At 38.6% G+C, this 230,686-nt stretch carries 184 protein-coding genes, 17 tRNA genes, 15 rRNA genes, 1 other RNA gene, 3 pseudogenes and 1 other annotated feature; of the genes and pseudogenes, 174 read left to right on the forward strand and 46 right to left on the reverse strand.

The genetic code is table 11. From position 1 onward, the window contains the following. From dnaA to asnB, 20 genes and pseudogenes are all read left to right on the forward strand, one after another. On the forward strand, nucleotides 1-1,350 hold the full coding sequence (gene dnaA, locus L6W14_RS00005) for a chromosomal replication initiator protein DnaA (protein ID WP_004233307.1): 1,350 nt from the start codon (nucleotides 1-3) through the stop codon (nucleotides 1,348-1,350). Nucleotides 1,351-1,519: 169 nt separating this feature from the next. Continuing rightward, complete coding sequence (gene dnaN / locus L6W14_RS00010; RefSeq protein WP_131521715.1) at nucleotides 1,520-2,656, forward strand: DNA polymerase III subunit beta; 1,137 nt, start codon at nucleotides 1,520-1,522, stop codon at nucleotides 2,654-2,656. Nucleotides 2,657-2,769: 113 nt separating this feature from the next. Further along, nucleotides 2,770-2,994, forward strand: coding sequence for a S4 domain-containing protein YaaA (gene yaaA / locus L6W14_RS00015; protein WP_131521714.1), 225 nt, complete (start codon nucleotides 2,770-2,772; stop codon nucleotides 2,992-2,994). Nucleotides 2,995-2,997: 3 nt separating this feature from the next. Further along, nucleotides 2,998-4,113, forward strand: a complete 1,116-nt coding sequence (gene recF, locus L6W14_RS00020; protein WP_237898972.1) for a DNA replication/repair protein RecF — start codon at nucleotides 2,998-3,000, stop codon at nucleotides 4,111-4,113. A gap of 93 nt (nucleotides 4,114-4,206) precedes the next feature. Continuing rightward, complete coding sequence (gyrB, locus tag L6W14_RS00025; RefSeq protein ID WP_131521712.1) at nucleotides 4,207-6,141, forward strand: DNA topoisomerase (ATP-hydrolyzing) subunit B; 1,935 nt, start codon at nucleotides 4,207-4,209, stop codon at nucleotides 6,139-6,141. A 25-nt stretch (nucleotides 6,142-6,166) separates the two neighbouring features. After that, nucleotides 6,167-8,632: a DNA gyrase subunit A gene (gene gyrA / locus L6W14_RS00030; RefSeq protein WP_131521711.1), complete on the forward strand. Its 2,466-nt coding sequence runs from the start codon at nucleotides 6,167-6,169 to the stop codon at nucleotides 8,630-8,632. A gap of 141 nt (nucleotides 8,633-8,773) precedes the next feature. Then, on the forward strand, nucleotides 8,774-9,853 hold the full coding sequence (locus tag L6W14_RS00035; protein WP_131521710.1) for an HD-GYP domain-containing protein: 1,080 nt from the start codon (nucleotides 8,774-8,776) through the stop codon (nucleotides 9,851-9,853). Between the two features lie 408 nt (nucleotides 9,854-10,261). Next, a 16S ribosomal RNA gene (locus L6W14_RS00040) occupies nucleotides 10,262-11,813 on the forward strand. A 94-nt stretch (nucleotides 11,814-11,907) separates the two neighbouring features. After that, a tRNA-Ile gene (locus tag L6W14_RS00045) sits at nucleotides 11,908-11,984 on the forward strand. A 12-nt stretch (nucleotides 11,985-11,996) separates the two neighbouring features. After that, a tRNA-Ala gene (locus tag L6W14_RS00050) sits at nucleotides 11,997-12,072 on the forward strand. 89 nt (nucleotides 12,073-12,161) lie between these two features. Further along, nucleotides 12,162-15,089, forward strand: a 23S ribosomal RNA gene (locus L6W14_RS00055). Between the two features lie 70 nt (nucleotides 15,090-15,159). Next, nucleotides 15,160-15,275, forward strand: a 5S ribosomal RNA gene (gene rrf, locus L6W14_RS00060). The 16S, 23S and 5S rRNA genes sit together here with 2 tRNA genes alongside, the layout of an rRNA operon. A gap of 161 nt (nucleotides 15,276-15,436) precedes the next feature. Further along, a pseudogene (gene tnpA / locus L6W14_RS00065) lies at nucleotides 15,437-15,811 on the forward strand (IS200/IS605 family transposase); the annotation flags it as partial. A 675-nt stretch (nucleotides 15,812-16,486) separates the two neighbouring features. Continuing rightward, the gene (locus tag L6W14_RS00070; protein WP_131522760.1) at nucleotides 16,487-17,380 is read left to right on the forward strand and encodes a patatin-like phospholipase family protein; all 894 of its coding nucleotides are present in this window, start codon (nucleotides 16,487-16,489) and stop codon (nucleotides 17,378-17,380) included. A gap of 306 nt (nucleotides 17,381-17,686) precedes the next feature. Beyond that, nucleotides 17,687-19,238 (forward strand): 16S ribosomal RNA (locus L6W14_RS00075). Nucleotides 19,239-19,418: 180 nt separating this feature from the next. Beyond that, nucleotides 19,419-22,346 (forward strand): 23S ribosomal RNA (locus tag L6W14_RS00080). Between the two features lie 70 nt (nucleotides 22,347-22,416). Continuing rightward, nucleotides 22,417-22,532: ribosomal RNA gene (gene rrf / locus L6W14_RS00085) — 5S ribosomal RNA — on the forward strand. A 268-nt stretch (nucleotides 22,533-22,800) separates the two neighbouring features. Beyond that, nucleotides 22,801-24,264, forward strand: coding sequence for an IMP dehydrogenase (gene guaB / locus L6W14_RS00090; RefSeq protein ID WP_004233999.1), 1,464 nt, complete (start codon nucleotides 22,801-22,803; stop codon nucleotides 24,262-24,264). 141 nt (nucleotides 24,265-24,405) lie between these two features. Continuing rightward, entirely contained in the window at nucleotides 24,406-25,737 is a 1,332-nt protein-coding gene (locus L6W14_RS00095) for a D-alanyl-D-alanine carboxypeptidase family protein (protein WP_131522626.1), read from the forward strand. A gap of 99 nt (nucleotides 25,738-25,836) precedes the next feature. Beyond that, nucleotides 25,837-27,675: an asparagine synthase (glutamine-hydrolyzing) gene (asnB, locus tag L6W14_RS00100; protein WP_237898974.1), complete on the forward strand. Its 1,839-nt coding sequence runs from the start codon at nucleotides 25,837-25,839 to the stop codon at nucleotides 27,673-27,675. Nucleotides 27,676-27,690: 15 nt separating this feature from the next. Here the strand turns inward: asnB and L6W14_RS00105 are convergent, their stop codons facing one another. Next, nucleotides 27,691-29,109, reverse strand: coding sequence for a MocR-like pyridoxine biosynthesis transcription factor PdxR (locus L6W14_RS00105; protein WP_082148118.1), 1,419 nt, complete (start codon nucleotides 29,107-29,109; stop codon nucleotides 27,691-27,693). Between the two features lie 102 nt (nucleotides 29,110-29,211). Here L6W14_RS00105 and pdxS point away from each other — a divergent pair, with 102 nt between their 5' ends. The 6 genes from pdxS (at nucleotide 29,212) to L6W14_RS00135 (ending at nucleotide 36,794) form a co-directional block, all read left to right on the forward strand. After that, a complete protein-coding gene (gene pdxS / locus L6W14_RS00110; RefSeq protein ID WP_131522629.1) occupies nucleotides 29,212-30,096 on the forward strand; it encodes a pyridoxal 5'-phosphate synthase lyase subunit PdxS in 885 nt (294 codons plus the stop codon). A gap of 1 nt (nucleotide 30,097) precedes the next feature. After that, nucleotides 30,098-30,661 (forward strand): pyridoxal 5'-phosphate synthase glutaminase subunit PdxT, encoded by a 564-nt coding sequence (gene pdxT, locus L6W14_RS00115; RefSeq protein ID WP_237898975.1) that lies wholly within the window; start codon nucleotides 30,098-30,100, stop codon nucleotides 30,659-30,661. A 49-nt stretch (nucleotides 30,662-30,710) separates the two neighbouring features. Further along, nucleotides 30,711-30,930, forward strand: a binding site (T-box leader). A 75-nt stretch (nucleotides 30,931-31,005) separates the two neighbouring features. Further along, complete coding sequence (serS, locus tag L6W14_RS00120; RefSeq protein ID WP_131522631.1) at nucleotides 31,006-32,286, forward strand: serine--tRNA ligase; 1,281 nt, start codon at nucleotides 31,006-31,008, stop codon at nucleotides 32,284-32,286. Between the two features lie 141 nt (nucleotides 32,287-32,427). Continuing rightward, on the forward strand, nucleotides 32,428-33,762 hold the full coding sequence (locus L6W14_RS00125) for a sigma 54-interacting transcriptional regulator (RefSeq protein WP_131522632.1): 1,335 nt from the start codon (nucleotides 32,428-32,430) through the stop codon (nucleotides 33,760-33,762). Between the two features lie 108 nt (nucleotides 33,763-33,870). Further along, nucleotides 33,871-35,202 carry a branched-chain amino acid transport system II carrier protein gene (gene brnQ, locus L6W14_RS00130; protein ID WP_237898976.1) on the forward strand — a complete coding sequence of 444 codons (1,332 nt, stop codon included), beginning with the start codon at nucleotides 33,871-33,873 and terminating at the stop codon, nucleotides 35,200-35,202. Then, a complete protein-coding gene (locus L6W14_RS00135) occupies nucleotides 35,199-36,794 on the forward strand; it encodes an amidohydrolase (protein ID WP_237898977.1) in 1,596 nt (531 codons plus the stop codon). Before brnQ ends, L6W14_RS00135 begins: the two co-directional genes overlap by 4 nt. A 95-nt stretch (nucleotides 36,795-36,889) precedes the next feature. Here the strand turns inward: L6W14_RS00135 and tadA are convergent, their stop codons facing one another. Continuing rightward, nucleotides 36,890-37,405 carry a tRNA adenosine(34) deaminase TadA gene (gene tadA / locus L6W14_RS00140; protein ID WP_131522635.1) on the reverse strand — a complete coding sequence of 172 codons (516 nt, stop codon included), beginning with the start codon at nucleotides 37,403-37,405 and terminating at the stop codon, nucleotides 36,890-36,892. Nucleotides 37,406-37,611: 206 nt separating this feature from the next. On the opposite strand from tadA, the gene L6W14_RS00145 reads away from it, so the two are divergent. From L6W14_RS00145 to L6W14_RS00190, 10 genes are all read left to right on the forward strand, one after another. Continuing rightward, on the forward strand, nucleotides 37,612-37,947 hold the full coding sequence (locus L6W14_RS00145) for an ArsR/SmtB family transcription factor (RefSeq protein WP_016995255.1): 336 nt from the start codon (nucleotides 37,612-37,614) through the stop codon (nucleotides 37,945-37,947). A 20-nt stretch (nucleotides 37,948-37,967) separates the two neighbouring features. Then, nucleotides 37,968-38,921 (forward strand): cation diffusion facilitator family transporter, encoded by a 954-nt coding sequence (locus L6W14_RS00150; RefSeq protein ID WP_131522636.1) that lies wholly within the window; start codon nucleotides 37,968-37,970, stop codon nucleotides 38,919-38,921. 66 nt (nucleotides 38,922-38,987) lie between these two features. Then, entirely contained in the window at nucleotides 38,988-39,320 is a 333-nt protein-coding gene (locus L6W14_RS00155; RefSeq protein ID WP_004233976.1) for a metal-sensing transcriptional repressor, read from the forward strand. A 31-nt stretch (nucleotides 39,321-39,351) separates the two neighbouring features. Next, the gene (copZ, locus tag L6W14_RS00160; RefSeq protein WP_004233974.1) at nucleotides 39,352-39,558 is read left to right on the forward strand and encodes a copper chaperone CopZ; all 207 of its coding nucleotides are present in this window, start codon (nucleotides 39,352-39,354) and stop codon (nucleotides 39,556-39,558) included. 81 nt (nucleotides 39,559-39,639) lie between these two features. Beyond that, a complete protein-coding gene (locus L6W14_RS00165; protein ID WP_237898980.1) occupies nucleotides 39,640-42,051 on the forward strand; it encodes a heavy metal translocating P-type ATPase in 2,412 nt (803 codons plus the stop codon). A gap of 198 nt (nucleotides 42,052-42,249) precedes the next feature. Beyond that, a complete protein-coding gene (locus tag L6W14_RS00170; protein WP_004233969.1) occupies nucleotides 42,250-42,885 on the forward strand; it encodes a deoxynucleoside kinase in 636 nt (211 codons plus the stop codon). Then, entirely contained in the window at nucleotides 42,885-43,553 is a 669-nt protein-coding gene (locus tag L6W14_RS00175) for a deoxynucleoside kinase (protein ID WP_004233968.1), read from the forward strand. The genes L6W14_RS00170 and L6W14_RS00175 overlap by 1 nt, the downstream gene beginning before the upstream one ends. A gap of 89 nt (nucleotides 43,554-43,642) precedes the next feature. Further along, nucleotides 43,643-44,170: an LOG family protein gene (locus tag L6W14_RS00180; RefSeq protein ID WP_131522638.1), complete on the forward strand. Its 528-nt coding sequence runs from the start codon at nucleotides 43,643-43,645 to the stop codon at nucleotides 44,168-44,170. 133 nt (nucleotides 44,171-44,303) lie between these two features. Then, nucleotides 44,304-45,212: a methyl-accepting chemotaxis protein gene (locus L6W14_RS23135; protein ID WP_131522639.1), complete on the forward strand. Its 909-nt coding sequence runs from the start codon at nucleotides 44,304-44,306 to the stop codon at nucleotides 45,210-45,212. Nucleotides 45,213-45,311: 99 nt separating this feature from the next. After that, on the forward strand, nucleotides 45,312-45,932 hold the full coding sequence (locus tag L6W14_RS00190; RefSeq protein WP_131522640.1) for an RraA family protein: 621 nt from the start codon (nucleotides 45,312-45,314) through the stop codon (nucleotides 45,930-45,932). A gap of 45 nt (nucleotides 45,933-45,977) precedes the next feature. Here the strand turns inward: L6W14_RS00190 and L6W14_RS00195 are convergent, their stop codons facing one another. The 4 genes from L6W14_RS00195 to L6W14_RS00210 all read right to left on the reverse strand — a co-directional run bounded on the left by L6W14_RS00195 (nucleotide 45,978) and on the right by L6W14_RS00210 (nucleotide 49,702). Next, nucleotides 45,978-47,252, reverse strand: coding sequence for a cation:dicarboxylate symporter family transporter (locus tag L6W14_RS00195; protein WP_016995246.1), 1,275 nt, complete (start codon nucleotides 47,250-47,252; stop codon nucleotides 45,978-45,980). Between the two features lie 92 nt (nucleotides 47,253-47,344). Next, nucleotides 47,345-48,223 (reverse strand): response regulator, encoded by an 879-nt coding sequence (locus L6W14_RS00200; RefSeq protein WP_048391012.1) that lies wholly within the window; start codon nucleotides 48,221-48,223, stop codon nucleotides 47,345-47,347. Beyond that, complete coding sequence (locus tag L6W14_RS00205) at nucleotides 48,224-49,483, reverse strand: sensor histidine kinase (RefSeq protein WP_131522641.1); 1,260 nt, start codon at nucleotides 49,481-49,483, stop codon at nucleotides 48,224-48,226. A 126-nt stretch (nucleotides 49,484-49,609) separates the two neighbouring features. Then, nucleotides 49,610-49,702, reverse strand: a tRNA-Ser gene (locus L6W14_RS00210). A 168-nt stretch (nucleotides 49,703-49,870) separates the two neighbouring features. Here L6W14_RS00210 and ffs point away from each other — a divergent pair. The 20 genes from ffs to rsmI all read left to right on the forward strand — a co-directional run bounded on the left by ffs (nucleotide 49,871) and on the right by rsmI (nucleotide 67,076). Continuing rightward, nucleotides 49,871-50,138: signal recognition particle sRNA large type (gene ffs / locus L6W14_RS00215), an RNA gene on the forward strand. A gap of 141 nt (nucleotides 50,139-50,279) precedes the next feature. Further along, nucleotides 50,280-52,064 (forward strand): DNA polymerase III subunit gamma/tau, encoded by a 1,785-nt coding sequence (gene dnaX, locus L6W14_RS00220; protein WP_237898984.1) that lies wholly within the window; start codon nucleotides 50,280-50,282, stop codon nucleotides 52,062-52,064. Between the two features lie 20 nt (nucleotides 52,065-52,084). Beyond that, entirely contained in the window at nucleotides 52,085-52,399 is a 315-nt protein-coding gene (locus tag L6W14_RS00225; RefSeq protein WP_004233957.1) for a YbaB/EbfC family nucleoid-associated protein, read from the forward strand. An 11-nt stretch (nucleotides 52,400-52,410) separates the two neighbouring features. Further along, on the forward strand, nucleotides 52,411-53,007 hold the full coding sequence (recR, locus tag L6W14_RS00230; RefSeq protein ID WP_048391017.1) for a recombination mediator RecR: 597 nt from the start codon (nucleotides 52,411-52,413) through the stop codon (nucleotides 53,005-53,007). A 13-nt stretch (nucleotides 53,008-53,020) separates the two neighbouring features. Further along, entirely contained in the window at nucleotides 53,021-53,236 is a 216-nt protein-coding gene (locus L6W14_RS00235; protein ID WP_004233954.1) for a YaaL family protein, read from the forward strand. A 75-nt stretch (nucleotides 53,237-53,311) separates the two neighbouring features. Next, complete coding sequence (locus L6W14_RS00240; RefSeq protein ID WP_048391019.1) at nucleotides 53,312-53,584, forward strand: pro-sigmaK processing inhibitor BofA family protein; 273 nt, start codon at nucleotides 53,312-53,314, stop codon at nucleotides 53,582-53,584. Between the two features lie 282 nt (nucleotides 53,585-53,866). Continuing rightward, nucleotides 53,867-55,418 (forward strand): 16S ribosomal RNA (locus L6W14_RS00245). Between the two features lie 180 nt (nucleotides 55,419-55,598). Next, nucleotides 55,599-58,526 (forward strand): 23S ribosomal RNA (locus L6W14_RS00250). 70 nt (nucleotides 58,527-58,596) lie between these two features. After that, nucleotides 58,597-58,712 (forward strand): 5S ribosomal RNA (rrf, locus tag L6W14_RS00255). A 105-nt stretch (nucleotides 58,713-58,817) separates the two neighbouring features. Beyond that, complete coding sequence (locus L6W14_RS00260; protein WP_237898987.1) at nucleotides 58,818-59,255, forward strand: SRPBCC family protein; 438 nt, start codon at nucleotides 58,818-58,820, stop codon at nucleotides 59,253-59,255. Between the two features lie 270 nt (nucleotides 59,256-59,525). Beyond that, nucleotides 59,526-60,959, forward strand: coding sequence for an aminotransferase class I/II-fold pyridoxal phosphate-dependent enzyme (locus L6W14_RS00265; RefSeq protein ID WP_237898993.1), 1,434 nt, complete (start codon nucleotides 59,526-59,528; stop codon nucleotides 60,957-60,959). 17 nt (nucleotides 60,960-60,976) lie between these two features. Then, the gene (gene tmk, locus L6W14_RS00270; RefSeq protein ID WP_131522710.1) at nucleotides 60,977-61,606 is read left to right on the forward strand and encodes a dTMP kinase; all 630 of its coding nucleotides are present in this window, start codon (nucleotides 60,977-60,979) and stop codon (nucleotides 61,604-61,606) included. Nucleotides 61,607-61,918: 312 nt separating this feature from the next. Further along, nucleotides 61,919-62,248 carry a cyclic-di-AMP receptor gene (locus L6W14_RS00275; RefSeq protein WP_004229230.1) on the forward strand — a complete coding sequence of 110 codons (330 nt, stop codon included), beginning with the start codon at nucleotides 61,919-61,921 and terminating at the stop codon, nucleotides 62,246-62,248. Nucleotides 62,249-62,356: 108 nt separating this feature from the next. Beyond that, on the forward strand, nucleotides 62,357-62,797 hold the full coding sequence (locus tag L6W14_RS00280) for a YaaR family protein (RefSeq protein WP_131522709.1): 441 nt from the start codon (nucleotides 62,357-62,359) through the stop codon (nucleotides 62,795-62,797). Between the two features lie 150 nt (nucleotides 62,798-62,947). Beyond that, nucleotides 62,948-63,952: a DNA polymerase III subunit delta' gene (holB, locus tag L6W14_RS00285; protein WP_048395429.1), complete on the forward strand. Its 1,005-nt coding sequence runs from the start codon at nucleotides 62,948-62,950 to the stop codon at nucleotides 63,950-63,952. Beyond that, entirely contained in the window at nucleotides 63,945-64,760 is an 816-nt protein-coding gene (locus L6W14_RS00290; RefSeq protein ID WP_048395431.1) for a PSP1 domain-containing protein, read from the forward strand. Before holB ends, L6W14_RS00290 begins: the two co-directional genes overlap by 8 nt. Before the next feature lie 27 nt (nucleotides 64,761-64,787). After that, complete coding sequence (yabA, locus tag L6W14_RS00295; protein ID WP_004229222.1) at nucleotides 64,788-65,144, forward strand: DNA replication initiation control protein YabA; 357 nt, start codon at nucleotides 64,788-64,790, stop codon at nucleotides 65,142-65,144. A 63-nt stretch (nucleotides 65,145-65,207) separates the two neighbouring features. Next, entirely contained in the window at nucleotides 65,208-65,957 is a 750-nt protein-coding gene (locus L6W14_RS00300) for a tRNA1(Val) (adenine(37)-N6)-methyltransferase (RefSeq protein WP_131522707.1), read from the forward strand. Beyond that, a complete protein-coding gene (locus L6W14_RS00305; RefSeq protein ID WP_004229219.1) occupies nucleotides 65,941-66,204 on the forward strand; it encodes a GIY-YIG nuclease family protein in 264 nt (87 codons plus the stop codon). The genes L6W14_RS00300 and L6W14_RS00305 overlap by 17 nt, the downstream gene beginning before the upstream one ends. Next, nucleotides 66,201-67,076: a 16S rRNA (cytidine(1402)-2'-O)-methyltransferase gene (gene rsmI, locus L6W14_RS00310; protein ID WP_131522706.1), complete on the forward strand. Its 876-nt coding sequence runs from the start codon at nucleotides 66,201-66,203 to the stop codon at nucleotides 67,074-67,076. Before L6W14_RS00305 ends, rsmI begins: the two co-directional genes overlap by 4 nt. Before the next feature lie 234 nt (nucleotides 67,077-67,310). On the opposite strand, the gene L6W14_RS00315 is transcribed toward rsmI, so the two are convergent. Continuing rightward, nucleotides 67,311-67,589, reverse strand: a complete 279-nt coding sequence (locus tag L6W14_RS00315; RefSeq protein ID WP_004229214.1) for a transition state genes transcriptional regulator AbrB — start codon at nucleotides 67,587-67,589, stop codon at nucleotides 67,311-67,313. Between the two features lie 334 nt (nucleotides 67,590-67,923). Between L6W14_RS00315 and metG the strand changes: the two genes are divergently transcribed. The 25 genes from metG to L6W14_RS00440 all read left to right on the forward strand — a co-directional run bounded on the left by metG (nucleotide 67,924) and on the right by L6W14_RS00440 (nucleotide 92,148). Next, nucleotides 67,924-69,915 carry a methionine--tRNA ligase gene (gene metG / locus L6W14_RS00320; protein ID WP_284705956.1) on the forward strand — a complete coding sequence of 664 codons (1,992 nt, stop codon included), beginning with the start codon at nucleotides 67,924-67,926 and terminating at the stop codon, nucleotides 69,913-69,915. 253 nt (nucleotides 69,916-70,168) lie between these two features. Beyond that, the gene (locus tag L6W14_RS00325) at nucleotides 70,169-70,939 is read left to right on the forward strand and encodes a TatD family hydrolase (protein ID WP_131522704.1); all 771 of its coding nucleotides are present in this window, start codon (nucleotides 70,169-70,171) and stop codon (nucleotides 70,937-70,939) included. Between the two features lie 135 nt (nucleotides 70,940-71,074). Continuing rightward, the gene (locus tag L6W14_RS00330) at nucleotides 71,075-72,286 is read left to right on the forward strand and encodes a resuscitation-promoting factor (RefSeq protein ID WP_131522703.1); all 1,212 of its coding nucleotides are present in this window, start codon (nucleotides 71,075-71,077) and stop codon (nucleotides 72,284-72,286) included. A 221-nt stretch (nucleotides 72,287-72,507) separates the two neighbouring features. Continuing rightward, nucleotides 72,508-73,074 carry a ribonuclease M5 gene (gene rnmV / locus L6W14_RS00335; protein WP_131522702.1) on the forward strand — a complete coding sequence of 189 codons (567 nt, stop codon included), beginning with the start codon at nucleotides 72,508-72,510 and terminating at the stop codon, nucleotides 73,072-73,074. Next, nucleotides 73,067-73,948, forward strand: coding sequence for a 16S rRNA (adenine(1518)-N(6)/adenine(1519)-N(6))-dimethyltransferase RsmA (gene rsmA / locus L6W14_RS00340; protein WP_048395444.1), 882 nt, complete (start codon nucleotides 73,067-73,069; stop codon nucleotides 73,946-73,948). The genes rnmV and rsmA overlap by 8 nt, the downstream gene beginning before the upstream one ends. A gap of 157 nt (nucleotides 73,949-74,105) precedes the next feature. Continuing rightward, on the forward strand, nucleotides 74,106-74,366 hold the full coding sequence (gene veg, locus L6W14_RS00345) for a biofilm formation stimulator Veg (protein ID WP_004229199.1): 261 nt from the start codon (nucleotides 74,106-74,108) through the stop codon (nucleotides 74,364-74,366). A gap of 113 nt (nucleotides 74,367-74,479) precedes the next feature. After that, complete coding sequence (locus L6W14_RS00350; protein ID WP_004229193.1) at nucleotides 74,480-74,659, forward strand: small, acid-soluble spore protein, alpha/beta type; 180 nt, start codon at nucleotides 74,480-74,482, stop codon at nucleotides 74,657-74,659. Nucleotides 74,660-74,879: 220 nt separating this feature from the next. Then, nucleotides 74,880-75,746 (forward strand): 4-(cytidine 5'-diphospho)-2-C-methyl-D-erythritol kinase, encoded by an 867-nt coding sequence (gene ispE / locus L6W14_RS00355; protein WP_131522603.1) that lies wholly within the window; start codon nucleotides 74,880-74,882, stop codon nucleotides 75,744-75,746. A 56-nt stretch (nucleotides 75,747-75,802) separates the two neighbouring features. Continuing rightward, nucleotides 75,803-76,636, forward strand: coding sequence for a pur operon repressor (purR, locus tag L6W14_RS00360; protein WP_004229190.1), 834 nt, complete (start codon nucleotides 75,803-75,805; stop codon nucleotides 76,634-76,636). After that, on the forward strand, nucleotides 76,633-77,007 hold the full coding sequence (locus tag L6W14_RS00365) for a RidA family protein (protein ID WP_004229189.1): 375 nt from the start codon (nucleotides 76,633-76,635) through the stop codon (nucleotides 77,005-77,007). Before purR ends, L6W14_RS00365 begins: the two co-directional genes overlap by 4 nt. Nucleotides 77,008-77,227: 220 nt before the next feature. Next, complete coding sequence (gene spoVG / locus L6W14_RS00370; protein ID WP_004229187.1) at nucleotides 77,228-77,530, forward strand: septation regulator SpoVG; 303 nt, start codon at nucleotides 77,228-77,230, stop codon at nucleotides 77,528-77,530. Between the two features lie 261 nt (nucleotides 77,531-77,791). Beyond that, the gene (gene glmU, locus L6W14_RS00375; RefSeq protein WP_237898994.1) at nucleotides 77,792-79,162 is read left to right on the forward strand and encodes a bifunctional UDP-N-acetylglucosamine diphosphorylase/glucosamine-1-phosphate N-acetyltransferase GlmU; all 1,371 of its coding nucleotides are present in this window, start codon (nucleotides 77,792-77,794) and stop codon (nucleotides 79,160-79,162) included. A 24-nt stretch (nucleotides 79,163-79,186) separates the two neighbouring features. Further along, nucleotides 79,187-80,146 (forward strand): ribose-phosphate diphosphokinase, encoded by a 960-nt coding sequence (locus L6W14_RS00380; RefSeq protein ID WP_004229183.1) that lies wholly within the window; start codon nucleotides 79,187-79,189, stop codon nucleotides 80,144-80,146. A gap of 253 nt (nucleotides 80,147-80,399) precedes the next feature. Then, nucleotides 80,400-80,996: a 50S ribosomal protein L25/general stress protein Ctc gene (locus tag L6W14_RS00385; protein ID WP_131522605.1), complete on the forward strand. Its 597-nt coding sequence runs from the start codon at nucleotides 80,400-80,402 to the stop codon at nucleotides 80,994-80,996. A 146-nt stretch (nucleotides 80,997-81,142) separates the two neighbouring features. Continuing rightward, the gene (gene pth / locus L6W14_RS00390; RefSeq protein ID WP_016993791.1) at nucleotides 81,143-81,709 is read left to right on the forward strand and encodes an aminoacyl-tRNA hydrolase; all 567 of its coding nucleotides are present in this window, start codon (nucleotides 81,143-81,145) and stop codon (nucleotides 81,707-81,709) included. 237 nt (nucleotides 81,710-81,946) lie between these two features. Further along, entirely contained in the window at nucleotides 81,947-82,174 is a 228-nt protein-coding gene (locus tag L6W14_RS00395) for an anti-sigma-F factor Fin (RefSeq protein WP_016993788.1), read from the forward strand. A gap of 140 nt (nucleotides 82,175-82,314) precedes the next feature. Next, nucleotides 82,315-85,827, forward strand: coding sequence for a transcription-repair coupling factor (mfd, locus tag L6W14_RS00400; RefSeq protein WP_237898995.1), 3,513 nt, complete (start codon nucleotides 82,315-82,317; stop codon nucleotides 85,825-85,827). 309 nt (nucleotides 85,828-86,136) lie between these two features. Beyond that, nucleotides 86,137-86,673 (forward strand): stage V sporulation protein T, encoded by a 537-nt coding sequence (gene spoVT, locus L6W14_RS00405; RefSeq protein ID WP_004229174.1) that lies wholly within the window; start codon nucleotides 86,137-86,139, stop codon nucleotides 86,671-86,673. A gap of 158 nt (nucleotides 86,674-86,831) precedes the next feature. After that, a complete protein-coding gene (locus L6W14_RS00410) occupies nucleotides 86,832-88,454 on the forward strand; it encodes a putative polysaccharide biosynthesis protein (RefSeq protein ID WP_237898997.1) in 1,623 nt (540 codons plus the stop codon). A gap of 8 nt (nucleotides 88,455-88,462) precedes the next feature. Beyond that, complete coding sequence (gene mazG, locus L6W14_RS00415; RefSeq protein WP_131522608.1) at nucleotides 88,463-89,923, forward strand: bifunctional methyltransferase/pyrophosphohydrolase YabN; 1,461 nt, start codon at nucleotides 88,463-88,465, stop codon at nucleotides 89,921-89,923. A gap of 4 nt (nucleotides 89,924-89,927) precedes the next feature. After that, nucleotides 89,928-90,218 carry an RNA-binding S4 domain-containing protein gene (locus L6W14_RS00420; RefSeq protein ID WP_131522609.1) on the forward strand — a complete coding sequence of 97 codons (291 nt, stop codon included), beginning with the start codon at nucleotides 89,928-89,930 and terminating at the stop codon, nucleotides 90,216-90,218. A 148-nt stretch (nucleotides 90,219-90,366) separates the two neighbouring features. Next, entirely contained in the window at nucleotides 90,367-90,666 is a 300-nt protein-coding gene (gene yabP / locus L6W14_RS00425; RefSeq protein WP_004229167.1) for a sporulation protein YabP, read from the forward strand. Further along, a complete protein-coding gene (yabQ, locus tag L6W14_RS00430) occupies nucleotides 90,663-91,154 on the forward strand; it encodes a spore cortex biosynthesis protein YabQ (protein WP_131522610.1) in 492 nt (163 codons plus the stop codon). The genes yabP and yabQ overlap by 4 nt, the downstream gene beginning before the upstream one ends. A 17-nt stretch (nucleotides 91,155-91,171) precedes the next feature. Continuing rightward, a complete protein-coding gene (locus L6W14_RS00435; RefSeq protein ID WP_131522611.1) occupies nucleotides 91,172-91,576 on the forward strand; it encodes an FtsB family cell division protein in 405 nt (134 codons plus the stop codon). Nucleotides 91,577-91,710: 134 nt separating this feature from the next. After that, a complete protein-coding gene (locus tag L6W14_RS00440; protein ID WP_048395331.1) occupies nucleotides 91,711-92,148 on the forward strand; it encodes a S1 domain-containing RNA-binding protein in 438 nt (145 codons plus the stop codon). A gap of 86 nt (nucleotides 92,149-92,234) precedes the next feature. Here L6W14_RS00440 and L6W14_RS00445 read toward each other — a convergent pair whose 3' ends face one another. The 4 genes from L6W14_RS00445 to L6W14_RS00460 form a co-directional block, all read right to left on the reverse strand. Next, nucleotides 92,235-92,486 (reverse strand): hypothetical protein, encoded by a 252-nt coding sequence (locus tag L6W14_RS00445; protein WP_048395329.1) that lies wholly within the window; start codon nucleotides 92,484-92,486, stop codon nucleotides 92,235-92,237. 178 nt (nucleotides 92,487-92,664) lie between these two features. Then, nucleotides 92,665-92,736: transfer RNA gene (locus tag L6W14_RS00450), tRNA-Glu, on the reverse strand. A 5-nt stretch (nucleotides 92,737-92,741) separates the two neighbouring features. Beyond that, a tRNA-Met gene (locus L6W14_RS00455) sits at nucleotides 92,742-92,818 on the reverse strand. Nucleotides 92,819-92,829: 11 nt separating this feature from the next. Then, nucleotides 92,830-92,904: transfer RNA gene (locus tag L6W14_RS00460), tRNA-Gly, on the reverse strand. Nucleotides 92,905-93,322: 418 nt separating this feature from the next. Between L6W14_RS00460 and L6W14_RS00465 the strand changes: the two genes are divergently transcribed. The 35 genes from L6W14_RS00465 to rrf (L6W14_RS00635) all read left to right on the forward strand — a co-directional run bounded on the left by L6W14_RS00465 (nucleotide 93,323) and on the right by rrf (L6W14_RS00635) (nucleotide 124,770). Then, a complete protein-coding gene (locus L6W14_RS00465; protein WP_237899002.1) occupies nucleotides 93,323-95,716 on the forward strand; it encodes a SpoIIE family protein phosphatase in 2,394 nt (797 codons plus the stop codon). 29 nt (nucleotides 95,717-95,745) lie between these two features. Then, on the forward strand, nucleotides 95,746-97,152 hold the full coding sequence (gene tilS / locus L6W14_RS00470) for a tRNA lysidine(34) synthetase TilS (RefSeq protein ID WP_237899008.1): 1,407 nt from the start codon (nucleotides 95,746-95,748) through the stop codon (nucleotides 97,150-97,152). 67 nt (nucleotides 97,153-97,219) lie between these two features. Next, nucleotides 97,220-97,762, forward strand: coding sequence for a hypoxanthine phosphoribosyltransferase (gene hpt, locus L6W14_RS00475; protein ID WP_004229145.1), 543 nt, complete (start codon nucleotides 97,220-97,222; stop codon nucleotides 97,760-97,762). Nucleotides 97,763-98,043: 281 nt separating this feature from the next. After that, nucleotides 98,044-100,071, forward strand: a complete 2,028-nt coding sequence (gene ftsH, locus L6W14_RS00480; RefSeq protein WP_237899013.1) for an ATP-dependent zinc metalloprotease FtsH — start codon at nucleotides 98,044-98,046, stop codon at nucleotides 100,069-100,071. A gap of 161 nt (nucleotides 100,072-100,232) precedes the next feature. Next, the gene (locus tag L6W14_RS00485) at nucleotides 100,233-101,066 is read left to right on the forward strand and encodes an aldo/keto reductase (RefSeq protein ID WP_237899017.1); all 834 of its coding nucleotides are present in this window, start codon (nucleotides 100,233-100,235) and stop codon (nucleotides 101,064-101,066) included. A 274-nt stretch (nucleotides 101,067-101,340) separates the two neighbouring features. Continuing rightward, on the forward strand, nucleotides 101,341-102,108 hold the full coding sequence (locus L6W14_RS00490) for a type III pantothenate kinase (protein WP_004229137.1): 768 nt from the start codon (nucleotides 101,341-101,343) through the stop codon (nucleotides 102,106-102,108). Between the two features lie 21 nt (nucleotides 102,109-102,129). Beyond that, entirely contained in the window at nucleotides 102,130-103,011 is an 882-nt protein-coding gene (gene hslO, locus L6W14_RS00495; protein WP_009373570.1) for an Hsp33 family molecular chaperone HslO, read from the forward strand. Next, on the forward strand, nucleotides 102,995-103,966 hold the full coding sequence (locus tag L6W14_RS00500; RefSeq protein ID WP_131522618.1) for a peptidyl-prolyl cis-trans isomerase: 972 nt from the start codon (nucleotides 102,995-102,997) through the stop codon (nucleotides 103,964-103,966). Before hslO ends, L6W14_RS00500 begins: the two co-directional genes overlap by 17 nt. 249 nt (nucleotides 103,967-104,215) lie before the next feature. Further along, entirely contained in the window at nucleotides 104,216-105,145 is a 930-nt protein-coding gene (gene cysK, locus L6W14_RS00505) for a cysteine synthase A (protein WP_004229133.1), read from the forward strand. Nucleotides 105,146-105,271: 126 nt separating this feature from the next. Continuing rightward, nucleotides 105,272-106,702: an aminodeoxychorismate synthase, component I gene (gene pabB, locus L6W14_RS00510; RefSeq protein WP_131522619.1), complete on the forward strand. Its 1,431-nt coding sequence runs from the start codon at nucleotides 105,272-105,274 to the stop codon at nucleotides 106,700-106,702. Further along, nucleotides 106,699-107,280 carry an aminodeoxychorismate/anthranilate synthase component II gene (gene pabA, locus L6W14_RS00515; protein ID WP_237899020.1) on the forward strand — a complete coding sequence of 194 codons (582 nt, stop codon included), beginning with the start codon at nucleotides 106,699-106,701 and terminating at the stop codon, nucleotides 107,278-107,280. The genes pabB and pabA overlap by 4 nt, the downstream gene beginning before the upstream one ends. After that, complete coding sequence (gene pabC / locus L6W14_RS00520) at nucleotides 107,281-108,120, forward strand: aminodeoxychorismate lyase (protein WP_237899022.1); 840 nt, start codon at nucleotides 107,281-107,283, stop codon at nucleotides 108,118-108,120. It abuts the gene before it with no gap. Nucleotides 108,121-108,133: 13 nt separating this feature from the next. Further along, on the forward strand, nucleotides 108,134-108,988 hold the full coding sequence (gene folP / locus L6W14_RS00525) for a dihydropteroate synthase (RefSeq protein WP_237899024.1): 855 nt from the start codon (nucleotides 108,134-108,136) through the stop codon (nucleotides 108,986-108,988). Then, on the forward strand, nucleotides 108,988-109,353 hold the full coding sequence (gene folB / locus L6W14_RS00530; RefSeq protein ID WP_004229125.1) for a dihydroneopterin aldolase: 366 nt from the start codon (nucleotides 108,988-108,990) through the stop codon (nucleotides 109,351-109,353). Before folP ends, folB begins: the two co-directional genes overlap by 1 nt. Then, entirely contained in the window at nucleotides 109,353-109,865 is a 513-nt protein-coding gene (gene folK, locus L6W14_RS00535) for a 2-amino-4-hydroxy-6-hydroxymethyldihydropteridine diphosphokinase (RefSeq protein WP_131522623.1), read from the forward strand. The genes folB and folK overlap by 1 nt, the downstream gene beginning before the upstream one ends. An 87-nt stretch (nucleotides 109,866-109,952) precedes the next feature. Then, entirely contained in the window at nucleotides 109,953-110,993 is a 1,041-nt protein-coding gene (gene dusB, locus L6W14_RS00540) for a tRNA dihydrouridine synthase DusB (protein WP_004229121.1), read from the forward strand. Between the two features lie 187 nt (nucleotides 110,994-111,180). Continuing rightward, a complete protein-coding gene (lysS, locus tag L6W14_RS00545; RefSeq protein ID WP_237899026.1) occupies nucleotides 111,181-112,674 on the forward strand; it encodes a lysine--tRNA ligase in 1,494 nt (497 codons plus the stop codon). Between the two features lie 206 nt (nucleotides 112,675-112,880). Further along, the gene (locus L6W14_RS00550; protein ID WP_131522625.1) at nucleotides 112,881-113,162 is read left to right on the forward strand and encodes a hypothetical protein; all 282 of its coding nucleotides are present in this window, start codon (nucleotides 112,881-112,883) and stop codon (nucleotides 113,160-113,162) included. Nucleotides 113,163-113,857: 695 nt separating this feature from the next. Next, nucleotides 113,858-115,409 (forward strand): 16S ribosomal RNA (locus L6W14_RS00555). A gap of 180 nt (nucleotides 115,410-115,589) precedes the next feature. After that, nucleotides 115,590-118,517 (forward strand): 23S ribosomal RNA (locus tag L6W14_RS00560). A 115-nt stretch (nucleotides 118,518-118,632) separates the two neighbouring features. Further along, nucleotides 118,633-118,748: ribosomal RNA gene (gene rrf, locus L6W14_RS00565) — 5S ribosomal RNA — on the forward strand. A 10-nt stretch (nucleotides 118,749-118,758) separates the two neighbouring features. Further along, nucleotides 118,759-118,834 (forward strand) — tRNA-Val (locus L6W14_RS00570). A gap of 3 nt (nucleotides 118,835-118,837) precedes the next feature. Continuing rightward, nucleotides 118,838-118,913: transfer RNA gene (locus L6W14_RS00575), tRNA-Thr, on the forward strand. Nucleotides 118,914-118,920: 7 nt separating this feature from the next. Continuing rightward, a tRNA-Lys gene (locus tag L6W14_RS00580) sits at nucleotides 118,921-118,996 on the forward strand. An 18-nt stretch (nucleotides 118,997-119,014) separates the two neighbouring features. Next, a tRNA-Leu gene (locus L6W14_RS00585) sits at nucleotides 119,015-119,099 on the forward strand. A gap of 37 nt (nucleotides 119,100-119,136) precedes the next feature. After that, a tRNA-Gly gene (locus L6W14_RS00590) sits at nucleotides 119,137-119,211 on the forward strand. A gap of 5 nt (nucleotides 119,212-119,216) precedes the next feature. Then, nucleotides 119,217-119,305, forward strand: a tRNA-Leu gene (locus L6W14_RS00595). 8 nt (nucleotides 119,306-119,313) lie between these two features. Then, nucleotides 119,314-119,390: transfer RNA gene (locus L6W14_RS00600), tRNA-Arg, on the forward strand. Between the two features lie 9 nt (nucleotides 119,391-119,399). Further along, a tRNA-Pro gene (locus tag L6W14_RS00605) sits at nucleotides 119,400-119,476 on the forward strand. A gap of 20 nt (nucleotides 119,477-119,496) precedes the next feature. After that, nucleotides 119,497-119,572, forward strand: a tRNA-Ala gene (locus tag L6W14_RS00610). 142 nt (nucleotides 119,573-119,714) lie between these two features. Further along, a 16S ribosomal RNA gene (locus L6W14_RS00615) occupies nucleotides 119,715-121,267 on the forward strand. 94 nt (nucleotides 121,268-121,361) lie between these two features. Then, nucleotides 121,362-121,438 (forward strand) — tRNA-Ile (locus tag L6W14_RS00620). Between the two features lie 12 nt (nucleotides 121,439-121,450). Beyond that, nucleotides 121,451-121,526 (forward strand) — tRNA-Ala (locus tag L6W14_RS00625). A gap of 89 nt (nucleotides 121,527-121,615) precedes the next feature. Further along, nucleotides 121,616-124,543: ribosomal RNA gene (locus L6W14_RS00630) — 23S ribosomal RNA — on the forward strand. A gap of 111 nt (nucleotides 124,544-124,654) precedes the next feature. Continuing rightward, nucleotides 124,655-124,770: ribosomal RNA gene (gene rrf / locus L6W14_RS00635) — 5S ribosomal RNA — on the forward strand. Between the two features lie 89 nt (nucleotides 124,771-124,859). On the opposite strand, the gene L6W14_RS00640 is transcribed toward rrf (L6W14_RS00635), so the two are convergent. Beyond that, complete coding sequence (locus tag L6W14_RS00640) at nucleotides 124,860-125,531, reverse strand: LytTR family DNA-binding domain-containing protein (protein ID WP_237899028.1); 672 nt, start codon at nucleotides 125,529-125,531, stop codon at nucleotides 124,860-124,862. Between the two features lie 214 nt (nucleotides 125,532-125,745). Here L6W14_RS00640 and aceA point away from each other — a divergent pair, with 214 nt between their 5' ends. Both aceA and aceB read left to right on the forward strand, forming a co-directional pair. Further along, nucleotides 125,746-127,029, forward strand: a complete 1,284-nt coding sequence (gene aceA / locus L6W14_RS00645; RefSeq protein ID WP_131522757.1) for an isocitrate lyase — start codon at nucleotides 125,746-125,748, stop codon at nucleotides 127,027-127,029. A gap of 112 nt (nucleotides 127,030-127,141) precedes the next feature. Beyond that, entirely contained in the window at nucleotides 127,142-128,740 is a 1,599-nt protein-coding gene (aceB, locus tag L6W14_RS00650) for a malate synthase A (RefSeq protein ID WP_131522758.1), read from the forward strand. A 274-nt stretch (nucleotides 128,741-129,014) separates the two neighbouring features. On the opposite strand, the gene L6W14_RS00655 is transcribed toward aceB, so the two are convergent. Continuing rightward, nucleotides 129,015-129,236: an O-methyltransferase gene (locus L6W14_RS00655; protein WP_371824160.1), complete on the reverse strand. Its 222-nt coding sequence runs from the start codon at nucleotides 129,234-129,236 to the stop codon at nucleotides 129,015-129,017. A 136-nt stretch (nucleotides 129,237-129,372) separates the two neighbouring features. Here L6W14_RS00655 and L6W14_RS00660 point away from each other — a divergent pair, with 136 nt between their 5' ends. From L6W14_RS00660 to L6W14_RS00695, 8 genes and pseudogenes are all read left to right on the forward strand, one after another. Beyond that, on the forward strand, nucleotides 129,373-129,714 hold the full coding sequence (locus L6W14_RS00660) for a flagellin family protein (RefSeq protein ID WP_237899034.1): 342 nt from the start codon (nucleotides 129,373-129,375) through the stop codon (nucleotides 129,712-129,714). 206 nt (nucleotides 129,715-129,920) lie between these two features. Continuing rightward, nucleotides 129,921-130,181, forward strand: a pseudogene (locus tag L6W14_RS00665) (recombinase family protein); the annotation flags it as partial. A 473-nt stretch (nucleotides 130,182-130,654) separates the two neighbouring features. Beyond that, the gene (locus L6W14_RS00670; RefSeq protein ID WP_237899035.1) at nucleotides 130,655-130,948 is read left to right on the forward strand and encodes a LysR substrate-binding domain-containing protein; all 294 of its coding nucleotides are present in this window, start codon (nucleotides 130,655-130,657) and stop codon (nucleotides 130,946-130,948) included. Between the two features lie 72 nt (nucleotides 130,949-131,020). Then, on the forward strand, nucleotides 131,021-131,416 hold the full coding sequence (locus L6W14_RS00675; protein WP_048395924.1) for a GntR family transcriptional regulator: 396 nt from the start codon (nucleotides 131,021-131,023) through the stop codon (nucleotides 131,414-131,416). Nucleotides 131,417-131,420: 4 nt separating this feature from the next. Continuing rightward, nucleotides 131,421-132,518 carry a DUF1648 domain-containing protein gene (locus L6W14_RS00680; RefSeq protein WP_237899036.1) on the forward strand — a complete coding sequence of 366 codons (1,098 nt, stop codon included), beginning with the start codon at nucleotides 131,421-131,423 and terminating at the stop codon, nucleotides 132,516-132,518. Nucleotides 132,519-132,591: 73 nt separating this feature from the next. Further along, on the forward strand, nucleotides 132,592-133,263 hold the full coding sequence (locus tag L6W14_RS00685; protein ID WP_131522125.1) for a response regulator transcription factor: 672 nt from the start codon (nucleotides 132,592-132,594) through the stop codon (nucleotides 133,261-133,263). After that, on the forward strand, nucleotides 133,260-134,633 hold the full coding sequence (locus tag L6W14_RS00690) for a HAMP domain-containing sensor histidine kinase (protein WP_237899037.1): 1,374 nt from the start codon (nucleotides 133,260-133,262) through the stop codon (nucleotides 134,631-134,633). The genes L6W14_RS00685 and L6W14_RS00690 overlap by 4 nt, the downstream gene beginning before the upstream one ends. Nucleotides 134,634-134,704: 71 nt before the next feature. After that, a complete protein-coding gene (locus L6W14_RS00695) occupies nucleotides 134,705-135,112 on the forward strand; it encodes a hypothetical protein (protein WP_131522127.1) in 408 nt (135 codons plus the stop codon). Between the two features lie 44 nt (nucleotides 135,113-135,156). Here the strand turns inward: L6W14_RS00695 and L6W14_RS00700 are convergent, their stop codons facing one another. After that, a complete protein-coding gene (locus L6W14_RS00700) occupies nucleotides 135,157-137,073 on the reverse strand; it encodes an SEL1-like repeat protein (RefSeq protein WP_237899038.1) in 1,917 nt (638 codons plus the stop codon). A gap of 238 nt (nucleotides 137,074-137,311) precedes the next feature. Here L6W14_RS00700 and L6W14_RS00705 point away from each other — a divergent pair, with 238 nt between their 5' ends. The 3 genes from L6W14_RS00705 to L6W14_RS00715 all read left to right on the forward strand — a co-directional run bounded on the left by L6W14_RS00705 (nucleotide 137,312) and on the right by L6W14_RS00715 (nucleotide 139,820). Then, nucleotides 137,312-138,025 (forward strand): glycosyltransferase family 2 protein, encoded by a 714-nt coding sequence (locus L6W14_RS00705; protein ID WP_131522129.1) that lies wholly within the window; start codon nucleotides 137,312-137,314, stop codon nucleotides 138,023-138,025. A gap of 84 nt (nucleotides 138,026-138,109) precedes the next feature. Beyond that, nucleotides 138,110-138,370 carry a metal-sensitive transcriptional regulator gene (locus L6W14_RS00710; RefSeq protein ID WP_004233098.1) on the forward strand — a complete coding sequence of 87 codons (261 nt, stop codon included), beginning with the start codon at nucleotides 138,110-138,112 and terminating at the stop codon, nucleotides 138,368-138,370. A gap of 145 nt (nucleotides 138,371-138,515) precedes the next feature. Further along, entirely contained in the window at nucleotides 138,516-139,820 is a 1,305-nt protein-coding gene (locus L6W14_RS00715; RefSeq protein WP_227744988.1) for a transglutaminase domain-containing protein, read from the forward strand. Between the two features lie 18 nt (nucleotides 139,821-139,838). Here L6W14_RS00715 and L6W14_RS00720 read toward each other — a convergent pair whose 3' ends face one another. The 7 genes from L6W14_RS00720 to L6W14_RS00750 form a co-directional block, all read right to left on the reverse strand. Beyond that, nucleotides 139,839-140,786, reverse strand: a complete 948-nt coding sequence (locus L6W14_RS00720) for an N-acetylglucosamine kinase (RefSeq protein ID WP_237899040.1) — start codon at nucleotides 140,784-140,786, stop codon at nucleotides 139,839-139,841. Beyond that, nucleotides 140,783-142,297 (reverse strand): argininosuccinate lyase, encoded by a 1,515-nt coding sequence (gene argH / locus L6W14_RS00725; protein WP_131522132.1) that lies wholly within the window; start codon nucleotides 142,295-142,297, stop codon nucleotides 140,783-140,785. Before argH ends, L6W14_RS00720 begins: the two co-directional genes overlap by 4 nt. Before the next feature lie 27 nt (nucleotides 142,298-142,324). Beyond that, nucleotides 142,325-144,031, reverse strand: a complete 1,707-nt coding sequence (locus L6W14_RS00730; protein ID WP_131522133.1) for an ABC transporter permease — start codon at nucleotides 144,029-144,031, stop codon at nucleotides 142,325-142,327. Between the two features lie 12 nt (nucleotides 144,032-144,043). Beyond that, nucleotides 144,044-145,114 carry an ABC transporter ATP-binding protein gene (locus tag L6W14_RS00735; protein ID WP_131522134.1) on the reverse strand — a complete coding sequence of 357 codons (1,071 nt, stop codon included), beginning with the start codon at nucleotides 145,112-145,114 and terminating at the stop codon, nucleotides 144,044-144,046. Nucleotides 145,115-145,197: 83 nt separating this feature from the next. Further along, nucleotides 145,198-146,304: an extracellular solute-binding protein gene (locus L6W14_RS00740; protein WP_131522135.1), complete on the reverse strand. Its 1,107-nt coding sequence runs from the start codon at nucleotides 146,302-146,304 to the stop codon at nucleotides 145,198-145,200. Between the two features lie 199 nt (nucleotides 146,305-146,503). Then, nucleotides 146,504-147,418 (reverse strand): EamA family transporter, encoded by a 915-nt coding sequence (locus L6W14_RS00745; protein WP_131522136.1) that lies wholly within the window; start codon nucleotides 147,416-147,418, stop codon nucleotides 146,504-146,506. A gap of 18 nt (nucleotides 147,419-147,436) precedes the next feature. After that, nucleotides 147,437-148,000 (reverse strand): GNAT family N-acetyltransferase, encoded by a 564-nt coding sequence (locus L6W14_RS00750; RefSeq protein WP_131522137.1) that lies wholly within the window; start codon nucleotides 147,998-148,000, stop codon nucleotides 147,437-147,439. 156 nt (nucleotides 148,001-148,156) lie between these two features. Here L6W14_RS00750 and L6W14_RS00755 point away from each other — a divergent pair, with 156 nt between their 5' ends. The 5 genes from L6W14_RS00755 (at nucleotide 148,157) to L6W14_RS00775 (ending at nucleotide 151,538) form a co-directional block, all read left to right on the forward strand. After that, the gene (locus L6W14_RS00755) at nucleotides 148,157-149,104 is read left to right on the forward strand and encodes a carbohydrate kinase family protein (protein ID WP_054548551.1); all 948 of its coding nucleotides are present in this window, start codon (nucleotides 148,157-148,159) and stop codon (nucleotides 149,102-149,104) included. 20 nt (nucleotides 149,105-149,124) lie between these two features. After that, the gene (locus L6W14_RS00760; protein ID WP_131522138.1) at nucleotides 149,125-149,556 is read left to right on the forward strand and encodes a protein-tyrosine phosphatase family protein; all 432 of its coding nucleotides are present in this window, start codon (nucleotides 149,125-149,127) and stop codon (nucleotides 149,554-149,556) included. Nucleotides 149,557-149,674: 118 nt separating this feature from the next. Continuing rightward, nucleotides 149,675-149,878: a PLDc N-terminal domain-containing protein gene (locus tag L6W14_RS00765; protein ID WP_004233126.1), complete on the forward strand. Its 204-nt coding sequence runs from the start codon at nucleotides 149,675-149,677 to the stop codon at nucleotides 149,876-149,878. Then, nucleotides 149,875-150,759, forward strand: a complete 885-nt coding sequence (locus L6W14_RS00770) for an ABC transporter ATP-binding protein (RefSeq protein ID WP_131522139.1) — start codon at nucleotides 149,875-149,877, stop codon at nucleotides 150,757-150,759. Before L6W14_RS00765 ends, L6W14_RS00770 begins: the two co-directional genes overlap by 4 nt. Then, nucleotides 150,756-151,538, forward strand: coding sequence for an ABC transporter permease (locus tag L6W14_RS00775; RefSeq protein WP_237899041.1), 783 nt, complete (start codon nucleotides 150,756-150,758; stop codon nucleotides 151,536-151,538). Before L6W14_RS00770 ends, L6W14_RS00775 begins: the two co-directional genes overlap by 4 nt. 39 nt (nucleotides 151,539-151,577) lie before the next feature. Here the strand turns inward: L6W14_RS00775 and L6W14_RS00780 are convergent, their stop codons facing one another. After that, entirely contained in the window at nucleotides 151,578-152,231 is a 654-nt protein-coding gene (locus L6W14_RS00780; RefSeq protein ID WP_237899042.1) for a GAP family protein, read from the reverse strand. Further along, on the reverse strand, nucleotides 152,228-152,998 hold the full coding sequence (locus tag L6W14_RS00785; RefSeq protein ID WP_233732282.1) for a MerR family transcriptional regulator: 771 nt from the start codon (nucleotides 152,996-152,998) through the stop codon (nucleotides 152,228-152,230). The genes L6W14_RS00780 and L6W14_RS00785 overlap by 4 nt, the downstream gene beginning before the upstream one ends. 175 nt (nucleotides 152,999-153,173) lie before the next feature. Here L6W14_RS00785 and L6W14_RS00790 point away from each other — a divergent pair, with 175 nt between their 5' ends. Continuing rightward, a complete protein-coding gene (locus L6W14_RS00790) occupies nucleotides 153,174-153,878 on the forward strand; it encodes a CBS domain-containing protein (RefSeq protein ID WP_048395772.1) in 705 nt (234 codons plus the stop codon). A 25-nt stretch (nucleotides 153,879-153,903) separates the two neighbouring features. Here the strand turns inward: L6W14_RS00790 and L6W14_RS00795 are convergent, their stop codons facing one another. Beyond that, complete coding sequence (locus L6W14_RS00795; RefSeq protein WP_237899044.1) at nucleotides 153,904-154,623, reverse strand: DUF421 domain-containing protein; 720 nt, start codon at nucleotides 154,621-154,623, stop codon at nucleotides 153,904-153,906. A 102-nt stretch (nucleotides 154,624-154,725) separates the two neighbouring features. On the opposite strand from L6W14_RS00795, the gene L6W14_RS00800 reads away from it, so the two are divergent. Continuing rightward, a complete protein-coding gene (locus L6W14_RS00800; RefSeq protein WP_131522143.1) occupies nucleotides 154,726-155,931 on the forward strand; it encodes an MFS transporter in 1,206 nt (401 codons plus the stop codon). 28 nt (nucleotides 155,932-155,959) lie between these two features. Here L6W14_RS00800 and L6W14_RS00805 read toward each other — a convergent pair whose 3' ends face one another. Beyond that, nucleotides 155,960-156,646 (reverse strand): adenine nucleotide alpha hydrolase family protein, encoded by a 687-nt coding sequence (locus L6W14_RS00805; protein ID WP_036075307.1) that lies wholly within the window; start codon nucleotides 156,644-156,646, stop codon nucleotides 155,960-155,962. A 564-nt stretch (nucleotides 156,647-157,210) separates the two neighbouring features. Here L6W14_RS00805 and L6W14_RS00810 point away from each other — a divergent pair. Genes L6W14_RS00810 through L6W14_RS00840 form a run of 7 tightly spaced genes read left to right on the forward strand, consistent with a single transcriptional unit; the run spans nucleotide 157,211 to nucleotide 162,986 of the window. Then, a complete protein-coding gene (locus L6W14_RS00810; protein WP_237899045.1) occupies nucleotides 157,211-159,622 on the forward strand; it encodes a Na+/H+ antiporter subunit A in 2,412 nt (803 codons plus the stop codon). Next, nucleotides 159,612-160,034 (forward strand): Na(+)/H(+) antiporter subunit B, encoded by a 423-nt coding sequence (locus L6W14_RS00815; RefSeq protein WP_004233141.1) that lies wholly within the window; start codon nucleotides 159,612-159,614, stop codon nucleotides 160,032-160,034. The genes L6W14_RS00810 and L6W14_RS00815 overlap by 11 nt, the downstream gene beginning before the upstream one ends. 3 nt (nucleotides 160,035-160,037) lie before the next feature. Then, nucleotides 160,038-160,376 (forward strand): Na(+)/H(+) antiporter subunit C, encoded by a 339-nt coding sequence (locus tag L6W14_RS00820; RefSeq protein ID WP_004233143.1) that lies wholly within the window; start codon nucleotides 160,038-160,040, stop codon nucleotides 160,374-160,376. After that, nucleotides 160,369-161,874, forward strand: a complete 1,506-nt coding sequence (locus L6W14_RS00825) for a Na+/H+ antiporter subunit D (RefSeq protein WP_131522145.1) — start codon at nucleotides 160,369-160,371, stop codon at nucleotides 161,872-161,874. The genes L6W14_RS00820 and L6W14_RS00825 overlap by 8 nt, the downstream gene beginning before the upstream one ends. Then, nucleotides 161,874-162,356: a Na+/H+ antiporter subunit E gene (locus L6W14_RS00830; protein ID WP_131522146.1), complete on the forward strand. Its 483-nt coding sequence runs from the start codon at nucleotides 161,874-161,876 to the stop codon at nucleotides 162,354-162,356. The genes L6W14_RS00825 and L6W14_RS00830 overlap by 1 nt, the downstream gene beginning before the upstream one ends. Further along, the gene (locus L6W14_RS00835) at nucleotides 162,356-162,640 is read left to right on the forward strand and encodes a Na(+)/H(+) antiporter subunit F1 (protein WP_131522147.1); all 285 of its coding nucleotides are present in this window, start codon (nucleotides 162,356-162,358) and stop codon (nucleotides 162,638-162,640) included. Before L6W14_RS00830 ends, L6W14_RS00835 begins: the two co-directional genes overlap by 1 nt. Continuing rightward, nucleotides 162,618-162,986 carry a Na+/H+ antiporter subunit G gene (locus tag L6W14_RS00840; RefSeq protein ID WP_004233152.1) on the forward strand — a complete coding sequence of 123 codons (369 nt, stop codon included), beginning with the start codon at nucleotides 162,618-162,620 and terminating at the stop codon, nucleotides 162,984-162,986. The genes L6W14_RS00835 and L6W14_RS00840 overlap by 23 nt, the downstream gene beginning before the upstream one ends. Nucleotides 162,987-163,188: 202 nt before the next feature. On the opposite strand, the gene L6W14_RS00845 is transcribed toward L6W14_RS00840, so the two are convergent. Both L6W14_RS00845 and L6W14_RS00850 read right to left on the reverse strand, forming a co-directional pair. Then, on the reverse strand, nucleotides 163,189-163,905 hold the full coding sequence (locus L6W14_RS00845; protein WP_237899047.1) for a DNA-binding response regulator: 717 nt from the start codon (nucleotides 163,903-163,905) through the stop codon (nucleotides 163,189-163,191). Between the two features lie 14 nt (nucleotides 163,906-163,919). Beyond that, a complete protein-coding gene (locus L6W14_RS00850; protein ID WP_237899050.1) occupies nucleotides 163,920-166,928 on the reverse strand; it encodes an ATP-binding protein in 3,009 nt (1,002 codons plus the stop codon). Nucleotides 166,929-167,350: 422 nt separating this feature from the next. Here L6W14_RS00850 and L6W14_RS00855 point away from each other — a divergent pair, with 422 nt between their 5' ends. The 3 genes from L6W14_RS00855 (at nucleotide 167,351) to L6W14_RS00865 (ending at nucleotide 169,653) form a co-directional block, all read left to right on the forward strand. Continuing rightward, nucleotides 167,351-168,145, forward strand: coding sequence for a transporter substrate-binding domain-containing protein (locus L6W14_RS00855; protein WP_131522150.1), 795 nt, complete (start codon nucleotides 167,351-167,353; stop codon nucleotides 168,143-168,145). A 133-nt stretch (nucleotides 168,146-168,278) separates the two neighbouring features. Further along, nucleotides 168,279-168,938, forward strand: a complete 660-nt coding sequence (locus L6W14_RS00860; protein WP_036075291.1) for an amino acid ABC transporter permease — start codon at nucleotides 168,279-168,281, stop codon at nucleotides 168,936-168,938. Then, nucleotides 168,931-169,653 carry an amino acid ABC transporter ATP-binding protein gene (locus L6W14_RS00865; RefSeq protein ID WP_054548544.1) on the forward strand — a complete coding sequence of 241 codons (723 nt, stop codon included), beginning with the start codon at nucleotides 168,931-168,933 and terminating at the stop codon, nucleotides 169,651-169,653. Before L6W14_RS00860 ends, L6W14_RS00865 begins: the two co-directional genes overlap by 8 nt. A 52-nt stretch (nucleotides 169,654-169,705) precedes the next feature. Here L6W14_RS00865 and L6W14_RS00870 read toward each other — a convergent pair whose 3' ends face one another. Both L6W14_RS00870 and L6W14_RS00875 read right to left on the reverse strand, forming a co-directional pair. Beyond that, nucleotides 169,706-170,749: a saccharopine dehydrogenase family protein gene (locus tag L6W14_RS00870; RefSeq protein WP_237899053.1), complete on the reverse strand. Its 1,044-nt coding sequence runs from the start codon at nucleotides 170,747-170,749 to the stop codon at nucleotides 169,706-169,708. Beyond that, entirely contained in the window at nucleotides 170,746-171,450 is a 705-nt protein-coding gene (locus L6W14_RS00875; RefSeq protein WP_237899055.1) for a class I SAM-dependent methyltransferase, read from the reverse strand. Before L6W14_RS00875 ends, L6W14_RS00870 begins: the two co-directional genes overlap by 4 nt. Before the next feature lie 601 nt (nucleotides 171,451-172,051). On the opposite strand from L6W14_RS00875, the gene L6W14_RS00880 reads away from it, so the two are divergent. The 6 genes from L6W14_RS00880 (at nucleotide 172,052) to L6W14_RS00905 (ending at nucleotide 180,999) form a co-directional block, all read left to right on the forward strand. After that, on the forward strand, nucleotides 172,052-173,104 hold the full coding sequence (locus L6W14_RS00880; RefSeq protein WP_237899056.1) for a helix-turn-helix transcriptional regulator: 1,053 nt from the start codon (nucleotides 172,052-172,054) through the stop codon (nucleotides 173,102-173,104). Nucleotides 173,105-173,380: 276 nt separating this feature from the next. After that, complete coding sequence (locus L6W14_RS00885) at nucleotides 173,381-174,529, forward strand: hypothetical protein (RefSeq protein ID WP_131522155.1); 1,149 nt, start codon at nucleotides 173,381-173,383, stop codon at nucleotides 174,527-174,529. Between the two features lies 1 nt (nucleotide 174,530). Beyond that, a complete protein-coding gene (locus tag L6W14_RS00890; RefSeq protein ID WP_131522156.1) occupies nucleotides 174,531-174,926 on the forward strand; it encodes a hypothetical protein in 396 nt (131 codons plus the stop codon). A gap of 14 nt (nucleotides 174,927-174,940) precedes the next feature. Next, nucleotides 174,941-175,459: a GNAT family N-acetyltransferase gene (locus tag L6W14_RS00895; protein WP_131522157.1), complete on the forward strand. Its 519-nt coding sequence runs from the start codon at nucleotides 174,941-174,943 to the stop codon at nucleotides 175,457-175,459. An 18-nt stretch (nucleotides 175,460-175,477) separates the two neighbouring features. Beyond that, a complete protein-coding gene (locus tag L6W14_RS00900) occupies nucleotides 175,478-176,104 on the forward strand; it encodes a phage tail protein (RefSeq protein ID WP_131522158.1) in 627 nt (208 codons plus the stop codon). Between the two features lie 17 nt (nucleotides 176,105-176,121). Next, nucleotides 176,122-180,999, forward strand: coding sequence for an InlB B-repeat-containing protein (locus L6W14_RS00905; RefSeq protein ID WP_237899058.1), 4,878 nt, complete (start codon nucleotides 176,122-176,124; stop codon nucleotides 180,997-180,999). Between the two features lie 49 nt (nucleotides 181,000-181,048). Here the strand turns inward: L6W14_RS00905 and L6W14_RS00910 are convergent, their stop codons facing one another. Then, nucleotides 181,049-181,756, reverse strand: a complete 708-nt coding sequence (locus L6W14_RS00910; RefSeq protein ID WP_237899059.1) for a response regulator transcription factor — start codon at nucleotides 181,754-181,756, stop codon at nucleotides 181,049-181,051. 515 nt (nucleotides 181,757-182,271) lie between these two features. Between L6W14_RS00910 and L6W14_RS00915 the strand changes: the two genes are divergently transcribed. Continuing rightward, nucleotides 182,272-183,087: a metallophosphoesterase gene (locus tag L6W14_RS00915; protein WP_237899060.1), complete on the forward strand. Its 816-nt coding sequence runs from the start codon at nucleotides 182,272-182,274 to the stop codon at nucleotides 183,085-183,087. 14 nt (nucleotides 183,088-183,101) lie between these two features. On the opposite strand, the gene tatC is transcribed toward L6W14_RS00915, so the two are convergent. The 4 genes from tatC to L6W14_RS00935 are packed head-to-tail and all read right to left on the reverse strand — an operon-like array spanning nucleotide 183,102 to nucleotide 186,664. Beyond that, entirely contained in the window at nucleotides 183,102-183,947 is an 846-nt protein-coding gene (tatC, locus tag L6W14_RS00920; RefSeq protein ID WP_237899066.1) for a twin-arginine translocase subunit TatC, read from the reverse strand. 11 nt (nucleotides 183,948-183,958) lie between these two features. Beyond that, entirely contained in the window at nucleotides 183,959-184,162 is a 204-nt protein-coding gene (gene tatA, locus L6W14_RS00925; protein WP_237899067.1) for a twin-arginine translocase TatA/TatE family subunit, read from the reverse strand. Between the two features lie 26 nt (nucleotides 184,163-184,188). After that, nucleotides 184,189-185,901, reverse strand: coding sequence for a GMC family oxidoreductase (locus L6W14_RS00930; protein ID WP_131522165.1), 1,713 nt, complete (start codon nucleotides 185,899-185,901; stop codon nucleotides 184,189-184,191). 13 nt (nucleotides 185,902-185,914) lie between these two features. Further along, a complete protein-coding gene (locus L6W14_RS00935; RefSeq protein WP_131522166.1) occupies nucleotides 185,915-186,664 on the reverse strand; it encodes a gluconate 2-dehydrogenase subunit 3 family protein in 750 nt (249 codons plus the stop codon). A gap of 329 nt (nucleotides 186,665-186,993) precedes the next feature. Here L6W14_RS00935 and L6W14_RS00940 point away from each other — a divergent pair, with 329 nt between their 5' ends. Beyond that, nucleotides 186,994-188,991 carry a methyl-accepting chemotaxis protein gene (locus tag L6W14_RS00940; protein ID WP_237899068.1) on the forward strand — a complete coding sequence of 666 codons (1,998 nt, stop codon included), beginning with the start codon at nucleotides 186,994-186,996 and terminating at the stop codon, nucleotides 188,989-188,991. 48 nt (nucleotides 188,992-189,039) lie between these two features. On the opposite strand, the gene L6W14_RS00945 is transcribed toward L6W14_RS00940, so the two are convergent. Then, nucleotides 189,040-190,215 (reverse strand): alanyl-tRNA editing protein, encoded by a 1,176-nt coding sequence (locus tag L6W14_RS00945; RefSeq protein WP_237899070.1) that lies wholly within the window; start codon nucleotides 190,213-190,215, stop codon nucleotides 189,040-189,042. 156 nt (nucleotides 190,216-190,371) lie between these two features. Here L6W14_RS00945 and L6W14_RS00950 point away from each other — a divergent pair, with 156 nt between their 5' ends. The 7 genes from L6W14_RS00950 (at nucleotide 190,372) to L6W14_RS00980 (ending at nucleotide 196,929) form a co-directional block, all read left to right on the forward strand. Beyond that, nucleotides 190,372-190,659 carry a DUF6509 family protein gene (locus tag L6W14_RS00950; protein ID WP_237899071.1) on the forward strand — a complete coding sequence of 96 codons (288 nt, stop codon included), beginning with the start codon at nucleotides 190,372-190,374 and terminating at the stop codon, nucleotides 190,657-190,659. A 151-nt stretch (nucleotides 190,660-190,810) separates the two neighbouring features. Continuing rightward, nucleotides 190,811-191,956, forward strand: coding sequence for a VanZ family protein (locus L6W14_RS00955; protein WP_131522170.1), 1,146 nt, complete (start codon nucleotides 190,811-190,813; stop codon nucleotides 191,954-191,956). A gap of 13 nt (nucleotides 191,957-191,969) precedes the next feature. Beyond that, entirely contained in the window at nucleotides 191,970-193,304 is a 1,335-nt protein-coding gene (locus tag L6W14_RS00960) for an FAD-dependent oxidoreductase (protein WP_131522171.1), read from the forward strand. Nucleotides 193,305-193,318: 14 nt separating this feature from the next. Next, nucleotides 193,319-193,795 (forward strand): glutathione peroxidase, encoded by a 477-nt coding sequence (locus L6W14_RS00965; protein ID WP_131522172.1) that lies wholly within the window; start codon nucleotides 193,319-193,321, stop codon nucleotides 193,793-193,795. Nucleotides 193,796-193,945: 150 nt separating this feature from the next. Beyond that, the gene (locus tag L6W14_RS00970; protein ID WP_054548905.1) at nucleotides 193,946-194,713 is read left to right on the forward strand and encodes an ABC transporter ATP-binding protein; all 768 of its coding nucleotides are present in this window, start codon (nucleotides 193,946-193,948) and stop codon (nucleotides 194,711-194,713) included. Next, entirely contained in the window at nucleotides 194,700-196,568 is a 1,869-nt protein-coding gene (locus L6W14_RS00975) for an ABC transporter permease (RefSeq protein ID WP_131522173.1), read from the forward strand. Before L6W14_RS00970 ends, L6W14_RS00975 begins: the two co-directional genes overlap by 14 nt. Before the next feature lies 1 nt (nucleotide 196,569). Next, nucleotides 196,570-196,929: a YxeA family protein gene (locus L6W14_RS00980; protein ID WP_004233888.1), complete on the forward strand. Its 360-nt coding sequence runs from the start codon at nucleotides 196,570-196,572 to the stop codon at nucleotides 196,927-196,929. A 105-nt stretch (nucleotides 196,930-197,034) separates the two neighbouring features. On the opposite strand, the gene L6W14_RS00985 is transcribed toward L6W14_RS00980, so the two are convergent. Continuing rightward, on the reverse strand, nucleotides 197,035-198,420 hold the full coding sequence (locus L6W14_RS00985) for a sensor histidine kinase (RefSeq protein WP_237899073.1): 1,386 nt from the start codon (nucleotides 198,418-198,420) through the stop codon (nucleotides 197,035-197,037). Beyond that, on the reverse strand, nucleotides 198,417-199,139 hold the full coding sequence (locus tag L6W14_RS00990; protein ID WP_237899075.1) for a response regulator transcription factor: 723 nt from the start codon (nucleotides 199,137-199,139) through the stop codon (nucleotides 198,417-198,419). The genes L6W14_RS00985 and L6W14_RS00990 overlap by 4 nt, the downstream gene beginning before the upstream one ends. A 215-nt stretch (nucleotides 199,140-199,354) precedes the next feature. Between L6W14_RS00990 and L6W14_RS00995 the strand changes: the two genes are divergently transcribed. The 4 genes from L6W14_RS00995 to L6W14_RS01010 all read left to right on the forward strand — a co-directional run bounded on the left by L6W14_RS00995 (nucleotide 199,355) and on the right by L6W14_RS01010 (nucleotide 203,840). Continuing rightward, nucleotides 199,355-199,969, forward strand: coding sequence for a PH domain-containing protein (locus L6W14_RS00995; RefSeq protein ID WP_048390761.1), 615 nt, complete (start codon nucleotides 199,355-199,357; stop codon nucleotides 199,967-199,969). Nucleotides 199,970-200,053: 84 nt separating this feature from the next. Beyond that, a complete protein-coding gene (locus tag L6W14_RS01000; RefSeq protein ID WP_131522177.1) occupies nucleotides 200,054-201,412 on the forward strand; it encodes an acetamidase/formamidase family protein in 1,359 nt (452 codons plus the stop codon). Between the two features lie 198 nt (nucleotides 201,413-201,610). Continuing rightward, on the forward strand, nucleotides 201,611-202,165 hold the full coding sequence (locus tag L6W14_RS01005) for an HPP family protein (RefSeq protein ID WP_131522178.1): 555 nt from the start codon (nucleotides 201,611-201,613) through the stop codon (nucleotides 202,163-202,165). A 199-nt stretch (nucleotides 202,166-202,364) separates the two neighbouring features. Further along, nucleotides 202,365-203,840: a hypothetical protein gene (locus L6W14_RS01010; protein WP_131522179.1), complete on the forward strand. Its 1,476-nt coding sequence runs from the start codon at nucleotides 202,365-202,367 to the stop codon at nucleotides 203,838-203,840. 612 nt (nucleotides 203,841-204,452) lie between these two features. Here L6W14_RS01010 and L6W14_RS01015 read toward each other — a convergent pair. Next, on the reverse strand, nucleotides 204,453-205,637 hold the full coding sequence (locus L6W14_RS01015) for a CaiB/BaiF CoA transferase family protein (RefSeq protein WP_131522180.1): 1,185 nt from the start codon (nucleotides 205,635-205,637) through the stop codon (nucleotides 204,453-204,455). Between the two features lie 503 nt (nucleotides 205,638-206,140). Here L6W14_RS01015 and L6W14_RS01020 point away from each other — a divergent pair. From L6W14_RS01020 to L6W14_RS01040, 5 genes are all read left to right on the forward strand, one after another. Next, nucleotides 206,141-207,709 carry a sensor domain-containing diguanylate cyclase gene (locus tag L6W14_RS01020; protein ID WP_131522181.1) on the forward strand — a complete coding sequence of 523 codons (1,569 nt, stop codon included), beginning with the start codon at nucleotides 206,141-206,143 and terminating at the stop codon, nucleotides 207,707-207,709. Nucleotides 207,710-208,230: 521 nt separating this feature from the next. After that, nucleotides 208,231-212,598, forward strand: coding sequence for an S-layer homology domain-containing protein (locus L6W14_RS01025; RefSeq protein ID WP_237899083.1), 4,368 nt, complete (start codon nucleotides 208,231-208,233; stop codon nucleotides 212,596-212,598). Between the two features lie 722 nt (nucleotides 212,599-213,320). Beyond that, the gene (locus L6W14_RS01030; protein ID WP_237899085.1) at nucleotides 213,321-214,235 is read left to right on the forward strand and encodes an ABC transporter ATP-binding protein; all 915 of its coding nucleotides are present in this window, start codon (nucleotides 213,321-213,323) and stop codon (nucleotides 214,233-214,235) included. Then, nucleotides 214,228-214,962 carry a hypothetical protein gene (locus L6W14_RS01035; protein ID WP_237899087.1) on the forward strand — a complete coding sequence of 245 codons (735 nt, stop codon included), beginning with the start codon at nucleotides 214,228-214,230 and terminating at the stop codon, nucleotides 214,960-214,962. The genes L6W14_RS01030 and L6W14_RS01035 overlap by 8 nt, the downstream gene beginning before the upstream one ends. A 12-nt stretch (nucleotides 214,963-214,974) precedes the next feature. Then, complete coding sequence (locus L6W14_RS01040) at nucleotides 214,975-215,709, forward strand: hypothetical protein (protein WP_131522184.1); 735 nt, start codon at nucleotides 214,975-214,977, stop codon at nucleotides 215,707-215,709. A gap of 10 nt (nucleotides 215,710-215,719) precedes the next feature. Here L6W14_RS01040 and L6W14_RS01045 read toward each other — a convergent pair whose 3' ends face one another. Together L6W14_RS01045 and L6W14_RS01050 are read right to left on the reverse strand one after the other, a co-directional pair. Further along, nucleotides 215,720-216,736 carry a sensor histidine kinase gene (locus L6W14_RS01045; RefSeq protein ID WP_131522185.1) on the reverse strand — a complete coding sequence of 339 codons (1,017 nt, stop codon included), beginning with the start codon at nucleotides 216,734-216,736 and terminating at the stop codon, nucleotides 215,720-215,722. Continuing rightward, nucleotides 216,733-217,395 carry a response regulator transcription factor gene (locus L6W14_RS01050; protein WP_131522186.1) on the reverse strand — a complete coding sequence of 221 codons (663 nt, stop codon included), beginning with the start codon at nucleotides 217,393-217,395 and terminating at the stop codon, nucleotides 216,733-216,735. Before L6W14_RS01050 ends, L6W14_RS01045 begins: the two co-directional genes overlap by 4 nt. 199 nt (nucleotides 217,396-217,594) lie before the next feature. Here L6W14_RS01050 and L6W14_RS01055 point away from each other — a divergent pair, with 199 nt between their 5' ends. Together L6W14_RS01055 and L6W14_RS01060 are read left to right on the forward strand one after the other, a co-directional pair. Then, nucleotides 217,595-218,362 carry an ABC transporter ATP-binding protein gene (locus tag L6W14_RS01055; protein ID WP_237899088.1) on the forward strand — a complete coding sequence of 256 codons (768 nt, stop codon included), beginning with the start codon at nucleotides 217,595-217,597 and terminating at the stop codon, nucleotides 218,360-218,362. Continuing rightward, the gene (locus L6W14_RS01060; protein ID WP_131522188.1) at nucleotides 218,349-220,349 is read left to right on the forward strand and encodes an FtsX-like permease family protein; all 2,001 of its coding nucleotides are present in this window, start codon (nucleotides 218,349-218,351) and stop codon (nucleotides 220,347-220,349) included. The genes L6W14_RS01055 and L6W14_RS01060 overlap by 14 nt, the downstream gene beginning before the upstream one ends. 438 nt (nucleotides 220,350-220,787) lie before the next feature. On the opposite strand, the gene L6W14_RS01065 is transcribed toward L6W14_RS01060, so the two are convergent. The 5 genes from L6W14_RS01065 to L6W14_RS01085 form a co-directional block, all read right to left on the reverse strand. After that, nucleotides 220,788-221,588 (reverse strand): alpha/beta hydrolase, encoded by an 801-nt coding sequence (locus L6W14_RS01065; protein ID WP_131522189.1) that lies wholly within the window; start codon nucleotides 221,586-221,588, stop codon nucleotides 220,788-220,790. Continuing rightward, nucleotides 221,585-222,583: an ABC transporter substrate-binding protein gene (locus L6W14_RS01070; protein ID WP_131522190.1), complete on the reverse strand. Its 999-nt coding sequence runs from the start codon at nucleotides 222,581-222,583 to the stop codon at nucleotides 221,585-221,587. The genes L6W14_RS01065 and L6W14_RS01070 overlap by 4 nt, the downstream gene beginning before the upstream one ends. A 45-nt stretch (nucleotides 222,584-222,628) precedes the next feature. Continuing rightward, a complete protein-coding gene (locus tag L6W14_RS01075; protein WP_131522191.1) occupies nucleotides 222,629-223,813 on the reverse strand; it encodes a helix-turn-helix domain-containing protein in 1,185 nt (394 codons plus the stop codon). 32 nt (nucleotides 223,814-223,845) lie between these two features. After that, nucleotides 223,846-225,474 (reverse strand): helix-turn-helix domain-containing protein, encoded by a 1,629-nt coding sequence (locus L6W14_RS01080; RefSeq protein WP_237899090.1) that lies wholly within the window; start codon nucleotides 225,472-225,474, stop codon nucleotides 223,846-223,848. Nucleotides 225,475-225,571: 97 nt separating this feature from the next. Next, on the reverse strand, nucleotides 225,572-226,528 hold the full coding sequence (locus L6W14_RS01085) for an ABC transporter substrate-binding protein (protein ID WP_237899091.1): 957 nt from the start codon (nucleotides 226,526-226,528) through the stop codon (nucleotides 225,572-225,574). Between the two features lie 203 nt (nucleotides 226,529-226,731). On the opposite strand from L6W14_RS01085, the pseudogene L6W14_RS01090 reads away from it, so the two are divergent. Together L6W14_RS01090 and L6W14_RS01095 are read left to right on the forward strand one after the other, a co-directional pair. Then, nucleotides 226,732-226,911 (forward strand): annotated as a pseudogene (locus tag L6W14_RS01090) (hypothetical protein); the annotation flags it as partial. A gap of 328 nt (nucleotides 226,912-227,239) precedes the next feature. Beyond that, entirely contained in the window at nucleotides 227,240-229,162 is a 1,923-nt protein-coding gene (locus tag L6W14_RS01095) for an ABC transporter substrate-binding protein (RefSeq protein ID WP_237899093.1), read from the forward strand. Nucleotides 229,163-229,351: 189 nt separating this feature from the next. Here the strand turns inward: L6W14_RS01095 and L6W14_RS01100 are convergent, their stop codons facing one another. Beyond that, the gene (locus L6W14_RS01100) at nucleotides 229,352-230,629 is read right to left on the reverse strand and encodes a hypothetical protein (protein WP_131522194.1); all 1,278 of its coding nucleotides are present in this window, start codon (nucleotides 230,627-230,629) and stop codon (nucleotides 229,352-229,354) included. Between the last annotated feature and the right edge of the window lie 57 nt (nucleotides 230,630-230,686).

A 230,686-nucleotide genomic window follows, 5' to 3' on the forward strand; every position in this document is an offset into this window, starting at 1 on the left:
TTGGAACATTTAGAAGAACTATGGAACAATGTCCTGGCTCAAGTTGAACAAAAAATTTCTAAACCAAGCTTCGAAACGTGGCTAAAGTCTACGAAGTTACTATCTTACAATGGTAGTGGGTCCACTGTGACAATTGCTGCGCCAAATTCGTTTGCTCGAGACTGGCTTGAAAATCATTATATTCATTTGATTACAGGTATATTAACGGAGCTAACAGGCGAAGACTTGCTTATTAAATTTGTTGTTCAAAAAAACCAGGATTCGGACGATTTTGATTTGCCAGCGCCGATTATCCAAGCAAAAAATAATGAACATCATGATATTTCACCAGGTATGTTAAACCCGAAATATACTTTTGATACGTTTGTTATTGGCTCTGGTAACCGCTTTGCACATGCAGCTTCGCTAGCTGTAGCTGAAGCACCTGCTAAGGCATACAATCCATTCTTTATTTATGGGGGAGTAGGGCTAGGTAAAACACACTTAATGCATGCTATTGGTCATTATGTATTAGAGCATAATCCAAATGCTAAAGTAGTGTACTTATCATCCGAGAAATTTACAAATGAATTTATTAACTCAATTCGTGATAACAAAGCACTTGATTTTCGCAATAAGTACCGCAACGTGGATGTACTGCTAATTGATGATATTCAATTCCTTGCTGGAAAAGAATCAACTCAAGAAGAATTTTTCCACACTTTTAATACTTTACATGAAGAATCCAAACAAATTGTTATTTCAAGTGACCGACCTCCTAAGGAGATCCCAACTTTAGAAGATCGGCTCCGTTCACGTTTCGAGTGGGGGTTAATAACTGATATTGCGCCACCCGATTTGGAAACACGTATCGCTATTTTGCGTAAAAAAGCAAAAGCAGACGGTCTAGAGGTACCAAATGAAGTAATGCTTTATATTGCGAACCAGATTGACTCCAATATTAGGGAGCTTGAAGGTGCGCTTATTCGCGTCGTTGCCTACTCATCACTTGTAAACAAAGATATTACAGCGACATTAGCTGCCGAGGCATTGAAGGATATCATTCCAAATTCAAAACCGCGAACAGTGACAATATTAGACATTCAAAATGCAGTAGGGGAACATTTTAGTATACGATTGGAAGATTTCGCTGCCAAAAAACGTACTAAATTAATTGCTTTTCCACGTCAAATCGCTATGTATTTATCACGCGAGTTGACAGATTTTTCGCTGCCCAAAATTGGCGAAGAATTTGGTGGCCGTGATCATACAACTGTCATCCATGCGCACGAAAAAATATCTTCTATGTTGAAAAATGACGTTCAACTTCAACAAGATGTTAAACAAATTCGTAGTATGCTAGGCAAGTAATTGCTGTGGACAAACTAACTATTTAAACACAAACTTATACACAGTCTATCTACATGTGGATAGACTGATTTTATTCATAAAAATACACTTATCCACAAATCCACAGGACCTATTACTATATCTTTTTATTTTATATAAATAAATAATATAAATATGTGAGGGAAAACGAATGAAATTTGATATTTTACGTGACCGTTTATTAGAAGGTTTAAATGATGTCATGAAAGCAGTAAGTTCAAAAACAACTATTCCGATTTTAACTGGGATTAAAATTGACGTAACAGAGGAAGGTATCCGCTTAACTGGTAGTGATGCAGATATAACTATTCAAACATTTATTCCAGTAGAGGAAGATGGACAGCAAATTATTCACATTACAGAAACAGGCTCAATTGTTGTACAAGCACGTATGTTTAATGAAATCGTACGTAAATTACCAACAAACGATGTTGAAATACAAGTAACACCTGGTTTCCAAACACATATTCGTTCAGGGAAATCGGAATTCCATTTAATTGGCTCAGATGCAGCAGAGTATCCTTTATTACCAGAGCTTACAGAAGATCAAAAATTTACTATTCCTGCTGATCTCTTAAAAACAATTATCCGCGAAACAGTATTCGCTGTTGCCACTTCAGAAAGTAGACCCGTGTTGACAGGTGTAAACTGGCAGATCAAAAATGAAACATTAATCTGTGTTGCAACAGATAGTCATCGTTTAGCAAGACGAAAAGTACAACTCGAAAATTTACCAGAAGTTGAACATAGTGTAGTAATTCCAGGGAAAAGTTTGAATGAATTAAATAAAGTACTTGAAGATTCTACAAATCTTGTCCAAATCGTTATTACAAGTCAGCAAGTATTATTTAAAACTGGTGATGTATTATTCTTCTCTCGCTTACTGGAAGGAAATTATCCTGACACAACTCGTTTAATTCCTGAAGAATATCAAACAAATGTAACAATTAATGGTAAATCATTATTGCAAGCTATTGACCGTGCATCACTTGTTGCACGAGGAGATCGTAATAATGTTGTCCGTTTTGAAATCCTAGATAACCAAGCAGTTGAGGTTTCTTCTAATTCCCCTGAAATCGGTAAAGTACAAGAAGAAATTCCTGTGGAAGCATTAGAAGGGGATGGTTTGAAAATCTCATTCAGTGCAAAATATATGATGGAAGCATTAAAAGCAATAGATGGACAAGACGTGGTTATTCAATTTACTGGGGCAATGAGACCGTTTATTTTACGTTCCGTTCATGATGATGCTATTTTACAATTAATTTTACCTGTACGAACTTACTAAAGAATATAAGATCTGTTAAGATAGTCGCTCATAGTGACTATCTTTTTTTACTTATGACGTAATTTTAGGTATGATAGAGAGATAGACAGTCTGTATTCGGAGGGGAACACACTATGCAGGACATTAAAATTGATGAGGAGTTCATCACGTTAGGGCAACTTTTAAAAATTACTGATGCCATTAGTTCAGGTGGAATGGCCAAGTGGTTTTTACAAGAACATGCTGTATATGTAAATGGAGAAGTAGACGATCGTCGAGGTCGGAAATTACGTAATGGAGATATTATAAATATTCCTGGATGTGGTCGTTTTCAAATTATAGGACCAACTGGACAATAAATTATGTATATTGAGCAATTAAAACTTACAAATTACCGTAACTATGATGCCTTAGCTTTAAACTTCTCTCCAAAAATTAATGTTTTCATTGGTGAAAATGCACAAGGAAAAACAAATGTTATGGAGTCCATCTATGTTTTAGCAATGGCTAAGTCCCATCGAACAACGAACGATAAAGAATTGATACGTTGGGATTCAGACTATGGTAAAATAGAAGGGGCCGTTAAAAAAAGGCATGGTATTTTACCGATCGAACTTACGATTACAAAGAAAGGTAAAAAGGGCAAGATAAATCATATAGAGCAAAGTCGCCTTAGTCATTATATTGGTCAAATGAATGTCGTTATGTTTGCGCCAGAGGATTTGAACGTTGTAAAGGGAAGTCCGCAAATACGTCGACGTTTTATTGATATGGAGATTGGGCAAATTTCGCCTGTCTATTTACATGATTTATTAACCTTTCAAAAAGTTTTAAAACAACGTAACCATTTTTTAAAAATGAACCAAGGGAAGTCCATGTCCAATGATGTGATGTATGAGGTCTACAATGAACAATATATTCACGCTGCTACCCAAATTATTCGTAAAAGATTTCAATTTATGGATTTATTGCAGGAGTGGGCGGAACCCATACACGCAGGTATATCGCAAGGTAAGGAAACACTGGTTATAAAATATCGTACGGTAGCTGGTATTGAAAAAGAGCACTCTACTAGTGAAATTGAAAATACTTTACATCAAAAATTAATTGAAGCGAGAGAACGTGAATTTGATAGAGGCGTGACATTAGTTGGTCCACACCGAGATGATTTACAGTTTTTAGTGAATGGCTATGATGTACAAACTTATGGTTCACAAGGACAGCAGCGTACTACTGCATTGTCTTTAAAGCTTGCTGAAATTGAATTAATTAAACAAGAAATAAATGAAACACCCATACTACTTTTAGATGATGTTTTATCGGAACTCGATGATTATCGCCAATCGCATTTATTAAATACCATTCAGGGTGAAGTCCAAACCTTTGTTACAACCACTAGTGTGGAGGGAATTCATCATGAAACGATGGAACAGGCTCAACTGTTCCACGTGAAACAAGGTGCGATTGAAAGAAGTTAGCCAGGGTAGTTTTTTAGATTACAAAAAGAATGGTAATAGTCAGCTCGGTTGACTGTTCATTCATTTACACACAATGATGTTATGAAGGAGTAGATGAAAGCCGTGGCTATAGAGAACGAAGGTTTACAAAACCAAGCTTATGAGGCCGATCAGATACAGGTATTAGAAGGTTTAGAAGCAGTACGTAAAAGACCAGGGATGTATATCGGTTCAACTAGCTCTAAAGGGCTTCACCATTTAGTATGGGAAATTGTTGATAATAGTATCGATGAAGCACTTGCAGGATTTTGTACAGATATCAAAGTAACAATTGAAAAAGAAAACTGGATTCGTGTAGAAGATAACGGTCGTGGTATTCCCGTCAGTATTCAAGAAAAAATGGGTAAGCCAGCTGTTGAAGTTATTATGACTGTTTTACATGCTGGTGGTAAATTTGGCGGTGGAGGCTATAAAGTTTCTGGAGGGCTTCATGGAGTTGGAGCATCAGTAGTAAATGCACTTTCTGTTGAAACAATTGTCCAAGTACATCGTGAAGGTCATATCCATGAAATAAAATTTGAACGTGGAAAAACAGTTCAAGAGTTAACAGTTATCGGTGATACAGATCATAATGGTACAACAACGCGTTTTAAAGCTGACCCAGAAATATTTAAGGAAACAACTGTTTATGAATATGATATTTTAGCTCATCGTATTAGAGAATTGGCTTATTTAAATCGTGGTATTAAGATTACGATTGCTGATGAACGTGAAGAAGAGATTCGCTCAACAACATACCACTATGAAGGTGGTATTCGTTCTTATGTTGAACATTTAAATCAATCTAAAGAGCCAATCCATGATCCAATTGATGTTCTTGGAGAGAAGGATGGTATCACAGTAGAAATTGCTATGCAATATAACGCTGGATTCTCTTCTAATATTTTTTCATTTGCCAATAACATTAATACGTATGAGGGCGGTACACATGAGTCAGGATTTAAAACAGCCCTTACACGCGTTATTAATGACTATGCACGAAAAAGTGGATTACTAAAAGAATCTGACGCTAATCTTACAGGTGAGGATGTACGAGAAGGGTTAACAGCTATCGTTTCTGTTAAACACCCAGATCCGCAATTTGAAGGACAAACAAAAACAAAGTTAGGGAATTCAGAAGTAAGTCAAATTACCAATTCTTTGTTCTCAGATGGCTTTGAGCGTTTTATGCTAGAAAATCCAACGGTTGCACGAAAGATTGTGGAAAAAGGACTGATGGCAGCCCGTGCTCGTGTAGCTGCGAAAAAAGCACGTGAGTTTACTCGTCGTAAAAATGCGCTCGAAGTATCAAGCTTACCAGGTAAATTAGCAGATTGTTCTTCTACTAACCCAGCTGATTGTGAAATTTATATTGTTGAGGGTGATTCTGCCGGCGGTTCGGCTAAATCTGGACGTGATCGACACTTCCAAGCAATTTTACCTTTACGTGGTAAAATCCTTAACGTTGAGAAAGCTCGACTAGATAAAATTTTATCGAATGCGGAAATCCGTGCGATGATAACAGCATTTGGCACTGGGATTGGTGAGGAGTTTAATTTAGAGAAAGCTCGTTATCATAAAATCATTATCATGACAGATGCCGATGTCGATGGGGCACATATTCGTACATTACTTTTAACATTCTTCTTCCGTTTCCTTCGACCACTTATAGAAGCAGGCTATATTTATATTGCACAGCCACCACTTTATCAAGTGAAACAAGGTAAACATATTGAGTATTGCTATGATGAAGAGACATTAAAAGAAATTTTAGAACGGCTACCAAAAATGCCAAAGCCAAATGTGCAGCGTTATAAAGGTCTTGGTGAAATGAACGCTGAGCAGCTTTGGGAAACAACAATGGATCCTGAGTACCGCACATTATTACAAGTAGAATTAGATGATGCAATTAAAGCAAACCAAGCATTTGAACGTTTAATGGGCGATGAAGTTGAACCTCGTCGTCAATTTATAGAGGAAAATGCCGTATACGCTAATTTAGATATCTAATTTTTCTTGAGAGGAGGTCTACACTTTGTCAGAACAAGAACGCTCCGGTGTTAAAGGAGTTAATATCACAGAAGAAATTGAAACATCCTTTCTTGATTATGCAATGAGTGTAATTGTATCACGTGCATTACCTGATGTACGTGATGGATTAAAACCAGTTCATCGTCGTATTTTATATGGGATGCAGGAATTAGGTAATACAGCAGATAAAGCCTACAAAAAGTCAGCGCGTATCGTTGGGGATGTCATGGGTAAGTATCATCCACATGGTGACTCTTCCATCTATGATGCAATGGTACGTATGGCACAAGATTTTAGCTATCGCTATATGCTTGTTGATGGTCACGGAAACTTCGGTTCTGTTGATGGTGATGGCGCAGCAGCCATGCGTTATACAGAATCACGTATGTCTAAAATAGCAATGGAAATGCTCCGTGATATTAATAAAGATACAATTGACTATACAGACAACTATGATGGATCAGAAAAAGAACCAATAGTTTTACCAAGTCGCTATCCAAATCTTTTAGTCAACGGTGCTGCAGGGATTGCTGTAGGTATGGCAACAAATATTCCACCACATCAATTGGGCGAAACAATTGATGCTGTTATAGCACTTTCTGAAAATCCAGCCATTACGACTGAAGAGCTGATGGAAATCATTCCTGGTCCTGATTTTCCCACTGGAGGATTAATTTTAGGACGTAGTGGTATTCGTAGAGCCTATGAAACTGGTCGAGGTTCCATTATCATCCGGGCGAAAGTGGAAATTGAGCAAAAGGCAAATGGTAAGGAAACAATTCTTATTCATGAATTGCCTTACCAAGTGAATAAGGCTAAGCTCATTGAAAAAATTGCAGAGCTTGTACGTGATAAAAAAATAGATGGAATCACAAATTTACGTGATGAATCAGACCGTCGTGGTATGCGTGTAGTGATTGAAGTTCGTAAAGATGCAAATGCTAATGTTGTACTAAATAATTTATATAAACAAACAGCTATGCAATCTAGCTTCGGTATCAATATGCTATCTTTAGTAAATGGTCAGCCTAAAGTATTAGGCTTAAAAGAAATGCTATACCATTATTTAGAACACCAAAAAGTAATTATTCGTCGTCGTACAGAGTTTGATCTTCGAAAAGCTGAAGACCGTGCTCACATTTTAGAGGGCTTACGAATCGCACTCGATCATATTGATGAAATAATCGCTATTATACGTGGTTCACGTAGTGGTGAAGAAGCAAAACCTCAATTAATGGAACGCTTTAGCTTATCGGAGCGTCAGGCTCAAGCTATTTTAGATATGCGCCTCGTTCGATTAAGTGGCTTAGAACGTGAAAAAATTGAAGCAGAATATCAAGAGCTTCAAGTTCTTATAGCTGAATTAAAGGCAATATTAGCAGATGAAGAGAAAATTGTAGATATTATTCGTACTGAAATCTTAGAGTTGAAAGAACGTTTTAATGATACGCGCCGTACTGAGATTACATCAGGTGGAATTGAAATGATTGAGGATGAGGATTTAATTCCTGTTGAAAACTCAGTTGTTACTTTAACACATAATGGCTATATCAAGCGTTTAGCTGCGAATACATATCGTAGTCAAAAGCGTGGTGGTCGTGGTGTACAAGGAATGGGTACAAATGAAGACGACTTTGTAGAGCATCTAATGAATACTTCTACCCACGATACAATTTTATTCTTCACGTCTAAAGGTAAAGTATTTAGAGCAAAAGGATATGAAATTCCTGAGTTCGGTCGTACTGCTAAAGGGTTACCAATCGTAAACTTGCTTAATATAGAAAAAGGCGAAAAAGTAACAGCTATGATTCGTGTTGCGTCGTTTGATGAAGATGCTTACTTTATCTTTACCACAAAAACAGGTATTACAAAACGTACCCCTGTATCACAATTTGCTAACATCCGAACAAATGGTTTAATCGCAATCAGCTTGAGAGAAGACGACGATCTTATTTCGGTACGTCTTACAGATGGAGAGAAACAAGTGATTATTGGTACTCGCGATGGTATGCTCGTTCGTTTCCAAGAAGACGACATTCGATCTATGGGCCGTACAGCTGGTGGTGTTCGAGGCATTAAGCTACGAGATGGTGATGAAGTAGTTGGTATGGAGATTGTTGAACCAGGGCAAGAAATTTTAGTAGTAACTGAAAAAGGTTATGGTAAACGTACTTCTGAAGAGGACTATCGTTTACAAAGTCGTGGTGGAGTAGGACTGAAAACTATCCAGATTACAGATAAGAATGGTCCAATGGTGGCTGTAAAAACCGTCGATGGTTCTGAGGATTTAATGCTTATAACTATTAATGGTATGCTTATCCGTATGGATGTGAATGATATTTCATTAATTGGGCGCAGTACGCAAGGTGTACGTTTAATTCGACTTGGAGATGACGAATTGGTTGCAACTGTCGCTAAAGTGGAAAAAGCGGAAGAATCTTTAGAAGACGAAGAGGAAGTCGAAGAATAATATAATCCGATGATGACATTATTGAATGTCGTCATCGGTTTTTTTACGTAAATAATGAAAAATAAGTAATTATTTTGAATTCCATGATAAAATGGAAATACCTTATTTTGAAGCAAGAAATAGTGGAGAGGTGTTCATTCTGTGGAAACTATACATGTTCCAATTTCAGAGCTAGGTGTTGGCAAGGTAATTTCTGAAGATATATTTGCTAATACACAGTATCCGATTATTTTTAAAGATACAATGATTTCATATGTACACTTGCAAGTTTTTCACGCATTTAATATTTTCACCGTCCCCGTTTACAAAAGTGAAAATGATATTCGTGTAGAAAAGAATGAGAGCGATGTCGAAGTTACAATAGAAGAAATTCCAACTTTCAGGAAAATCTATAATCATTCTGTTGAACAGTTTAAAAAAGAATTTAAAAACTGGGAAGCGGGAGCTAAGGTAGATATTGCAAAGGCCAGAACAATTATTTTACCTTTAGTAGAGATGGTACTAGAAGACCGTACTATTATTTTTGATTTAAATGAGTATTCAAATCCTAAAGACTACCTGTATCATCATTGTGTAGCAACTGGTTTGATTGCCTCAGTTATTGCTCAAAAACTTAGTTATGATAGAGGAACTACTATTCAAGTAGCCATCGGTGGTTTATTGGCTGATTGTGGTATGGCTAAAGTACATCCGCGTATCAGGGATAAGAAGACACCATTAACAGAGCAAGAATATGATGAGATTTATAAACATCCGATTTATAGCCATAGTATGGTGAAAGATTTGACCATTTTAAAAGAAACAATGAAAGAAGCAATCTTTCAACACCATGAACGTTTAAATGGTAGTGGATATCCGAAGAACGAAAAGATCGCTAATATTTCTATATTTGCACAAATCATTGCTGTTGCAGACGTTTTTCATGCTATGACATGTGAACGAGTATATAGAACGAAGCAATCTTCATTTAAAGTAATAGAAATGATTAATGAATCTGAGTTTGGTAAATTTGATATTAAAGTTGTACGTGCGTTAATTGATATTGTTGCAGATCTACCGATAGGTACAATTGTAGAACTTTCTAATTTAGAACGTGGAGAAGTAATGTTTGTAAATAAATTTGCCCCAACACGACCACTTATTAAATTAATTCATTCAGGGGAAATTTTTGATTTAGGGAAAAATCGCAGCTTTTATATTTCACGTATCATAACTAATTAATAGATAGACAGGCAAACTATATTATGTAGTTTGCCTATTTTTTTAAGGTAAGAGATGTACTCTACGCAAAGTGCTATATTTTGCTTTTATAAATAGGTGATATTTTAGAAACACTTCGCAATATTAATCAATTAAATAGTGAGCATTTTAACCATAATTGTGTTTTGAAACATTTATATATATTGTATTAAAATATTTTTGGAGAAAGTGTTGACTTTGTTTTAGAATCTTGATATTATAAATGAGTCGCCAAGAGATGACGACGAAATAAAGAACATGAACCTTGAAAACTGAACAAGCAAAACGTAATCAATAAAGTTTTAAGTAGCTAGTTTCACTAGTGAACGAAACACAATTTTGGACATCAAACATGATGCCAGCAAAACAATTTGAGCTAATCAAATTTCTTTTATGGAGAGTTTGATCCTGGCTCAGGACGAACGCTGGCGGCGTGCCTAATACATGCAAGTCGAGCGAACAGAAAAGGAGCTTGCTCCTTTGACGTTAGCGGCGGACGGGTGAGTAACACGTGGGCAACCTACCCTATAGTTTGGGATAACTCCGGGAAACCGGGGCTAATACCGAATAATCTCTTTTGCTTCATGGCAAGGGACTGAAAGACGGTTTCGGCTGTCGCTATAGGATGGGCCCGCGGCGCATTAGCTAGTTGGTGAGGTAACGGCTCACCAAGGCGACGATGCGTAGCCGACCTGAGAGGGTGATCGGCCACACTGGGACTGAGACACGGCCCAGACTCCTACGGGAGGCAGCAGTAGGGAATCTTCCACAATGGGCGAAAGCCTGATGGAGCAACGCCGCGTGAGTGAAGAAGGTTTTCGGATCGTAAAACTCTGTTGTAAGGGAAGAACAAGTACAGTAGTAACTGGCTGTACCTTGACGGTACCTTATTAGAAAGCCACGGCTAACTACGTGCCAGCAGCCGCGGTAATACGTAGGTGGCAAGCGTTGTCCGGAATTATTGGGCGTAAAGCGCGCGCAGGCGGTCCTTTAAGTCTGATGTGAAAGCCCACGGCTCAACCGTGGAGGGTCATTGGAAACTGGGGGACTTGAGTGCAGAAGAGGAAAGTGGAATTCCAAGTGTAGCGGTGAAATGCGTAGAGATTTGGAGGAACACCAGTGGCGAAGGCGACTTTCTGGTCTGTAACTGACGCTGAGGCGCGAAAGCGTGGGGAGCAAACAGGATTAGATACCCTGGTAGTCCACGCCGTAAACGATGAGTGCTAAGTGTTAGGGGGTTTCCGCCCCTTAGTGCTGCAGCTAACGCATTAAGCACTCCGCCTGGGGAGTACGGTCGCAAGACTGAAACTCAAAGGAATTGACGGGGGCCCGCACAAGCGGTGGAGCATGTGGTTTAATTCGAAGCAACGCGAAGAACCTTACCAGGTCTTGACATCCCGTTGACCACTGTAGAGATATAGTTTCCCCTTCGGGGGCAACGGTGACAGGTGGTGCATGGTTGTCGTCAGCTCGTGTCGTGAGATGTTGGGTTAAGTCCCGCAACGAGCGCAACCCTTGATCTTAGTTGCCATCATTTAGTTGGGCACTCTAAGGTGACTGCCGGTGACAAACCGGAGGAAGGTGGGGATGACGTCAAATCATCATGCCCCTTATGACCTGGGCTACACACGTGCTACAATGGACGATACAAACGGTTGCCAACTCGCGAGAGGGAGCTAATCCGATAAAGTCGTTCTCAGTTCGGATTGTAGGCTGCAACTCGCCTACATGAAGCCGGAATCGCTAGTAATCGCGGATCAGCATGCCGCGGTGAATACGTTCCCGGGCCTTGTACACACCGCCCGTCACACCACGAGAGTTTGTAACACCCGAAGTCGGTGAGGTAACCTTTTGGAGCCAGCCGCCGAAGGTGGGATAGATGATTGGGGTGAAGTCGTAACAAGGTAGCCGTATCGGAAGGTGCGGCTGGATCACCTCCTTTCTAAGGATTATTTCGGAATACAAACCTTGGGTTTGTAAGATTACGTTTTGCGTTCAGTTTTGAAGGTTTATGAAATTTAATAAAACTTCCAAGAGGGCCTATAGCTCAGCTGGTTAGAGCGCACGCCTGATAAGCGTGAGGTCGATGGTTCGAGTCCATTTAGGCCCACCATATATACCTCTTGGGGCCTTAGCTCAGCTGGGAGAGCGCCTGCCTTGCACGCAGGAGGTCAGCGGTTCGATCCCGCTAGGCTCCACCATTTTTTTGTTCTTTGAAAACTGGATAAAACGACATTGAAATTGTAACAAACACATTTATTTTTTAAGTTTTTTATAGGCTTAATAACTTGGTTAAGTTATTAAGGGCGCACGGCGAATGCCTTGGCACTAGGAGCCGAAGAAGGACGGCACTAACACCGATATGCTTCGGGGAGCTGTAAGTGAGCTTTGATCCGGAGATTTCCGAATGGGGGAACCCACTACGTTTAATCGCGTAGTATCTTGACGTGAATACATAGCGTCTTGAAGGCAGACCCAGGGAACTGAAACATCTAAGTACCTGGAGGAAGAGAAAGAAAAATCGATTCCCTGAGTAGCGGCGAGCGAAACGGGAAGAGCCCAAACCAAGAGGCTTGCCTCTTGGGGTTGTAGGACACTCTATACGGAGTTACAAAAGAGCGAGTTAGATGAAGCGACTTGGAAAGGTCCGCCAGAGCAGGTAAAAGCCCTGTAGTCGAAAGTTCGTTCTCTCCTGAGTGGATCCTGAGTACGGCGGAACACGTGAAATTCCGTCGGAATCCGGGAGGACCATCTCCCAAGGCTAAATACTACCTAGTGACCGATAGTGAACCAGTACCGTGAGGGAAAGGTGAAAAGCACCCCGGAAGGGGAGTGAAAGAGATCCTGAAACCGTGTGCCTACAAGTAGTTAGAGCCCGTTAATGGGTGATAGCGTGCCTTTTGTAGAATGAACCGGCGAGTTACGATTACGTGCAAGGTTAAGCTTTAGAAGGCGGAGCCGCAGCGAAAGCGAGTCTGAATAGGGCGAAGTAGTACGTGGTCGTAGACCCGAAACCAGGTGATCTACCCATGTCCAGGGTGAAGGTGAGGTAACACTTACTGGAGGCCCGAACCCACGCACGTTGAAAAGTGCGGGGATGAGGTGTGGGTAGCGGAGAAATTCCAATCGAACTTGGAGATAGCTGGTTCTCTCCGAAATAGCTTTAGGGCTAGCCTCGTGATGAGAATACTGGAGGTAGAGCACTGTTTGGACTAGGGGGCCATCCCGGTTTACCGAATTCAGACAAACTCCGAATGCCAGATATTTATACACGGGAGTCAGACTGCGAGTGATAAGATCCGTAGTCAAAAGGGAAACAGCCCAGACCACCAGCTAAGGTCCCAAAGTAATCGTTAAGTGGAAAAGGATGTGGCGTTGCACAGACAACCAGGATGTTGGCTTAGAAGCAGCCATCATTTAAAGAGTGCGTAATAGCTCACTGGTCGAGTGACGCTGCGCCGAAAATGTATCGGGGCTAAACGATTCACCGAAGCTGTGGATTGACATCTACGATGTCAGTGGTAGGAGAGCGTTCTAAGTGCGTTGAAGTCAGATCGGAAGGACTGGTGGAGCGCTTAGAAGTGAGAATGCCGGTATGAGTAGCGAAAGACGGGTGAGAATCCCGTCCACCGTATGACTAAGGTTTCCTGAGGAAGGCTCGTCCGCTCAGGGTTAGTCGGGACCTAAGCCGAGGCCGATAGGCGTAGGCGATGGACAACAGGTTGATATTCCTGTACCACCTCCTCACCGTTTGAGAAATGGGGGGACGCAGTAGGATAGGGTAAGCGCGCCGTTGGTTGTGCGCGTCCAAGCAGTAAGGCGTGTGTGTAGGCAAATCCGCACACTGTAACGTTGAGCTGTGATGGCGAGTCCGTATGGACGAAGTTCCTGATTTCACACTGCCAAGAAAAGCCTCTATCGAGGTGAGAGGTGCCCGTACCGCAAACCGACACAGGTAGTCGAGGAGAGAATCCTAAGGTGTGCGAGAGAACTCTCGTTAAGGAACTCGGCAAAATGACCCCGTAACTTCGGGAGAAGGGGTGCTCTTGAGCGTGCAAGCGCATGAGAGCCGCAGTGAATAGGCCCAGGCGACTGTTTAGCAAAAACACAGGTCTCTGCAAAACCGTAAGGTGACGTATAGGGGCTGACGCCTGCCCGGTGCTGGAAGGTTAAGAGGAGTGGTTAGCGCAAGCGAAGCTGCGAATTGAAGCCCCAGTAAACGGCGGCCGTAACTATAACGGTCCTAAGGTAGCGAAATTCCTTGTCGGGTAAGTTCCGACCCGCACGAAAGGCGTAACGATCTGGGCACTGTCTCAACGAGAGACTCGGTGAAATTATAGTACCTGTGAAGATGCAGGTTACCCGCGACAGGACGGAAAGACCCCGTGGAGCTTTACTGTAGCCTGATATTGAATTTTGGTACAACTTGTACAGGATAGGTAGGAGCCAGAGATCTCGGAGCGCCAGCTTCGAAGGAGGCGTCGGTGGGATACTACCCTGGTTGTATTGAAATTCTAACCCATGCCCCTTAGCGGGGCAGGAGACAGTGTCAGGCGGACAGTTTGACTGGGGCGGTCGCCTCCTAAAAGGTAACGGAGGCGCCCAAAGGTTCCCTCAGAATGGTTGGAAATCATTCGTAGAGTGTAAAGGCACAAGGGAGCTTGACTGCGAGACCTACAAGTCGAGCAGGGTCGAAAGACGGGCTTAGTGATCCGGTGGTTCCGCATGGAAGGGCCATCGCTCAACGGATAAAAGCTACCCCGGGGATAACAGGCTTATCTCCCCCAAGAGTCCACATCGACGGGGAGGTTTGGCACCTCGATGTCGGCTCATCGCATCCTGGGGCTGTAGTCGGTCCCAAGGGTTGGGCTGTTCGCCCATTAAAGCGGTACGCGAGCTGGGTTCAGAACGTCGTGAGACAGTTCGGTCCCTATCCGTCGTGGGCGTAGGAAATTTGAGAGGAGCTGTCCTTAGTACGAGAGGACCGGGATGGACACACCGCTGGTGTACCAGTTGTCTTGCCAAAGGCATCGCTGGGTAGCTATGTGTGGACGGGATAAGTGCTGAAAGCATCTAAGCATGAAGCCCCCCTCAAGATGAGATTTCCCATTACGCAAGTAAGTAAGATCCCTCAAAGACGATGAGGTAGATAGGTTCGAGGTGGAAGTGTGGTGACACATGGAGCTGACGAATACTAATCGATCGAGGACTTAACCAAAAACGTTTGAAACATTCAATGCACCGTTTATCCAGTTTTGAAAGAATAAATCTTTCAATTAAATACAAAGTCTAGTGATGATGGCAAAGAGGTCACACCCGTTCCCATACCGAACACGGAAGTTAAGCTCTTTAGCGCCGATGGTAGTTGGGGGCTTCCCCCTGTGAGAGTAGGACGTCGCTAGGCAAACAAAACAGTCAGCTGTGTGCTGGCTGTTTTTTTTTATCGTTTGAACGCCCCTGCTATATAAAGGGTTTCCAAGAGCTTCTAGCTATGAACAAGAAAAAAACCAGCCGTACAATGAAATCAGGTCTGGTCAACTGACTTTTGTACAAAAGGGGCTCCAAATGGATAATAAAAGTTTAGGCCCACACGACATGGAATTGTAAGTATCACATCGTCTTTGCGCCAAAATATAGAAGGTAGATTATTTATGGACAAATCAAAGCAGACATAGGTAGAATTCTGTGCTAATTATGTGAAGAAAAGGGGCAGAAATCATTGAAGCTACAGCTTGTCCTGATGATATTCATATGTTGGTGAGTATGCCATCAAAAATAGGTGTGTCATCGTTTGTGGGTTATTTGAAAGGGAAGAGTAGTTTAATGATATTGAATCGGCATGCGAACCTGAAATACAAATATGGAAATAGGGAGTTTTGGGATCGTGAATATTATATAGATACAGTAGGACAAAACAGAAAAATCAAACAGAAATATATATAAAATCAATAGCAAGAGGATATTTTGAGGATCAGTGGTAGCGGAAAAACGGAGAGCGGTTGACGGATCTTTCAATGTGTCTTTAGACATGGACCAGTATCCTAGCATTTTACGGTAGAGCAAACCACCAGTTGTACTGGTGGTTCTGATTATTCATTGTCATCTTAGCAGTATATAGGAGGGAGTAGAAAGCTATTAACAAAATAAGTTAAAAATATCTAATACTTCAGTGAGGCAGTAAAATTAGAAGTTATGAAGACAACAGCATTTGAGGATTGTTAAACCTTTCGTAATTTTGTAAAAAAATCAATAACTACCAGTACTTTCTTATAAGACATAGTTAATTTAGATAAGGGCTTTAATTTAAATTCAAAATTGTGAGGGCTTAGACCCTTTATTTTTGTTGTTAAAAATATGTTCTACACTAAAAATTTTCGTAACTAAAATTATTGTTGTTGAAACATACATTACCATTTAAGTAACTCTGTACATTTCTTAGAATAACCATATCTCGCCGCATATCTTTATATGAAACTGTAATCGAATTTTAGCTAGACACTTCGCTAAAGTTTGCTGCTATGTACATAAGTATCGTCAATAAAGTAGAAAATTTAGTTCTATTCGTCATTCTTCATCCTTATACTGTAAAGATTACATCAAAAAGGAGAGGAAATTTTGTGGATTGATGGCGTATTTTCTGGTGGCGGTTTGAAGGGCTTTGCATTAGTAGGGGCATATCAAGTACTAGAAGCTGAACATTTTCGATTTAAACGTGTAGCTGGTACAAGTGCAGGTGCCATTTTAGCTGCCTTTATTGCTGCAGGATATAGTGGAAAAGAGATAGAAATAATGCTAGAAGAGTTGGATGTTCCTTCATTACTTGATCCAAGAAGAACAATTTTACCTTTCCCTTTTATGAAATGGGTAAATGTTTATAATCATTTAGGTCTCTATAAAGGAAAGGCGTTAGAAAAATGGTTTTTCCAAAAGCTAGCAGCAAAAGGAGTATATACTTTTGGTGATCTGCCTAAAGATTCACTTAAGTTAGTAGCTTCAGATTTAACGAATGGTAGAATGATTGTTTTACCAGACGATTTGCATAAATATCAAATTGAAGCAAAGAATTTTTCAGTTGCTTGTGCGTTACGCATGAGTTGTGGTATACCTTTTTTCTTTGAACCAGTTACATTAAAGACTGGGAAGGGTGAATCTGTTATAGTGGATGGTGGTGTTTTAAGTAATTTTCCACTATGGATATTCGATGATAAAGAAGGTCGGAAAGTACGTCCGATTTTAGGCCTGAAACTGAGTAGAAGAAGAGAAGAACAATGCCCTCAAGAAATTAAGAATGGTCTAAATTTATTTGAGGCACTATTTTCAACTATGAAAGATGCACATGATGAAAGGTATATATCAAGACGGCACGAAAGAGATATTATTTTTATTCCTGTAGAAGATTATAGTGCCACCCAATTTGATTTAAATGAAGAAACAAAAGAAACGCTATTAGAAATAGGAAGAAACCGTACAATTCAATTTTTACGAAATTGGCCAAGATTGAGGTTATAATTATTTTTAAAAAAATAGTTATAAAACTATTGACCAATGACAAATAGGGTGTTATTATATAAAAGTTGCTGTTGAGACATGCAGCTACTAAAATATAAAATAAAATAACTGTTTGACATTCAATATAAAACATGTTATTATATAAAAGTTAACTCTTACAGAAGAGTAAACAAAATGAACCTTGAAAACTGAACAAGCAAAACGTAATCAATAAAGTTTTAAGTAGCTAGTTTTGCTAGTGAACGAAACACAATTTTGGACATCAAACATGATGCCAGCAAAACAATTTGAGCTAATCAAATTTCTTTTATGGAGAGTTTGATCCTGGCTCAGGACGAACGCTGGCGGCGTGCCTAATACATGCAAGTCGAGCGAACAGAAAAGGAGCTTGCTCCTTTGACGTTAGCGGCGGACGGGTGAGTAACACGTGGGCAACCTACCCTATAGTTTGGGATAACTCCGGGAAACCGGGGCTAATACCGAATAATCTCTTTTGCTTCATGGCAAGAGACTGAAAGACGGTTTCGGCTGTCGCTATAGGATGGGCCCGCGGCGCATTAGCTAGTTGGTGAGGTAACGGCTCACCAAGGCGACGATGCGTAGCCGACCTGAGAGGGTGATCGGCCACACTGGGACTGAGACACGGCCCAGACTCCTACGGGAGGCAGCAGTAGGGAATCTTCCACAATGGGCGAAAGCCTGATGGAGCAACGCCGCGTGAGTGAAGAAGGTTTTCGGATCGTAAAACTCTGTTGTAAGGGAAGAACAAGTACAGTAGTAACTGGCTGTACCTTGACGGTACCTTATTAGAAAGCCACGGCTAACTACGTGCCAGCAGCCGCGGTAATACGTAGGTGGCAAGCGTTGTCCGGAATTATTGGGCGTAAAGCGCGCGCAGGCGGTCCTTTAAGTCTGATGTGAAAGCCCACGGCTCAACCGTGGAGGGTCATTGGAAACTGGGGGACTTGAGTGCAGAAGAGGAAAGTGGAATTCCAAGTGTAGCGGTGAAATGCGTAGAGATTTGGAGGAACACCAGTGGCGAAGGCGACTTTCTGGTCTGTAACTGACGCTGAGGCGCGAAAGCGTGGGGAGCAAACAGGATTAGATACCCTGGTAGTCCACGCCGTAAACGATGAGTGCTAAGTGTTAGGGGGTTTCCGCCCCTTAGTGCTGCAGCTAACGCATTAAGCACTCCGCCTGGGGAGTACGGTCGCAAGACTGAAACTCAAAGGAATTGACGGGGGCCCGCACAAGCGGTGGAGCATGTGGTTTAATTCGAAGCAACGCGAAGAACCTTACCAGGTCTTGACATCCCGTTGACCACTGTAGAGATATAGTTTCCCCTTCGGGGGCAACGGTGACAGGTGGTGCATGGTTGTCGTCAGCTCGTGTCGTGAGATGTTGGGTTAAGTCCCGCAACGAGCGCAACCCTTGATCTTAGTTGCCATCATTTAGTTGGGCACTCTAAGGTGACTGCCGGTGACAAACCGGAGGAAGGTGGGGATGACGTCAAATCATCATGCCCCTTATGACCTGGGCTACACACGTGCTACAATGGACGATACAAACGGTTGCCAACTCGCGAGAGGGAGCTAATCCGATAAAGTCGTTCTCAGTTCGGATTGTAGGCTGCAACTCGCCTACATGAAGCCGGAATCGCTAGTAATCGCGGATCAGCATGCCGCGGTGAATACGTTCCCGGGCCTTGTACACACCGCCCGTCACACCACGAGAGTTTGTAACACCCGAAGTCGGTGAGGTAACCTTTTGGAGCCAGCCGCCGAAGGTGGGATAGATGATTGGGGTGAAGTCGTAACAAGGTAGCCGTATCGGAAGGTGCGGCTGGATCACCTCCTTTCTAAGGATTATTTCGGAATACAAACCTTGGGTTTGTAAGATTACGTTTTGCGTTCAGTTTTGAAGGTTCATTCTTCTGAATGAAACACTTCAAAACTTGTTCTTTGAAAACTGGATAAAACGACATTGAAATTGTAACAAACACATTTATTTTTTAAGTTTTTTATAGGCTTAATAACTTGGTTAAGTTATTAAGGGCGCACGGCGAATGCCTTGGCACTAGGAGCCGAAGAAGGACGGCACTAACACCGATATGCTTCGGGGAGCTGTAAGTGAGCTTTGATCCGGAGATTTCCGAATGGGGGAACCCACTACGTTTAATCGCGTAGTATCTTGACGTGAATACATAGCGTCTTGAAGGCAGACCCAGGGAACTGAAACATCTAAGTACCTGGAGGAAGAGAAAGAAAAATCGATTCCCTGAGTAGCGGCGAGCGAAACGGGAAGAGCCCAAACCAAGAGGCTTGCCTCTTGGGGTTGTAGGACACTCTATACGGAGTTACAAAAGAGCGAGTTAGATGAAGCGACTTGGAAAGGTCCGCCAGAGCAGGTAAAAGCCCTGTAGTCGAAAGTTCGTTCTCTCCTGAGTGGATCCTGAGTACGGCGGAACACGTGAAATTCCGTCGGAATCCGGGAGGACCATCTCCCAAGGCTAAATACTACCTAGTGACCGATAGTGAACCAGTACCGTGAGGGAAAGGTGAAAAGCACCCCGGAAGGGGAGTGAAAGAGATCCTGAAACCGTGTGCCTACAAGTAGTTAGAGCCCGTTAATGGGTGATAGCGTGCCTTTTGTAGAATGAACCGGCGAGTTACGATTACGTGCGAGGTTAAGCTTTAGAAGGCGGAGCCGCAGCGAAAGCGAGTCTGAATAGGGCGAAATAGTACGTGGTCGTAGACCCGAAACCAGGTGATCTACCCATGTCCAGGGTGAAGGTGAGGTAACACTTACTGGAGGCCCGAACCCACGCACGTTGAAAAGTGCGGGGATGAGGTGTGGGTAGCGGAGAAATTCCAATCGAACTTGGAGATAGCTGGTTCTCTCCGAAATAGCTTTAGGGCTAGCCTCGTGATGAGAATACTGGAGGTAGAGCACTGTTTGGACTAGGGGGCCATCCCGGTTTACCGAATTCAGACAAACTCCGAATGCCAGATATTTATACACGGGAGTCAGACTGCGAGTGATAAGATCCGTAGTCAAAAGGGAAACAGCCCAGACCACCAGCTAAGGTCCCAAAGTAATCGTTAAGTGGAAAAGGATGTGGCGTTGCACAGACAACCAGGATGTTGGCTTAGAAGCAGCCATCATTTAAAGAGTGCGTAATAGCTCACTGGTCGAGTGACGCTGCGCCGAAAATGTATCGGGGCTAAACGATTCACCGAAGCTGTGGATTGACATCTACGATGTCAGTGGTAGGAGAGCGTTCTAAGTGCGTTGAAGTCAGATCGGAAGGACTGGTGGAGCGCTTAGAAGTGAGAATGCCGGTATGAGTAGCGAAAGACGGGTGAGAATCCCGTCCACCGTATGACTAAGGTTTCCTGAGGAAGGCTCGTCCGCTCAGGGTTAGTCGGGACCTAAGCCGAGGCCGATAGGCGTAGGCGATGGACAACAGGTTGATATTCCTGTACCACCTCCTCACCGTTTGAGAAATGGGGGGACGCAGTAGGATAGGGTAAGCGCGCCGTTGGTTGTGCGCGTCCAAGCAGTAAGGCGTGTGTGTAGGCAAATCCGCACACTGTAACGTTGAGCTGTGATGGCGAGTCCGTATGGACGAAGTTCCTGATTTCACACTGCCAAGAAAAGCCTCTATCGAGGTGAGAGGTGCCCGTACCGCAAACCGACACAGGTAGTCGAGGAGAGAATCCTAAGGTGTGCGAGAGAACTCTCGTTAAGGAACTCGGCAAAATGACCCCGTAACTTCGGGAGAAGGGGTGCTCTTGAGCGTGCAAGCGCATGAGAGCCGCAGTGAATAGGCCCAGGCGACTGTTTAGCAAAAACACAGGTCTCTGCAAAACCGTAAGGTGACGTATAGGGGCTGACGCCTGCCCGGTGCTGGAAGGTTAAGAGGAGTGGTTAGCGCAAGCGAAGCTGCGAATTGAAGCCCCAGTAAACGGCGGCCGTAACTATAACGGTCCTAAGGTAGCGAAATTCCTTGTCGGGTAAGTTCCGACCCGCACGAAAGGCGTAACGATCTGGGCACTGTCTCAACGAGAGACTCGGTGAAATTATAGTACCTGTGAAGATGCAGGTTACCCGCGACAGGACGGAAAGACCCCGTGGAGCTTTACTGTAGCCTGATATTGAATTTTGGTACAACTTGTACAGGATAGGTAGGAGCCAGAGATCTCGGAGCGCCAGCTTCGAAGGAGGCGTCGGTGGGATACTACCCTGGTTGTATTGAAATTCTAACCCATGCCCCTTAGCGGGGCAGGAGACAGTGTCAGGCGGACAGTTTGACTGGGGCGGTCGCCTCCTAAAAGGTAACGGAGGCGCCCAAAGGTTCCCTCAGAATGGTTGGAAATCATTCGTAGAGTGTAAAGGCACAAGGGAGCTTGACTGCGAGACCTACAAGTCGAGCAGGGTCGAAAGACGGGCTTAGTGATCCGGTGGTTCCGCATGGAAGGGCCATCGCTCAACGGATAAAAGCTACCCCGGGGATAACAGGCTTATCTCCCCCAAGAGTCCACATCGACGGGGAGGTTTGGCACCTCGATGTCGGCTCATCGCATCCTGGGGCTGTAGTCGGTCCCAAGGGTTGGGCTGTTCGCCCATTAAAGCGGTACGCGAGCTGGGTTCAGAACGTCGTGAGACAGTTCGGTCCCTATCCGTCGTGGGCGTAGGAAATTTGAGAGGAGCTGTCCTTAGTACGAGAGGACCGGGATGGACACACCGCTGGTGTACCAGTTGTCTTGCCAAAGGCATCGCTGGGTAGCTATGTGTGGACGGGATAAGTGCTGAAAGCATCTAAGCATGAAGCCCCCCTCAAGATGAGATTTCCCATTACGCAAGTAAGTAAGATCCCTCAAAGACGATGAGGTAGATAGGTTCGAGGTGGAAGTGTGGTGACACATGGAGCTGACGAATACTAATCGATCGAGGACTTAACCAAAAACGTTTGAAGCATTCAATGCACCGTTTATCCAGTTTTGAAAGAATAAATCTTTCAATTAAATACAAAGTCTAGTGATGATGGCAAAGAGGTCACACCCGTTCCCATACCGAACACGGAAGTTAAGCTCTTTAGCGCCGATGGTAGTTGGGGGCTTCCCCCTGTGAGAGTAGGACGTCGCTAGGCAAACAAAACAGTCAGCTGTGTGCTGACTGTTTTTTATTTTCTCTTGATAACTTTTAACTTTACTAAAGAGTTTGTTCTAATGTGTTTTTGAATTTAAAAAATGCAAATAAATGCCTCGAAAATGTAGTTAATTATTTGTATTGTTTATCTTAATTGTTGTTTGTTAAAAATCTGAATTGTCTTTCTTTTATAAGTTCCTTGACAGTAGCAGTCCACGTTGTTAATCTTACAATTAATATTCTTTTAACTATAGGAGGAAGTTACGAAAATGTGGGAGACTAAATTTGCCAAAGAAGGTTTAACTTTTGATGATGTATTATTAGTACCAGCTCATTCCGAAGTACTACCGAAAGATGTTGATTTATCTGTTCAATTAACACCAAAGATTAAATTAAACATCCCAATGGTCAGCGCAGGTATGGATACAGTTACAGAGTCTAAAATGGCGATTGCTATGGCACGTCAAGGCGGTATCGGTATTATCCATAAAAATATGGGGATTGATGAGCAAGCTGAACAAGTAGAAAAAGTAAAACGTTCTGAAAATGGTGTTATTACAAACCCATTCTTCTTAACTCCGACACATCAAGTTTTCGATGCTGAGCATCTAATGGGTAAATACCGAATCTCTGGTGTTCCTATTGTTGATAGTATGGAAAATCAAAAGCTAGTAGGAATTATTACAAACCGTGATTTACGTTTTATCTCTGACTACTCTTTAAAAATTGAAGATGTAATGACGAAAGAAGATTTGATTACAGCTCCAGTTGGAACGACTTTAGAGGATGCTGAAAAAATTCTTCAACAATATAAAATCGAAAAGCTTCCAATTGTAGATGAAGAAGGTAGATTAACTGGACTTATTACAATTAAGGATATCGAGAAAGTGATTGAATTCCCGAATGCTGCGAAAGATACACATGGCCGTTTACTAGTAGGCGCAGCAGTTGGTGTATCAAAAGATACGATGGTACGTATTGAGAAGCTTGTAGAAGCACAAGTTGACATTGTTGTAATCGATACAGCCCATGGTCATTCAGAAGGCGTATTACAAACAATTCGCTCAATTCGTGAGACTTACCCTGAGCTAGAAATCATCGCTGGTAATGTTGCTACAGGAGAAGGCGCACGTGCATTATTTGAAGCAGGAGCAGATGTTGTTAAAGTAGGTATCGGTCCTGGTTCTATTTGTACTACACGTGTTGTAGCAGGTGTAGGTGTACCACAAATTACAGCAGTATATGATTGTGCTACAGTAGCTCGTGAGCTAGGTAAAACAATAATTGCTGATGGTGGTATTAAATACTCTGGTGATATCGTCAAAGCTCTAGCAGCTGGAGGCAACGTTGTAATGCTTGGTTCACTTCTAGCAGGTACATCTGAATCTCCTGGAGAAACAGAAATCTTCCAAGGACGTCGCTTTAAAGTTTATCGTGGTATGGGTTCTATCGGCGCAATGGAAAAAGGCTCTAAAGATCGTTACTTCCAAGAGGATGCAAAAAAATTAGTACCTGAAGGTATTGAAGGCCGTCTTCCTTATAAAGGACCATTAGCTGATACAATCTACCAACTGATTGGTGGTATTCGCGCTGGTATGGGTTATTGTGGAGCTCCACATCTTGAGCACCTACGCGAGAATGCACAATTTGTTAGAATGACAGGTGCTGGTCTACGTGAATCACATCCACATGATGTACAGATTACAAAAGAATCACCAAACTATTCCATGTAATATATTACTTGCAACTTTTATGCTTTCGCATCGTCTACAAAGATGGCGCGAGAGCATTTTTTTATGGTAGAGAGTCAACACGTTTGTTGTTATCTATGATAAAATGTCGAGGACAAGATTATTTTTTGGAGGGCTTTAAAGGTGAAAAAGAAAATGAACACCGTATTACGCTTACTCCTAATTCCTGTTTTATTATTTAGTATTTTTGCAGGTATTCCTGCCAATGCAAATGCAGAAACAGATTTAGGATTAACAGTGGATGCTGCGATTTTAATTGATGCAGATTCAGGAAAAATTTTATTTGAACAAAATGCAGATACTTCACTAGGTATTGCAAGTATGACAAAGATGATGACTGAATACCTGTTATTGGACGCGATTGATGCAGGGACAGTTAAGTGGGATCAAGAATATCACGTAACAGATTATACGTATCGTATGTCTCAAAATCGTGCATTAAGTAATGTACCTTTACGTAGAGATGGCACTTATACGATTCGTGAGCTATACGAGGCAATGGCAATCTATTCAGCAAATGCAGCAACCGTAGCCATTGCTGAAACGATCGCAGGTTCTGAAACTGAATTTTTAAAGTTAATGAATAAAAAAGCAGAAGAACTTGGTTTAGAGGGCTATAAATTTGTCAATGCTACTGGTCTTAATAATGCTGATTTATTTGGTATGCATCCATCAGGCACAGGACCAGAAGATGAAAATGTGATGCCTGCAAAATCTGTAGCAAAATTAGCATATCATTTATTAAAAGATCACCCAAAGGTATTAGAGACATCTAAAATTGCAAAAAAGACATTCCGTGAAGGGACAGAAGATGCAATTAAAATGTCTAACTGGAACTTTATGTTACCGGGGTTAGTGTATGAATATCAAGGTGTAGATGGATTAAAGACAGGTACAACAAACTTTGCAGGTCACTGCTTCACAGGTACTGCAGAGCGCAATGGTACTCGTTTGATTGCAGTTGTAATGAAGGCTGTTGATGCAAATGGACAAGGGTCCTATGAAGCTCGCTTTGATGCCACAGCGAAATTATTTAACTACGGCTTTTCACAATTCTCAAAGCAAGAAATTTTACCAGGGAACTATACATTCAAAGATCAAAAAACAGTTAAAGTGACAAAAGGTAAAGAAGACAAAGTATCGATTGCAGTAAAAGAACCAATTTCATTTATGATTAAGTCTTCTGATAAAGACTTATATAAACCTACATTGGTTTTAGATAAAAAGAGTTTAGAGGCAGACGTTAAAAAAGGCACTGTTGTAGGAAAGGTCGTTATTGAACGCACAGAAGGCACAGATTACGGCTTTATCGATGGCAAGGATATTTCATCCGATGTTGTCACAACAGAGGCTGTAGAGCGTGCTAGCGGTATCTCATTGTTCTTCCAAGGTGTAGGTAACTTCTTCGGTAATTTATGGGGAGGCATTACAGACTTTGTTGGTGGATTGTTTTAATATTTAAATACGAGCACATGAATGTACGTAAGCATTCATGTGCTTTTTCACATTTTTACACGCTATAGCATACGCTAATAGGCGAAAGGATGTGGCTAAATGTGTGGTATTACAGGCTGGGCTAGTTTTCAAAAGGACTTAAGAACAAGTGACACAATAGTAAAATCGATGACGCAAACATTAAATAAGAGAGGGCCAGATGATGAAAATATTTGGTGTAGTGAGCATATTGCATTTGGCCATCGACGGTTGGCTGTTATTGATTTAATCGGTGGCAAACAGCCAATGAAAAAAATCCATGATGGTTTGAACTATGTCATTACATATAATGGCGAACTTTATAATACAGAGGAGCTACGTAAGGAACTTCAAAAAAGAGGGCACAGCTTTACAACACAATCGGATACTGAAGTACTATTAACTGCCTATATTGAATGGAAAGAGCAGTGTGTAGAATTTCTAAATGGTATTTTTGCCTTCGGTGTTTGGGATGAGCAAACGCAGTCTTTATTTTTGTGTCGAGACCGACTAGGCGTAAAACCCTTGTATTATACAGAGCAACATGATGGTGTACTTTTTGCATCTGAAGTGAAGGCTCTGCTAGCACACCCTACGGTTCAAGCATGTGTAAATGTTGAAGGGTTGGCAAGTATGATGGCTGTAGGGCCTTCTAGAGAGCCAGGTAAAACCCTTTTTCAAAATATTAAAGAATTACGACCTGGCTATGCTATGCGATTCTCTAGAGAAGGAGGTTTAAGAAGTTGGCCGTATTGGCAGCTACAAAGCCGTAGACATGAAGAAACATTAGGAGAAACGATTGAACATGTTGGTTTTTTGTTAACGGATGCTATTGAACGTCAGCTAGTTTCGGATGTACCCATTTGTACGTTTCTTTCAGGAGGACTAGATTCCAGTATTATCACAGGCATAGCAGCAAATAGATTCCAACAGCAAAGCCAGCAATTGCATACGTATTCTATTGATTATGAAGACAATGAGCGCTTCTTTAACCCACATTCTTTCCAAACCTCCACGGATACGTACTGGATTCAAAAAATGACAGAAACTTTCAAGACAGCTCACCACGCAGAGGAAATCACCCAGCAACAGTTAATTGATTTATTAGTAGAATCGGTCATTGTTCGCGATTCCCCAGGTATGGCAGATGTAGATTCCTCGTTATTATGGTTTTGTCGGGAAATAAAAAGGGAATTTACTGTAGCGCTATCAGGAGAGTGTGCAGATGAAATTTTTGGTGGTTATCCATGGTTTAAAGATAGGACTACTGGTTTCCCTTGGATACGTTCATTGTCTGAAAGAAGTGCATTACTCCAAGAGAAGTGGAACAACAAATTAAAAATTGAAGCCTATGCACAACAACTATATACACAAACAATAGCTGAAGTTCCTTTGTTAGATGGAGAAGGTCTAGCAGAGGCAAAGCATCGCGAAATGTCCTACTTAAATATGCTATGGTTTATGCAAACATTATTAGAGCGGAAGGATCGTATGAGTATGGGGGCAAGTTTAGAGGTACGTGTCCCTTTTGCAGATCATCGGCTTGTAGAATATGCCTGGAATATTCCGTGGGAAATGAAGAATTTGGATGGAATAGAAAAAGGATTACTTCGAAAATCAATGGCACATCTATTGCCGAATGAAGTGTTATATCGTAAAAAAAATCCTTATCCAAAAACATATCATCCTGTCTATACAGCAGGAGTGCAAAAATGGTTGAAGGAAATTCTACATGATAAAAATTCAATCTTGCATGAACTATTTGAACGACAAAAGCTTGCGGAGTTAATTGAATCGGGAGGTAGCTCTTTTAAGGTTCCATGGTATGGGCAGTTAATGGCAGGTCCCCAGCTTTTAGCTTATCTAGGGCAAATTCATACTTGGTTTGAGCATTATCAAATTCAATTAATTGAGACTTAATATAAAATGACCCATCTACGTAGATGGGTCATTTTTTTGTATGCTCCAGCAATCCATCAACTGCTCAATGGATGATTCGATTGCTTGTACGGGAATCCCTCCAAAACCTAATAAAAATTGAGCTTGTGAAGATTCATAATGATCTAGTCTATAGGCTGATAATGGATAAATACCGATCTCTGCTTGAGAGGCGAGCTGTTGTAATTGTTTTTCTGAAAATGTGTGTTGAACCTCTAATAAAATATGCATACCCGCTTGTTCACCAGTAATGTTAATGGATGATGAATATTTTTCTAAAATAGAAGTTAATTTATCATGTTTTTTACGATAAATTTTACGCATACGATTGAGGTGCTTTGCAAAATGCCCATCACCCATAAAATTTGCTACAATATGCTGATCAAAACGAGGCACAGTGGAAGAGTAATAATTAAAGACATCGTTATAAGTGGCAAGTAGTTTAGGTGGAAGTACAAAATAAGCTACTCGCAAGGATGGCATTAAAGATTTGGTAAAAGTACTCATGTAAATCACTTTATCGTTTCGATCTAATGCGTGTAGGGCAGGAATTGGTTTTCCAGCATAACGAAATTCCGAATCATAATCATCCTCAATAATATAGCGAGAGGTGCTTTGTGCTGCCCAATTTAAAGCCTGTGCTCGTCTTGTAGCAGATAATACAGCCCCAGTTGGGAATTGATGTGAGGGTGTAATATACACAACATTCGCATTTGTTTTTTCAAGATCATGAATAATTATGCCCTCTTCATCAACTGCAATTGGGTAAACTTTTCGTTTATGCTGGGAAAACATTCGATGGACGGCAGGGTATCCTGGGTTTTCTAATGCAAAGCTAGTGTCCTCACTAAAAAGACGGAGAATCATAGGGAGGAGCTGCTCCGTCCCTGAACCAATAACAATTTGTTCAGGGTGACATACAACACCACGGGATTGATATAAATAATTAGCAATCTCTGTGCGTAAAGACAGTTCACCTTGTGGTTCCCCTGTTAATAATAGCTCCTTTGAGGTATCGTCAAAAAGCTCTTTTGCATACTTTCTCCATGTTTGAAATGGAAAAGCATCGATATCAATAGATCCTGGATTAAAATCGATTTTGTAAGACTTTTTCTTAGGATATTCATTAATGGATGCCATAGTATCTTGTTGAATGTAGGGCAGTTCATCTATTTCTTCTACAAAATAGCCAATACGTGATTTGGACATAATATAGCCTTCAGCTAATAGCTGAGCATAGGCAATTTCAATTGTTGTTTGGGAAATGTTTAAAAAATCAGCTAATTTTCTTTTTGAAGGCAGTTTTTCTCCTACAGTTATTTTTTTAGAAATAATAGCCTCTTTAATACCGTTATAAAGCTGATCATAAAGCGGTTTATCACTATCTCTTTCAAGCTGGAATAAAAGCATATCCATAATCTGAAACCTCCTGACCCTATAAATATTTTGAAAACTGGATATTTTTATATGGTCAATTTCTATTATACTAAACTTCATCATAAAGGTGGAGGTTAGAAAATGAAACAAACAGGTACAGAGCTAGTAAAGCGTGGAATGGCAGAAATGCAAAAAGGCGGCGTCATTATGGATGTCATTAATGCAGAGCAAGCAAAAATTGCAGAAGCTGCAGGTGCTGTAGCAGTTATGGCATTAGAAAGAGTACCTTCAGATATTCGGAAAGCAGGTGGCGTTGCACGCATGGCTGATCCTCGTATTGTTGAGGAAGTGATGGGGGCAGTAACTATTCCTGTGATGGCCAAAGCACGTATTGGTCATATTGTTGAAGCACGTGTCTTAGAAGCAATGGGTGTTGATTATATTGATGAAAGTGAAGTTTTAACACCAGCAGATGAAGAGTACCATTTATTAAAAAGTGAATACACAGTACCGTTTGTGTGTGGCTGTCGCGATTTAGGGGAAGCAGCCCGTCGTATCGGGGAAGGTGCCTCGATGTTACGAACTAAAGGTGAACCAGGTACAGGGAATATTGTGGAGGCCGTTCGCCATATTCGTAAAGTAAATGCACAGGTTCGTAAAGTCGTAGGAATGACAGAGGATGAATTAATGACAGAGGCGAAATTACTAGGAGCTCCTTTCGAGTTATTAAGAGAAATTAAACGTCTTGGTCGTTTACCAGTAGTAAACTTCGCAGCAGGAGGAGTGGCGACGCCTGCCGATGCAGCCTTAATGATGGAACTTGGAGCTGATGGCGTTTTCGTTGGCTCAGGTATTTTCAAATCTGAGAACCCTGAAAAATTTGCACGTGCCATTGTAGAGGCGACTACTCATTATAAAGACTACAAGCTTATTGCAGATATATCAAAAGAGCTCGGCTTGCCAATGAAGGGGATTGATATTGCACAGCTTGGACACAACGAGCGTATGCAAGAGCGAGGTTGGTAGCATGAAGCGAATTGGTGTATTAGCATTACAAGGAGCAGTTCGTGAGCATATACAAATGTTAGAAGCTCTTGGTTGTGAAGCAATTCAAGTAAAACAAAGAAAGGATTTAGGAAGCCTAGATGGACTTGTGTTACCAGGTGGAGAAAGCACAACAATGAGAAAATTGCTGGATCGATTTGATCTGCTAGAGCCAATTCGTGGACTTGCACAGAAAGGATTACCGATGCTTGGTACATGTGCGGGATTAATTTTATTAGCCAAGGATCTAATTGAAGATGAACCACATTTGGCTGTGATGGACGTGACTGTAGCAAGAAACTCATATGGACGTCAGGTGGATAGCTTCGAAGTACAACTAGATATTCCTAAAGTCGGTGTAGGGATTCCAGCAGTATTTATTCGTGCACCTCATATTGAAGCGGTAGGTAAAGGTGTTGAAATTCTTGCAAAACATGATGGGAAAATAATCTTGGCACAAGATGGCCATTTATTGGGTTGTTCGTTTCATCCCGAATTAACAGAGGATACACGAATTCTTGAATATTTTGTAACCTCTATGGTATGACTTGCAAAATTTGTTTTCATATAGTACAGTATGGTTAAATTTTAAATAACTGAACACGATGATGGGAAGTAGTAGCAAGCACGTTTTTTTTAGAGAGTCAGCGGCTGGTGGAAGCTGATAAAAGCACTTGTGAATCCGTCCTGGAGTTGCACAGTCGAAGTGAATGAAGTAGGCTGTAGCCGGCTGAAATGCCGTTATGAAATAAGTGGATTAGGCAGAAATGTGTCTAGTCAATTAGGGTGGCAACGCGGGTAGCTCTCGTCCCTTTTTAGGGATGAGGGCTTTTTTGTGTTCATTTCGCTGCTACGATTTTCCATCATGAAGAAACTATTGGAGGTATGAAGATGTTAGATATTAAACGTGTACGCGATAATTTCGCGGAAATTAAAGAGATGTTATTAACACGTAATGAAGATTTAGGAAATTTAGATGACTTTGAAGGCTTAGATGCAAAACGTCGTGAATTGATTGCCAAAACAGAAGAATTAAAAGCAGAACGCAATAAAGTATCTGAACAAATCTCAGTTATGAAACGCAACAAAGAAAATGCTGATGAAGTCATTGCTCGTATGCGTCAGGTTGGCGATGAAATTAAAGAATTAGATGTACAATTAAATGATGTTGAAGAACGCTTTAAAGATATGATGATGCGTTTACCAAATATCCCACATGAATCTGTACCAGTAGGCACAACAGAGGATGACAATGTTGAAGAATATACGTGGGGTGAAATTCCGACATTTGATTTTGATATTAAAGCACACTGGGACCTTGCTACGGATTTAAAAATTGTAGACTTTGAACGCGGCGCGAAAGTAACAGGTAGCCGTTTCTTATTCTATCGTGGTCTTGGTGCTCGTTTAGAACGAGCATTAATGACATTCATGATGGATTTACATGCAGAGGAGCATGGTTACGAGGAAATGCTACCACCTGTCATTGTTAATCGAGATAGCCTAACAGGTACAGGGCAACTTCCGAAATTTGAGGAAGATGTATTCAAATTAGAGGAAACAGATTATTTTATGATTCCAACTGCAGAAGTACCAGTAACGAACTTCTATCGAGATGAGATTTTACCGGCTGAAGCTTTACCACAAGGCTTTGCAGCGTATAGTGCTTGCTTCCGTTCAGAAGCGGGATCTGCAGGTCGTGATACACGTGGTTTAATTCGTCAACACCAGTTCAATAAAGTAGAATTAGTACGTTTTGTAAAACCAGAGGAGTCATACGAACAATTAGAGCTATTAACAAGTCATGCAGAAAAAGTATTACAATTACTAGGCTTACCATATCGTAAGTTAAAAATGTGTACAGCTGATTTAGGTTTTACTGCAGCGAAAAAATATGATTTAGAAGTTTGGATTCCTGCACAAAACATGTACCGTGAAATTTCTTCTTGCTCTAACTTTGAGGATTTCCAGGCACGACGAGCAAATATCCGCTTCCGTCGTGAGCCAAATGCAAAACCAGAATATGTGCATACATTAAACGGCTCAGGTCTTGCCATTGGTCGTACAGTTGCTGCTCTTCTAGAAAACTACCAACAAGCTGATGGCAGCGTAGTAATTCCTGAAGTTTTAAGACCTTATATGGGCGGTAAAGAAGTAATCGCACCAAAATAAACGACAGATAAAGCTATTTTAGACAATTCCTTTATGGATGTTCTAAAATAGCTTTTTTGTGTTGCAAAAATTGAATTCTCTCATAATTTTTGAAAATTCGTTATAATGGGTAATATTCATGGGGACAAGGGGGAGAAATTCATGGAATTGCAACAATTTGCACAGGCTTTCAGTGAATTTGATAATGTTTTAATTACAGATGATAAAGGCTGTGCAATCTTTTATGATTTAGCAGATTTAAATATATTATTGGAAATCGGCTTAACACCAGATGAATTTTTTCACAGCACTGTGACTGATAATTATCAAAATTTATCACCTGAGACAAGTACTGTTTTTCAAGTCATACAAACAGGGCAGCCAGTTTTATACTATGAACAACAACTGACAACATTGAACGGTTTTAGTTATTTATCACTGAGTTCGACCTATCCCATTATGGAGCATGGAAAAGCCATTGGTGCCATTGAATTTTCAAAACATTTTTATGAAACTAAGCAAATTAAATACCTAGATAATTTCCTGGGACATAAATTATATCGAGATAATCATACAACCTACCGTTTGGAGGATTACATTACAACAAACGCCGAAATGAAAACTCAACTTGAAAAGGCACGTCGTAGTGCTCAAAAAAGTGCACCCGTTTTACTAACTGGGGAAACTGGAACTGGGAAAGATATAATCGCACAAGGCATACACAATGAAAGTGAACGCTATACAAAGCCGTTTATTACTTTGAACTGCTCAACATTAACAGAGGATAATATATTTACGCAGCTATACGGCTCGGACAATGAAGCAAAAAGTGGAAAATTACAGGAGGCTAATGGTGGGACGCTACTCATCGATCACCTTAATTTATTGGATATATCTTTGCAGGCGAAACTTTTACATGCGGTAGATATAAAAGTGTTAAATGGTGAGCCCTTGGATATAAGGTATATTACTACTGTCAATGAAGATGTGGACAAACTATTAGCTGAAAAAAGGCTACGCGAGGACTTATTTTATCGCTTAAATGTTCTTCAAATTGATTTGCCACCGCTAAGATTAAGGAAGGAAGATATTCCCCTTATCCTTGATTTTTATATACAATTTTACAATGAACATACACTACAGAAAAATGTAAGCTATTGTAATGAAGTAATTCAGTTATTTTATGCCTATCATTGGCCGGGGAATGTGCGTGAACTAAAAAATGCCCTTGAATCGGCATATAATAATTTGCTTGGGGATGAAATACTTGTTGAACATGTTCCAGAGAGGATTAAAAAAAATGTTCAACATTCAACTCAATCGATCATACAAAACAACCAATCTGGACATTTACGAGATTTAACGGAAGCCTACGAGCGTCTAATTATAGCGGAAAAGTTGCGTGAAACTGATGGACGATTAGCGGAAACAGCTAGACGTTTAGGTATTTCTCGTCAATTACTAAAATATAAGTGTTTAAAATATGAATTGCTGTAAAAAAAATTTTACAAAAAGGGGATAAAAATTTATCTCCTTTTTTCGTGTTATTAAATTTTTTATTATTTAGATAAATCTTCTGTAAACGATTATAAAGGGGTTGAGGATATGTCTAAAGTTGTACAGCATACGATAATCGTGGGGTTAGCCTTATTTGCTATATTTTTTGGTGCTGGGAATTTAATCTTTCCGCCATCCATAGGTAATAGTGCAGGGGAATCATGGATTTCCGCTCTGATGGGCTTTAGCTTAACGGGTGTTATTTTACCTGTGCTTGCGGTGTATGCAATTTATAATACTGGGGGAACTGTGGAAGCGCTCACAAGACCAATCGGAAATTGGTTTTATAAAGCCTTTAATACGGTCATGATGGTTTGTATTGGAATGGTTGTCACAATACCGAGGATGTCAGCGACAACTCATGAATTAGGAGTATCACAAATTATTCCGAACGTACCTTTAATTGTGTCAGTATTAGCATTTTTCGCGATTTGCTTTTACTTTGCGATGGACCAATCAAATGTGATCGATAAGATTGGCAAATGGTTGACGCCTGTTCTTGTTCTTATACTTATTATCCTCATTGGTAAAGGGGTATTAGACCCAATAGGAGCAGCAATTAATACAGGAGCAGAAAGGGTTTTTGCCAACTCCATAATAGCAGCCTATCAAACAGGGGATGTGGGAACAGGTATTCTTTGTGCGCCAATCTTTTTAGCAGCAATAGTAGGCTATGGCTATAAAGGGAAACAATCTAAAAAGGTCGCGCTTGGTGGAATGGCTATTGCTGCAATAGGGTTAATTGCAGTATATGGTGGCCTGCTCTATTTAGGGGCTACAAGTAGTGGCATCATCACAAATCCGGGCAGTGATACAGAACTATTAGCGGGCATTGCCTTTAGTGTCATTGGTAATTTGGGTAAAGCGTTACTAGCTATATGTGTTGTTTTTGCCTGCTTAACATCAGCGATTGGCGTCATGGTCATATCCTCACAGTTTTTAAATGAACTAACAAAAGAGAAGCTTGGCTATAGAACGTGGGTCTTTATTATGTGTGTAGTAGGCGCAACTATTGGCTCCTTAGGTGTAGGTGCCATCGTTGAAATTACATTGCCGATTTTCTTGGTAATTTATCCAGTCATTATTGTACTTGTGCTACTGGGAGCCTTTGATCGTTTTGTACCAAATGCAGGAGCCTATAAAGGAACTGTCCTATTTGCATTTCTAGTAAGCGTCGTTGAAACATTTGCTAGCTATGAAATTACGATACCTGGTGTGACACAGTTGGTCATGCATTTACCACTGCAGTCTAGTGGATTTGCTTGGATTATGCCATCTATTGTTGGCTTTATTATCGGTACTATTTTGCATAAGGTGCTGAAAGCAGAAGATCCTGAAAAATCTACTTTTGGTATGGAAGAAATAGGAGTTGAAAAATGATGAAAATTATTTGTAACGCAAAGATTTATACGGCAGATACTAATCAGCCATCTGCAACGGCTATGGTAATTGAAGAAGGAAAGGTACTTTGGATTGGACAACAGGAAGATTTACCTCCCTATCAGGGAGAAGTAATAGAGGTACAAGGAAAGCTCATTATTCCTGGGATTATTGACGCTCATATGCATCCCATTATGTTAGCAGATGTTATGGAACAAGTGGCTTGTTTACCTCCATATATTTATTCTATTGAGGATATAATTAATGCATTAGCAAACTATGATGCAAGTCAGCGGGGATGGCTATTAGGCTGGGGCTATGATGAAGGGAAACTAAAGGAAAGAAGAGCGCCTTTAAAAGAGGACTTAGACCGTGCCTCTACAGAGTTACCTGTTATTGTTATGCGTACATGTGGTCATATCATATCGGTCAATAGTAGAGCATTAGCAATCGCAGGTATTACGAAGGATACACTTGATCCACAGGGTGGACAAATCGATCGTGATGAAAATGGGGAACCTACAGGCATACTGCGTGAAAATGCACGTAATCTAGTACTACAGCATTTACCTACACCATCTGAAGAAGAGATTGTCAAAAGGCTTCTAAAGCTATCACAAACTTTGGCATCCTATGGTGTAACAAGTATTACAGAATTAATGGCCACGGTAGCGCCTATTGATTATTTAGGCCTGTATCGTAAAGCCCGAGAAAAAGGTTTTAAGCAACGCGTAGCAGTTTATTATATCTGGGAGGATATTCAACGATATGAGCTGTTAACAGCAAATACTATTGATCGTTCTGCAGGAGCCTATATCGGAGGCATTAAGCTATTTTCGGATGGCAGTGTTTCAGGCCGTACAGCACTTGTTTCTGAGCCATTTTTGGGAAGTGATGAAAAAGGCATAGCGATGACTTCGAAAGAGGAGCTGCTAGCGGCTGCTGCGGTAGCAAAAGAATATGGTATTCAATTAGTGGTTCATGCAATGGGGGACAGAGCCATTGATCTAATTGTCGACACATTTTATGAGGAAAAGGCTTGGTTAACAGATGCACCGTCTGTTCGTATTGAGCATGCAGCCATGCCATCTAAAAGTGCCTTGCAAAAAGCTGCTGAATGGGGGATAGGCTTTGTGCCACAACCCATCTTCTTATTTTGTGAAATTGAGAGTTATTTAGAGAATCTAGGGCTAGAAAAAACACAGACATTATATGGTGTACAAACATTTCTCAAGAGGGGGATTGCGACAGCGCTCTCTTCAGATGCACCTGCTACATCATGGGCAGAAGCAGCTAATCCCTTTGTGACGATACAAGCAGCCGTTACACGAACAGCTTATGATGGCACAGATTTAGGCGCCGCAGAAAAAATCTCTGTAGAGGAGGCATTACAGCTATACACAGTTGATGCCAAGACGATGATTCGTATGGAGAACGTTGGTCAGTTAAAAGAGGGCTATGAAGCTAATTTTGTTGTACTAACAGACGATTTGCTGACGCTTTCACATAACCAGCTTATGCATGTAAAACCATTCGCTACATATATCGAAGGAGAATGTGTTTTTACACAATCCACTATTCAAGCTCAATAAATTAGTTATGAAGATGGTCGCTGCTACGACATATTTCATATATATCGTCATTCCCTTAAATATTAAAGAAGGTGTCTCATTAGGAGGCACCTTCTTTAAAGACCATTTACATCGTTGGAAGCTAATCGTGCTTTTTTCTCAGCTTTTTTACGGTCTCGTAATGCCTTAAAAAAGTCTGTTAAAATTTGACCACATTCCTCGGCTAAAATCCCTTCTGTTACATCACATTCATGATTAAAGCGTTCATCATTTAATAAATGGTAAAGAGAATCTACACAGCCAGCTTTTTGATCTCTTGCCCCATAAACAACTCGGGGTACACGTGATTGGAGAATGGCTCCTGCACACATTGGACAAGGCTCCAATGTAACATAAAGAGTAGTATCCTCCAGTCGCCAACTCCCTATTTTTTTGCAGGCTTCTTGAATCACTAACAGCTCCGCATGTGTTGTTGCATTTTGCGTTGTTTCTCTTAAATTATGCGCACGTGCAATGATTTTCCCTTCATAAACAAGTACTGCACCAATTGGTACTTCCCCAAGTACTGCAGCCTGTTGAGCTTCCTCTAATGCTTGTTTCATAAATAAACGATCTGCGTCAAAAATATCCACTCATATCTCTCCTTAACAGTAGTGTAGCGTGCTGAAGTGGTAATTGCTACTTTTACTTCTTTTCGGATGATATATTCATTTAAAATCAACGATTGACCTGTAATATGTCGAAGCATAAATACTTGTTGACATTCCTTATATATCCATATATATTTATATATGAACACATGCTCATATATAAATATTGAAGAATGGGGTAAACTTCTATGGATGAAAAATTAAACAGTTCAGAAATGCAAAAAAATATTGATCAGCATTTAGATGAAGAGACATTATTTGTAGTATCTCAGACTTTTAAAGCCTTGAGTGATCCAACACGAATTCGTATTTTAAACTTACTTTGTTCAGATGAACATTCTGTTAATGATATTGCAGAAATTTTAGATTTAGGCCAATCAACGGTTTCCCACCAATTACGCTTTCTTAAAAATTTAAGATTGGTGAAATTTAGAAGGGAAGGAACAACCTTATATTATTCTAAGGACGATGATCACATTATGAATTTATTGAAGCAGGCTATTGAGCATGCGGCTCATAACTAAAATGAAATGAGGGAATAACAATGGGACATCAACACGACCATGGCCATGATCATACACATGGTGCAAATAAAAAGGTATTATTACTGTCGTTTATTATTATTACAGGGTATATGGTAGTGGAAGCCATTGGTGGCTTTTTAACAAATAGTTTGGCTCTTTTATCAGATGCAGGGCATATGTTAAGTGACTCTATCTCTTTAGGTATAGCCATGTTAGCTTTTATGTTTGGGGAAAAAGCTGCAAGCTATAGTAAAACATACGGCTATAAACGATTTGAGATTTTAGCTGCAGTATTGAATGGCATTACATTAATAGGAATCGCATTATTTATTTTCTATGAAGCGATTGAACGATTTACAAACCCACCAGAAGTAGCTACAACTGGAATGCTTATAATCAGTACAATTGGTTTGTTCGTTAACATTTTAGTTGCCTGGATTATGATGCGTGGAAGTGATACAAAGGATAATTTAAATATGCGCGGAGCATTTTTACATGTACTAAGTGATATGCTAGGATCTGTAGGCGCTATTGTTGCGGCACTATTAATTATGTTTTTTGGCTGGGGCTGGGCAGATCCTCTTGCAAGCGTTGTTGTTGCATTATTGGTCGTACGAAGTGGCTACCATGTCACAAAAGCCTCGATTCATGTATTAATGGAGGGGACACCTTCAAATATAGATGTTCAGGAGATTATTCAGCTAATAGAGCAGACTGATGGAATAGAAAGTATCCACGATTTACACATCTGGACAATAACTAGTGGAACGAATGCATTATCCTGTCATGCAGTTGTAAATGATCAATTGAAAATAGCTGAGAGTGAGCATATCTTGCGGAAAATTGAACATAATCTTCAACATAAGGGCATTAAGCATATAACAATTCAATTAGAAACATCCTTACATCGACATGATAATTCTATTTTATGTAAATTAGAAAATGACCATGAACATCATCACGATGATAAATAAAATTTTTTATGACTTGCATACCCTTCGTGGGTATAGTATGATAATTACAAATAGGAGGTGTAGTGAATGGAGGAGACAGTAAAAGAGGATGCTTGTCATACAGAGGAAGCTACGTCTTGCCGAAAAAGTCATCACCCTGAGCGTGTGAAAAAGGATCTAACAACTCGCTTAAATCGAATTGAAGGTCAGATTCGTGGTATTAAGGGAATGATTGATAAAGACGTTTACTGTGATGATATTATTACGCAACTATCTGCTACACAATCTGCATTAAATAGTGTGGCAAAAATATTATTAGAAGGTCATTTAAAGGGCTGTGTTGTGGATCGTCTATCAGAAGGCGATGAAGCAGTATTAGATGAGTTAGTAATAACGATTCAAAAGTTAATGAAAAAATAGATTGAAAACATACAAAAGGAGAGATTTTATTATGCAAAACGTAACATTAAACGTACAAGGAATGTCATGCGGTCATTGTGTAAATGCAGTGGAAAAAAGTGTTGGTGCTCTAGCTGGTGTTGAACAAGTAAAAGTTAATTTAGCAGATGGCTTAGTGGATATTGCCTTTGATGATGCACAAGTATCACTTGACCAAATTAAAGAAACAATTGATGACCAAGGATATGACGTAAAATAATAATTGTAGAGTGCTCAAGTAGCACTCTCTTATTTTCAAAATTATATACCCCCTGTTGGTATAAGGAGAGGTGAAAGGTAAATGAGTTCTGATCATAAGGAAGCTAATTTGCAAATTACAGGGATGACATGTGCGGCCTGTGCCACTCGAATAGAAAAAGGGTTAAATAAAATGGATGGTGTAGAACATGCAACAGTAAATTTAGCACTTGAAAAATCATCTATTAAATATGACCCCACTAAACTAAGTGAAGCAGATTTTGAAAAGAAAATAGAAGCACTTGGCTATGGTGTTGTTAAACAAAAAGCTGAACTTGATATTACAGGTATGACATGTGCAGCCTGTGCGACTCGCATTGAAAAAGGGTTAAATAAACTAATTGGTATTTCCTCTGCTAATGTCAACTTAGCACTGGAAAAAGCGATGATCGAGTTTAATCCTTCGGAAGTATCCATCGCAGATATTATTACAAAAGTTGAGAAGCTAGGCTATGGGGCACATCAAAAGGCAGATGAGCAGGAAACAGTGGATCATCGTGAAAAAGCTATCAAACAGCAACAACATAAATTTATTTTATCGGCTATACTTTCTTTACCACTGCTTTGGACGATGGTTGGTCATTTTTCCTTTACGTCATTTTTATATGTTCCAGAATTTCTAATGAATCCATGGGTCCAAATGGTATTGGCTACGCCAGTGCAATTTATTATTGGTAAACAATTTTATGTAGGGGCATATAAAGCATTACGCAATGGTAGTGCAAATATGGATGTGCTTGTTGTGATGGGGACATCAGCAGCCTATTTCTATAGTGTCTATCAAGCGATTGTAACGATAGGATCACATCACGGTCCACATCTTTATTTTGAAACGAGTGCTGTATTAATTACACTAATTTTATTAGGTAAATTATTTGAGGCAAAGGCAAAAGGACGTTCATCTGAAGCCATAAAAAAACTAATGGGACTTCAAGCAAAGACAGCGATCGTTGTACGTGACGGTATAGAAAAGGAGGTCCCATTAGAAGAAGTTATCATTGGCGATGTTATTTTAGTGAAACCAGGTGAAAAAATTCCTGTAGATGGTGAGGTAATAGAGGGGACAACAGCTGTTGACGAATCAATGCTAACAGGAGAAAGTCTACCAGTTGATAAAAAGCAAGGTGATCTATTATTTGGCTCAACTATTAATAAAAATGGTTTTATTAAAATGACTGCAACAAAGGTTGGCCGTGATACAGCATTAGCACAAATTATTAAAGTGGTCGAAGATGCTCAAGGATCGAAAGCACCTATTCAACGTTTAGCAGATCAGATTTCAGGGATTTTCGTACCTATTGTTGTGGGCATAGCCATTGTAACCTTTTTAATTTGGATTATTTGGGTCCGTCCAGGGGAATTTACACCTGCTTTAGAGGTATTAATCGCAGTTCTTGTCATTGCTTGTCCATGTGCACTTGGGTTAGCAACACCAACTTCAATAATGGCAGGCTCTGGACGTGCAGCTGAGTTTGGTATTTTATTTAAAGGGGGAGAACATTTAGAGCAAACACAAGGCATAGATACAGTTGTTGTAGATAAAACAGGAACAGTGACACATGGTAAACCTGAGCTTACAGATGTTCTGTTAGCGCCAGAGCAAGATGAAGCACGCTTTTTATCCTTAATCGGGGCAGCAGAGAAGCAGTCAGAGCATCCACTAGCAGAAGCCATTGTTCAAGGCATAGAAAAACGCGGCATAGCTTTAGGTGACGTTCAATTCTTTGAAGCAATACCGGGTTATGGTGTGCAGGCAACTGTCTCAGGTCAAGGTGTTATCATTGGCACACGTAAATTAATGCAACAATATGGTATTCATATTAATGATATTTTACCAACAATGGAGCAACTAGAACGAAATGGTAAGACAGCCATGTTAGCAGCCATCAATGGGCAATATGCAGGTTTAGTAGCTGTGGCTGATACCGTGAAAGATACATCAAAAGAAGCTATTCGTCGTTTACAGGATATGGGGATTACGGTCATCATGATGACTGGTGATAACGAGCGTACTGCTCAAGCAATTGGAACAGAGGTAGGCGTGAATCATGTTATTGCAGAAGTCTTACCAGAAGGTAAAGCTGATGAAGTGAAAAAACTTCAAGCCCAAGGGAAAAAAGTAGCGATGGTTGGTGATGGTATTAATGACGCACCTGCCTTAGCAACAGCGAATATTGGGATGGCAATTGGTACAGGGACAGATGTGGCAATGGAAGCTGCAGATATTACGCTTATTCGTGGAGATTTAAATAGTATCGCGGATGCCATTCTAATGAGTAGAAAAACAATGCGTAATATTAAACAAAATTTATTTTGGGCATTTGCTTATAATACATTAGGTATTCCAATTGCTGCACTCGGTCTGCTTGCTCCATGGGTAGCAGGCGCAGCGATGGCCTTTAGTTCAGTTTCGGTCGTATTAAATGCACTTCGTTTACAACGAGTGAAATTATAACTAAGTATAAAGGCATCGGGAAGTAGATTCTCGATGTCTTTTTTCTATGTCATCATGAGAAGAATATCCCAGGTAAATTTACTAGAACAATAGGTTGATTCTGTTTTTCATTTTCCTACTATGATAAAATGAAAGGTACTGATTCATTTTATGTAGGACACAATGATCGAATCCATAGAACAAAAGGAGGAGCTTCTGGTGACGGTTCCATTTGTTACGGTAGAAGGTCCGATTGGTGTTGGTAAAACCTCTTTATCGAAAGAGATAGCAGCGACATTTAATTACCATCTATTAAAAGAAATTGTAGACGAAAACCCTTTTTTAAATAAGTTTTATGAAAACATTGAGGAGTGGAGTTTCCAAACGGAAATGTTCTTCCTTTGTAATCGCTATAAGCAACTAACCGATATTAAAAAATTTCGTTTAGCACATGCCAAACCTGTTGTAGCAGACTATCATATTTTTAAAAATTTAATATTTGCGAAGCGTACATTGGCACCAACTGAATACGAGAAGTATGAAGAGATCTATAGAATTTTAACGAAAGACATGCCTGTTCCAAATGTAGTGGTTTATTTACATGCCAGTGTTGAGACATTAATGAAGCGTATCGCCATGCGAGGGCGAGAGTTTGAAAAGATGATTTCACGTGATTACATGGAGCAGCTTGTGGCTGACTATCATTCTTTTATCGAGCATTTTGAAAGCATGCATCCCGAAATTCCAGTTATTCGATTTAATGGAGATCAGCTTGATTTTGTAAAAAATCCCAATGATTTAAATCATGTTTTAAAAATAATTAAAGATACGTTACAACAAAGGAGTTTGCAATAATGAATTTAAGAGAGAAGTACGATATTCCACCACAAACGGTTATTACGATTGCTGGTACTGTTGGGGTAGGAAAATCGACGATGACAAAGGCTTTAGCAGAGGCACTGAACTTTCGTACCTCGTTCGAGAAAGTAGACACAAATCCATACCTTGATAAATTTTATGAGGACTTTGAAAAATGGAGCTTTCATTTACAGGTCTACTTTTTAGCAGAGCGTTTTAAAGAACAGAAGCGTATTTTTGAATATGGTGGAGGATTTGTACAAGATCGCTCTATTTATGAGGATACTGGCATTTTTGCTAAGATGCATTATGATAAAGGAACAATGAGCCCAACAGATTATGAGACTTATACAAATTTGTTTGATGCAATGGTGATGACACCTTATTTCCCACATCCAGATTTGCTTGTCTATCTTGAAGGACCTATTGATGCGGTTATTGGACGTATTCAAGAGCGTGGACGTACAATGGAGCAACAAACACCAAATGATTATTGGATAGAAATGCATGAACGCTATGAAAATTGGATAAATAATTTTAATTCTTGCCCAGTTCTACGTTTAGATATTAATGATTATGATTTATTAAAAAATCCTGATGCCATTGAATCAATTGTAAGCCGTATCAGTCATATGCTAAAACAAACAAGCCATTTACGAAAATAAAAGTAAAATAAATGACCAAAAAACGTGAGACAATATATAGCCGATTGTTTCACGTTTTTTGAATAGGAGGGATTATTATAAGAATCGCAGTGTATTGCGGATCCGGTCTGGGTAAAAGCTCTATTTATGCAGAGAAAGCGGCTGAGCTTGGTACAGCACTGGCAAAAAACGGTCACGGGGTTGTCTATGGTGGTTCAAAAACAGGCCTAATGGGGAAGGTTGCCGATGCTGTTTTAGCAGCTGGAGGAGAAGTGATTGGTGTGATGCCAACACATTTACAAAAGCGTGAATTGGCCCATGCCTCATTAACAGAAATTCATATTGTAGACTCTATGCATATTCGTAAAGCTAAAATGGCCGAGTTAGCAGATGCCTTTATTGCTCTACCAGGAGGCGCAGGGACTTTAGATGAATATTTTGAGGTATTTACTTGGGCTCAGATTGGACTTCATACAAAACCTGTCATTTTATATAATGTCCATGGATTCTATGATGCACTTCTACAGCATTTTAAAACAATGCTAGAGGAAGGCTTTATACGTGCAGAGCAAAAGAAGTTCTTACGTGTAGCGGCTACCTCTGAAGGGATTTTACGTTTATTAAAAAAACATGGATGAACATTCTCCATGTTTTTTATCTTGATGCAGCAGGTGCACTAACATCCCCTGCAATTACACTGAGGCATAATTAATGTAATATAAAAGTAAAATAATTAAATTTTAAGTAAAAAATTAGGATGGGGTGTTCTTAATGCATAGTGTAGAGGCTCAAGTAACCGATGATTTAGTAGTACAGGCTATTGAACGCAATATTGCCATTATCCGCTTCGATATGGATAGAAGAGTGGCGTATGTCAATGAACTATTTGCTCAAACATTAGGCTATACAGTGCAGGAAATGCTAGGAAAACATCATAAAGACTTTTGTTTGCCTGATTTCGTTAATAGTATGGAGTACGATAATTTTTGGCGCAACCTAACGGCAGGAAACAGCTATCAGGACAAAATAAAAAGAATTGATGCTAGAGGTAATATAATTTGGCTGGAAGCGACATATATGCCTGTCTTCGCAAATGATACAAGAAAAGTAATAGGTGTATCCAAAATAGCTGCCAATATCACTGAACGACAACATGAGATAGTTAGTGTTGCTGACAAGTTGAAGGGCATGTCTAATAAGCTTTACCAGCGTTCAGAGGCGGGCATTCAAAATAGCCAAGATCTACTAGAAACCATTAAAGTGGTTTCAAAGGAATCAAATGAAAATGTAAGTAATCTTGTGCAGCTTCAGAAACAAGCAGATTCTATTAAAGGGATTGTCAAAACTATACAAGAAATTGCCTCACAAACTAATTTATTGGCATTAAATGCAGCTATTGAAGCCGCTAGGGCTGGAGAATATGGAAGAGGTTTTGATGTAGTGGCGAAAGAGGTACGTAAGCTTTCTGTAAGAGTTGAACAATCTATTTCAGAAGTGAAGGATAATGTGGAGGGCATTGAGCGAGAAATTGGTCAAGTGACTGATAGTATTACAAAAATAGCAGAAAAAATAGAGAAAACAAATGAACAAATTACTGTCACAGCAAATGACTTTAGTGAAATAGCATCTGCTGCTGAAGCCTTAGACGAGCAATCAAAGCAATTTATTGAAAGTATTTAATTCTACTAGTGACTACTATTTTCGAGATATATTGAAATAGGCTGTATTTTTTATTTACAATAATAGAGTAAGTCATTAATCATAATAGGGGTGTTATGTATGACAAAAGTGGAAGTAAGCTTTCAGCATTTACCAACAACAGCTATTTCAGATGCAACAGGCGGACATACCAATGTGCGAAGTGATATTAAGCCGTTAGCAGACCATTTTAAAGTTGCTGGGCGAGCTGTAACTGTACGTTTACCAGATGGTGAAAATGGGGCAGTTTTGGAAGCGATTAGGGCTGCAAATGAAGGAGATATTTTAGTCATTGATGCAAAAGGTAATACAAACCGAGCTGTTGCTGGAGATTTTGTGATCTCCTTAGCAAAAGGGATAGGTGTACAAGGTTTTGTTGTGGATGGTGTAATCCGCGATATTGCAGCAATACGTGAATTAAATTTCCCTGTATTTTCGTTAGGCACTACTGTAGCAGCAGGCAATAAAAACGGCGGAGGTCAAGTAAATGTACCGATCGCCATTGGAGGAGTTACGGTTCATCCTGGTGATTATATTATTGGGGATGTGGATGGTGTAATTGTTGTGCCACAACAAGATGCTGAAAAAATTGCTGTAGCAGCAGAGACTAAGCTTGAAAAAGATGAAAAACGCGCTCAAGAAGCACATGCCAATGGAAAAGAATCAATTATCGCTTATTTAGATAAAGTGTTAGCAAAATAAAAAAACCCTCACGATGCCATCCAACATCGTGAGGATTTTTTTAAATTACGCTAGATTTTCATTATCATTAAAGTAATTTTTCATCTTTTCTCGATCGAAACGGCCTTCCCATTTAGCCATTACTAATGACGCTAATGAGTTACCAATTACGTTAACAACTGTACGTCCCATGTCAAGAATACGGTCAATACCAGCAATGAAGGCTAGTCCCTCAAGTGGAATACCTACAGTACCTAAAGTTGCTAGAAGTACAACGAATGATACCCCTGGTACACCTGCAATACCTTTTGATGTAACCATTAATACAAGCATTAACGTAATTTGTTCACCAATGCTTAGGTGAATACCGTACATTTGTGCAATAAATAATGCTGCAATGGCTTGATATAGTGTTGACCCATCTAAGTTAAAGGAGTAACCGGTAGGTATAACAAAAGATACAATATCCTTTGGCGCCCCTAATTTCTCCATTTTCATCATAATACGTGGTAATACAGCTTCAGAACTTGCTGTGGAGAAGGCTAAAATTAGCTCATCTTTTAATACTTTAATTAAATAGAAGATGCTGATTCCTGCGAATTTTGCCACAAGTCCAAGAACGACAAAGATAAAGAATAGCATTGTTGCATAAACAAGAATTGCTAATTTGGCAAGTGGAACCAGTGAAGCAAACCCATATTTGGAAACGGTTACACCAATTAAACCAAATACCCCTAGTGGCGCGAATTTCATTACGAGGTTTGTTACCCAGAACATAGCATCTGCTACCCCTTGGAAGAAGTCTAAGACTGGTTTCCCTCGATCTCCTACTGCAGCAACCCCTAAACCGAAAATAACTGAGAAGAAGATAATTGCTAGCATATTACCTTCAGCCATTGACTGAATAATATTTGTTGGGACAATGCCTACAATGATATCAAATGGTCCCTCGTGCTGTACTTCCTCAGTTGTTGATACATACTTCGAAATATCCCCTTGAGATAATTCATTCATGTTAAGACCTGCACCAGGTTGGAAAATGTTTGCGGAAAGTAATCCAACTACGATTGCAACTGTAGTAATAATCTCAAAGTAAATTATAGATTTCCCGCCTAATCGTCCAAGTTGCTTCATATCTCCAGTACCAGCAACACCAACGATTAATGTCGAAATAATAATCGGTACAACAATCATCTTAATAAGATGTAAAAATATATCCCCTAATGGTTGTAGATATGTCTCAATTTTGGGGTTTCCGTAAAAGATACCACCAACAATGATCCCTAAAATCAAACCGATTAAAATCTGAGCGGCTAAACTGACTTTAAATTTCTTTTTCAAATCCTTTGTACCTCCCCTAATATTAAATTTTTAGGACACGCCTTACTTTAATAATACGGAGGACTTATGGAATCCGACAAAATCCGATAAAATTAATTTACTTTTGTTAAAATGTCTGAATATAACACTTGAATAAACTTTTTAATATTTACCTTTGCTTTACGATTATCGTGATCTTCAATCTGTGTCATGAGCTGACGAATTTCTTTAAAATCAAAGTAGCGAGGGGCATAGTACTCGAATTCTGAGTTTGTGTAATCAACAACCCCTAAATTAGCGAGATTAATCATGGCAGCTAATATTGTACGACGCACACGCTGCTCGATGGCTTTACTCTCTTTTAAAATTTCATCTGGCGTAGCCTTGGTCACAGCTGCAATTTCTTCATAAAGCTCTTTTAATGGAGGAAGGGGGGCAATCTTGTGCTGGTGAGCAAGTAATGTTTCTATAATGGCAATGATATCCTCACTACCAATTTCCCCGACAATCCCCATATCATTCAAAATAGATTGAATATGGTCTCGTGATGTAGCTTTATGAGTCTTTTGTTCACTTAACTCAATATTTGTAAGTGATTGACGTATCACTAATAGTGAATTTTTAAGTCGAAATTGTTCAGTTGTTTTTTTCAAAACATTTTCGACTTCAATACGATTGATTGGTTTATGAATGAAGAAATCAATTCCTTGCTCATATGCTTCGCCAACCATTTCCTTATTCACTACCTGTGAAATCATAATAAATTGTCCCTCGAAACGATTTTGCATAAGTTGTTCCACAGTTGCTATGCCATCAAGCTTAGGCATCAGTAAATCAATAAGCACAAACTCTGGCTGTGTCATTAAAATTTGTGGAATGGCATCCTCACCATTGCGAGCCTCACCAATAACTGTTCCTAACCCGCTATCTTCAATAATTTGCTTTAACATAACACGACTTGCACGATCATCATCTACAATAAAATACCTCATTTAAGTCTCTCCCGTTTGAATAGTTTGCGTAGGAATTATGATTTTAAACGTTGTGTATTGATTGTTTGATTCAACGGTTATTGAGCCTTTTAATTTTTCTACTAGTTCAGCAACATGTGAAAGCCCAATGCCAGTTGCTGCAACACCATCAACATTGAATTTAGTGGTGTATCCAGGTTCAAAAATAACAGAAATGTCTGCTTGTGAAATCCCTTGTCCATTATCACATACTGTTATTACAGTATTATCCTCTTGGCGCTTAATAGCAATAGAAATGATCCCTTGCTTTTCAATAGCCTCAACAGCATTGGCTGATAAATTATTTAATAGAGCAAGCAGTGCAATATGATCTTTCGTTTGAAAATCGAAGTCTATACATGTATTAAATTGTATTTCCTTACCGAGTAATTCTGCATATTTCCTATTACCTTCTTCAATATAATGCAATAATTCAGATAATACGAAAGGGCCAAAGCTCTTTTCACCGACAATCTTTGAAATCCCAGCATATATCCGTTGAGAATCCTTTTTCACTTCATGGATTTCCTGGGCAATATGAAGTGCTTGTAAACTCTCGGATCGAAAACCTTGCGTCTTTAACTGACGATATAATTCATAACCACTACCTGTAATCGTTTCAATATGATTCATTGATTTTTTTAAATATAGTGTCTCCACATAGAGGTCAGATCCAATATTCAGCATTTCTTGTACCCGTTTTTTTTGTTCCGCTACCAAAATAGAGCTATAAATCCCTACTACAAAAAAGCTTCGTAATAATGCTACTGCTAATAGGATCAAGAGATCATGGAGAAATAAAAAAGTATATGTTTGGACAAAAAAGCGGAAAATTTGTTCAGCTAAATTACTGATGACCTCACTAAAAGCAACGAGTAAACCAAGTTTTAGTGGTTTTTCTCTGTATTGTTGAATATCTAAAACTTGCAGGCATACTGCAAACAATACATAAAATAAACCGGCTGGTAAATGGTTAAATATACTCTCGGCAATCGGAACATCATGTAATGTCGAATTAATAACCCGAAAAATAGTTGTCACAATACTGGTAGCTACACCAGCTAAAATAATTGGTGTAGGTTTAATTAATGTGCATAAAAAGAAGACAATTGTTCCTAAACCAAAACGGAAAGTTGTATTAGCAAAAGGCATAATTTTAATTTCACTACCTATTGCAGTCATAACAGCAATAATGAAAATCCAAGTAAGGGAAGCACGTGTCATAAGTAATTTCGATTGCAATTTAACAACCTCCCATCATTGATATAATAAAAAATACCACAACCGAGGCGGAAGTGGTATCTAACAAGTAATACATACAATTTAGGCAAAAAAAAACGGCTACATTCGTAGTCGGAAATTTAAAACTGGAGGAGGTAGAGGGATTCGAACCCCCGCGCGGTGTTACCCGCCTGTCGGTTTTCAAGACCGATCCCTTCAGCCAGACTTGGGTATACCTCCATGTTATATTGCTTTACTGTCTTATCGACAAAAATAAATTTATCATAACTAGAAACGAACGTCAAGATAATTTTTGAAAAAATATATATTGTTTAAATCGTCACTTAGAAATAAATAATTTGTGCATTAAGTTGCATTTTATACAAACAGTCAGTATACTAGTTATTGCCGTGCTAGGTGGGAAGGTAGCGGTGTCCTGTAACTCGCAATCCGCTCTAGCGAGACTGAATTCCTTTTTCGAGGCTGTCCGTATTGTTTGGTCTGCCTTTTGCACGTAGTGTTGACGATTGGGTCCTGCGCAATGGATACCCATGAACCATGTCAGGTCCGGAAGGAAGCAGCATTAAGTGGTCTTATTCATGTGCCGCGGGGTTGCCTAATCTGAGCTAACGACAAGAGTAACGCTTATGTGCGGCTGTCAAGGAAAGGTGCACGGCATTAAATTGCCAATTCAAAGCATCCGTCTATTATAGGCGGATGCTTTTTTATTTTAAATTTAGCAACTTCATTTTCTATATAATGCAGCAAATGCTATAATAAAAGTATTCAATTAAATGGAGAAGGAGAGAGGAAATCAGTGACGTATCAAGCATTTTACCGTGTGTATCGACCGCAATCTTTTCGAGAAATGTCTGGTCAAACACATGTCAAAAGAACGCTACAAAATGCTCTCCTAGCAAATAAAACAACACATGCTTACTTGTTTTCTGGGCCCCGTGGTACAGGGAAAACAAGTACTGCTAAAATCTTTGCGAAGGCCTTGAATTGTGAACATGCACCGTCGAAAGAGCCGTGTAATGAATGTGCTACATGCATAAGTATTACAGATGGTTCACATCCAGATGTCATTGAATTTGATGCAGCCTCAAATTCACGTGTTGAAGAGATTAGGGATATCATAGAAAAGGTTCGTTTTGCTCCCGCAAGCAGTAGATATAAGGTGTACATCATAGACGAAGTGCATATGCTTTCTACAAGCGCTTTTAACGCTCTTTTAAAAACGTTGGAAGAACCACCTCCTCATGCTGTGTTTATTTTAGCAACTACAGAGCCTCATAAATTGCCTGCTACGATCATTTCTCGTTGTCAGCGCTTTGATTTTAAACGACTTTCTACTAATGATATTATTGAACGTATGAAGGTTGTTTTAGAAGATATTGACTTACCATATGAAGAACAAGGTTTAAAGGTGATTGCACAATCAGCCGCAGGGGGAATGCGTGATGCTTTAAGCTTATTGGACCAAGTTGTGTCTTTTAGCGGCGAAAAATTAAAACTTGAGGATACGTTATTAGTGACAGGTTCTATTAGTCAGGATGTTTTTTATGATCTAGCAGAGGCACTCAAAGTAAAAGATGTTGCGCAAATGCTTGCCCTTTTAGAGCAACTGATAGCTGACGGTAAGGACCCTTTGCGGCTCTCAGAGGATTTAATTACATTTTTCCGCGATTTATTATTACTTCAAACAAGTGATGATTTAGCTGAACTTTTAGAGCTTGTATCTCCTGAGGAACGTGTATTCACTTTAGCACACGAATTTGCACCAAATATGCTTTATGGGTATATTGATATACTTGCAAAGACACAGCAAGAGATGCGTTTCTCTCACCATACCAAAATTTATTTAGAGACGGCTTTGCTTAAAATGGTACAGTTTTCAGGAGGGATAGCCCATCAAACGGTGACTACAAATGAAATGGGAGAAAACCCTGATCTCACTCAAAAAATTGTAGCTCTTGAACAGCTGGTTCAGCAACTTTCCTTACAACTGCAAACGGGGACTCCAGTGCAAACGCCGACAGCACAAAAAGAGCAACGGCCCCGAGCTAAAAGTCCGAATGGTTATAAAGCACCTACAGGTCGTATTCAGGAAGTGCTGAAAGATGCCACAAAGCAAGATGTACAACGTATTAAGTCCATTTGGGCGCAAGCCCTAAGTCAAATGCAAAAATCACAATCTGCTCTTTTAGCAGAAGCCGAACCTGTTGCGGCATCTTCAAGTGCTTTTGTGTTAAAATTCAAGTATGATATTCATTGTCAGATGGTTGCCGACAACCAGTCTTTAAAGGCTCACTTTACACAATTAATTGCAGGGCAAACTGGTACAATGTACGAGATGCTATGTATACCAGAAGAATCATGGTTAAAAATGCGTGAAGAGTTTATTCGTGATCATGGTCTGCAGCAAAAGAAATCACAGACTGAAGCAGAGCATGGAGAAGAATTATTAGAGCCACCACCGGCAGAAATGCCAGAAGAACCATTTATCGATGATGCTCAACCTCTTGCTTCACAAGATCCACTTGTGACAGAGGCTGAAAAGCTCTTCGGTAAAGATTTTGTTGAAATTATTGAAGATTAAATTTTTAGGAGGAAACATTTATGCGTGGAATGGGAAATATGCAAGGTATGATGAAAAAAATGCAAAAAATGCAAAAGGAAATGATGGAGGCTCAAGAAGCTTTAAATGCTGAGCAATTCGAAGGTGTTGCAGGCGGCGGTATGGTGAAAGTAACAGTTTCAGGTCAGCGTGAAGTAGTTTCAGTAAATCTAGATGAATCTGTAGTAGACCCAGAAGACATCGAAATGCTACAAGACCTAATTGTTATTGCAACAAATGAAGCGCTGAAAAAAGTAGAAGAAAAAACAAACTCGACTATGGGTAAATTCACGCAAGGCTTAAACCTTCCATTCTAGGAGGTATTCATATGTACTACCCAGAACCAATATCTAAATTGATCGATAGTTTTATGAAATTGCCAGGTATCGGGCCGAAAACTGCGGCTCGTCTGGCGTTTTTTGTGTTAACAATGAAGGAAGATGATGTATTATCTTTCTCTAAAGCACTGATTGATGCTAAACGAAACCTAAGCTACTGTTCTGTTTGTGGCAATATAACGGATGTCGATCCATGTCACATATGTACAGATAAGCAGCGAGATCATTCTATTATTTGTGTTGTACAAGATACAAAAGATGTGATTGCAATGGAAAAAATGCGTGACTACAACGGTATGTACCATGTACTTCAAGGTGCTATTTCACCAATGGATGGTATTGGTCCAGAAGACATTAATGTTGCTTCTTTGCTAGTGCGCTTGCAAGATGAAAGTGTCCAAGAACTTATTTTAGCTACAAATTCAACAATCGAGGGTGAGGCAACCGCTATGTACATTTCTCGCCTTGTCAAACCGTCAGGTATCCGTACAACCCGTATTGCTCATGGATTGCCAGTAGGTGGAGATCTAGAATACGCAGATGAGGTTACGCTATCTAAGGCAATGGAAGGAAGACGCGAGTTATGAGTGAGGGATTAGTATGTTCTTCCGTAGTAAAGGGAAATTAAAAAAAGAATTTGATGATAAGCTTGTGAATCTGATTAAAGAAACAAAAGAAGATTTACAGCAGGCAAAGATAATAGAAGAATTAATGGATGATTATGACCTAGGTGTAATTGCTCAACGCAAAACAGCAGAAAGTATTCATTTCTATTTGTTTAAGGAAGCTAGAATTCGTAAGGTACTAATAAAATAGTTCTTTGTAAAATAATCATAGAAGCAAAACAGGAAACATAAACTTTCATAATTATTTAATTGAGGAGGCAACTATATGTCTGGGTTAGTAATTATGAGTATTTGTATTCCTGTCGGGCTTCTTTTTCTTTATGTAATAATAAGACATGCTAAATTGGGTAAAATCTTAGAAGGATTATCGGTGTTTTGGTTTAGATTTGCATTTGCTTTTCTACTATTATTCGTAATCCATTTAGGTATAGGTTATATAGGATATAATGTGCCAATCAATCTGTTTTCTGTCTTAACAATCGCTGTTTTAGGTATTCCTGGTGTCTTAGGAATAACGGCTTTAATATTTATTTTATAAAAGGCTTGCAATATAAAAAGATTATGGTATAGTTATAAAAGTCGCTAATACAACTGATTGAAACAAAAAAATAATTTCAAAATTATTGTTGACACGGTGTGTAGTGCATGATATTATATAAGAGTTGCTGCTGAAACAGCGGTGAACGAAATGAACCTTGAAAACTGAACAAGCAAAACGTAATCAATAAAGTTTTAAGTAGCTAGTTTTGCTAGTGAACGAAACACAATTTTGGACATCAAACATGATGCCAGCAAAACAATTTGAGCTAATCAAATTTCTTTTATGGAGAGTTTGATCCTGGCTCAGGACGAACGCTGGCGGCGTGCCTAATACATGCAAGTCGAGCGAACAGAAAAGGAGCTTGCTCCTTTGACGTTAGCGGCGGACGGGTGAGTAACACGTGGGCAACCTACCCTATAGTTTGGGATAACTCCGGGAAACCGGGGCTAATACCGAATAATCTCTTTTGCTTCATGGCAAGAGACTGAAAGACGGTTTCGGCTGTCGCTATAGGATGGGCCCGCGGCGCATTAGCTAGTTGGTGAGGTAACGGCTCACCAAGGCGACGATGCGTAGCCGACCTGAGAGGGTGATCGGCCACACTGGGACTGAGACACGGCCCAGACTCCTACGGGAGGCAGCAGTAGGGAATCTTCCACAATGGGCGAAAGCCTGATGGAGCAACGCCGCGTGAGTGAAGAAGGTTTTCGGATCGTAAAACTCTGTTGTAAGGGAAGAACAAGTACAGTAGTAACTGGCTGTACCTTGACGGTACCTTATTAGAAAGCCACGGCTAACTACGTGCCAGCAGCCGCGGTAATACGTAGGTGGCAAGCGTTGTCCGGAATTATTGGGCGTAAAGCGCGCGCAGGCGGTCCTTTAAGTCTGATGTGAAAGCCCACGGCTCAACCGTGGAGGGTCATTGGAAACTGGGGGACTTGAGTGCAGAAGAGGAAAGTGGAATTCCAAGTGTAGCGGTGAAATGCGTAGAGATTTGGAGGAACACCAGTGGCGAAGGCGACTTTCTGGTCTGTAACTGACGCTGAGGCGCGAAAGCGTGGGGAGCAAACAGGATTAGATACCCTGGTAGTCCACGCCGTAAACGATGAGTGCTAAGTGTTAGGGGGTTTCCGCCCCTTAGTGCTGCAGCTAACGCATTAAGCACTCCGCCTGGGGAGTACGGTCGCAAGACTGAAACTCAAAGGAATTGACGGGGGCCCGCACAAGCGGTGGAGCATGTGGTTTAATTCGAAGCAACGCGAAGAACCTTACCAGGTCTTGACATCCCGTTGACCACTGTAGAGATATAGTTTCCCCTTCGGGGGCAACGGTGACAGGTGGTGCATGGTTGTCGTCAGCTCGTGTCGTGAGATGTTGGGTTAAGTCCCGCAACGAGCGCAACCCTTGATCTTAGTTGCCATCATTTAGTTGGGCACTCTAAGGTGACTGCCGGTGACAAACCGGAGGAAGGTGGGGATGACGTCAAATCATCATGCCCCTTATGACCTGGGCTACACACGTGCTACAATGGACGATACAAACGGTTGCCAACTCGCGAGAGGGAGCTAATCCGATAAAGTCGTTCTCAGTTCGGATTGTAGGCTGCAACTCGCCTACATGAAGCCGGAATCGCTAGTAATCGCGGATCAGCATGCCGCGGTGAATACGTTCCCGGGCCTTGTACACACCGCCCGTCACACCACGAGAGTTTGTAACACCCGAAGTCGGTGAGGTAACCTTTTGGAGCCAGCCGCCGAAGGTGGGATAGATGATTGGGGTGAAGTCGTAACAAGGTAGCCGTATCGGAAGGTGCGGCTGGATCACCTCCTTTCTAAGGATTATTTCGGAATACAAACCTTGGGTTTGTAAGATTACGTTTTGCGTTCAGTTTTGAAGGTTCATTCTTCTGAATGAAACACTTCAAAACTTGTTCTTTGAAAACTGGATAAAACGACATTGAAATTGTAACAAACACATTTATTTTTTAAGTTTTTTATAGGCTTAATAACTTGGTTAAGTTATTAAGGGCGCACGGCGAATGCCTTGGCACTAGGAGCCGAAGAAGGACGGCACTAACACCGATATGCTTCGGGGAGCTGTAAGTGAGCTTTGATCCGGAGATTTCCGAATGGGGGAACCCACTACGTTTAATCGCGTAGTATCTTGACGTGAATACATAGCGTCTTGAAGGCAGACCCAGGGAACTGAAACATCTAAGTACCTGGAGGAAGAGAAAGAAAAATCGATTCCCTGAGTAGCGGCGAGCGAAACGGGAAGAGCCCAAACCAAGAGGCTTGCCTCTTGGGGTTGTAGGACACTCTATACGGAGTTACAAAAGAGCGAGTTAGATGAAGCGACTTGGAAAGGTCCGCCAGAGCAGGTAAAAGCCCTGTAGTCGAAAGTTCGTTCTCTCCTGAGTGGATCCTGAGTACGGCGGAACACGTGAAATTCCGTCGGAATCCGGGAGGACCATCTCCCAAGGCTAAATACTACCTAGTGACCGATAGTGAACCAGTACCGTGAGGGAAAGGTGAAAAGCACCCCGGAAGGGGAGTGAAAGAGATCCTGAAACCGTGTGCCTACAAGTAGTTAGAGCCCGTTAATGGGTGATAGCGTGCCTTTTGTAGAATGAACCGGCGAGTTACGATTACGTGCGAGGTTAAGCTTTAGAAGGCGGAGCCGCAGCGAAAGCGAGTCTGAATAGGGCGAAATAGTACGTGGTCGTAGACCCGAAACCAGGTGATCTACCCATGTCCAGGGTGAAGGTGAGGTAACACTTACTGGAGGCCCGAACCCACGCACGTTGAAAAGTGCGGGGATGAGGTGTGGGTAGCGGAGAAATTCCAATCGAACTTGGAGATAGCTGGTTCTCTCCGAAATAGCTTTAGGGCTAGCCTCGTGATGAGAATACTGGAGGTAGAGCACTGTTTGGACTAGGGGGCCATCCCGGTTTACCGAATTCAGACAAACTCCGAATGCCAGATATTTATACACGGGAGTCAGACTGCGAGTGATAAGATCCGTAGTCAAAAGGGAAACAGCCCAGACCACCAGCTAAGGTCCCAAAGTAATCGTTAAGTGGAAAAGGATGTGGCGTTGCACAGACAACCAGGATGTTGGCTTAGAAGCAGCCATCATTTAAAGAGTGCGTAATAGCTCACTGGTCGAGTGACGCTGCGCCGAAAATGTATCGGGGCTAAACGATTCACCGAAGCTGTGGATTGACATCTACGATGTCAGTGGTAGGAGAGCGTTCTAAGTGCGTTGAAGTCAGATCGGAAGGACTGGTGGAGCGCTTAGAAGTGAGAATGCCGGTATGAGTAGCGAAAGACGGGTGAGAATCCCGTCCACCGTATGACTAAGGTTTCCTGAGGAAGGCTCGTCCGCTCAGGGTTAGTCGGGACCTAAGCCGAGGCCGATAGGCGTAGGCGATGGACAACAGGTTGATATTCCTGTACCACCTCCTCACCGTTTGAGAAATGGGGGGACGCAGTAGGATAGGGTAAGCGCGCCGTTGGTTGTGCGCGTCCAAGCAGTAAGGCGTGTGTGTAGGCAAATCCGCACACTGTAACGTTGAGCTGTGATGGCGAGTCCGTATGGACGAAGTTCCTGATTTCACACTGCCAAGAAAAGCCTCTATCGAGGTGAGAGGTGCCCGTACCGCAAACCGACACAGGTAGTCGAGGAGAGAATCCTAAGGTGTGCGAGAGAACTCTCGTTAAGGAACTCGGCAAAATGACCCCGTAACTTCGGGAGAAGGGGTGCTCTTGAGCGTGCAAGCGCATGAGAGCCGCAGTGAATAGGCCCAGGCGACTGTTTAGCAAAAACACAGGTCTCTGCAAAACCGTAAGGTGACGTATAGGGGCTGACGCCTGCCCGGTGCTGGAAGGTTAAGAGGAGTGGTTAGCGCAAGCGAAGCTGCGAATTGAAGCCCCAGTAAACGGCGGCCGTAACTATAACGGTCCTAAGGTAGCGAAATTCCTTGTCGGGTAAGTTCCGACCCGCACGAAAGGCGTAACGATCTGGGCACTGTCTCAACGAGAGACTCGGTGAAATTATAGTACCTGTGAAGATGCAGGTTACCCGCGACAGGACGGAAAGACCCCGTGGAGCTTTACTGTAGCCTGATATTGAATTTTGGTACAACTTGTACAGGATAGGTAGGAGCCAGAGATCTCGGAGCGCCAGCTTCGAAGGAGGCGTCGGTGGGATACTACCCTGGTTGTATTGAAATTCTAACCCATGCCCCTTAGCGGGGCAGGAGACAGTGTCAGGCGGACAGTTTGACTGGGGCGGTCGCCTCCTAAAAGGTAACGGAGGCGCCCAAAGGTTCCCTCAGAATGGTTGGAAATCATTCGTAGAGTGTAAAGGCACAAGGGAGCTTGACTGCGAGACCTACAAGTCGAGCAGGGTCGAAAGACGGGCTTAGTGATCCGGTGGTTCCGCATGGAAGGGCCATCGCTCAACGGATAAAAGCTACCCCGGGGATAACAGGCTTATCTCCCCCAAGAGTCCACATCGACGGGGAGGTTTGGCACCTCGATGTCGGCTCATCGCATCCTGGGGCTGTAGTCGGTCCCAAGGGTTGGGCTGTTCGCCCATTAAAGCGGTACGCGAGCTGGGTTCAGAACGTCGTGAGACAGTTCGGTCCCTATCCGTCGTGGGCGTAGGAAATTTGAGAGGAGCTGTCCTTAGTACGAGAGGACCGGGATGGACACACCGCTGGTGTACCAGTTGTCTTGCCAAAGGCATCGCTGGGTAGCTATGTGTGGACGGGATAAGTGCTGAAAGCATCTAAGCATGAAGCCCCCCTCAAGATGAGATTTCCCATTACGCAAGTAAGTAAGATCCCTCAAAGACGATGAGGTAGATAGGTTCGAGGTGGAAGTGTGGTGACACATGGAGCTGACGAATACTAATCGATCGAGGACTTAACCAAAAACGTTTGAAGCATTCAATGCACCGTTTATCCAGTTTTGAAAGAATAAATCTTTCAATTAAATACAAAGTCTAGTGATGATGGCAAAGAGGTCACACCCGTTCCCATACCGAACACGGAAGTTAAGCTCTTTAGCGCCGATGGTAGTTGGGGGCTTCCCCCTGTGAGAGTAGGACGTCGCTAGGCAAAAAAGTAACCACTGAGAAATCAGTGGTTTTTTTGTGTGTTTTGAAATTTGGAAAATGTTAAAGTTTAATAGAGTGATCAAAATATTCAAAGGGGTGTAATAGAATGGCAACAGGACAATATAGTAAGGTAATCAATATACAGAAAAATAAATTAGAGGGCTTTATTCATAATAAGGAACAATGGGCAGTTTTAATACCAGGTTACTTACATCACGAATTACTAAATGAAGATGATATGATCTGGGTCTTCCAAGGAGACTTTGGCTTAATTCAGAAAGCTGTTAAAGTAAAACTTAAAGTACAAAAATCAGAAGCTCATCAAATACAGTTTGATTTAGAGGGTTTATCTGATCCGATAAATGGTAATGGCTCTTTTGAAATCATACAAGATCAAAATGATTCACTACAACTCACTGGTAATTTAACAATGAAAGCTAGTGGATTTTTAGCAGGAATGATGAATCCAGTATTAGATAATTTTGTACCTCGACTGGTTGAGCAATTAGTGGAAGCAATGGCCATTCAAGCATTACAAGATTAGTTATATGGAAATATTGGTGAACCGATTTTGACAGAGAACAGCAATAATCGGTTTTATTTTAATAAGTAAGTCTTACTGCTGCAAAAAAAGATGGTTTGGGTCTAGATGACTCTATTTTTGAGTGAGGCGTCAACGATAATGCCATCAAGCTGTGGTTAATTTTGATGAAAGGGTTTGTTTATTAAATAAAAAGTGGATTACCTAGCGGAGGGATAGCTTTTTTCTCTCCTTATAATTTCGTATAATTAAAAGAGAATCTAACGAAAATGGGTGTTTGTTTTGCAAAAGAAAAAACCAATTATAGAAGGGTTAGAACGTTTTCGACAGCAACAAAATATTTCTTTTCATGTCCCAGGTCATAAGCATGGCGAACTATCCCACCTTCCACAAGCATTTAAGGATGTAATGCGTTATGATGTAACGGAGTTATCTGGATTAGATGATCTACATTACCCTGAGGAAATGATATTAGAAGGCGAAAATTTATTGGCAGATACATATGGAGCAACAAAGAGTTTCTTTTTAGTAGGAGGGTCTACTGTTGGCAATTTAGCAATGATTTATGCTACTTGTAACAAAGGCGATACCATTATTGTTCAGCGTAATGCACATAAATCAATTTTCCATGCTATTGAACTTGTTGGGGCTAAGCCAATTTTTGTGTCTCCGCTATGGGATGAACGGACAATGTCGGCGACACATGTAACTTATAGAGATTTAAAAGAAGCCGTAGAAAATTATTCAGAGGCGAAAGCAGTCGTTTTAACATATCCTACTTATTATGGGATGACTTCGAATGAAATACAGCAACAAATTGCTTATTGTCATGAGAGGGGAATACCTGTATTGGTTGATGAAGCACATGGCGCTCATTTTAATGCATGTACGCTATTTCAGCTATCTGCATTGACACTTGGTGCAGACGTTGTTGTGCAATCAGCTCATAAGACTCTACCTGCTATGACGATGGCTTCATTTATGCATGTTAAGTCGGAATTGATAGAGGCTGACAAAATACATCATTACTTACGCATGTTACAATCTAGTAGTCCATCTTACTTATTATTAGCATCATTAGATGATGCTCGCTATTATGTACAGACATATATGGAGAGTGATGGGGCATATATAATAGAAAAAAAGAATCAATGGGTAGATGCATTACGAGCAATTGGAACATTAGAAGTAATTGAAGTAGATGATCCACTTAAAGTATTGTTACGTGTTAATGGTTATAGTGGCTTTCAATTACAGGAGGCATTAGAGGCAAAGCATGTGTATGGAGAACTTGCAGATGCCAATCAGGTTTTATTTGTGTTACCTTTGCTGAAGCAAGGACATACCTACCCATTTGCTGAAATCAGGGTTCGTATAAAAGAGGCTATAACAACGTTACTAAACACAGCTAAATCAGATAGCATAACGGCCTCTCAAACAGCCTATCATTTTGTACCGATTACTGAGCCTGTATATACTTTTAATGAGGTTGCATCATTAAAGAAAGAATGGTTACCATATATGCGTACAATGGGGCGAATTTCAGCGAATATGATCATTCCTTATCCACCTGGTATACCATTATTAGTACCAGGAGAAAGAATAACAGTAGCTAAGTTAAGTCAATTGGAAGAGCTACTAGCAGCAGGTGCAACATTCCAGGGGAATCATCGTTTAGCAGAAAAAATGATTCAGGTTATTAAATAGTTGGAGGCAATAACAGCATGAATAGCAATTTATTTATTACATTTGAAGGACCAGAGGGAGCAGGGAAAACAACGGTCATTCAAATGATAGCAGAGCGATTAACAAAAAATAATATTGAAGTTCTAGCAACAAGAGAACCAGGTGGAATTGAGATTGCGGAAAAAATAAGAACGATTATTTTAAATCCTGCACATACTGCTATGGATGAACGAACAGAAGCATTGTTATATGCTGCAGCAAGAAGTCAGCATTATTTTGAAAAAGTACGTCCTGCATTAGATGCAGGGAAGTTAGTGATATGTGACCGTTTTATCGATTCCTCTTTAGCCTATCAAGGATATGCAAGAGGTATAGGTGTCAATGAGGTGCTTTCTATTAATGAATTTGCTATTGGAAAGAAATTACCTGACGTGACCATCCTATTTGATCTTGCTCCAGAGGTTGGCTTAGCGCGTATTCATGCAACTGGCAATCGGGAAGTAAACCGCTTAGATGTTGAAAGCTTGGCGTTTCATCAGAAGGTACGTGAAGGATATTTACAATTAGTAGAGCAGTATCCAGAGCGAATACGTGTAGTCAACGCGGATCAAGATATTGAAAATGTTGTGGAAGATGTATGGTCATTATTATTGGAAGCAATGCAGTAAATGCATGAAGTTGTCTACAACAATGTGATATAATGATACTATCCATTAATTTATCTTCACTAAGAGGGCATCATTGGTAAAAGTACCTCTTAGGTCTGACACGCCTTCGTGTAGATACATTATGTGTTTAGGGAACCTTGTAGATGTCTCTTTTAAAACTTTCTTATAGAGTTTTTGTGTCAACATGATGATGTTCCTCTAGTTTAACAGAAGTTTAAACTTCCGATGAACTAAGATAAATATTTATAAGCTAAGGCTTAAGAATAGAATTGAAATCTATCTAGGTGAATTTTATAAAAGGGGTGAGTGCGAATGAAGTTAGTCGTAGCTGTAGTGCAAGATCAGGATAGCAGCCGCTTATCAAATGCTTTAACGAAAAATCAGTTTCGCGCAACTAAATTAGCGAGCACAGGAGGATTTTTACGTTCAGGAAATACGACATTTCTTATAGGAACTGAAGACTCTCTCATACCCAAACTTTTAGATATTATTCGGGATAATTGTCGGGCAAGAGAGCAAATGGTTGCACCCGTTTCTCCGTTAGGAGGAAATGCTGATTCCTATATACCTTACCCTGTGGAGGTAGAGGTGGGAGGAGCTACCGTATTTGTTTTACCGATTGAACAATTCCATCATTTTTAAAAAGTAGCCTCCGAAGCTAAAGCATTGATTATTTGTTACTATTAAACATTTTATTTAAAAGCGATTATGCCTAGGAGAATAGATGAAAATTGTGGGGGCGAAACCAGCTTGAAGATTAATCAAGATATACGTGTCGGGGTAAATACAAATCGCAAAGAGCCACTACAAAATAATAATCAAAATAACCGATTTGGAGATATGGTCGTCAAGCAAGGTAATAAGCTGCAAACAGAACAACTCACACGTTTGTTAGGGGATATATCTACTGCAGGGGACCGAGTAGCTAGATCACGTAATTTACGAGAACTTGCTAGGTTTAAAATGCTTGTTAAACGATTTCTACAAGAGACAGTAGAACATGGTATGGAGTTAAAACAATCACATACTTGGAATCGTTTTGGTGAAGGAAGACGTCTGAAAATCATTGAAACCATTGATACACGTCTTGTCGAGCTTGCACAGGATCTCTTAGACGAAGAAAAAGAAGCAATAGATCTTCTTGATAAAATCGGTGAAATTAAAGGCTTACTAATTAATTTATATATGTAAAACCCGTGTCTCGTTCTCATTTAGGCGCGGGCTTTTTTCAAATGTTGATGTGGCTACTCGCCATTAAAGTAAACAACTGTAATGTTTCTTTACAAGAAGTGCAAAAATAGTATCACCTTTTGTTATAGAGACAGGAAGGAATTTAAATGTATGGCCAAGAATGTTGAAGAGCTACTCACACTGCAACCAGTCGTAATGAAGCAGCTTCAAACAATATTTGACAAGAATAGATTAGCACATGCATATATTTTTGATGGCGAAAAAGGGACAGGCAAGGCAGATATTATGCACTTTTTTGTCAAATTAATGTTATGCGAGCAACCAAGTGGAAATGTTCCATGTGAAACATGTCGAAATTGCAAACGTGTAGATTCGGGAAATCATCCAAATATTCATCAAATTTATCCAGATGGTCAATTCATAAAAATTGATCAGATGCGAGAACTTATCGGAGAAATGAAAATGGTGGGTGTAGAAGAAGGACGTAAGATTTATGTGCTTCATCATGCAGACCGTCTTAATACAGCCTCTGCAAATATGATACTTAAATTTTTAGAGGAGCCAGAAGGAGAAGTAACTGCCATATTACTAACTGAGCAAATGCAGTCAATTCTTCCAACTATCCGTTCTCGTTGTCAACATATCAAATTTCAAAAAATGCCACGTCATGTTTTGTTGAAGCATTTACAGGAAAATAATATTTCTCATTCAATGGCCTCAACAGTAAGCATGATGACAAATGAGCTCGAAACAGCGATATTTTTAGCAAATGATGAGCAGTTTGCACTCGCTCGAAAAACAGTGTTAAAATTAGTAGAGGCCATTCGGCAAAATGTACACGAAGCATTGCTTATTGTGCATGAAGAGTGGTTGCCTCACTTTAAAGAAAAAAGCGAGATGGAGCAAGCATTGGATTTACTACTATTTGCTTACCGTGATATAGTGTCAATAAAAGCTAATCCCGAGGCAGCTTGTACTTATCCAGACATGTTACCATTATTTAAAGAAGTTGCGTTATATTCCACTTATGAAAGATTATCAAATCAGATGGAATCTATTTTACAAGCACGCGCCTCTTTACAGCGTAACATGAATAGGACGTTATTGATGGAGCAGTTAATGCTAAATCTGCAGGAGGGATATACATTTGTATAATGTAGTAGGAGTCCGCTTTAAAAAGGCGGGTAAAATATATTATTTTGATCCGGCATCATTTCTACTAGAGGATAGTCAATATGTTATTGTAGAGACAGCCCGCGGTGTAGAGTATGGAAAAGTAGTTGTTCCTCAAAAAGTTGTGGGTGATAATGATGTTGTATTACCACTAAAACAAGTACTCAGACCAGCAGATGATCGTGATCGTATACAAGTAGAGGAAAATGCAGCGGAATCAAAGCGTGCATTTGAGCTCGCTAGTACTAAAATTATAGAGCATAATTTAGAAATGAAACTTGTAGATGTTGAATATACATTTGATCGTAATAAAATTATTTTTTACTTTACAGCTGAAGGACGAGTTGATTTTAGGGATCTAGTAAAAGATTTAGCCTCGGTTTTTAGAACACGTATTGAACTTCGTCAAATTGGTGTGCGTGATGAAGCCAAGCTTTTAGGTGGTATCGGTCCATGTGGTAGAATGCTTTGTTGTTCTACATTTTTGGGTGATTTTGAGCCCGTTTCGATTAAAATGGCTAAAGATCAAAACCTATCATTAAATCCTTCAAAAATATCTGGCCTTTGTGGACGTTTAATGTGTTGCTTAAAGTATGAAAATGATGAATATGAAGAAGCAAAAGAGGGCATGCCAGATGTTGGTGAGATAACAATGACACCAGATGGCCGAGGGAAAGTAGTAGGGCTAAATGTGCTGGAAAGACTTATTCAAGTATATTTACATGAGCAGGAACGCACAGTTGAGTATACACTAGAAGAACTGCTAGCATGCGAAAAAAATCTTATTTAAGATAGAGAATTTAACGAGGTGGCTTGGGTGAAGGACCGTAATTTCTTAGATACCGTTATGGAGTTCGAACAACAGCTCGAAGCAATGCAGGAGCAATTTGGTGCATTGAAACAATTTGTAGCGTTAATGATGGAAGAGCATAAGGCGCTTGAAACAGAAAATCATCACCTACGTACACGTCTAGAAGAACTACTTTCTAATACAAACTCCGTACAAGCTGCTGAAGTAAAGAAAGAGAGTCCGCTAGATATTGGTGAGGGATATGATAACTTAGCTCGCCTCTACCAAGAGGGCTTCCATGTTTGCCATGTTCATTTTGGAAGTTCACGTAAGGGTGAGGATTGTCTGTTTTGTCTATCATTTTTAAATAAACAAAATGTGTAATAAAAGGCTGATTCCCGCTACGGTGGTGTCAGTCTTTTGTTTTGTAGCGTAGGAGGAGTAAGCATGGAAAAATGGCTAAAAGGTGACGAGCGGTTAGATTATTTGTTGGCTGAGAATTTACGTATTATTCAAAGTCCCTCTGTCTTTTCGTTCTCATTAGATGCAGTATTGCTTTCGAAGTTTGTCAGTATTCCTTATCATAAGGGAAAAATTGTTGATTTATGCTCAGGAAATGGTGTGATCCCACTTTTTTTAAGTGCACGTACAAAGGGACAGATAACAGGAGTAGAAATTCAGCCACGTTTGTTTGAGATGGCAGAGAGAAGTATCCGTTACAATCAGCTAGAACAGCAAATTCAAATGATTCTTGGAGATGTTAAAGAAATACCGAAACAACTTGGCATTGAAAAGTATGATGTGGTTACCTGTAATCCACCCTATTTTTTAGCACATGAAGCAAGTGATAAAAATCTTAGTGAGCATCATGCCATTGCACGCCATGAATTGTATTTAACATTGGAAGAAGCGATTCAATCAGCAAGTAAATTATTAAAGCAAGGGGGCAAGGCCGCATTTGTCCACCGACCAGGGCGATTATTAGATATTGTGACAGCTATGCGAGCAAATCGCATAGAGCCTAAACGGATGCAGCTCATTTATCCGAAGGAAGGAAAAGAGGCGAATACATTATTAATAGAAGGAATAAAAGATGGCAAGCCTGATTTAAAAATTCTGCCGCCGTTGTATGTTTATGATGCCAATAATGAATACACGACAGAAGTGAGAGAAATTCTTTATGGAAAAGAGCAATAATCACTACTTTTATGTGTTAGAGTGTGCTGATCAAACTCTTTATGCAGGGTATACAAATAATATAGAAAAACGTGTTGCTGTACATAACGCTGGTAAAGGAGCAAAATATACAAGAGCTAGAGGTCCAGTGAAATGTATTTACAAAGAAATATTCGAGACAAAGCAAGAAGCAATGCGTGCTGAATATGCCTTTAAGCAATTAACAAGAACACAGAAAATTAATTATATAAGGAGGGGTGAATCGTGAAATCACAAAAAAGTACAATACACGATCAGACAGGTTGTTTATATCTGGTAGGAACACCTATTGGTAATTTAGAGGATATGAGTGTGCGTGCACTTCGCATTTTAAAAGAAGCAGATATAATCGCTGCAGAAGATACTAGAAACACCAAAAAGCTGTGTAACTACTTTGAGATTGACACACCACTAATCAGCTACCATGAGCATAATATAGCCGTAGGTGGAGAAAAATTATTAACATTACTACAAGAAGGAAAAACAATTGCATTAGTAAGTGATGCAGGTTTACCTTGTATTTCTGATCCAGGTGCAGATATAGTGGAAAAAGCAATTGCCCAAAACTTTTCTGTTGTACCAGTACCAGGGCCTAATGCAGCAATTTCAGCATTAATTGCATCTGGGTTATCGCCACAACCATTTTTCTTTTATGGATTTTTGAATCGCGGAAAAAAGGAACGTCGCCAGCAATTAGAACAATTAAAAAAACGCCAAGAAACGATTTTACTATATGAGGCACCACATCGCTTAAAGGATACATTAAAAGATATGGAAGCTATACTCGGAGAACGTCGTATTGTTTTAGCTCGAGAGCTGACAAAGAAGTTTGAAGAGTTTTTACGAGGTACTTTGTCTGAAGCTGTAGAATGGTCACAAACTGAAGAAATACGAGGAGAGTTTTGTATTGTTCTTGAAGGTAATAGCTGTGTAGAAGAGGAAGATCGTGAAGAAGCCTATTGGCAAAACATGTCCATTGTTGAACATGTGGATTTCATTATCAATCAATCGAATGTATCTTCAAAAGAGGCCATTAAAGAAGTAGCTAAGTTAAGGCAAGTGGCAAAGCGAGATGTTTATAATGAATATCATAGTGAATAATAGTAAAGAGTTACCTTATTAGGGTAGCTCTTTATTTTTATTTGTTAATGACACCGAAACTTAAAAGTTGAAAAGTAATAATTTTGAGACACAATTTTAAATTGATAATAATTGTAAATAATAGTAATCTTAAAATAGAAAGGTCTGACATGGACATTATAAGGGCTTAAGAATTTGGTTATATTAATAAACAGAAACACCTAAATCACTGTTTTGATTTAGGTGAGTAACTAATTATTTTTTTAAGTTAGATTGAATTTCTTTAACTAACATTTCAGCGCCTTCTGGACTTAAAATTAATTTGCCTCCAACTAGACGGAAGTTATCATCTGAAACTTCACCAGTAACAGCACATGTCATATTAGGCATATATTTTTTTAAGATGATTTTATCATCATCCACATAGATTTCTAAAGCGTCCTTTTCAGCAATACCTAGCGTACGGCGTAACTCGATAGGAATTACTACACGACCTAACTCATCGACTTTACGAACAATCCCTGTTGATTTCATAATAGATTTCCTCCTAATTTATAAAAGTTATATTGGTATTTCGTCAAATTTCGACATTATTTCGTTGTCTGATAGTTATCATACCAAGTAATGCCATAAACGTCAATTAATTAATGCACTATTATTATGGTTTTTAAAAAAAATTTTTGAGAAGAATGCAGGTATTTTAATTTTTTTAAAAGGTTTTTAATAAATATTTTTGTTAATAGTAAAAAAGGTTCTTATTTAAGTCATTTAATGGATTAAATATATTATTCGACAATTTTCGCGTTTAATAAACTTTCATTGAAACGAATTTCGTACTTCGTTAGAATAGAAAGTATATTGTAAAACAATGGAGGCAGTTCTTGTGAGTGAACAACAAAAAACATTCTATATAACAACACCCATTTACTATCCAAGTGGGAAATTTCATATTGGTACGGCATATACAACAGTAGCATCTGATACTATTGCACGCTATAAACGTTTAAAAGGTTATGATGTACGCTTTTTAACAGGAATGGACGAACATGGTCAAAAAATTCAAGAAAAAGCAGCAGAAGCGGGTAAACATCCTCAAGATTATGTAAATGAAATTGCAGATGCTGCGAAAAAACTTTGGGGTTTAATGGATATTTCTTATGATGACTTTATTCAAACAACGCAGGATCGACATACGAAAGCTGTCGAAAAGATTTTCCAAAAGTTTTTAGATAATGGTGATATTTATAAAGGTGAATATGAAGGCTGGTACTGTACACCATGTGAATCATTCTTTACAGAGACTCAACTAGTTGACGGAAACTGTCCTGATTGTGGTCGTCCGGTGCATAAGGTTAAAGAAGAATCGTACTTCTTTAATATGAAGAAATATGCAGATCGTTTATTAGCTTATTATGAAGAGAACCTTGAATTCATTGAGCCAGAATCACGAAAAAATGAAATGATTAACAACTTCATTAAACCAGGGCTAGAGGATTTATCGGTATCAAGAACATCCTTCGACTGGGGAATTAAAGTACCAGGAGATCCAAAGCATGTTATTTATGTATGGGTTGATGCATTAACGAATTATATTACAGCCTTAGGTTATCTATCAGAAGATGAATCATTATTCAATAAATATTGGCCAGCAGATGTACATGTAGTTGGGAAGGATATTGTTCGTTTCCACACGATTTATTGGCCAATCTTCTTAATGGCATTAGATTTGCCATTACCGAAAAAGGTATTTGCTCATGGTTTTATTATGATGAAAGACGGTAAAATGTCTAAATCAAAAGGCAATGTAATTTATCCTGAAATGTTAATCGAGCGTTATGGTCTAGATGCGACGCGTTATTTCCTATTACGAGAATTACCATTTGGCTCTGATGGGGTATTTTCACCGGAATCATTTATTGAACGTACAAACTTTGATCTGGCTAATGATTTAGGAAACTTATTAAATCGTACAATTTCAATGATTAATAAATATTTTGATGGTATTATTCCGACAGAAAATCTTCAACCGACAGAATTTGATGCAGCTTTAAAAGAGCAAGCTGAGTCGGTACGTATTAAATATGAAGAAAGTATGGAAAAAATGCAATTTAGTGTCGTTCTTGCTGACTTATGGACGCTTGTTTCACGCACAAATAAGTATATAGATGAGACACAACCTTGGGTGTTAGCAAAAGAGGAGTCAGACAAGCCAAAATTAGGTGCAGTTATGCGAAATTTGGCAGAAAGCTTACACCAAATTGCTGTCATGTTGCAACCATTTATGACAACAACTCCAAAACGTATGATCGATCAGTTAGGATTAGATGACAAATTCTTAGCATGGGATACAATTGAAACATTCGGCAATACTATTCCAGCAAACATTAAAGTGGTAGAAAAAGGGATACCGATTTTCCCACGCTTAGAAAATGAGGTTGAGATTACTTATATTCGCGAGGAAATGCGTGGCTCTGTGAAAACACCACAGGATGAAGAAATTAAAAAGGTAGCAAAAACTGAAGAAAATCCAGAAATTCCTGAAATTACTATTGATGATTTCATGAAAGTTGATTTGCGTGTAGCTACTGTGACTGCATGTGAAACGGTTCCGAAAGCAGATAAATTATTAAAGCTTCAAGTTGATCTAGGATATGAGCAACGTCAAGTAGTTTCAGGTATTGCGAAATTCTATACACCAGATGAATTAATAGGTCAAAAAGTGATTGTCGTAGCCAATTTAAAACCAGTAAAATTACGTGGTGAAATATCACAAGGAATGATTTTAGCTGGTGAGAAAGATGGAATTTTAAAATTAGCATCAGTTGATCCTAAACTGGAAAATGGTGCAAAAGTAAAGTAATGAACTTAAGGAAGGCCTGCTGAATAGAAATTATTCAGCAGGCTTTTCAAATCTGTTAGAGAAATTGAAATTAAATTATTTCGAAATAATTTATGGTGCTTAAAAAATACGGTTTTGTGGGTTTAAAGAACTACTTTAGGTAATGTCGATTAAGTGGAATGTCACAATGTCGAATAGTTTGTAATGAAATTGTAATGATCACGAAAAATATGAAATAATAAATTTTAATAAAATCAATGTTAGGAGAATGAAGATGTTTATAGATACACACGTACATTTAAACGCAGATCAGTATGAGGAAGATCTTCAAGAAGTGATTGATAGAGCTCTTGAAGCTAAAGTGGAAAGAATGGTAGTTATTGGTTTCGACCGTAAAACCATTGAGAGAACAATGCAATTAATAGAGCAATATGATTTTGTTTACGGTGTCATTGGCTGGCATCCAGTAGACGCTATTGATTGTACTCCACAAGATTTAGAATGGATTGAGCAATTAGCTTCACATCCAAAAATAGTTGGCATTGGTGAAACGGGATTGGACTACTATTGGGATAAGTCTCCAAAAGACGTTCAACAGGAACTTTTTCGCAAGCAAATTCAATTAGCTCAAAAGATCAATTTACCAATCGTTATTCATAATAGGGATGCAACAGGTGATGTTGTACAAATTTTACGTGAAGAAAATGCTGCATCCGTAGGGGGGGTTATGCACTGCTTTAGTGGGAGTGTAGAAACAGCGCGTGAATGTATAGCTATGAATTTTATGATTAGTCTTGGGGGACCAGTGACATTTAAAAATGCACGTCTACCAAAGGAAGTAGCGACAGAAATTGCTCTTGAGCACTTGATGATTGAAACAGACGCTCCTTATTTAGCTCCACATCCACATCGAGGTAAACGCAATGAACCCGCTTTCGTGCCTTTAGTTGCTGAGGAAATCGCACGTTTGAAAGGGTTGACAATTGAGGAAATTGCACAAGCAACTACAGCCAATGCGAAAAATTTTTTTGGGATTGACAATTAACTAGCTTAGATGCCTCCAATACAGGGTTTGTGGTTGGCAAAAAACAAGAAGTCAATTTTCAGAGAAATACTTTCGGGTTGACAGTGCCAAAACTAGTCCGTATAATCCAACCTTGTATTAAGGAGGCGTTTTTTCATGTCAAATAATTCCATGAAAAACTTGTTCTTAGGATCATTGAGGAGTAAGCAAACAGTGATAAGAATTATTTCACTTGTCCTGTTTGTGTCTGTAATCTCTTTCGTGCTTTATCAAGGTACGAAAAAATCCGTTAAGCTTGAAGCAAATGGAGAAACAATCGAAGTATCAACACATGCCAAAACTGTAGAACAATTATTACAAAATCAAAATATAGATATAGCAGAGCATGACAAAATTTCACCCTCTCTGAACACCAAAATTGTTAATGGATTAGCAATTACATGGGAACAGGCAAAAGAAGTAACTATTTCAGTTGATGGAAATCAGTCAAAAGTTTGGACAACTGAAACACTTGTGAAGAACATTTTGAAGGAAGCAAATATTAAAGTATCTGAACATGACTCTTTAGCGCAAGGTCTAGATACTGAAGTAGGAGCAGAAAACAAAATCGATATTCAAAAAGCGTTTCAAGTAGCGCTTGTCGATGGCGTAAATAAAAGACAAGTATGGTCCACTTCGACTACGGTCGCTAACTTTTTAAAACAACAAGGAATTCAGCTAAATGAATTCGATCGTGTCGAAAATAACCTGGAGAACGTTATTACTCCGGAGAGTAAAATCACAGTAGTTCGCGTAGAAAAGGTTATCGATGTAGTGGAAGACTCTTTAGATTTCGCAGTTGAAAAGAAGCAGGATGCTTCATTGCAAAAGGGGAAACAAAAAGTAGTAGCAACGGGCGAGAAGGGTTCGGTTTCTCGTACGTATGAAGTTGTCAAAGAAAACGGTAAGGTTGTGGCAAAAAACCTGCAATCTGAGAAAGTATTAAAAGAGCCGAAAAAACAAGTGGTTGCAGTAGGCACAAAAACAATCGTTGCAAGTGCAGCAACTGTGTCACGTGGTTCTGCAGAGCCTGCTAACGGTAAAGAATTTTATGTAACGGCAACAGCATATACACCATATTGCAACGGTTGCACTGGTACATCAGCAACTGGTATAAACCTACGTTCAAATTCTGGCTTGAAGGTGATCGCAGTTGACCCTTCTGTTATTAAGTTAGGATCAAAGGTTTGGGTAGAAGGCTATGGAACTGCTATAGCTGGGGATACTGGTGGGTCAATTAAGGGTAATAAGATTGACATACTTGTACAAACAGATGCCCAAGCACGTAACTGGGGACGTAAGAAAGTGCGCGTTAAAGTATTAAATTAAAAAAATTGTAAAATTAATCAAAATGTTTTTTCACAAATGGAGCTTTCCTGTTTTGACTGGCGGGAAGGCTTCTTTATTATTTTTTAGCAAATGATGCGGTAAGGTATGTAGAGAGTAAGTTAGATAAGATAAGCTCATCTGGACCTAGTATTCCTGTACAAATTGTATAGAGCAGTTGTAAAATGGTCAGAAGATAAGGTAGATAGAAAAGAGGAGCCTTTTTGCAAATTAAAGAAATTATTGTTGTTGAAGGAAAAGATGATACGACAGCTATTAAACGTGCTGTACAAGCAGATACTATAGAAACAAATGGATCTGCAATTACTGAAGAAACGTTAAAGCGAATTCAGCACGCCCAAGAAAAACGTGGAGTTATTGTATTTACTGATCCAGACTATCCAGGACGTCGTATACGGGCCATTATCGAGGAGCGTGTAAAAGGGGTGAAGCATGCCTTTTTACCAAAAGCGAAAACGATTGCTAAAAACGGTAAAGGGTTAGGGATTGAGCATGCTGCTGATGATGATATACGTGAGGCACTACAACATGTCTATACCCTTTCACATGAGGGGCTAAACGAAGAGGTAATTACATTGGAAGATTTAATGACTGCTTGTTTAATTGGACATCCACAATCAAAGCAGCGTCGTGATAGACTAGGGGAAATCTTAAATATAGGTGCTACAAATGGTAAACAACTTCATAAAAGATTGAAAATGTTTCAGATTACAGAGGAGCAATTTGGTGCGGCTATCGCACAGTTAGATCAGGAGGAAAATGATGCATAAGGATATTGCTACACCAATTCGAACACAAGAAATTTTAAAAAAATATGGGTTTTCATTTAAAAAAAGTTTAGGTCAAAACTTCTTAATTGACCCGAACATTTTAAGAAATATAGTGAGTCACGCTAATTTAACTGAGAATAGTGGCGCAATCGAAGTTGGTCCTGGAATTGGGGCATTAACGGAGCATTTGGCGAGAAGCGCTAAAAAGGTAGTTTCCTTTGAAATTGACCAACGTTTATTACCTGTACTAGAAGATACGCTTAGTCCATATAATAATGTATCTATCATTCACTCTGACATTCTTAAGGCAGATGTGGAGAAAGTAATTGCAGATGAGATGCCAGGTATTGATGATATTATGGTTGTAGCAAATTTACCGTATTATGTAACGACTCCAATTTTACTGAAATTACTCAATGACCGATTACCGATCCGTGGTTTTGTAGTGATGATGCAGAAAGAGGTAGCAGACCGTATAACGGCTAAGCCAGGTACGAAAGAATATGGTTCTTTATCAATTGCAATACAATATTACGTGAAAGCAGATATTGCAATGACAGTTCCAAAAACAGTTTTCATGCCGCAACCTAACGTCGACTCTGCTGTAATTCGCCTTATCAAGCATGAGGAACCACCAGTAAAAGTAATAGATGAGGATTTTTTATTTGTTGTAACGCGTGCCTCATTCGTACAGCGAAGAAAAACAATCTATAATAACCTGCAATCTGGTTTACCAAATGGAAAGGCACAAAAGGATCAAATTTTACAGGCATTAGAGTTAGCAAATATTGAGCCAACTCGCCGAGGAGAAACACTTTCAATTCAAGAGTTTGGGAAATTAGCGGATGCACTGCATCCTGTTTTTGCAAAGTAAAAATTTTTGTTAACAATTTTTCGGATATGTAAAAAAATATATATTTTTTTATAAAAAATAAGTTGACAAGTTTTATAAGAGGCTGATAAAATATTATATTTTGTTGACATTTTTGGGCCTTTAGCTTATACTTGTTATTAGTGAGGTGTAAGCGAAAATGCCAAAAACTTTAGCGGACATTAAAAAGTCGTTGGATTGTCATTTGGGTAAACGTTTGCAATTAAAAGCAAACGGTGGTCGCAAGAAAACGGTTGAGTGTGCAGGGATACTACGTGAGACATATCGCGCCATCTTTGTAGTAGAGCTCGATCAAGAAGACAATACGTGCAAGCGCGTATCGTATAGCTACACAGATATTTTAACTGAAGCAGTAGAGATTACATTTTTAGACGAAGCAAAGGCTGCTGTCGCAAAATAGTTTCTAGTACTTATTTCTATATTTTAGAAACACTCATGTATATTAAAAATACATGAGTGTTTTGCGTTTTCACGGGCATACTAAATTCGTCAGTTGTTAAAGGAGGAGTTTATATGCCTAGAAAAGGTATCATGTCACCTCGTTTAAAAGAAGAGATCGCAAAAGAACTTGGATTTTATGATGTTGTGCAAAAGGAAGGCTGGGGCGGCATAAAAGCTCGTGATGCTGGTAATATGGTCAAACGTGCCATAGAAATGGCTGAACGGGCAAGTAGTGAGCAAGAGCGTAAGTAGGCTGTTTTTTCTAAAATAGTCATCTTATAAAGTTTCATTCAGCAGGGATGAAAATCCTTACTGACACAACAAATACAACTGACGAGAGAGAGCCGTTACTCCGAATAGGGTAAACGGTTCTTTTTTTCCATTTTCGTATTCTCAGTATGGTAAAATAAAATGAATAATCTTGCGCGAAAAAAAGAACTGTTTATACGTGTAGCTATAAGGAGGAAGAAAGATGCTTTATGTAAAGGCGCCTGCAAAAATTAATTTAACATTAGATGTACTTTATAAAAGACCGGATAATTTTCACGAAGTGGAGATGGTTATGACAACAGTCGATTTAGCTGATCGTATCAGTCTTGAATCTCGAGAAGATGGTGTTATTCAAATAATTTCAACAGATAATTTTGTACCAAATGACCATCGTAATTTTGCTTATCAGGCAGCGCGTCTCATTAAAGATACATATGGCATTAGACAAGGTGTATCCATTACGATTGAAAAGGAAATCCCCATAGCAGCAGGACTCGCAGGAGGTAGTAGTGATGCAGCTGCAACATTAAAAGGGCTAAATGAACTGTGGGATTTAGGTTTATCAATAGATGAATTAGCGGAACTTGGTGCTAAAATTGGTTCGGATGTTTCGTTTTGTGTTTACGGAGGCACGGCACTCGCTACAGGACGAGGCGAAAAAATAAAGGAATTACCAGCTCCACCTAATTGTTGGGTTGTACTAGCTAAGCCTAAAATTGGTGTGTCGACAGCAGAAGTTTATGGGGGTCTTAAGGTTGAAGGACTGCAACACCCCAATACACAGCAGATGATACAAGCTATAGAGAAAAAAGATTATGAGCTATTATGTTCTTCATTAGGAAATGTTTTGGAAACTGTAACATTTAAGCTACACCCAGAAGTTGTGATGTTAAAGGAACAAATGAAGCGCTTTGGGGCAGATGCCACGTTAATGAGTGGAAGCGGTCCAACTGTATTTGGGCTAGTGGATAGTGAAGCTCGTGTAAGTCGCATTTATAACGGTTTACGTGGTTTTTGTGAGGAAGTTTATGCAGTACGAATTTTAGGTGAGCGAAATACGCTTGCTTAGAAACGCAAATTTGTGTTAATTTTACCTATAAATATTCGTGTTTAGGAGAGGGTCGCATGAAATGGAAGCGTAGTGAACGACTAGTTGATATGACGTACTACTTACTAGAACATCCACATCAGCTGATCCCGCTAACTTATTTTTCAGAACTATATCAATCTGCTAAGTCATCCATTAGTGAAGATTTAACGATTGTAAAAGAAACATTCGAAGAAAAAGGAATCGGGTTATTGATGACAGTGCCGGGTGCTGCAGGAGGAGTAAAGTATATTCCGAAAATGTCCGAGGCTGAAGTACGTTTAGTGATTCAAGATTTAAAAGCAGAGCTAGAACATTCAGATCGATTGTTACCAGGTGGTTACCTATTTATGACAGACTTACTTGGAAACCCAGATTTAATTAATCGTGTAGGGAAGGTCTTTGCTTCTGCCTTTGCAGATCAACAAATCGATGTCATAATGACAGTAGCAACTAAAGGGATATCCATCGCCCATGCCATTGCAAGACATTTAAATGTACCAGTGGTTGTTGTGAGAAGAGATAGTAAAGTAACAGAAGGTTCTACAGTAAGCATTAACTACGTATCTGGTTCTTCCAGAAGAATTCAGACAATGGTATTATCAAAAAGAAGCATGAAGAGTGGACAACGTGTGTTAATTACGGACGACTTTATGAAGGTCGGCGGTACTATGAATGGCATGAAAAACCTCTTAGAGGAGTTTGACTGTCAGCTAGCAGGCATTGCAGTGCTTGTGGAGGCTGAGCACGCGGACGAAACATTAGTAGATGATTATTATTCGCTTGTAAAGCTTCATGAAGTTAATGAAAAAGATCGAACAATTGCATTAAGTGAAGGTAACTATTTTTCTAAAAGGGGACATGACAAATGAAAGTAGTAGCAACAACAAATGCACCAGCAGCAATCGGACCATATTCACAAGGTATTATTGTTAACGGTATGTTTTATAGCTCTGGTCAAATTCCATTAACAGCTACAGGTGATTTAGTGGAAGGCGATATAACTGTACAAACAAATCAAGTATTTGCTAATTTAAAAGCTGTTTTAGCGGAAGCTGGAACTTCTTTAGATAATGTTGTGAAAACAACGGTCTTTATGAAAGATATGAATGACTTTGTAGCGATGAATGAAGTTTATGCAAATCATTTTGGTGATCATAAACCAGCTCGTTCAGCTGTAGAGGTAGCCCGTCTTCCGAAAGATGTAAAAGTAGAAATCGAAGTAATTGCAATCGTAAAATAAATAAAACTTATTAAGCTCACTAAAGAGAAACTTTATTCTTTTTAGTGGGTTTTTTTACGCCGACAAACAATTGTCAAAAATTACGTATATAAGAAAAAATATTATTCTAATAAGTATTCAAATTTTTTAGAAAATTTGATAGACTATGAAAAGGAAAATATTCGGTAATTGAGAATATGATATTTTCATTTAGGCATCTAAGAAGAGAGGTGGTGAGAAAATGGAAGTTACTGATGTGAGGTTACGTCGGGTACAGACGGATGGTCGCATGCGTGCGATTGCTTCCATTACACTTGATAATGAGTTTGTTGTTCACGATATTCGTGTCATTGATGGAAATACTGGTTTATTTGTAGCTATGCCTAGTAAACGAACACCAGATGGGGAATTTAGAGATATTGCTCATCCAATTAATTCTGATACTCGAAATAAAATTCAGGAGATCATTTTAAACGAGTATCATAACTCTAGTGAAGTAGAGGAAGCTGGTAAAGAGGAAGAATTAGAGGGAATCGGTGTGTAATAAATAGTAAATAACTTACTTTTTAAGTATATGTTACAAACTGATGGTAAAAAAGATAGGAAGAACTCTTCTAGTTGGAAGGGTTCTTTTTATTTTGATAAAAAGATAATATGAGCAATTTCAGGATATACTTCATGACATTCGAGCATAAGGTGCATTGGATTTAGGAATTCATGTTTTTGTCAATTCTACATGCCTTGAAAATAGATGAATTTTGCTATATAGTCATAAGAGAAAATGAGCGTATTGGAGGACTTACAGATGAGCAATGTTTTTGCTGTCATTTTGGCTGCAGGTCAAGGTACACGTATGAAGTCCAAATTATATAAAGTGCTCCATCCAGTATGTGGGAAACCAATGGTACAACATGTGGTGGATCATATTCAAACGTTAGATGTGAATCGCATTGTAACGGTTGTCGGACATGGTGCTGAAAAAGTGCAACAACAGCTTGGTGATAAAAGTGAGTATGTGCTGCAGGCTGAACAACTAGGTACAGCGCACGCTGTGCAACAAGCAGAGGCCATTTTAGGTAATGAAGAAGGTACAACGTTAGTTGTATGTGGAGATACACCACTAATTCGTCCTGAAACGATGCAAGCGCTATTCGAACATCATCAAGCAACGAATGCTAAAGCAACTATTTTAACTGCAATTGCTGAAAATCCAACTGGCTATGGCCGTATATTACGTGGCAATAACGGACAGGTGGAGCAAATTGTTGAACAAAAAGATGCTTCAGCAGAGCAGCAATTAGTAAGAGAAATAAACACAGGCACATATTGCTTTGATAACAAATTATTATTTGAAACATTGAAGCTTGTGAAAAATGATAATGCTCAAGGTGAATATTATTTACCAGATGTCATTGAAATTTTACAAAAGCAAGGTGATATTGTTGAAGCATATGTCACTGATAATTTTGAAGAAACACTAGGTGTTAACGATCGCGTGGCTTTGTCACAAGCCGAGACATTAATGCGTACAAGAATCAACGAGAAGCATATGCGGAATGGTGTAACAATTATTCATCCTGAAACAACACATATTAGTGCAGATGCAGTTATTGGGCGTGATACAGTGATTCAACCTGGCTCAATGATTGAAGGTACTACTGTGATCGGTGAAGATTGTATTATCGGGCCAAACACTCAAATCATAGATAGCCGCGTTGGTGATCGTACAACTATACATTCTTCAGTTGTCCGTGAAAGCGCTATTGCAGAGGATACTGCTATTGGGCCATTTGCTCATATTCGACCACTTTCAGACATCGGTAGTCATGTGAAAATTGGTAACTTTGTAGAAGTGAAGAAAAGCAAGCTAGATCATGGCTCGAAAGTTTCACATTTAAGTTATATTGGCGATGCCGAGATCGGTAGTAACGTCAATATTGGTTGTGGTTCCATTACAGTAAACTATGATGGAAAAAACAAGTTCAAAACGATTATTGAAGATGATGTATTTGTAGGATGTAATACTAACTTAGTAGCGCCAGTGAAAGTTGGAAAAGGTTCATTTATTGCAGCAGGTTCTACAATTACAAAAGAAGTTCCTGAAGATGCACTTGCCATAGCTCGTGCAAGACAAGAAAACAAACCGAATTATGTAAGCAAATTAAATTCAAAATAATTATCAACTAAACAGGAGGCCATCATGCCGTATCATTATGCAAACTCACAATTAAAAATATTTTCACTTAATTCTAATAATCCATTAGCTCAAGAAATTGCGCAGGAAATGGGCGTAGAGTTAGGTAAATCTTCTGTTAAGCACTTCAGTGATGGAGAGATTCAAATTAGCATTGAAGAAAGTATTCGAGGTTGTGATGTGTTTATCGTGCAGTCTACTTCTGCACCTGTAAACGAACATTTAATGGAGCTTTTAATTATGGTAGATGCAGTTAAACGTGCATCTGCTCGTACAGTAAACGTTGTAATGCCTTATTATGGTTATGCACGCCAAGATCGTAAAGCAAAAGCGCGCGAGCCAATTACAGCTAAATTAGTGGCAAACCTACTTGAAACTGCTGGTGCAACACGTGTTATCGTATTAGATTTACACGCACCTCAAATCCAAGGTTTCTTCGATATCCTAATCGACCACTTAATGGCAGTACCATTACTATCTGATTACTTCAAATCTAAAGGTATTCCAGGCGATGAGATCGTTATTGTTTCACCAGATCATGGTGGGGTAACACGTGCTCGTAAAATGGCTGAACGATTAAAAGCACCGATTGCAATTATTGACAAACGTCGTCCGAAACCAAACGTTGCGGAAGTGATGAACATTGTTGGTAATGTTGATGGTAAAGTGGCAATCTTAATTGATGATATTATTGATACAGCAGGTACAATTACAATTGGGGCAGATGCGTTACGTGCTGCTGGTGCAAAAGAAGTTTACGCTTGCTGTTCACACCCTGTATTATCTGGTCCAGCAATTGAACGTATTGAAAACTCTGCTATTAAAGAATTAGTGGTGACAAATACAATTCAGCTTTCAGACGAGAAAAAATCTCCAAAAATTACAGAGCTTTCTGTAGCTAAATTAATGGCGGATGCTATTTCTCGCGTTTATGAAAATAAATCTGTAAGTACTTTATTTGATTAATAAATATCGTAAGTATAAGACCAATCTATTCTTTGAGTAGATTGGTCTTTTCTATATAAATTGGACACTGTTTCATCAAGACCAAGAAATAGATGAGTGTTTTATGTGTGAGCCTTCTCACAAAGGGGTATAATAAGAATGTGACTTAATAATATTTACTCTACCTTAAACAAATAGAGCTAAGTATTATCATAGCCTACAACGAATTATTGTTGAGGCGTAAATAATTTTCTTGGAAGGGGAATAAAGAAGTATGAGTACAGTATTAAGTGTTACAAAGCGCGAAACTGGGCATCGTTCAACATTAACCCAACTTAGAAAAGGGGGAGCCATTCCTGCAGTTATTTACGGCTACAAAGTAGATTCAACCCCAATTTCTATTGCTGCAAAAGATTTCAAAAAGTCCATTCAAAAAAATGGGCAAAATAGTGTATTTTCGCTAGAGTTAGAGGGGAAAAAGGTGAATGCTGTTGTGTCAGAGATTCAGCAATGTTCATTGAAAGATGAAGTAAATCATATTGACTTTTTAGCCATTAATATGGCGGAAGAGTTAGAAGCTGATGTCCCGATTAAATTACTTGGACAGTCAGTTGGTGTGAGTGAGGGCGGTATTCTAATGCAGCCTAACTTAGAATTAAAAGTAAAAGTAAAGCCAACTGAGTTACCCGAATCAATTGATGTGGACATTTCATCGTTGCAAATTGGGGAATCCCTAACAGTAGCAGATATTCGCGATGCTACATCTGTTGAAATTATTAGTGAAGATGATTATATGTTAGTAACCATTGTGGCGCCTGTTTCTGTAGAGGAAGAGACTACGGAAAGTGAAGAAGAGCAAGAGTCAGTATAATAGTAAATGACGTAAGGCTAATAAGAAGGCTATAGCTTTCTTGTTAGCCTTATTTTTTTATGCCTATTAACAATTGTACAAAATGCTTTCTAGGTGTGCTATATGGTAAAATAATGACTATTAGATTTGAAAGAAGAGAGGTACTTATGAAAATTATCGTTGGTTTAGGAAACCCAGGTAAACCTTATGAGCATACAAGACATAATATTGGCTTTGATGTTATTGATGCGTTAGCAGAAAAATGGGGAACACCTTTAACAAATTCAAAATTTAACGGGATGTACACGACTGTACATCGACCAGAGGGAAAGGTTCTACTTGTTAAACCATTAACATATATGAATTTATCAGGGGAATGTGTTGGTCCGCTGATGGATTATTTTGACATAGAGGTAGAAGATTTAATTGTCATTTATGATGACTTGGATTTAGAGACAGGTAAATTACGTCTACGACAAAAAGGGAGTGCAGGTGGACATAACGGCATTAAATCGTTAATTCAACATTTAGGTACTCAGGAATTTAATCGTATTCGAGTGGGCATTAATCGTCCACCAGCGGGCATGAAGGTAGCAGACTATGTGTTAGCTAAATTTTCGAAGGAAGACCAAGTTCTTATGCAAGACGCCATTGTAAATTCTGTAAACGCTGTTGAAGCATCTCTTTCAAAGCCGTTTCTTGATGTGATGAATCACTTTAACGCAAGCAAATAGATGTAATAAAATTTCTGTTAAAGTTTTTGGATAATTGGCATGGTGTAAGGTAAGTAATGAACTGCCTTACACTATTATTACAGCTAATATTTGTAGTGAATAGTTTTAGCTACAGGTAAAAATTAATTCTCTAATTTTCAAGTTATTGCAATGATGATGACAGTGAAAAGTGCATAATCCCTTTTATAAATGTCTATACTTTAAGTAGAAAGTTGCTTAAAGGAGGATGATTTGGAGATGTCAGTTCGCTATCGATGTCGGCATTGTGAAGTAGAAATAGGGACACTACCATTTGATGCAGATGATACAATTCGAAAGTTGCATATTTTCGAATTGGGAGAAGCGGATGATTATGTTGAGAAAGATCAACATGGTCAAACGACTGTGCACTGCATTTGTGAGCAATGTGAGGATTCGCTGAGACAATATCCAGATTATCACGCACTCAATAAATGGATTCAATAATTGGAAGGATGCTTTGACACACTTATGTGTGTTCAAGGCTTTTTCCATTTCATAAAACAGCCATTAATAGAGATATGTAAAAAAACACTAGAATAATAGAAATAAAAATATAGAATTTATGCTGAAAGGAGCTTTTGACTGTGGAGGTTTTACGACAGCTTGTGTCGCAAGATAAACATATTACATCATTTTTAAAGGAAATTCAGAGCGGTCAAACTGCATCACAGCTTATAACAGGTTTAACAGGAAGCGCACGCCCAGTAATGGTGGATGTGTTATTTGAATATGTAAAGAAACCAATCTACATTATCTCTCCTAATCTATTGCAGGCACAAAAAATGGTGGATGAGCTTGCTGGACTATTAGGCGAGGAACATGTTCACTATTACCCTGCGGATGAATTTATTGCAGCTGATCTTTCTGTGGCTTCACCAGAACTTCGTGCGGAGCGAATCGCGACGCTCGATTGCTTAGCTAGAGGTGAGAAAGCCGTATATGTAATACCTGTGGCTGGTCTACGTAAAATAATGCAACCAAAAGAACATTGGCTACATTATTTTTTACAAACCGCATTAGGCGAAGATGTTGAAATTGATAAATGGTTGCAAACATTAGTAGAGATGGGCTATGTACGGAATTCAATGGTGACATCACCTGGAGAGTTCGCATTACGTGGAGGAATTTTAGATATTTATCCACCCTATTTAGAATCACCAATTCGTATTGAATTATTTGATACTGAGGTTGATTCCATACGAACATTTTCAGCAGATGACCAACGTTCTATAGATAAATTACAAAAAATTCGTATTCTTCCTGCTTCAGAGGTCATTCTTACGAAATCAGAAAGACAGGCATTAGCAAACCGTTTAGAAGAGGCATTAGCAGCCAGCCTAAAAAAGGTAAAAAAGCAGGAGACAAAGGAACTTCTGTATCAGCATATTCAATATGATATTGAGTTGCTACAGCAAGGGGATTTACCTGATTTTGTAAACAAATATGGTTCGTTATTATACGATAAAACAGCCTTTTTGGGAGATTATTTTGAACATGATGGTATCGTACTTTTTGACGAGCTTGGTCGTATTCAAGAGGTAATGGATGCATGGGAACGTGAAGAAGATGAATGGTTTTTATCTTTAATCGAAGAGGGGAAAATGGTTCATGATGTCAAACCTGCCTTCTCATTAAAAGAAATATTGGCGATGTTGTCACAACAAAAGCTTTCATTTTCATTATTTTCGCGAACATTTGCAGGGATTACGTTTACTAAAACAACCAACTTTTCTTGCAAGCCAATGCAGCAATTTCATGGACAAATGTCCTTGCTTCAAAGTGAGGTTGAACGCTGGTTACTTGGCAAATTTACAGTTCTCATCATAGCAAGGGATAAAGAACGAGTGAAAAGAGTTCAGCAAATGCTTGAAGAATACGATATTCATACAGCGATAGGTGAGCCAACAGAACCTGGTATTTATATTGTAGATGGTGGCTTGTCGAGTGGCTTTGAATTGCCCCTACATCGTTTAGCAATTGTAACAGAAGACGAGCTCTTTAAACAGCAGGCAAAGAAAAAAGCACGCACACAAAAAATGACCAATGCTGAACGTATTAAAAGTTATACGGAAATTAAGCCAGGTGATTATGTTGTACATGTTCATCATGGGATTGGTAAATATATTGGTGTAGAGACATTAGAGGTTAATGGTACACATAAGGATTACCTGCATATTCGATATCGTGCAGACGATAAATTATATGTACCTGTAGAGCAAATAGACTTAATTCAAAAATATGTGGCGTCAGAGGATCGAGAACCAAAGCTACATAAATTAGGTGGCGCAGAGTGGAAAAAGGCGAAAGCAAAGGTATCCTCTGCTGTACAGGATATTGCGGATGATTTAATAAAGTTGTATGCAAAGCGTGAAGCAGAGAAAGGGCATGCTTTTACACCTGATAACGATGACCAGCGTAATTTTGAAGCGATGTTCCCTTATGAAGAAACAGAAGATCAACTACGTTCAATTGTTGAAGTTAAACGAGATATGGAACGTGAACGCCCTATGGACCGTTTAGTCTGTGGTGATGTAGGCTATGGTAAAACAGAGGTAGCCATTCGTGCCGCATTTAAGGCTATTCAAGATGGAAAGCAAGTGGCATTTCTTGTCCCTACAACCATTCTAGCCCAGCAACATTATGAGACTATTCGTGAGCGCTTTCAGGACTTTGCCATTAATGTTGGATTGTTATCTCGCTTCCGGACAAAAAAGGAGCAAACAGCTACTTTAAAGGGCTTAAAAGAGGGCCGAGTCGATATAGTTATTGGAACACACCGTATTTTATCTAAAGATTTAATTTTCCAAGACCTTGGTCTGCTAATTGTGGATGAAGAGCAACGTTTTGGTGTGACGCATAAGGAAAAAATTAAGCAGTTAAAGACAAATGTCGATGTCTTGACTTTAACAGCTACACCTATCCCAAGGACACTTCATATGTCCATGGTAGGGGTCCGGGATTTATCAGTTATTGAGACGCCTCCTGCTAATCGTTTCCCAGTTCAAACATATGTGATGGAGCACAGCGGTGCATTAGTACGAGAAGCTATTGAGAGGGAAATGGCACGTGGCGGACAAGTATTTTATTTATATAATCGGGTAGAGGATATGGCTCGAAGGGTTGAGGAGATTCAAGTGCTAGTCCCTGAAGCACGGATAGGCTTTGCTCATGGAAAAATGACTGAGTCAGAGCTAGAATCCGTAATTTTAGCCTTTTTAGAGGGCGACTATGATGTGCTTGTTACGACAACGATTATCGAGACAGGTGTGGATATACCGAATGTAAATACATTAATAGTCCATGATGCTGATCGCATGGGCCTAGCCCAGCTTTACCAATTGCGCGGGCGCGTTGGACGTTCTAACAGAGTAGCCTATGCATATTTTATGTACCAACGCGACAAAGTTCTGACAGATGTAGCGGAGCAACGTTTACAAGCAATTAAAGAATTTACAGAGCTTGGCTCAGGCTTTAAAATTGCGATGCGAGATTTATCTATTCGGGGCGCAGGAAACTTACTTGGAGCGCAGCAACATGGCTTTATTGATTCAGTTGGCTTTGATTTATATTCACAAATGCTTCAGGATGCCATCGCGGAACGTCAAACAGGCGTGAAAAAAGAAGAAAAGCCAGATATTGAAATTTTGCTGAGTATTGATGCGTATATTCCAGACGCTTACATTCCAGATGGTTATCAAAAGATCCAAATGTATAAACGAATTAAAGCCATGGATCAGGTGGAGGAGTATGACGAAATCATGGAGGAATTAGAGGATCGATTTGGCGATCTTCCAATTGAAACAGAGCGTTTACTTCGAATAGCACGAATGAAAGTTTGGGGTTTAGGTGCGGGAGTAGTATCCGTAAAGGAGAAGCAAAAGCTTATTACAATACTATTGTCAGAACAAGGGACGGCAAGTGTCGATGGCAGTAAGATTATTGAAGAATCGATGAAATTCGAGCGTGCTGTTGGTTTTGGTATGGATGGTATGCAGTTAAAATTAACAATAGATGAACGCAAGAGTGGGAAATATCAACCCTTTGATATGTTGGAAGAACTAATGCAAATGATTGATAAAGCAAAAAAGCAGCAATAGTAGTTAAAAGGCTATTCTTATCTTTTCCTGTAAAAGAGAAGAATAGCCTTTTTGATGTTGCTTCAGTAATTACCATCTCTTACGTATTTGCTCACAGGAATAATTGATTTTTTCCAATATTTTTTATGAATTAATTATAGAAACTTATTCCTTGGGTAATCTAATAAGGAGTTGATTGATGTAATACCGTTTTTGAAAAAAATTGATGGTTGTGAAATCCTTTTTCTTCAGTTTTTGCATAGATTGCTCAAATAAAAACCATACTATCATTGAATAAAAATTTCATTGTAGCGAAAGCGAGGCATTAGAATGAAGGCAACAGGAATTGTTCGTCGTATTGATGATTTAGGGCGTGTAGTTATTCCAAAAGAAATTCGTAGGACGCTACGTATTCGTGAAGGCGACCCGCTAGAAATTTATACGGACCGTGAAGGCGAAGTCATTTTAAAGAAATATTCTCCCATTAATGATTTGGGCGAATTTGCAAGAGAATATGTTGAAACACTTTATGAAACGATGGGCACACCAGCATTTGTCACTGACCGTGATGAAGTAATCGCTGTTGCAGGGATCGGGAAAAAGGAATATATAAATCGTCGCATTACGTCCTTTGCGGAAAGCTTTATGGACGAGCGCTCCACAAAAATAGAAAAAATGGAGACAACGATTGAAATTGTCCCTGGACAATATGAGCAAGTAAAATCCTATTGTGCGACACCTATTATGGTGAACGGTGACCCAATAGGCTGTATTATCGTCTTGTCTAAAGTACACTTTGTTGGTGAGGTAGAAGTCAAGGTAGTGGAAACAGCTGCAAACTTCTTAGCAAAACAAATGAATAGTTAATGCATGGAAAAGTTATTGCGATGACCTATAAGGCTGAACAATAACTTTTTTGCGTACATAAGGATGAATCATTATAGGAACTGTAGTGCCACCTTGCACGTCAAACTTTTAAGATATGCTATACTATTGGCATTGTTATGAAGGAAAGAGGGCAATTTATGTCGCAACGTTTTGGTATGAAAAGCTACATGAAAGGTGCCGCCTTATTGACGATAGCAGCCCTTATTGTAAAAGTTCTTAGTGCCATTTACCGTGTGCCTTTTCAAAATCTAGTAGGTGATGAAGGCTTTTATATCTATCAACAGGTATATCCAGTTATTTCAATCTTCGTTGTTTGGACATCTAGTGGCTTTGCTATAGCCATTTCTAAAATGCTTGCAGACAATGATTGTATTGTTGATACAATAGAACGTGATGAAAGACGTCGCACTATAACACAGGTAGTTTTCAGGTATTTAACGGTATTATCACTACTGTTTTTTGCCATTTTATTTGGAGGTGCTGAAAAGATTGCCCATTTAATGGGAGATATTCAATTAGCACCACTTATTCGTACAGGCTCCTTAGTAGTATTGGTTATGCCGGCGCTGGCTATTTTAAAAGGTAGCTTTCAATCTAGAGCAATTATGGAGCCTATTGCTTATGCCCAAGTACTTGAACAAGCAGTGAGAGTAACTGTCATATTAGCAGGTACCTTTCTTATTATGACAACGACTAAATCTCTTTATGGTGCAGGAAGAATGGCTGTTATCGGTACAGTAATTGGAGAAATTACAGCCTTGCTATTACTTGCTTCTATCTCATATAAACGATTTGGTCTATTGCAAGTTAAACAGCATCTACAACGTAATCCAAGTTTACCTATCATTAAAGAGGTCACTTGGCTCAGCTTGAGTGTCAGTATGAGTGGTCTACTACTACTTGGCTATCAATTGGTCGATTCATTTACAATCTATTCTTCATTAATTGATAATGGCATGACTCCTACAATTGCAAAGGAAACGAAGGGTATTTATGATCGAGGACAACCGTTAGTTCAACTAGGTGTTGTCATTGCATCCTCATTGTCGTTGGCCATTGTGCCACTTGTCGCCCATTTGTCGAAAAAACAGGCGGGACGTAGTGCAGTGCCATTCATACAATTAACATACAAAGCATCCGTCCTGTTCGGCTGGTCTGCAGCACTAGGCTTAATGCTAGTTATGCCTTATTTAAATGAAATGCTTTTTAAAACCAATTCCTTATCGGAGGTATTGATTGTCTATGTATTTCAAATTGTCCCTTTGTCGATTATCCTTACATTTACAGCGATCTTACAAGGCTATGGAAAATTAAAAAAACCAGCTTTATTTCTCATAATCGGTTTTCTAGTAAAAATTATATTAAATGTACGTTTAATTGGTGGATTAGGTGTACTAGGAGCTGCCATCGCAAATGATATAGGATTATTATTAACAGCAGCCTTGCTAATTATTTATTTAAAAACATTGACTGGCATTCAATTAGCTTCAGGCGCATTTTATAAAAAAGTAGGTATAGCCTCCTTCAGTATGACAATCGTCGTTCTTATATGGTTACAGCTAGTATCGTCCTTGCTAAACCATTTGATGTCTTCACGTATGATAGCCATGGTGGCGGGTTTGACAGCAGTATCTATTGGGGCGTTTGTTATGCTAACAATTATTGCAAAGAAAAGAGTACTAATAGAAAAAGAATGGTATTTACTGCCGTTTGGACGTAGAATGGCTGTTTACCAACTTTGGCTAAATTCAAGGAAGTAGGTGTAATATTGAATACATTAACAATTATTGGTTTAGGTGCAGGTGACTTTAATCAGCTGCAAATGGGTGTTTATAAAAAATTAAAGGCTGCTAAAAAATTATATGTACGAACAGTGGATCATCCGGTTTTAGAGGAATTAGCAGCAGAGGGTGTGGGATTTGAAAGTTTTGACGACGTTTATGAAAAACACGATACATTTCAACCTGTGTATGCAGAAATAGCTGATTCTCTTATAGAAGCTACCGCTGTAGAGGATGTTATGTATGCTGTGCCAGGGCATCCACTAGTTGCAGAGCAAACAGTGCAATTACTTATTGCAGCAGCAAATGAAGGGAAAATTGAGTTAGTCATTGAGGGTGGTCAGAGTTTCTTAGATCCCATTTTTGGCGCATTAAAAATAGATCCAATTGAAGGCTTTCAATTACTTGATGGTACTAGCTTTTCAATGCATGACATTAACATGCGTCAGCATATCTTGATTGCTCAAGTATACGATACATTCAGTGCATCAGAAGTGAAGCTAACGTTGATGGAGAAATATGATGATGAGTATCCTGTGACAGTTGTGACAGCGGCTGGATCTTCACAGGAACAGATTGTCACAGTGCCACTCTATGAACTCGATCAAAGTGTAGAAGTAAATAATTTAACAACAGTCTATGTACCGCCTGTAAAAACACAGGAGGAGTCATTAAGAGATTGGACAACATTCCGTCAAATCATTGCAACGCTGAGAGGCCCAAATGGCTGTCCTTGGGATCAAAAGCAAACACACGAGTCATTGAAAAAATATTTACTTGAGGAAGCACATGAATACTTGGCTGCGGTTGATGCTGAGGATGATTTTGCTATGATTGAGGAACTTGGTGATGTGTTGTTACAAGTATTTTTGCATGCACAAATTGGAGAAGATCAAGGTTATTTTACACTTGAAGATGTGTTAGCTTCGATTAGTAAAAAAATGATTCGCCGCCATCCGCACGTTTTTGGGGATGTAGCGGTAGAAGACGCAGCTGGTGTTGTGGCTAATTGGGAGGCTATTAAAGCTGAGGAAAAAGGAACGAGCGATAAACCTTTACTAGACGAAGAATATAGAGCATCTTCGGCATTACAGACAGCCTACAATTATCAAAAAAGAGCTGCAAAAGTGGGCTTTGATTGGCCTGATGTGGAGGGAGCATGGGATAAATTTACCGAGGAATGGCAGGAATTTCGCCATGAGGTGACGAAAGGCTCTAATGCGTCCCGTCTTGATGAATTTGGCGATGTATTGTTCACATTAGTAAACTTAGCACGTTTCTATAAATTATCACCAGAAGAAGCCATGCTACATGCAAATGAGAAATTTGCAAAACGTTTTGGCTATGTTGAGCAACAGGTAAAGGCAAGTGGAAAACCATTTTCCGATTTTACTTTAGAACAATTAGATGCATTTTGGAATGAAGCAAAGCAACTAGAAAAGGAGTAAGATTATGAGATTAGATAAGTTTTTAAAAGTATCCCGTTTAATAAAACGTCGTACTTTAGCCAAAGAGGTGGCCGATCAAGGACGTATTACAATCAATGCAAAGATTGCAAAAGCAAGTAGTACAGTGAAAGCTGGTGATGAGCTTGCTATCCGATTTGGTCAAAAAATAGTAACAGCACGTGTAGAAGAAATACGTGAGACTGTGAAAAAAGAAGATGCAGCAAAAATGTTTACCATTTTGAAAGAAGAACGACTTGAAAAGATTGAGCCTGAATTTATTGACGATGAGGAATAAAAGCTAAATTTATTTTCTAGCCCTCCTAATGTTGTCCCGCCTTTCTTTTTGTAGGTGAAAGTATGACACAACTTAAATAAAGTTGTCATGCTTTGAAGGTTGTCCGCATAAAGTGAACAGAAGCTAGGACGACTAAAGGAGGAAAAAAATGACGCTACATCAAGAAAGTAATCGTTACACAATTCCATCTGGAGAGCATATTTTAACGATTCGTAATCGTAAAAGAATGGACATGACTTCTGTAAAATCAATTGAACGCTTTGATCAGGAAGAGTTTTTCATTAAGACGTCCCAAGGGCATTTGTTAATCCGTGGAGAGGAACTGCATATCGTTCATTTAGATGTTGACAAAGGATTATTGACACTTGAAGGAACTGTAAAAACCTTACAGTACGACGAGGAGGAAAGTGGCTTCTCGAAAGGTTTCCTTCATAAGTTATTTGGATGATTGTCAGTGAACAATTTTATCAATTAATTGTCATGGTTTTGAGCGGTATAGCAGTTGGTTTCATAATTGATAGTATAAGGCTCATTGTTTTTTCAACTCCAAAAAGGTCAAGCCTTCGAAAGTGGATGATGGTTGTTGAGTTAATAACTTGGATTCTACTTGGAGGGTTGACATACTATTTATTATTTTGGCTAAAAGATGGCGCTTGGCGGGCTTACGACCCGCTAGCGCAAATAGCCGGAATTTTTTTGTATCAATCATTTTTTCAAACCTTTTTACGTTTCGTTGCTAGAATTTTGGTGAATATAACATGGAGACCTTTTTGGTTCATTGTACGTTTCATAATTACGATTATTCGACAAATTTTGCAATTATTAATAAATATTGTTATGTTTGTTATAAGACCTTTTGTCAAAATTTATTCGTATTTGTCCTACACTTTTTTTAAAAAATTACGATATTTGAAGTATAATAAAAAGCAACAATAATTATCGGAGGTGCGGACATGACTAGACGTCATTCATCAAATGATGAATCCCAAAACTTCACTAAGCTTGATAATGACTATGTCCGTAACACGGATAGAGCTATAAATCGCAAACAACAGGCTCGAAAGCGTAAGATGCGTCGTATTGTCTTTTTTGCGATTGTACCAGTCATTATTATTGCTCTTCTCTTAAATGTGCTGTCACATCAGAATGAAACATTAGCAGCAAAAGAGAAATCCAAGGAAGAAGCGAATCAGCATCTCACTGAATTGAAAGAAGAACAAGATACATTAAATCTTAAAATCAAACAATTGCAGGATGATGAATATATCGCGAAGCTATTAAGAAAAGAGTACTATTTATCGGAAAAAGGTGAGATTATTTTCATCATTCCAGATAAGGAAGATAAAAAAGACGACTGAAAAGCTATGTATTGTTGACACTCTTTTATTGTTATATATAATGAAAAGAGAAGCTTATTGCAGTAAAAAGTTTGATTAAATTGATTACATGGCTCAAAAGAGTCGCTTAATTTTTAAGGAGGAGCATTTTTTTTATGTCAATTGAAGTAGGCAGCAAGGTACAAGGTAAAGTAACAGGAATCACAAATTTTGGAGCATTCGTTGAGCTGCCAGATGGCAAAACAGGCTTAGTTCACATTAGTGAAGTTGCTGACAATTATGTAAAAGATATCAATGAGCATCTAAAAGTTGGAGATGAAGTTGAAGTAAAAGTGATGAATGTTGAAGCGGACGGAAAGATTGGTCTTTCAATCCGTAAAGCAAAGCCTCAAGCTGAAAGACCAGAGCGACCAGAGCGTCCAGCACGTCCACGTCGTGATAATCGTTCCAATGATCGCAACGAACGCCACCAGCCAAAAGAAAATTTTGAGCAAAAAATGGCACGCTTCTTAAAAGATAGTGATGAACGTCTAGCAACACTTAAACGTGCTACAGAATCAAAACGCGGAGGTCGCGGAGCTAGAAGAGGGTAGTTTGCTGACTGTTTTAATCGTAGAAAAAGTGTATGAAATAGAGTTGGGAGTGGCTTTTTAAAAAGCTACTCCCTTTTTTAATATACCTATAAAGTAGAAGAAGGTCTCTTTTTCTTTTTTGTGGGTGTTATCGTTTTTTCATCGGTAAGACCAATGGATTCTTTCTTCACAGGATGGATAACCATTTTGACAAGTAAAGCAACACCATATACACTCACAGCTAGTCCACCAAGCAATAAGATTATTTGAACAAAAAACGGTAAGTTTATTAGAATTGAAATAAGAATAATCATTGAGCCACTTCCACAAATTAAAGCAGCTTTTGTTAATGCACTCAAGGGAATTAAACCTCCTAAAAACGTTATTTTTACTAGTATGCCATACTTTTATATTCTGTCACATAGCTTTACTTGAGCGGACGGATAGAATTTGCAAAGAAATAGATAGATGGTATAAATAGATGGATAAATTAAAAATAGGTATCTCAGAATCTAGTTCTGAGATACCTATTTGAGATGACCCCTACGGGATTCGAACCCGTGTTACCGCCGTGAAAGGGCGGTGTCTTAACCACTTGACCAAGGGGCCTACTATGGTGGCGGCCGAGGGGATCGAACCCCCGACCTTACGGGTATGAACCGTACGCTCTAGCCAGCTGAGCTAGGCCGCCAAATTTAGAAATGGAGCGGAAGACGAGGTTCGAACTCGCGACCCCCACCTTGGCAAGGTGGTGTTCTACCACTGAACTACTTCCGCATGTCGTTTAAGCAACAAGTTAAATAATACAAGCCAATCGTGCTAGTGTCAAGTAGGTTTATAAAAAATATTTAAAGATATTTCAGGTGTTTAACTAGAGAAGAATATTTTAGCGGATTTTTTGTTCTTACGTAGAAATATATCCTAGAGAAGAGTTGAATCAAACCATTAATAGTACGTGAAATCCCTTCAAACTAGGCTTTAAGATGAATAGTAAATGACTATTTTACGAATTAAATAATTGAATTTTCCGATATTAATATTAACTAAACGCCCTTTACTGTAAAAATTGTTGCCAATTCTCGTATTTATGAATAGCTATTAGTCGAAATATTTATATTTTTTTCTGTCAACGTCAGACAATCTTTCCACACATAATTTTTTATAATAACCAAAAGTGCGGAAAGGGGATAGTTAAATGACAAGTATTGAATGGTATAATACAACGAATGTAGATGACCAAAAAATAGGTTTGAAAAAGAAGCAGATCCTAATAGGCTCTCTCTTTTTTTTAACCGCCTTTTTCTTGGCTCAATCTGTTGTATTTGAAGCGGCTGTACCGTTCTCAGTTCCTTTTTGGGCCATTATTCGAACAAAATATAGGGAGTATGCCAAATTCGTATTATTTGGGAGTTTAGCGGGTTGCTTTTTCCTAGGCTTTGGACAAGTCCTAATTCTCGCTTTACAAATTATCCTGTATGAATGTATTATGCGTTTTCGTTACTGGCAACTGCCCCAAAGTATTGCGGTGTCTTTAGCTGTATTACTGGTACAAATAATGTGGCAAGGGGTGATGTATCAAGGCTTACCACCAGTGCTTGTACAATTTTATGTGGGCTGTGAAGCAGCTTTAGCTCTTATTATGACATTGTTTATGCAAGTATTATTTGTTAATTCGTATGAATGGTTTACGACGCATTGGACATATGAAAAGCTAGGTTCAGGATTAGTCGTCTTTGCAGCCATGCTTACTGGAATGCAAACGGTTGTAATAAGCTATTTTTCACTCCCTATTTTTTTACTGCAGCTCTTTATTTGTTTTGGCGCATTGGTTGGAAGTGTGCCGTTAGCAACTGTCATTGGAGCAGTGCTAGGAACGCTTATTGGTGTGGCCAAGCTTTCGTTTACCGGTATGCTTTCGGTGGCTACCTTAACTGGATTATGTGCGGGTATGGGAGCGAAAGGCGGTAGATTTGGCGTTGCTATTGGTAGTATTTTACCTAGTGTATTTTTTTTATTTTATGACGCCACATTGCCCTTGGATAGTGTTTATTTCACCTCAATTGCCATTGGTAGTATTTTATTTCTAACCATTCCAAAGAAATATTCAGATAAGGTAAGGGACAAGCTCTTTCCACAACGAGAGGAGGTTTTACTAGCCCGACAGAATTGGTTAACAGAACATGTAACGTATAAATTAGAGCACTTTCAGCATTTTGTGCAATTCATGAAGGAACTTGTGTTTGATCGCTTTATGACAGCACCAGTTGAAGCTGCGAAGGAAGTAGCACCAATGAATACTTGTTTAAGTTGTTTCCGTTATGATCATTGTTGGGGTGCGCAAAATAATGGTATGGACAAGCTGATGACAGATTGGTTTCATATGAAAGGCGTAGGCAAGGAATCAGCTATTCATCGTGTTGAAGAACAAATCCGCTATAAATGTGTGAAGTCCACGAAAATCTTTGAGGAATTGGATACAGAACTTTATAGAGAACGAATCAACGGGCAATATTTCCATGGTAAAAAAATGATTGCCCTACAACTGCGTGATATGAGCAATCATTTAAATCAATTAATTGCTGAGATGAAGGAAGATACAATTTCTTTTGTAAGTGTTGAGAAGGACATTGTTGAACGCTTAAAGGAAGCCAATATTGAGTGCTTTCAACTTGATGTCCTAAGCAATAAGCCTGGGGCGAGAAAGATTGTTTGTGCATTAGCACCAGCGCGTGTCAACTGGGAGAAGGATACAACATTAGCTGAACGTATGATTTTGCCGATTCTTTATGAAATTTTTGATGAACCTTTTGAAATTGAAAAAGTAGTAGCCTGTGAAATACCATTTCGTCATGTTCAAATTTGCTTTAGATCAGCTATTAGCTTTGAAGTAGAGTATGATATATATAGCATGTCTAAAGATGCAACACTATATTCCGGTGATTCTCATGCTCTTTTCCAATTGCATCCAGGGTTATTTGCGATATTGCTGTCTGATGGTATGGGGCAAAGTAAAGAAGCACAACATGAAAGTAGAAAATTGATCCATTTAATGCGAGAGTGTCTAAATTACAATATGAATCCCGAAACTGCGATGCATACGCTCCATTATGTCATGGCATTAAAGCAGCAAGATGATATGTATGCAACCCTTGATTTTGCACTTGTCGATTTACAGCACGGAGATTTGTGGTCGTGGAAGGCTGGTGGAATGTCAACCTACATTTTACGTGGTAAAGAGGTACTGAAGGTTGAAAGTAATGCAGCACCTGTAGGATTCTTATCTATTTCAGCAGTCGAAGCTGAAAAAAGAAAACTGAAGGCAGGTGATGTTATTTTAATGCATTCAGATGGACTGTTCTCAAGTGTAGCTGATTGGGATGAACAAGAGGAAACATTTTTAGCTTACGCACAGCAGGTAGCAAGTACAAATAAAACGATTCAGGAAAAGCTAACAACCATTATGCAATCATTCCAAGGTTATTTTGAAATAGAAGATGATTGTACAGTATTAATGCTAGAGGTGACACATGTTGTACCGACATGGGCTGTCTTTAGACCAGCTCAGTATTCAATGAGTAAATCATCTTAAACTAACAACGAAAAGGGGAGGAGAAGCGTTTGTCATTTGAATTAAAGGTCAAAACATTTATAGAAGAAGAGCAATTATTACAGCAAGGCGACCATCTTCTCATCGCCGTTTCGGGTGGGGTAGACTCTATGGCTTTACTTCATTACTTTATGCAAACACAGGAACAGTGGAACATTCAGGTGGAAGCGGTACATGTTGATCATATGTTGAGAGGAGAAGCCTCTGCTGAGGATAGGGCTTTTGTTCAAAAATATTGTGATGCTAATGGTGTTTACTTACATGCCAAGGAAATTCCAATACCTACAATATTGGCACAGGAAAATGGTAATACACAGTTAATTTGTCGTAGGGAAAGGTATCAATTTTTCAAAGAAGTGCTGCAAAAAACAAATGCTAATAAGCTTGTAACTGCACATCATGCGGATGACCAACTGGAGTCAGTATTAATGGCCCTTACAAAAAATGCAACAATGAATAGCATGCAGGGCATACGTCCACAAAGAAATTTTGGAGGAAAATCATTAATTCGTCCGTTTTTAACGGTTACAAAGTCTGAAATAGGGGAATATTTACTTAGAAAAGGTTTAGATTATCGAGAAGATGCTAGCAATTCTAAAGATACCTATGTACGTAATCGTTTTAGACATCATGTGGTGCCTTTACTAGAGGCAGAGAATCCGCGAGTGACTGAACAGGTGACCCATTTCACAAAGCAATTGCAAGAAGACGATACCTTTTTAATGACATTGGCCCAAGATGTATTTTCCAAAATCATCATAAGAAATAATGAAAATACATATTGCATGGAAATTGAAGCATTTCAATTGATACCACTTGCTTTACAAAGGAGGCTCATTTTAATACTATTAAACTATCTTTACAAAGATTCAAATACGATACAAAGTTATGCCTTATTGACTTCAATTTTAAAGCTTTGTGATACAACAGCAGGGTATGCTGAAATTCACTTACCTGAAGATTTTCTAGCAGTTCGCCGTTATGGAAATTTAACGATTCAGAAAAAGGAGCCGTTAGAAGGCCTAGCTTCTCCTGAGAAACAGGTTATTACGACTGCTAATGGCTGGACAACACTGACAAATGGTGAGCGCTTACGCGTAGTCAATTTGCATGATTTATCGTCTGAATTGCTGACGGATACTGCACAACTTTTTTATTTTAACGCTAGCAAACTCCACCTACCGCTCTATGTTCGGGCACGCAGGGATGGAGATAGAATGCTGTTAAAAGGAATGGATCAGCCAAAACGCTTATCTCGCCTTTTTATAGATGAAAAGATTCCTTTAAATGAGCGAAATAGCTGGCCGTTACTGATTTCTCAATCTGATGAGGTGGTAGCGGTAATTGGTGTGCGTATGGGAATATTTTTTTCAACCACTCCGCAACCAAACGATGATACAGTGCTCATCGTAGACTAAGGTCTTTGTAAAATATTTCACCGAAATAGGGTGAAGATTTTTTGATACATCACGAGGAGGAATCGATATGTTACAAAACGACATCGAAAAAATTATGATTACAGAAGAACAATTGCAAGAAAGAATTGCAGACTTAGGCGCGCAACTAACAGAGGAGTACAAAGATGCATTTCCATTAGCTGTTGGCGTACTTAAAGGGGCAATGCCATTTATGACAGACCTAATGAAACGTTTCGATTCTTTCATCGAACTCGATTTTATGGATGTGTCTAGCTATGGTAATGCTACCGTGTCATCTGGTGAAGTGAAGATTTTAAAGGATTTGAATACAAGCGTTGAGGGACGTGACGTATTAATTATCGAGGACATTATTGATAGTGGTTTAACTTTAAGCTATCTAGTAGATTTATTTAAATATCGCAAAGCAAAGTCCATTAAAATTGTTACATTACTTGATAAACCATCAGGTCGAAAAGTGAATTTGTCTGCTGACTATGTTGGTTTCGAAGTACCAGATGGCTTTGTTGTAGGATATGGCCTAGATTACGCTGAAAAATATCGTAACTTACCTTATATTGGTATTTTGAAGCCTGAGGTATATTCTTTCTAAGATAGAAAAGACCAGCTATGAAAAGTAAAGGTCTCCAGCGCAAGTCACGTATTTTAGTTATGTTTAACATAATTCAAAATCTTGACACAATGTTTAGCTATATCGAGCCCGAGGAACAGGTACAATTACGCTGGGACATATAAAGATGGCCTAAAAACTGTTGTGATAACGGCAATAAGTGAACGAAACATTTTTTAAGTAGGGCTTTTCGTTGTATGATGAAATCATGATATGTTAAGATTTTACTTATAATTTTTCTGTTTGTAATGAGGAGGCTGGAGATGAATCGAATATTTCGATATACCATATTCTATTTACTGATTTTCCTAGTGATTATCGGTATTTTTGGTACTTTCAATGGTGGAAACTCACCAACGAAAGAATTAACTTATCATGAGTTTCAAGAAGCTCTAGATAAGAAAGAAATAACAAGTGCTACAATTCAACCTGATAAATCAGTTTACGTCGTTGAAGGAACATTGAAGGGGTATGAAAAAGGGGAAAGTTTTACTACAAACATCCCTCGTGAAAACCAATCTTTAATGGACCGCATCGATGAAGCTGCTAAGGATAAAAATAGTAATATTAGTTTTTTAGCAGCACCAGAAACAAGTGGATGGATTCAATTCTTTACAGGAATTATTCCTTTCATTATCATCATTTTCTTATTCTTCTTCCTAATGAGTCAATCTCAGGGTGGCGGTAATAAAGTGATGAGCTTTGGTAAAAGTAAAGCTAAACTGTATGATGATCAAAAGAAAAAAGTACGTTTTACAGATGTAGCAGGTGCTGATGAAGAAAAAGCGGAACTTGTTGAAGTGGTAGAATTCTTAAAAGACCACCGCAAATTCACTGAAATTGGTGCCCGTATTCCAAAGGGTATCTTACTTGTAGGTCCTCCAGGTACAGGTAAAACATTACTTGCACGAGCAGTAGCAGGTGAAGCAGGTGTTCCATTCTTCTCTATCTCAGGTTCTGACTTCGTAGAAATGTTTGTCGGTGTTGGTGCTTCTCGTGTCCGGGATCTATTTGAAAATGCTAAGAAAAATGCTCCATGTATCATCTTTATCGATGAGATTGATGCAGTAGGTCGTCAACGTGGTGCTGGTCTCGGTGGAGGCCATGATGAGCGTGAGCAAACATTAAACCAGTTATTAGTTGAAATGGATGGTTTCGGTGCCAATGAAGGAATTATTATCATTGCTGCTACAAACCGCCCGGATATTTTAGATAAAGCATTATTACGTCCAGGTCGTTTTGACCGCCAAATTACAGTAGGGCATCCTGATGTAAAAGGACGTGAGGCAATTCTTAAAGTACATGCACGTAATAAGCCTTTAGCAGATACAGTTGATTTAGCGGCTGTTGCTCAACGTACGCCAGGTTTCTCAGGTGCGGATTTAGAAAATCTACTCAACGAAGCGGCGCTTGTAGCGGCTCGAAAAAGTAAGCGCACTATAAATATGGCAGATATTGATGAAGCATCAGACCGAGTAATCGCTGGTCCTGCAAAAGCAAGTCGCGTATATTCTGCTAAAGAGAAGAAACTGGTATCCTTCCATGAAGCTGGCCACGTAGTCGTTGGTCTTGAGCTAGATGAGGCTGATACAGTACACAAAGTAACAATTGTTCCTCGTGGGCAAGCGGGTGGATATGCGATTATGTTACCGAAGGAAGAGCGCTTCTTTACGACAAAGCAAGAGCTTTTAGATCGTATTGCAGGTCTTCTAGGTGGCCGTGTAGCTGAAGAAATTGTTCTTGGTGAAGTTTCTACTGGAGCACATAACGATTTCCAAAAGGTTACAAGCATTGCCCGTGCTATGGTTACTGAATACGGAATGAGTGAGAATCTTGGAGCTATGCAATTTGGCTCAAGTCAAGGTGGTAATGTATTCCTTGGCCGCGACTTTAATTCTGACCAGAACTATTCTGATTCAATAGCCTATGAAATTGATAAAGAAATGCAAAAAATTATTGATACACAATATGAGCGTACTAAGCGTATCCTTACGGAAAATCGTCACCTGCTTGATTTAATTGCCAATACACTAATGGAAAAAGAAACATTAAATGCACAGGAAATTGAGCATTTACGTGACAATGGTGTGTTACCAGAACCAGAGGCTGCAGAAAAAATTGAGGAGAACACTCCAAAGATTGAAGCAAAGCCTACATTAGATACTATTGGCGAACCAGTTGTTGAAAAAGAACTACTAAGTAAAGAGTCAAATCCAACAACTTTGGATTTAGCAAAAGAACGTAAAGAACCGAATGATGCACCTAAGGGTATCGATGAAAAACGTGATTAAAAATAGGGAAGACTGTTTACTAGTACAGTAAGCAGTCTTTTTCTTTGCCTTTTCTTACTAATAAGCATTAGGATAGAGTAGTAAAAAGACAAGCTGCATACAACTCTGCCATTTAGAGAGATGTAGTATTTGTTAGCCAAAACAGATAGGAGTGTACACACATGGGAAATGTTATATTAAATAATGGTCTTAAAATGCCTTTGGTTGGTTATGGTGTCTTTCGAGTACCCGAAGGAGATGACCTAGCTGAAGCAGTCAAAACAGCTATAGCAAAAGGCTATCGTAGTATTGATACAGCACAAGTATATCGCAACGAAGAAAGTGTTGGACGAGGAATACGTGCAGCCATTGAAGAAGGCTTAGTAACTCGAGAAGAATTATTTATAACATCAAAAGTTTGGAACGATGGACTTTCCTATGGAGAAACACTCGCGGCATATGACAGCAGTCTAGAAAAAATTGGATTAGACTATTTGGATTTATATTTAGTACATTGGCCTGGAATAGACCAAAATTATATTGAGGTTTATAAAGCACTAGAAAAGATTTACCAGGATGGACGAGTACGTTCAATTGGTGTTAGTAATTTCCACGTACACCATTTAGAAAGCCTTTTGAAGGAAACGACTGTCGTCCCTGTTATTAATCAAATTGAGTTCCACCCGCACTTAATACAGGAGGAAGTACGTGCCTACTGTAAGGATAAGGGCATACAGGTGGAGGCATGGTCTCCGTTGATGAATGGTTCACTACTGGAAGAGGCATTGATTCAAGAGCTAGCATCTAAATATGGCAAAACGCCAGCACAGATTGTATTACGCTATGATGTGCAACATGATGTTGTTACGATTCCAAAAACGATGACACCTGCACGTATGGCTGAAAACCTAGCTGTTTTTGACTTTACGTTAACTGAGCAGGAAATGACACAGTTAGATGCAATGAACGATGGACTACGTTGTGGTCCAGATCCAGAAAAATTTAATTTTAAATGATTTCTAAGAGAGGCTACCATATTTAGGGGGCCTCTTTTTAAAGAAGATTGATAACATTTTCAATTGATTTTGACAAACAATATAGGTATTGATCTCCACCTGTAGTAGAAGGTGTTGTACCTAAGACTATCTCTACAGTACAAACAACAGCTGCTGAATCAAGATAAAAAGTATGGTATCATTTTCTAAAGTGTTTTATCCTCATTCAAGTTAGAGAGAATATTGTAATATGGGGATTGCCAAAGTTACAATGACGATATGGGAGGTGTCATTTTTGATTTTAGTTTTAGATGCAGGGAATTCAAATATTGTATTAGGTGTCTATGATGACAACGATCAATTAGCCTTCCATTGGCGTATGGTGACGGATCTCCATAAAACAGAAGATGAATATGCTATGCAAGTTCTTTCTTTTTTTAATCATGCAGGCATTTCATTTGAACAAATAACAGGCATTATTATATCCTCAGTTGTGCCACCAATTATGTTTTCACTAGAGGCGATGTGTCAGAAGTATTTTCGAAAAAAGCCTTTGGTAGTAGGACCAGGTGTGAAAACAGGTTTAAATATTAAATACGAAAATCCACGTGAGGTTGGGTCTGATCGTATAGTGAATGCCATAGCAGCTCTAGATTTATATAAGGCTCCTTGTATCATCGTTGATTTTGGGACAGCAACAACCTATTGTTATTTAAACGAAAAGGGCGATTACATGGGTGGAGCTATTGCGCCAGGCATCACTATTTCTACAGAGGCTCTTTATACACAGGCTGCAAGATTGCCGCGTATTGAAATCGTTCGACCTACACATATCGTGGGGAAAACGACCGTTTCTGCCATGCAGGCGGGAATTTTTTATGGCTTTGTCGGGCAAGTTGAGGGCATTGTTAATCGTATAAAAGCACAAAGTAAAGAGGAGCCATTAGTTATTGCTACAGGTGGATTAGCAAATCTAATCGCAGGGGAGACACAAATTATAGATGTTGTAGATCCATTTTTAACATTAAAGGGTTTATATAAGCTCTATAAACGTAACCAATAGGAAATGAGGGACATTCCATTTATGAGTGATTATTTAGTAAGAGGTTTAGGATTTAATGGACAGGTTCGTGTGTTTGCAGCACGTACAACAGCCACAGTAGGAGAAGTGCAACGCCGTCACGATACATGGCCAGTTGTATCGGCAGCTTTAGGTCGATCAATGACAGCGGCTGTTATGATGGGAGCCATGCTAAAAGGTGAAGAGAAAATCACTATTAAAATTGAGGGCAACGGTCCAATTGGCCCAATGGTAATTGATAGTAATGCACATGGAGAAGTGCGTGGATTTGTGACAAACCCTCATGTACACTTTGATTTAAACGAGCAAGGTAAGCTAGATGTTCGAGCAGGTGTTGGAACAGAAGGTGCTCTTACGATTGTTAAAGACCTTGGTTTAAGAGATATGTTTTCAGGACAAACACCAATTGTTTCTGGCGAAATTGCTGAAGATTTTACTTATTATTTTGCTACATCTGAGCAAGTACCATCATCTGTAGGTTTAGGCGTATTAGTTAATCCAGACAACACTATTCTTGCAGCCGGCGGATTTATACTTCAATTAATGCCAGGCTGTGAGGAAGAAACGATAACTGAAATTGAGCAACACCTTGCTACAATAGAGCCTGTTTCAAAAATGATTGAAAAAGGCTTTACACCAGAGCAAATTTTAGAAGCTGTATTAGGAAATGGACATCTACAAATTTTAGATTCCATGCCAGTTGAATTTAAATGTCAATGTTCAAAAGAGCGGTTTGGTGCGGCAATTTTAGGTCTAGGAACAGCAGAAATTAGAGAAATGATTGATGAGGACGGCGGTGCAGAGGCACAATGTCACTTCTGCTTAGAGACATATAGCTTTTCTAAAGATGAGCTAGAAGGGTTTATCGATGAGCTCAACGCGTAATCGTCGACCTTCAACCAATGTAACACCAAACCAAACTCCTTTATTGCAACGTCGTTTAAAGACAAAGCCTGCTTTAGCTGTCATAGCCGTATTGTTATTAGGAAATATATTATGGTTCATTAGTTGGTTGATCCCGAACAAAGGTCAGGAAATTGGTAGCGACGAACAAGTCGCTGCCATTGACGGGGATGTTATCACACGCCAAGAGTGGATGATTGCTATGGAAGAACGATATGGTAAAGAAACACTCCAAAATTTAGTAAATGAAACAGTAATGGAAAAAGCTGCAAAAACATATAAAATTAAAGTTACTGATAAAGAAATTGATCTTGAATTAGCGTTAATGCGATCTGCTCAAGATAAGTTTGATACAGCCATGCAAAATCTTTCGGCAGAGCAACTACGCCAAAAGATTCGATCACAGCTTATATTGGATAAGGTACTCACGAAAGACGTAGTGATAGAGGAAGAAAACGTTGAAAAGTATTATGAAGAAAATCAAGGCTTATATAATACAAAAACAAGCTATCGTACGAATTTTATTGAGGTCGATTCAAAAAAAGCTGCTGATGAGGCACTGGGTGAATTGAAAAATGGCTCTGACTTTACAGTGCTGGCACGAGAAATTTCTGTTGATAGTGCTTCAGCGAGTTTAGGAGGGGATATTGGTTTCCTTACAGAAAATCAGGAAAATGTAGACCCTGCAATTATTAATACTGTAAAATCACTAAAGGCAAATGAGGTAAGTAAAGCCTTTAAGTTAGATAATGGTCATTATGGCATTGTTCAAGTACAAGAGGTATTAGAAGGACAATCCTTTACATATGACGATGTGAAAGAACATATTGAGCGAGAATTAGCTTTAGAGCAATTACCGCAATCTGTAACGCCAGAAGCATTTTGGTCTGAATTTGATGCTACTTGGTATTATGGAGAGACTAAAAAAGAAAAATAATACATGAAAAGAGTCTGCAGGTTTTGCGGGGTACAATGAGTCTGATCAAACTTACAGGCATTCGTAGTGAATTACCCAATAAATGCAGGTTCTTTTTCTTTAGTGAGCATAAGATTTTTCCTTTTCAAAGCAATGATAAATATTCTGAAAATATTAGTTTTATTTTATTGACAATCGAATGGAAAAATTGATAAAATACAAAATAAGTAAAACCTATAAAAATAGTAGGGATTGGGAGTGGATTAGTAAATGAGTAGATTAGCAAACTCGGTAGCTGAATTAGTTGGTAAAACACCGATTGTAAAATTAAACCATGCAACAAGTGAAAATGAAGGTACTGTGTATGTAAAATTAGAATATTTTAATCCGGGAAGCTCAGTGAAAGACCGTCTGGCTTTAGCAATGATCGAAGCGGCGGAAAAAGACGGGACATTAAAACCTGGTGGTACAATTATTGAGCCGACATCTGGTAATACAGGTATTGGTCTTGCAATGATTGCCGCTGCCAAAGGTTATAAAGCCATTTTAGTTATGCCAGAAACAATGAGCTTAGAGCGTCGTAATTTATTGCGTGCTTATGGTGCAGAGCTTGTATTAACGCCTGGTCCAGCAGGTATGAAAGGTGCAATTGCAAAAGCGGAAGAACTATCTGAAGAACATGGCTACTTCCTACCACAACAATTTACAAATCCTGCGAACGCGGTAATTCACCGTTTAACAACAGGCCCAGAAATTGTAGAAGCATTTGATGGCTTAACACTTGATGCTTTTGTAGCTGGTGTTGGCACAGGTGGTACAATTACTGGTGCGGGTGCGGTCTTAAAAGAAAAGTATCCAAACATTGAAATCATTGCAGTTGAACCAAAGGATTCACCAGTTCTTTCTGGTGGTCAACCAGGTCCTCATAAAATACAAGGAATTGGCGCTGGATTTGTACCAGCAGTTTTAGATACGGAAGTCTATTCTTCAGTATTCCCTGTTGAAAATGAGGTTGCTTTTGAAGTAGCACGTAAAGTAGCACGTGAAGAAGGAATCCTATGTGGTATTTCATCTGGTGCTGCAATCTATGCAGCAATTGAAGCGGCAAAACGTTTAGGTAAGGGTTCGAATGTCCTTGCTATTGTGCCTTCTAATGGTGAGCGTTATCTATCAACACCTTTATATCAATTTGAAGACTAATTCAATTTTTTATGTAAGGGCTCCTTTATAAAGGGGCCCTTTTTTAGTGTGAAAACTATGGCACTATGAAAATTATAAAAATATTCGCTTCTATGTAATAATCAAGTTAAGATGGAATCACATCATATGTTTAAAGGGGAAAATAACTTGAAAACAATACTTACAAAAACATTAACGATGGATGCAGATTCATTTTTTTATAGCTATAAAAGGCAGACAGAGACGCAGCAAGCGCATGTGTTTTTAGAGAGTGGACGTGGTGGACATTTTTCAATAGCTGCGTGGAATCCATTAGCTACCGCACGATCAGTAGAGGGTGGGCTTTTCGTAAATTGGAGAAATGGCCGACAGGAAGTTTTACAAGGTGAGTCCCTTGATTTACTAGAAGAGCTTGTGGCGGAGTATCAGGTTTCTTATAATACAGAGCTACCTGTTTTTCAGGGAGGGGCTATTGGTTTTGTGTCGTATGATTACGCTCGTAAAATTGAGGAGCTTCCTAATACGGCAACAGATGATTTACAAGTGCCAGATATCTATTATTATATCTTTGATTGCTGGGCAGTACATGATGTGCAAACGAATACAGTGACACTTATGAAGTTAGAAGAGAATGAGGTTAATTTGGAAGAATGGGCTAACATCTGGCAGGTTGCAGCACAGGCTGGATTAGATGCGCGCAAATTTGAGAAAACAACTGCTACAGAAGTTAAGAATGATGAAAATGAGTTGCTTGTTTCATTTGCAGGCGACGATTTTGAGGCAGCGGTTAAAAAAATACAAACGTATATCGCGCAAGGTGATGTCTTTCAGGTGAATTTATCTGTTCGTCAGTCTAAGAAGCTCAATGCACCTGCAATAGATGTCTATGAGGCACTACGAGCGTTTAATCCGTCACCATATATGGCTTATATTGAAGCACCTGATTTTTCCGTTGTTTCGGGATCGCCAGAGTTACTAGTCAAGCGTCAAGGCAATGAGTTGTCGACGAGACCAATCGCAGGCACTCGACCAAGAGGAAAGTCCGAAGAGGAAGATTTAGCGTTGGCTCAAGAATTAATTGATAATGATAAAGAGCGTGCTGAGCATGTAATGTTAGTGGATTTAGAGCGCAATGATCTAGGACGCGTATCCACCTATGGAACAGTAGAAGTGGATGAGTTTATGGTCATTGAGCGCTATTCACATGTTATGCATATCGTTTCGAATGTGCGTGGAGAAATAGCAGAAGGTAAAACGAATGCAGATGTTATTCGTGCAATGTTTCCAGGTGGGACAATTACAGGAGCGCCAAAGATCCGCACTATGGAAATTATTGAAGAATTAGAGCCTGTACGACGTGGTTTATATACAGGCTCAATCGGCTGGCTAGGCTTTACAGGTGATATGGAGTTTAATATTGTAATCCGTACAGCGTTTGTAAAAGATGGGGTTGCGCATATTCAAGCTGGAGCAGGCATTGTCATTGACTCTGTTCCGGAAAGAGAGTATCAGGAATCTTTAAATAAAGCGAAAGCAATGTGGCAGGCAAAGGCAATGGCAGAGGAGCGAGTAATATGATTTTGATGATCGATAACTATGATTCATTTATTTATAACATCGTCCAATATTTGGGTGAATTTGGTCATGACATAGTAGTAAAACGTAATGATGTTATTACAGTAGAAGAAATAGAACAACTTGCGCCAGATATGATTGTTATTTCTCCAGGGCCATGTAGTCCAAATGAGGCGGGAGAAAGCCTGAACATTATTAAATATTTCGCGGGAAATATTCCAATTTTAGGGGTTTGTCTTGGACATCAGGCGCTTGCACAGGTGTTTGGTGGCCAAGTCATACAAGCGGAACGTTTAATGCATGGGAAGACTTCACCCGTGCTGCATGCCGAAGTAGGTTTGCATAAAGGCATGCCAAATCCATTCCAAGCAACTCGCTATCATTCTCTTATTGTAGAAAATGAGACATTACCAGCTTGTCTAGAAGTAACAGCTTGGACAGAAGAAGGAGAAATTATGGGTTTACGTCATAAGGAATATCCTATTGAGGGTGTACAATATCATCCGGAATCCATTATGACAGAGCAAGGAAAACAACTTCTTCGCCAATTTATAGAAATGTATGTAGAAGGAGTGAAATAGATGCAGTGCTGGATGAACGGAAACTATATGGCGGCCCAGGATTTGAGAATTTCGCCATTTGATCATGGATTTTTATATGGATTAGGATTTTTTGAAACGTTCCGAACATATGGTGGTCAGGTATTTTACTGGGAAGCACATATGGAAAGATTACAGCATGCTTTATCACAATATCACATTCATTTAAACTATCCTGAAAGTGTATTACTTGAGGCTGTGCAACAACTAAATCAACTTGCTGGCGGTCAGGATGGTTACTTCCGTTTAAATGTATCTGCGGGTCAACATAATATTGGATTACAGCCAACAGAATATAGGCAACCAAATGTCATCATTTTTCGCAAGGAACTTCAAGACACACCGCGTGGTACTGAAAAGTTTGCACAATGGCTTACCATACCACGCAATACACCTGAACAAGCATTTCGTGTTAAATCGCACCATTACGGCAATAACGTGCTTGGTCGCTTTGAAATGCCATCACTGGCTCAACAAGAAGGTTTCTTTTTAACAGAATCAGGCTATGTAGCTGAAGGTGTGACATCAAATATATTTTGGGTAAAAAATGATATACTATATACGCCTTCTTTGGAGACAGGTATTTTACCAGGAATTATTCGTGCATGGGTTATAGAAAAGGCTAAAGCGCTAAACCTTGACGTACAGGAAGGCTTTTATACAAAAGAGGATTTACTACAAAGTACGGAATGCTTCATTACCAATTCAGTACAAGAACTTGTGCCTATTAGTAGCTTGGAGAACCAGCGATTTTTAGGCAATAAAGGACCTATTTATACCATTTTGCATAGCGCATTTGTTCAAGAAGTGGAACAAGGATAGAAGGAGCGTTTACATGCTAGAAAAATATACGAAACCATTAACGATTAATGGTATTACATTAGACTATAGACAAGAAACATTTGTTATGGGGATTCTAAATGTTACCCCAGACTCTTTCTCTGATGGAGGAAAGTATAACAATGTGGAGGCTGCTGTTACTCAAGCGAAAAAAATGGTGGCTGAAGGAGCAAAAATTATCGATGTAGGTGGAGAATCTACACGTCCTGGGTACGAGCGTATTTCAGATGAAGATGAAATTGCACGCATCGTGCCTGTTATTCAAGCGATAGCACAAGAAGTAAAGGTCATTATTTCAGTTGATACGTATAAAGCAAGTGTGGCGCGTGCCGCAATTGAAGCGGGCGCACATATCATCAATGATATTTGGGGAGCAAAGGCAGAACCAGAAATTGCTCAGGTTGCTGCAGACTTACATGTTCCGATCATTCTAATGCATAATCGTGAAAATATGGATTATGGTGTTGATTTTTGGACGACTGCAAAGGCAGATTTAGAAAAAAGTATTGCCATTGCACGGCAAGCGGGAGTTCCCGATCATCATATCATCTTAGATCCAGGTATCGGCTTTGCTAAAAATACTGCACAAAATATAGCTATGATGCAACACTTATCGGATTTAGTGGCTATGGGCTATCCCGTATTATTAGCAACATCACGTAAATCAATGATTGGTAATGTCTTGAACTTACCTGTTGAGGAACGTCTTGAAGGGACAAGCGCCACAGTGGTTTATGGAGTTGAAAAGGGTTGTCATATGATAAGAGTTCATGATGTAAAGGAAATGGTGCGGGCAACGTATATGACGGATGTATTAGTGGGTAAACGTTTGTTTAAGGAGGAAGCCTGATGGATTATATTCATTTAAAGGACATGCAGTTTTATGGTTATCATGGTGTATTAGCAGCTGAAACTACTCTAGGCCAACGCTTTCGAGCAAATGTTTCGCTTGCAGTAGACATGACAAAAGCCGGTGAAACGGATGATCTTTCTTATACCGTAAATTATGCAGAGGTATATGCGTTATGTCGGGATATTGTAGAGGGTGAACCGTTTAAGCTTATTGAGGCTCTTGTTGTGAAAATAGCAAATGTGATTTTAGCAACCTATCCTGATAAAGTAAAAGGAGTTCGTGTAGAGCTTATTAAACCAGACCCACCTATTCATGGTTATTATAAAGAAGTCTCTGTTGAGGTTACGAGGGGGGATTTCTAATGAAGGATGTCTATTTATCTATCGGAACAAATATGGGGGAGAGATATGAGAATCTTCGGCACGCAGTAGACCTTTTAAAGGATAAGAAGGAACTAGAGTTGATTCGTGTTTCATCTGTTTTTGAAACAGCTGCTGTAGGTTTTACGGATCAGGCCGATTTTTTAAATATAGCTGTTCATCTAAAAACAGCTATATCGTCTGTTGAGATGCTGAATATTTGCCAAGAAATCGAACGGGAATTAGGGCGTGTAAGAGAATTCCGCTGGGGCCCAAGAGTTATTGATCTTGACATTTTACTTTACAATCAAGAGAATATTGAAACGGAGAACTTAATTGTTCCTCATCCAAGAATGTACGAGCGAGCATTCGTCCTAGTACCACTTGTAGAGATTACACCATCACCATTCGATGAACAGCTACAACAAGCGCATGATCTGTTACAGCAAATGGATTGTGAAAAGGAAGGCGTAATCTTCTGGAAACCCTTTAATGAGCTGTCAGCGGTGAATTAAGTAATTGTATAGGAATGAATTATCAGCGTATAGCATTAATGATAGATAGAGAAAATAGGTAAAGCCTATAGAGGAGGAAGAAAAACGTTGGGTCAGTCAACAGAGAAGCCATTTCAAATTGGCGATATTGTCATGGACAACCGCGTAGTATTAGCGCCAATGGCTGGGATTTGTAACTCTGCTTTCCGATTAACGGTTAAGGAGTTTGGGGCAGGTCTCGTATACGCTGAAATGATTAGTGATAAGGGCATTGTCCAAAAAAATGAAAAAACATTAGGTATGCTTTATATCGATGAACGTGAAAATCCTCTTTCACTGCAAATCTTTGGTGGAGATAAAGAAACCTTAGTAGAAGCAGCGAAATATGTGGATGAAAATACGACTGCTGATATTATTGATATCAACATGGGGTGTCCTGTTAATAAAATTATAAAATGTGAAGCGGGAGCACGTTTACTACTTGATCCTAATAAAGTATATGAGATGGTAGCGGCTGTTGTGGATGCTGTTAAAAAGCCGGTTAGCGTAAAAATGCGTATTGGTTGGGATGAAGAACATATCTTTGCAATTGAAAACGCTCAAGCGGTTGAGCGTGCAGGTGCAGCTGCAGTAGCAGTTCATGGTCGTACACGTGTACAAATGTATGAAGGTAAAGCGAACTGGGATTACATTCGTCAAGTGAAGGAAAATGTCAGCATTCCTGTGCTAGGTAATGGTGACGTGGAAACACCTCAAGATGCTAAACGTATGCTGGAAACTACAGGTGTAGATGCAGTAATGATTGGACGTGCTGCTTTAGGTAATCCATGGATGATCTATCGTACGGTTCAATACCTAGCAACTGGTGAATTAAAAGAAGAGCCAAGTGTACGCGAAAAAATGGACGTATGTTTACTACACTTTGAACGACTTCTTCAATTAAAAGGAGAAGGAATTGCAGTACGAGAAATGCGTAAGCATGCATCATGGTATTTAAAAGGAATCCGAGGTAATGGTAAGGCCCGCAATGCTATTAACCAAACAGAAACTGCGGCAGAACTTCGGGTACTATTAAATAGTCTTGTACAGGAGTATGAAGAAAGCGAATCTAAATTGATTGTTCCAGAAGTCAAAGAATTAATTATATAGTTTTAATATGGGCGTCTCTATAATTTGATAGAGGCGCCTTTTCGGCAGCATCTTTAATTTTTAGAATTATTAATTATTTTATATTGGATTGAAAATAAATTGAAACAGATGATTACAGCACTAAAATTGTGTACAATAGAAATATTATGGACGTAAACGCGGACAATTTACTTAAGGAGTGAAATAAGTGTCAAATATAGAAGAATTAAATGATCAACTATTGGTGAGACGCCAAAAGATGACAACGATACTAGAAAATGGGCAAGATCCATTTGGAAGCCGTTTTGAACGTACACATTTATCAACAGAAGTACGTGAGCAATTTGCAGATCAAACAAAAGAACAGCTTGAGGAAAACCTTCAAGAGGTAATTATTGCGGGCCGTATTATGACGAAACGTGGTAAAGGAAAAGCTGGCTTTGCACATATTCAAGATTTAAATGGTCAAATTCAAATTTATGTTCGTCAAGATCATGTAGGCGAAGAAGCGTATGAATTATTTAAACAAGCTGATTTAGGAGATATCGTAGGTGTGCGTGGTAACGTGTTCCGTACACAAGTGGGAGAACTTTCTGTAAAGGCTGAGGAATTCACATTCCTTACAAAAGCGCTACGTCCTATGCCAGAGAAATTCCACGGCTTACAGGATGTTGAGCAACGTTATCGCCAACGTTATCTAGATTTAATGACAAATGAAGATAGCAAAAAGACATTTATCACGCGTTCAAAAATTATTCGTGCAATCCGAAATTATTTAGATAATGCTGGATACTTAGAAGTAGAAACACCAATGCTTCACACAATTGCTGGTGGCGCAGCAGCTCGTCCATTTATTACGCATCACAATGCCCTTGATATGGAATTATATATGCGAATTGCCATCGAATTGCATTTAAAACGTTTAATAGTTGGTGGTTTAGAAAAAGTTTACGAGATCGGACGTGTGTTCCGTAATGAAGGAATTTCAACACGCCACAACCCTGAATTTACAATGATTGAACTATATGAAGCGTATGCTGATTATCAAGATATCATGTCTCTAACTGAAAACCTTATTGCGCATGTTGCCCAAGAAGTTCTTGGTACAACTTCAGTTCAATATGGTGAAGATGAAATCAACCTTGCTGTAGGCTGGAAACGAGTTCATATGGTTGACGCTGTAAAAGAGGCAACAGGTGTAGACTTCTGGCAGCCGATGACAAAAGCACAAGCACAAGCACTTGCTAAAGAGCATGGAGTTGAAGTGAAGGATGTACACGAAGTAGGTCATATTATCAATGAATTCTTCGAACAGAAAGTAGAGGAGACGCTTGTACAGCCTACATTTGTGTATGGTCACCCAGTAGAAATCTCACCTCTTGCGAAGAAAAATCCAGAGGACGAGCGTTTTACAGATCGCTTTGAGTTATTTATCGTTCGTCGTGAGCACGCCAATGCCTTCACAGAGTTAAATGACCCTATCGACCAACGCCAACGCTTTGAAGCACAATTAGCAGAAAAAGAAGCAGGTAATGATGAGGCACATGAAATGGACAATGATTTCATTGAAGCATTAGAATATGGTATGCCTCCAACAGGTGGTTTAGGTATTGGTATTGACCGTTTAATTATGCTACTAACAAATTCACCTTCAATTCGTGATGTATTATTGTTCCCAACAATGCGTCATATTACAAAATAAATTACGGCGTAGGCTCTTTATAGAGCTATTATAGAGCAGTCAATGGATTAAGAGGAGAATTCACGGGATAGGTGAGTTCTCTTCTTTTTGTTCAATGAAAAAAATTAAGTTGTTTAAACGTAGATTATATTTAGGTTATACTTTTATAGTTCTATGTTTTTAAATACAATAAGTATAAAAAAGAAGTATTTTATTGGGGGCTTATAATGAATTACAAAATTATTAACAAACAAGTATTTGAACAGGCACAATTACGTTCTGTTTCTGATGTTCCATTTACGGAGGAAGAGCTTGAGCATGGTATGAAATTAGTCGTTGCTAAAAAAGACGAGACACTTACTTTATATTTAGTAGAAATAGATGGCCATAAGAAATTTGATGTTCGTTGGGACGATTCTTCTGAAATCTTTAGTGGCTGGTATTCTGCATGGGATAACTTCTTGTGGTGCTTAAATATAGTTGACCCTCAAGGTAATGAAATAAGATAGGGACTATTAGAAATAAGCATGCGCTAAAGTACTTCTGCTTTAGCGCATGCTTATTTTCATTTAATGCATTTTAAAAAACCAACTAAGACCTAAACAACATAATTAGATTTTGTAGTTATTAGGAAGTAATTTTACACTAAATTTTATGAGTTATATTTAGCTTGAAAAGTAAGTAGTATTTTAATTTAAGATATTGAGATTTAATAGAAAGAGATGTATAGTAAAACAAATAATAAATAAGGAAAGATATTATGATTTACGATTCTCGTAAATACACAAAATAGCTTATTAAAGCAGGTTTATTAAATAAAATTAGATTTTGTGTAAAAAATGCTTGCGAAGTTTTTTCTAACGTGATAAATTATTACTTGTCGTTAAGACGATGCAATTTACAACATTGAACTTCAAAAACAATTTGAAAAAAGATGTTGATATGAATAATTGATTATAATATACTTTAAAAGTTGTCTCCGATGATTTTGAAAAAACATTTTAAAAAAGTGTTGACAACAAAGTAGAGAAATGTTATAATTTAAAAGTTGCTGTCGAGAGATGGTAGCTAAATGAACCTTGAAAACTGAACAAGCAAAACGTAATCAATAAAGTTTTAAGTAGCTAGTTTTGCTAGTGAACGAAACACAATTTTGGACATCAAACATGATGCCAGCAAAACAATTTGAGCTAATCAAATTTCTTTTATGGAGAGTTTGATCCTGGCTCAGGACGAACGCTGGCGGCGTGCCTAATACATGCAAGTCGAGCGAACAGAAAAGGAGCTTGCTCCTTTGACGTTAGCGGCGGACGGGTGAGTAACACGTGGGCAACCTACCCTATAGTTTGGGATAACTCCGGGAAACCGGGGCTAATACCGAATAATCTCTTTTACTTCATGGTGAAAGACTGAAAGACGGTTTCGGCTGTCGCTATAGGATGGGCCCGCGGCGCATTAGCTAGTTGGTGAGGTAACGGCTCACCAAGGCGACGATGCGTAGCCGACCTGAGAGGGTGATCGGCCACACTGGGACTGAGACACGGCCCAGACTCCTACGGGAGGCAGCAGTAGGGAATCTTCCACAATGGGCGAAAGCCTGATGGAGCAACGCCGCGTGAGTGAAGAAGGTTTTCGGATCGTAAAACTCTGTTGTAAGGGAAGAACAAGTACAGTAGTAACTGGCTGTACCTTGACGGTACCTTATTAGAAAGCCACGGCTAACTACGTGCCAGCAGCCGCGGTAATACGTAGGTGGCAAGCGTTGTCCGGAATTATTGGGCGTAAAGCGCGCGCAGGCGGTCCTTTAAGTCTGATGTGAAAGCCCACGGCTCAACCGTGGAGGGTCATTGGAAACTGGGGGACTTGAGTGCAGAAGAGGAAAGTGGAATTCCAAGTGTAGCGGTGAAATGCGTAGAGATTTGGAGGAACACCAGTGGCGAAGGCGACTTTCTGGTCTGTAACTGACGCTGAGGCGCGAAAGCGTGGGGAGCAAACAGGATTAGATACCCTGGTAGTCCACGCCGTAAACGATGAGTGCTAAGTGTTAGGGGGTTTCCGCCCCTTAGTGCTGCAGCTAACGCATTAAGCACTCCGCCTGGGGAGTACGGTCGCAAGACTGAAACTCAAAGGAATTGACGGGGGCCCGCACAAGCGGTGGAGCATGTGGTTTAATTCGAAGCAACGCGAAGAACCTTACCAGGTCTTGACATCCCGTTGACCACTGTAGAGATATAGTTTCCCCTTCGGGGGCAACGGTGACAGGTGGTGCATGGTTGTCGTCAGCTCGTGTCGTGAGATGTTGGGTTAAGTCCCGCAACGAGCGCAACCCTTGATCTTAGTTGCCATCATTTAGTTGGGCACTCTAAGGTGACTGCCGGTGACAAACCGGAGGAAGGTGGGGATGACGTCAAATCATCATGCCCCTTATGACCTGGGCTACACACGTGCTACAATGGACGATACAAACGGTTGCCAACTCGCGAGAGGGAGCTAATCCGATAAAGTCGTTCTCAGTTCGGATTGTAGGCTGCAACTCGCCTACATGAAGCCGGAATCGCTAGTAATCGCGGATCAGCATGCCGCGGTGAATACGTTCCCGGGCCTTGTACACACCGCCCGTCACACCACGAGAGTTTGTAACACCCGAAGTCGGTGAGGTAACCTTTTGGAGCCAGCCGCCGAAGGTGGGATAGATGATTGGGGTGAAGTCGTAACAAGGTAGCCGTATCGGAAGGTGCGGCTGGATCACCTCCTTTCTAAGGATTATTTCGGAATACAAACCTTGGGTTTGTAAGATTACGTTTTGCGTTCAGTTTTGAAGGTTCATTCTTCTGAATGAAACACTTCAAAACTTGTTCTTTGAAAACTGGATAAAACGACATTGAAATTGTAACAAACACATTTATTTTTTAAGTTTTTTATAGGCTTAATAACTTGGTTAAGTTATTAAGGGCGCACGGCGAATGCCTTGGCACTAGGAGCCGAAGAAGGACGGCACTAACACCGATATGCTTCGGGGAGCTGTAAGTGAGCTTTGATCCGGAGATTTCCGAATGGGGGAACCCACTACGTTTAATCGCGTAGTATCTTGACGTGAATACATAGCGTCTTGAAGGCAGACCCAGGGAACTGAAACATCTAAGTACCTGGAGGAAGAGAAAGAAAAATCGATTCCCTGAGTAGCGGCGAGCGAAACGGGAAGAGCCCAAACCAAGAGGCTTGCCTCTTGGGGTTGTAGGACACTCTATACGGAGTTACAAAAGAGCGAGTTAGATGAAGCGACTTGGAAAGGTCCGCCAGAGCAGGTAAAAGCCCTGTAGTCGAAAGTTCGTTCTCTCCTGAGTGGATCCTGAGTACGGCGGAACACGTGAAATTCCGTCGGAATCCGGGAGGACCATCTCCCAAGGCTAAATACTACCTAGTGACCGATAGTGAACCAGTACCGTGAGGGAAAGGTGAAAAGCACCCCGGAAGGGGAGTGAAAGAGATCCTGAAACCGTGTGCCTACAAGTAGTTAGAGCCCGTTAATGGGTGATAGCGTGCCTTTTGTAGAATGAACCGGCGAGTTACGATTACGTGCAAGGTTAAGCTTTAGAAGGCGGAGCCGCAGCGAAAGCGAGTCTGAATAGGGCGAAGTAGTACGTGGTCGTAGACCCGAAACCAGGTGATCTACCCATGTCCAGGGTGAAGGTGAGGTAACACTTACTGGAGGCCCGAACCCACGCACGTTGAAAAGTGCGGGGATGAGGTGTGGGTAGCGGAGAAATTCCAATCGAACTTGGAGATAGCTGGTTCTCTCCGAAATAGCTTTAGGGCTAGCCTCGTGATGAGAATACTGGAGGTAGAGCACTGTTTGGACTAGGGGGCCATCCCGGTTTACCGAATTCAGACAAACTCCGAATGCCAGATATTTATACACGGGAGTCAGACTGCGAGTGATAAGATCCGTAGTCAAAAGGGAAACAGCCCAGACCACCAGCTAAGGTCCCAAAGTAATCGTTAAGTGGAAAAGGATGTGGCGTTGCACAGACAACCAGGATGTTGGCTTAGAAGCAGCCATCATTTAAAGAGTGCGTAATAGCTCACTGGTCGAGTGACGCTGCGCCGAAAATGTATCGGGGCTAAACGATTCACCGAAGCTGTGGATTGACATCTACGATGTCAGTGGTAGGAGAGCGTTCTAAGTGCGTTGAAGTCAGATCGGAAGGACTGGTGGAGCGCTTAGAAGTGAGAATGCCGGTATGAGTAGCGAAAGACGGGTGAGAATCCCGTCCACCGTATGACTAAGGTTTCCTGAGGAAGGCTCGTCCGCTCAGGGTTAGTCGGGACCTAAGCCGAGGCCGATAGGCGTAGGCGATGGACAACAGGTTGATATTCCTGTACCACCTCCTCACCGTTTGAGAAATGGGGGGACGCAGTAGGATAGGGTAAGCGCGCCGTTGGTTGTGCGCGTCCAAGCAGTAAGGCGTGTGTGTAGGCAAATCCGCACACTGTAACGTTGAGCTGTGATGGCGAGTCCGTATGGACGAAGTTCCTGATTTCACACTGCCAAGAAAAGCCTCTATCGAGGTGAGAGGTGCCCGTACCGCAAACCGACACAGGTAGTCGAGGAGAGAATCCTAAGGTGTGCGAGAGAACTCTCGTTAAGGAACTCGGCAAAATGACCCCGTAACTTCGGGAGAAGGGGTGCTCTTGAGCGTGCAAGCGCATGAGAGCCGCAGTGAATAGGCCCAGGCGACTGTTTAGCAAAAACACAGGTCTCTGCAAAACCGTAAGGTGACGTATAGGGGCTGACGCCTGCCCGGTGCTGGAAGGTTAAGAGGAGTGGTTAGCGCAAGCGAAGCTGCGAATTGAAGCCCCAGTAAACGGCGGCCGTAACTATAACGGTCCTAAGGTAGCGAAATTCCTTGTCGGGTAAGTTCCGACCCGCACGAAAGGCGTAACGATCTGGGCACTGTCTCAACGAGAGACTCGGTGAAATTATAGTACCTGTGAAGATGCAGGTTACCCGCGACAGGACGGAAAGACCCCGTGGAGCTTTACTGTAGCCTGATATTGAATTTTGGTACAACTTGTACAGGATAGGTAGGAGCCAGAGATCTCGGAGCGCCAGCTTCGAAGGAGGCGTCGGTGGGATACTACCCTGGTTGTATTGAAATTCTAACCCATGCCCCTTAGCGGGGCAGGAGACAGTGTCAGGCGGACAGTTTGACTGGGGCGGTCGCCTCCTAAAAGGTAACGGAGGCGCCCAAAGGTTCCCTCAGAATGGTTGGAAATCATTCGTAGAGTGTAAAGGCACAAGGGAGCTTGACTGCGAGACCTACAAGTCGAGCAGGGTCGAAAGACGGGCTTAGTGATCCGGTGGTTCCGCATGGAAGGGCCATCGCTCAACGGATAAAAGCTACCCCGGGGATAACAGGCTTATCTCCCCCAAGAGTCCACATCGACGGGGAGGTTTGGCACCTCGATGTCGGCTCATCGCATCCTGGGGCTGTAGTCGGTCCCAAGGGTTGGGCTGTTCGCCCATTAAAGCGGTACGCGAGCTGGGTTCAGAACGTCGTGAGACAGTTCGGTCCCTATCCGTCGTGGGCGTAGGAAATTTGAGAGGAGCTGTCCTTAGTACGAGAGGACCGGGATGGACACACCGCTGGTGTACCAGTTGTCTTGCCAAAGGCATCGCTGGGTAGCTATGTGTGGACGGGATAAGTGCTGAAAGCATCTAAGCATGAAGCCCCCCTCAAGATGAGATTTCCCATTACGCAAGTAAGTAAGATCCCTCAAAGACGATGAGGTAGATAGGTTCGAGGTGGAAGTGTGGTGACACATGGAGCTGACGAATACTAATCGATCGAGGACTTAACCAAAAAAGTTTGAAACATTCAATGCACCGTTTATCCAGTTTTGAAAGAACAAGTAAGTTTTAAAAAAAGCTTGTATTTATACTTAAATATGGTATAATAAATCTTGTCTTTTAATAAGTCTAGTGATGATGGCAAAGAGGTCACACCCGTTCCCATACCGAACACGGAAGTTAAGCTCTTTAGCGCCGATGGTAGTTGGGGGCTTCCCCCTGTGAGAGTAGGACGTCGCTAGGCATAATACCCAGGAGGATTAGCTCAGCTGGGAGAGCATCTGCCTTACAAGCAGAGGGTCGGCGGTTCGAGCCCGTCATCCTCCACCATATGCCGGTTTAGCTCAGCAGGTAGAGCAACTGACTTGTAATCAGTAGGTCGTGGGTTCGATTCCTATAGCCGGCACCATTTTTTCGAGCCATTAGCTCAGTTGGTAGAGCATCTGACTTTTAATCAGAGGGTCGAAGGTTCGAGTCCTTCATGGCTCACCATTTTTTAAATAATAATAAGCGGGTGTGGCGGAATTGGCAGACGCACTAGACTTAGGATCTAGCGCCGCAAGGCGTGGGGGTTCGACTCCCTTCACCCGCACCATTATTTTCATTGCCAGATAAAAAAAGCTTATGCACATGCGGAAGTAGTTCAGTGGTAGAACACCACCTTGCCAAGGTGGGGGTCGCGAGTTCGAACCTCGTCTTCCGCTCCAAATGTGCCGGGGTGGCGGAACTGGCAGACGCACAGGACTTAAAATCCTGCGGTAGGTGACTACCGTACCGGTTCGATTCCGGTCCTCGGCACCATTTTAAATGCGCCCGTAGCTCAATTGGATAGAGCGTCTGACTACGGATCAGAAGGTTATGGGTTCGACTCCTGTCGGGCGCGCCATAAGAACAACGGGAAGTAGCTCAGCTTGGTAGAGCACTTGGTTTGGGACCAAGGGGTCGCAGGTTCGAATCCTGTCTTCCCGACCATTTCCTAAAAATAAAAATATGGGGCCTTAGCTCAGCTGGGAGAGCGCCTGCCTTGCACGCAGGAGGTCAGCGGTTCGATCCCGCTAGGCTCCACCAATTCAATTACATGAACCTTGAAAACTGAACAAGCAAAACGTAATCAATAAAGTTTTAAGTAGCTAGTTTTGCTAGTGAACGAAACACAATTTTGGACATCAAACATGATGCCAGCAAAACAATTTGAGCTAATCAAATTTCTTTTATGGAGAGTTTGATCCTGGCTCAGGACGAACGCTGGCGGCGTGCCTAATACATGCAAGTCGAGCGAACAGAAAAGGAGCTTGCTCCTTTGACGTTAGCGGCGGACGGGTGAGTAACACGTGGGCAACCTACCCTATAGTTTGGGATAACTCCGGGAAACCGGGGCTAATACCGAATAATCTCTTTTACTTCATGGTGAAAGACTGAAAGACGGCATCTCGCTGTCGCTATAGGATGGGCCCGCGGCGCATTAGCTAGTTGGTGAGGTAACGGCTCACCAAGGCGACGATGCGTAGCCGACCTGAGAGGGTGATCGGCCACACTGGGACTGAGACACGGCCCAGACTCCTACGGGAGGCAGCAGTAGGGAATCTTCCACAATGGGCGAAAGCCTGATGGAGCAACGCCGCGTGAGTGAAGAAGGTTTTCGGATCGTAAAACTCTGTTGTAAGGGAAGAACAAGTACAGTAGTAACTGGCTGTACCTTGACGGTACCTTATTAGAAAGCCACGGCTAACTACGTGCCAGCAGCCGCGGTAATACGTAGGTGGCAAGCGTTGTCCGGAATTATTGGGCGTAAAGCGCGCGCAGGCGGTCCTTTAAGTCTGATGTGAAAGCCCACGGCTCAACCGTGGAGGGTCATTGGAAACTGGGGGACTTGAGTGCAGAAGAGGAAAGTGGAATTCCAAGTGTAGCGGTGAAATGCGTAGAGATTTGGAGGAACACCAGTGGCGAAGGCGACTTTCTGGTCTGTAACTGACGCTGAGGCGCGAAAGCGTGGGGAGCAAACAGGATTAGATACCCTGGTAGTCCACGCCGTAAACGATGAGTGCTAAGTGTTAGGGGGTTTCCGCCCCTTAGTGCTGCAGCTAACGCATTAAGCACTCCGCCTGGGGAGTACGGTCGCAAGACTGAAACTCAAAGGAATTGACGGGGGCCCGCACAAGCGGTGGAGCATGTGGTTTAATTCGAAGCAACGCGAAGAACCTTACCAGGTCTTGACATCCCGTTGACCACTGTAGAGATATAGTTTCCCCTTCGGGGGCAACGGTGACAGGTGGTGCATGGTTGTCGTCAGCTCGTGTCGTGAGATGTTGGGTTAAGTCCCGCAACGAGCGCAACCCTTGATCTTAGTTGCCATCATTTAGTTGGGCACTCTAAGGTGACTGCCGGTGACAAACCGGAGGAAGGTGGGGATGACGTCAAATCATCATGCCCCTTATGACCTGGGCTACACACGTGCTACAATGGACGATACAAACGGTTGCCAACTCGCGAGAGGGAGCTAATCCGATAAAGTCGTTCTCAGTTCGGATTGTAGGCTGCAACTCGCCTACATGAAGCCGGAATCGCTAGTAATCGCGGATCAGCATGCCGCGGTGAATACGTTCCCGGGCCTTGTACACACCGCCCGTCACACCACGAGAGTTTGTAACACCCGAAGTCGGTGAGGTAACCTTTTGGAGCCAGCCGCCGAAGGTGGGATAGATGATTGGGGTGAAGTCGTAACAAGGTAGCCGTATCGGAAGGTGCGGCTGGATCACCTCCTTTCTAAGGATTATTTCGGAATACAAACCTTGGGTTTGTAAGATTACGTTTTGCGTTCAGTTTTGAAGGTTTATGAAATTTAATAAAACTTCCAAGAGGGCCTATAGCTCAGCTGGTTAGAGCGCACGCCTGATAAGCGTGAGGTCGATGGTTCGAGTCCATTTAGGCCCACCATATATACCTCTTGGGGCCTTAGCTCAGCTGGGAGAGCGCCTGCCTTGCACGCAGGAGGTCAGCGGTTCGATCCCGCTAGGCTCCACCATTTTTTTGTTCTTTGAAAACTGGATAAAACGACATTGAAATTGTAACAAACACATTTATTTTTTAAGTTTTTTATAGGCTTAATAACTTGGTTAAGTTATTAAGGGCGCACGGCGAATGCCTTGGCACTAGGAGCCGAAGAAGGACGGCACTAACACCGATATGCTTCGGGGAGCTGTAAGTGAGCTTTGATCCGGAGATTTCCGAATGGGGGAACCCACTACGTTTAATCGCGTAGTATCTTGACGTGAATACATAGCGTCTTGAAGGCAGACCCAGGGAACTGAAACATCTAAGTACCTGGAGGAAGAGAAAGAAAAATCGATTCCCTGAGTAGCGGCGAGCGAAACGGGAAGAGCCCAAACCAAGAGGCTTGCCTCTTGGGGTTGTAGGACACTCTATACGGAGTTACAAAAGAGCGAGTTAGATGAAGCGACTTGGAAAGGTCCGCCAGAGCAGGTAAAAGCCCTGTAGTCGAAAGTTCGTTCTCTCCTGAGTGGATCCTGAGTACGGCGGAACACGTGAAATTCCGTCGGAATCCGGGAGGACCATCTCCCAAGGCTAAATACTACCTAGTGACCGATAGTGAACCAGTACCGTGAGGGAAAGGTGAAAAGCACCCCGGAAGGGGAGTGAAAGAGATCCTGAAACCGTGTGCCTACAAGTAGTTAGAGCCCGTTAATGGGTGATAGCGTGCCTTTTGTAGAATGAACCGGCGAGTTACGATTACGTGCAAGGTTAAGCTTTAGAAGGCGGAGCCGCAGCGAAAGCGAGTCTGAATAGGGCGAAGTAGTACGTGGTCGTAGACCCGAAACCAGGTGATCTACCCATGTCCAGGGTGAAGGTGAGGTAACACTTACTGGAGGCCCGAACCCACGCACGTTGAAAAGTGCGGGGATGAGGTGTGGGTAGCGGAGAAATTCCAATCGAACTTGGAGATAGCTGGTTCTCTCCGAAATAGCTTTAGGGCTAGCCTCGTGATGAGAATACTGGAGGTAGAGCACTGTTTGGACTAGGGGGCCATCCCGGTTTACCGAATTCAGACAAACTCCGAATGCCAGATATTTATACACGGGAGTCAGACTGCGAGTGATAAGATCCGTAGTCAAAAGGGAAACAGCCCAGACCACCAGCTAAGGTCCCAAAGTAATCGTTAAGTGGAAAAGGATGTGGCGTTGCACAGACAACCAGGATGTTGGCTTAGAAGCAGCCATCATTTAAAGAGTGCGTAATAGCTCACTGGTCGAGTGACGCTGCGCCGAAAATGTATCGGGGCTAAACGATTCACCGAAGCTGTGGATTGACATCTACGATGTCAGTGGTAGGAGAGCGTTCTAAGTGCGTTGAAGTCAGATCGGAAGGACTGGTGGAGCGCTTAGAAGTGAGAATGCCGGTATGAGTAGCGAAAGACGGGTGAGAATCCCGTCCACCGTATGACTAAGGTTTCCTGAGGAAGGCTCGTCCGCTCAGGGTTAGTCGGGACCTAAGCCGAGGCCGATAGGCGTAGGCGATGGACAACAGGTTGATATTCCTGTACCACCTCCTCACCGTTTGAGAAATGGGGGGACGCAGTAGGATAGGGTAAGCGCGCCGTTGGTTGTGCGCGTCCAAGCAGTAAGGCGTGTGTGTAGGCAAATCCGCACACTGTAACGTTGAGCTGTGATGGCGAGTCCGTATGGACGAAGTTCCTGATTTCACACTGCCAAGAAAAGCCTCTATCGAGGTGAGAGGTGCCCGTACCGCAAACCGACACAGGTAGTCGAGGAGAGAATCCTAAGGTGTGCGAGAGAACTCTCGTTAAGGAACTCGGCAAAATGACCCCGTAACTTCGGGAGAAGGGGTGCTCTTGAGCGTGCAAGCGCATGAGAGCCGCAGTGAATAGGCCCAGGCGACTGTTTAGCAAAAACACAGGTCTCTGCAAAACCGTAAGGTGACGTATAGGGGCTGACGCCTGCCCGGTGCTGGAAGGTTAAGAGGAGTGGTTAGCGCAAGCGAAGCTGCGAATTGAAGCCCCAGTAAACGGCGGCCGTAACTATAACGGTCCTAAGGTAGCGAAATTCCTTGTCGGGTAAGTTCCGACCCGCACGAAAGGCGTAACGATCTGGGCACTGTCTCAACGAGAGACTCGGTGAAATTATAGTACCTGTGAAGATGCAGGTTACCCGCGACAGGACGGAAAGACCCCGTGGAGCTTTACTGTAGCCTGATATTGAATTTTGGTACAACTTGTACAGGATAGGTAGGAGCCAGAGATCTCGGAGCGCCAGCTTCGAAGGAGGCGTCGGTGGGATACTACCCTGGTTGTATTGAAATTCTAACCCATGCCCCTTAGCGGGGCAGGAGACAGTGTCAGGCGGACAGTTTGACTGGGGCGGTCGCCTCCTAAAAGGTAACGGAGGCGCCCAAAGGTTCCCTCAGAATGGTTGGAAATCATTCGTAGAGTGTAAAGGCACAAGGGAGCTTGACTGCGAGACCTACAAGTCGAGCAGGGTCGAAAGACGGGCTTAGTGATCCGGTGGTTCCGCATGGAAGGGCCATCGCTCAACGGATAAAAGCTACCCCGGGGATAACAGGCTTATCTCCCCCAAGAGTCCACATCGACGGGGAGGTTTGGCACCTCGATGTCGGCTCATCGCATCCTGGGGCTGTAGTCGGTCCCAAGGGTTGGGCTGTTCGCCCATTAAAGCGGTACGCGAGCTGGGTTCAGAACGTCGTGAGACAGTTCGGTCCCTATCCGTCGTGGGCGTAGGAAATTTGAGAGGAGCTGTCCTTAGTACGAGAGGACCGGGATGGACACACCGCTGGTGTACCAGTTGTCTTGCCAAAGGCATCGCTGGGTAGCTATGTGTGGACGGGATAAGTGCTGAAAGCATCTAAGCATGAAGCCCCCCTCAAGATGAGATTTCCCATTACGCAAGTAAGTAAGATCCCTCAAAGACGATGAGGTAGATAGGTTCGAGGTGGAAGTGTGGTGACACATGGAGCTGACGAATACTAATCGATCGAGGACTTAACCAAAAACGTTTGAAACATTCAATGTGCCGTTTATCCAGTTTTGAAAGAGCAAATCTTTCTAAAAAGAGAGCTTCTAGATACACCAATAATCCGTGTATGGAAGGTCGATCATAGTCTAGTGATGATGGCAAAGAGGTCACACCCGTTCCCATACCGAACACGGAAGTTAAGCTCTTTAGCGCCGATGGTAGTTGGGGGCTTCCCCCTGTGAGAGTAGGACGTCGCTAGGCAAAAAAAGACCAGAGAATTTATTCTCTGGTCTTTTTTGTTGTGCTCAGTCTAAAGTAGGCTATCCCCCGAAAAGGACAGTCCTATATACTTAAAACTCAAGAGCACTCCGAAGATCATTTAGGTAAGATTGACTCACTGGTAACTCACTTCCATCAATTAAAGTGACAATAAAATTTGACGTTAAATCACGTGCCATTTTTTTTATGAAATGTATATTTACAATGTAAGATCTATGGATACGAATAAAATATGATGGTAATCGTAATTGAAGTTCTTTCAGTGTAATACTCGTTTTATACTGATCACCCTCTACATAAAACCATGTTTTTTTCTGTAGGCTTTCAATATGAGATATTTTATTAATTGCTACAGGATTCCATTCCTCCTCTTGCTTTCCGGTTAAAAATTGAAATGGTTCTGCTCTTTTTGTTGTAAATGATGACGGTAGGACAATGACAAGAGCAGCAGGCTTATTTTGAATGTATATGGGATAACCAATGCCGTAATAAGGCGTATCGAATAGGGAATTATCTAAAATAGCATCTGTTTTTTTATGAGTCTGTAACACTTGGTCCGCAATACTCCCAGGTAATACTTGTTGACCTATCTCTAAATGAATACTGTGGTGACCAGAGTGAAAATAAATATAAGCATTTTCAACAGCAATCGCAATGGATGAATCAGCAGGTATCCAGTCTTTCAACATAAAAATATATTGTTGTGAAATATCTTTTACGAAAGAATTTAACTCATTATTCATTGTGAATATCCCCCTTGTTTGTAAACAGTCTTCCAAATTTCATCGTCAAAAAAGGTAGTTTTATCCTTAAAATTTGATCTTTTATCGAAAAATAATGAAAATTCAAATAGTCTGTTATATATTAATTTACAACAAATAAACCTGTTATGGAACAGATAATTAAAAGTTTTTTAACAGAGTATATTGTACACAAAGGGGAAGGTGGAATTTCAATATGTCAACTCGTCAAGAAAGAATCGAAGCTTTAGAAAAACATTGGGCTGAAAACCCACGTTGGGCTGGTATTGAACGCACATATTCAGCTGAAGAGGTTGTTAAATTACAGGGGACAGTAGTAATTGAACAAACACTAGCACAAAAAGGTGCTACTCGACTTTGGAATTCATTACATGAGGAACCTTTTATCAATGCATTGGGGGCATTAACGGGGAATCAGGCAGTACAACAAGTAAAAGCTGGATTAAAGGCTATCTATCTATCAGGCTGGCAAGTAGCTGCTGATGCAAACCTGTCTGGTCAAATGTATCCTGACCAATCATTATATCCAGCTAACTCTGTACCAGCAGTAGTAAAACGAATTAATCAAGCGCTTCAACGTGCAGATCAAATTGATCATGCTGAAGGACGTGTTGATCAATTTGATTGGTTCGCGCCAATCGTAGCAGACGCAGAAGCAGGTTTTGGTGGGCCTCTAAACGTATTCGAGCTTGTAAAAGGTATGATTGAAGCAGGAGCAGCGGGTGTTCACTTAGAAGATCAATTAGCATCTGAAAAGAAATGTGGACACCTTGGAGGTAAAGTATTACTTCCAACACAAAATGCTGTTCGTAACTTAGTAGCTGCACGTTTAGCAACAGATGTTATGGGTGTAGATACAATTTTAATTGCACGTACAGATGCTGATGCTGCTGATATGGTTACATCAGATATTGATCCACGTGATGCAGAGTTCATCACAGGTGAACGCACACCTGAAGGTTTCTTCCGTACAAAAGCTGGAATCAAACAAGCAATTGCTCGTGGTTTAGCTTACGCTCCATATGCAGATTTAATTTGGTGTGAAACTTCTAAACCATCACTTGAAGAAGCTAGAGAATTTGCTGAAGCTATTCATGCTGAGTTCCCAGGTAAAATGCTTGCATACAACTGCTCACCTTCATTCAACTGGAAGGCAAATCTTTCAGAAGAAGAAATTGCAGAGTATCAACGCGAACTTGGTAAATTAGGCTATAAATTCCAATTCGTTACTTTAGCAGGTTTCCATGCGCTTAACCACTCTATGTTTGAGCTTGCTCATGACTATAAAGATAATGGTATGGCTGCATATTCTAAGCTACAGCAAGCAGAATTTGCTTCTGAGTCTAAAGGCTATACAGCTACACGTCACCAACGCGAAGTAGGTACTGGATACTTTGATGAAATCTCTCAAGTTATCTCTGGTGGTACTTCTTCTACAACAGCAATGGCAGGTTCTACTGAAACAGAACAGTTTGTATAAGTCGTAGTTTAAATACGTGTTTTCCTAAATTCATAATCATAGAATAGTCTCCTCCGCTCCTCCTAAAGCGGAGGATGACGAAACTAAAATGGCAAAGGTGGGTAAACAGCTAATGGAACAAGCAACGACAGGTAAGCTTAAAATTGTTGGAGAACAAAACGAGCAAACTAATGAAATTTTGACACCTGAAGCTCTTGAATTTGTTCTTGCCCTGCACGAAAAATTTGATGCTCGCCGCAAGGAGCTGTTGGAGGCTCGACAAGAACGCCAAAAACGACTTGATGCGGGAGAGAAGCTGGATTTCCTACCAGAGACAAAGCATATTCGTGAAGGTGATTGGGTAATCGCACCACTTCCAAACGACCTGCAAGATCGCCGTGTTGAAATTACAGGGCCAGTTGATCGGAAAATGGTTATTAATGCGTTAAATTCTGGAGCAAAAATGTTCATGGCATGCTTTGAGGATGCATCTTCTCCGACATGGGAAAATATGATTGGCGGTCAAATTAATATGCGTGATGCTATTAATAAGACGATTGAATTTACACAAGCATCCAATGGTAAAACATATAAATTAAATGATGAGACAGCAGTGCTGTTAGTTCGTCCACGAGGTCTACACTTGCTTGAGAAGCATGTCCTGGTGGATGGAGAGCCGATTTCAGGCAGTTTCTTTGACTTCGGTTTATATCTATTCCACAATGCCAAAAACGCACTTGCACAAGGTACAGGGCCATATTTCTATCTACCAAAGCTTGAAAGTCATTTAGAGGCTCGACTATGGAATGATGTCTTTGTGTTTGCTCAAGATTATATTGGTATTCCACAGGGGACAATAAAAGCTACTGTATTAATCGAAACAATTTTAGCTGCTTTTGAGATGGATGAAATTTTATATGAGCTACGTGAACATTCAGCTGGTTTGAATTGTGGCCGTTGGGATTATATTTTCAGCTACATTAAGCGTCTACGCAATCAAGCGGATGTTATTTTGCCAGACCGTGGGCAAGTAACGATGACGGTACCTTTCATGAAAGCCTATACATCTTTATGTATTCAAACATGTCACAAGCGAAATGCACCAGCAATGGGCGGAATGGCAGCTCAAATTCCAGTTAAAAATGATGATGAGGCGAATGCAGTCGCATTTGCAAAGGTGGCAGAAGATAAACGTCGTGAGGCAACAGAGGGGCATGACGGTACATGGGTAGCACATCCTGGTATGGTTGCAACAGCGATGGAGCAATTTGATGCTATTATGATAACGCCTAACCAAATTCATAAAAAGCGTGAGGATGTACAAGTATCTGCCGAAGATTTAGTAGCTGTACCAGAAGGAACAATTACAATTGAAGGACTACGCATTAACTGTAGTGTTGGTGTACAATATATTGCTTCATGGCTTCGAGGTAACGGAGCGGCACCAATTAATAACTTGATGGAGGATGCTGCAACAGCAGAAATCTCTCGTACACAAGTATGGCAATGGATCCGTCATCCGAAAGGAATCTTAGATGATGGACGTGGTATTACATTAGCATTTGTTTTAGAAATATTGGAAGAAGAACTTGTGAAAATTAAAGAGGCTGTTGGGGAACAAGCTTATAACAGTGGTCGCTATGAAGAAGCTGCTGAACTGTTTAAATCCTTAATTGAACAAGATGAATTTGCGGAATTCTTGACACTTCCAGGGTATGAAAAATTAGCATAAAATATAAGTCTACTATCCAACATATCAAACTTTCCTAATAACTATAAATGGGTTGCCCTCGGGTACAATCCAGCCTATTCCACTAACATAACGTGACGGGGTCTGTTCCCCCGTTTAAAGAGATGAGCACGATTGATTTAAAAGGGGTCTATAAATAAAAGTTAAGAGATTTTAAGGGATAAAGATGTCTTACTAGCTTAGATGGGGAGCAGTAAGGCATCTTTTATATAGTACATCCGCGTAACTGTTTTTTTAGTTACGCGGTTTTTCTATGCTAATTTACTACGGCTAGTACAAAGCCGTCATACCCTTTGACACCAACTGTTTGTATAGTTGTTGCTTCAATTCTCGGGTTTGCTTTTATTAAATCCATAAATTCTTGTACGCCTGTAACACGTTCAACCTCACTATTTTCATTAATTACCTCACCATTACGTACAACATTATCTGCAATAATAAGAGCGCCAGAGTTTGCTAATTTTAACGCCCACCTCAAGTAAGCGGGGTTATTCAACTAACGAAGAAATTTAGTTGAATATGTAACTTTTGGTGGATAATTGGTGTCTATATAAAAGAGGTGGGTAAATAAAATAAAAAAATTATTCTATGGTTTGATCGCATTAGCTTTATTCATGATTATGGGATGTAATATTCAAGGGGGAACTACAACAGTATCAATTGACAGTATAGATGCCGAAGAAGCTTTAACATTAGATTCTGATGCTGATATTTTTCAGTATGATGGAGTTATCTACAAAGCTAATATTGATTGGGTTGAAGAATTGTCTTTAACAAAAGATGTTCAAATCGGTGAAATAAAAACAAAAAATGATGCTAATACAGATTTTAGAGATGAGATGTCGAATAAACTTCCTGTTGGTACAAAGATTTTTTCCACCAAAGAACGAGGAGATATTTTAATTGTTGAATCTGAAGGAGAAATCAAAAAATATCTTGCAATTGTTGAAGGGTAAACAAAATTCCTTGTTCAACAAACGTGGTGCTTTAATTGAATAGATAGAATGATGTATCCATCTCATACGAGGTGGTCTTTTTTATTTATACAGTGCCAAAACTTAATATAGTTTTGACACCAGAATGTTGATGCAGTAATATCAAGGTGTAAAAAGGTGTCATAACTTAGGTCTATAAGTGTAGTGCAGAAATGAGGTATTTTTCTATGATTTACGGTTATGCAAGGGTATCGACTGTATCACAGGAATTAGAGGTTCAGCTTCAAGCGTTGGAGAGTGAAGGAGCGACTGTTATTTATAAAGAGAAATTCACAGGAACGAAAACAGACCGGCCACAATTAAATGAGCTGCTGTCTAAATTAAATGAAGGTGACAAGCTTGTTGTAACCAAATTGGATCGATTTGCTCAAAACACTAAAGAAGGCATCGAGATCATTGAACGGTTATTCGCCAAATGCGTAAATTTATTAAAAAAATTTCCGTCATCGAAAGCGTTTTGTATCGTTAAGCTACACGATGAAAATGCTTTTTTGCTTCAAAAAGGAGCAACTATCATGAAAAATAAACTAAAAACTACACCAAACCAAGCAGTCCAAACATTTATGACATACGGCAATCAAAAAGGAGACCGGCAACTCAAAGAAGAACGCCTGCAGCAATTAGAAGACGTACTGGCCACACAAGGTATTTATCCTGGATGGAAAGTACATAGAGTGCTAGAAAAATTGATTTATGATTTTACATACAATGGCATTATCAAAGTAAGCCGAGAGCATTTGAGTAACAAATTAGAGGTAGGATTCAATACAATCTCAACAGCTTTTAAGTATATGGAGCAATCAAAGCTATTTATCCTTTCCAGAAACAAATCAGGAAAGACGAATAGTGGGTGTCGTGTCATTATAGATGCGCAACATATCAATTTTGAAAGCATTTTAAAATGAAAGAGCATCCTTTCTCATTATGTCAAACCTACCAAGTGAGACCATCAAATATCGCACTCCAATTTAATGGCATTCATGAAACAATTCGTTCAGTCATGGCGGGCTATGGTGCAAATTTTATTTCTCCTCTTGCGGTTAGAGAGTATGTAGAGAGTGGGCAATTGGCGAGGGTTTATGTGAAGGATATACATGCCATTAAACATAAAATTGCAATTTGTACAAGGAATAATGAGAAGCAGAATTTACTTGTGCAAAGATTTATTGAAACCATAAAAAATTCCCCCATTTAAACATTTGAATCTCATGCAAGGTGTAGAGAAATTTGTTATATTAGTTATATAACAAATCTGGAGCTGATAAACATGTTTATTCAAATAGAATTTCAATCAGACGTACCTATTTATGAGCAGGTAACACGTCAAATTATCGAAGGAATTGCTAGAGGAGAAATGAAGCCAGGTGATACTTTGCCGTCTGTGCGGAGTTTAGCTGCCGATTTAGGTGTTAATATGCATACTGTTAATAAGAGTTATCATGAATTAGAGGCGAAAGGGATTATTACCATTCGGCCAAAATCTGGAGCTATTATAAGTTCAGCAGAGGAGAGAGCTTTATCACCTGAGCAACTACGTCAAATCGAAAAGAATTTGAAACCTGTTGTGGCAGAAGGAATGGTGCTCGGCGCAACAGCTGAACAAATTGAGCACATGATGAAAAAAGTATTTGCCGATTTGCAAATTCCAGCAGAGGGAGTGTAGCAAAATGCTACTTGGCGTTTTTATAACCATTTACATCATGACATTAGCTTTGCAAATAGTCGTTCCCTATATTGTAAGAGAGACTATCGTTTTTGGAGTCACAGTGCCTGATCAAATTATTAAGCATCCCCTCTTAGCTCAGTTGAAAAAACAGTATGTGCAGTTCGTAGGGGGCACAGGTATAGTATTTCTAATCATCATGATTATAAGTTACAATCAATTTGCTCCTTCTGAAGCTATTCAAAGTATTGTTTTATTAAGCTGTTTGTTTAGTATGCTTACAGTAAGTATGGCGTTGTATTGGATAAATCATCAAAAGGTATCGAAGTTAAAAAAACAAGAGCAGTGGGGTGCAAATATTAAACAAGTACGGGCAGTGGATTTAACTGCAAGAAGCCGTGATGAAATGCTTCCTTGGTCTTTTTTTGCTGTACCATTAGGAATATCCGTATTTTTGATCATTTACACATACCTTCATTACGATCTCATGCCAAATAATATAGCAGTACATTGGGGGCCAAGTGGCGAAGCGGATGCCTGGAGAAGCAAGACCTATTTTACGGCTATTTCACTGCCACTGGTAATGCTAATGATGCAATGTATGATGTGGGGAATTACCGACTCCATTAAACGTTCGGCAATTAAATTAGCTGTAAATCGCAAAGAGGAATCGTTGGAGGATCAGCTAAAAACACGAAAATACATGAGTTGGCAAATACTACTGATAAGTTCTGCATTAACAGCTTTATTAACAATTTTACAATTAAGCAACATCTATCCTTCTATGACAGTAGGCTATAAGCTATTACCAATATTTATTTTGTTCTTAGTTGTTTTGCTGGGTTCATTACTGATATATGTGGTGAAAAAGTATAAACATAAAGTACGCTATGAAGCAAATATAGATTCCCAAGTAATGGACGTGGATGAGGATCGTTATTGGAAGGGCGGCTTAATTTATATGAATCGACAAGACCCATCCGTTTTTGTGGAGAAACGCTTCGGGGTAGGATGGACCATGAACCTTGCCAATCCTAGAGGCTATATTGTAATTGGTTTACCTTTTCTCTTATTGCTGTTGATTTCTATATTTTCGTTATAAAATAATAGTAATTTGTGCTGAAAAAATTCGTTCTATATGATCGGATTTTTTCTTATTAACTGGAGGTGGGCAGATGAAGATCCTTGTTGTCGATGATGATGTTCATATTTTACAGCTAGTCAATATTTATCTTACAAAGGAAGGCTACCAGGTGCTACTTGCTGAAAATGCAAAGCAGGCACTAGCCTTACTCGAAGGGAATCTGCCTGATTTAGCTGTTGTCGATGTGATGATGCCAGGAATGGATGGTTTTACACTAACAGAGTATTTAACTCAAGATTATGATATTCCTGTTTTATTATTAACAGCAAAAGGTGAGCTAGAGGATAAAGAACGTGGCTTTTTAGCAGGATCTGACGATTATGTTGTAAAGCCCTTTGAACCAAAGGAATTATTATTTCGTATAGCTGCAATTTTGAGGAGATTTGATAAAAAAAATCAAGTAACCATTCAAGTAGGTAAACTAGTAATTGACCGACGAAGCTTTGAGGTTGTAATAGGGGAAGATACACTTATATTACCTTTAAAGGAATTTGAATTACTGGCTTTGTTAGCATCACGACCCCATCAAGTGTTTACTCGTAGCTATATTATGGAACAAGTATGGGGCTATGACTATGATGGAGATGAGCAAACGTTAAATACGCATGTGAAGCGGATTCGTGAAAGATTAAACCGATATGACACGGCTGTTGAAATTACAACAGTAAGAGGTGTTGGCTATAAGCTAGAGGAAACAACATGAAAACGTTATATAGTAAGTTTGTTGTAACCACAATGCTAGTAATGCTCGGAAGCTTATGTATGGGCTTTCTGGCAACGAATACCTATTACCATCAAGTTGTAAAAGAAAAAAATGATGCGAAAAACGTTAGCATAGCACAGGATATTGTGCATTATATTGAGACAAACAAACCAGAAGATTTAAATAGCTATCTAACAACATTGGGTGAAATCGGCTATCAAATATATGTGACAACTGGTGAGGAGGGGCATTTTTTTGGCGGTCCATATCGTGATAAAACATTGTCAACATCTGTTGTGGAGCATGTTTTAAATGGGGAAACCTATCATGGTATGCGAGATTTTCCTAAAGAAACCTTTGTAACAGGATTTTTTGCTAACGAACTGAATAATACAATTGGTGTGCCATTTACCTATGAAAGCAAGTCCTATGCATTGTTCATAAGACCAGATATTCGTTTATTGTTTTCTGAGGTGCATACAATACTTGCAGGATTAATGTTGGTTATGACAGTACTGAGCCTTCTTGCCATGCTACTATTTGCTAAAGCATTAATTCGCCCCATTACGAAATTAACAGCAGCCACTCAACAGCTAGCGCATGAAAAATTTGATACAGTTCTAGATATTGATCGTGCAGATGAAATTGGCCAATTAGCATCAAGCTTTAATAGGATGACCGAGAGATTACAGGAAACTGATCGTACACGGAAGGAATTTATTAGTAATGTATCACATGATTTTCAGTCGCCTTTATTAAATATTCAAGGGTATGTAAATTTACTGAAAAATCCTTCCCTTACTGAACAGGAAAGACAGGAATATGCAGCAATCATTGAGCTAGAAACAAAACGCCTATCTACATTAACCAAGCAGTTATTATTATTAACCTCCCTTGACCAATCGACAAGAATTGTAAAACGTGAGTCTTATCGTTTAGATGAACAGCTCAAGGAAACCGTACGAAAGTATCGTTGGCAAATGGAAGAGTCACAGCTTCAAATATCGTATAAGCTTGAGCAAATTATTTTTGATGGCGATGCAGGGCTTTTACAAAATGTATGGGATAATTTACTGACAAATGCCATTAAATACAATGTAGAGGGTGGACAAATACATCTACGTTTACAAAAAAGATCTACTTCACTTGAAATTCTTGTTGAGGACAGTGGGATAGGAATGACTGAGGATCAATTAGCAAAAGTATATGACCGTTTTTATCGCGCTGATGCGTCTAGAACCAAGCAAGGGACAGGACTAGGATTAGCGATTGTCAAACAAATTGTTGAGCTACATGGAGGGACCATACAGATGCAAAGTACGGTGCATGCAGGCACAAAGGTTTATATCCATCTACCAATTTTGTCATAAGGAGTTCATATAAAGTTCATGTTCACACGATAAACTGCTACTTAGTTGAAACATAACTAGGGGGTTATCGTATGGAACAAAAGTGGAGCATACGCCTTATTCGATTAGCGGCAATTTTTGCTTTAATCGGCACGTATTTAGGTTCACATATGTCGGGATCAGGTAGCTATGAATATAGACCGATACATGCACATATTTTACTTGTTGGCTGGCTTAGTATGTTTGCCTGGGGTATTTTTTATCGAGCCTTCAAAGTGAAATCACAAAAATTAGTAACCATTCATGGTTGGACAGCTATTGTAGGTGTTCTGGGCTTAACGTTAGGCATGTGGTTTTACAATATAAATCCATTTAATTTTGGTAGCACTTTTACATTAGTCTTCTTTATTGTAGGAGGAACTACGCTATTAATTAGCTTTGCTTTATTTATTGTTGTAACATTTATGATTCAACAACAAAAGGATACTAGCAGTCATTAATAAAACCTACCGTGTCATTCGTGATGCGGTAGGTTTTAAAATATTTATTTAATTTCTTCAAGTGACTTTTTCAGCCATCTTGTCGCCTCTTGATAGTCTTGTGCAACACCATGCCCTTTTTTGTAGAGCATACCAAGCTGGAATTGAGCTTTTTGATGCCCTTGATTAGCAGATAGTCGATAAAGCTGGGCAGCCTTTGCAAAGTCCTTTGGTACGCCCTGTCCATGAATGTGCATTTGGGCTAATTGGTATTGTGCCTTCATATGTCCTTGTGACGCAGCCTGTTCAATCCATTTAGCTGCCTCTGTGTAATCCTGTTCTACCCCTTTACCTTTATCAAATAAATTGCCCAGTTGATACTGCGCACCTGCATGTCCTTGAATGGCTGCAAGGCGATAACATCTGCGTGCCTCCTCAAGATTCAAGGCTACCCCTAATCCCTGTTCATATAGTAGGCCTAATTGATATTCTGCTTGAATATGTGATTGATCGGTTGCTGCTCGCCACCATTTCACGGCCTCCTTATAATTTATAGGAACAGCAGTGCCAGATGTCAGTAATAGGCCAAGCTCATACTGTGCATCTGCATAGCCTTTTTCAGCTGCTGTCCTAAAATATGACATTGCTTTGGCTGGGTCTTGAAGCTGATATACATATAGACGTCCTAGCTCGAAGCCAGCGCTGATATGGCCATTGTCAGCAGCTAGTAGTAGCCACTTTTCTGCTGACACAAGATTCTGCTCTTTTTCATACAGCAGGCCAAGACAGTATTGAGCATTTAAATGTCCTTTATGTGCCGCTAGCTTAAACCATTTTAGAGCTTCTATATGATCTTTCATCATTCCTTGCCCAGCATTATAGAGCATGGCCAGTTGAAACTCTGCATTCACATGGTCCTGTAAAGCAGCCATATGAAACCATTTTGCCGCTTCTTCTTGGTTTTGGGGAATACCACGCCCTTTAAGATGCATATAGCCGAGATTGTATTGAGCACTTGCATCTCCAGTTAGGGCAGCCATTTTGAAATAAGCGACGGCCTTATCATAGCTTTGCTCCAAACCCGTGCCATTATGATAAAGAAAGCCTAGATTGTTTTGGGCACTAGTATTACCTTGATTGGCAGCTAAGGTATACCACTTGGCAGCTTCGTTAAAATTTTGAGATAGGCCTAAGCCTTGATTATAGAGTACACCTAAATTGTATTGGGCGTCAGCATTCTCTAAATCAGCCGCTATTTGGTAATGACGTGCAGCCTCTAGATAATCCTGTATAACACCTTGGCCTAGATGATAAAGTACACCGAGGCTATAGTGAGCATTTGCGTCATTTTGTGCGGCAGCTCGTTCATACCACATTTTTGCAAGCCTATAGTCCCTTTTTACCCCTCGACCATGATTGTAAAGAGCACCTAAGTTATATTGAGCGCTTGCATCTCCGTTCTGGGCAGCTACTTCAAACCATTTGACAGCATGTTCGTAAGCCTCTTGAGACTGCTCATGCTGAAGTATATTTTCATCAAATATTGAAGGAAGTTCTGTGATATGAGAAGGCAGGCGGTTGGATTTGAAGCTACGATCATAGCGCTTCATAAACCATTCAACAATATCGCTAAGATAATCTAAAACAATTTTAGCTGCTTTGGCTTCTACAATGTCATTACTAGTATGGCTTGTCATTTTATGAATTAGATTCATCAATAAATAAATCCGACGAGGATGAATTTGCCCTACAAAACTTCGATTATTTAATAGCATTCGGACATTTTTGAATTTAGGTTCGGTATGCATTTCCAATCGATAAATCTCATATAAAATTTCCTCTAATACAAAAAGTGACTTCTGTAAGGATTCTGCTGGGGTTGAAATGGCGAGCAAACTAGCATCCTGTAAATTTTTAGCTAATATTGTGAAGGACAGCTGTCTTAATTTTTGACATTGTTCTTCAAGATTTTCATAATGCATGACGAAAGTACTCACCTCTTTCAGTTAATTACCTCGGCGTCATTGCAAGCATTTTCCTATTAAACCTTTTTACAAAGCGCCTCTTCATCTCTTTGTTCATATATCGGAGAAAAATCGATATTATTGATATGTTTTAATGGGATTCATCAGTTGAATTGTTGCTGTTACATGATACTATTTGATATAAGGGAGATTCGTAGCTACGGAGAACCTGTCAGCCTTTAGGTGGGGGATCGAAATGAAAAATATTGCAGCTATTATACCAGCATATAATCCACAACAATCACTCATTACCTATGTACATCAATTATTAGCAACGACTATTACTCAAATCATCATTGTCAATGATGGGAGTGATCAAAAATATAAAGATATTTTTGAAAACCTAGATAAAATTGAACGCTGCCAAGTACTCCAGCATGATTGCAATATTGGTAAGGGTAGCGCACTTAAGACCGCCTTTGCATATATACGAGAACAACAAGCAAGGTGCCATGGTGTCCTTACAGTGGGGGCCCATGGGCAACATACTTTACAAGATGTGAAGCTTGTTTTAACAATGACAAAGGTGTTTTCTGAAGGGATTGTGCTTGGTGTACGTAACTTTCGTTCAACTGATAGTACATTTCTTTCTTACTGGGGAAATCGTGCAACAAGCTTATTTTTCGAGATACTGTATCATAAGAAATTAATGGATACACAAACAGGTTTACGTTATATTTCCATCAATGAGTTGCCTTGGTTAATGAAAGTAAAAGGTGAACGCTATGATTATGATACAAACATGTTAATTGCTGCACTTAAAAGAAAATGTCCAGTTTTCGAGGTAGAAATTGGGCAATTACGTATAAAGAAGAATTCAATAATTCAGTACGATGAAATAACAAACGCTGGTACGATTATTACGAGAATGCTCATAAATTATTTAAAGCCAAGGAATAGTAACGGCTAGGTTTAAATTTAAAATAATGAGCTAGGATAAAGAATAACGATCACTCATTAGAGCGTAGCGAGTATAAGAGAAGGAGCAATGTATATGGAATATTCAGATCAAGTGAAAAATCGTGTGAAACGGATGGAAGGACAGCTACGTGGCATTTTGAAAATGATGGAGGAGGAAAAAGACTGTAAGGCAGTCATTACACAATTATCAGCAGTACGCTCTGCTGTAGACCGTACAGTTGGGGTTATTGTTAGCACAAACCTATTGGAATGTGTACAGAATGCTGAAGGGGATGGCGAAAAAATGAACGAAGCCATTCAGGAAGCAGTTAATTTAGTGGTGAAAAGTAGATAAAAGATATGAATTTCGTAACAACAATATAAAGTAGAGTGACTAAAAACTTTCTGAAATCAACAAACAAATATTAACAAGCACAAATGGACCCTTAAGTGAGTTCTTTGTGCTTTTTTTGTATATAATGTAAGGAAGACGGTTGGAGGTGAGGAGTTTGTGGAAGAAATTGGCTATAATTGCCATTATTATTATTTTTATTGATCCTATTTATACGGCTGGTAAGGCTGTTGTTCAGCAGGTGGTCGATTGGACAAATAATGATGAAATAGAAACTATGCTACTGTCAACAAAGGACAAGATCGTAGATGTTACTGCAAGACTTTCAGATAATGCCTCAATTGAAACAGCCCTACCTATAGAAGATGTCCATGAAGCGGAGGTAGCCCCTACAGCTCCACCTATACAGAAACCTGAAACAAAGTTAGTGGTGACAAATGCCAAGGAGCTAGCTGATGCGATGTATGCGTATTATAATAGCTTTTCACCAAAGTTTGAAATTCAATATAAAGGGAATACACAGCGAATTGAACAAATTGTAGAAGAGGCCTATAACAATGCTATCAAACGCGATGACTATGTTTACGGCCATGTAAGTAAACATTCAATTCGATATGAATATGGGCGAAATAAAGCGACTATTTTTGGAGAACAGAGCTATTTAATGACGCCAGAGCAGGCGGCATATGTAGAGATGAATGTTCAAGAAATTATCGCTAAGATTAGTAAAAAATCTATGACGGATGTAGAAAAGGTACGAGCTGTCAATGACTATATTGTGGCCAATACTTCCTATACAGAACAAACGAATTCTAGCCCACACAGCGCTTATACGGTTCTTGCCGAGCACGGGGGAGTATGTCAGGGCTATGCTTTACTTGCTCACTCTATGCTTCAAAAATTGGGTATTGAAACAAAATATATCGTGGGCTATGTAGGTCAAGAGGGACATGCGTGGAACCTAGTCAAGTTGGATGGACAGTGGTATCATCTTGATACAACATGGAATGATCCAGTACCAGATCGTAAGGGCGCAATACGCTATCAATACTTTTTAGTAGATGACCGTACAATGGCGAAGGATCACACGTGGATTGCTGAAGACTATCCAAAAGCAACAAGCACACTATATAGTTATTATCATGATATAGACTTCCCAGCACAGGTTGGAGACCAATTGTTTTATAGTAATATTGCAGATGATAATAAGCTATATGTACTAGATATGAAAACTGGTAAAACGAAGCGTGTCACAAATTCTCGTGCACAATATATTGTTTATTCGGATGGTTGGCTCTACTTTAGTAATTATTCCCGAGGGGCGTATTTAACAAAGATTCGTCCGGATGGTAGTGGAGAAGAGGTACTAAATAGGGAGGATTCGAAGGATTTATTTATAAAGGATGGGTATCTCTATTTTACGACGAATGAATTGAAGAGACTGGCACTTTAAAAAGAAAAGGGCAATGACTTATAAACAGTCATATGCCCTTTTAGTTCGTTCAATTAAATAAGTAATAGGCTGATGCTGACAAAGGGTAATGTCCACTTGAGGATACATGCAGGTTATTTCATCTGTGAAATTCTTTAAAATGAGTGGATTATGTTTAATGGCTCCACCATTACAATATAGAGTAAATGGTGAATTCTGATAGTTAATTTTTTTCAATACAGCATTCGCCAGAATAGCTAGTTCATGGGCTGCTTGCTGAGATATTTGGATGGCGCATGCGTCTTCTTGCTCGACTGCCTTTGCCACAAAGGAACCCATCTTGGCCAATTGTGCATTTGTATAGGAAGGGCGGAAGAGCCATTCAGCGAGCTCTGTAACATCTTTTATACCTAAAGATTGATAGACAGCTTCCTTTAAGAGTGTTGGTTTCCCGCGACCATCCTCCATTTTAAATATAGCTCTTACGACTTCCTGCCCTAGCCAATATCCACTTCCCTCATCGCCAGCCCGATGTCCCCAACCTCCTGCACGTACAATCCGCCGCCCATCAAAGGCATAGGCAATAGCTCCTGTTCCAGCGATGAGTAGTGCACCTGCCTGTCCAGCAGTCACACCTAATAGTGTAGCCTCCGCATCATTTTCAATAATCATTGTGTCTATTTGTAGCTGTGTGAACTTAAGAGCATTTTGAACAATAGCTACGACAGCTGCATGATCCTTCGGAGAATCAATACCCGCTAGAGCAAAGGTAGCTACAGCAATTTGAGAATTAGGATACTTTTGCAAAAATGTTTCAACATTTGCTAAAAGCTCTTGTAAAATTGCTGTAGCTGATTCAACACCAATGGCTTGATAATTAGAGCCTTTAGCGGATATAGAATATTCAATGTCACCAGATTCAGCATGAACAACTGCACATGCTGTTTTTGTCGCCCCACCATCAATAATTAATAACCATTGCTTCATTGATTCCATTCCTCTAGAAAGGCTGTTAGCTCTTTTTCTGCTTCAATAATGGAATTTTCCTTTAAGCGAATCCATTCATAAAAATCGTGGGCATTCAGTTTGGAGCGTTCAAGAGCAGCTTTCATAGTGGCTGGAGCGGGTCCACCTAGTAATGTTCGTACACCAACAAAAGATTCTGGTTTTAATGTCTTATAGAAATCCTCTTCTGAAATAGTTAATTCCTTGCCCGTGATCAATTTCGATTGTGTATTTGCAAGTCCCCATGTAAGACTAGCTAATGATTCCTCTCCATGAGCAAGTAGAACCTTAATACATTTACTAACAATACTATGTGCTTGCCGGAAGGAAATTCCCTCTGAACGGACTAATGTATCAGCTAGCTCAGTGACATTCGCAAAGCTATTTTCAGCGCGATTTTTTAACTTCTTCTTATTGACATCCATTGTAACAACAAGCGAACCAAACAACTTGTAAATACCAATTAAGCGGTCAATGGCACGCCATAAATAAGGCTGCATATCATCCTCAGTGTCTACGATATCTCCAAAAGGTGTATTATGTACCATCTGTAATACTGTACTTGCATCTCCTACAACCGCAGATAGTAATGAGCGTGTATGTTCTATAGAAACAGGATTACGCTTTTGAGGCATAATAGAGCTTATTTGCACATATGGACTTGCGAGTGTAAACGCATTAAACTCCTGAGTAGCCCATAATAAAAAATCTTGAGAAGTACGGCCAAGGTTGAGTGCAGCGAGCTGTATAATACTTGCAGCCTCAGCTATATAATCTGCCCCTGCAACCGCATCCCATGCATTTTCGATAATATCATCAAAAGCTAGTAGATCACGCATACGTTCTCTACTAATATTAAAGCCTGTCGTTGTTAAGGCAGCGGCTCCCATACTGCTACGATTGACCGTTTTATAGACATGCTGCATTCGTTCAAAATCACGCTCTAGCTGGTCGATGACGGCCTTTAAATAATGGGCGAAGGTTGTAGGCTGGGCCTGCTGTGTATGTGTGTAGCCAATCATAATGGTATCGACATGTTCCTCTGCAGCAGCGATTAAATCATCACGTAATGTTAGTAACTCGCGCATTAATAATAATAATTTTTTTCTTAATGTCATTCGATAGATGGCGATACCCATATCATTTCGGCTTCTGCCAATGTGAAGATTTCCAGCAATATCACCAGCAAGCTCTATTAATTTATTTTCAATGCGGAAAAATAAATCCTCATATTGGGGACTGTAATCCTCTATACGATAATAGTTTAAGTCAATTTTTTTTAGAGCTATCCCAATTTGCTTTGCTTCATCTTTTTTTACAAGTCCTTGTTCTTCTAACATTTTTAAATGAGCAATATTGATTTGTAGCATAATTGTTAAAAAATTTTTCTTTGCTTCATCATAAGCTGGCTGTAAAACAATTTTTCGATAGATGTTAGAAGGGAATATCATCCCATCTTCCAGCTGTGTTTTATTGCGAAAATCTTCAAACATTGTCATGGCCCCCTAATAGATTGGCAGCTAGATGGCTGTACCAGCACTGCCTTTTGATAGTTTTTCAGAAATAATAAGGACAACTAAAATTAAACAAATTTGTAAGACACCATAAGCACAGGCGGTCCCAAATTTAAATGCATATAATTTTTGGAATATCGCTACAGACAATGGAATAGTGGATGTACTGTAAATTAGAATGGATGCAACAAATTCACCAAAGCTTTGCACGAGGGCTAAGAGTGTCCCTGCTAAAATCCCGGTGAATGTTAAAGGCACGACAATACGTCTAAATGTATACCACCAGTTGGCCCCTAAGCCACGTGATGCCTCTTCAATTGATTGATCTAGCTGTACAAGAGAGGCGGATGTTGATCGAAAAACAAGTGGTAAATGTCGAATAAAGTAGGCTAATGGCAAAATCCAAAATGTCCCGATCAATACTTGATTAAAACTAAAGATACTTTCTGTACTAAAGGCAGCAATTAAATTAACAGCAACAACTGTTCCTGGCAAAGCCCAAGGTACCATTATCAAAATGTCGAGCATGGTTTTCCCTTTAAAATTTAAGCGCACCATAGCATAAGCAGCCGCGACACCAAAGATGATATTGCCCAGTGTTGCAATAACACCCATTTGAATGGAGTTCCAAATAGGTCGCCATGTGCGTTCATCAGTAAAAAGGGCAATATAATGATCGATTGTATAGTCGGTTGGGAGAATTTGCGTTTTCCACGCTCCATCCACAGAGAAAGAGATCAATATCAACACTAAAATAGGCAGTATCAATATTAATGTGCCAACAAAAGAAGCAATTGTTGCGATAATTTTTACTTTTTTTGAGGATACCTCTGAACGATGAACACTAATTCCCTTACTTAGATTTTGATAATTTCTGCGATTTTGATACCAGCGCATAATGATTAAAAAAGTGATAGATACAAAAGATAATATCATCGACTGTGTTGCAGCCATCTCAAGATTCCCATTTGTACGTGATAAATAAATTTGCATCGTCATAGTACGCTCTACACCAAACATCAAAGGTGCAGTATAAGAAGCCATAGAAATCATAAACACCAATAAGGATGAGGCAACAATAGAAGGTGTGAGCATTGGTAAAATAACCTTTGTCCATACGCGAATACGCCCTGCACCCAGACTAGTAGCTGCCTCTTCAAGAGCAGGATCAAGCCCCTTAATAGCAGCAGAGGCAGTCAAATAGAAGTACGTATACATTGTGAATGTATGAACAACGATGACGCCCCATATTCCCTTCAAGGCAAAAGGAACGTGATCCAACCCAAATAGATGCTGAAAAATTCGTGGAAAAATCCCGCTATCACCATATAAAAATGAAAAGGACAAAACACCTACTAGAGGAGGAAGTGCCATTGGAACCAAAACTAAAACAGACAATATCCGTCTCCCAGGGAAATTATAGCGTTCTAGTAAAAAGGCCATTGTTACCCCAACAAGTGCACAGCAAATAACACTGATAAATGAAATATAAATACTGGTCCACAAGGCCTCTAAATTTGCTGGACTAGCTATATCAAAAAATTTCTTATAATGAAAGAATGCTTCATCACCAGCAAAGCTTTGGATGAAAGTTTGATAGAAGGGATAAACCACATAGGCGAATAACACTAAAAATAATGGCGATATTAAAACATAGACAAACCAATTAGCATGAAAAATTCGCGTCCACGTACTTTCAGACTGTTTCCCCATATTGGCTTCCTCCTATTCCCCTAAAAAGTATAGTGAATCTTGTGCCATATGGATTGTAATATCTTCACCGATCTTTTTGATTTGGTCATAAGAATTAATAAGCATTACTTTAAGTGAGAACGCAGTAAAATCTACAATGTAATTAACGCTAATACCTGTGAATTCAACAAATGTAATTTTTCCTGTTAATGTGTTTTCACCAGTACCAAGTTGAATCGATTCTGGACGAATAGAAATAAATACTTTGTCTCCAATCATATGCGTTAAGGAGGGAGAGCTTTGTTGCTTTCGCCCAGTTAAATTATGTCCATTCACTGTTCGTACTTGTACATTTTCCCCATCAATAGCTTGGATTGAGCATTCAATTAAATTAGTTTCCCCAATAAAATTTGCCACAAAACGATCCTTGGGTTGATGATAAATTTCCTGAGGAGTCCCAATTTGTTTGATATAGCCATTTTCCATGACCATAATTCGATCCGACATAGACATGGCCTCCATTTGATCGTGAGTAACGTATATCGTTGTGACTCCAAGCTCAGATTGGATTCGTTTGATTTCAATACGTGTTTCCTCACGCAATTTTGCATCTAGATTGGAGAGAGGTTCATCAAGCAATAAAATATCTGGCTCTATCACGAGTGCTCTAGCTAAAGCAACACGCTGCTGCTGCCCACCAGATAGCTCATTTATTTTTCTGTTGCCGTAAGCAGCAAGATGCACTTGACCTCTAATTCGATCAACCTTGTGCTGAATCTCAGCTTTTGAAAATTTTCGAACTTGTAAACCAAATGCAATATTCTCATCAACCGTCATATGGGGAAAAAGGGCATAATTTTGAAATACCATGCCGATATTGCGCTTATTGGGCTGAAGTCGAGTGACATCTCGATCATCAAAAAGAATTTTGCCTTTAGTAGGATAATAAAAGCCTGCAAGCATTCTTAAAGTGGTTGTTTTGCCACAGCCGCTAGGACCGAGAAAAGTAAAAAATTCACCAGCTTTTATTTCAAGGTTTAAGTCTTTCACACCATACACTTGACCAAATTGTTTCGAGACGTTTTCGATTCTGACACTTCTCAATCATTAACTCCTCTCTAACAAAGAATCTAGATAATACAGGAAGGTAAAAATTCGCTGTATAAGCCGAATTTTTACCCGTTCTACTATTTACCGCGCCCTTTAATATTGTTATCCCAGTATTCCATCCATTCTGCTTCTTTGTCAGACATTAGCTGCCAATCAATATCAAATGTTTTTAAATCTAATTCCTGATACCATTCTGGCATGGAGGCTTTGTCGATATCAGAACGTGTAGGAATTTGATAGTAATCATTAGCTAATTGTGTTACCATCTCTTTTTCAAATAAAAACTCTACAAATAGTTTTGCATTTTCTAGGTTTTTCGCATTGTTTACAACTGCTACACCGTCTACTAAAATAGGTGCTCCACTTTTAGGATAAATATAATCAAAAGGATAATCTGTCGTATATTTTTTTAACAAAATATCTTGTAGATTCCATAGGGAGACACTGCCTTCTTGACGTGTTAGCTTTAAATACAAGGCATTAGGGTCTTGTGTGTACTCCTTTGTGTTGGCATCTAATTGTAGTAACCATTCATAGCCTTTATCAGGTGAATCTGCACCTTGTCGTACGATCATGGAAGAATAAATCGTACGCATTGTGCCTGACGCAAGTACACCTCTGATTAAAATTTGATCCTTCCATTTAGGATCTAATAAGTCATCCCAGTCCTGTGGACCAGTTTCTTTTGTTAGTAAATCACTATTAATCATAATTACTTCTGGTAACAGCATCTCGCCGAACCATCGTCCATCTACATCTTTGTGTGTGGTATCAATAGCGTCAATAAAGCTCGGCTGCCAAGCATGTAGTAAGTCTTCATTGGCGCCAACAATGAGCGCTGATTGCGTTCCGCCCCACCAAAAATCTGCTTGAGGATTGGCTTTCTCTCCACGAAGACGTTCTAAAATTTGTTGAGCACCCATCGTTAGAAATTCTACTTCAATGTCTGGATATTTTTCATTAAACTGATCGATCACATTTTGCACCATTTCTTCGTCACGTCCAGTGTAAATTACTAGCTTGCCTGAAGGCGACGTTGCTGCTACTTCTGTTTTTTTACCATCCGATGCCTCGTCATTACTTGCTGCATCATTTGTAGAATTTTGCTGATCTTTGCCATTACAAGCAGCTAAAACGAAAAGCATTAACATAAGGAAAAAACCAAGAACATAGGCTTTTTTCATCAACTTCCCCTTTCTTAAAGTAAGTTACTTGCATATTGCAGTATAATACTGAAGGGGAACATTAATGTTAGAATTATTAAAAAATTACATTTGCATTCATCATAGCGAAGTGCATAATGGTAAGCAATGGCATTTCATTAAAGTTCAAAAAAACTCCTTAAAAAGGAATCGTTCCATTTTTAGGGAGTTTTTTGTCGTTTTATGAATGTGCTTCTAATAAGCTATCCTTTTGTTGACGTTGTGCAACAATGGTTGGCAGCATCATGCCAGCAATCACCAGTACAATCCCGATAATTTGTACAGTAGTTAAAGGTTCATGCAAAACAATAACAGAAACAGTAACAGCCACTGGTAATTCAATGGCGCTTAAAATAGAAGCAAGCGCACCACCGATTTTAGGGATAGCAATTGAAAATAGATAAATTGGTAAAATGATACCGAAAAGACCTAGTGCTAGTCCGTATTTCCACAGGCCTTGCATGAATAGTTTACCGTTCCAAATAACCTCAGGACTTAGGAAAATACTGATCATAATAAGCGCCACAGAGGAAACGATTAATACCCTTGATGTGGTAGTCACGCCCTCGACAGGTCGAGAATTAAATTGAATGAAACATGCAAAAGTAACGGCTGCTGTAAAACCGAATAGCCATCCTTGAATAGGAATGTCACTTAAATCTACATTTAATACACCTGCAGCTAGAATCGTTCCGATAAATAAGATCACGATCGAAATTACTTCAGGTCTACTTGGTAATCTTTTATGGAGGGCACAATCAATCAGTAGACCAATCCATGTAAATTGGAATAGCATGACTACTGCAAGAGAAGCAGGAAGATACTTTAAAGATTCTCCGTATACGATACCTGTTGTCCCTGTAAAAATTCCTGCACATATTAAAATAAGTAAGCCCTTCTTGGACGGTCTTGGTAATTTTCTGTCAGTAAAAATAAAGATGGATATTACGAGTAAAAAGCCAATAATATACTGGCTTGATACAGCCTCCGCTGATGTAAAGCCATGCTGCATAGCTACTTTGACAATAGTCGACAATATCCCGTAACTACTAGATGCAATAACAATCAAAAGAGGGTAAATCAAATTGTTTTTCATATATTAGTTATTCACTTCCTAAAACTGTTTAACCATATGATGAAAAGGCTCATCAATAATTGACCAAGGCTCCGTAATAACAAAGCCTAGTCGTTCATAAAGACGGCGCGCTTCTTCTTTTTGGGTTTCAACATTTAATGATAATTTTGTATAGCCGCGTTGCTTTGTCAGCTCTTCGGCAAATTGTAATAGCAATGTTCCGATTCCTTTACCACGTGCAGCTGGTGCAACACAAACTGTATCAATGTAAGCCTCATCTTCATGGGCTTCTTGGTCAATAACAATGGATGGCGCATTTTTTGCTTCAAGCCATTTAACAAGGTTAGCGTCCATGTGAACGGCTTGTTCGCCGTGATAATAAACGAGAATCCCCAAAATCTGTTCATTTTCAGTAGCAACAAAAGTATTTAAATAAGAATGTCGATTGTCTTCTTGGTGAAAAAGAACAGTCAGCTCCTGCATAACAGCCTCCGTTGATTGCTCACCAGTTAAGCGATTAGCAATATCGCCAATGGCGTCGATAATTAAAGGCACAACGGCATGGGCATCTTGTGGTTGCGCTTGTCGAATTGTAATACTCATTTTGATAATCCCTACCTTTCTATAGGCAAGTATAACAAAGATAGGGGATGACTCAAGTTATCCATCCTCTCATAAAGAAATGCCAAAAGTAAAAACCTTTATAGAATGACAATTTTCGTGTTAATCTATAATGACTAGACTTTCAGGAGGACTATCATGACAAAGCAAGAGAAGGATTTTATATTAGTCTATGGAGATGCTTTTATTGACTATATTGCTGATGATGTAACAAACACATCATTTACTAAATATATGGGTGGCGCAACGGTTAATGTTGCAGCGGGTATTAGCCGCATTGGTGCACCTTCCGCATTGATTACAATTACGGGGGATGACGAGGGCTCACAATTTGTGCGAGATGGGCTTGCCCAAGAGGGTGTGAAACTGGATTATGCCGTATTTGATCCAGCAAAACGAGTAAGTGGTGTATATGTGCATCTAACAGAAGCATGTGAGCGAATTTTTAAGGATTATGTTGATGAAACACCTGATTTACAAGTTGAACCATCACAGCTAAATGAAGCAGCTTTTAAGCATGCCTCTGCTTTAACGGTGTGTTCAGGCACAATGTTCCATCCAACAGCTCTTGCTACAACACGAGCTGCAGTAGAAATGGCTAAGGACAAGGGTGCGATTATTGCAATGGATGCAAATATTCGTCCTTTACGTTGGAGCAGTGAAGAAATTTGTCGAGATACGATTACATCATTTTTTGAGGATGTCGATATTTTAAAGGTGACGGATGATGAGCTATTCTTCCTGACAGAGACAAGTAGCTTAGAAGAAGGTATCGAGCAATTAAATAGCTATTTAGTGCCTATTATTTTAATTACCGTAGGAGAAAACGGGACTTATGCAGTCCTTAATGGTGAAGTTATACATGTACCGACTGAGAAAGTAGTGCCTGTGGATACAACAGGTGCGGGAGATGCATTTATGGCAGGTGTCCTACGTGATGTCCATTACAATGGTTTACCTACAACAAAAGAAGAACTAGTGCGTTGTACAAGCTTTGGCAACAAATTAGGAGCGTTTGCCGCAACAAAAGCAGGTGCTTTAACGGCTCTACCATATTATGAGGATATTAAGCATTTACTAAAATAAACATGTGAGGCGTGGAGAATATGGGGAAAGACTACGATGTTTTAGTAAAGGATCAACTGTTCTTTGGCGGTGCAAAAGATGCAGAGGCTGCATTTACACAAGAATCCATTGATGTTGTGATAGATGTTCGTGTTCAAGGGCTATCCCCTCAAGACCAGGAGACAGTTCCTTATTCTTATAAACATATGCCTATAGCAGATGAAGATAGTGAGGTAGCATCATCCATCCAACAAGTCGCGCAAGAAGCTGCTAAAGCCTTTGAGACAGGGCAGAAAATATATGTTCACTGTGGAAGTGGTGGTGGACGTGCAGGGGTTGCAGCTACCGCTATATTAATGGAGTTGGGAATAGCTGATTCATTAGAAGCAGCACAGGCAGCTGTCAAAAAAGCTCGTCCAGTGGTAACTATACGCCCTAAAATGGAAGATGCTCTGCAAAAACTTTATAAATAATTGAGAAGATGTACTAATTAAGGTACATCTTTTTTTATGATGTAAGAGATAGATTGTTCTATACATATTAGAACAAATTTGTTATAGTTAGTATATAACAAATAATGAGGTGATCTGTATGATGGAGGAATTAGCAAAAGTTCCATGGGCAGTTATAGCACCGCTCATCATCGTTCAAATTATTTTGATGATCGTAGCACTTATTGATTTACGAAAAATTCATGCAACAAATGGCCCTAAAATTCTTTGGGTGTTTATAATTCTTTTTGCTAATCTATTAGGGTCAATTGCGTACTTTATAGTGGGGAGAAAGCAGTCATGACAACTTTACTTCAAGTTATAGGTTTGACCAAGCAATTTGCAGAGCACAAAGTTGTAGATGCCATTCATTTCAACTTAGAGGAAAAAACCTCTACGGCTTTAATTGGTCCAAATGGAGCTGGCAAGACAACCACTTTATCTATGTTAACGGGGCTTTTAAGACCGACTGCTGGAAATGTAAAGATGCTAGGTAATGATTTACGTGCGAATATAGGTTTTTTACCCCAATATCCACAATTTCATCCTTGGCTAACTGCGTTAGAGTTTACAGAAATGGCTGCAAAGTTGAATGGTGTAGCAGCCAAAAAAGCTAAATTAGAAGCACAAAAAACCTTAGAATTTGTAGGGTTAGGGGACGTACAACATAAAAAAATAGCCTCTTTTTCAGGTGGAATGAAGCAGCGACTTGGTATTTCCCAAGCAATAGTGCATAAGCCTAAATTACTGCTATTAGACGAACCTGTTTCAGCATTAGATCCAGTTGGTCGTAGAGAAGTACTTGATTTATTAAAAGGACTACAGCAAGAGACGACTATTTTATACTCAACGCATATTTTAAATGATGCTGAAGAAATGACAGATCAACTATTATTTTTGCAAAATGGGAAACTAGTAGAGCAGGGAACATTACGTGAAGTACGGCAACGTTATGATGAGCAAAATTATGTCATTGAATTTGGCAGTGAAGAAGAGGCTAAGCTTTTTGCAAATCCATTTAATCATGTAATAGGTTGTAATGTGTATATTGAGATCGTGAATGAAGAGCCGACGATGAAAATGTTGCTTCAACGGTTAAGTGAATGTCCTTATACAATTAGAAAGGTAGAGCGACAGACAGCATCTTTGGAAGAAATTTTCATGAAGGTGGCGAAAAAGGCATGAGAGGATTCAATGTACTTCTTCAAAAGGAATTTAGAGAAGCATGGCGGAGTTGGAAGTTTCTATGGATTCCTCTAGTGTTTGCTTTGCTTGGAATGAGTGATCCACTAACAAACTATTATATGATGGATATTTTAAAGGCTGTTGGGAATGTTCCAGAGGGCTTTGAAATGTTGATGCCAGAATTAATGCCACTGGATTTAATTCAAGCATCTATCGGGCAATTTCAAACAATTGGCTTATTGGTGATGATGGCTTCGTTTGTAGGAGCTATTAGTAAGGAACGTGCTAATGGTATGGCAACATTACTATATGCTCGGCCTATTTCATTTGGCGCATATTTTTTGAGTAAATTTGTTGTTATGAGCACCATTTGTTTTGTTAGTATTTTAGCTGGGTTTGGTGCAAGTGTCTATTATACAACTATTTTATATGGAACGTTGGATATAGGTGCACTGTTAGTAAGCTTTTCTACGTACTATATTTGGTTGCTATTTGTGATAGCTGTTACGTTAATGATGAGTGCCAGCTTTAAAACAGTTATTGCTACAACATGTGCCTTTACAGTGATCTTTGTTGGGCAAATTATCGATATGATTATAGGAATCTTTTGGACAATATCACCGTGGAAACTAGCAAGCTACGGAATTGCAAAATTTCGAGGAACAATAGAGATATCAGATTACTGGTGGAGCTTAGTCATTACGCTAGCATTGACAATTATCTGCATCGGCATTGGTATCGTGATGATGAAAAGAAATGCGTCTATGACAAAAATCTGAAGAGAAAACGGTAAAAATGGATTTTTACCGTTTTTTATTTTAAATCATCCTACCATTTATAAGCAAAATCAATCCTACAAAGAACATCATCCAAGAAAGTGTCGAGCTTGTTCTTTGATCAAAAAGCGTTTGAATTTTTCTTAAAGGTTTATTCATAAATCGGCGGAATAATAGATGAAAGCATAGTAGGATGATCCCTGGTGCAATCATTACTAAATTGTATCCTGCCAATAAAGGTAACCATTCATAAAACACTATTTGATTACTCGTTAAAATACCTATTGCCGCGAAATAAGGAAGAGCAGTTGCAACTTCTAAAATAGAAGTTGTGAAACCTAAAGCTACCATAGAGCTCACATGTAAAGATTTTGGTTTAGGGGATCCATTTGCCTTTCTTTTTGGAACTAACCAACTGCCAATAAATAAAATTCCCCCTACCATGGTCATGATTAATCGAGCTGAGTAACTATCTAGCAAATTAGAAATAGGGTTGAATATGACACCTAGACCTAACATTAAAAAAATCCCAGTACTAAAGTAAAACAACCCAACAGTCATTAAATAGGTTAATAAAAGGCGGATCTGCTGTTTTTTAGCCACAAGCAATACATAGACGGATACGCCAATTATAGAAGGACTAAACATGTCTAACAAAGCTAAAGTACCAATCAGTAGCAACATTTCTATGTTCATGATTGTGATTTTCCTAACGCCTGTTTTTTTGTTTCATAAACATGAAAAGCCTGCTCTATAAAATGTAGAAATTCTTCCTCTAAAGGATATAATCCAATTTGTTCGGATTTATAAGTAGATTTTCTTATGGTCCACATCTTCTCTAAAAATTCATCATTTCCGTTATATTCTACCTCGGCTTTTTCCATCATTCGTTTAATAATAAACTGAACGGAATCGGCTTCAGGACTTTCCTTATGAAGCTGCTTTAATTGACCTAATAAACCAATCCACTCTAAAGAATTAGGATCATTTTTATTTAAATTGGGTAATTTTCTAAGTAGTTCCATTTCTGTAGCTGCGAAAATCTGCTGGCGGAAGGCTTGCTTATTATCTCGTTCTTGATTTGAAAGCTTAATGTACTTTTGGATAAGGGACTCTGTCAACCCACCTTCGATAGACGAAGCATTCTTTAATCCAAGAATAGTGTTCTTCATTTGCTGTAGTTTCTTTTGCTCTTCTGCTACAAAAGCTAACTGATGGTCTAAACTTGCTTCCCAGTTCCATGAATTATTGATAAGTGTCTGAATTTCTTTCAACTTGAAGCCCAATGCCTTTAAAAATACAATCTGTTGTAACGTTTTGAGCTCGTTCTCTCCGTAAATCCTATGTCCCCCCTCAGTCTTTGCTATAGGAAGTAACAAGCCGATCTCCTCATAGTAACGTAACGTTCGAACAGAAATGCCAGTTTGTTTTGATACATTGTGAATCGTAAGCAAGGTAATCACTCCTCCTCTCTGTTAATGACATTATATAAAATGACGTAACGTCACTTTCAAGAGGGATTGTAAAACTCCTTTCTTGGAATCTCTATAACTTAGGAATATAATGGGTGTGTAACTCGAAATTTGTCAAATAACTCGGAAAATATATAGACTACTATAGAAAGAAGGGACATGAAAAGTGGGAACTGAAAATTCCGATCGTTTCCTGACAGCGTTTAATCGAATAGATCATAGACTGAGAGATATTGTAGGTGCGAAGGATTTTATGCCTTTTTATCGGCTGATTGATCAAGCAAAGAAAAAGGATGTCTTGGTGAAGAAATATGAAGATGATCTCCGCTCATATGCAGACTTACGAAATGCGATTGTGCATCATCGTACATCATTACATTATGTGATTGCAGAACCACATACTGATGTTGTAGAACGAATTGAATACATAGATGCTACCCTTGCTAAGCCAACGCTTGTGGGGCAAATGTTCCGTAAAAGAGTATTGATTTTTCAAGAAAATGATTCTTTAAAACATGTTTTAAAAGTGATACGTCAGCGCAAATATACACAATTTCCTGTTTATTATAATAAGCAGTTTAAGGGGCTCATCACAACAGTAGGAATCACAAATTGGCTTGCGTCAAAGATGGGTGGTGATCATTTACCGAAAAGAATACCAACACTGCATGATATCTTATTGCATGAGAAAAATAGAGTGAATTACAAATTTGTCAGTAGAACGATATCCATCTATGAGGCTGAGGAAATATTTAAACAAGGAGTCGAAAGAGGGAGACGCTTTGAGGCATTATTAATAACGGAGCATGGTCAACCACATCAAAGATTACTCGGTATTATTACGCCCTTAGATATTGTCAAAATTGATTAACAAAAAAACGAGACTAGACAAGCAATTAAGGGCTTGAATGTCTCGCTTTATCTTTTAAGCTGATGTACAAGGAACCATTTGTTTGGACTTGAGCAAAATAAACTTCTTCTACAGAATGCACATTTTGCTTTTTCAATTTCTTTATTACCCAGTCTTCTGTCAGCTCAAGTTCAACAATATTCTCGGTAATAAGTTGACCATCAGAAATAACTTCTGTAGGAAGGTAGGTAGGTGGTGATACATCGGCTTTAACATCCTGCTTTGTAGCCACTTGTTCAGAGGTTTTTTGTAGCACACTGAGCTTTCCATTCGTTTCTAGTAAAGCATACTCAACGTCCTGTACGGAGAAAATGGCTTGTTCACGTAACATCATTGTAAGCTCATCTAGATGAAGACGGTTTTTTTGTAGTGCTGATTCTAAAATAAGACCCTTTTGAATAACAATTGTTGGTTTATCATCAATGAGAACGCGAGCTTTTTTAGATTTAATCGTAATAACGGTCATCAAATACGTTAAAGCACTCCACCAAACGAGGGAAATCATACCATCTAAAAATGGTGTTTCTTCCTGAGAGGCAATTTCTGAAGCGATCGACCCAAATGTAATACCTGTAATGTAATGGAAAAACGTTAACTGGCCTAATTGTTTTTTACCAAGTAGACGTGCCAGAATTAGTAAGGCAAAAAACGAAAGTGTTGTTCGTAGAATCATTTCCCAAAAGTGAGCATGAATAAAGCTTTCCATGCATATATCAACTCCTTTTACAGCTGTCGAACTATAGCTTGTGCAAAATGGTCGATAGTATGCGACAATCATGTTTAAACAAAATAAGAGTGAGGTGGCAACATGAATAAACAATTAAATGTAACCAATCCAATCTATCCAATAATGATTGCAATCGGTGTTGCTCACCTAATAAATGATACGATGCAAGCTGTTATCCCAGCGATGTTTCCGATATTTAAGAGTGAATTAGGATTGACCTTTACACAAATTGGAATGATTTCTTTTGTATTAAACATATTTGCTTCTGCATTGCAGCCTGCGGTAGGCTTTATCAGTGATAAAAAACCAATGCCTTATGCTTTACCTATCGGTATGATTAGTTCATTTATAGGGATTGCTATTATAGCGTTCACAACGCAGTATTGGATTATTATTATTGCGGTATTATTTATAGGCTTCGGGTCAGCTATTTTTCACCCTGAGGGATCGAGAGTTTCCTTTATGGCAGCTGGATCTAAACGAGGACTTGCACAGTCAATTTATCAAGTGGGGGGAAATTCAGGGCAAGCACTAGCACCATTAATTAGTGCTTACATCTTTGATATTCTAGGGCAACGTGGGGCTGCGATCATATTAGTCATTGCAACGTTTGGTATCCTTTTATTAAGTAAAATTGCTACATGGTATAAAAAACAATTGGAGCAGGAGCGTACAACCAAGAAAAAGCGTGTACTCGTTTCAACATTGCCTCCATTAACAAAAAAACAAGTTGGAATCGCATTAACATTATTATTTACAATTATTTTTGCACGATCATTTTATACAACAAATATAACAAGTTTTTATGTGTTTTATCTAATGGATCACTATGAAGTCAGCCTTCGACTAGGGCAAATATTAATCTTCACCTTCATGGCATTTGGTGTAGTAGGTACCTTTTTCGGAGGCTCTTTATCAGACCGTATTGGTAGGAAAAATGTTATTATCCTTTCTGTAGTTGGCCCTATGCCATTTTGTTTAGCATTGCCATATGTACCATTATGGGCGGCTATGATATTTTTGATTATTATTGGTACGTTGATTATGATTAGCTTCTCCGTAACAGTGGTCTATGCGCAAGAGTTAGTCCCAACAAAAATTGGCACAATGGCTGGTTTAACAACAGGATTTGCTTTTGGTATGGGCGCAATAGGGGCAATGGTTATCGGCGTTTTAATGGATCATAAAGGCATTGATTTTACAATGATTGTTGTTTCATTATTACCTTTATTATTACTAGTTGCCTTCTTCTTACCGAAAGATAAACCTGCTTCAGCTGCTGTCTAATAAAAAAAACGCGTATCTACGCGTTTTTTTATTGTCTTAATGGAGCTAAAAATTCTGCTGGCAATTTTTCCTGATCAATTACATAGCCCTCTGAAATATGAACTTCATGCATTTTATCGTTGTAAGTAAATTTAAAGATGCCGTTGTCAAAATCTGTGCCAATTTCTTTAAAGAATATACCTTCAATCGATACATACTTAGGACATGTAAATGCTACTTTAAAGTTCTCCTGTTCTTTAATTAAGTAAGCACGTACTCCTTTTTCATATGTTTCATTTGCATCATCATCGGTTGGGCGTTGAACAGCTACGATATGAAAATCAACAAAAGGAACTTCCTTTAACAGTACGTTTAAGAACGAGCCTTTAGTGATTTCCTCCCAACGGCTTTGTGCGCTTTGCCCTACGATTATTTGCGAAATACTATAATTCTTTGCGACCTCTGCAATAACCTTTTGTATGGGGCGTTTTTCATTATCTTGCAAAATAAATTTTTCAACCTCAAGTTCATCTGATAACTTTTTCCATTGCTCTATATAACTAGATTTCTCTGCGTCAAATGCATCAAGGGGTTGCGAATCGACTGAAAGAATATAGAGTGGGCAATCAAGCATTGTGGCCATCTTATGACCACGACGAATCAAACGTTCGCCATTTAAGCCGTAGTAAACACAAACTAATATACTTTCATCCAAACGCCCTTTTACATGCTTCATAAAAAATGTACACCTCTTATCTGTTGGTATTTTGTTAATTTCACTGTTGATTTTGAAAAAATTATCCTAAAACAGCTAAAATCGATGCTGTTACAGTGCATTATGCTCATTTATATTGTATACTTAAAAATGTATAAAAGTTAACGAAAATGTATTGGAAAACCCTTGAAGGATTAAGCCTAAATCGATAATTAGAGATTATTTAATTTATGCATTCTGTGCATCTATGCTACTTTGCTTTCATATGCCACACTATTATGCAGTGAGTTAAATAGATAGTCAAGTGTCTTCATCATGCTGATATTAACTGAATTGTAACTGTATAAATTATCTGATTTTCCACAAGTTATTTAGGCTTGCATCGGGTTAGAAGTGACTAAATAACTAAAATAACCTTTTTAATAAACAATTAAGCACTTTAACACCCCACCATATTCCATTAAATAATTTCAAGAATACATCTAATATGTTACTTAGCTTGAACAAATTTCTAAAGTCTTAGCACTTTACATGCCCATCACCACAAAAATTTGCTAGATGATTTAGATAGTAGGAGGTTTTCATTTGGTCACAGTTCTCATTGCGATACTTTTGCCATTTGTTTGTGCTGCTCTAATTCCATTGCTTTACAGGCGACTAAGGCGTGTCACACATCTTGGCTGGTTTGTTTTATCTGTTCCATTCATCTTGTTTCTTTTACTCGCTCGCTATATTCCTCAATTAGCCGAGGGTAAAACCGTTATTCATACATATGAGTGGATTCCCTCTTTTAATATAAATTTCACAACTTACCTAGATGGACTCAGTATGATTTTTGGTCTGCTGATTACAGGTGTAGGTAGTTTAGTCATTTTATATTCTATTTTTTATTTATCAACGAAAGAATCTCTTCATCATTTTTACTGCTATTTATTACTATTCATGGGCGCTATGCTTGGCGTTGTTTTTTCAGATAACCTAATGGTATTATACACATTTTGGGAATTAACAAGTGTGTCATCATTCCTATTAATCGCATTTTGGCATCATAGAAAGGCTTCTCGCGCAGGAGCTAAAAAAGCGATGATGATTACAGTCTTTGGCGGACTCTCAATGCTTGCGGGTTTCTTAATGCTCTATGTGGCTTCTCATACATTTAGTATTCGTGAAATTGTAGCTAATGTAGAGGTTATACGAGATCATGCCTTATTTACGCCAGCCCTTATTCTAATTTTATTAGGGGCCTTTACAAAATCTGCACAATTTCCATTCCACATTTGGTTGCCTGATGCTATGGAGGCCCCAACACCAGTTAGTGCTTACTTACATTCCGCAACAATGGTGAAGGCAGGTATTTATTTAGTTGCTCGTTTTTCACCAGTTTTTGGAGGAGAGGCAGTATGGTTCTGGCTAGTTAGTGTTATCGGCCTTGTTACATTATTCTGGGGCTCATTTAATGCTGTCCGTCAGACGGATTTAAAAGCATTATTAGCCTTTTCAACAGTGAGTCAGCTTGGTTTAATTATGAGTCTCTTTGGTCTTGGGTCTGTTGGTCATTATTATGGCTATGAGGAAAACTCAATTCTTTACACTCAAGCAAGCTTTGCAGCGCTATTCCACCTTGTGAATCATTCGACCTTTAAAGGAGCTTTATTCATGATGGTTGGAATTGTCGATCATGAAGTAGGTACTCGTGATATTCGTCGTTTAGGTGGCTTAATGTCTTTCATGCCTATCACTTTTACAATCGCAGTGATAGGTAGCTTCTCAATGGCAGGATTGCCACCATTTAATGGCTTTTTAAGTAAGGAAATGTTTTTTGCAGCAGTATTGGCTATTCGTGATGTAGAAGCATTCTCTATTGCTGATATAGGGCTGTTTTTTCCTACAGTAGCATGGGTGGCAAGTATCTTTACCTTTGTCTATAGTTTGATTTTAATTAGTCGTACATTTTTGGGTAAACTACAGCCAGAGAAGATTGATAAAAAACCACACGAGGCTCCACTTGGCATGTTAATATCGCCAATTATTTTATGCTTGTTGGTAGTTGGTATCTTTTTCTTCCCTAATATATTAGGTCATTATATTTTAGAGCCTGCTATGGCTAGTATTTATCCAACATTCCCAACTACAAGTGAGTTAACACCACATATTCATGCATGGCATGGCATCAATGCAGAGTTATTGATGACAGTAGGTGTCATTATTATTGGAATTATCTTATTTAAAACATTAAAAAGCTGGAAGCCACTTTATCGTCTATTTTCACAAAAGTATACGTTTAATACGTATTACAATCGAATGATAGAGATGAGTGAAAATGGCTCACAGAAGCTTACCAATAAATATATGACAGGTAATTTAACACATTATTTTGTCTATATATATGTATTTTTTGTTGCACTTATCGCTGGTTATTTTGTTTGGTCAGATGCCATGACCTTTAATTTTGACAAAGATTCCGCTATAGAATCCTACGAGTTAATCCTTGTGTTTGTCATGATTTTTGCTGCTGTTTGGATGATTTTCGCAAAGGGTCGGGTGACAGCCATGTTGCTAAATGGTGTACTAGGCTATTCTATTGCCTTCTTCTTTGTTATTTTCCGTGCACCAGACCTAGCTTTAACACAACTAGTTGTTGAATCGGTCACAACAGCTTTATTCCTTTTATGTTTTAAATATTTGCCAGATTTAATGCCAGAGCTACCACGTAAAAGGGTTCAATGGTCAAAAGCATTAATTTCTATTTTTGTTGGTGCAACCGTAACTATTGTTGGTTTAGCCGTCGTACACTATGATCGCTTTGAACCAGTGGCTACTTACTTCAATGATGCCTATGAATTGGCTGGCGGTTCCAACATCGTTAATACAATACTAGGGGATTTCCGTGCTTTTGATACGATGCTAGAGGTTGTTGTTCTTCTAATTGCTGGCTTAGGGGTCTATGCTCTGACAAAGCTTAAGCCACGAAAGGAGGAAGCAGATCATGAAAATTAATGATGTGATTTTAAGAACCGTCACCAAAGCCGTTGTGTTCATTATTTTAACACTCGGCGTGTATTTATTCTTTGCTGGGCATCATGCTCCTGGTGGTGGCTTTATAGGTGGTCTGGTGTTAGCCTCAGGCATTGTTTTGTTATATCTAGCCTATGATATTGAAACTGTTCATAAAGGGATGCCTTTCGACTTCAAAAAAGTTGCAGCTCTTGGTGTATTGCTAGCAACTGGAACAGCAATAGGTTCGTTGTTTTTTGATGTCCCATTTTTAACACAAGCACATACGTATATAGATGTTCCTATCTTTGGGAAAATGGGCTTTTCAACTGTCACTATTTTTGAAGCAGGTGTGGCTTTAACAGTGGTGGGGGTTGTTGTAACAATTATTTTAAGTATAAGTGAGGATGAGTAGCCAATGGAGTCTTTAATACTTGTTTTAGTAGGTATATTAGTAGCTGTTGCGACGTACTTAATCCTCTCGAAGCAGTTATTGCGTGTTATTTTAGGCACCGCTGTTTTATCTCATGCTGCCCACTTACTGATTTTGACTATGGGAGGTTTAAAAAAAGGGGATGTCCCGTTATTAGGAGAATCAGAGGGACCATATACAGATGCATTACCTCAAGCATTAATATTAACAGCGATTGTGATTAGCTTTGCTGTCACTGCTTTTGTTCTCGTTTTAGGGTATCGCGCGTACAAAACAAATGGTTCAGGGAATTTTGATGAATTGAGAGGTACGCCTGATGAGTAATATGATTGTTTTACCATTAATTGTACCAGTAATTACGGCTATTTTACTGGTGTTTTTAAAAGAGCATGTGACGCTACAACGTATCATCAGCTTATTGACATTGAGCTTTATTATTATCATTAGCGTCATTTTATTAGTAGAGATTCAAGAACAGGGAGTGATGCGCATTGATTTTAGTGGATGGGCACCACCATTTGGAATCTCATTTGTAGCCGATTCATTTGCGACACTATTAGTGTTAGTTGCAAATATTGTAGCCCTCATTTGTATGCTATATGCAATTTTTACAATGGAGCTAAGATATGAAAAAATGTATTTTTATCCATTTACCTTGCTGATGATAGCAGGTGTCAATGGCTCATTTTTGACGGGCGATATTTTTAACTTATTTGTGTGTTTTGAAGTAATGTTGCTCGCTTCCTATGCATTGATTAGCTTAGGTGGCGAAAAAATTCAGCTACGTGAAGCATTGAAATATGTGCTCATCAACATTGTTGCCTCTTGGATTTTCTTAGTGGCACTAGCTTTTCTGTATGGAACGGTAGGCACATTAAATATGGCACATATTTCAGTTCGTGTAATGGAGGCAGGAGCTAATCCTCTTATTACAACAGTAGCGCTTATTTTCTTAATCGTCTTTAGCTTGAAGGCTGGGCTTTTATTATTCTTCTGGTTGCCAGGCTCGTATAGTGTACCACCAACTGCCATTGCTGCTTTATTTGCTGCTTTATTAACAAAGGTAGGGATGTATGCACTTGTACGTTCCTTTACATTGCTGTTCCCTAACAATCCTGAAGTCACACACACAGCTCTTGGCATCATGGCTGGACTCACAATTATAGCAGGCTGTATCGGTGCACTTTCAGGTCGTGATGTTAGAACAATAGCCTCTTACAATGTACTAATTGGTGTTGGTTTTATAATAATTGGGCTAGCTGTAGGCACAGAGTCAGCCTTACAAGGTGTTATCTACTATTTAATGCACGATATGATAGCTAAGGCTATGTTGTTCTTAGCTGTTGGCATGATGATATATCTCACTGGGGAAACAGTAATTGATAAGATGAGTGGACTTATTCGTAACTACCCCATTTTTGGATGGTTGTTCTTTATAGCAATGTGTTCACTAGCTGGTATACCCCCACTGAGTGGTTTTTTAGGAAAGGTTTTAATTGGACAAGGTGCGATAGAAGGTGGCCATTTCGTTCTATTAGGTCTAGGGTTTTTCTCTAGTTTAATTGTTTTATATTCATTGTTAAGGATATTTCTTTCTTCCTTTTTCGGCGAAACCATTATTAGCTTAGAGGATGAAAAACCTTTACCTAAACGTATATTGTTGCCTTTAACATTACTGGCTGTTTGCACATTTGGATTAGGGATTGGGGCAGAAAAACTGGCACCATTTGTCACAGATGCAGCTGAAACACTTTATACACCATCTATCTATATCGATGCAGTTTTAGATGGCGAACAATGGCAAGGTGAGGTGAATAAATAATGGCGATGCAGTTTATTTTAAATTTATTTATCGCAACACTTTGGTTACTTCTAAAGGATGAAGTGACACCACAATTTTCGACATTTCTAATGGGTTTTGTAGTAGGTATGGGTATTCTATATGCGATGCATCGCTTTTATGGTACTCAATTTTACATGCGGAGAGTCTTTTCCATTATCAAGTTATTATGGCTGTTTAACTGGGAGCTATTTTTATCAAGCTATAGTGTATTAAGACAAATCACTACGCCTAAGCTAAATATTACACCTGGTATTTTCACATATAAAACTGTATTAAAGGGTGATTGGGAGATTACAGCTCTTGCCTTATTGTTAACATTAACACCTGGCTCTGTCGTCATGGAGGTATCGGAAGAGGGAGATGTCTTTTATATCCATGCTATGGACATCGAACAGTCAAAGGATGCAGTTATACGATCAATTGGAAAATTCGAACAAGCAATAATGGAGGTGACACGCTAATGATTAACAATATATTACTTCTTGCACTTGCTTTCTTCAGTATTTCCATTGCGCTGTCGTTATATCGTGTTATCCGTGGTCCGTCACTGCCTGATCGAGCGATAGCTCTCGATACAATTGGAGTTAATTTATTATCAGCTATTGCGATTGTCTCTATAATATTGAAGACTAAAGCATATTTAGAAGCTATTCTTATTTTGGGCATTTTAGCGTTTATCGGAACGATTGCATTTACAAAATATATAGAAAGAGGTGTGATTGTTGAACGTAAATCAAATGATTGAATGGGCAGCAGTTATCCTTATTCTTATAGGTTCCATTGTGAGTGTTATTAGCGCATTTGGAATGATTCGCCTACCAGATGTCTATACACGATCACATGCTGCTACGAAAAGCTCTACATTATCAGTTTTAACCTGTTTGTTAGGAGCGTTTATCTATTTTTGGGTACATGATGGTTTTGTTAGTGTACGGCTCATTTTAGGTATTCTTTTCGTCTTTGTGACAGCACCCGTTGCAGGGCATTTAATTTGTCGTGCAGCCTATCGTTCTCGCGTTCCACTAGCCAAGGGCTCTGGTGAAGATGAATTAAAGTCAAAATTGTTCCCTGAAGAACATACGATAAAATAGAAGGAGGACTGTTTGCCCTAAAGCAAACAGTCTTTTTAGTGCAAAAAAAATGAAAAATAGAATTGTAAAATTGATGAATTGATTGTTCCAAGGGGATAAAATTTTTGAACTAGATGAGAGAGCAGTGGATTCTAATCAGTAATCATTGGGCAATTCAAGAGGAAAAGGGAAGTTGCTCGGTTTAATCAACTTCCCTTTTAAATTATTCAGCTTGAAAAATTAATTGATAGCCAGAGCCTCTTACCATAGAAATTTTAGCTGTGTGTCCTGGAATTGCTTCGAGTTTCTTTCTTAAATTGCTGATATGAACTCGTAAGGCTTGTGTTTGTCCAAAGCTATCCTCGTCCCAAATAAGTCGGTACAGCTCGACAGCTGGAAAAGCTTGATTGCAATGCTGTGCTAAAAAGAACAAAATTTGAAATTCTTTTGTTGATAAAGTTAATACAGTATCACCAATTGAAACTTTTCCTGAGTGTATATGGAAGTGTAATGTATGAATAATTTTGGTCCCTTCATTTACAGAAGCATGATCAATTGGTTGTATCAGCTTTTTTTGCTGCCTTCGTTCAAGTAGCCTATCAATTGTTTTTAAGAGTCGGGTGTGGTCAATTGGCTTTAAAATATAATCTATAGCCTGAACATTAAAGGCCTCTAACGCATAATTTTCATAAGCTGTAACAAAGACAATATCTATATAGCTTGAGACATCTTCTATTTTAGAAGCAAATTCAAGACCAGTCATTTCAGTCATTTCAATGTCTAAAAACAAAATATCAGGTTTTAACATGCCGATATTTACTAAACCATCTTTTGGATTCTGGAAGGTTCCAATAATCTCAATAGAGTCACTTGCCTTTAGCATGGATTCTAATAAACGAATGGCTAAAATTTCATCATCTATAATAACTGCTTTTAACAAGCTGCTCACATCCTCTATAAAGTAATTATTGGAAATCTTATTTCAACAGTCGTTCCTTTGTTTTCGTGGCTATCAAAATGGATAGTAGCGTTGTCGAATTTTTTTAATCGTTTGGAAATATTTAAAATACCAATGCCTTGACTAGCTGTTTTTTCACCATTTTGAATTTGTCTTAAAAGCTCTGAAGATATCCCAATGCCGTTGTCAATCAGTTGGAAAATCACCATATGCTCTTCCTGCCTTATAACTAATTGTAGCTCGCTAAGCTCTTTTCTGACTTTCAAACCATGAAGAAGGGCATTCTCAACTAAAGGCTGAAGCAGTAAAGGAGGAATAAGACATTGGATAGGCTCATCCATGCAAATATTAAATTCTAATTGCTCAGGATATCTAGTGCGATGAATATTTACATAGGCCTCAATAAGACTAAGCTCCTTTTCCAAAGGGACAAGACTGTTGGCATTTTCAAAGGCAAAGCTATTACGTAAAAATGTAGCAAAATCTGTAATCATTGCCCGTGATTTATCTAAGTCTAAATAGCTTAGGGACAGAATGGAATTTAAGACATTATAAATAAAATGAGGTTTAATTTGTGCTTGTAAAAACGCGGTCTCCATTTTCACAGCTGTTTCTGCAGACTCCTTCAATAAAAGAAGATTGCGAACCCTAGTCTTTAGCTCGGTAGCATCTAAAGGTTTATGTAAAAAATCATTTGCACCAGATTGAAAGGCTGCAATCATATCCTCTGGTCGAACCGCCGCAGTCAACATTAGAATAGGTAGCTCTGTAGACGTGTAATTTTGTCTAACCTGTTGACATATCTCATAGCCAGAAATAGAGGGCATCATAATATCTAAAATTAATAAATCAATACTAGGTTGTTGTGTAAGGTACTCAAATACATGATGTCCGTTATCAATTGCTATAATGGAATAGTTTTCTTGGGTCAATATATCTATTAGTACCTTTAAATTAACAGCATCGTCATCCACAATAAGAATTTTTTTCTTTCCTATTTTTTCAACAATATGTGGGAATGTTAGGAAAGGATGCTGGTATGTTTGGATTGGCATTGAAGGTAATTCCTCATTTGTCGGCAGACCTTTTCGTAATTTGAATGAAAAGGTAGTACCTTGTCCGACAATAGAATCCACAAATATTTTTCCACCCTGCCGCTCGACAAGCTCCTTTGTAATATGTAAACCTAATCCACTGCCACCGATTGAATAATTGAATTGTTGGAACGGGTTAAAAATGGTTTTTAAATTTTCTGGTGCTATCCCACACCCAGTATCCTTAACTTCAATCACAAGGAATGACTGTTTCTCATAACAAGTTATATCAATTTTTCCTTCATTTGTATACTTCACTGCGTTATGAATTAAATTATATAAAATTTGGCGAAGACGGTTTTCATCAGCTTGGACAAAGGTTCCCCGTTCTATATGATTATAAATTTTGACATTCTTGCTAATCGTGTAGGAAAGCACTTCAACAGTCATATGTGTAATGGCATATAAATCAACAGATGCCATCCGCAATGTTAATTCATTCTCCTTCAGCTTTGAAAAATCAAGTAAATCATTGACTAAATAGGATAGACGTTCTGCAATATTGAAAATAAGTGATACTTTTTCTTTTTGTTCGTCCGCTGAGATAGGTAAACTATTATCCTTCAGCATAGATTGTGAAATGCCTATAATGCCATGTAAGGGCGTTTGGAATTCATGAGATGTTTTAGCGAGAAACTCATCCTTTAATTTATCTACACGTATCAGTGCCTCCGTTAGCTTGCCTTTTTCTAAATAAGAATCTGCAAAACGATGAGAAATATATAGGGAAAGCATTGTCAGGCAAATAAATGGCAACAATGGTGGTAGAGCACTCAGTTCAAGATTAATATTTGTATTTAAAGTAGCAACGATAAAATAAAGCAAAATGGCTAGAGAGCTTAATGTTAAATACATTACTCCAGTAGCACGTTTGTAAATTGCTATAATTTGTACATAGAAGATATAAACAATATTTGCGAATACATACAATGAGTTGATATTCTGAAATAGTGAATTAATGGATGTTGGAAGCAATGCAACCAGCATTAGAAGGGTACCTATTGCACAAAACACTTTCACAACTAAACGATTCATATGTTTTATTAGAGCACGATAAAAATACAACAATATAAAAAGGCCTACAGCTATACTAGAGATCATTTGCATTTTCTGAAATGGAGCATAGGAAATATTTATAAAGTCTAGTAATAACTTTTCGCCATGAGTAAGGGTGTAAACCCCACTTGCGAAACAAAATATAGGGAAGAAAAGCTGTTCTATACCAAATTTTGAATAAAGATATGAGCCAAAAAAGTAGATAAACATTGTTAAAAAACCTGCTAGGGTAATTAAATCGTAGAATATGGCACCCTCTCGAAGCTTTGCAATACTAGATTGATCCCCTAAAAAAATGGAGCTAATAATTCCTCCTCCTGGCGCATAATCAAAATTGGCTACATGAACAATTAATTCAAGTTCTTTTTTATCAGGCGAAAAATAAGCGGTATATGGGGTATTGTGGGGTGTATAGCTGTTATCCTCAGCTGGCTCTCCACTATGTCCAACTCGCTTTCCATTAATATACAATGCGTTCGACATTCGAATGTTACTCGTTTTAATTCCTAAAATATCTTCGGTATCATCGATTAAAACCTTGAGACGATAAGTCCCACTTTCAAATACAGGTATTTGTTGCCCATCAATTGTATATTTTGTCCAAGCTGAAGGGACATTAACAAGATAGCTTTGATAGGAATCAAAGGCTTCACCGTCCACTAAATGATTCGGGATAAATTCCCACTCCCCATCTAATTTGATAGGCGTATTATCGTGAAATGAATGATGACGTAAATCCATCACACCTTCAATCGCTTGCGGCCCATGCGACTTAGGTTGAGTTAAGAAAAAGGTAATGCCTGCTATCAGCACTGAGCCAATAATAATTGCGAGCAATAACGATAATTTTTTCATCGTAAAAATCCCTTTCAAATGATTTATTTGGATTATACAAGATAACTTACGGCATTCATACAAAATTCCTACTAGCGATGAAATCTAAATATTGCGAGCTTAAAGGATGGCGATAATCTCTATCTCTGAACTGTTGAAATTAAGTTGTTTTTATGATGGAGGAATAAATAATGCTAAAACGGAAAATAGTAAAGTTACTATGTAAAATGAATGAAAACAAAAATAAATTGACTTATCAGAAAATTATGCATATAATATTTAGCTAAAATTTTTTTAGTTTATCTTGATTATTATTTCAAAAGAGTATATCTTAATTAGCAGATAGATTTTTTATTCTTCAACATGAATAAATATCCAATCAACTATATTCGAGAAATGTATTCTCATACACAATAAATTATAAATAAAAGGAGTTACAGTTTATGAAGAACAAGTTATTCATCATGATGCTGGTACTAGTAATAGGTGTACTTGCAGCATGTGGCACTAAAGACAATAATGCAAGCGATACAGGATCTACTACGGATACAGAGGGTAAGCAAGTATTAAAAGTTGGTACATCAGCTGACTATGCGCCATTTGAATATGTGGATGCAGCAAAAGGCGAAGAAATTATTGGATTTGATATTGATCTAATCAAATTAGTTGGAGAAAAAATAGGCGTTGATATGCAAGTGCAAGATATGGACTTTAACAGTTTAGTGCCAGCACTTCAAGCAGGGAAAATTGATGTCGTTATTTCTGGTATGACACCGAATCCAGAGCGTGAAAAAGTGGTAGATTTCTCAGATAAATATAATGAAACAGAGCAAGTAATCCTTGTTAAAAAGGATAGCGGTATTAAAAAAGAAGCTGACTTAGCTGGTAAAAAAATAGGTGTACAAACTGCATCTATTCAGGAAAACTTAGGTAATGAAATTGCGAAAAAGGTTGATGTAACAGTAGAAGGACGTACGCGAATCCCTGAGATTGTGCAAGATATGATGTCTAAACGTTTAGACGCAGGTATTTTAGAGGGTGGCGTTGCGAAAGGCTATTTAAAAACGAATGATCAATTAGAAGCTTTTCCTGTAGAAGAACAGCCTGAAGATTTCAAAGCAATCGCTGTTCCAAAAGGAAGCGATTTAAAAGATAAAATTAATAAAGCTTTAAAAGAGCTAGCTGAAGAAGGCAAAATCAAAGAGCTAGAAGAAAAATGGTTAGAAAAAGCTGAATAATAATTGCGTGCGATAGCTCTACTTTTGGGCTATCGCTTGTGCTTTTCATTATTATCCTTTAAGCCTCTTCTAAATTTGTGCTTGGTACAAAAAACAAAGCTACATCATGATGAAAAAGAAAGGAGGGAGCGCTGTGAATTTAGATTTTACAGCTATCGTTCCCTCTATTCCTTATATTTTAAAAGGGATAGGTGTTACACTTCAAATTGCAATTGGTGCATCCATCATTGGTTTTATCGTAGGTATACTTTTAGCATTATGTAAAATTGGTAAAGTGAATTTTTTACGTTGGTTTGCTGATTTCTATACGTCGATTTTCCGCGGTACACCTCTTGTATTACAATTACTAATTATTTATTATGCAGTACCGCAATTACTAGATATCCAAATTGAGCCTATTCCAACAGCTATTATTGCCTTTGGTTTAAATTCAGGTGCATATATTTCGGAGATTATCCGTGCTGGTATCAATGCAGTTGATAAAGGACAAATGGAAGCTGCACAAGCATTGGGTATTCCATATGCAAAAATGATGAAGGATATTATTATTCCGCAAGCAGTAAAAAATATTTTACCATCCTTAGTAAATGAATTTATTACATTAAATAAAGAAACAGCAGTTGTGACAGTAATCAGTGCATTAGATATTATGCGTCGTGCCTATATTGTAGGAGGTTCGACATACCGTTATCTTGAGCCATTACTTTTTGCAGGGGTAATCTATTACATTATGACGCTTGTTTTAACGTTCCTTGGTAAACGAATCGAGAAAGGAATGAGAAAAAGTGATTAAAATAGAAGATTTACACAAATCTTATGGGCAGAATGAAGTACTAAAGGGTATATCAACTGAAGTTAAAGAAAAAGAAGTAATTGCTATTATCGGACCTTCAGGATCAGGTAAATCGACATTTCTTCGTTGCTTAAATTTATTGGAAACTCCGACAAGTGGGAAGGTAACGATTGCAGGGGATGTCCTGACAGATAAAGGGACAAATATAATGAAAATACGTGAAGAAGTAGGTATGGTATTTCAGCATTTTCATCTTTTCCCTCATAAAACTGTGCTTGAAAATTTAACATATGCGCCAATCAATGTGAAGGGTTTGGATAAGGCTACAGCTATCAACAAAGCAGAAGAGTTACTAAAGAAGGTAGGTCTGTTTGAGAAGCGTCTAGAATATCCAAATCGTTTATCGGGAGGACAAAAGCAACGTGTTGCTATTGCGCGAGCACTTGCCATGGACCCTAAAGTTATATTATTTGATGAGCCTACATCGGCACTTGACCCTGAAATGGTTAAAGAGGTATTGGCTGTTATGAAAAACCTCGCAGATTCTGGGATGACCATGTTGATTGTGACACATGAGATGGGCTTTGCTCGTGAGGTTGCTGATCGTATTCTTTTCCTTGATGGCGGCAAGCTCATTGAGGATGCTCCTCCAGAACAGTTTTTTTCAGCGCCATCAACACAGCGTGCAAAGGATTTTTTAGAGAAGGTCTTATAAAAAAACAAAAGGCATTTAGCTTCTCCGTTTAGATGAGAGCTAAATGCCTTTTTTATTGAAGGGACATATCAAATTGAGTCTGTAAGGTGTCTAATGTAAATAATTCCTCAATATGATAGGCTCCTGCTGGATGTTTATTGTTAAGAAATTCTTTAGCTATAAATGCTGCTACTTTCGCTGTTACGAGAGATTCATCGCGATCAAGAAAGTCTAATGTAAATATTACTTCTTTATGATGTTTTTTCCCAATGGCTTCAATTTGTATGCCACACACATCAGAACCAATTTTAAATTTTTGAATAAGTGAAGCGAGCAAGATTTGTATACGGTTAAATTTTAATAAGTAAGCAATTCTACTCTTTTGTAAAAAGGATACGAATTTATTGAGTGGCTCAACATCAAAGCCTAATCTTGTGACGATAGGAATAGAAGGGAAATGCTTTGTTAATGTATGCTGGTCAGAGAAATTAAATTGATACACACTTCGTTTCCCAATCTTTTTAAATTTCACGGTTCTCTTATTAGTAAAATTAGCAACCTTCTGATTGTTGTAGCTACTAAAGGGTTTATTTAATTGTTGTAATATCCAAAGAATTGCCGCAGTGCCATGTGTATCGCCTGCCCCAAGTAAGATGGAAATATGCATCTTCTCGAGGGAGGATAATTGCCTTGCAGCATGCATGGCCATTAAGTTGGTCAATCCTGGAGCCATACCAACACTAAAAATGGCTGTAGAATGTTTTTGTACCGCTAGTGAGTGGAGTGCCTCTAACTTTTTAAGAAAGGTATAGCTTGCAGTAATATCGATATAGATAATCCCTTCATTTAAGCAGAGCTGTGCAAATGCAGTATCCTTTTGCTCTAGACACATAATGACCATTGCTACATTTTCTAATTGCTCTGGATGCATTTTTTCTGACACATCCAATTGAAGAGGTCTTACTAAGTTTTTGTGCTGGACACAGAAATCCTTAGCCTTTTCTATATTTCTTCCGGCAATCCATATTCTGCTGGGATAGCTTTGCAACAATAATTTTGCAATTTTCCCTCCCACTTCACCATAGCCTCCGATGATTAAGATATTCCCATTTTTCATATAGTAGTTTCTCCCTTAATAGCGACTAAAGCGTCAATCATATGTGTTTTAAAATAGGGAAGGATTGTTGTAAAGCCAGCCTCTTTCAGTAAATTAATAAGCAATTCAAGATTAATAGGATGGGTTGTGACGCTAAAGGATTGCTCAAAGCGTTGCCAATGATCCTCACCTATTCCGTTATGAAGCATGGAGCTTCGCCAATAATAAAGCTCATGTTTGAACGTTTGCGAAGTTAAATCAGCATTTATCGATGAAATAAATAACACTCCATTTTCTTTTAAGCTATCCGCAATCTTTTGAAGCATTGTTCTCTTTTGATCAAGGCTTTCTATGAAATGCAAAACCAAATGACAACTAACTACATCGAAGACCTCATTTACTCTTAAGGATAGTAGATCCTTCTCAACCCACATAATAGTAGGTCGATGTGGTAGCGATTCAATTTGTTTAGCAGCCAGCTCCAGCATTTCCTTTGAGGAATCGACTGCTGTGAAATGGGCAGAAGGAAATGATTTGCCTAAAGTGAGTAATTCCTGTCCACCTCCAGCACCTACCACTAAAAATTTATTTGCAGGAGTGAAATTCTGAAGTATATTGACCATCATGTCATAAATAAGATCATAGCCTATGATTTTTTGTCGAATGGACTGTTGATAATTGTTGACAGAAGGACTGTCCCAGCTATGTATAGATCTATTCATTAAAATACCTCCAAAACAATTTATTTTTATGCGTTAAGATTTTGAGAGCAATTTCTTCATCTTTAAGCAATCATTTTGATGATTGTTTAGTGAAGTCACCTAGTATTTGTGTGGACTATTCCATAAAAATATCTGGTAGACCACCTTGACTAGGTACGAAAATAGTTTGATGTGCTAAACCTCCTATAAGTTGTAATGGCACTCTTTTTGCATATAGATTAGCTCCCATATTAAGAGGAAGTACCATAAATTGTGCTTGTTTTTTGTATTTGAGCTAAAAGGGTATCTACTGTTTCCCAGGTAATAAGTTCAATATCCTCTTTTGTTCTGCCAACAGGATGCTTGGAAAAATAGCAGGTGAGTTAGGGGCACTAATAGTAGCTTTAATCTGAATTCTCACCACCCACAATTGCTTGAGACGATTTCTCTGAGCAGCCACTAATAACGGAAGTAGCTAGCAAGACAATAAAAAGTAAACATTTACTTCAAAATAGTATTCCTCCTTGTTGAACTTCTGTACAATTCAATTAAGAATTATTCTCAATTATAAACTTTCAGAAAAAAAGAACTATCCCATATTTCTGGGGGGAGGTAGGTGTTTATGAAGGAAACACAATATTGGCAACAAAAATCTGACCATTGCTTAAAGCACAGCAAAAATTCATTCGAATATCGCCAATTGATGATCGAAGCTCTACGGACACATATAAATTTTGATGCGTATTGCTGTACATTAACGGATACACATACACTTTTTTCTGTAGGAGCAGTCACTGAACAATCAATAGAGGCGATTCATCAGGAAATTATGGATTTGGAATATACGACAGAAGATGTAAATAAATATGGATTCTTAGTGCACAGTGGGCAAAACATAGGCAGGTTAAGTGATTCCTCAAGTCGAAGCTTTCGCTATAGAGAAGTTTTAATGCCCAATGGTTTTAGTGATGAAGTAAGAGCCGTATTAACTTACCAAGGACAATGCTATGGTTTTTTAACACTTTTCAAAAGAGCTAAAAATGAGCAGTCTTTATTTAAAGATCAAGATCTAGTGCTTTTAAAAAGACTGATGCCAATTATGGGCGAATCATTAAAGAAGTTCCATCATTATATTATTGAGGAGAGAATTCCAGCTGTAGAAGGAGAACAAGGCATTGTTATTTTTGATAAAGGGTTAAAAATTCTTTCAAGTAATACCAAAGCTTGTGAATTGCTATCCATTTTAAGAAAGTATGAAAGTTTAGCAGAAATTCAAGTTCCTAAGCCTATTCAAGCTATCTGCGCAAAACTACTTGCTGACAATTACAATTCAAATACTTCTTTAATAGTACCTATCAAAGATACAGGCTATATCGCTATTCGGGCATCACTTTTGCTGACGAGCCAAAAAGAACAGCAAATTGCTTTATTAATAAATGAAGCATCATCAAGAGAAATGCTCAATTTCTTAATAACGGCCTATAATCTTACCCCTAGAGAAAAGGAAGTAGTATTTGAAGTTATTAAAGGGATTCCTACAAAAGAGATTGCTTATAATCTTGATATTTCAACCTACACGGTACAAGATCATTTAAAGGTAATTTTTCAAAAAGTAAATGTCTCAAATCGGAATGAGCTAGTATGGAAGATCTTCTGCCGCTTCCAATTAGATTAATAAGTTGAACAAAAGAATCTGCTAGCTCTCTAGCAGATTCTTTTGTTTATTAGCATTTTAATCAGTAGATTTCTGATTAGAAGTTAAAAGGTTAAGAAAAATTAACCTAAAAAATGGAATAAACTCATAGCGGAATCTATGGACCTATAATATAATGAAAAAAAGTTATAAAGAACTAAAAAATATGACATTTAGATTTTTTATTAGGTAATAAGAATTATTTTTATATAAATTGATTTCTGAATATTAAAATATTTTAATCGGAGGTACCAAGCTATGGCATGGACATTTAGTTTAAACGTTACAAATGACACAGATCGAGATTTAGAATTGGTGGAATCACAATTGCACTGGGGATACTGGAATACAAATGGTGAAGAGGATAAAGCACCCCAATCAATTAAAGCAGGACAAACAATACAGGCCGTTGGGGTCAAATCTGCCTTTGGTCCGAATGGTTACGAATTTTCTTGTTCATGGAAGGATAATAACAAGAATTATGAAGGGAATATGCTGGAACCATATGGTGTAGTAAGCCTTTATGTTAATGTGCCATATAACAATCCCAATGAAGCAACTTGCAGAGCGAATGGGTATTTTGAAGTGAATGGATGGAAGGGTATTACTCATGATGGACATAACTTTGTTCGAGATATACAGATTTCGAATAAGATGGACAGGATTAGAAAAAAGGAAGTACCTAATAGTTTATATACAGATTGGTCCAAAATAGACTCATTAAAAGTTGTTGAGAATGTAGAAACTATTGATCTAAATCAGTATATTCCTAGCGGAGTTAACTTTGAAAAGAAAGCAATATTTAAAACATCTATATTTAAAATTTCGAAAAAACTTTGGGATGGGGTTAATGATGTAGATTTTGATAGCCTTTATTTAAAAAAGCGTGAAGTTAATGATTATTTTTCTGTTGAGGTTACTTGCATAAGAGCAGATGCTTCAAAAATTGAAACTGTCACTAGAAGAGGAAAAATAAAAGTAAAAGATGAACGATTTATATCGACTACAAGTAAAAAAGTAATAGAAAAGGTTAGCACGATTGAAACCGCACTGAAATTTTCGGAAAAAGCTTCAGTTTCTGAAGATAAGATAGTGAAGGCGAGTGTTGAGCAAGAATTACAGACGGAATTAAGAGCGAAGTTTAATATATTAAATTCTGTGACTACAGAACAACAACAAACAGAAAGAAAGTCAATTGATAGAGAATTTGAAGCACCAAACGATAAAGATATGGATGTTATACCTTGGATTTTTAGTAAGATGATTCTTTTATATCGAACTGATAAAGAAAATGTGACAACCTTAATCGGAGCATCCGAATGGGATTACGCAATTTTGAACCGTACACATGAATTCGATGTTATGGATAATGCAAAGATAAAAGTAACAACAGGAGGGGAGAATTAAAATGGCAACTTGGACTTTTTCGTTAATGATAACAAATGCAACAGATCGTGAATTAGAAGTTTTTCATAAGGAGAGAACTTGGGGTATTTGGAATACAGAGGATATTGAGGGCAAAGAGCCTATGAATGTTCCGCCTAATACAACTATTCAGGCTTTAGGAATTAAGGCTTCAACAGGGCCTAATGGCTATGAATGTTCGTGCTCTTGGCGAGATAAGGTACAGCCAGGTGAAAAATCCTATGGTACCATCTCGTTATCATTAGACGTACCGCAAAAAAGTCAAAATAGAGCTGAATGCTTGGCTGATCATCAATTTCATATAGATAGTTGGGAAAAACTACCGGAAAAAGGGCATAACTTTGTGCGTTCCATCATTGTTACAAATAAGAACTCCTAAGAGTAATTGATTGTATGGTGATAAATATGAAAGGAATTACATCTAATTTTTCTGATAATTCGATAAATTTTGGTGAAATAAGCTTACGTCTCGCTACAAAGGAAGACCAAGCGGTATTATATCGAATATTTGAAGAATCACGAATGGAGTTATCCTATATAGAGGATGAAAATGTAAGGAAAAGTATTGTACAACAACAATATGAATTAGATGATGTACAAACTAAGAAGATGTTCCCGAGGGCAGAAAAGATAATTGTTCAATATAAAGGGAAGCCAATCGGGAGATATACCATTGATAAAACAAATACAGACTATCGATTAATTTGGATAGGATTCCTTCATACGTGGAGAAGCAAAGGTATTGGGAAGTATATTATTCAATCTATGATGAAGGAAGCAACTCATTATATGAAGGGCATAGAACTTGAAGTGGCTAAATTTAATATAGCTGCCTATCAGTTATATAAAAAGCTAGGGTTTAAGATTGTCATGGATAAAGAAGCAACATTTGATATGTACTGGAGAAAATAAACTTAAGGAGAGATATTTATGGAAGCATTTATAGGTGTAATTTTACCTTGGGCAGGAACATATGCCCCAAGAGGATGGTTATTTTGTAATGGACAACAATTACAAATTAATCAATACCAAGCTTTGTATGCAGTGATTGGATTTCAATACGGAGGGGATGGAAAAACGGTTTTTAATTTGCCCAACCTTAATGGCCGTGTTCCAGTAGGTGCCGATATGGGGGGACAAAGAGATGCAGGAATATCATCTTATTCGAATGGTAGTAAGGGTGGTACAGAGCAGACGACTTTAAGTATAAATAATTTACCTAGACACAATCATCTTTTTAGTAGCGCAGGTGGTATCCTTAAAAACGCTAGTGCTAGTGTGGCTATTCCAGTTGTAAATAATGATGGTACGACTAATATTCCAGATGATAACAGTACCCTCGGAAAAGGCATTTCTAATGGCAGGGACGCTAATATTTATAGTAAGAATACTTCAAACGGCACTCTAAAGTCCTTTGATGCCCCGGTAACTGGTGATGTATCAATTAGTGGGATAATAGGAGAGACAGGTAGTGGTACTTCATTTGATAATCGCCAACCTTATTTAGCAGTGAACTATATTATTTGTATCGAAGGACTATATCCACCGAGACCTTAGTAATTTAGGGGCGTGTTATGATGAAAATATTTTCTAGGTTAAAGATAGGCATTCTGTGCATTTGTATGATGGTACTAAATCTTTCTTCGATGACAATTGTAGAGGTTCCAAGAGTTTCAGCAACTACATTTCCATCAAGCGAGGATTTTGAATCTAGTGACGGCGTGGGAACAAATCCCCGTATTATAGGAGATTGGAAATTTGCATTATTAAAAATTGATGGTACTTTTGATGATTCAAATAATAGTAACAATGATATTGACGATTTTTATCCAACTGATAAGAGTTTAGGGATGTCGGGTTACCCTGGTATTGTTACTACAGCTTCTATTAAGTCTATTAAAGGAAATTTTAAGCTAAACTCATTACGATTAGAAAGTGCGGTTAATGAAATTGTAGAACTCAAAATAGAAGGATATAGAGATAATACATTTGTTAGCGGAGCTGTAGTTATAAATCAGTACATGCCTTTTAAAAAAATTGAAGTTCCATTAACGGGAGAACCATGGCAAAATATCGATGAAATTAGAATTAGTAGAACAGATGGAGTTGCAGATATATTTGTGAGGATTTATCATTTGGATGTAAGTGCACCAGTTACGAGTATAGAAGATTTAATACCTCCAGAAATAAGCAATCCATCTATTCTTGTTAAGAATAATAGTAATAATAGCGTGAGATTAAACTGGCTAAAAGCAACAGATAATATTACTTCTACAGAAGATTTAGAGTATCAAGTTTATCAATCTACAAGTAACAATATTGATACAGTTAGTCATATAGAGACAAATGGCATTGCTTTAGGAAACTATTCAAAGGATATCGCAACATTTGATATACCTGATTTATTACAAAATACAACCTACTATTTTAACATCATAGTGAAGGATGCAGCAGGAAATAAAACAGCCTATACTATGGTGAATGTAACTACACTTAAAGCATATTCTGTAAGCTTTGAGGTAGACGGAGGAAGTACAGTCCCAGCACAAACAATAGTTCATGGAGAAAAAGCAACGGAGCCACCGCCTCCAACCAAGGCGGGACATACATTCGGTGGCTGGTACCCAAGCAGTACGGGAAATACACCCTTTAATTTTGATACTGCGATAACAGGAGACACAACGATTTATGCCAAATGGAATCCTGTGACAGTAACGCATACAGTGAGCTTTAATGTAGACGGAGGAAGTGCGGTTGCTTCACAAACAATAGCTCATGGAGAGAAGGCGACGGAGCCACCGCCTCCAACCAAGGCGGGACATACATTCGGTGGCTGGTACCCAAGCAGTACGGGAAATACACCCTTTAATTTTGATACTGCGATAACAGGAGACACAACGATTTATGCCAAATGGAATCCTGTGACACATACAGTGAGCTTTAATGTAGACGGAGGAAGTGCGGTTGCTTCACAAACAATAGCTCATGGAGAGAAGGCGACGGAGCCACCGCCTCCAACCAAGGCGGGTCATACATTCGGTGGCTGGTACCCAAGCAGTACGGGAAATACACCCTTTAATTTTGATACTGCGATAACAGGAGACACAACGATTTATGCCAAATGGAATCCTGTGACACATACAGTGAGCTTTAATGTAGACGGAGGAAGTGCGGTTGCTTCACAAACAATAGCTCATGGAGAGAAAGCGACGGAGCCACCGCCCCCAACCAAGGCGGGTCATACATTCGGTGGCTGGTACCCAAGCAGTACGGGAAATACACCCTTTAATTTTGATACTGCGATAACAGGAGACACAATCGTCTATGCCAAATGGAGTCCTGTGACAGTAACGCATACAGTGAGCTTTAATGTAGACGGAGGAAGTGCGGTTGCTTCACAAACAATAGCTCATGGAGAGAAAGCGACGGAGCCACCGCCCCCAACCAAGGCGGGTCATACATTCGGTGGCTGGTACCCAAGCAGTACGGGAAATACACCCTTTAATTTTGATACTGCGATAACAGGAGACACAATCGTCTATGCCAAATGGAGTCCTGTGACAGTAACGCATACAGTGAGCTTTAATGTAGACGGAGGAAGTGCGGTTGCTTCACAAACAATAGCTCATGGAGAGAAAGCGACGGAGCCACCGCCCCCAACCAAGGCGGGTCATACATTCGGTGGCTGGTACCCAAGCAGTACGGGAAATACACCCTTTAATTTTGATACTGCGATAACAGGAGACACAATCGTCTATGCCAAATGGAGTCCTGTGACAGTAACGCATACAGTGAGCTTTAATGTAGACGGAGGAAGTGCGGTTGCTTCACAAACAATAGCTCATGGAGAGAAAGCAACGGAGCCACCGCCTCCAACCAAGGCGGGACATACATTCGGTGGCTGGTACACAAGCAGTGTAGGGGATACGCCATTTAGTTTTAATACGGCCATAACGGGGGACACAATCGTCTATGCCAAATGGAGTCCTGTGACAGTAACGCATACAGTGAGCTTTAATGTAGACGGAGGAAGTGCGGTTGCTTCACAAACAATAGCTCATGGAGAGAAAGCGACGGAGCCACCGCCCCCAACCAAGGCGGGACATACATTCGGTGGCTGGTACACAAGCAGTGTAGGGGGTATGCCATTTAGTTTTAATACGGCCATAACAGGAGACACAATCGTCTATGCCAAATGGAGTCCTGTGACAGTAACGCATACAGTGAGCTTTAATGTAGACGGAGGAAGTGCGGTTGCTTCACAAACAATAGCTCATGGAGAGAAAGCAACGGAGCCACCGCCTCCAACCAAGGCGGGACATACATTCGGTGGCTGGTACACAAGCAGTGTAGGGGATACGCCATTTAGTTTTAATACGGCCATAACGGGGGACACAATCGTCTATGCCAAATGGAGTCCTGTGACAGTAACGCATACAGTGAGCTTTAATGTAGACGGAGGAAGTGCGGTTGCTTCACAAACAATAGCTCATGGAGAGAAAGCAACGGAGCCACCGCCCCCAACCAAGGCGGGACATACATTCGGTGGCTGGTATACGAGTACTACCTATACAACACCATATGATTTTAATAGTGCCATTACTAAGCACACAACGATATACGCAAAATGGATACCAATAACGTATACGGTGAGTTTTGATGTCAACGGAGGAAGTGCAGTCTCAAATCAAACGGTGGAGCATGGGAAAAAAGCAAGTCAGCCAGCCCAAAAGCCAACGAAAGCGGGCTATATATTCGGTGGCTGGTATACAAGTAATGCTTATACAACATCATATGATTTTAATAGTGCCATTACCGAGAGCACAACCATCTATGCAAAATGGAATCCTGTGATGTATACAGTGAGTTTTGATGTCGACGGCGGTAGTGCTATCTCAAATCAAACGGTAGAACATGGTAAAAAAGCAAGTCAGCCTACGATTGAGCCAACGAAAGCCGGCTATACATTTGTTGGCTGGTATACAAATAATGCCTATACAACACCATTTAAATTTGATACTGCAATTACAGCTAGCACAGTAATCTATGCAAAATGGATTAGTAATGATACAGGTGGCGGTAATACCGATCCTTCAGCGAATCCTGATTCTGGTGCATCAACACCTTCAACCAATGTAGAGGAAATTGTGGTAGATGTTGAGTCTGGTGATGGCGACCTAGTTTCTAAAACAACAATAAAACGAAAAAAAAATGTAGATAACACTATAAACGATGAAGTGACATTAACGGCCCAGAGCGCAACAGAGACAATTAGGAAATTAAAGGAACAAGGGAATGATAAAGCAAGGATTATCATTCCAGATGAGAAGGATCAAGTAAATCAAGTCCAGGTGTCCATTCCGAAAAATGTGCTGTCACTTCTGCAAAATGGAGCAGTCCATCTCGAAATTGTTACCGATAACGTTAGAATTGAAGTGCCGAAAACTTCGTTGGAAACGTTTAATGATAATCTCTATTTCCGACTTGTCCCTATAAAAGGGCTGGCTGATCAATTGGATATTAAAGAACAAGCTAAAAAGGAAAGGGTTGTACAGCAGTTGGCAGGAAATGCGGTTGTTGAGTTGCTTGGTCGCCCAATGACCATTGAAACCAATATGCAAAGCCGTCCTGTTAAATTAACATTGCCATTGCCTACAGATTTAACAGATGAACAACTTGCCAATTTGGCGATCTTTATCGAGCATAGTGATGGCACAAAAGAAGTTGTGCGTGGGAAGAGTGTAGAATATCAAAAGGGAATAACAGGTTTACAGTTTGAGGTGAATAAGTTCTCCACCTTCTCCATTCTCTACTTACTAGAGAAGGAAGAAGAAGTGAAGGAACCAACTACTGAGGGTGTTACACATCTACCTTACATTCAAGGCTATCCAGATGGTACCTTCCGTCCAAATGCACCTGTTACAAGGGCACAGATGGCAAGTATGTTTGCTCGTCAATTAACAGGTAATGCCATTCCGCAAGCAAAGGCAACCTATACAGATACATTCCAACACGATGCTAAAGATGCAATCGAATTTGCGAAGGAGAAGGGTCTGTTTAAAGGGGTTACAGCAACTAACTTTAATCCAAACGGCTTGATTACACGTGCACAGATGGCTACAGTGGCTGCGCGCTGGATAGAACAGCAATGTGTAGAACGTCCTGATGCAGATTTCTGTCCACCAACTTCACAAAGTGCAGCATTCAAAGATGTGAGCGTCCATCATTGGGCAGCAAAAGCAATTGATACTGTCAATGCAGCGGAAATTATGACAGGAATAACAGCAGATACATTCAATCCAGATGGATTGTTAACACGTGCACAAGCAGTGAAGGTACTAAATCGACTGTTTGAACGTCAAGTCCTCATTGAAGATCAAACACCATTATTTAAAGATGTTCCAAAACACCATTGGGCATTTTATGAGATTCAAGAAGCCGCAAAAAAATAACCAAAAAAGAGGGTACGCGATTCATAATGTAATCGCAGTGCCCTTCTTTTCATGGCTCGAAATGGAATTTATATCCCGAACCCCTCACTGTTATAATCTTTGCTCTATGGCCAGCAGCGGATTCTAGCTTTTTTCGTAAATTACTAATATGAACCTTCAATGCCTGTGTATGCCCGATACTTTCCTCTGCCCAAATAAGCTTATACAGCTCTGATGGGGGAAAAATTTGTCCTGGTCGTTGTGCTAGAAAGAAAAAAATTTGAAATTCCTTTGTAGATAGGGCTAATGCTGTGTTACCGATATATACTCTTCCAGAATGAACATGAAAGTGAAAATCCTCTATTATATGAGCATCTTCCTCTATGTGGTGTACAGCAGCTTTAACTTGAAATTGCTTTCTACGCATGAATATTCTCTTGATTGTCTTCATTAAACGCTCTTTCTCAATAGGCTTTAAAATATAGTCAACAGCCTGTACATTAAAAGCTTCTATTGCAAAACGCTCATAGGCAGTGACAAATACAATGTCCATTAAAAAAGGAAAGTTTGCAATCTTATTAGCAAATTCAATACCATTCATTTCGGCCATATCTATATCTAAAAAAAGAATATCAGGTTTAAGTGTAGGAATGTTTGCTATAGCTTCTAGTGGATTTATGAATTTTCCAATAATAGTAACAGCGCTATTATCATGTAACGTGGCTTCTAATAAATTAATTGCTAAAATTTCATCATCTACTATGATGGCTTTTAACATTTTTTCACCTCTTATCATCTAAATTTAGAATATTATGTAGCGTAACTGGCTTTAAATAATTTTTCTTCATCAATTTTCTACTTGCATGTAGCGATGGAAGCTGGACTCTGAAATCACTCAATTCTGAAAATTATGTAATTTATTAGGTGGTAAAACACCATATACCGTCCAATCTAATTGGATCATTACCTACAGTACAGCAATTTTTTCTCCTTTAACTGATTTAAGTTTATTAGTATTCTCGCACTTTAGTAAATGAGATGCATTTCCCAAATCGTGGCGTATTATGAGTGGATAATAAAATATGCCTTTCTACCCATAGTATAGCATGCAATAGTTAACAAAAAATAGATTAAACCGTGTATCATAAGCTAATGAGAAAAATTTAAAGCTCAGTGTATTTGTGCATTTTGTGTATTTAAAGTGCATATACTTACAATCACTCTGTTTTTTGCTTATAATAAGAAAGTCAGAAATATTTCTGAAAAAAGTAGCCACAAAGTGAGCGATTGCGATTGAAAAAATTATTATATGGGATCTTCTTTGTTGTTTTTATAGTCATTTTTTTGTACGTAAACAATCACTGGCTAGTCGTAAGTAAGCATGTGTTTGAATCAGAAAGTGTGCCTGACAGCTTTGATGGGCTACGCATTGTACAAGTTTCGGATTTACATGACGCTGTCTTTGGTGACAAGCAACAAAAATTGATTGCTAAGGTAAAAGATACAAAGCCTGATTATATTTTTATCACAGGTGACGTAATCGATAGTAATCGCTATAATTTAAAACAAAGTCTACAAGCAGTGGAAGGACTAGTAAAAATAGCGGATGTTTATTATGTACTAGGAAACCATGAGGTAGCGACGAATAAGGTGAATGAAATTTATGAGGCGCTGTCATCGTTAGGGGTACATATTATGGCCAACGAATCGACCGTGTTAGAGCGCGACGGGGAGCGCTTGGCGATTGTTGGTATTGAGGATCCGTTAATGGGTAGAACAACAGAAGATATGCTGGACATAGCAACGTCCAATTTGCCAGACGATATGTTTAAGTTGTTACTAGCACATAGACCAGAAATATTTAATACGTATGTAAATTATCACATAAATTTAGTATTTTCGGGACATGCGCATGGTGGGCAAGTTCGTATTCCTGGGCTTGGAGGACTTGTTGCACCAGGACAGGGTCTGTTCCCAAAATATACAGCTGGTGTCTACGAAGCGGGCGCGACGAAAATGGTAGTTAGTAGAGGGCTGGGTAATAGCTCAGTACCATATCGCATTTTTAATCTACCAGAAATTATTGTGATGGATCTAAAGAAAAAATAAGCACTGCGTAAAATTTACGCAGTGCTTTCAATTTGTTTGCGTTCTATACGTTTAACGAGGTAAATACTTATTTCATACAAAATAATCATTGGTATTAATACGAGTAACTGACTTATAAAGTCTGGTGGCGTGATAACAGCGGAGCCTACGCCCATTGTGATATAAGACCAGCCTCGTATTTTTTTCATGGATTCAGCAGTCAGTACACCAATGGCTGATAAGAATAGGGCAACAATCGGTAACTCAAATAATAGACCAAGCGGTACTGTAGTCATGATTAAAAAGTGCATATATTCATTTGCTGATACCATGACATCGAAATTGGTAGCCCCAATGCTTACTAAGAATGTATAGCTAAGTGGGTTAACGACGAAATAGCCAAAAGCTACTCCTACTAAAAATAGAACTAACATGATTGGTGCATAGAGGCCTAAAAATCGACTTTCCTCTTCTTTTAAGCCTGGTTTAATAAAGCTCCAAAGAAAGTGGACGAGGAAAGGCATTGCAAGACCAAAAGCTAAAGTTGTTGAAATCGTCATGTAAAATTTAACTACTTCTAGTGGTCCTAAAATAACGAGTGAGTGACCTCGCGTTATGAATGGAAACCAAATATTAATAGTAGAAAAGACAACAATGAAAAATAAAATAAAAACCGTTAACCCTTTGATAATTTGCTTACGTAAATCACTAAGATGCTCCAATAATGAGGTAACAGGTATCAGGGGTTCATCTGACACATGATCCTCTTCAATTGCTACCGTAGGTATTTCAACTAAAGCCTCCACTGGCTTTGGAGGCTCGACTTGTGGTTTATCTAGGGGGCTTAAATATTTTCTTTTTCCGTCTTCATATGGATCCATAGGAAACCCTCCTACGAAGCATCAGATTTTTTTTCGACCTTTTTCACGGTATCATCTTCATCATCTATAAGTCCCTTAGTAGACTTTTTAAATTCGGCAAACGTTTTACCAACCGCTCCACCGATTTCTGGTAATTTTTTTGGGCCAAATACAATTAATACAATCACTAAAATAATGATTAACCCAGGTACTCCAATTGCTCCTAGACCTCCCATAAGTCTTGCCTCCTTTAGAATGATTTTTATACTAATGAACCACCTGATTGACTGTATTTAATGACTCCTTCAGCACAACGGTAGGCAAGTGCCCCTAATGTGCCTGTTGGATTATAACCACTATTGTGTGCAAAGTTGCCAGCACTTACTGCGAAAAGGTTATCAACATCCCAGTGCTGTAAGTAATTATTCACAACACCTTGTTCTGGTGTTAAGCTCATTACCGTACCACCTGTATTATGCGTTGTTTGGTAAGGCACGATATTGTAATCAGTAATTTCCGCGTTAGGGACAATAGTTTTTGCACCCATCTCCTTCATAATGTCAGCTGCACGTGCAGAGATATATTTATGAAGAGCTCGATCCTGATCAGTAAAATTGTATGTTAACTGAGTTAATGGCAGCCCGTAAGCATCCTTATAGGTAGGGTCCAGTGATATATAGTTTTCCTTATGTGGCATAGATGCACCTTGCGCACCAATCCCAAATGAACGTGTATAGTAATAAATGGATTGCTTTTTAAATTCTGGTCCCCAAGTAGGCGTATCAGGCGGTGTTGGATTTGAGCCGATTGGTCGCGTACCTGTCTGTGTAAGTGCAATATTACCTCCGTGAATAAAATCTAAATCACTATGGTCAAAATTATCCCCATTGTAATCGTCTATACACATGCCTAACGAACCTGCACCCATAAATGTATTGTATTGTTCCTCGAAGAACCCAGCGGCACCAGGCAAGATTTGATAGCAATAGTTTCTGCCAAGTGTTCCTTTGCCAGTAGTAGGGTCATACCTTTCACCAATGTCAGAGACCATTAATAGCTTGGCATTATTAAAGACATAACTAGTTAATACAACAGCATTAGCTGGCTGAATAAATTCTTCTCCCGAAACAGTATCGATATATCTTACACCTGTAGCCTTGTTACCCTGCTTTAAAATTTCAACAACATTGGAATTAAAGCGTAAATCAAAATTCCCTGTCTTCAGGGCTGTAGGGACAACAGTAATTTCTGCGGACGACTTTGCACCATATTCGCATCCAAAGCGTTCACAAAAACCACAATATTGGCAAGCGTTGATTGTTTCGCCATCAGGATTTTTATAAACCTCTGATACATTAGCTGATGGAACCATATAAGGTGTTAGCTTCAGGTTTGTTGCAGCTTTTTCGAATTGTGAAAGCATAGGCGTTTTTTTCATAGGCGGTGTTGGATAGGGATTCGAACGCTTTCCACTAAATTTATTTTTATCATCACCCGAAATACCAGCTGTTTTCTCGAACTTATCGAAATAGGGCTCAAGCTGATCATATGTTAATCCCCAATCCTGAATCAGATAATCTGGTCCAAGCTTATTTGGTCCATAACGTTTATCTGTTAATGTCTTGATTTGAAAATCATAGGGTAAAAATCGATAAGTCATTCCATTCCAATGTGTTCCTGATCCACCCAGACCTTCTCCAAGTAAGAAGGAGCCAAGCTGACGCATTGGTAATGCCTTCATATTGCGATCATTCCGAAAGCTTACGGTCTCTTTAGAAAGATTTTGCATTAAATCATATCGGATGGCATAACGGTATTCGTCATGAACATTTAAATAATCCTCGGTCCCACGCTTTTGACCTCGCTCTAAACCAACTACCTTTAAGCCAGCTTTAGCACATTCAGCAGCGACAATACCGCCAGTCCAACCTACACCAACTGTTACAACGTCTACACTCGGTAATGTTTTAGCCATTTTGTATCCCCCCTTAGTGATTGCCTAATGGATTAGGCTCAATTTTTTGGAACTTGGCATCTTCTATTTGTGTAATATAAGCCATCTGGTGACCAGGGAAGCCCTTCATACGCCAGCCATCCATATTGCGATTTCCTCCATACATAGGGTCAGAATAAGCTCCCTCTAATGTAGCCGCTCGTAATAATGTAAAGAAGAAAGCGGAAGTAACCCCAACCATTTCTATGTCACCTTTTTGGAAGGCAGTTAATATTTCATCCATTTGTTTACCATCTAAATCGTTAAAGCTTTTCTTATAACGCTTTTGTGCTTCATCCTCCATTTTTTGAATACCCTGTCTAAAAATTTCTGCTCGCGTTAAACGGCTCTGGTAGCCTTGAGTTGGGGCACCTACATCAAATGGACCTTGCATATATTCTTTAGAGTTACTCCCATAATTTCCTGCAAGTTGATGATCGATAAAATAGGGAACGTCTAAACCAATAGCTCCTGGTCCCAAATCGTCCTCTGGGAAGATACGTTCCGTGGCCTTTGATAAGATACTAAAATCTTTTTCATTTCTGAAAAACATCTTAGCTTTTGGTGAGCCTGTGGCCTCATTCGTTGTTTCATGACCACCATGCTCTAGGGTAGAAGTACCTTTACCATTGATGTTGTAACCTACTAATCCTCCAATTAGACCACCACCGACTAATGTACCAGCAGCAATACCAGTAGTTTTTAAAAAATCTCGACGAGAAACATTATTTTTGTCTGAACTCATGGAAATCCTCCCCTCAAAATGTGTTAAACGGATCCTATCTTTAATAATCAGCAAAAAATGTGAATTATAATCAATTTTTGTTGGAAAATGTTTTAATTTCCTCCATTAGCATGATGTACTCTCTTTTTTAATGACAAGATGGATCTATGAATTGAAAATTTTGTAGAAAATTGTTAGCACTATAAAGATAGTGAAAATGGTATTATTATACATTTATTAATCATATTGGAAAACTTTTGTTGACTTCTACTTTTAGTGACTTTACTCTGAAGTTATGTGAAAATTTGCGAATTGCATAGCTAATAATGGAAGAAGTGAGAAAAAGAGAAATGTGGTTAAAAGGTATTGGCGGTAAATTAATAGTTGCAATTATAGCTCTTGTATTTGTAACATGTGGCACGCTTGGGCTCTCTACTTGGATAAATAGTACAAAAGCTGTGAATGAGCAGGTGGAATCTAATTTGGTATCTAGAGCAGAGGATGTTTCCCAATACATAGAAGAACACTTCCAATTAACACTGGTAGAGGTGGAAGCAATTGCAGAGCAAGAGGCAGTTCGGAGCATGGACTTTGAAAAGCAGAAACAGTATCTATCGAAACGTCTTGCCAGTAATGAAAATTACTTAGGTTTTGGCATTATCAATGCTAATGGAGTTGCCCATTATCTGGATGATACAACAGCTGATCTAGGGGATCGTGATTACGTAAAAGAAGGTTTTACTGGTAAGTCTGTCATGTCTGACATTACGATTAGTCGTGTAACAGGTGAACCAGTCATTTTAATCGTTTCTCCAATTGACACAGTGACAGGTGAAAAAGCTTTATTATTAGCACGTATTGACGGCTATTACCTATCTAAAATTGTAGAAGGCATTAAGGTTGGAGACAGTGGCTATGCATTTATGTTAGACGCTAACGGAACAATTATTGGACATAATAATCACTCGTATGTGAAGGAGCAATACAATCCAATTAAGGAAGCAGACGAAACAGGTATCAAGACAGGCAGAGCAATGGCTGCTAAAGAAATGATTGCTAATGATAACGGTTATTTTTCTTTTGAAGCGGAAGATACAGGAACTAGTCTAATGGGCTATCATACCCTCGATAATGGTTGGAAAATGGGGGTTATCGCATTAGAAGATGAGATGTTTTCAGGGCTTTCTAAGCTTAAGACGAACTTCATTGTCACTACGATCATAGTTTCAATACTTGGGCTATGCATCTCATTTGCCATTTCTCGCTCTGTTAGTAGACCACTTCGACATGTACTTCGCATTAGTGAGGGCTTATCGGAAGGTGACTTTACACAGGAAATTCCAGAAAAATATTTGAAACGTATTGATGAAATGGGAACGATGGCACGTGCATTAGATCGCATGACTGATAATATGCGGGAAATGATAGCCAAAGTGAGTCGAGAAGCAACGGCAGTGAATGAAGCTGCGTGTGATTTAATGGGAGATGTAAATGGAGTAACAAAGCGTTCAAAGCAAATTGCTGGTGCAATAAGTGAAGTAGATCGAGGGGCACAAAGCCAAACTGTGATGGCAGAGGAAAGTGCCTCAGCAATGGAACAAATGGCGATAGGGATACAAAACGTAGCTGAAGTTGCCTCCACAATTGCTTGTAATACAGATTTTATTTCCCAGAAAATTAGTGAAAGCAATCATGCAGTTCAACAATCCGTTTTACGTATGAATGAGATTCAGCAAGGCACAACAGATGAACTATCAATTATTCACAAGCTAGAAAAAGAGTCAGAAGAAATTAGCTTAATTTCAAAAATGATTACCGATATCTCCGATCAAACCAATTTATTGGCATTGAATGCCTCTATAGAAGCAGCACGGGCAGGAGATGCTGGTAAAGGCTTTGCCGTTGTAGCAGAAGAAGTTCGCAAGCTATCGGAGCAAACAGCAGAATCAGCTACTAAAATTAATGTGCTCATTGAAAAAGTTCAATCTTATACATTAGAAGTAGTGAAAGCAGCAGAATCTGGTGAAGATAATGTTGAGCGTGGTTTAGCTTCCATTGAGGCAGTAGGAGAACGCTTCGAGGAAATGGTTCAAGCAGTAGGAGAAATAGCAGGTCAAATTGAAGAAATGAATGCTTCAGCTGAACAAATGTCTGCCAATACGGAGGAAGTTTCCGCATCTATGGAAGAAATGGCAGCTACTGCACATGCGGCAAGTGATTATGTGCATGAGGTAACAGATGCAACAACGGAACAGTTGAAGACGGTAGCAGTAATGAACAATCAAACTGAAAAACTATCAGAAATGGCAAAACGTTTATATGAAGCCATTCAAAAATTTAAATATTAAATTAGAGAGGAGCTGTCTATTAATAACAGCTCCTCTATTATAATGCAATTAAGCGTCTTGCATCGCTGCTAATAATTCTTCTTTAGAAATGGCGCAATCGCCACCGCCTTGTACCATTTGGTCATTTCCGCCACCCTTACCATTAATAAGCGGCAGTGCCTTTTGGGCAACATCCTTCATGCTTTTTGAAACATTATTACCTCTTGCTGCAACGAATTGTAGTTTGCCTTCATTTTCAGACACAAGTAGAGCTATTACATCTTTCTGTTCCGTAACAATCATACGGGCTATTTTTTGTAGCTCTTGCATTGTTCGCTGATTAAAAGCAGCCGTTACGACACCTTCGCTATTAACAAGTGCCTTTGCTTCATACGTGAGTAATTCCTCTTTCGCAGCAGCGAGTGCTTTTTCTGTAGTTTTTTGAGTAGATAAAACTTTTGTAAGTGCTGTGGCAGCATCAATCTCAGGGACACTTAATTGACGAGCAACGTCCGCTAATACTTTTTTCCGCATGTCAAGCTCAGTCAAAACGCGTTGACCACACACAAAAGAAACGCGCACATTGCCCTTCATTTTTTCGGTCCCTAATATTTTGATGGTACTAACTTGCCCTGTGGATGTAGGGTGAGTGCCACCACAACCGTTGTAATCAAAATTAGGGATAATCACAAGTCGAATGTCTCCCGTCACTGCAACTTCTTTACGAAGATTATAGTTGCCCAGCTCTTGCTCTGTAACCCAGATAGTTTGAATGGGGCGGTTCTCTAAAATAATGTCATTGGCTCTTGCTTCTGCCGCTGCAAGCTGTTGTTCAGAAATCGTTTCTATAGCAAGATCAATTGTAACTTGCTCACTGCCTAGATGAAAGCTTACAGTCTGCGCATTAAAAAGCTCTACAAAAGCAGCTGTTAAAATATGTTGCCCAGCATGCTGCTGCATATGATCGAATCGTCTTGGCCAATTTAACTTGCCATGTACCACACCATCTAAAGTCGATAGATCACCTTCAATATAGTGACGAATTTCATCATCCACTTTTTCAACATCTATGACCTCCAACGCATTCAATGTACCTGTATCGTGAGGTTGACCACCACCAGTTGGATAGAAAGCGGTGTTCGATAGTACAACATAATGACGGTCGGATTCGTCAGTTCCTTTACTAATAATAGTTGCATCAAACTCTTGTAACATAACGTCTTGATAATATAATAGCTCTTTCATGAAAAAGCCTCCTTGTATGTAGGGAAATTTAGTTCTAAATTAATTCCATTTCATTGTGGCATAATTAACTACAAGTGTATACGGGTTTTCTAGTTGACCCATGCTGAAATTGATTTAATATAGAAAAGAACAGCTAAAGAAAAAGGAGCAAATATAATGGAAATTACACAATTCTCAATGGAAGAAATTTTAGACCCAACAAATATTATTGAAGGTAAGCGTTATGAATTTATTCTGGATGTAGAAATTGATGAAGAGGATGAGCTTTATCACGAAGCTGGCATTGAAATTCGTGTCCTAATTGGTGAAAAAGACGAAGAACCATTTATATTAAATTACTTCATCATGGAAAAGGCTGAAGGTGAATATTTAGACTTTGCATTAGAGGATGATGAACTAGAAGGAGTTTTGACATTCTGTAAAGAAGAAATAGCGAAAGCATAGTAAGTAACAGGTAGAGAGTAAATATTCTTTACCTGTTTTTTTATTGAATTAAGGATTATGTAAGCTTGATGAAATATACATGTCGTATTGAAGGACTAAACTTAGTTTTAGTGTTCAGAAAATAGGGCAATTTAAAGAGAGAGGTGTTTCTATGTCAACGTACACGCAATCCATTTTTATAGCATTTTTCATAACCATTATTTTATCCTTTGTACTTTTTATACCATGGCTGATTTATACGTATCGCAAGTATGGATACTTATCGATGTCCAAAACCATTATCATGTTCTCATTTATTTTTTACTTTTTATCTGCGCTTTGTTTAGTATTACTACCATTTCCGTCTACAAGAGATACTTGCTCACTTCAATCCGCGGACACCGTTCATACTAATTTGCGACTTTTTCAATTTGTTGATGATGTTTTAAAGGATAGTGGCGTTGTAGTAACAAATCCATCTACATGGCTTGCTATCACAAAACAACAGGCATTTTTTCAAGCCTTCTTTAATTTCTTACTACTAATGCCTTTCGGCGTTTACTTGCGATATTTTCTTAAAGAAAGAAGGTACTGGAAACGTGCATTTTTAATTAGCTTTTTGCTAACATTGTTTTATGAGGTCACACAAAGAACAGGCATATATGGCATCTTTAATTGTGCATACCGAATCTTTGATGTTGATGACTTATTACTAAACAGTGTAGGTGCGCTCCTAGGTTTCTTCTTAGCACCAATTGTTTGGGCATTATTCCCCTCTCATGAAGAGGTTGAGGCTAAAGCTGCTGAAATGGAAAAAAATGATATTGTTAAGCCGATTTCTATTTTATTAGCTTTGGCCATTGATTTATTTATCGTCCAATCAGTTTGGATGATTATTGGTGTTCTGACAGGGTATAGCGGTACTTTTGAATTCTTAGTGCAAATGGCTCTGTACGTGGTACTCTTTGGGGTGTTACCAAGTATGATGAATGGTGCAACACTCGGTATGAAGGTGATGCGTTTTACAATGGTCAACAAGAATGGCAAAAGTATTGTAAAGCAATCATGGCGTCGTTGTATTGCTATTATCGCTACCTTGTGTTTATCAGAAGCCATTACAACATTAGGTGACATCCAATTAGATATGGATTCACCATTTTATGTTCTACAAATTGTCATTTCTCTACTTGCTGCAATAGCAGGTTTTGCACTTACAATGATAATAGCTATTCATGTGGTACGGGTCATCGTAAGTGGTGGAAAACGACGTTTGTATATCGATCAATATGCAGATTTAATGGCAACAAGGAAAAAATAAGGGGGCTTGTAGAATGAAATACGTCATCATTGGGGGAGATGCTGCAGGTATGTCTGCAGCAATGGAAATCTATCGGAATGTTCCAGGAGCAGAAATAACTACTTTAGAACGTGGTTTTATTTATTCATATGGGCAATGTGGATTGCCTTATGTTGTAGATGGTCGTATTTCATCAACCAAACGTCTAATTGCAAGAGATGTCGAAACTTTTCGAGATAAGTATGGCATTGATGCAAGAGTTGGCTATGAGGTAGAGAATGTAGATATAGAGAAGAAGGTTATTACAGGTACACAAGCAAGTGGCGATAAATTTGAGATTGCCTACGATAAACTTCTTATTGCAACGGGGGCTAGTCCAGTCATGCCTGTGAAAAGGGGGAATGAGCTAGATGGTATCCATACGGTAAAAACAATTCCTCAACTGGAAGATTTGATGGCAGATTTAACACCAGAGATTGAGCAGGTAACAATCATAGGTGGTGGCTATATTGGTTTAGAAATGGCTGAAACCATACAAGCCTGTGGGAAAAAGGTAAGACTTATTCAGCGCGGAAGTCATGTGGCTCGTATTTTAGATGAAGAGCTTGCTCAGCATGTTCATGAGGAAGCGAAAAAGACCGATGTAGAGCTGTTATTAAATACGAGCGTTGAAGCTTTTGAAGGAAATAAACGAGTGGAACGTGTGATTACAGATAACGGCGTTCTAGAGACGGATTTAGTCATTGTCGCTTCTGGCATAAAACCAAATACACAGTTTTTAAAGGATACTGGGATTGCACTTGCAAAAAATGGAGCGATCATTGTAAATCGCCATTTAGAGACTTCCCTTGAAAATATTTATGCAGCTGGCGATTGTGCAACTCACTTTAATATTGTGAAAGAACGTTTAGATTATATACCTTTAGGAACGACTGCCAATAAGCAAGGCCGTTTAGCAGGTCTCAACATGTCAGGCAAATTTGCCCCGTTTAGAGGAATTGTGGGCACTTCTATTTTAAAATTTTTCAATTTAACTATTGCTACAACAGGTATTAATGAGCGCGATGCTAAAGAGCTTGGTTTTGACTATGAGGCATTTAAATTATCTGCACGCCACATAGCCGGCTATTATCCAGGTGCACAACGTATGTTTATAAAAGTGGTCGTTCGCAAGCGTGATCAATTGTTATTGGGTGCACAAATCGTGGGACCAGCGGGAGTCGATAAGCGTATCGATGTGTTTGCGACAGCATTATATAGTAAAATGACCTTACCTGATTTGCTAGACTTAGATTTGGCCTATGCACCACCATTCAATGGTGTTTGGGACCCTTTGCAGCAGGTGGCAAGAATGAATGGACGTTTATAATAGGAGGTAGAGAGATGAGCATTTATGATATTAATGTAACTTTAGAAGATGGTACTATCTATAGCCTTGAACGTTATAAAGGAAAGCCGATGCTAATTGTTAATACAGCTTCCAAATGTGGCTTTACACCACAATTTGAAGAATTAGAAGGTCTCTATGAAAAGTATCAGGAGCAAGGTCTGGTTGTACTTGGTTTCCCATCCAATCAATTTAAACAAGAGCTAGCGACAGCTGAAGAAGCGGCCTCCCAATGTCGATTAACATATGGTGTGACATTTCCCATGCATGAGATTGTTAAGGTGAATGGTAAAGAAGCACATCCTATTTTCGATTATCTTACTTCCCACTCCAAAGGATTTTTAGGCAATAGTGTTAAATGGAACTTTACAAAATTCCTTGTAAACCGTAATGGAGAGGTTGTTGGACGATACGCTTCAGCAGATAAGCCAAGTAGCTTTGAGGAAGATGTTCAAAAAGTATTAGCACAATAGATTAAAAAGATTCATGCACAGTTTGTGTATGAATCTTTTTTTGTCTACACATTTCAAAAAGCAGATGATTTAAGGTTGCTGTAAGTTTGCGACAAATTTGCTGTAAGTTTGAGGTCGTATACTAAAGTCAGAAAGAAGAGGTGAGCGTATATGACGCCATTATTAAAGGTACAAAACGTTGGGAAAAATTACGGCAAAGGCGCAAATACTTTTACAGCGCTATCGAATATATCATTTGAAGTAGAAAAGGGAGAGTTTGTTGGGGTAATGGGTCCTTCTGGGGCTGGAAAATCTACGCTTCTTAATGTATTAGCAACGATTGATACGCCAACAACTGGTGAAATTATTATTGAAGATACTAATTTGGCACGTATGAAGGATGCTGAATTAGCGGATTTTCGTCGAGACAATTTAGGGTTTATTTTCCAGGATTATAACTTGCTCGATTCTTTAACAGTGCGAGAAAATATTGTTTTACCACTAGCGATTGCAAAAATGCCGACAAAGGCTATTAATGCAAGAGTTGATCGAATTGCTGCATTGTTTGGAATTAGTGATTTGTTAAACAAATATCCTTATCAAATTTCAGGTGGGCAAAAGCAGCGTACAGCCTCGTCGCGAGCATTAGTGACAGAACCAAAACTAATTTTTGCCGATGAGCCTACAGGTGCGCTAGATTCAAAATCTGCAACCGATTTATTAGAAAGCTTAAGTGATTTAAACCAATCTCAAGCCGCAACGATTATGATGGTTACACATGATGCCTTTGCCGCTAGCTTCTGCCAGCGCATTCTATTTATTCAGGATGGACAGCTATCTAAGGAAATTCAACGTGGGACTCTAACGAGGAAGCAATTTTTCCAAGAGATCTTGCAGGTGCTATCTAGCATCGGGGGTGGAGTAAATGACGTTATTTAGTTTAGCGCGTAAAAATATTCAACGCAATTTATCGAATTACTTTTTATATATTGCCTCAATGGTATTTAGTATCGTTATTTACTTTACATTTGTGACGCTCAAATATAATGATGATCTTTCAGCCTTAAAGCAATCGTCACAACAAATTAAAGGTTTAATGAGTGCCTCGTCAGTCGTACTTCTGTTCTTCATTGTCATCTTTATGGCCTATTCCAACTCGTTTTTTATGAAGAAGCGGAAAAAGGAAGTAGCCCTTTACTCGTTACTAGGTGTACGTAAGCAAAAAATTGGCTTAATGCTCTTTTTTGAAAATTTAGTCATAGGGCTTGTCTCTCTTGTGTTTGGTATCCTTCTAGGTTTCTTTATGTCCCAAGGGCTATTAATGATACTAGTACGCTTAATGGGCTATGAAGTGGTTGGTAGCCTGACATTTTCAATGGAGGCGCTAATTAATACAACGGGCATTTTTACACTACTGTTTTTATTCACATCCTTACAAGGTTACCGTGTGATTTATCAATTTAAACTAATTGATTTATTCCATGCAGACAAACAGGGAGAGCAAATTCCACGTGCATCATTAGTAGCTGCTTTACTTGGCACTGTACTTATTGCATTTGGTTATTATACAGCTGCCTCTGATATGTTTACGAGTGAAATATGGAGATTCTTTACGGTATTAGGTACGCCATTAATGGTTATAGGGGTAACAATTGCAGGGACATACCTTCTATTCCATAGTGTGAGTGTCTTTGTATTAACAGCATTAAAGAAAGCAACATCATGGTCCTGGAAGGGTTTAAATTTAATCGGTGTTTCTCAGCTATTGTATCGTATTCGAGCCAATGCCAAATCGTTGTCAATCATTGCAATTTTAAGTGCCACTACGATTACAGCAGGTGGCGGTGTCTTCGGTATGTATTATAATGCAGAAGCTTCTGTACGTCAGATGCTGCCAAACACATTTATGTGGAAAGGCGAGACAGTAGAATTTTCACAACAAGATGTCTTATATAATGAAGCACTGGCTGTGAAAAATTTACGTGTGGATAATGAATTCTCATTTTTCGAATATACATTACTTAAGGAATCGGACTATAATCGCTTAGCGAAATTACAAGGCAAGGATAAAGAGCTACACATTCCAGAGGGTTCTACGGTTTTACTGGATGCAGCCTATGATGAACGATTTTCACATGATTTTACAGGTGAGGACTTTAAGCTACAAAACGGAGACTCCTTCCATGTAGAGAAGATGTACACGGAAAGCGTATTAAACTTTATAGCAGCTGGAACAGTTCTCGTTGTGAATGATCAAGAGTTTAAAGCTACTGATGCCGATGAGATTATGATGCAGGTTGTTGGATTGGACAATGATTTGAAACAACAGGACGTGTCGAAAGACATTTACCAGCAGTTGTCTTCTGAACAACAAGAATCATTTTCTAGTGTACCGCAAAGCTATGAGGATAGTTTAGCAACAGTTGGTGCCCTATTGTTTGTGGGAAGCTTCCTAGGATTGGTCTTCCTAGCGGCAACAGGCAGTATTATCTACTTCAAAATTTTAACGGAAGCCGAAGAAGATCAGGCAAAATATGCTATTTTAAATAAAATTGGTGTAAATAGTAAGCAAATCTTAAAGACAGTAGCAGGACAGGTCGCTGTTATCTTTAGTGCGCCGCTTATTGTGGGTATTGCACATAGTGTGTTTGCATTACTAGCATTTTCACAGCTATTTAACATGAATATTACAAAACCAGTCATCTTGTGGATGATTGCATATTCAGCTATTTACTTTATTTATTATATCTTTACCGTTCGTTCGTTTTATAAAATAGTGAGACAGGGGAATTAATATGAAAAAAGTATTTTTCGGAATAGGTGCATTGTTTATCTTATTCGTAGCAGGGTTAATTGTATTGATGACTGTAGATTTTAACCGATTAAATAAAGATACCTACTATGTTCATATCACGGCTGATGGTGAGGTAGAGGAGTATAAAGCAGATAGTGGTGAAATCTTTAAAATGTATTGGTACGAGCTACCTACTTACGATAAAAATGGGGAAGAGAAAACATTAAAGTTTTCTGCTCATAAAAATTTACGCCAGGATGCTTATTTAAAGCTTTACGTGAAAAAGGAAACAGAAGTTACTTCATTTGATGAAGTGAAATTCCATGAATTACCTGCTAAAGTGCAGGATCAAATGAAATAGCACAAAGAAGGAGTCTCAACATTTGAGACTCCTTTTTTTCCACACGAAAGTTCAGTGCAAAGTATTTAGCGTTTAAATTCAACTGGTTAAATTTGGTTTATTTATTTAGTATTCCTTTTGTAGATCAATAATAACGCATGTACCTTTTCCTTTTTCCGAGGTGATGGTCACTGTTCCTCCATGGGCCTCAATGATATCTCTAGCAATAGCTGTACCTAAACCAGTCCCAGCAGTATTGTCTGTATTTGTGCCTCGGTAATAGCGTTCAAAAATATGTTCTAGATCCTCTGGGTCTATTCCCTTGCCATTATCAGAAATTGTAAGAGTATGCTCATCAACAGACACATGGACAGATACATCGGGAGCATTATGAAGCAATGCATTGTGTAAAAAGTTCATGATAGCTCTGCGCATAAAATGTTCATCGATTTGATGCAGACTTTTCTCGGTTGTCGCCTCAAACATAAGATTAGCTTGTTCATATTGTGGTGTATTTAATGTTTCAATCACTATCTCTCGAATAAAAGGCACCATGTTCACTTCATTTAGTGTAAGTGGAAGCTGTTGATGTCTTAAACGCATCGTTAAATTTAAGTCATCCAGCAGATTTTGCATATGCAATGATTGCTTTTCTACGATTCGAGCATACTCCATTTGCTCAGTATTTGTTATTTGTGCATCATTCAATAGTTCTGCATAACCTCGAATAGAGGCAAGTGGTGTTTTCATATCGTGTGAGACATTACTAATCCATTCTTCACGCATAATCTCTAGTCTCTTTCGCTCCTGTTCATGGGCTGCCAATTCTCGTGATACTTCATTTAAGTTTTCAAAAACCGGCTTGTAGACACCACCAGGAGACTTAATAGACGTATGATCATGGTTCTTTAAATGATGAATGCGATCTATCATCGCATAAAGAGGTTTCGTTAATGTGCGACCAAAAAGCCACCCTACTAATGTAGCTACTAACAAGTCCGCAATTACGATGAACAGGCCAAATTTCCCTATAAACTGTAAAAGTGATGTGCCAGAAACATGCGTAACAAACCTTGTAACACCGCTACCTTTAATACCGATTAAATAACTAATGGAATCCTTACTGCCGATATACACCGTAGTATCAGAATCGAATTCTTTATATTTATATACTTGAATTAAGTCGATAGGTGCATAGTGCAATGGTGCTTTAGCTGGTGCAAAATGAGCATCAATCACTTGACCATTTTCATCAAGCAATTGTATCCAAGCATTTCTTTGATGCAATTCTTCGATTCCGTCTGCACGTATGGAGGTTGCTCCATTTTTTAACTCGATATATTTTTGAAATTCCCGCACAAAGTGCTCCTCTTTGGTGGCAGAAACGCCTTCAGAGTCAGTTGCTAGCCGATAAGTAAGGAGTCCCATGAAGATAGCTGTATTGACGAAAATAACAATGATGACGATAGAAAGTACAGAAAGGAGAAAGCGAGCGGTTAATTTCCACTTCATTCTTGTGCCTCTTTTGGCATGACAAACTTATAGCCAAGTCCTTTTACCGTTGTGATATATAGAGGATTAGAGGCATCTTCCTCAATTTTTTCACGCAATCGGCGAATATGCACCATAACAGTGTTATCGGAACCGAAGAAATCCTCTCCCCATACACGTTCAAACAATGTTTCTTTACTTAAGATTCGATTGGGATTGTGCATAAAACACGCCATTAATCCAATTTCCTTAGCTGTTAACTCCAATAATACGCCTTTTTTATGCACTTCAGTTTCATCGGCATTCAACTGAAATGGCCCAATTTGGAGTGCTTTTTCAACAATATTCGTTAGGGTATCTTGTGTTTGATAGCCAGCTCTACGTAATTGCGCCTTCACACGATAGGCTACTTCTTTCGGGCTAAAAGGTTTTGTAATATAATCGTCTCCGCCAATGGCTAGTCCTAAAATTTTATCAATTTCCTCATTTTTAGCAGACATAAAGAGCACAGGGACATGGGATACTTCACGGATACGTCTACATAAATCGTAGCCCTCACCATCGGGAAGCATGACATCTAGAAGTATAATATCGGGTGTTGTTTGTTGAAAGCTTGTCCAAGCATCGTGAATGGTACCAGCTGTATAAATTTGTTTGTAGCCCTCTTTTTGTAAACTTACTTTTAGTAGATTCGCTAAATCTGCCTCATCATCCACTACTAAAATGGTTGGTTCTTGCACTTGTTCACACGACCTTTCGATTTGGAAGAATCTTTACTGACAATTATTATAAATGAAATGTATAGAAAAGAGGAAATGTTGGGTTATATAGCTTAACCAGTAAATGTTTTTATTCTACAAGAGAAGAAGAACATTTTTTATATAAATCAATACCTGATGAAACCTTTACAGATTCTAAAGCGTAAAAAGAGTATGACAAATTAGGAGGAATGACGATGTTTAAAAAAATAGCAGCAGATGCACTTGGACTTTCAGATATTGGTGTGGTTGTGCCAAGAGAGGACTATGATAAGACAGATGCAGATGATTTTATCTTACATGAAATTGATGAAAAAATTTACTTTTTAATTAAAACGAAGGCAGATGAGTATTGCTTTACAAATCGTGCGATTATTCATGTAGATGGCGAAAGTGCTATGAGCAAGAAACGATTACTGCGACGCTATGACTACTCAATGTATACTGTGACAGAAGTTTTTCTCGAAACAGCAGGAACAATCGACCTTGATGTCGAAATTAAGTTTACAATCGGCAATTCCCCACTATCCATCGACATTCATAAACGCTTTATTGATGACATTAAAGATTTATATAAAGCACTACATGCCATTAGCTATGAACAAAAGAACAATGCTTATAAGCTAGAAGTAGCGGAAAAAAGTTTAAACATAGCATCATCATCACTTGGTCGAATTGGCAATGACAATATATCTCCTGCGTCGTCATTCAAAGAAATTACAAGCTTTGCGAATACTTGGATGATCGATCATAAAGATAAGTATAAAAAAGAAGACTTCTCACATATTTTTGATTTATATATGAACAATTGATAAAAATAGCTCTCTGCAAGTGTAGAGAGCATTTTTAACATATAACGATATACATAAAAATTATTCTAGGAGCGTGATTAGAAAATGACAAACGACATGCATGTGCTAGAAAAAGAAGAAGTAGAAAGTGATGATTTTATACAGCAACCTCAAGCCGCTGAAACATTGTTCGTAAATGAGTTTATTGATGGTATTTTAGATCCATCACAGAAGATGTTAGGGCCGCTTAAGGATGGTGGAACGATTATTGCCAATACAACACCTGGATGTTGGGGACCCATGCTTACTCCTACTATTCGTGGAGGACATGAAGTAACGAAGCCCGTGTTTGTAGAAGGAGCAGAGGTGGGAGACGCCATTGTTATAAAAATTAAATCTATTCAGGTCACATCTCTTGCAACTTCGTCTGGCCATGATGAAGCAATTGTAGATCGATTCATTGGTGATCCATTTGTTTCTGTAAAATGTCCAGGCTGTGGCAAGCTTCATCCAAGCACAGTTGTAAAAGGAATAGGCCCACATGCAATTCGATGTTCTACATGTGATACAGAAACGGCACCCTTTAAAATGACAAACGGCTATACGATGGCACTAGATCATAAAGGGCAAATGGGTGTAACTGTTGGGCGAGAGGGTGCTAGACGAATTGCACTTGATGCTAGAAACTACATGAGAACACCTGAAAACGCTGTACAAAATCCTGTTGTTGCATTGGCTCCAAGCGACTTAGTAGGTGTATTGGCGAGAATGCGACCATTTTTAGGTCAGCTTGGGACAACCCCTTCTAAAGCGATGCCTGATTCACATAATGCAGGTGACTTTGGTTCATTTTTAATTGGAGCACCACATGAATATGCTTTTACTCAAGAAGAATTGGATTTACATCGTACCGATGGACATATGGATATCAGCCGAGTACGAGAAGGTGCGACTATTATTTGTCCAGTCAAGGTACCAGGCGGTGGTGTATATATTGGAGACATGCATGCTATGCAAGGGGACGGCGAGATTGCAGGACATACAACCGATGTAGCGGGTATTGTGCAGCTTCAAGTTAAGGTATTGAAGAAAGTAGCTTTGGAAGGCCCAATTTTACTACCAAACGTAGAAGACTTACCTTATACAGCAAAGCCCTTTACCAAGGAAGAAAAACGTCGCGCACGTGAGCTAGCGGAGGAATTTGGTGTTAAGCAGGTAGAGGATGCATTCCCAGTGTCAGTGGTTGGTTCTGGTAAAACGTTAAATGAGGCGACTGATAACGCGATTAGTCGAGCTGCGAAGCTATTTGAGATGAGCGAACCAGAGGTTTTAAACAGAGCAACTATCACAGGCTCCATTGAAATCGGACGCCATCCAGGGGTTGTTACAGCCACTTTCCAAGTACCTAAAACTGTATTGAAAAAGGTAAGAATATATAAAACTATTAAAAAACAATATGACTAATAATGATTTCTTGAAAAAGCAAACTTTTAAAAGTTTGCTTTTTTGTATGAGCTACAAGTCAGATAAGTAAATGTTTGTCTGAAATTTGAAGTTTGGATTGAAATCTATTGTTGTGTTGATATAATAGTTAAAGTTTAACAATGATTAACAGGACCTTATATAAAATAGATGAGTATAGATGAGAAAAGTTGGTGTCTAATGACAGAAATTATAGGTGTAGAAAACAAAATAGAGAAAAAGAATAGTATAAAACCTTTTATATTAAAAATGAGAGGAGGAGGTCATGCTCCTTCTCGAACAAATTTCGCTGATGCCTTTACTGGAGCATTGGGAGGATTAATATGCATTTTTGTGTTGCTATGGTTAACTAACCTTACCGATTCACCATGGTTAATGGCATCATTAGGCGGTAGCTGTGTCCTTATATTTGTCGTCTGGAATGCACCTTTGTCCCAGCCTCGAAATATAATTGGAGGTCATTTCATTTCGGCATTTATCGGGTTGGCCATGTATTCATTACTAGGCTCCAATATATTGTCTATTAGTCTTGGTGTTGGATTAACTATATTTTTTATGGCCTTTTTAGGGGTCATCCATCCTCCAGCAGGCGCCAATCCTATAATTATTATTTTAGGAGGTTATGGTTGGAGTTATTTACTAACCCCTGTATTAATTGGAGCAATCATCATTGTATTTTTCGGTTTGTTGATCAATAATTTACGAGAAAAAAGAAAATATCCGTTGTTTTGGTAAAGATGATATCCATCTATGTAGTGTGTTCACTTATATAGATGGTTTTTTATATTTGTTAACGTTTTTGCTATGCATACCCATATTTTTTTAGCATATGTTAGTTAAGATTTGTTATATTGAAGAAAGAGTGTAAAAATCATGTATTTGAATGATAGGGGAAGATCTTTGTTGGTAGAAATTGATGGGAGGATCCATTTTTATGCTGTTGGACTGTGATGAGCAATTATTCATGGCTTATAAACAAAGAAGTAAAAAGGGTGCTGAAAATATACTAGCAACTTGGCTGGAGGCAGAGTCAAATCTGCAAGAAGATCCAAAAATACTTGGTACTTCACTTTCACCCAATCTATTTTTAGTAAACGAAGAAACGGCTAAGAATATTGCCTTTTCCACAGCACGTAAATATTGGGGTCATGTATCAACAGAAATGCAAATATATTTTGACAAATATGGCTTAGATTCAAAATTTGTGAATGAGCGTCTCAGTGCTTTTTTCTATACACAAAAAGGTAAAGATACTTTTTTTGAGCAGCTTTTTGCACAACATACAATAGACTTAGAACGATTAATTTGGTTAGTCTTTGGGAAAAGAATGCAAATAGCTATGCCAGTTAATGAGCTACAATCAATTATTTTATATAAATTTCAAGATGAATATTTAGTGCATATGATGTATAAAGAGCATGCATCTTTTTGGCATTGGCTTTTCACAAAAAAAGTTTATTCACTGCTTATCCACAAACCTTTAGAGCAATTCACATTTCTTTATGAAATAATGGGACATTTCGAGCATTCTGTGAGAGAAAATTGTGAACATGTGGATAACTTTGTGAATAACTATAAAGCGATACTGGATAAGTGTATAACTCATGTGGATAAGCATAATGCTAGCTGTTTGGCAAAGAAACAGTTACGTCTTTATCAAATTGTTACTCATTATTGCTTATCAGAAGGTGATTTTAATCGTGTCAAATCGTTTATTACCTCATTTGAAGCGGAATGGCGCTACTCAATGTATGCACTATCAGAGAAGGAAAAAGTGTTAATTGCCTATATTTTATTTCATATAGCAAATAGAGAACAGCAGAGTGAAAACGTTATACATTATGGTGAATATTTATTAGAGGATGAACGAATAAATAATTATGCCATTGAAATATTACTAGAGTATAAAGAGCTATTACCAAATCGTAAACCAACACCACCTGCCATTATTAAAAATTATCAGTTAAATTATTTAGAAAATTTATATGCCATTCTACTAGAGCATTATGTAAAAATGGCACGTTATGAGGATGGCTTACTTTTATTAAAAGAGCATGTTTTAGCATCGAATAAAAAAATTAATTCTTCATTAGTACAAAAAAACTTTAGTAGTGAACAGCTTATTGCAATTGAAGCATATGTTCAACAGGATATAGCACTTCATGTGAATAACTCTCTACAACATATTGGCTTGTCTGTGGAAGAGTGGCGACGCAATTATCGTCAACCAAATGCACCATACTATGTTGTAGCACAAAGTGCCTCCCTGCATATGTTAAATATTTTAAGAGTTTTGTTTGTAACAGAGCAGTACGAGCTTTTTGAAAAGTTAATGGAGATTTACAAAAAATATCTACTAATAGATGATCACTTTGAAAGCCTTCGTATGTTTATTAGTGCGTATGTATAAAAAAGGTGTCTAATACGTCACAGTATTAGACACCTTTCATAGTGTTGAAAAACAAAACATCAATAGAATTTTTGTGAAAGGTGAAAATGGTTTCTGTTGCAGGCTACTTGCTTTCCTGTGGGCGAGCGCCGAATCGCTTCCTCCGCTACCGCTCCGTGCAGGGTTTCGCCTGTCTCGCTATCCCACGGGAGTCAAGTAGCCCTCCACTCCAACCCACAAAAGTGCTTTCTTTTTGGCAAAGGTTACACAAATAAAATGGAGTGTTCACTACCCATGTCATTGATGGTTTCACTTTCCCACATTGAAAATAAAAGCTTATCCCCTCTAAGAATACAGATAATGGGAGATTTAATCTCTATGAAAAGTAAAGACACTTTGCAGAATGGTTGATTGGAGTGGAGCCAGCGTTACTCCTAGGGGATTTAGCGTCACAGATGAGACCCTGGAGCGAACGTAAGTGAGTGAAGCGGCTCATCGGACGCCCCCTGGAAAGGACGCTGGCGGAACGGAAATCAACCCCTCGCCTTGCTAAAAGATCTTTTTCTGCTAGTGACATGATCTTTTTCAACAACATGAAAAGTGTCTAATACGTCACAGTATTAGACACCTTTTTTACTCTAAAACGCCTTTTTCCTTCAAAGCCTCGATTTGTTCAGCATCAAAGCCCAGTGATAGTAAAACTTCCTCATTATGCTCGCCTAATTTAGCACCAACATGCTTGTATTCAGGCTGCGTACCATCAAATTTAAACGGAGAGGCAATTTGTTTTTGCATAGTGCCATCGCTTTTGGGTATAGTCACAATCATTTCTCGTGCCTTTAGCTGTGGATGCTCACATGCTTCAGGAAATGTTAGAACTGGCTCTACACAACCTTCGAAATCCTCGTTAAACACTTCAAGCCATTCCTCATATGTCTTGGACAAGAAGGCGTCGTGAACAGCCTCTTTAAAACGAATTTGCGTATAGTAGGAGTCATTGAAGGTATTATCGATCAATTCAGGAATATCGAGTGCTTCACAGAGTAATTTGCGAAATTGAGGCTCTAAACTACCGACAGAGAAAAACCGCCCATCCTTTGTTTTGTAAAAATCATAGTAACTGCCTCCATTTAAAATTTCTTGCTCTGGCTGTGGAACACGTCCACCTCCAATAAATGCTGCACCATACATAGCATTAAGTGAAAAGACAGCATCTGTCATACTAATATCGATGAACTGTCCTTCTCCTGTTTTTTCACGATGAAGGGCAGCAGCCAGTACGCCTATCGCTGCATGCATTGTCCCTCCAGCTATGTCAGCTAGTTGAACGCCCATGGAAACAGGCTTTTTATCCTTATGGCGGGAATAGTCGAGTAAGCCAGCTAAGGATAGATAGTTATTATCATGTCCTGGTCGATTACTATAAGGCCCTGTTTGTCCGTAGCCAGTAATCGCACAATAAATAACCTTAGGATTTATTTCTTTAAGCGCTTCATAGCCGATGCCAAGTCGTTGCATTACACCAGGTCGAAATCCTTCGATAATAACGTCATACTCCTGTACAAGTGATTTAACAATGTCGATAGCTTCTGGTGATTTTAAATTTAGCGTGATCGATTTTTTTGATCGATTTAAATGTTGATGGATATATGCCTCGTGATCATCGTCATAGGGAGGCATAATTCGTGTTAAATCAACCCGCTTTGAAGATTCAACATGGATGACATCTGCTCCTAAATCAGCAAATATCATTGTCGCCATTGGTCCTGGTAGTAATGCAGAAAAATCGAGAATTTTTAACCCCTTTAAAATGCCCAAATCTTCCAACCCCTTTTTGTGTAGGCTACACAACCATCTGTATGATGATGGCGAGTAGCGCTTTTCTCATAATCCCCATTGTGTGAAAAGCGTTTTCTATATACTGTATTACTACAGTTTATTATATTTTAATGAGTATTATAACAGATTGAATCTTAACTTGCCTATGCTAATTTTTATTATAAAATAAACGCTTCAACTTTTATATGTCAGAATAACAATAAAAGTAAAAAAATTTAGAATTTAGATTTTCTATCAAATTTCAGAAAATTAGCGTCAATTGTTGCAATTTTTAATCTAAGTAACTAAAAAGTTGGAATTTTGTTTGCCAGATTCTATATGATACGATCTCGTTTATTGATACAATCCTAGAGGTGTGTTGGATTCTTCTTACACAATTAATACATGTTACTTTTACCTATAGGAGTCTTTGCTTATAATAGGCACTAATTGTTTAGAATCTCAAAATATACATATAAAAAATCATAAATAGGAGGGGAAAAATGAAATCGCACCGATTAAAGTTAAAGCATCTTATAATGGGCGTAGCAATGGCAGCATTCTTTTTAACAAGCATAGGAAGTGTTTGGGGCGGATATAGGATGAACATTGATTCCATTAAGGAAAATGCGCTAGAAACGAATAGAGTTTATGCTCAAAAATTAGCATCAACTGCTGATTCTTATCTACACGAAGCTTTCCAAATATTAGGGTATAGCGCGGAGCAGGTTAGGACGAAAATGGATGATGAACAAGTATTGAATCAGGAAACAGAGCGTTTGAGATTGCAAAATCAAATGTTCAATTCGGTGGTTATAACAAATGCAAAGGGACTTGTTTTATCTGTCTCCCCGCCCTCTATAGAAATTAAAGGAGAGATTTTAACATCAATTGGCGCTAAAGAGGCATTAGCCAAAAAGACACCAATTATTTCTAAGCCATATGAGGCGATGACAGGGCGGCTCATCATTTTTATATCGCATCCTATTTTCTCGGAGTCCCATGAATATCTAGGAATGATTGCTGGCACTATTTATTTAAAGGAACCTAATGCCTTTAAAACCTTGTTGGGAGAACATTATAGTAAGGATGGTTCTTACGTATATGTAGTTGATTCAGAAGGACGAGTTATCTATCATCAAGATCCAAGTCGTATTAATGACATTGTAACAAAAAATAAAGTCGTTCAAGCTGTTACATCTGGCAAGGATGGTGCCCAACTAGTTGAGAATACAAAAGGAGTGAAAATGCTAGCTGGCTATAGTGCAGTGGCATCGACAGGGTGGGGAGTTGTTGCGCAGAAACCTTTAGAGGTAGCATTAGCCCCTTCCTTTGATCGTGTACAGGAGGTCATTATAAAATCTGTCCCTCTTATGTTTGTTTCCATTATCATTGTACTTTGGGCTGCAGCACGTATTGCGAATCCTTTACAACAATTAGCATCATTAACAGAAGAAAGTTTAGATAAGAAAAATGTAGAAGGTTTAAAATCTGTTAGTGGATGGTACTTTGAAGCCTATTCTTTGAAGAATGCATTGGTTCGAAGTTTATCGTTTCTACATGGACAGGTCTCCTTTTTCAAGGATCAATCTACTGTTGATCCACTGACGGGGATTACAAACCGACGTACAATGGATTCAATGCTTGCTGAATGGTTAGCAAGTAAGGTACCACATGTCATTATTTTGCTAGATTTAGACCACTTTAAAAGTGTGAATGATACATATGGACATGCAGTAGGTGATAAAGTTTTACAATTTTTGGCTAAAAAAATGGAATCAGTAGCTCGTGAAGGCGATGTATGTTGCCGGTACGGTGGCGAGGAATTTGTCATGCTTCTGCCGAACACGACTGTAGAGGAAGCCACACTAGTCGCAGAACAACTACGAAAAACTTTGGCTGATACGGTCAGTCCATGTGGTAGACCAATAACATTATCTGCAGGAATAGCGGCCTATCCAGCAATGGCAAGTACAACTGAAGCGCTAATTGAAGCGGCTGATGACGCACTTTACCTTGCGAAACAAGAAGGGCGAAATCAGGTAAAAGTTGGCGTCTCAAAAAAAGAATAAAAAAATATAACAAAAGAGCTTACAACCCAAATTTTTGGGGTAATGATTAATGCAAACATCATTTGGGCAAGCTGTGTATAAGTCATCAGCCACATGACTTTTAAATTATGTTCAAATGATATGTAACTCGGGCCACATCTCTTGATCGACTTGACAAGACGTAAGGTTATCCCCCTTTCCCTTATGACACCCCAAGTACGACTAGATGTATGCCTATATATCGTCAAAAGCCAAGCGAGCACCGATGCTCCTTGGCTTTTTTGCATTTTGGAATATTCTAAGCCTGGCAAGCTGTGGTTTTGATACGAATTATAGAAAGGTGATTAGTACAAGGAGCCTTTAAGGAAAACTTAGCTTTCCTTTTGATGACAACAAATTTGTTGCTCCTTAGCAATACCCTAAAATTTACCCTACTATTTTAGATTTATCTATGAAGGTACACTAGCCTTTGGTCGATATAAAGGATATGAGCAAAATGATATTTGTGCGTATCAAAATACATAAGCGAAAGGAAGAGTGGAATGGATAAATCTAAAATCCAAAAAGTAAATAAAGCCTTGATTGCAACAGTATTTGCTTCAAGTGGGATTGCTGTTGTAGTACCTCCACCAAATGCAGCAGCGGCTACTTCTCCCTTTACGGATATTAACCAGTACACAGATCATTATAACGATATTTTAAAATTATATTCACAAGGCGTAATTAAAGGGTTTGCTGACAATACATTTCGTCCAGATGTGAATGTAACACGTGGACAGGCAGCGAAAATGTTGGCAACTGTTTTAAAATTGGATACGAAAAGTATCCAAGATCCTTATTTTAAAGACGTACCTAAAGGTAGCGAATATTATAAATATGTCGCTGCATTGCAAAACGCAGGCATCATGTCGGGCTATTCAAACGGAACATTTATGCCAAATGAAGTTATTACTCGAGGCGAACTTGCCAAAATGGTAGTGGTTGGATTCCATCTAGAGGTATCCCAAAATTATAATAATATTTTTAAGGATGTTAATAGCCAAACAAGTAACGCCCTCTATATTCAAACAGTTATTGACTTAAATATTACCGAGGGTACAACCCCAGTTACTTTCTCACCGTTTGCTCCAGTAACCCGTGGACAGTTTGCTTCGTTTGTTGTAGGTTCACAGGAGAAGAAGAGCAATGAAACATCTTTCAAAATTACAAGTGTTGAAGATGATACAGTTTATGTAAATGGTGAATCTTACACAATTCCAGAACACCTTTCTCATATTTTTAACGACTATAATGCACCTGTCTTAAAAGGTGCCTATATTGAGGGTGATCTTTCAGGGAAAGTAATTCGATCCATTTCAAAGCTAACGCTGAATGCAAGTGGAACAAGTTCTCGTTCTCTCGATTTTGATGGAAATTACGGTTCTTTAGGTGCAACGATTGTAGTAAATGGTAATTATATCGAATTCTCTAATATGACATTGACAGGGACAATGTTTGTCAATGAAACAGTTCGCCCACCATTGCATATAGGGGCTGCAAACCATCAACCATTAGCTCTTGGACGTGTGGCAAGTAACAATATCTCATTCATCAATTGGTCGAATCCAGATAACAATAAAGGAGAAGATTCGTCAACTAACAATTCGAACGATCTTCAAAATTGGACAAAACCCAATAATGATAATGACAAGCCGTTCGTCAACTGGTCTAAAGAAAAAGAGGAAATGAAAAATGTTGAAAAGTATCTTGAATTCTATAACAGCAGTGTTTCTAGACTAGTAGTATCTCAAACTGGTACAAAAATTGAAACAAATACAAAATTACCACGTGTAGATATCATTGGAAATGTACGAGAGTTTGAAATTCAAGGGAATATTGGCACTTTAAATTTAAATACCGAAACAAAGCTTACAATTTATGGTTCAGGGAATATCGATTGGATCAATTACAATAGCTACAAAGATCTTGAGCTGTATATTGATGGCCGAATTGGCACATTATTTGTTGATAATTCATATGGCAAGATTGATATTGGAGATTATACGTATATTGATAAAGTTATTTTACCTAAGGACGTGTCACCAAATGATATCTTTGATGATTTCTTAGATGATAAAGATAATGTTGGAGAAATTACTGATCCAGATGGCAAACCAATCGATAAAGATGATAATGAGAACCAGAATCCTGATGATAAAACAAAACCTCTCGTTAGTATTACGGAACTCCAATTACTAAATGGTAGTGAGATACAAGTAGATTTCACTTCAGATGAGGTCGGTACTTACTACTATATTGTGCGTGAAAAGGATGTAGAGGCACCAAATAAAAGTGAAATGGTCAACCGTCTTTCAAACAAGAACGTAGCACATGGAACTGGTGCAGCCATTAAAGATAAGAATACTATTAAGGTTTCTAATTTAGGTGAGAAAAAAGAATATGTTATCTACATTATGGTAGTGGATGGATCGAAAAATGCATCAGATATTGCATCACAGTCTTTCCAAATGAAAGATGCATCACCACCAGCAGTAAAATCCTTACAAGTTACGCCTTTACATGGTGGAACAAGAGCTGAATTCAAATTCACTGCTAGTGAACCTGGAGACTATTACTATTATTTACGCCCAAAAACGACAGCGCCTGACCCAACAACAGCAGATATTGTTGCCAATCCAACGGGTAAAGGGAAAGCAAAGGCTGGCGCATTAGGCATAACAGAAATTTTAACAGGCTTACAGGCTGAAACAGGCTATCAGCTTTATGTTGTGATGAAAGATGAGTCTGGCAACTTTTCAGTAGACCCTGCTGTAGCAAAGGATTTTACAACGAAAGAGCTTGATAGTATTCATCCGTTTGTAGACAATGTGAAACTCGAACCTGCTGGTAAGGAAAACCAATTTTATGTTTATCTTAATGAGGCTTTAGATCCTGAAAGTGCGCGAGATGTAAATAATTATGAATTATCCGGAACAGTTATTGTTAATACAACAGGTCAGAAAAAAATTAAACCTTCTTCTGTGGAATACAAAGAAGGTGACAAAAAAGTATTATTTACCATCCCTTCAGGAACCGGTTTTGTTTACAAGGATACATTACGTGTAACGATTTTACCTGGTGTCAAGGATTTAGCAGGGAATGACTTTGAGAATTCGAATACAGTACAATCTGGTGAAAATATCCGTAACTTTGCGGAATACGTACATGAAAAATTTGAAATGCCTGTCATTAAAATAGAGAATATTGTAAATAAACCGGATGAATCGGATAATTTCAAACGAGTAGAAGTTGAGTTTAAACCAAGTAAGGCTGGTACGTACTATTATATGATGCTACCTGATACTGTTGTTGATAATGGTGAAACTAAAACATTTAAACAATATTTAACGGACAAAGGAATTACAGAGCGTGATTTTGTAAATGAATTTGCTTCAGATTCATCATCAAAATCCGGATATTTCCAAATAGATGGAAAAGATATTTATATTGAAATGGGCTCTGGACCAGCTGATTTAGAAGAAAAAACAAAAAAATTCCCAATTACTATTTCGAAAGACAAACTTAACCCATTCATAAGCTACTCTGTTTATATGGTTTTAAAAGATCGTGGTGGAGAAGTCTCTAAAATCACATCGAGAGAAATGATTGGAGATTCTAAGGCGCCTTTAATTTCTGATTTAGTGTTAAAATCAGGTACTATAAAAGGACCCGATGATAAACAAGCTACTATTAGCTTTAATACTGATGAGACAACAGAACTTCATTATTGGTTTGTTCCAAAGAAAAATGCTGACGGTAGTGAAAATCCAGATGCAAAACTTACAATAAACACAGCTGCAGAAAGAAAACAATTAGAAGATAAACTAAAATCCAGTCCTTCTATTAAAAAGAGTGGTAAAGGTGCCTCGGGTATATTAGATATGAGTGGAATTTCCTTAACCCCTCATACAGAATATGTTGTCTACTTTGGTGCACAAGATACGTACGGTAATTTTACTGTTTACACAGCTGATTCTGGCGGTAATAATCATGATGAATCAGAAAATGGCTGGATGAAACAAAACTTTTATTCAGATGGTACACCACCACGGTTTGAAAAAATTGTCGATGGGAAAAAGAAACAGAACATAGTTTATCGTAATCCTAATGAAACATTTACAATCACATTTAGTGAAGCTATTATGCGTGATTCAAGTGGCAAATCTACTATAAATGATTTAGGTTTGTTAAGTATTGAAAATGAAAATGGTGATGACATAACATCAGAATATCAATTTGTTTCTTACACAAGAGGTACAAAAACCACAGATGAAAGTTATTTAATTATAAAACCATCTTCGTCTGGTACAATGGACAAAACGTTTACAGTGAAAATGAAGGATGATGCAGTAGACTATCAAATTACAGGCTTTACTGGTAATAAATTTGATATCAATGACTTTGGTAAATATGTACATCAAGGTACAGTTACAAATAGCATTGAGGATGCAGTAGTGACGGGTACAAATATAGGTACAAGCAATGTTCCAGCTTCAAAAACAATGCGTGCTATTGTAAATATTGATGCCGATTTATCATACGAACAAAGATATTATTATGCAGTTACGGGCTCAGCAACTAAAATTGATCCACAGCTAGTAATTGATTTGGTTAAAGACCCTAACACACCTAACAATTCTATACTAGTCTATGGAACTGGTGTATTATCAGCAACAAACCCTGCAGGAAAGCAATTTACATTGGATTTAACTGCTCCTGTATCGACTACTCCTGGATATAATCCTATCTTTAGAAAAGGAAATAATTTCTTTATATTCACTTTAGATAAATTCGGTAATGTTGTATTAGCCAAAAATCAAAATAATATGAATAATAGTTACTTTGAAATTGGCTCTGATATTAAACCATAATAGTTACCAACACCCTTCAGCGTATACTGAGGGGTGCTTTTTTAGTCAATTAAATTTCACAGTGCTCAATCGTTTGTCAAATTGTGAACATTTCGCAGACTTTTATTCGAGTATCATTTCAAATATAGTAGTAGCAAGAAAGGAGATAGGAGGAGTTAGGTGCATTATGGGTGTTGAATTCTATATATCTGTGGGCTCATGCTGCTATCAAAGTGCTTTATGTTAGGAAGATTAAATTGAGTATATTATTTTAAGTCATACATGGTAGCAAAGGAACGCTCTAAGATATTGTTCTATAAGAGGATGAGCTGGAGTATTATTTGAATTTTTTAAAGCGACCATGCCTGTCCTACAAATCAAGAAATAGCAAAACTCATGATGTAATCTCTTTCAGTTGCAATATAGTTATATACCAATTTATACGAAATTGTGGAACTCCTTACCTACTGTGAAGGAGAGGCAAGGTTAGACCTTATTTTTTCCTACAAACAGAAGTTACAACAAAGCCTAAGTGGATGTATCCACTTGGGCTTTTCAGCTAGGGAGAAAGACTACTAAATTACAATTTGCTATATCTTTTTTATGAAAGAATAATATTTATAAATGTTATTATTTTACAATAAATACTTATTTTAATAAAATGTTAGTATAAACCATTTTTATGGGAAATCAGTAAAATTGTTGCGTGTAATTGATAAAATGCGTTACAAGGAGGAGAAGAAATGAGTAATATTTTAACATTGACGAATATCACAAAAAGTTATCGAAATAATAAAGTAATTAATAATGTTTCTTTCTCAGTTCCAAAAGGTGAAGTAATAGGTTTAGTTGGACCAAATGGTGCAGGAAAGACAACCCTTATGCGAATAATTATGGGATTAATAACGAAGTTTGAGGGGGAGGTTCGGTTTGATATTGAAAAGCAACCTTTACAACATATAAAACGTATTGGAGGACTGATTGAATACCCTAGTTTTTATCCCCATATGAGTGGAATGGATAACCTTATTTATTTTGCAGAGATTTCAGGGGGATATGATAGAGATAATGTTTCATCTGTAGTCCATTTATTGGGGATTGAAGGTTTTGTTCATAAGAAGGTAAAAAGGTATTCTTTAGGAATGAAACAGAGGTTAGGAATTGCACAGGCATTAGTTAATAATCCTAAATTATTGATTTTAGATGAACCTACAAATGGATTAGATCCAGAAGGAGTTGCTGAAATAAGAGAAATATTAGGAAAAGTTTCAAAAGAGAAAGGGATATCAATTCTTATATCCAGCCATATTTTATCAGAAATTGAAGCTGTTTGTGATAAAGTTTTATTTTTGAAGAAGGGAACAGTAGTAGATTATATTGATTTAAAAACAGAAAAACAGAGTGATAGAGAGCTACATGAATTTATCATAGAAACTAAAAAAATAGAAATGGTAAAAAACTATTTAAATGATATACAAAACATTCCTTTTATAGAAATTGATCAAGATAAAGTAAAATTTCAATATCTTTATAAAGATTCTGATTCCCTTATAGTAGATTTAGTAAAAAATAAAATTAGTATAAATGCTATTTATCCACTTCGCAAAGATTTAGAAAAGAGATTTTTTGAGTTAATGGGAGGAAATAAGATTGAATAGCACTATAAGAATCTCAATATTAGAGGTTAAACAATTATTCAAAAGATATGGCATTTGGTCAAGTTTATTTATTGCAGTTTTGTACACTATTACAATTTATCTAAAAAGGCCCATGTACCCAACCCCTTCGGATTTGGATACATATTTCAATTACTTTGGTGATCTTTCATACTATATTATTCTCATTATGCCTTCTTTTATTATGTCGAGAGAGTTTTCATTAAAAACTTCTAGAATTATATTCACAGGATCTTTTTCACGTATAAATATAGTCCTATCAAAATTACTTTCATTGATTTTAATTGGATGTATTGTAGGAACTATTCACCGATTACTAGCCAATTTATTGTGGATATTGGAACATAATAAATTTACTCTGAATAACCTTACACACGATATTTTTACTAATCTAACAAATTATATACTTATTTCCTTTTTTGTTTCTAGTTTATCTTTCATCATTGGGTTTATTACGTTCAGTCAAATTGCAACAATAGTTTCCATTATTTCTATGTTTTCATTTGAGAGTATGATTAGAGGTATTATTTTAATAAAATTAGACGCTACAACAAAATTAGCTCTTTGGATTAAAGAGAATCCACTGGCTTTGGTTTATAAGGGAATGCAATATAATAATTTATCAATGTCAAATAATATTTGTTTAGCATTAACGGGCTTAGTATTATTTTTAATAGCTTTAATAATTATTAATAAAAGGGAAATTTAGGAGATTGATAATATGACTGGTATGTTTTCTATAAGCCGAATGGAAATAAAGAAAATATTTGATACATCAACATGCGTTTTTTTAATAATACTATTTATTGCTACAATTATTGATAATGTTCTTTATTATCAGATGAACTTAAGTAAAAGCGTAGAGTTAAGCGGAAATATTGGTATTTCCTTATTTATTATACAAATTTACTTTATTTACTTAGGCAGTAATATGATAGGATCCGAGTTTAGTTTTGGAACTTCGAAAATGGTATTTAGTAGTATGTTCAGTCGAAGTCAAATAATTCATATTAAAAGTGTTTCATTTTTATTTTATACTTCTTTATATGGCATTTTTAATATATTAATTGGATTAACTGTTCAACTTTTCATAGGTAAACATTTCTCTAGTATGGAGATCCTAAGTACGCTATTTTCAGTTTGGATTGTATATATAGTTTATTTCGCTTCTATCTTATCAGTAGGTATATTTACAATTTCTATTACGTTCAATCGCGTTTACTCATTAATAATTGGATATGTTCTATATATTTTTTTATATAACATTGGTATACAAATTGTAGAAAGAGATGACAGTTGGATAAAGACGATTATGGAGAATACACCTTTTTACATTGCTTCTGATGGTTTTTCTACTCTATACTACAATATTAATGATATTATTTACTTAAGCTTCTTTTCAGTAGTAATTTATATAATAGGTCTCTATGTACTCAAAAAAAGAGATTTGAAATAAATAAACTCTATTATTTAGATTCTTGGAATAATCGCAGTTTATCAGGGAAATATATTTTAAATGTAGTGCCAGTATCTTCTTGAGAATCTACACTTATGCGTAACCCTAATTTTTTGCACAAGGTTTCACAAAGGTACAAACCCATACCAGTAGATTTAACATAGTTTCTACCATTGGTTCCTGTGAATCCACGTTTAAAAATTCTCTCAATATCAGATGAAGCTATACCTATACCGTTGTCTGATATTAACAATAAAGTACCGTTTTCTACTTTTTTAGCAATAAAGGATAATTTAAGTGGATTATGACGATATTTGATAGCATTATCTATTAATTGCTTCAAAATAAAAATAATCCATTTTGAATCAGATGTGACTTTCAAATCGAGGTTATCCTTATATATACTACCGTTGGCACGAATAATACTTAGAGATAGTGATTTAATGGCTAAATTTACAGCCTTATCAAGTGTAAATGTTTCTATTCTATAATCTTGATTTAAAGTACTGCTTCTTGCATAGTATAGAGCTTGTTCAACATAACCTTCTATTTTTAATAGTTCTTCTTGAATAAGGATGTTTTCAGGTGTCTTATGGTTACTTATAATTAATTTTAGGGCAGTGATTGGTGTTTTTATTTCATGCACCCAAAGTTCAATGTAGTCGGTATAATCACGTTGAGAGTTTTTCAAAGAGAACATACAATCATTCATGTATTTTGTTGCTTCATTTAAGATGTTGTAGAAGAATTTCCCTGAAAAAAAAGGGGGCTCCTCTACAATATCTGCGATATATGTTTTTTCTTTGATTTGTTTTGAAATATTTTTTATTTCATTATAATATTTCCTTAATTGATAGTATTTAACTATAATTGGTGTGAAAAAGAAAAATAGAAGAAGTAAATCTATTACTATTACTAAACTTCCATTTTCATTATACAAGTAGAGGATACTAGAGATAATTAGCAATGATAGTAAATGAAAAAGTATTGCTAACTGTTTTTCCTTAAAAAATTCAATTAAACTCATAACTGATAACCCTGTCCTCTCTTCGTTAATAAATATTTTTTTAAACCGATTGATTCCAATTTGCGCCTTAACCTCGATATATTAACATTTAAGGTGTTTTCATCAACAAAATCTCCGTTTTGCCAAAGCTCATTCATTATTTCATCTCTAGAAACTACGTTTCCTTTATTCATCATCAATAATCTAAGAATACATAATTCATTTTTTGTAAGTTCTATTTCTATATTATTATAAATAGCTTTGCTCTTTAATATTTCCAGTGTTAAATCTTTATAAGAAAGAATAGCACTTTTGGAAATTTCGTAAGTTCTCTTTAAAACGGATTGAATATGAGCTAAAAGGATTTGTAAATCATATGGTTTTGTAATAAAGTCATCTGCTCCTATTTGGAGACTTAATAGTTCGTCAAAGGAAGTGTCACGGCTAGTCACTATAATAATGGGTACAGAAGACAATTTCCGAATTTCACGACACACCTGAAAACCGTCTTGAAAAGGAAGGTTAAGATCTAAAATAATTAAATGAGGCATGCTTAGTAGAGCATCTTCTACAATTTTTGTGAAATCATCGCCACTTATGCATTCATACCCATACCTCTCTAGAAAGTCAAAAAGTTCCTTTCTGATAATTGGATCATCTTCGATAATGAATATTTTCATTTTTAATCTCTCCCCAACAGAACCAATGGCTGGTTTTATTTCCATTATTTATACATTTTCATTATATTATAGTGCATAGTTAGTAATCTTACAAAACGGTAATATTATGATACAATAATCGATTTTTTGTAAATTCATTGAATGGTAAAATTATGGTAGTAAAAGGATAAGTCATCCATAAAAGGAGTGAAAATGGGAAGTGAATACAATATTAAAAGTTGAGAATATTGAAAAGGTGTATGGTAATAAGGGTAACGTAACCCATGCATTAAAAAACATTTCATTTGAAGTGCAAAAAGGCGATTTTATAGCAATTATGGGACCAAGTGGAAGTGGTAAATCGACTTTACTTAATTGTATTTCAACCATTGATACTGCTACAGCTGGTCATGTATTTATAGATGGCGAAAATGTCACAAAATTAAAGGGACATAAATTGTCAAAATTTAGAAGTGAGAAGTTAGGTTTTATTTTTCAAGAATATAATTTACTAGATACACTAACTGCTTTTGAAAACGTTTCTTTGGCATTATCTATAATTAATTACCCAGTGAATGAAATTGAACATGAAGTCGATAGAGTTGCCGCCGCTTTGGATATAAAGGAAGTATTGTACAAATATCCATATCAAATGTCAGGAGGACAACAGCAGAGAATCGCGGCAGCAAGAGCCATTGTTACAAGGCCTACATTATTATTAGCCGATGAGCCAACAGGGGCTCTTGATAGTAAATCTGCTAAAATGCTGCTGAAAAATTTAGAAATATTAAATCAGCAACAAGATGCTACAACTTTGATGGTTACTCACGATCCTTATAATGCTAGTTATTGCAGAAGGATTATTTTTCTAAAGGATGGAGAAATTTTTAATGAACTAATACGAGGAAAAGATGATCGTAAAACTTTCTTTAATCGAATAATGGAGGTCGTTGCACTACTAGGAGGAAATATCAATGATGAGTTTTAAATTGATATATAAAAATGTAGGCAGAAGTATTAAAGATTACGCTATCTATTTTCTAACTCTTGTCTTAGGTGTCAGCCTATTTTATGCATTTAATTCAGTATCATCACAACCAGCTTTAAATGATTTAAATTATTCTATGGAGATTTTTGGGGATGCATTAGTTACGTATATTGGACTATTAACAAGGTTCATTGCAATTGTGTTTGCTTTTCTCATCATATATGCCAATCAATTCATAATGAAGCGAAGAAAAAAAGAAATGGGTATTTATATGACATTAGGGATGAGTAAATGGCGGATATCCTTTATTTTTGTAGGTGAGACCTTTTTGGTAGGGTTATTTGCTTTAATTATAGGCCTTGGGCTAGGATTTTTAATGTCACAAGTTATTTCGATATTAGCTTTAAAAATGTTTGTAGGTGATGCAGTAGGATATAAATTGCTGTTATCAAAAGAAGCTATAAAAGAAACTATTATAAGTTTTTCAATTATTTATATTATAGTAGCACTTTTTAATACTCGTAATATTATGAACATTAAACTTATCGATTTATTAACTGCGAATCGTAAAAATCAAGAGTTAAAGGTCTATAACAAATGGGCGACAAGTAGCCTTTTTTTAGTAGCAATTACTTTAATAACTACTGGAATACTATTGTTAATGAAATTCGGACTTGATAAGAATTATTTAACTGTAATAGTCTCGCTTCTTGGTGTTGGTATTATTTTGTTTTATTATACAATTTCCGGTGTGATGGTGTTCTTGGCTAAAAGAAACAAAAAGCTATATTTTAAAGAACTAAATTCATTTTTGTTTCGACAATTCGGAAGTAAAATGCAAATCAATTTTCTAGTAATAAGTATCTTAAGTGCATTACTGATAGCTTCACTGGTTGTTCTAGGTACAGGATTTAGTGTTACAAGTTCTATGAATAAACAAGTTACCACGGCTACCCCATTTGACTTAACAATTGTAAAACCATATGAGGATAACAAAAATCTTTTAGAAACAGCAAAACAAGATGGCATTCCACTTAAAGAAAATCTTAAAAGTTATGTAGAGATAATGTTGTTTAATGCAGATTTAACTTATGGAGAATTGTTTAAAGAGCAACAAGTAAAACTATCTGATTTAGAACAAGAGATACTTATGTCACAAGTTACTTTAATAACTGAAACAGATTACAATAAAATATTGGAACTATCTGGAGAAGAGGGAATTCGGTTAGGAGAAAATAAATTCATTATTAATGCAAATTATGAACCCTTTAATAAACATATTCAATATTTCTTAAATAAAGAAGGGAAAATAAGAATTGGTGATAAGGAGCTCACTCCTGCAAACAAAAAAATATTTGGTAACATTACTTACTTAACAAATTCAACCAGGGCAAATGATGTAGGAACAGTGGTTGTTCCAGACAATATGAAAAATTATATGAATCCTGATAGTTTCTTATTGAATGGCGTTTTTCCCTCTCAAGAAATTGAGGGTACGGTCTATAAAATAATGAATAATAAATGGGTCGAAAAATCTCTTGATGGAGAGATTTATTATGTAACTAAGAGTGTGATACAAGACACTTACTTTGGCGTATTTGGAGTAATAGCTTTTATTAGTAGTTACTTAGGAATAATTTTAATGATTGTCACGTTATCCATACTAGCATTACAGCAATTAACAGAAACACAGGATAACAAAGAAAGATACCTGACATTATCGAAAATTGGTGCAGATAAAAAAATGATTAATAGGTTGTTATTTAGACAAATTGGATTTTATTTTATTTCACCTTTAATTTTAGCTAGTTTCATATCGATCTTTACTACTAAGGTTGTATTAGAAAAATTAGAACCATTTTTTGAAGTTTCTATCAAACAGAATATGTTTTTAAGCTTTGGTATTATTTTGTTGCTATATGTAATATATTTCATGGCAACTTATCAGAGTGCAAAACAGGTAATTTTAGACAGTAGACTTAAATAAAAGGAGAAGATATTATGACTGAATTTCTAATGGGTTTTGGATTATCGGAGGGAATAGTTGAAACTATTAAATGGTGGATCCCATATTTAAGTTTTATAATGATCATAATCATCGTAGCAATTTTATTTAAGGTTATCCGTAAAAAGAAAATAAAGAATGCGAAAAATTAATAATTCATTTAGTTTAAAAAAGTATTAATCTTGGTTAAATGATCTTAGAACTAACATGACTGGTTCCTCACAATTTTACTATTGACAATTGAAGCTGTCAAAAATAATAGCGTATCAACTTAAACCCAGTGCGTTTCTGGCCTTATGATCCATTGCTTTAAAATCACAAGTTGAGGAAATCGCTAGCATACTTAAGGATCATTTAGAGAAAGAGAAGTAAATGTTATAAAAATGCCCAAGTGGAATGATTACCACTTGGGTTTTTCTACTAGGAATCCAAAAACCGAGGAAGGCGGCCAAGCATACAGGGTAGAACGCTCACATGGTCCTCCTCATCAAACTTCACATAATTAGTAAGAATGTTTTGGTCGCTTAAACGCTTCAGTTGTTCAGCCGCTAGATCAGCTCCCTCTAACATATCTGGCAACTCGTTAGCACCGATTGTAAGTAAGAGATTAATAGCATGCTGACCGTTCCAATCTTCAAAAAATCTGTCTATTACTTTTAGTACTGCATTGTCTGCCCACCAAACAGAGGGACTGCCAGCTACAATATGACTGAATAAGTGAGGTCTTGCACATAAAGCATATAGTGTGAAAAGACCGCCTAAGGAATGACCAACAATCGCTTGCTTCTTTTTATTGAGAGGCCATTCCTTTGCTATAGCAGGCATGAGCTCATGTTCAATAAAATCTAAGAACTCATTAGCTTTGCCATTTGGAGGCCAAGGCGTTCCATCTGGACGTGGAGGCAGATGTTCTTTGGTAACAGGTAGTGTAAAATCGAGACAGCGTCGCTCCATATCAAAAGGTTCCTTTGAGGGATAACCAATGCCAATAACAAGAATAGGATCATAGCCTTTTGGTTTACGTGTTTGTAATTTCACTGCCTCTGCAAGTGTTGGAAAAAGGGCGTCCCCATCTAAGGCGTAGATGACAGTATAACCATCTGCTGGTGGTTCATCTGTTGGGCTTGCAATTAAAATGCGATAATCTAGCTGTTGACGAGATGTCATGGCAACTTCAAAGTAGTTTTCTGATGTATAAGGTTTCTTTGTCATTGTTATCATGGCGCTAAAAACTCCAATACATCTTCTATCACTTTTCCTTGAGCATGAATACCGCCATTTAGCCAGTAATCCGCGGATGTCTCAAATACTTGATTGTTTTTGAAGGCTGCTGTACTTTGCCAAATTTTACTGTTCTTCAACTCATTTAAAAATTCATCCCCAAGATTACCATCATTGATTAGGAAAATATAATCGGCATCCAGTTCAGGTAGAATCTCCAATGATACTTCGAAGGCACCATTTTTCACGTAGCTGCTTTGTTCAAATCCTAATTCATGTGTTAAGACATACCCACTAAAATACTCATCTGTCATGAAAAACATACCTTTTGCATTAAAGCGAATTAACGCAATTTTTTTACCCTCTGTTATAGAGGATAGCTTTGTTTTTGCTGCATCTACTTTTTCTTGATAATCCTGTATGGCTTGCTCAGCCTTGTCTGTTTCATCAAGTAGTTGCCCTAAAACTTTAATAGAGCCTTCTAAATCACTTGCAGCATTATTAAAAACATAGGTTGGTGCGATTTTTGCATATTTTTCATAGGTGCCATTTTCCATATAAAATGAATTGTGCAAAATAATTAAGTCTGGTTTATCTGCCATAATGGCTTCGGCTGATGGGGGACCGCTTGCAAAGCTAATTTCTGGTATACCCTGTAGCTGATCTTGTAAATAAAGCTGTGGCTTAACACCATTAGACCATTGCATAGTAGGCTTGATACCAAGAGCTAGTAATGAATCCTCCATGACAGGTGCAAAAATTTTAGTAGGCTTAGCTGGTAGTGTTACCTCATTACCAACCTCATCTTTTAGTGTTAACGGATAAATACTTTGCTCCTTTGTACTTTCTGAGGATGCCTGCGTTTCTACCTGTTCCACTTTATTGCTTGATTGGGTATTGCAGGCGGAAAGTATGCCGATAGTAAGCAAAAACATCGCTGATAAATAGGCAGATTTTATAATTGTATGACATTGAATAGGACAATTTTGTTTCATTGTTCATCAAAGTCTCCTTCCAGTGATAATCATTCTCAAATGAAATTATAAATCACTGTCTGATACGTTACCATGGACGGGGACAGGAAAAGGATTTGGATTTTTTCCGGTTAGCATAAGTAACATTTCATCTAGCATTCGGCTTATAGCAATAGCTGAGTATTCGAACCAAGGATTCGAAGGTAAAACATAGACATGTCCATTTTTTACAGCACGGAGCTCTTTCCAACGATCAAGGTATTGTAGAGTAAGCCAATAATTTCGGGTTGGTGAATCGGGACAAATGATAAATAGCAAACGGTCAGGGTCTATATTTACTAGCTGATCAAGTGTAATATGCTCATTATATGTTTGTTGGTGAGCATCGACAGAGCGAAGCTGTAAATCTGTATACAGTACATCCTGAATCCCTTTATTACAATACATAAATAATTGATCACCGCATAAACGAAGAACAGCAAACGTATCATTTTCAGCAACTTGATTAATTTCTAATCTCGCCTGTAATACCTTTTGTTCATATGTTTGAATGAAGTGCTCACCTACGCTTTGCTTTTTAACAGCTACAGCTATTTCTCTCAGCTGTGTTCGCCAATCCTTCGCTTGTATAAAGACACTTTTGATGCCAATAGTTTGAAGCCAATTAAGCATGGAGAGGGAGGGTTCCTCTTGAAAAATATGAATATCTGGCTTAACGGAGGCTAATTTTTTGAAGTTGTCCTCTGATTCTGTATCGAATATATTAACATGCACGGGAATTTTCTCTTGATAATGATTGTAATAATAAGGACTCCATTTAGCATTCAGCGGAGCTGCAACTGGTATGATACCAAGCGCTAATAAATTTCCGGTAGCGGAGACCGAAAAAGTAGAAATACGCTGGCGAGCCATCTTACTATAAGCAGAAGGTGAAATCCCAACTTCTTTTTTAAATTTTCGGCTAAAATAAAATTCGTCACTGTAACCTACTTTTCTAGCAATCTCACGAAGTAATAAATCGGTATCACGCAGTAATTGCTTGGCATGTCCGATACGTAGCGCCGTTAAATAATCTGTGGCACTTTGACCGAATGCCTTTTTAAATGCCTCTCCAAAGTAGCTGGAACTCAGACCCGAAATGAGTGCTAGATGCTTAATCGTGAGAGGTTGATGATGGTTTTTAGCAATATAATCTCGAATATCCTTTAATGATATTTGAGTTGTCGTATCTGTTATACTTCCCGTTTTCATATAAATGTCACCCCTTATTATAGGTATGAGAATTACTTGGCAGTAACCAATAGTTTTGGTAATGCACCGAGTAACTTCTCTCTTGTAAAGGCATCTCCGTAATTCCACTTTGTTGCATCCACTAAATAAGTATGGTTAGTTTGGACAGCAGGGAGTCCTTTCCACATATCGCTATTAATCAACTCCATCGTAGCCATTTGCGATTCGGGTTTATCAGATAACAACATAAAGATGCGGTCACCAGCATACTGAGGTAAGTGATCTATTGGTATTTCTCTATACCCTTCGCCTGCTTGAAGTAGCTTTTTGACTTGTGGGTGAGGCTGAAAACCATCTGGATGAAAAAGGGCAGGGGATAGACCTGTACAGCCCATAATAAAAAGGCGTTTGCCATGATCAAAAGTCAAAACAGATGCTGTTTCGCCAGGCTCTACAACTGTTTGTAGCTGCTGCCACATAGTATTTTCTTGGATTTTAAAATATTCTAGCCAATCTTCTGCACGCTGTTGTTGGCTAAGCCACTGCCCTAATAAAAGAACGCGTTCCTCCAATGAATCCCAGGAATTTAGGGTAACTGTTGGTGCAATAGAAGATAGTGCTTGATATTGCTGCTCGTCATTATTTGTAAAGATAATTAAATCAGGGTTCAGCTTCGAAGATTTTTCAAGATTGATTGGAAAGGCAACATCTTGAATATAAGGAACATGGTTTTTATAGAAGGATTTACTAATAGAGTTTTTGTTACCACCTATTGGCTGCACATCAAAAATCAACATATCCCCAAACGTTTCTCCATGATAAATAACACGATGCGGTGAACGAGGAATGGCTACCTCGTGTCCTGTCCAATCTTTTACAACAGTTTTTTGTTTATATTGTCGTGCAAACTGTTTTGGAGGTATTCCAATTACCTGTCGGAAGCGGCGATTAAAATAATATTCATCATCAAATCCCACTTGCTGCGCAATATCTTTTAATGGCTCATTTGTTTGTAGTAATAATTCCTTGGCATTTGTAAGACGTAAATCTGTAATATAATCAAGCGGTTTCTTCCCAGTTAAGGTTTGGAAGATCGTACTATATTGCCATTGAGCTATACGAGCGAGTTCCGCTAGCTTTTTCACTGTTAAAGGCTGTTGAAAATAGTTATGTATATAGTCGATAGTTTCTTCAACCGCCTTTGTCAACTGGTAGTTCATATGAAGCTGATGTTCAAATAATAAATTTAAGAGTTCATACAAGACTCCTTGTTGTTTAAGAAAATCCAATTTAGGATTTAAATTATACAGATCTTCGCTAAGACGAATTAATCGTGTATACGGATAAATTGTATATTCCACTTCATCAGAAAAAATAGATCCTAGATGTGGGGAAGGGTGCTTATGTTTTAGCTGAAAGGCTGAAAAGGCAATTTTATAGAAACGGTAACCATGATTTATATCCGATAAATCAATCATAGAATGGGGCTGAACAAGAAAAATTTTTCCTTTCGTCACCAAATAGGGTATATCATCAATCGTTAATGTCCCACAGCCATTTGTAAAAAGTATCATCGTATGATGAGAAGTCGAGATAAACGGATAGCTCTGCGAAATACAGTCAATATCTTCTAAATGAAATAGTAAATCATTGTTAATAGAAGCTGATTTATTGTCTTCCATCTGTTCACTTCCTTAGTAAATGAAAATGATTATCAATTAACTGTATTGTATAAAAAGTAAAGAGACATTTCAACAAAGATGAAATGTCTCTTGTTAGTTATTTTTTTAACATAGTAGGTAATTGTGATAACAGCCATTCTCTTGTTGAGGCATCGCTATCACTTTTTTCAATATCAAATGTGTAGACATGACCGTTCTTCACTGCCGGTAGGTTCTTCCAAATTGGACTTTCCATCATTTCTTTTGTCGATTGTTTTGCTTCATCATCGACTGGTGTAAGGATGAAAATTCGATCACCAGCATATTCAGGAAGAAGTTCTGTGGAGATTTCAGCAAAGCCTGTTCCATCATCAAGAATTTTTTGTATGTTGTCGCCAGGCTTAAGCACATTTGAATCGTATAAAACTTGAGAAAGTCCAGCACGTGCCATGACAAATAATCGATCTCCTGGATAATATGTTAAAACCGATGCCGTTTCATCTGGTTTAATGATGTCATCAGCTACAAGTGACTCCCACATTTTATCCGCTTTTTCTGTATAAGCATCCATCCATTGAGTTGCTTCTTCTTTTTTATTAAGTATATCGCCCAGCTCTGTTAAACGTTGGTTTAAGGGCGCAAAAGTATCAAACACGATAGTAGGGGCGATTTTAGAAAGCTGTGAATATGTTTTTTCATCTGAAGTACCAATAATGATAAGATCAGGCTTTAATGACAATGTTTTTTCCACATTAATAGGAAAACCAACGTCCTCTACATCTTTTACGCGATCTTCCCAAGCGTAATTTGTAATCCAAGAGAAGCCAGCACCAACTGTTTTGATATTCAATGCAAGTAAATCACCGTATCCTTCTCCATGATAAACCACTCTCTCAGGATCTACAGGAATTTCAACCTCATGACCTAAATAATCCTTATAGACCCGAGTGGTTGATGCTGATGCTGTTGTCTCTTCCTTCTTCGTTTCTTCATTGGTAGAACCACAAGCAGCTAGTATGATACTAACCAGTAGTAATAAGCTATAAATGAGCATATGTCGCTTTAATTTTTTCATGTCTCTTCCTCCGTAAATGATAATCATTATCGATATAGGCTAGCATAAATTAGTCAGTGACCTAGAACAATGGATAAAATGAAAAAGGGCCATTAAGGTTTATCCAAAAATCTAACTGTAACCTTAAATTAAAATCCGTTTTACCGTATAAGTATCCTTCCATTGGTGGAGAATGGACCTTTCATTGGACTAAGATTCGTGTAATGAAAGGGGGTAAAAATGAAAAATTATTGGGGTTTGTCATAACAGGAATGCTATTAATTGTTACAACTAGGAGATTTGGTCGAATGGTATATGGAGTTATATTGCCGTTTATGCAGGAGGGAATGAGTTTCAAGACCACTCAATCTGGTTACTTAGGAACAATGCTGTTTTTAGGTTATTTTAAGAAAGATCCTATATGGGATAGCTTGCCAGCCGTAAAAAATGATCATCTTTATGTTTGGCCAGAGGAGCGCTCATGGTATATGACCCAACAGCCGTGTTGGCTCAGGTAGAGGAATTAACAAACTGGCTAACGAATAAAAAATAAGCTAAATAATTGGATATGCTAGTACAACATACTAAACAAAATTAAGTGAAATTCCATTAAATCACTCAGCCATTGGATTGTTTGAGTGATTTTTCTATGCTTATACAGGTTTATATTGAGAATAATTATCAATTATAATAAGCTTGTAGGTAGTGAAGAATTGGAAGGAATGATGTAGGATGCTACCAAAAGAGGAGTTTCTATTTCTTTGGAATCAAGCAACGATCAAAGTGCTCGATATAAGATATGAGCTATTCAAACCTGGAGAAATTGGAAAATCATATAAATTGCCTGCAAATATGTTTCTTTATGCCACAGGTGGTGGTGCGGAAGTTCAAATCGATTTAATAAACTATACACTAGAGGGCTTTCATCTTATTCACGGTGGAAAGGGCACCACACTACAAATAATGGCTACAGACAAAGGCTTTGAATATTTTTTAATATTTTATCGAGCTTCCATTCCTTTAACCTCAAATAAAATGATAGCAAGGGCGTTACAAACAAATAATCCTTTCAACTATCAATACAGTCTTGTTCCTAACTCACCTATTACAATGTTTGAAAAAATATATTTTATGTATAAGAAGTGGGAAAATGCCAATAACCTCAGCAAATTTACTGTTAAATCGCTATTCTATCAATTATTAAATGAAATTTTCATGCAGTTAGATCAGGACAGTGACGACATTCAAAAGCTAAATGTCTCTAGTCAAATTAAAGCCTATCTAGAGCAAAATTATGCACAGCCATTGACCTTAGAATCCATTGCGAAGGCATTGCGCTATAGTCCATCTCATTTATCCATTCAATTCAAGCAACAATTAGGTTGCAGCCCGATTGAGTATTTAATTCAGCTACGTATTGAAAAAGCTTCTATTTTGCTTGAGAAGACGAATGCTAGCTTACGCGATATCGCTATGGGTGTGGGCTATAGTGATGTCTATTATTTTAGTAGACTTTTCAAAAAGAGAGTAGGCGTTTCTCCTACAAAATTCCGTCAAAAGCAAAAAGTAAGTGATCTGATAAAAGATAGTCCTTCAATGTCTGAAAGATACTCCATTGTCGATTGGAGCTTCCAAGATTATATTGAGAATGGTTATCAATATAATGAAAGGAAGTATGAACCAATGAATAAAAGAGGTTTATCAGCTTTTACAACACTCTTTCTATGTCTGACGCTTTTATTAAGTGCTTGCAGTAGTGGGGCATCAACCAGTACACAGGGCGGGGAAAAACAAGCCTCTACCACTCAAACAGTAAGCGAATCACAAACAAAAACTGTCTCTACTATGAAAGGAGACGTAGAAATACCTGTTAACCCTGAGCGAGTAGTGGTGATGTATTATACAGGTGATGTACTAGCATTTGATGTGACACCAGTGGGTTCTTCTAAAATACAAGAGGGAGCAGCATTTGAGGAAGAATTAAAAACAGTTGAAAGTTTAGGTGAATGGTTTGAACCAAATGTCGAGGCAGTGATCCAATTAAAACCTGATGTCATCATTATTCCAAGTAAGGATGAGCTTTACGATCAAATGCAGAAAATTGCACCTACAATCATGATCGATTTCTCAATCTCACTCGATGAACGTTTAACAAAGATTGGTGAAGTACTAGGGAAAGAGAAAGAAGCAAAAGAGCTTTTAGCTAGTTTCTATACAAAAGTAGAGGATAGTCAAAAGAAGCTAAAAGAGGCAGGTATTTCGGATAAAACGGTTAGTATTATGGAGGGCGGCAAAGGAAAAATGTCCGTTGTGACAAGCTATACCTTTGGACGTGGTTCTCAAGCTATTTATGAGTATTTAGGAATGAAAGCACCAGATATTATTCAAAAGAAAATAGATGATAAATACAACACCAATGAGGCAATCGATGTTTCTTTAGAAGTTTTAACAGATTATGCAGGAGATTATGTATTCCGCTCATCTTATGAAGGAATGGTAGATTTAACAGATCATCCAGTTTGGGCTGATATTCCAGCCATTAAAGAAGGAAGGCTTATTGAAATGAATTTTGGTTTTTGTTACTACAACGACATTTATTCATTATCAAAACAGCTAGATTTCATTGTGGATCAACTAGTTGCTACAACAAATTAAATTAAAAAATGGATGGTTTACCCCATAAATATTTATTGATACATAACATTTATGGAGCAGATATTTTCATTTACGATCAGACAAAGTCGATTAGTTGACTTTGTCTATTGTTTTTATAGCCCACTTTCAAAAGATAGCACTAAAGAAACCAACATCGTTTCAGGTTGGTATTTCTTTAGTGCTTTTATTTTAATTGTTTAGGATTTGGAATGTGTCAGATATAGTTGTTTGGATAATATGGCGATTTCCACTGATAATGAAATCGGCAGGAACTCGCTTGCCCAAATCATTTGAGCGGACGATGGATGAATTTGCTGTTAAACCTTCAATTATGATTTCCATATTGGCATCAAAGGTTACTGGTTTTTTATTCAATGTCGCTTGAAGTGTAATTCGGTTTGCCTTTTTAGTTACTTGAATATCCATTATTCCTTCATCTTCATTGACAAGTGTATAAAGTGGCGGAATGATGATGGTCATTTTGTCCTTTGTTGTAAGAATATAACGTTCCGTGTCAATTTCTGATGCGGCTACATTAATTTTGGCTCTATAAGTATTTTTATTTTTTGTCATCGCAGTTGTTTTTCCTGGAATAGCTGCCGTATCTGATAAATCAGGTTTTTTAGGTATGTTGTCTTTTGTAGGAAGTGTATGCTTTCCTTGTACAAAATCCACTAAAGTCCAAACATTTGGGACGAGTTGCTGCTGAACAGGTGTTAATGCTTCAAAAGAAGTTTTGACTGCCTGCACATCCTGAGCTGTCGATGTTTTTGGTGATAAAGCTGCAATAGCGTTTTCAACTTCTTTAGCTGCTGCTTTATCCTTTACAACCAGCTGTTCTGCATCAAGTAATTGTTGCTCGATACCTGCAGGTAAAGAAATATTTGAAAACCTTCGTAATGCATTAAGCTCTGCTCGGGCATTGGCTACATCTTTATGGAACGAGAGACGAGATGAATTAATCAATTGAATTTTATTGACCACCTTGTCAACAGATGTATTTGGCGCGATATAGGAAGTTAGAATTTTTTGCGCAGATGCACTTACAAATGTTTTTTGCGCTGCATTCAGGGTATTATACCAATCTTTTGTATCAGTAACATTTTGATAATAATTAGGGGACGTAGAATCCACAGAATACAATTTCTCTTCAATTTGTGCTGCCAGCTTACGATAAGCAATTCTTGTTTGCTGATGTGCTGACAAAGTGGAGTAGTTCGTGACATACTGTTTTTCCGTGCCCGTTAAAGCATTATAAGCTTTTAAAGCGGCCTCTAAGTTTGTTTGAAAGGTAGCTGTTGTATTGTTAATGTTGTTAATAAGTTGTACAACATTTGCCACGTTAGCATTGTAGTTAGCAGTTATGTAGGCTGAGTTTGGTAGTTCAGCAGCCGATACTGGCGCGGTGTAAAGAAGTGAAGGAACTGCCACTAAAGACAGTAAGACAAGTTTCTTTTTAGATTTCATAATGTAGAATCCTCCTGTGTTTAATGTTCTTGGTTAATTGAAGGCAATATATACAAT

The sequence above is a fragment of the Lysinibacillus sp. ACHW1.5 genome (assembly GCF_022014815.1).
Lineage (GTDB): Bacteria > Bacillota > Bacilli > Bacillales_A > Planococcaceae > Lysinibacillus > Lysinibacillus capsici.

Excerpts from the sequence above, each read along its gene's own strand:
- L6W14_RS01010 (WP_131522179.1), top strand. The coding sequence starts at position 202,365 with ATGCTGTTGGACTGTGATGAGCAATTATTCATGGCTTATAAACAAAGA.
- yabQ (WP_131522610.1), top strand. The coding sequence starts at position 90,663 with ATGATTGTCAGTGAACAATTTTATCAATTAATTGTCATGGTTTTGAGC.
- L6W14_RS00835 (WP_131522147.1), top strand. The coding sequence starts at position 162,356 with ATGATTAACAATATATTACTTCTTGCACTTGCTTTCTTCAGTATTTCC.
- L6W14_RS00380 (WP_004229183.1), top strand. The coding sequence starts at position 79,187 with ATGCCGTATCATTATGCAAACTCACAATTAAAAATATTTTCACTTAAT.
- L6W14_RS00465 (WP_237899002.1), top strand. The coding sequence starts at position 93,323 with ATGACAAGTATTGAATGGTATAATACAACGAATGTAGATGACCAAAAA.
- folK (WP_131522623.1), top strand. The coding sequence starts at position 109,353 with ATGAAGGATGTCTATTTATCTATCGGAACAAATATGGGGGAGAGATAT.
- L6W14_RS01095 (WP_237899093.1), top strand. The coding sequence starts at position 227,240 with ATGCTACCAAAAGAGGAGTTTCTATTTCTTTGGAATCAAGCAACGATC.
- L6W14_RS00240 (WP_048391019.1), top strand. The coding sequence starts at position 53,312 with ATGTCTGGGTTAGTAATTATGAGTATTTGTATTCCTGTCGGGCTTCTT.
- L6W14_RS00815 (WP_004233141.1), top strand. The coding sequence starts at position 159,612 with ATGAAAATTAATGATGTGATTTTAAGAACCGTCACCAAAGCCGTTGTG.
- L6W14_RS00965 (WP_131522172.1), top strand. The coding sequence starts at position 193,319 with ATGAGCATTTATGATATTAATGTAACTTTAGAAGATGGTACTATCTAT.
- L6W14_RS00765 (WP_004233126.1), top strand. The coding sequence starts at position 149,675 with ATGATGGAGGAATTAGCAAAAGTTCCATGGGCAGTTATAGCACCGCTC.
- L6W14_RS00830 (WP_131522146.1), top strand. The coding sequence starts at position 161,874 with ATGGCGATGCAGTTTATTTTAAATTTATTTATCGCAACACTTTGGTTA.
- L6W14_RS00875 (WP_237899055.1), bottom strand. The coding sequence starts at position 171,450 with ATGAATAGATCTATACATAGCTGGGACAGTCCTTCTGTCAACAATTAT.
- spoVT (WP_004229174.1), top strand. The coding sequence starts at position 86,137 with ATGAAGGCAACAGGAATTGTTCGTCGTATTGATGATTTAGGGCGTGTA.
- serS (WP_131522631.1), top strand. The coding sequence starts at position 31,006 with ATGTTAGATATTAAACGTGTACGCGATAATTTCGCGGAAATTAAAGAG.
- L6W14_RS00910 (WP_237899059.1), bottom strand. The coding sequence starts at position 181,756 with ATGTTAAAAGCCATCATAGTAGATGATGAAATTTTAGCAATTAATTTA.
- L6W14_RS00720 (WP_237899040.1), bottom strand. The coding sequence starts at position 140,786 with ATGAAGCAATGGTTATTAATTATTGATGGTGGGGCGACAAAAACAGCA.
- L6W14_RS00145 (WP_016995255.1), top strand. The coding sequence starts at position 37,612 with ATGGATGAAAAATTAAACAGTTCAGAAATGCAAAAAAATATTGATCAG.
- hslO (WP_009373570.1), top strand. The coding sequence starts at position 102,130 with ATGAGTGATTATTTAGTAAGAGGTTTAGGATTTAATGGACAGGTTCGT.
- recR (WP_048391017.1), top strand. The coding sequence starts at position 52,411 with ATGTACTACCCAGAACCAATATCTAAATTGATCGATAGTTTTATGAAA.
- L6W14_RS00710 (WP_004233098.1), top strand. The coding sequence starts at position 138,110 with ATGGAATATTCAGATCAAGTGAAAAATCGTGTGAAACGGATGGAAGGA.
- L6W14_RS00740 (WP_131522135.1), bottom strand. The coding sequence starts at position 146,304 with ATGAAAAAAGCCTATGTTCTTGGTTTTTTCCTTATGTTAATGCTTTTC.
- tatC (WP_237899066.1), bottom strand. The coding sequence starts at position 183,947 with ATGGATCCATATGAAGACGGAAAAAGAAAATATTTAAGCCCCCTAGAT.
- L6W14_RS00675 (WP_048395924.1), top strand. The coding sequence starts at position 131,021 with ATGTTTATTCAAATAGAATTTCAATCAGACGTACCTATTTATGAGCAG.
- spoVG (WP_004229187.1), top strand. The coding sequence starts at position 77,228 with ATGGAAGTTACTGATGTGAGGTTACGTCGGGTACAGACGGATGGTCGC.
- L6W14_RS00980 (WP_004233888.1), top strand. The coding sequence starts at position 196,570 with ATGAAAAAAGTATTTTTCGGAATAGGTGCATTGTTTATCTTATTCGTA.
- tmk (WP_131522710.1), top strand. The coding sequence starts at position 60,977 with ATGAATAGCAATTTATTTATTACATTTGAAGGACCAGAGGGAGCAGGG.
- pabB (WP_131522619.1), top strand. The coding sequence starts at position 105,272 with ATGTTTAAAGGGGAAAATAACTTGAAAACAATACTTACAAAAACATTA.
- L6W14_RS00750 (WP_131522137.1), bottom strand. The coding sequence starts at position 148,000 with ATGAGTATTACAATTCGACAAGCGCAACCACAAGATGCCCATGCCGTT.
- L6W14_RS00940 (WP_237899068.1), top strand. The coding sequence starts at position 186,994 with ATGTGGTTAAAAGGTATTGGCGGTAAATTAATAGTTGCAATTATAGCT.
- aceB (WP_131522758.1), top strand. The coding sequence starts at position 127,142 with ATGGAACAAGCAACGACAGGTAAGCTTAAAATTGTTGGAGAACAAAAC.
- L6W14_RS01080 (WP_237899090.1), bottom strand. The coding sequence starts at position 225,474 with ATGGAAGACAATAAATCAGCTTCTATTAACAATGATTTACTATTTCAT.
- L6W14_RS01005 (WP_131522178.1), top strand. The coding sequence starts at position 201,611 with ATGACAGAAATTATAGGTGTAGAAAACAAAATAGAGAAAAAGAATAGT.
- L6W14_RS00955 (WP_131522170.1), top strand. The coding sequence starts at position 190,811 with ATGTCAACGTACACGCAATCCATTTTTATAGCATTTTTCATAACCATT.
- glmU (WP_237898994.1), top strand. The coding sequence starts at position 77,792 with ATGAGCAATGTTTTTGCTGTCATTTTGGCTGCAGGTCAAGGTACACGT.
- L6W14_RS01000 (WP_131522177.1), top strand. The coding sequence starts at position 200,054 with ATGACAAACGACATGCATGTGCTAGAAAAAGAAGAAGTAGAAAGTGAT.
- L6W14_RS00870 (WP_237899053.1), bottom strand. The coding sequence starts at position 170,749 with ATGAAAAATGGGAATATCTTAATCATCGGAGGCTATGGTGAAGTGGGA.
- L6W14_RS00485 (WP_237899017.1), top strand. The coding sequence starts at position 100,233 with ATGGGAAATGTTATATTAAATAATGGTCTTAAAATGCCTTTGGTTGGT.
- pth (WP_016993791.1), top strand. The coding sequence starts at position 81,143 with ATGAAAATTATCGTTGGTTTAGGAAACCCAGGTAAACCTTATGAGCAT.
- gyrB (WP_131521712.1), top strand. The coding sequence starts at position 4,207 with ATGAAAGCCGTGGCTATAGAGAACGAAGGTTTACAAAACCAAGCTTAT.
- L6W14_RS00885 (WP_131522155.1), top strand. The coding sequence starts at position 173,381 with ATGGCATGGACATTTAGTTTAAACGTTACAAATGACACAGATCGAGAT.
- L6W14_RS01075 (WP_131522191.1), bottom strand. The coding sequence starts at position 223,813 with ATGAAAACGGGAAGTATAACAGATACGACAACTCAAATATCATTAAAG.
- ispE (WP_131522603.1), top strand. The coding sequence starts at position 74,880 with ATGCTTTATGTAAAGGCGCCTGCAAAAATTAATTTAACATTAGATGTA.
- holB (WP_048395429.1), top strand. The coding sequence starts at position 62,948 with ATGGCCAAGAATGTTGAAGAGCTACTCACACTGCAACCAGTCGTAATG.
- cysK (WP_004229133.1), top strand. The coding sequence starts at position 104,216 with ATGAGTAGATTAGCAAACTCGGTAGCTGAATTAGTTGGTAAAACACCG.
- L6W14_RS00175 (WP_004233968.1), top strand. The coding sequence starts at position 42,885 with ATGAATTTAAGAGAGAAGTACGATATTCCACCACAAACGGTTATTACG.
- yabP (WP_004229167.1), top strand. The coding sequence starts at position 90,367 with ATGACGCTACATCAAGAAAGTAATCGTTACACAATTCCATCTGGAGAG.
- L6W14_RS01065 (WP_131522189.1), bottom strand. The coding sequence starts at position 221,588 with ATGATAACAATGACAAAGAAACCTTATACATCAGAAAACTACTTTGAA.
- metG (WP_284705956.1), top strand. The coding sequence starts at position 67,924 with ATGGAGGCAGTTCTTGTGAGTGAACAACAAAAAACATTCTATATAACA.
- L6W14_RS00150 (WP_131522636.1), top strand. The coding sequence starts at position 37,968 with ATGGGACATCAACACGACCATGGCCATGATCATACACATGGTGCAAAT.
- pdxS (WP_131522629.1), top strand. The coding sequence starts at position 29,212 with ATGAAACAAACAGGTACAGAGCTAGTAAAGCGTGGAATGGCAGAAATG.
- brnQ (WP_237898976.1), top strand. The coding sequence starts at position 33,871 with ATGTCTAAAGTTGTACAGCATACGATAATCGTGGGGTTAGCCTTATTT.
- L6W14_RS00155 (WP_004233976.1), top strand. The coding sequence starts at position 38,988 with ATGGAGGAGACAGTAAAAGAGGATGCTTGTCATACAGAGGAAGCTACG.
- L6W14_RS01050 (WP_131522186.1), bottom strand. The coding sequence starts at position 217,395 with ATGAAAATATTCATTATCGAAGATGATCCAATTATCAGAAAGGAACTT.
- L6W14_RS00365 (WP_004229189.1), top strand. The coding sequence starts at position 76,633 with ATGAAAGTAGTAGCAACAACAAATGCACCAGCAGCAATCGGACCATAT.
- folP (WP_237899024.1), top strand. The coding sequence starts at position 108,134 with ATGCTAGAAAAATATACGAAACCATTAACGATTAATGGTATTACATTA.
- L6W14_RS00760 (WP_131522138.1), top strand. The coding sequence starts at position 149,125 with ATGGGGAAAGACTACGATGTTTTAGTAAAGGATCAACTGTTCTTTGGC.
- veg (WP_004229199.1), top strand. The coding sequence starts at position 74,106 with ATGCCAAAAACTTTAGCGGACATTAAAAAGTCGTTGGATTGTCATTTG.
- L6W14_RS00305 (WP_004229219.1), top strand. The coding sequence starts at position 65,941 with ATGGAAAAGAGCAATAATCACTACTTTTATGTGTTAGAGTGTGCTGAT.
- L6W14_RS00895 (WP_131522157.1), top strand. The coding sequence starts at position 174,941 with ATGGTGATAAATATGAAAGGAATTACATCTAATTTTTCTGATAATTCG.
- L6W14_RS00200 (WP_048391012.1), bottom strand. The coding sequence starts at position 48,223 with ATGAGGTATTTTATTGTAGATGATGATCGTGCAAGTCGTGTTATGTTA.
- L6W14_RS00350 (WP_004229193.1), top strand. The coding sequence starts at position 74,480 with ATGCCTAGAAAAGGTATCATGTCACCTCGTTTAAAAGAAGAGATCGCA.
- L6W14_RS00700 (WP_237899038.1), bottom strand. The coding sequence starts at position 137,073 with ATGCATTATGAAAATCTTGAAGAACAATGTCAAAAATTAAGACAGCTG.
- L6W14_RS00995 (WP_048390761.1), top strand. The coding sequence starts at position 199,355 with ATGTTTAAAAAAATAGCAGCAGATGCACTTGGACTTTCAGATATTGGT.
- L6W14_RS00640 (WP_237899028.1), bottom strand. The coding sequence starts at position 125,531 with ATGAATAATGAGTTAAATTCTTTCGTAAAAGATATTTCACAACAATAT.
- L6W14_RS00825 (WP_131522145.1), top strand. The coding sequence starts at position 160,369 with ATGAGTAATATGATTGTTTTACCATTAATTGTACCAGTAATTACGGCT.
- L6W14_RS00500 (WP_131522618.1), top strand. The coding sequence starts at position 102,995 with ATGAGCTCAACGCGTAATCGTCGACCTTCAACCAATGTAACACCAAAC.
- argH (WP_131522132.1), bottom strand. The coding sequence starts at position 142,297 with ATGTTTGAAGATTTTCGCAATAAAACACAGCTGGAAGATGGGATGATA.
- guaB (WP_004233999.1), top strand. The coding sequence starts at position 22,801 with ATGTGGGAGACTAAATTTGCCAAAGAAGGTTTAACTTTTGATGATGTA.
- L6W14_RS00900 (WP_131522158.1), top strand. The coding sequence starts at position 175,478 with ATGGAAGCATTTATAGGTGTAATTTTACCTTGGGCAGGAACATATGCC.
- L6W14_RS00410 (WP_237898997.1), top strand. The coding sequence starts at position 86,832 with ATGTCGCAACGTTTTGGTATGAAAAGCTACATGAAAGGTGCCGCCTTA.
- asnB (WP_237898974.1), top strand. The coding sequence starts at position 25,837 with ATGTGTGGTATTACAGGCTGGGCTAGTTTTCAAAAGGACTTAAGAACA.
- L6W14_RS00930 (WP_131522165.1), bottom strand. The coding sequence starts at position 185,901 with ATGGCTAAAACATTACCGAGTGTAGACGTTGTAACAGTTGGTGTAGGT.
- L6W14_RS00135 (WP_237898977.1), top strand. The coding sequence starts at position 35,199 with ATGATGAAAATTATTTGTAACGCAAAGATTTATACGGCAGATACTAAT.
- L6W14_RS00890 (WP_131522156.1), top strand. The coding sequence starts at position 174,531 with ATGGCAACTTGGACTTTTTCGTTAATGATAACAAATGCAACAGATCGT.
- L6W14_RS00680 (WP_237899036.1), top strand. The coding sequence starts at position 131,421 with ATGCTACTTGGCGTTTTTATAACCATTTACATCATGACATTAGCTTTG.
- L6W14_RS00775 (WP_237899041.1), top strand. The coding sequence starts at position 150,756 with ATGAGAGGATTCAATGTACTTCTTCAAAAGGAATTTAGAGAAGCATGG.
- L6W14_RS00235 (WP_004233954.1), top strand. The coding sequence starts at position 53,021 with ATGTTCTTCCGTAGTAAAGGGAAATTAAAAAAAGAATTTGATGATAAG.
- L6W14_RS01040 (WP_131522184.1), top strand. The coding sequence starts at position 214,975 with ATGACTGGTATGTTTTCTATAAGCCGAATGGAAATAAAGAAAATATTT.
- L6W14_RS00705 (WP_131522129.1), top strand. The coding sequence starts at position 137,312 with ATGAAAAATATTGCAGCTATTATACCAGCATATAATCCACAACAATCA.
- L6W14_RS00420 (WP_131522609.1), top strand. The coding sequence starts at position 89,928 with ATGAGATTAGATAAGTTTTTAAAAGTATCCCGTTTAATAAAACGTCGT.
- pdxT (WP_237898975.1), top strand. The coding sequence starts at position 30,098 with ATGAAGCGAATTGGTGTATTAGCATTACAAGGAGCAGTTCGTGAGCAT.
- L6W14_RS00985 (WP_237899073.1), bottom strand. The coding sequence starts at position 198,420 with ATGAAGTGGAAATTAACCGCTCGCTTTCTCCTTTCTGTACTTTCTATC.
- rsmA (WP_048395444.1), top strand. The coding sequence starts at position 73,067 with ATGCATAAGGATATTGCTACACCAATTCGAACACAAGAAATTTTAAAA.
- L6W14_RS00385 (WP_131522605.1), top strand. The coding sequence starts at position 80,400 with ATGAGTACAGTATTAAGTGTTACAAAGCGCGAAACTGGGCATCGTTCA.
- L6W14_RS00960 (WP_131522171.1), top strand. The coding sequence starts at position 191,970 with ATGAAATACGTCATCATTGGGGGAGATGCTGCAGGTATGTCTGCAGCA.
- yaaA (WP_131521714.1), top strand. The coding sequence starts at position 2,770 with ATGCAGGACATTAAAATTGATGAGGAGTTCATCACGTTAGGGCAACTT.
- L6W14_RS00440 (WP_048395331.1), top strand. The coding sequence starts at position 91,711 with ATGTCAATTGAAGTAGGCAGCAAGGTACAAGGTAAAGTAACAGGAATC.
- L6W14_RS00800 (WP_131522143.1), top strand. The coding sequence starts at position 154,726 with ATGAATAAACAATTAAATGTAACCAATCCAATCTATCCAATAATGATT.
- L6W14_RS01100 (WP_131522194.1), bottom strand. The coding sequence starts at position 230,629 with ATGAAATCTAAAAAGAAACTTGTCTTACTGTCTTTAGTGGCAGTTCCT.
- L6W14_RS00165 (WP_237898980.1), top strand. The coding sequence starts at position 39,640 with ATGAGTTCTGATCATAAGGAAGCTAATTTGCAAATTACAGGGATGACA.
- L6W14_RS00660 (WP_237899034.1), top strand. The coding sequence starts at position 129,373 with ATGATTATGGGATGTAATATTCAAGGGGGAACTACAACAGTATCAATT.
- L6W14_RS00755 (WP_054548551.1), top strand. The coding sequence starts at position 148,157 with ATGACAAAGCAAGAGAAGGATTTTATATTAGTCTATGGAGATGCTTTT.
- L6W14_RS01025 (WP_237899083.1), top strand. The coding sequence starts at position 208,231 with ATGGATAAATCTAAAATCCAAAAAGTAAATAAAGCCTTGATTGCAACA.
- L6W14_RS00105 (WP_082148118.1), bottom strand. The coding sequence starts at position 29,109 with ATGGATATGCTTTTATTCCAGCTTGAAAGAGATAGTGATAAACCGCTT.
- L6W14_RS00125 (WP_131522632.1), top strand. The coding sequence starts at position 32,428 with ATGGAATTGCAACAATTTGCACAGGCTTTCAGTGAATTTGATAATGTT.
- L6W14_RS01070 (WP_131522190.1), bottom strand. The coding sequence starts at position 222,583 with ATGAAACAAAATTGTCCTATTCAATGTCATACAATTATAAAATCTGCC.
- L6W14_RS01085 (WP_237899091.1), bottom strand. The coding sequence starts at position 226,528 with ATGAAAAAATTAAAGCGACATATGCTCATTTATAGCTTATTACTACTG.
- ftsH (WP_237899013.1), top strand. The coding sequence starts at position 98,044 with ATGAATCGAATATTTCGATATACCATATTCTATTTACTGATTTTCCTA.
- L6W14_RS00975 (WP_131522173.1), top strand. The coding sequence starts at position 194,700 with ATGACGTTATTTAGTTTAGCGCGTAAAAATATTCAACGCAATTTATCG.
- pabC (WP_237899022.1), top strand. The coding sequence starts at position 107,281 with ATGCAGTGCTGGATGAACGGAAACTATATGGCGGCCCAGGATTTGAGA.
- L6W14_RS00795 (WP_237899044.1), bottom strand. The coding sequence starts at position 154,623 with ATGGAAAGCTTTATTCATGCTCACTTTTGGGAAATGATTCTACGAACA.
- recF (WP_237898972.1), top strand. The coding sequence starts at position 2,998 with ATGTATATTGAGCAATTAAAACTTACAAATTACCGTAACTATGATGCC.
- L6W14_RS00820 (WP_004233143.1), top strand. The coding sequence starts at position 160,038 with ATGGAGTCTTTAATACTTGTTTTAGTAGGTATATTAGTAGCTGTTGCG.
- L6W14_RS00730 (WP_131522133.1), bottom strand. The coding sequence starts at position 144,031 with ATGGGGAAACAGTCTGAAAGTACGTGGACGCGAATTTTTCATGCTAAT.
- L6W14_RS00780 (WP_237899042.1), bottom strand. The coding sequence starts at position 152,231 with ATGAACATAGAAATGTTGCTACTGATTGGTACTTTAGCTTTGTTAGAC.
- hpt (WP_004229145.1), top strand. The coding sequence starts at position 97,220 with ATGTTACAAAACGACATCGAAAAAATTATGATTACAGAAGAACAATTG.
- L6W14_RS00855 (WP_131522150.1), top strand. The coding sequence starts at position 167,351 with ATGAAGAACAAGTTATTCATCATGATGCTGGTACTAGTAATAGGTGTA.
- L6W14_RS00770 (WP_131522139.1), top strand. The coding sequence starts at position 149,875 with ATGACAACTTTACTTCAAGTTATAGGTTTGACCAAGCAATTTGCAGAG.
- L6W14_RS00805 (WP_036075307.1), bottom strand. The coding sequence starts at position 156,646 with ATGAAGCATGTAAAAGGGCGTTTGGATGAAAGTATATTAGTTTGTGTT.
- L6W14_RS00395 (WP_016993788.1), top strand. The coding sequence starts at position 81,947 with ATGTCAGTTCGCTATCGATGTCGGCATTGTGAAGTAGAAATAGGGACA.
- L6W14_RS01030 (WP_237899085.1), top strand. The coding sequence starts at position 213,321 with ATGAGTAATATTTTAACATTGACGAATATCACAAAAAGTTATCGAAAT.
- L6W14_RS00225 (WP_004233957.1), top strand. The coding sequence starts at position 52,085 with ATGCGTGGAATGGGAAATATGCAAGGTATGATGAAAAAAATGCAAAAA.
- L6W14_RS00435 (WP_131522611.1), top strand. The coding sequence starts at position 91,172 with ATGACTAGACGTCATTCATCAAATGATGAATCCCAAAACTTCACTAAG.
- L6W14_RS00315 (WP_004229214.1), bottom strand. The coding sequence starts at position 67,589 with ATGAAATCAACAGGGATTGTTCGTAAAGTCGATGAGTTAGGTCGTGTA.
- L6W14_RS01045 (WP_131522185.1), bottom strand. The coding sequence starts at position 216,736 with ATGAGTTTAATTGAATTTTTTAAGGAAAAACAGTTAGCAATACTTTTT.
- L6W14_RS00745 (WP_131522136.1), bottom strand. The coding sequence starts at position 147,418 with ATGAAAAACAATTTGATTTACCCTCTTTTGATTGTTATTGCATCTAGT.
- L6W14_RS00935 (WP_131522166.1), bottom strand. The coding sequence starts at position 186,664 with ATGAGTTCAGACAAAAATAATGTTTCTCGTCGAGATTTTTTAAAAACT.
- L6W14_RS01060 (WP_131522188.1), top strand. The coding sequence starts at position 218,349 with ATGATGAGTTTTAAATTGATATATAAAAATGTAGGCAGAAGTATTAAA.
- pabA (WP_237899020.1), top strand. The coding sequence starts at position 106,699 with ATGATTTTGATGATCGATAACTATGATTCATTTATTTATAACATCGTC.
- L6W14_RS00880 (WP_237899056.1), top strand. The coding sequence starts at position 172,052 with ATGAAGGAAACACAATATTGGCAACAAAAATCTGACCATTGCTTAAAG.
- L6W14_RS01020 (WP_131522181.1), top strand. The coding sequence starts at position 206,141 with ATGAAATCGCACCGATTAAAGTTAAAGCATCTTATAATGGGCGTAGCA.
- L6W14_RS23135 (WP_131522639.1), top strand. The coding sequence starts at position 44,304 with ATGCATAGTGTAGAGGCTCAAGTAACCGATGATTTAGTAGTACAGGCT.
- L6W14_RS00275 (WP_004229230.1), top strand. The coding sequence starts at position 61,919 with ATGAAGTTAGTCGTAGCTGTAGTGCAAGATCAGGATAGCAGCCGCTTA.
- purR (WP_004229190.1), top strand. The coding sequence starts at position 75,803 with ATGAAATGGAAGCGTAGTGAACGACTAGTTGATATGACGTACTACTTA.
- L6W14_RS00695 (WP_131522127.1), top strand. The coding sequence starts at position 134,705 with ATGGAACAAAAGTGGAGCATACGCCTTATTCGATTAGCGGCAATTTTT.
- L6W14_RS00905 (WP_237899058.1), top strand. The coding sequence starts at position 176,122 with ATGATGAAAATATTTTCTAGGTTAAAGATAGGCATTCTGTGCATTTGT.
- aceA (WP_131522757.1), top strand. The coding sequence starts at position 125,746 with ATGTCAACTCGTCAAGAAAGAATCGAAGCTTTAGAAAAACATTGGGCT.
- L6W14_RS00330 (WP_131522703.1), top strand. The coding sequence starts at position 71,075 with ATGTCAAATAATTCCATGAAAAACTTGTTCTTAGGATCATTGAGGAGT.
- L6W14_RS00950 (WP_237899071.1), top strand. The coding sequence starts at position 190,372 with ATGGAAATTACACAATTCTCAATGGAAGAAATTTTAGACCCAACAAAT.
- L6W14_RS00670 (WP_237899035.1), top strand. The coding sequence starts at position 130,655 with ATGAAAGAGCATCCTTTCTCATTATGTCAAACCTACCAAGTGAGACCA.
- L6W14_RS00850 (WP_237899050.1), bottom strand. The coding sequence starts at position 166,928 with ATGAAAAAATTATCGTTATTGCTCGCAATTATTATTGGCTCAGTGCTG.
- folB (WP_004229125.1), top strand. The coding sequence starts at position 108,988 with ATGGATTATATTCATTTAAAGGACATGCAGTTTTATGGTTATCATGGT.
- L6W14_RS00685 (WP_131522125.1), top strand. The coding sequence starts at position 132,592 with ATGAAGATCCTTGTTGTCGATGATGATGTTCATATTTTACAGCTAGTC.
- L6W14_RS00970 (WP_054548905.1), top strand. The coding sequence starts at position 193,946 with ATGACGCCATTATTAAAGGTACAAAACGTTGGGAAAAATTACGGCAAA.
- L6W14_RS00190 (WP_131522640.1), top strand. The coding sequence starts at position 45,312 with ATGACAAAAGTGGAAGTAAGCTTTCAGCATTTACCAACAACAGCTATT.
- L6W14_RS00550 (WP_131522625.1), top strand. The coding sequence starts at position 112,881 with ATGAATTACAAAATTATTAACAAACAAGTATTTGAACAGGCACAATTA.
- L6W14_RS00300 (WP_131522707.1), top strand. The coding sequence starts at position 65,208 with ATGGAAAAATGGCTAAAAGGTGACGAGCGGTTAGATTATTTGTTGGCT.
- copZ (WP_004233974.1), top strand. The coding sequence starts at position 39,352 with ATGCAAAACGTAACATTAAACGTACAAGGAATGTCATGCGGTCATTGT.
- L6W14_RS00260 (WP_237898987.1), top strand. The coding sequence starts at position 58,818 with ATGGCAACAGGACAATATAGTAAGGTAATCAATATACAGAAAAATAAA.
- tatA (WP_237899067.1), bottom strand. The coding sequence starts at position 184,162 with ATGGGAGGTCTAGGAGCAATTGGAGTACCTGGGTTAATCATTATTTTA.
- L6W14_RS00945 (WP_237899070.1), bottom strand. The coding sequence starts at position 190,215 with ATGAAAGAGCTATTATATTATCAAGACGTTATGTTACAAGAGTTTGAT.
- L6W14_RS00690 (WP_237899037.1), top strand. The coding sequence starts at position 133,260 with ATGAAAACGTTATATAGTAAGTTTGTTGTAACCACAATGCTAGTAATG.
- L6W14_RS00325 (WP_131522704.1), top strand. The coding sequence starts at position 70,169 with ATGTTTATAGATACACACGTACATTTAAACGCAGATCAGTATGAGGAA.
- dnaN (WP_131521715.1), top strand. The coding sequence starts at position 1,520 with ATGAAATTTGATATTTTACGTGACCGTTTATTAGAAGGTTTAAATGAT.